This is a genomic window from Acholeplasma oculi (assembly GCF_900166985.1).
In the GTDB taxonomy this organism is placed as follows: Bacteria; Bacillota_I; Bacilli_A; order Acholeplasmatales; family Acholeplasmataceae; genus Acholeplasma; species Acholeplasma oculi.
This window is the reverse complement of record NZ_FUZK01000001.1, coordinates 1-230686: the sequence shown is the minus strand read 5'-3', so window position 1 is coordinate 230686 and position 230686 is coordinate 1. Positions and strand designations below refer to the sequence as shown.

213 protein-coding genes, 1 tRNA gene and 1 other annotated feature (1 of these 215 cut by a window edge) are annotated in these 230686 nt (G+C 31.0%); of the genes, 75 read left to right on the top strand and 139 right to left on the bottom strand.

Annotated features, from left to right (window positions below):
• The 11 genes from B5X49_RS01065 to B5X49_RS01015 all read left to right on the top strand — a co-directional run.
• Positions 1-1123 carry the 3' portion of a YIP1 family protein gene (locus tag B5X49_RS01065; RefSeq protein WP_045749355.1) on the top strand. Its footprint begins 914 nt before the window's first position, so the window shows 1123 of its 2037 coding nt (coding positions 915-2037); its start codon lies beyond the left edge, outside the window; it ends in the stop codon at positions 1121-1123.
• The gene (locus B5X49_RS01060) at positions 1110-3638 is read left to right on the top strand and encodes a DUF5696 domain-containing protein (protein WP_045749354.1); all 2529 of its coding nucleotides are present in this window, start codon (positions 1110-1112) and stop codon (positions 3636-3638) included. The genes B5X49_RS01065 and B5X49_RS01060 overlap by 14 nt, the downstream gene beginning before the upstream one ends.
• Before the next feature lie 9 nt (positions 3639-3647).
• A complete protein-coding gene (locus B5X49_RS01055; RefSeq protein WP_052670021.1) occupies positions 3648-4661 on the top strand; it encodes a carbohydrate ABC transporter permease in 1014 nt (337 codons plus the stop codon).
• A complete protein-coding gene (locus B5X49_RS01050) occupies positions 4651-5778 on the top strand; it encodes a carbohydrate ABC transporter permease (RefSeq protein WP_115734965.1) in 1128 nt (375 codons plus the stop codon). Before B5X49_RS01055 ends, B5X49_RS01050 begins: the two co-directional genes overlap by 11 nt.
• Before the next feature lies 1 nt (position 5779).
• Entirely contained in the window at positions 5780-6706 is a 927-nt protein-coding gene (locus tag B5X49_RS01045; protein WP_045749353.1) for a glycoside hydrolase family 16 protein, read from the top strand.
• The gene (locus B5X49_RS01040) at positions 6703-9807 is read left to right on the top strand and encodes a hypothetical protein (RefSeq protein WP_045749352.1); all 3105 of its coding nucleotides are present in this window, start codon (positions 6703-6705) and stop codon (positions 9805-9807) included. The genes B5X49_RS01045 and B5X49_RS01040 overlap by 4 nt, the downstream gene beginning before the upstream one ends.
• A gap of 21 nt (positions 9808-9828) precedes the next feature.
• Positions 9829-11676 (top strand): glycoside hydrolase family 3 protein, encoded by a 1848-nt coding sequence (locus B5X49_RS01035; protein ID WP_045749351.1) that lies wholly within the window; start codon positions 9829-9831, stop codon positions 11674-11676.
• Positions 11677-11690: 14 nt separating this feature from the next.
• Positions 11691-12695, top strand: coding sequence for a LacI family DNA-binding transcriptional regulator (locus B5X49_RS01030; RefSeq protein ID WP_052670018.1), 1005 nt, complete (start codon positions 11691-11693; stop codon positions 12693-12695).
• Between the two features lie 106 nt (positions 12696-12801).
• Positions 12802-13458 (top strand): HAD family hydrolase, encoded by a 657-nt coding sequence (locus tag B5X49_RS01025; RefSeq protein WP_045749350.1) that lies wholly within the window; start codon positions 12802-12804, stop codon positions 13456-13458.
• Positions 13446-15593: an ABC transporter ATP-binding protein/permease gene (locus B5X49_RS01020; RefSeq protein WP_052670016.1), complete on the top strand. Its 2148-nt coding sequence runs from the start codon at positions 13446-13448 to the stop codon at positions 15591-15593. The genes B5X49_RS01025 and B5X49_RS01020 overlap by 13 nt, the downstream gene beginning before the upstream one ends.
• Positions 15590-17830 carry an ABC transporter ATP-binding protein/permease gene (locus B5X49_RS01015; protein ID WP_052670013.1) on the top strand — a complete coding sequence of 747 codons (2241 nt, stop codon included), beginning with the start codon at positions 15590-15592 and terminating at the stop codon, positions 17828-17830. Before B5X49_RS01020 ends, B5X49_RS01015 begins: the two co-directional genes overlap by 4 nt.
• A gap of 80 nt (positions 17831-17910) precedes the next feature.
• Here the strand turns inward: B5X49_RS01015 and B5X49_RS01010 are convergent, their stop codons facing one another.
• Entirely contained in the window at positions 17911-19254 is a 1344-nt protein-coding gene (locus B5X49_RS01010; RefSeq protein ID WP_045749349.1) for a dicarboxylate/amino acid:cation symporter, read from the bottom strand.
• 117 nt (positions 19255-19371) lie between these two features.
• Positions 19372-19977, bottom strand: coding sequence for a nitroreductase family protein (locus B5X49_RS01005; RefSeq protein ID WP_052670011.1), 606 nt, complete (start codon positions 19975-19977; stop codon positions 19372-19374).
• A 77-nt stretch (positions 19978-20054) separates the two neighbouring features.
• Here B5X49_RS01005 and mutY point away from each other — a divergent pair, with 77 nt between their 5' ends.
• Positions 20055-21062, top strand: a complete 1008-nt coding sequence (gene mutY, locus B5X49_RS01000) for an A/G-specific adenine glycosylase (protein ID WP_045749347.1) — start codon at positions 20055-20057, stop codon at positions 21060-21062.
• Here mutY and B5X49_RS00995 read toward each other — a convergent pair.
• Entirely contained in the window at positions 21052-21543 is a 492-nt protein-coding gene (locus B5X49_RS00995) for a QueT transporter family protein (RefSeq protein ID WP_045749346.1), read from the bottom strand. The two genes, mutY and B5X49_RS00995, sit on opposite strands and share 11 nt — an antisense overlap.
• 109 nt (positions 21544-21652) lie before the next feature.
• On the opposite strand from B5X49_RS00995, the gene tgt reads away from it, so the two are divergent.
• The 19 genes from tgt to B5X49_RS00900 all read left to right on the top strand — a co-directional run bounded on the left by tgt (position 21653) and on the right by B5X49_RS00900 (position 39657).
• Complete coding sequence (tgt, locus tag B5X49_RS00990) at positions 21653-22768, top strand: tRNA guanosine(34) transglycosylase Tgt (RefSeq protein ID WP_045749345.1); 1116 nt, start codon at positions 21653-21655, stop codon at positions 22766-22768.
• A 54-nt stretch (positions 22769-22822) separates the two neighbouring features.
• A complete protein-coding gene (ftsZ, locus tag B5X49_RS00985) occupies positions 22823-23968 on the top strand; it encodes a cell division protein FtsZ (RefSeq protein WP_045749344.1) in 1146 nt (381 codons plus the stop codon).
• Positions 23969-24006: 38 nt separating this feature from the next.
• Positions 24007-25104 carry a redox-regulated ATPase YchF gene (gene ychF, locus B5X49_RS00980; protein WP_045749343.1) on the top strand — a complete coding sequence of 366 codons (1098 nt, stop codon included), beginning with the start codon at positions 24007-24009 and terminating at the stop codon, positions 25102-25104.
• A complete protein-coding gene (locus tag B5X49_RS00975) occupies positions 25101-25694 on the top strand; it encodes a YggS family pyridoxal phosphate-dependent enzyme (RefSeq protein ID WP_045749342.1) in 594 nt (197 codons plus the stop codon). The genes ychF and B5X49_RS00975 overlap by 4 nt, the downstream gene beginning before the upstream one ends.
• Entirely contained in the window at positions 25694-26014 is a 321-nt protein-coding gene (gene sepF, locus B5X49_RS00970; RefSeq protein ID WP_045749341.1) for a cell division protein SepF, read from the top strand. Before B5X49_RS00975 ends, sepF begins: the two co-directional genes overlap by 1 nt.
• Before the next feature lie 215 nt (positions 26015-26229).
• Positions 26230-28920: an isoleucine--tRNA ligase gene (gene ileS / locus B5X49_RS00965; protein ID WP_045749340.1), complete on the top strand. Its 2691-nt coding sequence runs from the start codon at positions 26230-26232 to the stop codon at positions 28918-28920.
• Positions 28917-29654 (top strand): 5'/3'-nucleotidase SurE, encoded by a 738-nt coding sequence (surE, locus tag B5X49_RS00960; RefSeq protein WP_045749339.1) that lies wholly within the window; start codon positions 28917-28919, stop codon positions 29652-29654. The genes ileS and surE overlap by 4 nt, the downstream gene beginning before the upstream one ends.
• A gap of 26 nt (positions 29655-29680) precedes the next feature.
• A complete protein-coding gene (locus tag B5X49_RS00955; RefSeq protein WP_045749338.1) occupies positions 29681-30541 on the top strand; it encodes a hypothetical protein in 861 nt (286 codons plus the stop codon).
• Between the two features lie 11 nt (positions 30542-30552).
• Positions 30553-31221 carry a deoxyribose-phosphate aldolase gene (deoC, locus tag B5X49_RS00950; protein WP_045749337.1) on the top strand — a complete coding sequence of 223 codons (669 nt, stop codon included), beginning with the start codon at positions 30553-30555 and terminating at the stop codon, positions 31219-31221.
• Complete coding sequence (deoD, locus tag B5X49_RS00945) at positions 31202-31912, top strand: purine-nucleoside phosphorylase (RefSeq protein WP_045749336.1); 711 nt, start codon at positions 31202-31204, stop codon at positions 31910-31912. Before deoC ends, deoD begins: the two co-directional genes overlap by 20 nt.
• Positions 31909-33123, top strand: coding sequence for a M16 family metallopeptidase (locus tag B5X49_RS00940; protein ID WP_045749335.1), 1215 nt, complete (start codon positions 31909-31911; stop codon positions 33121-33123). Before deoD ends, B5X49_RS00940 begins: the two co-directional genes overlap by 4 nt.
• Entirely contained in the window at positions 33113-34384 is a 1272-nt protein-coding gene (gene yfmH, locus B5X49_RS00935; protein ID WP_052670009.1) for an EF-P 5-aminopentanol modification-associated protein YfmH, read from the top strand. Before B5X49_RS00940 ends, yfmH begins: the two co-directional genes overlap by 11 nt.
• 151 nt (positions 34385-34535) lie before the next feature.
• Positions 34536-34883, top strand: a complete 348-nt coding sequence (locus B5X49_RS00930; protein ID WP_045749334.1) for a single-stranded DNA-binding protein — start codon at positions 34536-34538, stop codon at positions 34881-34883.
• 130 nt (positions 34884-35013) lie between these two features.
• Entirely contained in the window at positions 35014-35784 is a 771-nt protein-coding gene (locus B5X49_RS00925; RefSeq protein WP_045749333.1) for a hypothetical protein, read from the top strand.
• Positions 35785-35832: 48 nt separating this feature from the next.
• Entirely contained in the window at positions 35833-37209 is a 1377-nt protein-coding gene (pepV, locus tag B5X49_RS00920; protein ID WP_045749332.1) for a dipeptidase PepV, read from the top strand.
• Between the two features lie 20 nt (positions 37210-37229).
• Positions 37230-38096 (top strand): thymidylate synthase, encoded by an 867-nt coding sequence (gene thyA, locus B5X49_RS00915; protein ID WP_045749331.1) that lies wholly within the window; start codon positions 37230-37232, stop codon positions 38094-38096.
• Positions 38093-38557 (top strand): dihydrofolate reductase, encoded by a 465-nt coding sequence (locus B5X49_RS00910; protein WP_045749330.1) that lies wholly within the window; start codon positions 38093-38095, stop codon positions 38555-38557. Before thyA ends, B5X49_RS00910 begins: the two co-directional genes overlap by 4 nt.
• A gap of 6 nt (positions 38558-38563) precedes the next feature.
• A complete protein-coding gene (locus B5X49_RS00905; protein ID WP_045749329.1) occupies positions 38564-39349 on the top strand; it encodes a lysophospholipid acyltransferase family protein in 786 nt (261 codons plus the stop codon).
• Positions 39346-39657: a hypothetical protein gene (locus tag B5X49_RS00900; RefSeq protein ID WP_045749328.1), complete on the top strand. Its 312-nt coding sequence runs from the start codon at positions 39346-39348 to the stop codon at positions 39655-39657. The genes B5X49_RS00905 and B5X49_RS00900 overlap by 4 nt, the downstream gene beginning before the upstream one ends.
• Before the next feature lie 48 nt (positions 39658-39705).
• Here B5X49_RS00900 and B5X49_RS00895 read toward each other — a convergent pair whose 3' ends face one another.
• On the bottom strand, positions 39706-40275 hold the full coding sequence (locus B5X49_RS00895) for a histidine phosphatase family protein (protein ID WP_052670007.1): 570 nt from the start codon (positions 40273-40275) through the stop codon (positions 39706-39708).
• Positions 40276-40367: 92 nt separating this feature from the next.
• On the opposite strand from B5X49_RS00895, the gene B5X49_RS00890 reads away from it, so the two are divergent.
• The 5 genes from B5X49_RS00890 (at position 40368) to B5X49_RS00870 (ending at position 44593) form a co-directional block, all read left to right on the top strand.
• Positions 40368-40658: a hypothetical protein gene (locus tag B5X49_RS00890; RefSeq protein ID WP_045749327.1), complete on the top strand. Its 291-nt coding sequence runs from the start codon at positions 40368-40370 to the stop codon at positions 40656-40658.
• Positions 40659-40688: 30 nt separating this feature from the next.
• Positions 40689-41987 (top strand): thymidine phosphorylase, encoded by a 1299-nt coding sequence (locus tag B5X49_RS00885; RefSeq protein ID WP_045749326.1) that lies wholly within the window; start codon positions 40689-40691, stop codon positions 41985-41987.
• The gene (rsmD, locus tag B5X49_RS00880; RefSeq protein WP_045749325.1) at positions 41987-42535 is read left to right on the top strand and encodes a 16S rRNA (guanine(966)-N(2))-methyltransferase RsmD; all 549 of its coding nucleotides are present in this window, start codon (positions 41987-41989) and stop codon (positions 42533-42535) included. Before B5X49_RS00885 ends, rsmD begins: the two co-directional genes overlap by 1 nt.
• A gap of 62 nt (positions 42536-42597) precedes the next feature.
• Entirely contained in the window at positions 42598-42816 is a 219-nt protein-coding gene (locus tag B5X49_RS00875) for a YneF family protein (RefSeq protein ID WP_045749324.1), read from the top strand.
• Positions 42817-43612: 796 nt separating this feature from the next.
• On the top strand, positions 43613-44593 hold the full coding sequence (locus B5X49_RS00870) for an asparaginase (protein WP_045749323.1): 981 nt from the start codon (positions 43613-43615) through the stop codon (positions 44591-44593).
• Between the two features lie 47 nt (positions 44594-44640).
• Here the strand turns inward: B5X49_RS00870 and deoB are convergent, their stop codons facing one another.
• The 5 genes from deoB to lepA form a co-directional block, all read right to left on the bottom strand.
• Positions 44641-45834 (bottom strand): phosphopentomutase, encoded by a 1194-nt coding sequence (deoB, locus tag B5X49_RS00865; protein WP_045749322.1) that lies wholly within the window; start codon positions 45832-45834, stop codon positions 44641-44643.
• A gap of 1 nt (position 45835) precedes the next feature.
• On the bottom strand, positions 45836-46735 hold the full coding sequence (gene xerD, locus B5X49_RS00860) for a site-specific tyrosine recombinase XerD (RefSeq protein WP_045749321.1): 900 nt from the start codon (positions 46733-46735) through the stop codon (positions 45836-45838).
• On the bottom strand, positions 46732-47823 hold the full coding sequence (gene hemW / locus B5X49_RS00855; RefSeq protein ID WP_045749320.1) for a radical SAM family heme chaperone HemW: 1092 nt from the start codon (positions 47821-47823) through the stop codon (positions 46732-46734). The genes xerD and hemW overlap by 4 nt, the downstream gene beginning before the upstream one ends.
• 108 nt (positions 47824-47931) lie before the next feature.
• Entirely contained in the window at positions 47932-48090 is a 159-nt protein-coding gene (locus tag B5X49_RS07645) for a hypothetical protein (protein WP_159444471.1), read from the bottom strand.
• 247 nt (positions 48091-48337) lie between these two features.
• The gene (gene lepA, locus B5X49_RS00850; protein WP_045749319.1) at positions 48338-50170 is read right to left on the bottom strand and encodes a translation elongation factor 4; all 1833 of its coding nucleotides are present in this window, start codon (positions 50168-50170) and stop codon (positions 48338-48340) included.
• Positions 50171-50333: 163 nt separating this feature from the next.
• Here lepA and B5X49_RS00845 point away from each other — a divergent pair, with 163 nt between their 5' ends.
• Complete coding sequence (locus B5X49_RS00845) at positions 50334-51293, top strand: hypothetical protein (RefSeq protein WP_045749318.1); 960 nt, start codon at positions 50334-50336, stop codon at positions 51291-51293.
• Between the two features lie 44 nt (positions 51294-51337).
• On the opposite strand, the gene B5X49_RS00840 is transcribed toward B5X49_RS00845, so the two are convergent.
• The 5 genes from B5X49_RS00840 to B5X49_RS00820 form a co-directional block, all read right to left on the bottom strand.
• On the bottom strand, positions 51338-52564 hold the full coding sequence (locus B5X49_RS00840) for a glucose-1-phosphate adenylyltransferase (protein ID WP_045749317.1): 1227 nt from the start codon (positions 52562-52564) through the stop codon (positions 51338-51340).
• Between the two features lie 2 nt (positions 52565-52566).
• On the bottom strand, positions 52567-53988 hold the full coding sequence (locus B5X49_RS00835; RefSeq protein ID WP_045749316.1) for a glycogen synthase: 1422 nt from the start codon (positions 53986-53988) through the stop codon (positions 52567-52569).
• 71 nt (positions 53989-54059) lie between these two features.
• Complete coding sequence (locus B5X49_RS00830) at positions 54060-55403, bottom strand: hemolysin family protein (RefSeq protein ID WP_045749315.1); 1344 nt, start codon at positions 55401-55403, stop codon at positions 54060-54062.
• Positions 55404-55579: 176 nt separating this feature from the next.
• Positions 55580-56095, bottom strand: coding sequence for a glutathione peroxidase (locus B5X49_RS00825; RefSeq protein WP_045749314.1), 516 nt, complete (start codon positions 56093-56095; stop codon positions 55580-55582).
• 108 nt (positions 56096-56203) lie between these two features.
• Complete coding sequence (locus B5X49_RS00820; protein WP_045749313.1) at positions 56204-57337, bottom strand: ABC transporter ATP-binding protein; 1134 nt, start codon at positions 57335-57337, stop codon at positions 56204-56206.
• A 145-nt stretch (positions 57338-57482) separates the two neighbouring features.
• Here B5X49_RS00820 and B5X49_RS00815 point away from each other — a divergent pair, with 145 nt between their 5' ends.
• From B5X49_RS00815 to B5X49_RS00805, 3 genes are read left to right on the top strand one after another with little or no spacing between them, the layout of a single operon-like run.
• Positions 57483-57956: an RDD family protein gene (locus B5X49_RS00815; protein ID WP_045749312.1), complete on the top strand. Its 474-nt coding sequence runs from the start codon at positions 57483-57485 to the stop codon at positions 57954-57956.
• Positions 57956-58768, top strand: a complete 813-nt coding sequence (locus B5X49_RS00810) for a DUF1189 family protein (RefSeq protein WP_045749311.1) — start codon at positions 57956-57958, stop codon at positions 58766-58768. Before B5X49_RS00815 ends, B5X49_RS00810 begins: the two co-directional genes overlap by 1 nt.
• A gap of 48 nt (positions 58769-58816) precedes the next feature.
• The gene (locus tag B5X49_RS00805) at positions 58817-60361 is read left to right on the top strand and encodes an alpha-amylase family glycosyl hydrolase (protein WP_045749310.1); all 1545 of its coding nucleotides are present in this window, start codon (positions 58817-58819) and stop codon (positions 60359-60361) included.
• A gap of 42 nt (positions 60362-60403) precedes the next feature.
• Here B5X49_RS00805 and B5X49_RS00800 read toward each other — a convergent pair whose 3' ends face one another.
• Both B5X49_RS00800 and pulA read right to left on the bottom strand, forming a co-directional pair.
• The gene (locus B5X49_RS00800; RefSeq protein ID WP_045749309.1) at positions 60404-60763 is read right to left on the bottom strand and encodes a hypothetical protein; all 360 of its coding nucleotides are present in this window, start codon (positions 60761-60763) and stop codon (positions 60404-60406) included.
• A gap of 1 nt (position 60764) precedes the next feature.
• Entirely contained in the window at positions 60765-63707 is a 2943-nt protein-coding gene (pulA, locus tag B5X49_RS00795) for a type I pullulanase (protein ID WP_045749308.1), read from the bottom strand.
• 187 nt (positions 63708-63894) lie between these two features.
• On the opposite strand from pulA, the gene B5X49_RS00790 reads away from it, so the two are divergent.
• The 5 genes from B5X49_RS00790 (at position 63895) to B5X49_RS00770 (ending at position 72017) form a co-directional block, all read left to right on the top strand.
• Positions 63895-65418 (top strand): pullulanase-associated domain-containing protein, encoded by a 1524-nt coding sequence (locus tag B5X49_RS00790; protein ID WP_045749307.1) that lies wholly within the window; start codon positions 63895-63897, stop codon positions 65416-65418.
• An 11-nt stretch (positions 65419-65429) separates the two neighbouring features.
• Complete coding sequence (locus B5X49_RS00785) at positions 65430-66803, top strand: sugar ABC transporter substrate-binding protein (protein WP_045749306.1); 1374 nt, start codon at positions 65430-65432, stop codon at positions 66801-66803.
• A gap of 89 nt (positions 66804-66892) precedes the next feature.
• Positions 66893-69334, top strand: coding sequence for a carbohydrate ABC transporter permease (locus B5X49_RS00780; protein WP_052670004.1), 2442 nt, complete (start codon positions 66893-66895; stop codon positions 69332-69334).
• A gap of 4 nt (positions 69335-69338) precedes the next feature.
• Complete coding sequence (locus tag B5X49_RS00775; RefSeq protein ID WP_052670002.1) at positions 69339-70730, top strand: sugar ABC transporter permease; 1392 nt, start codon at positions 69339-69341, stop codon at positions 70728-70730.
• 3 nt (positions 70731-70733) lie between these two features.
• Positions 70734-72017: an alpha-amylase family glycosyl hydrolase gene (locus tag B5X49_RS00770; RefSeq protein ID WP_045749305.1), complete on the top strand. Its 1284-nt coding sequence runs from the start codon at positions 70734-70736 to the stop codon at positions 72015-72017.
• Between the two features lie 47 nt (positions 72018-72064).
• On the opposite strand, the gene B5X49_RS00765 is transcribed toward B5X49_RS00770, so the two are convergent.
• Positions 72065-73861 (bottom strand): glycoside hydrolase family 13 protein, encoded by a 1797-nt coding sequence (locus tag B5X49_RS00765; protein WP_045749304.1) that lies wholly within the window; start codon positions 73859-73861, stop codon positions 72065-72067.
• Between the two features lie 122 nt (positions 73862-73983).
• Between B5X49_RS00765 and B5X49_RS00760 the strand changes: the two genes are divergently transcribed.
• Both B5X49_RS00760 and malQ read left to right on the top strand, forming a co-directional pair.
• Positions 73984-75672 (top strand): alpha-glucosidase, encoded by a 1689-nt coding sequence (locus B5X49_RS00760; protein WP_045749303.1) that lies wholly within the window; start codon positions 73984-73986, stop codon positions 75670-75672.
• Positions 75669-77138, top strand: a complete 1470-nt coding sequence (gene malQ / locus B5X49_RS00755) for a 4-alpha-glucanotransferase (RefSeq protein ID WP_045749302.1) — start codon at positions 75669-75671, stop codon at positions 77136-77138. Before B5X49_RS00760 ends, malQ begins: the two co-directional genes overlap by 4 nt.
• Positions 77139-77144: 6 nt before the next feature.
• Here the strand turns inward: malQ and msrB are convergent, their stop codons facing one another.
• The 4 genes from msrB to B5X49_RS00735 form a co-directional block, all read right to left on the bottom strand.
• On the bottom strand, positions 77145-77585 hold the full coding sequence (msrB, locus tag B5X49_RS00750) for a peptide-methionine (R)-S-oxide reductase MsrB (RefSeq protein WP_045749301.1): 441 nt from the start codon (positions 77583-77585) through the stop codon (positions 77145-77147).
• A 5-nt stretch (positions 77586-77590) separates the two neighbouring features.
• Positions 77591-78412, bottom strand: coding sequence for an oxidoreductase (locus B5X49_RS00745; RefSeq protein WP_045749300.1), 822 nt, complete (start codon positions 78410-78412; stop codon positions 77591-77593).
• A gap of 48 nt (positions 78413-78460) precedes the next feature.
• The gene (locus B5X49_RS00740) at positions 78461-79099 is read right to left on the bottom strand and encodes a formate/nitrite transporter family protein (RefSeq protein ID WP_052670000.1); all 639 of its coding nucleotides are present in this window, start codon (positions 79097-79099) and stop codon (positions 78461-78463) included.
• Positions 79100-79191: 92 nt separating this feature from the next.
• Positions 79192-79740 carry an acetate uptake transporter gene (locus B5X49_RS00735; RefSeq protein WP_045749299.1) on the bottom strand — a complete coding sequence of 183 codons (549 nt, stop codon included), beginning with the start codon at positions 79738-79740 and terminating at the stop codon, positions 79192-79194.
• Between the two features lie 151 nt (positions 79741-79891).
• Here B5X49_RS00735 and B5X49_RS00730 point away from each other — a divergent pair, with 151 nt between their 5' ends.
• Positions 79892-80701 (top strand): pseudouridine synthase, encoded by an 810-nt coding sequence (locus tag B5X49_RS00730; RefSeq protein WP_246777875.1) that lies wholly within the window; start codon positions 79892-79894, stop codon positions 80699-80701.
• A 15-nt stretch (positions 80702-80716) separates the two neighbouring features.
• Here the strand turns inward: B5X49_RS00730 and B5X49_RS00725 are convergent, their stop codons facing one another.
• The 6 genes from B5X49_RS00725 to B5X49_RS00700 form a co-directional block, all read right to left on the bottom strand.
• A complete protein-coding gene (locus B5X49_RS00725; RefSeq protein WP_045749298.1) occupies positions 80717-81553 on the bottom strand; it encodes an RluA family pseudouridine synthase in 837 nt (278 codons plus the stop codon).
• Complete coding sequence (locus B5X49_RS00720) at positions 81554-82516, bottom strand: alpha/beta hydrolase (RefSeq protein WP_045749297.1); 963 nt, start codon at positions 82514-82516, stop codon at positions 81554-81556.
• Positions 82517-82594: 78 nt separating this feature from the next.
• A complete protein-coding gene (locus tag B5X49_RS00715) occupies positions 82595-83314 on the bottom strand; it encodes an HAD family hydrolase (protein WP_045749296.1) in 720 nt (239 codons plus the stop codon).
• A gap of 76 nt (positions 83315-83390) precedes the next feature.
• Positions 83391-85316 (bottom strand): HD domain-containing phosphohydrolase, encoded by a 1926-nt coding sequence (locus B5X49_RS00710; RefSeq protein ID WP_052669997.1) that lies wholly within the window; start codon positions 85314-85316, stop codon positions 83391-83393.
• Between the two features lie 21 nt (positions 85317-85337).
• Positions 85338-86594, bottom strand: a complete 1257-nt coding sequence (locus B5X49_RS00705; protein ID WP_045749295.1) for a sensor domain-containing diguanylate cyclase — start codon at positions 86592-86594, stop codon at positions 85338-85340.
• A gap of 91 nt (positions 86595-86685) precedes the next feature.
• Positions 86686-87030 carry an iron chaperone gene (locus tag B5X49_RS00700; RefSeq protein ID WP_045749294.1) on the bottom strand — a complete coding sequence of 115 codons (345 nt, stop codon included), beginning with the start codon at positions 87028-87030 and terminating at the stop codon, positions 86686-86688.
• A 475-nt stretch (positions 87031-87505) separates the two neighbouring features.
• On the opposite strand from B5X49_RS00700, the gene B5X49_RS00695 reads away from it, so the two are divergent.
• Both B5X49_RS00695 and B5X49_RS00690 read left to right on the top strand, forming a co-directional pair.
• A complete protein-coding gene (locus B5X49_RS00695; protein WP_159444469.1) occupies positions 87506-88909 on the top strand; it encodes a S8 family peptidase in 1404 nt (467 codons plus the stop codon).
• Between the two features lie 254 nt (positions 88910-89163).
• Positions 89164-90093 (top strand): hypothetical protein, encoded by a 930-nt coding sequence (locus tag B5X49_RS00690; protein WP_045749292.1) that lies wholly within the window; start codon positions 89164-89166, stop codon positions 90091-90093.
• A 118-nt stretch (positions 90094-90211) separates the two neighbouring features.
• Here the strand turns inward: B5X49_RS00690 and B5X49_RS00685 are convergent, their stop codons facing one another.
• The 12 genes from B5X49_RS00685 to B5X49_RS00630 all read right to left on the bottom strand — a co-directional run bounded on the left by B5X49_RS00685 (position 90212) and on the right by B5X49_RS00630 (position 102343).
• The gene (locus B5X49_RS00685) at positions 90212-91807 is read right to left on the bottom strand and encodes a chloride channel protein (protein WP_045749291.1); all 1596 of its coding nucleotides are present in this window, start codon (positions 91805-91807) and stop codon (positions 90212-90214) included.
• Positions 91808-92828: 1021 nt separating this feature from the next.
• Complete coding sequence (locus B5X49_RS00680; RefSeq protein ID WP_115734963.1) at positions 92829-93734, bottom strand: hypothetical protein; 906 nt, start codon at positions 93732-93734, stop codon at positions 92829-92831.
• An 80-nt stretch (positions 93735-93814) separates the two neighbouring features.
• The gene (locus B5X49_RS00675) at positions 93815-94642 is read right to left on the bottom strand and encodes a helix-turn-helix domain-containing protein (protein ID WP_045749289.1); all 828 of its coding nucleotides are present in this window, start codon (positions 94640-94642) and stop codon (positions 93815-93817) included.
• A gap of 690 nt (positions 94643-95332) precedes the next feature.
• Entirely contained in the window at positions 95333-96016 is a 684-nt protein-coding gene (locus B5X49_RS00670; RefSeq protein WP_045749288.1) for a hypothetical protein, read from the bottom strand.
• 268 nt (positions 96017-96284) lie between these two features.
• Positions 96285-97427, bottom strand: coding sequence for a 23S rRNA (uracil(1939)-C(5))-methyltransferase RlmD (gene rlmD, locus B5X49_RS00665; protein WP_052669995.1), 1143 nt, complete (start codon positions 97425-97427; stop codon positions 96285-96287).
• The gene (locus tag B5X49_RS00660) at positions 97393-98142 is read right to left on the bottom strand and encodes a rhamnogalacturonan acetylesterase (protein ID WP_052669993.1); all 750 of its coding nucleotides are present in this window, start codon (positions 98140-98142) and stop codon (positions 97393-97395) included. The genes rlmD (B5X49_RS00665) and B5X49_RS00660 overlap by 35 nt, the downstream gene beginning before the upstream one ends.
• Complete coding sequence (locus tag B5X49_RS00655; protein WP_045749287.1) at positions 98139-98546, bottom strand: bis(5'-nucleosyl)-tetraphosphatase; 408 nt, start codon at positions 98544-98546, stop codon at positions 98139-98141. The genes B5X49_RS00660 and B5X49_RS00655 overlap by 4 nt, the downstream gene beginning before the upstream one ends.
• 5 nt (positions 98547-98551) lie before the next feature.
• A complete protein-coding gene (locus B5X49_RS00650; RefSeq protein WP_045749286.1) occupies positions 98552-98989 on the bottom strand; it encodes a hypothetical protein in 438 nt (145 codons plus the stop codon).
• A 126-nt stretch (positions 98990-99115) separates the two neighbouring features.
• Positions 99116-99715: an alpha/beta hydrolase gene (locus tag B5X49_RS00645; RefSeq protein ID WP_045749285.1), complete on the bottom strand. Its 600-nt coding sequence runs from the start codon at positions 99713-99715 to the stop codon at positions 99116-99118.
• Complete coding sequence (locus tag B5X49_RS00640) at positions 99712-100155, bottom strand: MarR family winged helix-turn-helix transcriptional regulator (protein ID WP_045749284.1); 444 nt, start codon at positions 100153-100155, stop codon at positions 99712-99714. Before B5X49_RS00640 ends, B5X49_RS00645 begins: the two co-directional genes overlap by 4 nt.
• Before the next feature lie 12 nt (positions 100156-100167).
• Positions 100168-101154: a VOC family protein gene (locus tag B5X49_RS00635; protein ID WP_045749283.1), complete on the bottom strand. Its 987-nt coding sequence runs from the start codon at positions 101152-101154 to the stop codon at positions 100168-100170.
• A complete protein-coding gene (locus B5X49_RS00630; RefSeq protein ID WP_052669992.1) occupies positions 101147-102343 on the bottom strand; it encodes a DUF896 domain-containing protein in 1197 nt (398 codons plus the stop codon). The genes B5X49_RS00635 and B5X49_RS00630 overlap by 8 nt, the downstream gene beginning before the upstream one ends.
• Before the next feature lie 126 nt (positions 102344-102469).
• Between B5X49_RS00630 and B5X49_RS00625 the strand changes: the two genes are divergently transcribed.
• Positions 102470-103213 (top strand): carboxylesterase family protein, encoded by a 744-nt coding sequence (locus B5X49_RS00625; protein ID WP_045749282.1) that lies wholly within the window; start codon positions 102470-102472, stop codon positions 103211-103213.
• 29 nt (positions 103214-103242) lie between these two features.
• On the opposite strand, the gene recD2 is transcribed toward B5X49_RS00625, so the two are convergent.
• The 4 genes from recD2 to B5X49_RS00605 are packed head-to-tail and all read right to left on the bottom strand — an operon-like array spanning position 103243 to position 109020.
• Complete coding sequence (gene recD2 / locus B5X49_RS00620; protein WP_045749281.1) at positions 103243-105471, bottom strand: SF1B family DNA helicase RecD2; 2229 nt, start codon at positions 105469-105471, stop codon at positions 103243-103245.
• A complete protein-coding gene (mnmA, locus tag B5X49_RS00615) occupies positions 105471-106601 on the bottom strand; it encodes a tRNA 2-thiouridine(34) synthase MnmA (protein ID WP_045750020.1) in 1131 nt (376 codons plus the stop codon). The genes recD2 and mnmA overlap by 1 nt, the downstream gene beginning before the upstream one ends.
• Before the next feature lie 8 nt (positions 106602-106609).
• Positions 106610-108460 carry an NAD(+) synthase gene (locus tag B5X49_RS00610; RefSeq protein ID WP_045749280.1) on the bottom strand — a complete coding sequence of 617 codons (1851 nt, stop codon included), beginning with the start codon at positions 108458-108460 and terminating at the stop codon, positions 106610-106612.
• Complete coding sequence (locus tag B5X49_RS00605; RefSeq protein WP_045749279.1) at positions 108457-109020, bottom strand: nicotinate-nicotinamide nucleotide adenylyltransferase; 564 nt, start codon at positions 109018-109020, stop codon at positions 108457-108459. Before B5X49_RS00605 ends, B5X49_RS00610 begins: the two co-directional genes overlap by 4 nt.
• A 155-nt stretch (positions 109021-109175) precedes the next feature.
• Between B5X49_RS00605 and B5X49_RS00600 the strand changes: the two genes are divergently transcribed.
• Together B5X49_RS00600 and B5X49_RS00595 are read left to right on the top strand one after the other, a co-directional pair.
• Positions 109176-109943: a lysophospholipid acyltransferase family protein gene (locus B5X49_RS00600; protein WP_045749278.1), complete on the top strand. Its 768-nt coding sequence runs from the start codon at positions 109176-109178 to the stop codon at positions 109941-109943.
• Positions 109933-110358: a Fur family transcriptional regulator gene (locus tag B5X49_RS00595; protein WP_052669990.1), complete on the top strand. Its 426-nt coding sequence runs from the start codon at positions 109933-109935 to the stop codon at positions 110356-110358. The genes B5X49_RS00600 and B5X49_RS00595 overlap by 11 nt, the downstream gene beginning before the upstream one ends.
• 45 nt (positions 110359-110403) lie before the next feature.
• Here the strand turns inward: B5X49_RS00595 and rsmH are convergent, their stop codons facing one another.
• From rsmH to hrcA, 8 genes are all read right to left on the bottom strand, one after another.
• Complete coding sequence (gene rsmH, locus B5X49_RS00590; RefSeq protein WP_045749277.1) at positions 110404-111300, bottom strand: 16S rRNA (cytosine(1402)-N(4))-methyltransferase RsmH; 897 nt, start codon at positions 111298-111300, stop codon at positions 110404-110406.
• Positions 111301-111363: 63 nt separating this feature from the next.
• Positions 111364-111555 carry a 50S ribosomal protein L32 gene (gene rpmF / locus B5X49_RS00585; RefSeq protein ID WP_045749276.1) on the bottom strand — a complete coding sequence of 64 codons (192 nt, stop codon included), beginning with the start codon at positions 111553-111555 and terminating at the stop codon, positions 111364-111366.
• Between the two features lie 13 nt (positions 111556-111568).
• A complete protein-coding gene (locus B5X49_RS00580) occupies positions 111569-112003 on the bottom strand; it encodes a YceD family protein (RefSeq protein ID WP_045749275.1) in 435 nt (144 codons plus the stop codon).
• Between the two features lie 65 nt (positions 112004-112068).
• A complete protein-coding gene (gene lplA, locus B5X49_RS00575) occupies positions 112069-113061 on the bottom strand; it encodes a lipoate--protein ligase (RefSeq protein ID WP_045749274.1) in 993 nt (330 codons plus the stop codon).
• A gap of 56 nt (positions 113062-113117) precedes the next feature.
• A complete protein-coding gene (gene dnaJ / locus B5X49_RS00570) occupies positions 113118-114227 on the bottom strand; it encodes a molecular chaperone DnaJ (RefSeq protein ID WP_045749273.1) in 1110 nt (369 codons plus the stop codon).
• Between the two features lie 53 nt (positions 114228-114280).
• On the bottom strand, positions 114281-116098 hold the full coding sequence (gene dnaK / locus B5X49_RS00565; protein ID WP_045749272.1) for a molecular chaperone DnaK: 1818 nt from the start codon (positions 116096-116098) through the stop codon (positions 114281-114283).
• Positions 116082-116657, bottom strand: coding sequence for a nucleotide exchange factor GrpE (gene grpE, locus B5X49_RS00560; RefSeq protein ID WP_045749271.1), 576 nt, complete (start codon positions 116655-116657; stop codon positions 116082-116084). Before grpE ends, dnaK begins: the two co-directional genes overlap by 17 nt.
• Positions 116644-117666, bottom strand: coding sequence for a heat-inducible transcriptional repressor HrcA (hrcA, locus tag B5X49_RS00555; RefSeq protein ID WP_045749270.1), 1023 nt, complete (start codon positions 117664-117666; stop codon positions 116644-116646). The genes grpE and hrcA overlap by 14 nt, the downstream gene beginning before the upstream one ends.
• A 183-nt stretch (positions 117667-117849) precedes the next feature.
• Here hrcA and plsY point away from each other — a divergent pair, with 183 nt between their 5' ends.
• The 3 genes from plsY (at position 117850) to B5X49_RS00540 (ending at position 119971) form a co-directional block, all read left to right on the top strand.
• The gene (plsY, locus tag B5X49_RS00550) at positions 117850-118533 is read left to right on the top strand and encodes a glycerol-3-phosphate 1-O-acyltransferase PlsY (RefSeq protein ID WP_045749269.1); all 684 of its coding nucleotides are present in this window, start codon (positions 117850-117852) and stop codon (positions 118531-118533) included.
• A gap of 95 nt (positions 118534-118628) precedes the next feature.
• Positions 118629-118949, top strand: a complete 321-nt coding sequence (locus tag B5X49_RS00545; RefSeq protein ID WP_045749268.1) for a PadR family transcriptional regulator — start codon at positions 118629-118631, stop codon at positions 118947-118949.
• 11 nt (positions 118950-118960) lie between these two features.
• Complete coding sequence (locus tag B5X49_RS00540) at positions 118961-119971, top strand: hypothetical protein (protein WP_045749267.1); 1011 nt, start codon at positions 118961-118963, stop codon at positions 119969-119971.
• A 61-nt stretch (positions 119972-120032) separates the two neighbouring features.
• Here the strand turns inward: B5X49_RS00540 and B5X49_RS00535 are convergent, their stop codons facing one another.
• From B5X49_RS00535 to B5X49_RS00475, 13 genes are all read right to left on the bottom strand, one after another.
• Complete coding sequence (locus tag B5X49_RS00535) at positions 120033-120815, bottom strand: alpha/beta fold hydrolase (RefSeq protein WP_045749266.1); 783 nt, start codon at positions 120813-120815, stop codon at positions 120033-120035.
• 9 nt (positions 120816-120824) lie between these two features.
• Positions 120825-122048 carry a bifunctional folylpolyglutamate synthase/dihydrofolate synthase gene (locus B5X49_RS00530; protein ID WP_159444468.1) on the bottom strand — a complete coding sequence of 408 codons (1224 nt, stop codon included), beginning with the start codon at positions 122046-122048 and terminating at the stop codon, positions 120825-120827.
• A gap of 4 nt (positions 122049-122052) precedes the next feature.
• Positions 122053-124632 (bottom strand): valine--tRNA ligase, encoded by a 2580-nt coding sequence (locus B5X49_RS00525; RefSeq protein WP_045749264.1) that lies wholly within the window; start codon positions 124630-124632, stop codon positions 122053-122055.
• Complete coding sequence (locus B5X49_RS00520; protein ID WP_045749263.1) at positions 124604-125161, bottom strand: GNAT family N-acetyltransferase; 558 nt, start codon at positions 125159-125161, stop codon at positions 124604-124606. Before B5X49_RS00520 ends, B5X49_RS00525 begins: the two co-directional genes overlap by 29 nt.
• Before the next feature lie 40 nt (positions 125162-125201).
• Positions 125202-125416, bottom strand: a binding site (T-box leader).
• A gap of 46 nt (positions 125417-125462) precedes the next feature.
• Positions 125463-126104 carry an NAD(P)-dependent oxidoreductase gene (locus tag B5X49_RS00515; protein WP_045749262.1) on the bottom strand — a complete coding sequence of 214 codons (642 nt, stop codon included), beginning with the start codon at positions 126102-126104 and terminating at the stop codon, positions 125463-125465.
• A 1-nt stretch (position 126105) separates the two neighbouring features.
• Positions 126106-126960 (bottom strand): DegV family protein, encoded by an 855-nt coding sequence (locus B5X49_RS00510; RefSeq protein ID WP_045749261.1) that lies wholly within the window; start codon positions 126958-126960, stop codon positions 126106-126108.
• Positions 126953-127525, bottom strand: coding sequence for a ribosome biogenesis GTP-binding protein YihA/YsxC (gene yihA, locus B5X49_RS00505; protein WP_045749260.1), 573 nt, complete (start codon positions 127523-127525; stop codon positions 126953-126955). The genes B5X49_RS00510 and yihA overlap by 8 nt, the downstream gene beginning before the upstream one ends.
• A gap of 108 nt (positions 127526-127633) precedes the next feature.
• On the bottom strand, positions 127634-129943 hold the full coding sequence (gene lon, locus B5X49_RS00500; RefSeq protein ID WP_115734961.1) for an endopeptidase La: 2310 nt from the start codon (positions 129941-129943) through the stop codon (positions 127634-127636).
• A 170-nt stretch (positions 129944-130113) separates the two neighbouring features.
• Positions 130114-131400, bottom strand: coding sequence for a trigger factor (gene tig / locus B5X49_RS00495; protein WP_045749258.1), 1287 nt, complete (start codon positions 131398-131400; stop codon positions 130114-130116).
• An 83-nt stretch (positions 131401-131483) separates the two neighbouring features.
• Positions 131484-132281, bottom strand: a complete 798-nt coding sequence (locus tag B5X49_RS00490) for an aldo/keto reductase family protein (RefSeq protein ID WP_045749257.1) — start codon at positions 132279-132281, stop codon at positions 131484-131486.
• Positions 132282-132289: 8 nt separating this feature from the next.
• Complete coding sequence (dgs, locus tag B5X49_RS00485) at positions 132290-133288, bottom strand: processive diacylglycerol alpha-glucosyltransferase (RefSeq protein WP_045749256.1); 999 nt, start codon at positions 133286-133288, stop codon at positions 132290-132292.
• Between the two features lie 11 nt (positions 133289-133299).
• Positions 133300-134181, bottom strand: coding sequence for an allose kinase (gene alsK, locus B5X49_RS00480; RefSeq protein ID WP_052669982.1), 882 nt, complete (start codon positions 134179-134181; stop codon positions 133300-133302).
• A complete protein-coding gene (locus tag B5X49_RS00475) occupies positions 134178-136142 on the bottom strand; it encodes an alpha-amylase family glycosyl hydrolase (protein ID WP_052669978.1) in 1965 nt (654 codons plus the stop codon). The genes alsK and B5X49_RS00475 overlap by 4 nt, the downstream gene beginning before the upstream one ends.
• A gap of 68 nt (positions 136143-136210) precedes the next feature.
• Between B5X49_RS00475 and B5X49_RS00470 the strand changes: the two genes are divergently transcribed.
• Entirely contained in the window at positions 136211-137182 is a 972-nt protein-coding gene (locus B5X49_RS00470; RefSeq protein WP_045749255.1) for a LacI family DNA-binding transcriptional regulator, read from the top strand.
• Between the two features lie 10 nt (positions 137183-137192).
• Here B5X49_RS00470 and glgB read toward each other — a convergent pair whose 3' ends face one another.
• The 10 genes from glgB to B5X49_RS00420 form a co-directional block, all read right to left on the bottom strand.
• Complete coding sequence (gene glgB, locus B5X49_RS00465) at positions 137193-139040, bottom strand: 1,4-alpha-glucan branching protein GlgB (RefSeq protein ID WP_045749254.1); 1848 nt, start codon at positions 139038-139040, stop codon at positions 137193-137195.
• Between the two features lie 96 nt (positions 139041-139136).
• Positions 139137-141512 (bottom strand): glycogen/starch/alpha-glucan phosphorylase, encoded by a 2376-nt coding sequence (locus B5X49_RS00460; protein WP_045749253.1) that lies wholly within the window; start codon positions 141510-141512, stop codon positions 139137-139139.
• 147 nt (positions 141513-141659) lie between these two features.
• Entirely contained in the window at positions 141660-142292 is a 633-nt protein-coding gene (locus B5X49_RS00455; protein ID WP_045749252.1) for an NAD(P)-dependent oxidoreductase, read from the bottom strand.
• A gap of 59 nt (positions 142293-142351) precedes the next feature.
• Positions 142352-143392, bottom strand: coding sequence for an LLM class flavin-dependent oxidoreductase (locus B5X49_RS00450; protein WP_045749251.1), 1041 nt, complete (start codon positions 143390-143392; stop codon positions 142352-142354).
• Positions 143389-144159 carry a hypothetical protein gene (locus B5X49_RS00445; RefSeq protein ID WP_045749250.1) on the bottom strand — a complete coding sequence of 257 codons (771 nt, stop codon included), beginning with the start codon at positions 144157-144159 and terminating at the stop codon, positions 143389-143391. Before B5X49_RS00445 ends, B5X49_RS00450 begins: the two co-directional genes overlap by 4 nt.
• Positions 144156-144830, bottom strand: coding sequence for an SOS response-associated peptidase (locus tag B5X49_RS00440; RefSeq protein ID WP_045749249.1), 675 nt, complete (start codon positions 144828-144830; stop codon positions 144156-144158). The genes B5X49_RS00445 and B5X49_RS00440 overlap by 4 nt, the downstream gene beginning before the upstream one ends.
• 96 nt (positions 144831-144926) lie before the next feature.
• Complete coding sequence (locus B5X49_RS00435; RefSeq protein ID WP_052669973.1) at positions 144927-145526, bottom strand: DUF2188 domain-containing protein; 600 nt, start codon at positions 145524-145526, stop codon at positions 144927-144929.
• A 91-nt stretch (positions 145527-145617) separates the two neighbouring features.
• Positions 145618-146349, bottom strand: coding sequence for an alpha/beta hydrolase (locus tag B5X49_RS00430; RefSeq protein ID WP_045749248.1), 732 nt, complete (start codon positions 146347-146349; stop codon positions 145618-145620).
• Positions 146346-146639 carry a DUF1294 domain-containing protein gene (locus tag B5X49_RS00425; RefSeq protein ID WP_045749247.1) on the bottom strand — a complete coding sequence of 98 codons (294 nt, stop codon included), beginning with the start codon at positions 146637-146639 and terminating at the stop codon, positions 146346-146348. Before B5X49_RS00425 ends, B5X49_RS00430 begins: the two co-directional genes overlap by 4 nt.
• A 16-nt stretch (positions 146640-146655) precedes the next feature.
• The gene (locus tag B5X49_RS00420; protein ID WP_045749246.1) at positions 146656-150354 is read right to left on the bottom strand and encodes an AAA domain-containing protein; all 3699 of its coding nucleotides are present in this window, start codon (positions 150352-150354) and stop codon (positions 146656-146658) included.
• Positions 150355-150473: 119 nt separating this feature from the next.
• Between B5X49_RS00420 and B5X49_RS00415 the strand changes: the two genes are divergently transcribed.
• The gene (locus B5X49_RS00415; RefSeq protein ID WP_045749245.1) at positions 150474-150977 is read left to right on the top strand and encodes a hypothetical protein; all 504 of its coding nucleotides are present in this window, start codon (positions 150474-150476) and stop codon (positions 150975-150977) included.
• A 370-nt stretch (positions 150978-151347) separates the two neighbouring features.
• Here the strand turns inward: B5X49_RS00415 and rlmD (B5X49_RS00410) are convergent, their stop codons facing one another.
• The 15 genes from rlmD (B5X49_RS00410) to B5X49_RS00340 all read right to left on the bottom strand — a co-directional run bounded on the left by rlmD (B5X49_RS00410) (position 151348) and on the right by B5X49_RS00340 (position 168312).
• Complete coding sequence (gene rlmD / locus B5X49_RS00410) at positions 151348-152712, bottom strand: 23S rRNA (uracil(1939)-C(5))-methyltransferase RlmD (protein ID WP_045749244.1); 1365 nt, start codon at positions 152710-152712, stop codon at positions 151348-151350.
• Positions 152713-152724: 12 nt separating this feature from the next.
• Entirely contained in the window at positions 152725-154080 is a 1356-nt protein-coding gene (locus tag B5X49_RS00405) for a DEAD/DEAH box helicase (RefSeq protein WP_045749243.1), read from the bottom strand.
• Positions 154081-154440: 360 nt separating this feature from the next.
• Entirely contained in the window at positions 154441-154743 is a 303-nt protein-coding gene (locus B5X49_RS00400; protein WP_045749242.1) for a hypothetical protein, read from the bottom strand.
• A 186-nt stretch (positions 154744-154929) separates the two neighbouring features.
• Entirely contained in the window at positions 154930-156294 is a 1365-nt protein-coding gene (gene rlmD / locus B5X49_RS00395; protein WP_045749241.1) for a 23S rRNA (uracil(1939)-C(5))-methyltransferase RlmD, read from the bottom strand.
• 81 nt (positions 156295-156375) lie between these two features.
• The gene (gene phaZ, locus B5X49_RS00390; protein WP_045749240.1) at positions 156376-157257 is read right to left on the bottom strand and encodes an intracellular short-chain-length polyhydroxyalkanoate depolymerase; all 882 of its coding nucleotides are present in this window, start codon (positions 157255-157257) and stop codon (positions 156376-156378) included.
• A gap of 11 nt (positions 157258-157268) precedes the next feature.
• Entirely contained in the window at positions 157269-158087 is an 819-nt protein-coding gene (locus tag B5X49_RS00385; protein WP_045749239.1) for an alpha/beta fold hydrolase, read from the bottom strand.
• Positions 158087-159400 (bottom strand): acetyl-CoA hydrolase/transferase family protein, encoded by a 1314-nt coding sequence (locus tag B5X49_RS00380; protein WP_045749238.1) that lies wholly within the window; start codon positions 159398-159400, stop codon positions 158087-158089. Before B5X49_RS00380 ends, B5X49_RS00385 begins: the two co-directional genes overlap by 1 nt.
• Before the next feature lie 13 nt (positions 159401-159413).
• Positions 159414-160448, bottom strand: a complete 1035-nt coding sequence (locus B5X49_RS00375) for a 3-oxoacyl-ACP synthase (protein ID WP_045749237.1) — start codon at positions 160446-160448, stop codon at positions 159414-159416.
• 14 nt (positions 160449-160462) lie between these two features.
• A complete protein-coding gene (fabG, locus tag B5X49_RS00370; RefSeq protein ID WP_045749236.1) occupies positions 160463-161185 on the bottom strand; it encodes a 3-oxoacyl-ACP reductase FabG in 723 nt (240 codons plus the stop codon).
• 10 nt (positions 161186-161195) lie between these two features.
• Positions 161196-162404, bottom strand: coding sequence for an acetyl-CoA C-acetyltransferase (locus B5X49_RS00365; protein ID WP_045749235.1), 1209 nt, complete (start codon positions 162402-162404; stop codon positions 161196-161198).
• Positions 162405-162587: 183 nt separating this feature from the next.
• Entirely contained in the window at positions 162588-163961 is a 1374-nt protein-coding gene (locus B5X49_RS00360) for an ABC transporter substrate-binding protein (RefSeq protein ID WP_045749234.1), read from the bottom strand.
• A 111-nt stretch (positions 163962-164072) separates the two neighbouring features.
• Positions 164073-164816, bottom strand: coding sequence for an ABC transporter ATP-binding protein (locus B5X49_RS00355; RefSeq protein WP_045749233.1), 744 nt, complete (start codon positions 164814-164816; stop codon positions 164073-164075).
• A complete protein-coding gene (locus tag B5X49_RS00350) occupies positions 164809-166353 on the bottom strand; it encodes an ABC transporter ATP-binding protein (RefSeq protein ID WP_245943169.1) in 1545 nt (514 codons plus the stop codon). Before B5X49_RS00350 ends, B5X49_RS00355 begins: the two co-directional genes overlap by 8 nt.
• Complete coding sequence (locus B5X49_RS00345) at positions 166337-167374, bottom strand: branched-chain amino acid ABC transporter permease (protein WP_045749232.1); 1038 nt, start codon at positions 167372-167374, stop codon at positions 166337-166339. Before B5X49_RS00345 ends, B5X49_RS00350 begins: the two co-directional genes overlap by 17 nt.
• Positions 167375-167376: 2 nt before the next feature.
• Positions 167377-168312: a branched-chain amino acid ABC transporter permease gene (locus B5X49_RS00340; RefSeq protein WP_045749231.1), complete on the bottom strand. Its 936-nt coding sequence runs from the start codon at positions 168310-168312 to the stop codon at positions 167377-167379.
• A 247-nt stretch (positions 168313-168559) separates the two neighbouring features.
• Here B5X49_RS00340 and B5X49_RS00335 point away from each other — a divergent pair, with 247 nt between their 5' ends.
• Positions 168560-169168: a TetR/AcrR family transcriptional regulator gene (locus B5X49_RS00335; RefSeq protein WP_045749230.1), complete on the top strand. Its 609-nt coding sequence runs from the start codon at positions 168560-168562 to the stop codon at positions 169166-169168.
• A 66-nt stretch (positions 169169-169234) separates the two neighbouring features.
• Here the strand turns inward: B5X49_RS00335 and B5X49_RS00330 are convergent, their stop codons facing one another.
• The 12 genes from B5X49_RS00330 to argS form a co-directional block, all read right to left on the bottom strand.
• The gene (locus tag B5X49_RS00330; protein WP_045749229.1) at positions 169235-170419 is read right to left on the bottom strand and encodes an acetate kinase; all 1185 of its coding nucleotides are present in this window, start codon (positions 170417-170419) and stop codon (positions 169235-169237) included.
• A 91-nt stretch (positions 170420-170510) separates the two neighbouring features.
• Positions 170511-171185 carry a PAQR family membrane homeostasis protein TrhA gene (gene trhA / locus B5X49_RS00325; protein WP_045749228.1) on the bottom strand — a complete coding sequence of 225 codons (675 nt, stop codon included), beginning with the start codon at positions 171183-171185 and terminating at the stop codon, positions 170511-170513.
• Positions 171182-171697 (bottom strand): tRNA (cytidine(34)-2'-O)-methyltransferase, encoded by a 516-nt coding sequence (locus tag B5X49_RS00320; RefSeq protein ID WP_045749227.1) that lies wholly within the window; start codon positions 171695-171697, stop codon positions 171182-171184. Before B5X49_RS00320 ends, trhA begins: the two co-directional genes overlap by 4 nt.
• A complete protein-coding gene (locus B5X49_RS00315) occupies positions 171694-173046 on the bottom strand; it encodes an MATE family efflux transporter (protein ID WP_045749226.1) in 1353 nt (450 codons plus the stop codon). Before B5X49_RS00315 ends, B5X49_RS00320 begins: the two co-directional genes overlap by 4 nt.
• Positions 173047-173127: 81 nt before the next feature.
• Positions 173128-174564 (bottom strand): nicotinate phosphoribosyltransferase, encoded by a 1437-nt coding sequence (locus tag B5X49_RS00310; protein WP_045749225.1) that lies wholly within the window; start codon positions 174562-174564, stop codon positions 173128-173130.
• Between the two features lie 82 nt (positions 174565-174646).
• Positions 174647-175819 (bottom strand): PTS sugar transporter subunit IIC, encoded by a 1173-nt coding sequence (locus tag B5X49_RS00305; RefSeq protein ID WP_045749224.1) that lies wholly within the window; start codon positions 175817-175819, stop codon positions 174647-174649.
• A 123-nt stretch (positions 175820-175942) separates the two neighbouring features.
• On the bottom strand, positions 175943-176338 hold the full coding sequence (locus B5X49_RS00300; protein WP_045749223.1) for an arsenate reductase ArsC: 396 nt from the start codon (positions 176336-176338) through the stop codon (positions 175943-175945).
• A gap of 102 nt (positions 176339-176440) precedes the next feature.
• Positions 176441-176914 (bottom strand): hypothetical protein, encoded by a 474-nt coding sequence (locus B5X49_RS00295; RefSeq protein ID WP_045749222.1) that lies wholly within the window; start codon positions 176912-176914, stop codon positions 176441-176443.
• Positions 176915-177058: 144 nt separating this feature from the next.
• A tRNA-Leu gene (locus B5X49_RS00290) sits at positions 177059-177142 on the bottom strand.
• A 25-nt stretch (positions 177143-177167) separates the two neighbouring features.
• Positions 177168-178373, bottom strand: coding sequence for an alpha-monoglucosyldiacylglycerol synthase (mgs, locus tag B5X49_RS00285; protein WP_045749221.1), 1206 nt, complete (start codon positions 178371-178373; stop codon positions 177168-177170).
• Positions 178370-179413, bottom strand: coding sequence for a lysylphosphatidylglycerol synthase transmembrane domain-containing protein (locus tag B5X49_RS00280; RefSeq protein WP_045749220.1), 1044 nt, complete (start codon positions 179411-179413; stop codon positions 178370-178372). Before B5X49_RS00280 ends, mgs begins: the two co-directional genes overlap by 4 nt.
• 1 nt (position 179414) lies before the next feature.
• Positions 179415-181085 carry an arginine--tRNA ligase gene (gene argS / locus B5X49_RS00275; protein WP_052669972.1) on the bottom strand — a complete coding sequence of 557 codons (1671 nt, stop codon included), beginning with the start codon at positions 181083-181085 and terminating at the stop codon, positions 179415-179417.
• 175 nt (positions 181086-181260) lie between these two features.
• Here argS and B5X49_RS00270 point away from each other — a divergent pair, with 175 nt between their 5' ends.
• Positions 181261-181518 carry a metal-sensing transcriptional repressor gene (locus tag B5X49_RS00270; RefSeq protein ID WP_045749218.1) on the top strand — a complete coding sequence of 86 codons (258 nt, stop codon included), beginning with the start codon at positions 181261-181263 and terminating at the stop codon, positions 181516-181518.
• A 63-nt stretch (positions 181519-181581) separates the two neighbouring features.
• Here B5X49_RS00270 and B5X49_RS00265 read toward each other — a convergent pair whose 3' ends face one another.
• Genes B5X49_RS00265 through dinB form a run of 4 tightly spaced genes read right to left on the bottom strand, consistent with a single transcriptional unit; the run spans position 181582 to position 185534 of the window.
• A complete protein-coding gene (locus tag B5X49_RS00265; protein ID WP_045749217.1) occupies positions 181582-182229 on the bottom strand; it encodes a hypothetical protein in 648 nt (215 codons plus the stop codon).
• A gap of 54 nt (positions 182230-182283) precedes the next feature.
• On the bottom strand, positions 182284-183174 hold the full coding sequence (locus B5X49_RS00260) for a deoxyribonuclease IV (RefSeq protein ID WP_045749216.1): 891 nt from the start codon (positions 183172-183174) through the stop codon (positions 182284-182286).
• Positions 183137-184402: a DEAD/DEAH box helicase gene (locus tag B5X49_RS00255; RefSeq protein WP_052669971.1), complete on the bottom strand. Its 1266-nt coding sequence runs from the start codon at positions 184400-184402 to the stop codon at positions 183137-183139. Before B5X49_RS00255 ends, B5X49_RS00260 begins: the two co-directional genes overlap by 38 nt.
• 28 nt (positions 184403-184430) lie before the next feature.
• Positions 184431-185534 (bottom strand): DNA polymerase IV, encoded by a 1104-nt coding sequence (gene dinB / locus B5X49_RS00250; RefSeq protein ID WP_159444467.1) that lies wholly within the window; start codon positions 185532-185534, stop codon positions 184431-184433.
• A gap of 68 nt (positions 185535-185602) precedes the next feature.
• Between dinB and B5X49_RS00245 the strand changes: the two genes are divergently transcribed.
• Positions 185603-185785 (top strand): hypothetical protein, encoded by a 183-nt coding sequence (locus B5X49_RS00245; protein ID WP_045749215.1) that lies wholly within the window; start codon positions 185603-185605, stop codon positions 185783-185785.
• A gap of 51 nt (positions 185786-185836) precedes the next feature.
• Here the strand turns inward: B5X49_RS00245 and recN are convergent, their stop codons facing one another.
• The 30 genes from recN to B5X49_RS00095 all read right to left on the bottom strand — a co-directional run bounded on the left by recN (position 185837) and on the right by B5X49_RS00095 (position 216267).
• Positions 185837-187483: a DNA repair protein RecN gene (gene recN, locus B5X49_RS00240; RefSeq protein WP_045749214.1), complete on the bottom strand. Its 1647-nt coding sequence runs from the start codon at positions 187481-187483 to the stop codon at positions 185837-185839.
• Complete coding sequence (locus tag B5X49_RS00235; protein ID WP_045749213.1) at positions 187476-188183, bottom strand: TlyA family RNA methyltransferase; 708 nt, start codon at positions 188181-188183, stop codon at positions 187476-187478. Before B5X49_RS00235 ends, recN begins: the two co-directional genes overlap by 8 nt.
• Positions 188180-188365: an exodeoxyribonuclease VII small subunit gene (gene xseB, locus B5X49_RS00230; RefSeq protein WP_045749212.1), complete on the bottom strand. Its 186-nt coding sequence runs from the start codon at positions 188363-188365 to the stop codon at positions 188180-188182. The genes B5X49_RS00235 and xseB overlap by 4 nt, the downstream gene beginning before the upstream one ends.
• A 1-nt stretch (position 188366) precedes the next feature.
• Positions 188367-189701 (bottom strand): exodeoxyribonuclease VII large subunit, encoded by a 1335-nt coding sequence (xseA, locus tag B5X49_RS00225; protein ID WP_045749211.1) that lies wholly within the window; start codon positions 189699-189701, stop codon positions 188367-188369.
• Positions 189702-189706: 5 nt separating this feature from the next.
• Entirely contained in the window at positions 189707-190087 is a 381-nt protein-coding gene (locus B5X49_RS00220; RefSeq protein ID WP_052669968.1) for a transcription antitermination protein NusB, read from the bottom strand.
• A 110-nt stretch (positions 190088-190197) separates the two neighbouring features.
• Positions 190198-191262: an ABC transporter substrate-binding protein gene (locus B5X49_RS00215; protein WP_045749209.1), complete on the bottom strand. Its 1065-nt coding sequence runs from the start codon at positions 191260-191262 to the stop codon at positions 190198-190200.
• Entirely contained in the window at positions 191259-192047 is a 789-nt protein-coding gene (locus tag B5X49_RS00210; protein WP_045749208.1) for an ABC transporter permease, read from the bottom strand. Before B5X49_RS00210 ends, B5X49_RS00215 begins: the two co-directional genes overlap by 4 nt.
• Positions 192037-192900 (bottom strand): ABC transporter permease, encoded by an 864-nt coding sequence (locus tag B5X49_RS00205; protein ID WP_052669965.1) that lies wholly within the window; start codon positions 192898-192900, stop codon positions 192037-192039. The genes B5X49_RS00210 and B5X49_RS00205 overlap by 11 nt, the downstream gene beginning before the upstream one ends.
• A gap of 1 nt (position 192901) precedes the next feature.
• Positions 192902-194083: an ABC transporter ATP-binding protein gene (locus B5X49_RS00200; protein ID WP_045749207.1), complete on the bottom strand. Its 1182-nt coding sequence runs from the start codon at positions 194081-194083 to the stop codon at positions 192902-192904.
• A 242-nt stretch (positions 194084-194325) separates the two neighbouring features.
• The gene (locus B5X49_RS00195) at positions 194326-194514 is read right to left on the bottom strand and encodes a hypothetical protein (protein ID WP_045749206.1); all 189 of its coding nucleotides are present in this window, start codon (positions 194512-194514) and stop codon (positions 194326-194328) included.
• A gap of 7 nt (positions 194515-194521) precedes the next feature.
• On the bottom strand, positions 194522-195820 hold the full coding sequence (gene purB / locus B5X49_RS00190) for an adenylosuccinate lyase (protein WP_045749205.1): 1299 nt from the start codon (positions 195818-195820) through the stop codon (positions 194522-194524).
• Between the two features lie 92 nt (positions 195821-195912).
• Positions 195913-197022 (bottom strand): DUF1700 domain-containing protein, encoded by a 1110-nt coding sequence (locus B5X49_RS00185; protein ID WP_045749204.1) that lies wholly within the window; start codon positions 197020-197022, stop codon positions 195913-195915.
• Positions 197015-197335 (bottom strand): PadR family transcriptional regulator, encoded by a 321-nt coding sequence (locus B5X49_RS00180; RefSeq protein WP_045749203.1) that lies wholly within the window; start codon positions 197333-197335, stop codon positions 197015-197017. The genes B5X49_RS00185 and B5X49_RS00180 overlap by 8 nt, the downstream gene beginning before the upstream one ends.
• A gap of 133 nt (positions 197336-197468) precedes the next feature.
• On the bottom strand, positions 197469-198437 hold the full coding sequence (locus tag B5X49_RS00175; RefSeq protein WP_045749202.1) for an NAD(P)/FAD-dependent oxidoreductase: 969 nt from the start codon (positions 198435-198437) through the stop codon (positions 197469-197471).
• A 126-nt stretch (positions 198438-198563) separates the two neighbouring features.
• Positions 198564-199091, bottom strand: a complete 528-nt coding sequence (locus B5X49_RS00170) for a biotin transporter BioY (RefSeq protein ID WP_052669955.1) — start codon at positions 199089-199091, stop codon at positions 198564-198566.
• A 2-nt stretch (positions 199092-199093) separates the two neighbouring features.
• The gene (locus B5X49_RS00165) at positions 199094-199609 is read right to left on the bottom strand and encodes a biotin--[acetyl-CoA-carboxylase] ligase (RefSeq protein ID WP_052669952.1); all 516 of its coding nucleotides are present in this window, start codon (positions 199607-199609) and stop codon (positions 199094-199096) included.
• A 3-nt stretch (positions 199610-199612) separates the two neighbouring features.
• Positions 199613-200041, bottom strand: coding sequence for a 3-hydroxyacyl-ACP dehydratase FabZ (gene fabZ / locus B5X49_RS00160; protein WP_045749201.1), 429 nt, complete (start codon positions 200039-200041; stop codon positions 199613-199615).
• Positions 200041-201282: a beta-ketoacyl-ACP synthase II gene (gene fabF / locus B5X49_RS00155; RefSeq protein WP_045749200.1), complete on the bottom strand. Its 1242-nt coding sequence runs from the start codon at positions 201280-201282 to the stop codon at positions 200041-200043. The genes fabZ and fabF overlap by 1 nt, the downstream gene beginning before the upstream one ends.
• Positions 201283-201305: 23 nt before the next feature.
• Positions 201306-202052 (bottom strand): 3-oxoacyl-[acyl-carrier-protein] reductase, encoded by a 747-nt coding sequence (fabG, locus tag B5X49_RS00150; RefSeq protein ID WP_045749199.1) that lies wholly within the window; start codon positions 202050-202052, stop codon positions 201306-201308.
• The gene (locus B5X49_RS00145; RefSeq protein ID WP_045749198.1) at positions 202049-202972 is read right to left on the bottom strand and encodes an ACP S-malonyltransferase; all 924 of its coding nucleotides are present in this window, start codon (positions 202970-202972) and stop codon (positions 202049-202051) included. The genes fabG (B5X49_RS00150) and B5X49_RS00145 overlap by 4 nt, the downstream gene beginning before the upstream one ends.
• The gene (locus tag B5X49_RS00140) at positions 202969-203901 is read right to left on the bottom strand and encodes a nitronate monooxygenase (protein ID WP_045749197.1); all 933 of its coding nucleotides are present in this window, start codon (positions 203899-203901) and stop codon (positions 202969-202971) included. Before B5X49_RS00140 ends, B5X49_RS00145 begins: the two co-directional genes overlap by 4 nt.
• 10 nt (positions 203902-203911) lie before the next feature.
• On the bottom strand, positions 203912-204844 hold the full coding sequence (locus tag B5X49_RS00135) for a beta-ketoacyl-ACP synthase III (RefSeq protein WP_045749196.1): 933 nt from the start codon (positions 204842-204844) through the stop codon (positions 203912-203914).
• A complete protein-coding gene (locus tag B5X49_RS00130; RefSeq protein ID WP_045749195.1) occupies positions 204844-205656 on the bottom strand; it encodes an acetyl-CoA carboxylase carboxyltransferase subunit alpha in 813 nt (270 codons plus the stop codon). Before B5X49_RS00130 ends, B5X49_RS00135 begins: the two co-directional genes overlap by 1 nt.
• Positions 205653-206534: an acetyl-CoA carboxylase, carboxyltransferase subunit beta gene (accD, locus tag B5X49_RS00125; protein WP_052669949.1), complete on the bottom strand. Its 882-nt coding sequence runs from the start codon at positions 206532-206534 to the stop codon at positions 205653-205655. The genes B5X49_RS00130 and accD overlap by 4 nt, the downstream gene beginning before the upstream one ends.
• Positions 206515-207894, bottom strand: coding sequence for an acetyl-CoA carboxylase biotin carboxylase subunit (accC, locus tag B5X49_RS00120; protein ID WP_045749194.1), 1380 nt, complete (start codon positions 207892-207894; stop codon positions 206515-206517). Before accC ends, accD begins: the two co-directional genes overlap by 20 nt.
• Positions 207894-208340, bottom strand: a complete 447-nt coding sequence (gene accB / locus B5X49_RS00115; protein WP_045749193.1) for an acetyl-CoA carboxylase biotin carboxyl carrier protein — start codon at positions 208338-208340, stop codon at positions 207894-207896. Before accB ends, accC begins: the two co-directional genes overlap by 1 nt.
• 261 nt (positions 208341-208601) lie before the next feature.
• Positions 208602-209273, bottom strand: coding sequence for a hypothetical protein (locus tag B5X49_RS00110; RefSeq protein WP_045749192.1), 672 nt, complete (start codon positions 209271-209273; stop codon positions 208602-208604).
• A gap of 122 nt (positions 209274-209395) precedes the next feature.
• Positions 209396-210319, bottom strand: coding sequence for a hypothetical protein (locus B5X49_RS00105; RefSeq protein ID WP_045749191.1), 924 nt, complete (start codon positions 210317-210319; stop codon positions 209396-209398).
• Between the two features lie 66 nt (positions 210320-210385).
• On the bottom strand, positions 210386-211570 hold the full coding sequence (locus tag B5X49_RS00100) for an MFS transporter (protein WP_045749190.1): 1185 nt from the start codon (positions 211568-211570) through the stop codon (positions 210386-210388).
• A 155-nt stretch (positions 211571-211725) separates the two neighbouring features.
• The gene (locus B5X49_RS00095; RefSeq protein WP_045749189.1) at positions 211726-216267 is read right to left on the bottom strand and encodes a hypothetical protein; all 4542 of its coding nucleotides are present in this window, start codon (positions 216265-216267) and stop codon (positions 211726-211728) included.
• 210 nt (positions 216268-216477) lie between these two features.
• Between B5X49_RS00095 and B5X49_RS00090 the strand changes: the two genes are divergently transcribed.
• The 14 genes from B5X49_RS00090 to B5X49_RS00025 all read left to right on the top strand — a co-directional run bounded on the left by B5X49_RS00090 (position 216478) and on the right by B5X49_RS00025 (position 226494).
• Positions 216478-216717, top strand: a complete 240-nt coding sequence (locus B5X49_RS00090; RefSeq protein ID WP_045749188.1) for a hypothetical protein — start codon at positions 216478-216480, stop codon at positions 216715-216717.
• A 178-nt stretch (positions 216718-216895) separates the two neighbouring features.
• Positions 216896-217330: a hypothetical protein gene (locus tag B5X49_RS00085; RefSeq protein ID WP_115734959.1), complete on the top strand. Its 435-nt coding sequence runs from the start codon at positions 216896-216898 to the stop codon at positions 217328-217330.
• Between the two features lie 21 nt (positions 217331-217351).
• Positions 217352-217573, top strand: a complete 222-nt coding sequence (locus B5X49_RS00080; RefSeq protein WP_045749186.1) for a hypothetical protein — start codon at positions 217352-217354, stop codon at positions 217571-217573.
• A gap of 36 nt (positions 217574-217609) precedes the next feature.
• Positions 217610-217816, top strand: coding sequence for a hypothetical protein (locus tag B5X49_RS00075; protein ID WP_045749185.1), 207 nt, complete (start codon positions 217610-217612; stop codon positions 217814-217816).
• Positions 217817-217819: 3 nt separating this feature from the next.
• A complete protein-coding gene (locus B5X49_RS00070; RefSeq protein WP_045749184.1) occupies positions 217820-218020 on the top strand; it encodes a hypothetical protein in 201 nt (66 codons plus the stop codon).
• Positions 218017-218508, top strand: a complete 492-nt coding sequence (locus B5X49_RS00065) for a hypothetical protein (RefSeq protein WP_045749183.1) — start codon at positions 218017-218019, stop codon at positions 218506-218508. The genes B5X49_RS00070 and B5X49_RS00065 overlap by 4 nt, the downstream gene beginning before the upstream one ends.
• A gap of 12 nt (positions 218509-218520) precedes the next feature.
• Positions 218521-219189: a hypothetical protein gene (locus B5X49_RS00060; RefSeq protein WP_052669948.1), complete on the top strand. Its 669-nt coding sequence runs from the start codon at positions 218521-218523 to the stop codon at positions 219187-219189.
• A gap of 617 nt (positions 219190-219806) precedes the next feature.
• On the top strand, positions 219807-221453 hold the full coding sequence (locus B5X49_RS00055; protein WP_079560549.1) for a hypothetical protein: 1647 nt from the start codon (positions 219807-219809) through the stop codon (positions 221451-221453).
• A 19-nt stretch (positions 221454-221472) separates the two neighbouring features.
• Entirely contained in the window at positions 221473-223167 is a 1695-nt protein-coding gene (locus tag B5X49_RS00050) for a hypothetical protein (RefSeq protein WP_079560548.1), read from the top strand.
• 115 nt (positions 223168-223282) lie between these two features.
• A complete protein-coding gene (locus B5X49_RS00045) occupies positions 223283-224206 on the top strand; it encodes an ATP-binding protein (RefSeq protein WP_045749181.1) in 924 nt (307 codons plus the stop codon).
• The gene (locus B5X49_RS00040; RefSeq protein ID WP_045749180.1) at positions 224203-224634 is read left to right on the top strand and encodes a hypothetical protein; all 432 of its coding nucleotides are present in this window, start codon (positions 224203-224205) and stop codon (positions 224632-224634) included. Before B5X49_RS00045 ends, B5X49_RS00040 begins: the two co-directional genes overlap by 4 nt.
• A gap of 91 nt (positions 224635-224725) precedes the next feature.
• Positions 224726-224905: a hypothetical protein gene (locus B5X49_RS00035; protein ID WP_045749179.1), complete on the top strand. Its 180-nt coding sequence runs from the start codon at positions 224726-224728 to the stop codon at positions 224903-224905.
• A 2-nt stretch (positions 224906-224907) separates the two neighbouring features.
• On the top strand, positions 224908-225408 hold the full coding sequence (locus B5X49_RS00030) for a hypothetical protein (RefSeq protein WP_045749178.1): 501 nt from the start codon (positions 224908-224910) through the stop codon (positions 225406-225408).
• Positions 225409-225648: 240 nt separating this feature from the next.
• Complete coding sequence (locus tag B5X49_RS00025; RefSeq protein ID WP_211026738.1) at positions 225649-226494, top strand: tyrosine-type recombinase/integrase; 846 nt, start codon at positions 225649-225651, stop codon at positions 226492-226494.
• Between the two features lie 91 nt (positions 226495-226585).
• Here the strand turns inward: B5X49_RS00025 and B5X49_RS00020 are convergent, their stop codons facing one another.
• The 4 genes from B5X49_RS00020 to B5X49_RS00005 form a co-directional block, all read right to left on the bottom strand.
• The gene (locus tag B5X49_RS00020; RefSeq protein WP_045749176.1) at positions 226586-228304 is read right to left on the bottom strand and encodes a DUF262 domain-containing protein; all 1719 of its coding nucleotides are present in this window, start codon (positions 228302-228304) and stop codon (positions 226586-226588) included.
• Between the two features lies 1 nt (position 228305).
• Positions 228306-228965, bottom strand: a complete 660-nt coding sequence (locus B5X49_RS00015) for a hypothetical protein (RefSeq protein ID WP_045749175.1) — start codon at positions 228963-228965, stop codon at positions 228306-228308.
• Positions 228965-230083: a DNA adenine methylase gene (locus B5X49_RS00010; protein WP_045749174.1), complete on the bottom strand. Its 1119-nt coding sequence runs from the start codon at positions 230081-230083 to the stop codon at positions 228965-228967. Before B5X49_RS00010 ends, B5X49_RS00015 begins: the two co-directional genes overlap by 1 nt.
• 138 nt (positions 230084-230221) lie before the next feature.
• Positions 230222-230470, bottom strand: a complete 249-nt coding sequence (locus tag B5X49_RS00005) for a helix-turn-helix domain-containing protein (protein WP_045749173.1) — start codon at positions 230468-230470, stop codon at positions 230222-230224.
• Positions 230471-230686 lie beyond the last annotated feature (216 nt).

Below are 230686 nucleotides of genomic sequence, written 5' to 3'. Positions count from 1 at the left end.
CCCAACACAATCACAAGATGTCTCAGGTGTATTTAGTAGATTATCTGCAATTGCTATAAGAGATGATGGATTTATCTTTGCACTCGATGATTCCAAGTCATTCTTACAATCTTTTGAACCAACTGCATATGCTAAAGAAGTATACCGTGCAATAGGACTATATGACGCAAGACAATATAGTGATGCAATTCAAGCTTGGAAAGATGTACTTAATTTAAACCAAATGTCAGTAATTGCACACAATAATATTGCAAAATCTTATCTACAATTAGAAAATTATGAACTTGCAATGCATCACTTTGAACTTGCTGGTAATCGAGGTGGTTATTCTGATGCATCATGGGAAGTTAGAAATGTAACACTTCAAAGTTATTTAGGTTTCTTTATTATAGGTATGGTTCTACTTTACGCAAGTTCAATTGTTCTTAAAAAAGTTGACCATAAAACAGGCGTGATTAAAAGTTCATTAGCACCTGTTAAGAAATTTATGGGTAAGAAATTTATACAAGATATATTATTTATGTTTAAAGTTATGAGAAGACCAGTGGATAGTTTTGAGGATTTAAAACGTCATCAAAAAGGATCATTAAAAGCTGCAATCTTACTCTATGCACTCATATTTATTTCATTTATATTCTTTAATACATCCAAAGGATTTATTTATCAATTCATTGCTGTTGAGGATTTAGACTTAACTGCACTCGTTTTAGGTTTCTTTGCAGTCACTTTATTGTTTGTAATTTCTAACTATTTAGATACATCCATTAATGATGGTATTGGAACCATTAAACAAATCTTTATGATGTTTATATATGCTTTAAGTCCATTATTCATTGCACTCATATTGGTGACTGTTTTATCTCATGTCCTTACGTATAATGAAGTATTCTTCTTAGATTTTATTATGAATATTGGTATGATTTGGTCATTTGTCTTAGTATTCTTAGGAATCAGTGAGATACATGAATATACAGGAAAAGAAACATTTAGAAGTATCATAATGAGTTTATTATTCGCACTGATTATGGTTGTTGTAATCATCATTATTATAACAATGTGGCAACAACTCTACTTATTCATAGAAGCAATCCTTAAGGAGGCGATTAGAAATGCGTTTAGTTAAGAAAATATTCATATTAATTTTCATATTAGTTATCGTAAATGCAACGGTACATGGTTTCTATGTTGAATCCAACAAAGATACAAAAAGACCTCCTGAAAGTGTAACAGTCGTGCCACTTAATACTGATGGATATACACAAATTCAAGAAAATGAAAACTTCATTTATTATTATAAAAAACATAACGGTATCTTGGCTGTGTATGATAAACGTAATAACTTCACTTGGAAGAGTGGAATCGATCATGATTATGATCAATTTATCGAGCAAACTGTTGAGTTATTTTTGGAACAGAATCCAAATGCTACAGATGAAGAACTATTAGCATTAGCAAAACCATTAGAAGATCAAATGAATACAACCAGAGAGGGTATTGGTAACTCAATGGTATTAATTGAATACTTAAACCGTGAAAATGTGACAAGACCGCTTGTTCAAACAGGTAGTAGTACAAAAACATTTATCACTGCACCAGATTTAAGTAATCCAGGTTTTGAAAGTGTTCAAGAACGTGTATCGAACTCTGTAGATACAGATGTTTTAAGAATGGTCAATAATGATCCAAATCATTATCGTTTAGATTTTAAATTTAAAGCGATTAATGTAGACTTAAAAGTTCATCTATATTTTGATTTAGATGGATATAGCGTAGAAATTAGAGATGATGAAATCGAAGGCGATGATGTAGACTTAATCGGTTCTATCGCAATCAATCCTTTCATGGGTTCCTATGGTGGTAAGATTGTTTTACCTGAAATCGAATCTGAAACAATTGATACAGATGAAGGTCCAGTAACAATTAAGGAAGTAGTTTGGAATCAAGTAGTTCAAAAGCCAAGAAATCCAGGATACATATTTGTTCCAGATGGTAGTGGAGCACTGATTCGTTTTGCAGATTATTCAACTTCACTCCAAGGTTATACTGGTAACGTTTATGGTCAAGATATTGGGCAATTACCAAGTCATCAAAGAACTGAACCTAATTATGTACCATTTAAGGAACCTACAATGCCAGTTTTTGGTATATCTTATGGTGATGGTACACAAGCAGCATTCTTAAGTTATACGACAAAAGGTGCTGAATACATGCAAATTTATGCAAGACCTTCCAATTCAGCTGATAGTTATAACTTAACAGACTATATGATCGCACATAGTCGATACTTATTTAATAAACCATATACTCAAGTCTATAACCAATCAGGTGCAAGTTATCAATCCTTATTTAAGGAAAGAAATCACTTTGATATTCGTCAGCATTATGTATTACTTGCTGGCGATGGGTCAAACCCAGAAAATCCTTATGCTGCAGATTATGTTGGTATGGCATTAAAATATCGTGATTATTTATCAGATGCATCAGTAGGTATTTTAGATCTTGAACGTAGTCAAGATGCAAATATTCCATTAAGAGTTGATTTCTTGATGAGTGATGCTAAAAAATCACTCATTGGAATAGAGGATATTGTCACTACCAATGTATGGCAAGTTAAAGTGATATTAGATGAACTCAGAAATATGGGCATATCCAATATGAACTCAGGTGTATTGGGTTATCAAAAAGGTGGAGTCACCTTAGGACGTAAATCTCATCCTGAATGGGTCAGTCATATAGGAAGTAAAAATGATTTCACTAGAATTGTTAATGAATTAAATGATTTAGGAATTGATTTGTCGATTCAACAAGAATATACAACAATATATGAAGAAAATGTTTTCTTAATTGGTAATGCAATGAAACATATTGGTGGATGGTATGCGAACCAAAATATTAGAAGAGCAACCGGACCAGTATCTAGAAAATATTATGCAACCCCTTGGAAAGTATCTGAATGGATTACTGGAACAATTAATGAAACCAATCAAATGGGATTTGAAAGCTATACGTATACAGGTGTTACAAATCAACTGTATAGTCATTATGAAACAAGTGATTATGTTGTAAGTGTTACAGATTCTATCAATATTTATCAAGAAGCATTTGATCGTATGCCTGATGCATTAAAAATAAATGGTGTTACACCTAATATGTATTTATGGAAATATATGGACAGACACTTACAAACACCAATGTTTAATACGCAACACTTGATCGAAACAGATACAGTTCCATTCTTACAAATGGTATTAAACGGATCTATGGAACTTTATGCAACATATTCTAATTTCTCATTCTATGAACAAAGAGATATCTTGAGAATGGTTGATTATAATACATACCCATCATTCATATTAACGTATGATCCTGCATATAAACTTGTATCAACAAATTCATCTGATTACTATTCAACAGAATATACGTTATATAAAGATTTAATTCATGATATTTATCTACAAGTTAATGGTGCTTTAGCTTCTGTTCAACAAACATTATGGACAGGACGTACTGTACTTGCACCAGGTGTTATATTAAATACATATGAAAATGGTATTAAAGTTGTCATTAACTATACAGATGAACCATTTATATACCAAGGAACAACAATCGATGCACTCAATTATAGAGTGGTAATTTAAGGAGGATATATGGCTAAGTCAAAAGTAAGAAAACCCGTTAATCAAAACGTAGCATATCTATTCCTTTTACCTTGGTTATTTGGATTTTTAGTATTCGTTTTATATCCATTCTTTAATACAATATGGTTAAGTTTTAACCAAGTATCTAAGGATGTTTATGGATGGAATTATACACTTATCGGTATGGAAAACTATGTTACAGCATTCTTTAGAAATACAGAGTTCAATCAGCTAGTTGTATCCTTTATTTCAATGGAACTCGCTTATGTTCCAATGATTTTGGTCATTTCGCTGATTTTAGCAATATTACTTAATACAAAAATTAAGTTTAGAGCAGGATTTAGACTTATATTCTTCTTCCCTGTTGTTGTTATGAGTGGACCTGTAATGACACAACTTAGAAGTTCAAATACGATGCAATTAATGGATATTTCAGATTTATTAATATTTAGAATGATTGACAATATTTCACCATTCTTTTCAGATATGTTGATGACTGTCTTTGATAATTTTACACTGATATTATGGTTTACTGGGATTCCGATTGTTTTATTCTTAAATGGACTACAAAAAATCAATAGTCAACTATATGAGGCAGCACAAATTGATGGTGCAAACTCATGGCAAATGCTATGGAAAATTATGCTTCCAAATTTAAAATCAACAGCTTTAGTTGTTGGTATTTATACTGTTGTTCAAATTGCAATATTTGAGGTTAATCCAATTTATAACTTCATGATTACAACAATCAACTCAAATTATACAAATGGATTAGGATTTGCAGCCGCAATTGTCCTTATTTACTCACTCATTGTATTAATCTTAGTCTTAGTCATGTTCTTGATTTTAAGAGATAATGAAAAATTAAATTATGAAGAATCCTTAAAAGAAAAACAACAACGACAAATCGATAAGGTTGCCAAATTACAATTGAAACGTGTTAGAGAAAATGAAAGTTTCAAAGATTGGGCAATTCGAGTATTTAAAGTGAAAAAGAAGGAGGATACAAAAGATGATGAATAAAATGATTCAATATAAAAATCAAACTGTATCCATCTTTAAAAAGGCTGTAGATTTTGTCAAAAGTGATAAGTTAAAGAAATTAATCTTTGGTCATTCAGCAGCTAAAGGATTTATTGGAAAACTCTTAGTCTATGTCTTATTAATTGGGATTAGTTATGTATTCTTATTCCCTATTATGAGAATGATTATGTTATCTTTTATGTCTCAAAATGACATATTAAACCCAGAAGTATCGTGGATTCCTAAGGAATGGACCATTAACAATATGGTCGTATCAAATTATGTCTTAGGATTATTGCCACCTTCATGGTTTGCAGCTGACTTAAGTTTCTTTGATCGAGTTTTTGGAACTTTTTCAAATCCAGGAAATCTATTTAAGAGTATCTATAATATTTCTATTCTAGCAATCATTCAAACAATCATATCTGCATTAACAGGTTTCGCATTTGCAAGATATAACTTCAGATTCAAAAAAGTTATGTTTGTCATGTTGTTATTATCTTTTATTATTCCTTTACCAATGTTAACAATTCCAAGAATTATGATGATCAGTGGTATACAAGAGAGTTTCTGGCTTCCATTTTATGATGCATTATTTGCTAATAATTTCTTAAGTGGATTCTTTAATAGAACTTTATTCTCAAGTTTAATGCCACAAATCATATTCTCATTTGTTGGACAAGGTATTAACTCAGCAATCTTAATCTTAATATTTTATAACTTCTTTAAGATGATTCCTATTTCCTTAGATGAGGCTGCCAGAATCGATGGCGCCTCATCCCTACAGGTTTTTTGGCACATTTATATTAAGTTAGTAATTCCTATTGTTTTAATCGTATTCTTGTTCTCATTCATTTGGAACTGGAATGATATTTATTCAGCTACCATCTTTTACAGTTCTAACAATCCACTGATTGTTATGAGATTAAGTCTATTTGATTCTATATTTGCTGATCAAGCAGGTAGCGCACCTGGTGATGTTGGTATGGGACTTATTAACGAAGGTTATAAATCTGCTGCAACATTCTTATCCATTTTACCTTTATTAATACTTTATTTAGTTGCTCAAAAACAATTTATTGAAGGTATTGAAAGAACGGGTATGACAGGAGAATAATATGAAAAAATTAATGATGTTTTTAACGCTAATCGTTTTAGTTTCAACACTTATAGCATGTAAACCTGAAGAAGAACCCATTGTTGAAGAGCCACCTAAAACATACAGTAAAATATATGGTTATGAATATGACCCTGAAGCAATCGATGATTATGAACTCGTATGGAGTGATGAATTTGATTATGAAGGTTTACCTGATTCTACCAAATGGAACTATGATGTAGGTGGACACGGTTGGGGTAATAATGAGTTACAATTTTATACAAGCACCCAAAATGCGTCCGTTTCTAATGGCATTTTAACCATAGAAGCGAGAAAAGAAGACTATCCATCCACTGAGAATAAAACACATAGTTGGACCTCTGCGCGTATGGTCACAAGAAATAAAGGTGATTTCAAATGGGGAAGAATAGAAGTAAGTGCTAAACTACCTACGGGTAAAGGTACTTGGCCAGCAATTTGGATGTTGCCAACTAATTGGAGTTATGGTGATTGGCCAAATAGTGGGGAAATTGACATCATGGAACACGTTGGATATGATCAAAACAAGATACATGCAAGTATCCATACAGAAGCTTATAACCATGTAAAAGGTACTCAAAAATCTGGACAAAAAGTTATTCCAACTGCTTCAACAGAGTTTCATGTATATAGTGTGGAGTGGTTTCCTGATCAAATGATTTTCTCTATTGATGGTGAACCATACTTTACTTTTGATCCATTTAGATTTGTGAGTGAACCTAAAAACAGACATTGGCCTTTTGACCGTAAATTTCACCTATTACTTAATATCGCAATCGGCGGAAATTGGGGTGCTGCACAAGGGATGGACCCTGACCTTAATTATGCAAAAATGGAAGTTGATTATGTAAGAATTTATCAGTCACCAACCATTCAGAACTTGAAAAGGAATATACCACAATCATGAAAAACTATCAAATAAAAACCAAAGAGTTTATTTTTGAAAATTATCATAAAAATAAACCTTTCGCATCCTTTTTACCTGGAATTGCAGGTAAAACCGGTGTACCTATGTGGACATATTATGTCAATAGAGGACAATTAATATCCTCTTTTGGTATTGAAAATAAAGATCATGCATTACTTGATTTTACACCAGCAAATTTAAGTTATCAACAAACGCCATTAAAAGGATTTAGAACGTTTGTAAAGATAAATGGTAAAGCATATGAACCTTTTGGACTAGAGGATAGTTCAAGAACGCTTAAAATCGGAATGAACCATGTATCGATTACGGATCAACATAAATTATTAGAAACATCAGTTAAATATTTTAATTTAACAGAAGAAAATTTTCCTGGTCTCGTTAGAAAAGTAACATTTAAAGCTAAAAAAGATATTCAACTTGAAATTCTAGATGGTTTAGCAACTATTTGGCCATATGGAACAAGTTTATTTGTACAAAAAAATATGGCTAATTTAGCTGTTGCTTGGTTTGATGTATTTAATACTGAACATAAGATGCCATTTATGAAAAACAGATCCACAACTGAAGATTCAGAAGAAGTAGGGACTGTTGAACAAGGTAATTTCTATGTTACAGTGGATGAATTCAGTCAAAGACTTAAACCTATTTATGATCCAACACTCGTATTTAGACAACGTACTGACCTTATTTTGCCTGATGGATTTAATGCATCAAGTTATGAGGACTTTATAAAAGAAGAACAAGTTTCAGTAAACCAACTTCTATCAGCATTTAGCACGAATAAGGTAGAACTCAAGAAAAATCAATATTACACATTTTATACATTACTCGGTAGCTATGAGAATTTAGATGGTTTAAATGAAGTATCTCAATCATTTACTTTCGAATACTTTAAACAAAATGAATTAAAAGCACAAGAAGTCATTGAGACTTTAACACAACCACTTGAAGTTAAAACAAGTCATCCAATCTTCGATGCTTATATGAAACAAGCATTCTTAGATAATCTCTTGCGTGGTGGATATCCATATTTATTTAAATCTAAAAACGGATACCATGTGTATCATACATTCTCACGTATTCACGGTGATATGGAACGTGAATATAATAATTTCTATGTAGAACCATCGTTCTTTTCACATGGTAATGGAAGTTATAGAGACGTTAATCAAAATAGAAGAAATGATATTTATTTTGTTAAAGAGGCGGGTTTATTTAACCTAAAACAATTTATTGAACTTATTCAACTTGATGGACATAATCCATTAACCATTCAAGGTAGTCGATTCCATTTAGATGATAAATCTAGAAATTTACTTGTGAATAAGTTAAAAATAAGTGATACATCCTTTATAAAGACACTTGAAAGAGGATTTACTCCGGGTGAAATCTTTAAGCATGCCTTAAAACGTTCAAATAATAAAGAACAAGCATTATCAGAATTAAATCAAATTTTACAACAAAGTGAACAAACCACTGAAAGTAGTTTTGGAACTGGATATTGGTCTGACCACTGGATATATAATTTGGATTTATTAGATTTATATTTAAATATTTATCCAGATAAATTAAAATCCATGTTATTTGAAGAAACTGTTAGATTCTATCAATCTCACATGAGTGTATTTCCAAGAAGATATAAGTATGTCATCAATCATCAAGGTGAGGTGCGTCAATTAGGTGCAATGTATCAAGATGATGAAAAGATTAAGAAACTTGGATTAAAACAATCTACAAATTTCCATAAAGATTCTGATGATTCAGTTGTTAGAGTCAATCTATTTACTAAATTCTTTCATCTGTCTTTAATCAAGTTTAGTAGTCTAGATCCTATGGGTATGGGGATTATGATGGACAGTGAAAAACCAGGTTGGAATGATGCCATGAATGGCTTACCTGCAATCTTTGGTTCAGGATTAACAGAAACGATTAATCTTTACAAACTCCTTAATTATCTTCATACATGGATAAAGAATTTCGGTGAAGAGACAATTGATATTCCAAAAGATATCTACGTATTTATGGAAAACATCATCGATAGTATGCCACATGGATTTCATAAGATACAAGATGCTAGAGAATCATTTGATGAGAAAACACGTTTCGTAATGGATAAAGCGAGCGTTCATGTAGATTTAGATAGTTTAAAAAAACCAATTCAACAAATGATTGAATTTGTTGAAAAAGGGTTAGAAGAAGCTAAGAAATTAGGTCATGGACTCATACCTACATACTTGACATTTGAAGCTTTGGATTACCATAAAAACGGGTTAAAACATCCTCATCTCAAATTAGATGCTGTCGATGTGAAATCCTTTAAAGTTCGACCACTTCCAGCGTATTTAGAAGCACCTGCCCACTTTATGAAGAGCTTAGCAACTAAAGAAGAAGCATTAAAAATGAGCAAACTCATTGATCAAAGTGGAATCTATGATGAAAAACTAGGTTTATATAAAACATCTGCATCACTTGAGACAGAAACACTTTCTATAGGCCGTGCACGTGCTTTCACTCCAGGATGGTTAGAACGTGAAGCATCATTTGTTCATATGAGTTATAAATACTTAATTGGTTTATTCAAGAGTGGATTATATGATCAATATTATGAGGCAATTAAAACAGGTATGATTCCTTTTATGGATCCACTTGTTTATGGAAGAAGTACTTTAGAAAACGTAAGTTTTATTGCAACAAATAATAATCCAAACCCTAAGAATCATGGTAGAGGCTTTGTAGCAAGATTAACTGGAACAACATCTGAAGCAATTACTTTACTTTATCTCATGTTTATTGGAAAACATCCATTTACATATGAAAATAACACATTAAACTTTAAAGTTTCACCGAAACTGAAGGCTTGGTTATTTAAAGATGGTCAAGTATCGATTAAATTCTTAGGAAAAACTGAGATTATTATCTTAAACCCTAAGAATCAAGATACGTTTAATCAAAAAGTATTAAAATATGAACTTATCGGTTCAAAAGCTAAGTTTGTTGTTGAAGATGATAAAGTTTCAAATGAACTTGCAGAAGATATTAGAAATGAGAAGTTTAAAAAGATAATTGTCACATTAGGATAATTGTTAAATAAGGGGAAAATAATGCTTAAAAAAATCATACTAACACTTACAGTGATCATACTTTTCACGTTGGTTGCTTGTGTAGAAAACCATGAAGAACCACCTATTGTTGAGGATGACTATCCAGATGCTTCACTATCCATTGATGAAAAAATCGAGTGGTGGCTTGAACGTTTAACAGTTGAAGAAAAAGCTGGACAAATGGTTCAAGGAGAAAGATCCAATAATAATGGTCAAACAGGTGTCACACCTGCGATGGTTAGAGACTTAAACTTAGGTTCTGTTTTAAATGGCGGTGGAAATGTACCTCCACAAAACAATGTAAGTAGTTGGTACCAAATGTATCAATCAATGTTAAATGCATCCTTACAAAGCTCATCTAAAATTCCAATCATTTATGGTGTTGATGCTGTTCACGGTCATGCGAATTTGCAAGGCGCGACAGTATTTCCTCATAATATCGGTCTAGCAGCAGCTAATAATGCTGAGCTTATGAAAGATATTGGTGAAGTGATCGCATATGAGGTGAGTCAAACAGGTCTTACATATAATTTTGCGCCATCCATCGGTGTAATTAAAGATAAAAGATGGGGAAGAACATATGAAACACTAGGTGAAAATCCTCAGGTAGCTGCAAATTTAGTAGGTCCTTATATTGAAGGAATTCAATCTTATAATGTAGCAGGTTCAGCAAAACACTTTGTTGGAGATAGTTATACAATTTTTGGAACAGGTTTAGATGGTAAATTAGATCGTGGTAACTCAATTATTACACAAGAGGAATTAGAAGAAATTCACTATCCACTTTATCAAGCAGCTATAGATGCTGGTGTTAAAACAATAATGGTTTCTTATAGTAGTTTAAATGGAGTTCGTATGCATGAAAATAAAGAACTTGTTACAGACGTTTTAAAGGATGAATTTGGCTTTAAAGGCTTTGTAATGGGCGATTATAACGGTATTGATGATATAAATGCTACTACATTTAATCAAAAAGTGATAAAATCAATTAATGCGGGTGTGGATATGCTGATGCAACCACATAACTTTGAGTCAGTGATCAATGTGATTATTGGGGCTGTAAATTCTAATCTCATTTCGATGGAAAGAATGGATGATGCAGTTTCAAGAATTCTAAGAGTTAAATATGAAATTGGTCTATTTGAAGAAAAAGAACGTATTGCATCGGATCTTAGAAATGAACATGCTTTATCCATAGCTAGACAAGCTGTTCGTGAATCTATGGTCTTACTTAAAAATGAGAACCAAGTATTACCATTAAATAAATCTCAAAGTGTGTTATTACTAGGACCTGGAAGTGATAACATTGGAATACAATCAGGTGGTTGGACAATCACTTGGCAGGGAAGTGACCAACTTACAATACCTGGTCATACCATTAAAGATGCTTTAGAAGAAGTAATGGATGGAACTGTTTACACATCCATAGATGATTTAGATAAAGCAGATGTTGTGATTGTTGTATTAGCAGAAAAACCACATGCTGAAATGATGGGAGATTCTTTAGCTTTATCACTTATAAGTGATACAGCATATACGAGTAACTTAACGTATTTAAACCAAATAAAGGATATTGAAAAACCAGTTTTAGCAATGTTAATTGCATCAAAACCATTGTTAGTAAATGATTATATAAGTGATTTTGATGCGTTTGTGATGCTGTTCTTACCAGGAACAGAGGGATTAGGTATCACAGATGTATTATTAGGAGAACATGATTTTAAAGGTAAATTACCTTATACATGGCCAAAAACTCTTGAACAAGCACATCATACATATATGGACAATGGATATAATCCAAATGATTATCAATTTCCATATGGATTTGGACTAACCTATAATAATTAAAAAGGAATGATAATATGGTAACAATAGGCGAAATAGCAAAAGCTGCTGGCGTCTCTGTTTCAACGGTATCTAAATCATTAAATGGATATCAAGAAATAAGTGAAAAAACACGACAAAAAGTAAAAGATGTTGCTGATAAATTAGGGTATACACCTAATGCAGCAGCTCAAAGTTTGGTATTAAAAAAAGCCAATACTTTAGGTGTGGTTTATGAAGTAGAACACGGTTTAAAAAACCTGTTTTTCGCCGCTGTTTTAGAAGCATTTAGAAGATATGTTCAGTCTAAAGGTTACGATATTTTATTCTTATCAAACAATACGGAAAGTAAATTTGACTATTTAAAACACTGTCAGTCTAAAAATGTAGATGGAGTTTTAGTTATGTCCACTGATGAATCGTATGACTCTGTTAGAAAATTAGTAGATTCTAAACTTGCAGTTATTACATTGGATCCAAGAGATTCAACAGATAATTCAATTTATTCAGACTCTTATCACTCCATCATTAAGTCCACACGTTATTTATATGAACTTGGACACAGAAAGATTGCATTTATAAATGGTAGTTATTCGAATTTTGTAGGTCAAGAACGTCTCAAGGGTTATTTACATTTTATGCAAGAAAAGGGTTTAGAACCTATTTACTTAAAAGATCATTCAAACGAATCCTATACCTTCCATGAAGGTTATCAAACCATGAAATTATTGTTTGAAAATTATGGTCTACCTGATGCTGTTTGTACAGTTTCAGACTTAATGGCCATGGGGGCAATTTCTTATCTTCATAATCATGGATATCATGTACCTAACGATGTTTCAGTTATTGGATTTGATGATCTAGATATTTGTCAAATATGTACGCCTCAACTCACAACTGTACGTCAAGATTATGAAAAGATTGGAGTCATGGCTGCTGATGCTTTATTCCATATGCTTGATCAGAACGTAAGACAACTTGAACCTATGATTATCGATACATCCATTGTTGTTAGAGATTCATGTAAAAAGAGAACTGTATGACAATTAAGAATCCTTCATCTCATATGAGGGATTTTTTATTATAACTATTCATAAGGATTTATTCATAAATGTTATAATATAAGAAAAGTCTATAAAGGAGCAACCATTGATAAGAACAATTATATTTGATTTAGACGGAACTATTTTAGATACCATCCAAGATTTAACGAATGCTGTCAATTACACATTAAATCAATTCAAACTGCCTAATATAACAAGTGTTGAAGCAAAATCATTTTTAGGTTATGGAGCTAGTTATTTACTTAATCAAGCAAAAAAGACGAGTCCAATACACACTGAAGATCTTTTAAAAATATATATTCCTTATATGGAAAGTCATAACCAAATTGAATCTCAACCTTATGAAGGTATTATGGATTTATTGAATGAACTAAAGGGTAAATATCGATTAGGAATTGTTTCAAATAAACATCAAGAAGCATTAGATATGGTAGTTGATAAATATTTTAAAGGATATTTTGATGTTGTCATAGGCGATCAAGTTAATCAACCTAAAAAACCAGATCCATATCCATTATTAAAAGCGATTCAAGATTTAGATTCATCTATTCATGAAACATTATATATTGGGGATACAGAAGTGGATTTAAAAACAGCAAAAAATGCGCATGTCAAAGTAGTTGCAGTCACATGGGGATTTAGAAGTCTTGATGAATTAAAGAGAGAAAAACCAAATTTTATTATCGATGAACCAAAACAACTGAAGGACTTGATCAAAGGGGAAAATGCATGTCAGTCATAAAATTAGAAAATGTTAGTAAATTTTATAAGTCGGGAGAAGGTGTATCCGTTGGGATGCAAAAAGTCTCTCTTGAATTTAATTTAGGTGAATTTGTAGCCGTAGTAGGTGAATCTGGTAGTGGTAAATCTACGCTTTTAAACGTTATTTCCGGACTTGATTCATATGAAGATGGTGAGTTATATATTCAAGATGAGGAAACCTCTCACTTCTTGATTAAAGATTGGGAAAAATACCGTGCGAAATACATCGGGTTTATTTTCCAAAGTTATAACATTATTGATTCATATACGGTATATCAAAATGTAATGCTCGCACTTGAGATTCAAAACTATCCAAGTCAATTAAGAAAAGCAAGAGCTTTAGAATTAATTGATAAAGTTGGATTAACTAGTCATAAAAATCACCGTGCTGCAAAATTATCTGGAGGTCAAAAACAACGATGTGTTATTGCAAGAGCACTTGCAAAAGACTGTCCAATTATTGTTGCTGATGAACCAACAGGTAATCTAGATTCAGAATCTGGTAAACAAGTCATTAATTTACTGCATGAAATATCCAAGGATAAACTGGTTATACTAGTTACACATGATTACGACCAAGTTCAAGATATTGCAACTAGAAAAATCAAAATGCATGATGGTGAAGTCGTTGAAGATAAAACATTTAAACCTAACACATTAATTGAACAAAAACCAGAAGTAACAGTCAATTCAATGCAATTCCGTACATTGATGCGTTTTGCATTAAGAAATATACTAAGTATGCCAAAAAGATTTTTCTTCTTTATGTTACTTCAAATTATGATTATTACCACCTTTTCATTGATCTACTCAAATTTGATGTCATCTGCAAGAAATGAAACCTTTGAAATGGGTTTTGGTGGTAATTATAATAGTTATTTTAATTTTTCTACAGACCGTATTTCTGATAATAGAATGATGGTTTTAAGAAAAGATGGTTCTATCATGGATGCATCAGACTATAATCATTTAAATCAATTTAGTGATGCACTATATGTATATAAAAATGTTACATTTATGGACAATAGTTATGTCTCAGATATGAACTATTTAAATGTTGAAGGACGATATATTTATAACTATTCATCTAAATTTGATTCAATTAAGACGATTCAAAGCGCACCACAGTTTTTAATTGGTGGTTCTATCAATAATTTAGATGATCACGATATTATCGTATCCAATTCATTTAATGATATTGAAATCAATGATCAAATAAAAATGACAAGCAGACAGCGCATCACTGAGTTTCATATAGCAACATTTGAACCAGCAAGCGAGTCTCTACCTGATCGATATACATGGCCTGGTTTTGATTATAATATGCAATATGAAGCAGAACTGACAATTTATGATAGTGAAGGTAACTATGTAAATTATTATACATATACGAATTATGTTTATGTAGAAGAGTTGGAACAAATATTTACAAATTTCGAAATTGATTATATTACTGTAGATGTCATTAAAACGATTTATGAAGAAATATCATTTAATGTTAAAGGATTTTATAATGATAATCTAAGTGGAACGATTTACTTTTCTGATGCATTATTAGAAACGAATAGTTATGGGTATGCAATGAGCGTAATATCGAGTAATTCTATAGCAGCTGAAAGACTCTTTAATCAAATTGATAAGAGTGTATATCGAGTGATTTACCCTAGGTTAAATAGAGATGCAGTATCACAATTATTCGCACCTCTAAACTTAATCATTTCACTATTTTATTACGTATTAGTTTATTTCTTTGGAATATTCTTCTACTTTATATTATTTTCAGTCATGAAAAATGTCATGTCATCCAGAAAGAAAGACTTTGCAATATTTAGATCCATAGGTGCAAATGAATCGAAATTAGGTATGTTAGTGATACTCGAACAACTCTATCTCATGTTCCTATCCTTTATCATTTCTATGGTGATTATTACAGTCATCAGATACTATGATTTCTCAACAAATTTCATCATGCAACAAATGACTTTTACAGATTATATCATTTTATTAATTACATTCACTTATCTATCAACATGGCTAGCTAGAAGATTCAATAAAAAGACATTTAAACTATCAGTAATTGAAAATATTACTGAAAGTAAGGAGGAAGGTCTATGATTACGGTTAGGCATTTAGATAAACACTTTAATAAAAATAAACGAAATAAAATACATGTACTTAACGATATTTCACTTGATTTCCCTCAAAAAGGTCTAGTTGTATTATTAGGTCCATCGGGTTCTGGTAAAACAACCTTATTAAACGTTATAGGTGGTCTGGATAAAGTTGACAAAGGTTCTATTATTTTCTTTGATAAGGAGATCAATCGTTATCAAGCTAATCTTTGGGACAAAATAAGAACTGAAGACGTTGGTTATGTGTTCCAAAACTATTATCTTATGTCCAGTATAAGTGTATTTGATAATGTAGCATTTGTTTTAAAGATGATGGGTATCCATGATAAAGTTGAAATAGAAAAGAGAGTTAATTATATCCTAAATCAAGTAGGAATGTACCGTTTTAGAAAGAAGAGAGCCTCTCAACTTTCTGGTGGACAACAACAAAGAGTTGCAATCGCAAGAGCATTAGTCAAAAATCCTAAGGTAATTATAGCAGATGAACCAACAGGTAACCTTGATAGTAAAAACACGTTAGAAATCATGAATATTATTAAGTCAATATCTTTGAATAAGCTAGTTATTCTTGTTACACACGAAAAAGATATTGCTAAATTCTATGCAGATAGAATTATAGAATTAAAAGATGGAATGATTATTGATGATTATGTCAATGGATTTGATCAAGAACACAATTTTTCTAATGAAAATGTTATATATCTTAAAGACTTAGAAGAAAAGACATCACTTAAGAATGATGTATTGGATTTTAAAGTTTATACAGATGATGAAAACATTGACCTTTCAGAAGTTAAATTAATTATTAAAAATAAGACGATTTATATTGATATCAAGAGTTCTGTTGATAAGATTAAACTCGTCAATGAAGATTCTCATATACGTATCAAAAATGAAAAATATAAAAAGAAAACTAGAGCTGAAATGCTTGAGACAACTTTTGATGAGAATCTATTAGATCACAGTGAATTACATAAGCAAAAAAGACTCACCATATCTTTTAAGAATAGTTTTTGGATTGCATTAAGAAAAGTGTTTAACTTTGGGCGAAAAGGAAAACTTATGATGGCTATATTTGCTTTCTCTGGTATGCTCATGGCCTTTTCTATTGTTAACTTATATACGATTTTAAGAATGGATTATAGAGAACTGATATCTAAGGATGAAAACTATATTGAAGTAACAAGAGATTATGATAGTGAAAAAACACTATCTGAAATGATTTCAGACTATAATAGTGCGTCTGGAAATACATTATTAGTTAATTTTAATCAGTATTATTTTAGTGAAATTAATATTGTGTTACCTAATGATAACTATAAATTAATAAGTTCCACGAATATCATGTATGATTATTTAGATATTATTGAATCTGATGAAATTATACATGGACGCATGCCTACATCAAATGATGAAATCGTCATTACATCAGGCATATATGCTCAAGGTACAACAAGTGATACGAATTTTACTGAAGTAGGAATTTGGTCATTAAGTGAACTCTTAGGTGAAGTCATAAGCATTAGAAATCCGAAAGACAGTACCTATGTACAATACAAAATCGTTGGTATTGTCGACAGACTTTATAAAGCTATGTATTTTGTCGATCATTTGGATGTCTATCGTTTTAGGGGAGGGGATCCTATAAATGAGGATATTTCTAGAAACGAATTATTTGAATTAATTATAAATTCAGGTTCAAAACACGTTGTTTATGGAGAAAACACATCAGAATTTTATCAAAACCTAGTAAATCTTGGTTATGATGTTAAAATGTCATCCAGTGATGCAATCATTCAAAATGATATACGTATTCAACAAGGATTAGCAGCCAATTTATTATCTAGCTTATTCCTTGTGGGTGGTGCGTTATTAGCATTCTATTTTGTTATGAGATCATCGATGATTTCAAGAATATATGAAATATCTGTATACCGTGCTTTAGGTGTAAGGAAAATCGAAATTTATGGATCTTTTGCTGTTGAAATTGGTTTATTAACCTTAATATCTTCATTCCTAGGATTTGCATTTATGAGTACGATACTTGCATCAATTGCTAGTTCTGATTTACAAGTTCTATTTGATTTTAGAGTTGATGCGTTTATAATTTTACTCGGTTCAATATTTGTATTTGGGTCATATTTAATAATTGGCATGCTTCCAATGACACTATTACTTAGAAAAACACCATCTCAAATCATTAGTTCATACGATATGTAAAAAGGTATACATTGAAAAAGAAGAACGATGACATCTATTTTGACGTCATCGTTCTTTTCATTTTTATGTAATTGATAAAATTATAACTCTTGAACAACCTCGATATTGGATTTATCTTTATTAAAGATTTCTAAATCTAATTCGCCTTCTTGTTTAGCAGTTAATGTAGCTGAAACCATAGTTCCTGTGACATTGATCATCGTTCTTCCCATATCAATTAACGCATCAACACCAGCAATAAGTGCAATCCCTTCAATTGGAAGTCCTACAGTTGCAAGTACAACAGTAGCAGCAATTGTTGCGATACCAGGAACACCTGCTATACCAATTGATGCAATCGTAGTTGTTAAAACAATCATTAAGAAATCAATGAACTGAAGTTGAATACCAAAGGCGTTTGCTGTAAAAACTGCAACCATTGCAGGAAATATTCCACCACAAGCATTCATACCTACATTTGCACCAAGAGGTGCTACAAAGCTAGCAATACGTTCAGAAACACCAACACGGTCTGTTAATGATTTAACTGTAACAGGTAACGTTCCATAACTACTTTGAGAAGTAAATGCAACAACTTGTGCAGGAAATACATTTTTAACAAATTGAATAGGATTGAGTTTTCCAACAAAAGTAATTAAACCTAATTGCACAACAACAAAATGAATTACCATCACACCATACATTAATAATATGTAGACCAATAATGTTTTTAAGGTTTCTACATTATTTCTACCTGCTGCGTTTGCCATTAATGCAAAGACACCATAAGGTGTAAACTTGATGACCATTTTAGTTAAAGAAATCATAATAGTTGATGTGCTTTCTATGAAATCATTAAATGGTTTAACTTCCTCAGGTTTCTTTTTAGCAACAGTATTTATTGCTATCGCAATTAAAATAGCAAATATAATAATTGGTATCATTTGATTGCTTGACATATGTGTAATAATATTATTTGGGAATAAATTAAGTAGAACTTGTTCAATTGGAACAATCTCTCTTGGTGAATAGACGATATCAGAAACATCCATACCAGAACCAATATTAAATATCACTGCAAAGAATAATCCTAAAACAGTTGCTATTGCTGTAGTGGATAATAACCAAAACAATGACTTTAATGATATACTTCTAACTTTACTAGAATTACCCAATTTAGTAAAACTTCTAATAATGGATACAAAAACAAGTGGTATGACGACTGCAGAAATCAATCGGACATATAATTGACCAATTGGTCTGATGGTTGTTGAAACATCCCCTAATAAAAGTCCTGTACCAAGCCCTAATCCCAATGCAATTAATACTCTAAATGAAAATTTAACTTTCATTCGTGAAAGTAAATGAAGAAAAATAAGAACTGCGATCGTTATTAAATATAAAACACCTTTTTGCCATGAGTCTATGGCAAGATTATCAAACATATAAAATTCCTCCATAAGAATTGATTAATTATAGTTTATCATTTCAGTTTCGAAATACTTTTCTTTTTGCTTCAAATAAAAAGCGTAAAAGTAATAAAACCTTCACGCATAAATAAATTATATGAAATCTGCGACAATTGATGCTGGTAAGCGGTATGAATCATAACCCTCATCATCTTTTTTGCCAATGGATATGAGGAGGATAGGAACATATCTTGAATCGATTTTGAATGCCTCATTTGCTAAGTCTTTATTAAAACCACCGATAGCACATGTATCATAACCATAATATCGAGCTAATGTCATAAAGTTCATTGCAAACAATCCGGCATCTAAATGAAGAGATGCGATATGTTTAGCATCAGTTGGGTCGATTTGTTGAGTTCTAAACTTTGTAAGATGTCTTTCAATAAGTTCTAGAGGCATTTTTCCTGCCTCATGAGCAAGTTTGAATAATTCCTCAGCACGCTCATATTTTAATGTATCACCAAATATCAAGACCAATTGTGATGATGTTTCAAGTTGAAGTTGATTCATTGGCATGATTGTTTTAAGTGTACGTTTTGCTTCATCTGAATCAATCACTAGTAGTTTAAGTGGTTGTAAGTTATTGCTTGATGGTGCCTTGAGTGATTCATCAATGATTTTAGTGAGTTCCTCTTTAGATATTTTATAGTTTGTATATTTACGTATTGAACGTCTATTTATAATTAAGTCTTTCATAATTGCCTCCATTTAATTGTACTCATTTTAACATCTTAAATATTTATTTGGTAAAATAGACATTACGAGGTAAGATTATGGAATATTTACAACTTTTTAACTGGTATGATACATACCATAGAGATCTACCATTTAGAAAAACAAAAAACCCTTATCAAATTTGGGTTTCTGAAATCATGTTACAACAAACACAAGTAGATACAATGCTACCTTACTATGAGAAATTCTTAAAAACATTTCCTAATTGTTTTGTTTTAGCATCTAAAGACTTAGATGAGGTGTTAAAAGTTGTTCAAGGCATTGGATACTATAAACGTTTTAGAATGCTCCTAGAAGGTGCTAAATACGTCGTTGATACTTATCAAGGTAATTTACCGTCTGATTATGAAAAGCTGCTTAAAATACCAGGAATTGGTGCTTATACTGCAGGAGCAATTATGTCTATAGCATTTGATAAGCCATATCCTGCAACCGATGGTAATGTGATTCGAGTATTATCAAGGGTTTATCAATATAGTGATGATTTTAGAATTGAGAAAAATAAAAAAAAGTTAAATGAAATTAACAAAAAGCTTATAAAAAATTCAGGTAACCCTTATAAATATACTCAAAGTGTAATGGAGCTTGGTGCAACGGTTTGTAAACCACAAAATCCAAAATGTAATGAATGTCCACTTTCGAATATGTGTTTAAGTTATCAATCAGGTACACAACTAAATTACCCGGTTATGTCAAAACTTAAAGAAAAAAAAGAAGTAGTATATACCGTACTTATCTTAAAATATAAAGACGGTTATCTACTTCGTAAGAGAGATGATGCATTGTTACATGGGTTTTATGAATTTGTACAAATTGAAACCGGTAGTATTCATTATGCACAAAATACATTGGAAAATGAAGGGGTAACAGTCAGTATCACGGATGAACTCAAACCTATCAAACATGTTTTCACGCATATGGTTTGGCATATAAAACCTTACTTAGGTTATGTTGACCAAATGATTGAAGGGTATGAGCTTGTTACAGATTTTTCCTTGATTACAAGATCCTCTGTTCTTGAAAAAATACTTAAGGTTATGCTATAAAAATTTCCTTAACATGAGGTAATCTATCAATTGTTAATTTGAAAGGTATACCGAGTACTGCAAGAACGATAAATTCTCCTAGAAATATCCATAAGAAATTAATCCAATATTCATTAAAAATTTGGTAAATTATGGAAATTTCTAATGAAATAATGAGTCCATTAATAAGTGCTGGGAATATCAATAATGATACGATCCAGTATTTTTTAAAGGAGAAAAGCAATATACAAACTATAAGTGTTGCAGCCGCACCGTAAAATGCATCAACAATACCAAATGCTCCAATATAATTAGCAATAAACGTACCAAAGACTAGACCAATGGTATGTTTTTTGTTAAAAAATACAAGAACGAGTAGTATTTCAGCAATTCTAAACTGTATTGCTTCAAAACTCATAAAATAAAAAGCCAAAACGAGCGTGACGTAAATGACTGAAATAGTAACCTGTGTAACCAGGTCTTTAACCGTAAAATTTTTCATCTTTTTTAACACTCCTTGTTTTTTTATAGCGGGTGGTCTAGGCTACCGCTTTTAACATCTAATATTTTATCATTTTATGGTATAATTTCAAGCACGGAAGGTGATTTAATTGATTCAGTATGAATTATTACATATTTGTAAACAAAGTGGTGCAAGATTAGGACGTTTAACCACTCCACACGGTGTTTTTGAAACACCTATATTTATGCCTGTTGGAACTCTTGCAACAGTCAAAACATTATCTCCTAGTGAAATTAGAGAAGTCTCTGAGGGTTTAATACTTTCTAATACGTATCATTTATGGCAACAACCTGGAAATGATATTGTAAAGAAACATGGTGGAATTAGAGGATTTATGAATTGGGATGGAGCACTTTTAACCGACAGTGGTGGGTTTCAAGTATTTAGTTTATCCAAAATTAGAGATATTAAAGAAGAAGGGGTACATTTTAAACATCACAAATCAGGAGCCCCATTATTTTTAAGTCCTGAAGATGCAATCAAGATACAAGAAGATTTAGGTGCTGATATTATCATGTCATTTGATGAATGTCCGCCACCCTATGAAACTGATGCTTATATGAAAGATTCTGTTGAAAGAACCATTCGATGGGCAAAAAGAGGAAAAGATGCATTAACTACGGATCAAGCACTTTTTGGAATTGTTCAAGGTGGGCTCAATCAGGATTTAAGAAAATACTGTGCTGAGGAATTGATTAAATTGGATTTTCCAGGATACTCCATCGGTGGACTTTCTGTTGGTGAAACAAAAAAAGAGATGTATGAGATGACTCGATTCTTAAATCCAATTATGCCACAAAATAAACCTAGATATCTCATGGGTGTAGGTTCTCCTGAAGATTTACTTGAAAATGTTATAAATGGTATTGATATGTTTGATTGTGTATTACCTACTAGAAACGCAAGACATGGAACAGCACTAACGACTGTTGGAAAAATTACGATTAAAAATAAGAAATTCGAGTCTGATATGTCACCTCTTGATCCAAATTTAAGTACTTCTATTAGTCCATATACAAAAAGTTATATTAGACATTTATTCAAAGCAGAAGAGTCTTTTGGACAACGTATCTTATCTATACAAAATTTGGCTTACCTAAAGCATCTCATGAAAGAAATCAGACAAGCAATTAAAGAAGACAGATTGCTTGATTTTAAAAAAGAGTTTTATGAAAAGACAAATTACGAACAAGTTCGTTACTAAACACTTTATTTTTTAACAAAAATAGACTACAATAAGAATGATAGGAGGGATATCATGGTTTTTGGAGGATTTGATGAATTTAATCAAAAGCCCGTTATTAAGGTCATAGGGGTCGGTGGCGGTGGAAACAGTGCAATTAACCGTATGATTGAAAACGACGTTAAAGGGGTATCCTATGTTGCAATGAATACAGATGCTCAAGTACTTAAGGTATCTAAAGCAGATGAACGTATTCAACTAGGAAAAAGATTAACAAGAGGTCTTGGAGCTGGTGCTAAACCTGAAGTGGGTAAACAAGCTGCACTAGAATCCGAGCCCGAAATTAGAGAAGTTTTATCGAATGCAGACATGGTTTTCATCACATGTGGTATGGGTGGTGGAACAGGTACTGGTGCTGCACCAATTGTCGCAAAAATAGCTAAAGAAATGGGTATTTTGACAATTGGTATTGTAACAAAACCATTCGTTTTTGAAGGGTCTTTAAGAATGCAACATGCTATTACTGGTTTAGAAGCTTTAAAACCGAATGTAGATACGTTAATCGTTATTCCAAATGAAAGATTATTTACAATCGCAGATCATACGATGCAATTACTAGATGCATTTAGAGAGTCTGATAAGATTCTAAGACAAGGTGTACAAGGTATAGCAGAAATTATTGCAGTTCCTGGTATGATCAATGTTGACTTTGCTGATGTGCGTACAGTTATGGAAAATAAGGGTACAGCTTTAATGGGTATTGGTATTGCCTCAGGTGAAAACAGAGCGATTGAAGCAGCGAGAAAAGCTATTCATTCGAAACTTTTAGAAGTTTCCATTGATGGTGCAACAGACGCGATTGTTAATATAACAACTGGACCGTCTGTGTTACTCTTTGAGATTGAAGAAGCATTAACTGAAATTAGAAATGCTACAGAATCTGACTTAAATATTATCTACGGTCATACAGTGAATGTTGACTTAGATGATGAAATGATTGTAACTATTATTGCTACAGGATATGAATTAAGTCTTAAAGGAAATCCTATTGAGGATCTTGCAAGAGAGATTTTTAGAAAAGATTCTGGCGATCAAATGAAATTAACGAAAAAAGGTTTAGAACCATTAGATGGTTCAAATGATGAAAATCATCAAGATTCAAAAGACACAAAAGATACTAAAAAGCGTGCTTTACCAAGCTGGTTAGTTAAAAAATCATAAAAAGGCGTTCACGCCTTTTTTATCGGAGGAGGATACTTATGTTAAGTATTGGAATTGTAGGATTACCCAATGTAGGTAAATCAACACTATTTAATGCCATCACAAAATCACAAGTTTTAGCTGCAAACTATCCGTTTGCTACAATTGATCCAAATGTTGGTGTTGTACAAGTTAAGGATGAACGTTTAGAGGTTCTTTCTAAAATATATAAATCAGGTAAAATTATACCAACTGCAATAGAATTTATTGATATTGCTGGATTAGTTAAGGGTGCTGCGAGTGGAGAAGGACTTGGAAACCAATTTTTAAGTCATATTCGACAAGTTGATGCAATCGCGCATGTTATTCGTTGTTTTGACGATACAAACATTACCCATGTTGAAGGTAAAATTGACCCAATCAGAGATTTAGAAATCATTGAATTAGAATTAAGATTAGCTGATTTAGAATCTATTGATAAGAGATTACCTCGTTTAGAAAAGTTAGTTAAAACAAAAGTTAAAGAGGGTATGATTGAACAATCTGTTTTACTTAAAGTTAAACATATGATAGAAAACGATGGTTTAGTTTCTGATTTAGTATTTGATGATGAAGAACTAAAAATGGTTAAACTCATGAATTTACTTTGTTTAAAACCTAATCTTTATATAGCAAATCTTGCGGAATCTGATTTGGTAGACCCAACTAAAAATGCTTATTTTAATCAACTAAAATCAAAAGCTCATGGTGTAGGGATCGATGTTATACCAATTTCCGCTCAAGTAGAATATGAAATTTCAAATTTAGATGGCGATGATCAACTATTCTTTATGGAAAGTTATGGACTAAAAGAATCTGGATTGGATACTGTTATCAAAAAAGGATATGAATTATTAGGGTTAAAAACCTACTTTACATGTGGTCCTATGGAAACACGTGCTTGGACATTTAAAGAGGGTACTAAAGCACCACAGGCAGCAGGTATTATTCATACGGACTTTGAACGAGGATTCATTAAAGCAGAAACACTTTCTTATAAAGATTTAGTAGAATCTGGCACACCTCAATTAGCAAAAGAACGTGGAAAAGTAAGACTTGAAGGAAAAGAGTATATTGTACAAGACGGAGATATTATGCTCTTTAGATTTAATGTATGAAAATTCTTGATTATAAGGATCAAATCGTTGTTGCTTCCAAGTACTTTAATTCTGATGAAATGATTAAAATCTATCATCTTGGATTAAGAAATTTTGGTGAAAACTACGTAAATGACCTTTTAACAAAAAAACAAAGTCTCTCTCATTTAAATGACATAAAATGGCATTTAATTGGTCATCTACAAACAAATAAGGTAAAAAAAATCATAAATGAAATAGATTATCTACATACCTTAGACTCAGAAAAACTTGCTAAAGAAATTCAAAAGTATCGTCAAATGCCACTTAATTGTCTGATCCAACTCAATCTTGAAGAAAATGATCAAAAAAGTGGTATATTTATCAATCAACTCGATGATTTAATGAAATCTATTGAAAAATATGATAAAATAAACCTAATCGGACTTATGACCATAGGTACTATAAACGATTTAGAGAAGACTGAGACAATATTTAAAGAACTTGCATCACTCAAATCTAAATATAGCTTTAAAGTTATTTCAATGGGAATGAGTCAAGATTATGAAATTGCATTAAAATATCATAGTGACTTTCTTCGTATAGGGTCATTATTTAAAGAGGTTATTTAATGGGATTATTTGGAAGAAAAAAAGAAGAAAAAGTCATTATAAAATCATCTGAACGTATCATTATGGAACAACTTAAAAATGATGATGATGAATATATAACTGCACTTGCTAAGCAAATGATGAATGGAGCGCCTTTGATATTAAATTTTGATGCACTACATGTAGATCGTGCAAATAAAGCAATAGCCTTTATATCAGGTGTTGTATACGCAATTTCAGGACATATTGTTGAGATTAATGAAACCACATACTTATTTGGTTCCAAAGATCTTTATCAAGATGGATCCATTGAAGAATGGCTTAGAACTAATTTAACTTAATCATGCTGTGATTAGAACACGATATATCAAGTTAAGGTATCAAGCGAACAGGGGATGGTGTAAGCCTTGTAACAAACACTTTATATATTATCAACTAGGAGCATATTAAAATCATGAGTGCACAAATTTTTATTTGTGAACTAAGGTGGTACCACGGAAATTATTCGTCCTTAGATATTTTTTAAGGACGTTTTTTATTAAGAAAGGATACATATATGGACTATAAAGATACATTATTAATGCCAAAAACAGATTTTGAGATGAGAGGTAATCTAGGTGTAAGGGAACCCATCATTCAAAAAACATGGGAAACCATGGATTTATACAATAAAGTACTTGAAAAGAATAAGGATAACGAACCCTTTGTTTTACATGATGGTCCGCCTTATGCAAATAATAATATTCATATTGGACATGCTTTTCAAAAGACTTTAAAAGACTTTGTTTTAAGATATCAAACAATGAGTGGAAGATACACACCATACATTCCAGGTTGGGACACTCATGGTTTACCTATTGAGAATGAAGTAACTAAAAAAGGTGTTGATAGAAAAACACTTTCTCGTGCTGAATTTAGAAAAATCTGTCGTGAATATGCGATTTCTCAAGTTGCTGTACAAAAAGAACAATTTAAACGATTAGGAATTTTAGGAGATTGGGATAATCCTTATTTAACACTTGATAAATCATTTATTGCAGATCAGGTAAGAGTATTTGCTAATATGGTTGATAAAGGTATCATTTATAAAGGTTTAAAACCAATTTATTGGTCACCTTCATCTGAATCTGCTTTTGCGGAAGCAGAAATTGAGTATATGGATAAACAATCTAAATCTATTTATGTAGGTTTTGATTGTATTGATGAAAGATTTCCTAACACAAGACTTATTATTTGGACAACAACGCCATGGACATTACCTGCAAATTTAGCGGTCAGTGTGCATCCTAATTTCGATTATGTTTGGTTTAATTCAAATGGTAAGAATTATATTGTTTTGAAAGCTCTGTTTGAAAAACTAACATCGTTATTAAAATTTGAACATCCAAAAGTTTTAAAGACATTTAAAGGTTCCACACTCGAATACATGAAATACCGTCACCCACTTTATGACCGTGTAAGCCCTGTAATATTAGGCGAACACGTCTTAGATACCGATGGTACTGGTTTAGTACATACTGCACCTGGTCATGGTGAAGATGATTACTTTGTTGGTAAAAAATATAATCTTGAGTTATTATCACCTGTTGATGAAAAAGGTCACATGACAGAAGAGGCTGGTAAATATCAAGGATTATTCTATGAAAAAGCGAATCAAATGATTGTTGATGATTTACAAGAAAATGGACATTTAATACACGCTGAAACAATTACACACTCATATCCACATGATTGGAGAACAAAAAAGCCAGTTATCTTTAGATCCACACCACAATGGTTTGCAAGTATTTCAATGATTAAAATGGAATTGCTTGATGCGGTAAAATCAGTTAAATGGAATACATCATGGGGAGAAACTCGTTTAACCAATATGCTTAAAGATAGAGAAGACTGGGTTATTTCAAGACAAAGAGCTTGGGGTGTACCAATCCCTATTGTTTATGCAAAAGATGGATCTCCAATACTTGAAAAGAAGTTAATCGATCATATTGCAAGCTTATTTGAAGTACATGGCAGTGATGTTTGGTACGAGTGGGACTTAGAACAGTTATTACCAAAAGATTATCCTTTTGAAGAAGGTATGTCTAAAGAACTTGATATCATGGATGTCTGGTTTGACTCAGGAACATCATACTCCATTTTAAGTCGTCGTGGTGTATCATTTCCAGCGGATTTATACTTAGAAGGTTCAGACCAATATAGAGGTTGGTTTAACTCAAGTCTAACCACAAGTGTAGCAGTTCATGGATTCTCACCTTATAAAGAAATCGTTTCACACGGATTCGTATTAGATGGTCAAGGCAGAAAAATGAGTAAATCTTTAGGAAATGTAATTGACCCACTATCTGTTATGAAAGAACAAGGTGCTGATGTACTTAGATTATGGGTTGCATCTGTTGATTATGAGGCAGATGTAAGAATTTCTAATGAACTTATGAAACAAGTTTCAGAATCCTATAGAAAAATAAGAAATACATTTAAATTTATGTTAGGTGTTTTAAATGATTTTAATTATGAAGTAGATTACGTTGGTTGGTCCATGAGAGGTCAATTAAACCGAGTAATGACAGATAAATATATTGTTCTTGCAAAACAAGTCAATGATAGTTATAAAAATTACAAATTCCCAGAAGTTATTCGTGCAATTATGCCATTTATCGTTAATGATTTATCTGCATTTTATTTAGATTTCACTAAAGATTCACTTTATTGTGATTCAAAAGATGATTTTGAAAGACGTGCCGTACAGTCAACCATCTATGATATCTTGCATGGACTCTTAAGAATGTTAACACCAATTATGCCACATACTACATCAGAGGCATATCAATTCTTACCGTTTAAACCTGAGGAAGATGTCTACTTAGAAAGAATTCCTCGTGGTGGAACAGTTCGTGAACCAAAACTACATGAAGCATATGAAAAGTTTGATTTATTAAGAAATGAAGTACTAAAACACTTAGAACTTGCAAGAACTGCAAAAATTATTGGTAAATCATTAGAAGCTCATGTTAAAATAAAAGCAACAAAAGAATTAATAGATGCACTTAAATATTTAGATTTAAACGATAAATTAGATAAAGTCTTAATCGTATCGATGGTTGAATTAACAGAAGGATCTTCACTTGAGGTATCTGTTTCTAAAGCAAATGGCCATGTATGTGAAAGATGCTGGAATATCGTTTCAACTGTTTCAAATGAGGGCTTGTGTACACGTTGTATACATGTATTAGGGGGAAATAAATGAATATTTTAGTCGTCAATGACGATTCCATTCATGCTGAAGGTATAGCTTTACTTACAAAAGCAGCAAGTTACTATGGTAACGTATTTGTTGCTGCACCAAAACATGGACAAAGTGCAAAATCTGCAGCTATTAGTATAAAGGGTCAAATTGAAATTACTGAAGTAGAACCTTTGTTTGGAAGTGTTAGAACCATTATGGTGGATGGAACACCCGTGGATTGTGTTCGTGCAGGAATGAAAATATTTGACACTGAATTTGATTTAGTTCTATCAGGAATTAATCATGGTGTTAATTTAGCAACGGATGTTCACTACTCAGGAACAGTTGCAGCAGCATTTGAAGCTAAACTATATGGCGTTCCTGCAATTGCATTTAGTGCTGCAAATATAGAATTACCATATATTTATGATGAAACAGTTAAATTACTAGATGAATTAATAGAAAATAATCTTTACCAAAACACAGGCATTTTGAACGTAAATTATCCAGCTGTACAATTTAAAAAAGTACTAGGAACTAGAATTACAAAATTAGGTCAAAGAATTCAACATAATGAGTTTATCAAATCCGATAAACCTAATTTATATCATATACATGGGTCTTCTATTATGTTTAAAGAAGATGAAGATTCAGATATTACTGCTTATAATGAAGGTTATGTATCTATTACACCTTTACAGTTTGACCGTACGGACTTAGTAAAAATAAAATCTATCATGGATTTAAACACTTAAAAACTAGAATTAAGATTGGAGTTTATATGAGTCATTTCTATTTACATTTTTTCAAAGAAAAATCTAGAGTACTTGATATGGAAGAAGTTATTGAGTTTTTTGATCATTTTCCAGGATTTGATGTGGAGATGGATGAGAAATCTGTTAGATTTTTATATCAACACCCTCACTTAGGGTATCCATGTACATTCTATATTACTCCGAAATCTAAGGTTCCAAATATCCAACGTTTGAGTCCTAAGTACTTGGAAGTTAACTTCCATTTAGAACTGCCGATTTTCACACCAACTTATGTTGTTAAACATATCATTCATATCGTTAAAAAGATTTGTGATGAGTTTAACTTGTTTGTATTATCTGAAATGTTTCAAGATGTTCTAGAGTTTAATGCTGAACGTATTTTAAGAGTGTTTCAGATGGTTAAAAAAGCATATCTTGAAAAATTCCCAGAAAAATATAAAGATTTTCACTTTATAAAAGAGGAAAAATTATCAGGTGTTTTAAGATATATTGATGAACGGGATGCACTTCAAAAGTATTATAAAGATTTAGATATCATCTTACCTAAATATCATTTTATAGAGGATGAAAATCACGAACCCTTTATTGCTATAGAGTGGAAGGAAAATACCCAAGTTGTTTTTCCTCCATATCTAGATTATTTACTTTTCAATCAAACAGATGGTATGATAAAAGTAATCAGCTATCAAGAGTTTCTTAAAAATCACGATAAACATTTACAAGATGTACCAGGATTCTTACAAGGAACAAAGGTTATACCTAAGAAAACTTATAAATTATTAAACAAAAAGGCTAAAAAACATAAATGGGAGCCAGTTTCAAAAAGTTTTACAAAAATTAATTTAAATGCATTTATGGATGCATAGAAAGGTAGCATATGGCATTAAATAGTTTTATTGATCATACTAAACTTGGACCTACAGTCAGTTTAGAACAAATAGATGAACTCATTAATGAAGCAATTCAATATGAGTTTAAAACGGTTTGCGTATCACCGATTTGGGTGAAATATGCAAAAGAACGCTTGAAAGATACAAAAGTATTAGTTTGTACTGTCATTGGATTTCCACATGGTACACACGTATCTAAAGTGAAAGCATATGAAACAAAAGAAGCAGTAAAAGATGGTGCAGACGAAATTGATATGGTCATAAATGTTGCTGCAGTTAAAGCACGTGACCGTAAAGCACTTGTAAAAGATATTAAGTCTGTTGTTAAGGCAGCAGAAGGTAGAGTTGTTAAAGTTATTATTGAAACAGCATACTTAGATACTAAAGAAATTATATATATATCAAAAATCGCTATAAAATCAGGCGCAACTTTCGTTAAAACATCAACAGGTTATGCAAATAGAGGTGCATCTGTTGAAGATGTTATTACAATTAGAAAAGCAATTGGTGAAACGGGATTAATCAAAGCAAGTGGTGGTATCCGTACAGAACAAGATGCTTATCGTATGATGTATAAAGGCGCAAATAGATTAGGCACGTCAGCAGGCGTAGCAATTTTAAAAGGAGATAAAACAAATGGCAACACCTCATATTGAGTTACAAGATAATAATTTAATCGCAAAAACAGTTTTAATGCCAGGAGATCCATTAAGAGCTAAATTTATTGCTGAAACATATTTAAAAGATGTGGTTCAAATCAATGGTGTTAGAAACATGTTTGGTTACACAGGTACCTACAAAGGTAGAAAGATTACTGTTATGGGATCTGGAATGGGTATGCCAAGTATTGGTATATATTCTTATGAATTATTCAAGTTCTATGATGTAGACACAATCATTAGAATTGGTTCAGCAGGTGCTTATACCGATAAACTAAATTTATATGATGTTGTATTAGCTAAAAATGCTTGGAGCGAATCAAGCTATGCTAAAACAATGGGTGTAAGTAATAAGAAAAAACTTGCTGCTACAAAAAAAGTTAATAATAAGATTAAAAAAACAGCACAAAAACTAGGTATTCCTGTTCATGAAGGAACCATTCACTCATCTGATGTCTTTTATAGAATTAATGGTGATGAATATAAAGAAATTTATGAAAAACAAGATGCAATTTGTGTTGAAATGGAAAGTTTCGCATTGTTTGCTAATGCATTAGCAACAGGTAAAAATGCTGCTTGTTTATTAACTATTTCAGACTCATTGGTAACACATGAGGCAACATCAGCAGAAGAAAGACAAAACGCATTTACAAAAATGATGGAGATTGCTCTGAATACAAAAATATGATTGTAATCAAAAACAATGCATTTAAAACGGTACATGTATCACTCTATTTTATCGATAAAATAGAAGATGATGCCTTCGCGTATCGTTTTTTATTGACAAGACTATTAACTTCATACACGGATTCGTTTTCAACGAAAACAAAATTATCTCATGCACTTTATGATTTATATGGAACAACCATTTCAAATCATATTTTTACCTTTGGTCAATACCATGTCATCCGAGTAAATTTTACTTTTCCAAATCCAAAAATGCTTGATGATGCAGAATTTACGCATAAGATTAATGATTTAATTGAAGATATGTTTTTTAACCGTCAAGAATTTAAAGAAGATATGTTTACTGAAACTAAACGAAGTATACTATCATTTATACATACAAAAAAAGATAGACGTTTTGAATATGGTAAAGAACAAATGCTTTATTATACATTTAATGGTCATTCCTTATCTAAACCAATCACCGGTTCATACCAAGAAGTCGCAAATATTTCTGTAACAGAACTCTATGATTATTATAAAAATTATTTCTTAAAAAATACATGTTGGGTGTATGCATCTGGTGATATAACCGATGTTTTTGTACATGATTTTGAATCCATAACGAAACACTCAAGTAAAAATTCACTAAAACCAGTTAAAATACCTGATATAGACAAACGTTTCACAAGTCATGAAACTGTAGTGGATATGCAACAAGCCTATATCTTTTTAGGATATTATCTGAATGTTGAGAGAAAAGATCCTCTTTATGTAGCTACATTACTTACTGCAATTATATTGGGTGGTTATCCAGAGAGTTTATTATTCAAAAAAGTACGTGAAGAAAACTATTTAGCATATGATGTTGAAGCTCAATTTGAATATGATAAAAAGTATTTATTTGTCTATGCTGGAGTCAATAAAGACATGAAAGATATCGCTATGGATCTCATGATTGATACAGTGAATAATTTTATTTTTGACGGTCCAAGTGATAAAGATTTAGAACAGGCTAAAGACTATATGTTAAATCAAATATATAGTTCATTGGATCATCAAGAATCACTGATACCAAGACAATTCTTAACGAGATTACTTCAAATAGATAACCCATTTGACGTATATGTCCAAATGATTGAAAACGTATCAAAAGATGATATATCTAAAGTTTTATCTAAACTTAAGCTTACGACAAGTTATGTTTTAAGAGGTGAAATGAATGAAGATTAATGTTTTTAATCAAGAACCAGTGATATTTGACTTACCGAATGGCCTTCATGTACATCTCATAAAAGGACAAACCAAACAGACATACATTCAAGTAGATATTCCACTGGGTTCTTTTGTAACATCCTATGAAGTCGACGGAAAGAAATTTCATGTTATTCCAGGTTCTGCACACTTTCTTGAACATAAAATTTTTGCAACAGAAGATGGTGATGCATTTCATAAATTTCATGAACTTGGTCTTACTGCAAATGCACATACGACGTATCGATCAACAAGTTACACAATATCTGGTTATAAGCATATCAAAGAAGGTATAAAAGCATTACTTGATATGTTAGACCACACATATTTTACGAATGAAAATGTTGAATCTGAAATACTCATTATTTCAGAAGAAATATCAATGTATGATGATGACCCAATGACATTAATGTATCAAAAAATGTATGACCAAATGCTACATCAACATCCACTTAAAAATGATATTGCAGGTACGATTGACGATGTTCAATTAATCTCTAAAGATTCACTGTTAGAGCTTTTTAATCATTTTTATAAAAGTCCTAAACGACAATTAATCATTTATGGTCCCATTGACATCGATTCTATGAAAGATTATCTGATGAGTCTATATCCAGAAAGGGTAGAATGTCCAAATCCTCTAATGAGTCCAGTTGATGAACCATTTCACGTTGTAAATCCAAGTGATGAAATGTATTTAAACATTAGTTTACCCGTTATAATGATGGGTATTAAGTATCAACAAACCTCTAAATTGGAAATTGATTTATTTAAAACAGAATTATTAATGTTATTTTTAATGCGATTAATATTTGGTCAACAGTCAGATTTTGTTGAAAAAATGCAACAAATGGGCTATATTGTGGATGGGTTTGATTTCCAAATCACGATGGAAGACCAGACACTCGTGTTCATTATGGATGCTGAGTCAGAAAACCCAAGTGAACTTAATGAATTTGTACAAAAAACCCTTTTAAAAGATGCTATGAAATATTTAGATCAAACTGCATTTGATGTTTTGAAAAAAGCATATATTGGAAACTATATTATGGCACTTGATGATATCGAAACAAGAATCTATTTATATGGAAAATATCATTTATATAATCTTTCTTTAGAAGAAGCAATCAACTCAATATATGAGATCACATTGCAAGATGTCATCAACTTATATCACAAAATTCATGAAGATATGATATCTATATTGATTGCACATCCAATTGACGAAAAGACATATTAATATATATAAATTATTCCAATGACAGTAACCACGCAGATAAATGCGTGGTTTTTTACATCAAAAAACAATATAACTTTATTCTTATTTTAAAATTGGTCGTTTTGTTGATTGAACTTAGCTTGTTAAAATAGTATAAAAAAGGAGAAAATATATGACATTTATTAACATTATAGGTAGAGTCTATAGTTTTGAACAAAAAGAAAGCGACAATGGAACAAAATATACCGATTTAAGAGTTTCAGTAATGAGACCTTATAAGAATTACCAAGGGCAATATGACACGGATTATTTTAGAATTCCTTTGTTTGAAAACAATCACAAGAAGGCACAAGAATACTTTAGAAAAGGTATGGGGATTGCAATCAAAGGAAGACTTGAAATGAATCATTGGAAGGATGAAAATGATAAAGGAAGAGCTAATGTAAATATTGTTGCAGAGCAAGTTGTGTTTTTACCAAGAGAAATTGATGAACCTCTTGCAGACATGAATGAAGCTTAATCATTTCTTAAATATTTCATAGTTTGATGGTTATATATTGATGTGTATTAAATGGTATCATGAATGCTCATTATTGGCGAATAAACATGCAAAAAGTGTTATAATGTAAGAAAGTAATAAGGAGGTACATATGATTTTTTGGACACTATTACTATCTTCATTATCGGTTATGATTATTCTTTATTTATTATGGGGACATAAGAAAATTTGGTTTATCGTAGTCAGTTATGGTATTCTTGCATTCTTAGCAGGCTATTTAATTAAAATATTTTTTCCTGGTCTTTACCGATTGGATTTATTAGCATTCTTGATTCCGTATCTCTTACTATTCCCAATACATTTTTCAACATTATACATTGTCAATAATTACGTGCTTCATGATGATAAAGTTGTATCCAAATACTTGATTGCTATTTATAATCGTATTTTATTTATATTATGGGGATTCTTAATTGTATTACTGATTGGGATAGGACTTGCTTTATGGGATGCGTTATTTAATCAATTTAGTGCGGAAAATATTTGGAGCATGTCAGTTACAGGTTTCTGTTCGTTGATCGTCTTATATGGCATTAGTTCATTTGGATATAAGAAGATATTCTCATATATTCTTGTTGTAGGTAAAACTAATAAACAAGTTTACATATTACATACAAATAAATCGAGATTAAGTGTAGATAAAACACTCAATGTAGACTATCTCTATCCAAGAGGAATATATAGTGAAAATCATCAGATACAATATCTTTATTATTTAGACCAAGATATTGATATGTCCAAAACGGATTTTGAACCTTATGAATCTGAACTCTATGAGGTTTTAAAAAATAATATTGAGAGTTATGAAAAACTGGAAGAAGTTTATACAGAATATATTGAAAGAAAAAGCTCTATTTCATAGAGTTTTTTTTATATACATGTTAAAATATCTTTTAAGGAGATGATTGTCATGTCAATAGACTTTAAAAGTATCGTTCTTAAATATAAAGAACAATTTATAAAAGATACACAAGATTTACTTAGAATTAATTCAGAGTTGACCACATTTGACCCGAATAGAATCGGTGCACCATTTGGTGAAGGAAATAAAGCAGCTCTAGATTTCATGCTTGACCTTGCAAAAAGAGATGGTTTTGTGACAGAAAACGTCGATGGATATGCAGGACATATTGAATTTGGTACGAGTAAGGAATACATTGGTTCCATGGGACATTTAGACGTTGTTCCTGCTGGAACAGGATGGACGTATCCTCCATATGCTGCAGAAATCCACAACAACCGTATTTATGCACGTGGTGCAGAAGATGATAAGGGTCCTACAATGGCTGTTTATTATGCAATGAAAATTTTAAAGGACTTAAATGTTGAATTAAAAACAAGAATTAAGTTGATTTTAGGCTTAGATGAAGAATCTGGATGGAAGTGTGTGGATTATTATTTTAAAAAACACCCACAAGCACCTATTGCAGGATTTATTCCGGATGCAGATTTCCCTCTGATCTATGCAGAAAAGGGAATCACCATGACCATTATTCGTGGTACATTTAATCAATCACAATTATTAAGTGTCCAAGGTGGTTTAAGAGCAAATATGGTTCCTGAAAGTGCACAAGCGACTTTAAAACCGAATTTAGTGGTTAAAAATGCTTGGGATCAATACTTACTGGATCATAATTTAAAAGGATCATCATCTATTAATCAAGAAACAATGACTTTTGTAGTAGAAGGTAAATCTGCTCACGGTTCATTACCGGATGATGGTATCAATGCATTACATTTATTATTCAAAGGACTACAAGTATCCGGTGTTAAGTCTGATTTAGTCGATTTTGCAAATAAATATCTTGTTTTAGATACAACTGGAGAAAAATTTAAAGTAAATTATACCGATAATGAAATGGGACACCTTACAGTAAACTGGGGATTGATGAAGACAGAAGCTAATACTTTTGAAATCGTATTGAACTTAAGATATCCAAAAGGTGTAGATTATCAAAAAGATGTTTTTGAAGTGATTAAAAAACAACTGCCTGAAGGTTATTCTTTAGATGTGGATCACCATCAAAAACTTTTATATAAAGATCCAAACTCCAAACTTATTCAAACACTTATGAATATTTACCAAAAACATACTGGAGATTTAACACCTCCTATATCTATTGGTGGTGGTACATTTGCAAGAGCTACAGATAATGTAGTTGCATTTGGTCCGCACTTCTTAGATAAACCAACCTATATTCATCAAAAAGATGAGTTTATCGATATTGATGATTTAATGAAGGCACTTATTATCTACACAGAGAGTTTGTACGAACTCGCAAAATAAATAATTAGAATGGAGTTCTTATGAAACAATATTTAGATTTGGCAAGATACATCATGGAACATGGTACTGAAAAAATGGACCGTACCTTAACAGGAACAAAATCAGTTTTCGGTTACCAAATGCGCTTTGATTTAAATGAAGGATTTCCGCTTGTTACAACTAAAAAAATATTTTTAAAAGGTATCATACATGAATTACTATGGTTCATTAAAGGTGATACCAATATAAAATATCTTGTGGATAATCACGTAGGTATTTGGACAGATTGGCCATATAAAACATATAAAAATTCAGCAGACTACCAAGGTGAGTCTATGGAAGAATTTGCTGAAAAAATTAGACAAGATGCTTCATTTGCTCAAAAATGGGGAGATTTAGGTCCTGTGTATGGTTCACAGTGGAGAAACTTTAATGGTGTTGATCAACTAAAATATGTCATTGATCTCATTAAATACCAACCAGACTCCAGAAGAATTGTATTATCCGCTTGGAATCCTGCTGAAATAGATAAAATGACCTTACCTCCATGTCATACCTTAATCCAGTTTTATGTCGTTAATAATAAGCTTTCTTTACAACTTTATCAACGTAGTGGTGATGTCTTCTTAGGTATACCATTTAACATTGCATCATATGCATTGTTTTTAATGATGATTGCTCAAGTCACAGGTAAAGAAGTTGGTGAATTTGTACATACAATTGGAGATGCACACATTTATTCTAATCATTATGAGCAAATTAATCTTCAACTTGAAAGAACACCACGAAAACTTCCAAAACTCAAAATCAATCCACTTATTAAAAACATAGAAGACTTTAAGTTTGAAGACTTTGAATTAGTGGATTATAATCCATATCCTGGAATTAAAGGAAAAGTTGCTGTATGATACACGCAATATGGGCAATGGATATTAACTGGATGATTGGAAAAGATAATATTTTACCATGGCATTATAAAGAAGATTTACAATACTTTAAGCAAATGACCAAAGATAAAACTGTTTTAATGGGTGAGGCAACTTACCGTTCATTAAAATCATATTACAAGGAAAAACCATTACCTTTTGGTAAAATGTTTGTTGCAAACCTTATAGATACTGTTTATTCAGATGCAGAGTGTGTCACAGATGTTATTTCTTTCATCAAGTCATACACTGATGAATTGTGGGTGATTGGTGGGAAGATTATTTATAATCTGACATTACCTTATGTAGATTATCTGCACATTACACATGTATTAAACTATCATGAAGGTAATGTATATTTCACACCCTTTAAATTATCAACATATCAATTAGTAGAAAAAAAAGTGTTGCCTGGATTAATCTTTGCAACATATAAAAAGTAGGTATTTATGTTTATTACATTATTTTTAATATCTTGGTTAACATTCTCAACACTTATGTCACTTTGGATTGGTGAATACTTTATAATACTTTGGGTGATTTTAGGCTTTTTTGTTGGATGGATCATGATTCTATTAGGACTCGTATTTCACACCTATGTATTTGGTAAATTACCTTTAAACAGCAAATATAAATATTTTGGTTGGCAAAGTGCTGCTAGAGCAATTGGTTTATTAGTGTTTAACTTACGTATAGAAGTTGTAGGTAAAGAAAATGTTCCAATGGATGGCAAATTGGTTGCATATTCCAATCATAAGTCTTATTTAGATCCATTGATTGCGATACAAGCTATTGATAGACCTATGGGATTTACACCAAAGTCTACATTGCTTAAAATTCCCTTTTTTAAGGATGTTATCTTAAGAATGAGTTGTATGCCTATTTATAGAGAAGACAACCGTAAAACGGCAAAAGCACTTGTTCAAACGATTAAAAACATTGAAGATGGGTTTGCAATGATTGTTTTTCCAGAAGGTGGTAGAAAAAACAGGGATACAGACTCTGTCTTAGCTACAAAAGCGGGTTCATTCCAACTTGCTGTAAAACCTAAAGCAACCATCTTACCGATGACAATTATTGGAAACTCTCAAATTCAACACCGTGCACCATTTAGAGTTACCAAGATTAAAGTGGTTATTCATCAACCGATACCTTATGAAGATTATAAAGATTTAACAACTCAACAAATCGGTGATTTGGTATCTGAAAAAATTAACGAAGGACTCATCGAATGATTAGAGTGATTGATGTTCATGATATGGATTTATTCGAATCAACAAAACTGATTAGAAGTTTAATTGAGGAAAAATCCAAGGGAATACTTGTTATTATTCATGGATATGGATCAACATCGAATCAATTCAAAAAACTCACTGAAATTAGAAATATTGGTCGTTCTAGAGTGAAAAAGGGACAACTGGTTATATCCATTTCAGGTCCGGAATTAAATGACCCACTCCATCGTATAAAATTCACTTCAGATGAACTCTCAAAATTGAATTCTTATATCGTTAATAGTGGTGTAACTATTATGAAAAAATAAAATAAAATGGTACTTAAGCATGAGCTTATGTACCATTTTTTCTTCAAATTATAGATCGTATTGTTTGATGACTTCAACAGTATCATCTGTTATTTTAAAGTATACAATACTTGAGTTACCAACAAAATGATTTGTATATGTAAATTTATCCTTATTGGATAAGATGATTAAAGATTTAATCACATGTGCGTGTGCTACAATTAAAACTTTTTGATGGCTATGTAAATTTGATATTCTTTGAACTGCACTTAAAATTCTTGACTGTAATGAAGGATTATCTTCAAAACCATCTTTTCTAAAATCATCAAGTGTGATGATTGGTAAGACCTCATCAATCGATTTACCTTCAAAAGGACCAAAATCACGTTCTAAAAGGTTTTTATCCGTATAGTTAACTTGGAGTCCAATATAAGATCCAACTATTTCTGCAGTCTTTAAAGCACGTTTTAATGGAGATGAAATTAATACATCAAATGTTTCATTGTTATCTCTTAAATAAGTACCTAAAGTTTCTGCTTGATGAATACCTTCACTGTTTAAAGGATTATCCATTCTACCTTGTACTAATTGCTTTTTATTATAGTCTGTTTCACCGTGTCTAATCATTGCTATTATCATAATGTTCACCCTTGATGATTATAACATCACATTTACTTTAAAACAACCTTACTTTTTGATAAAATAGGTATAGAAAGAAATGGTGGTAAAAAATGGAAGAAAAAAATTGGCAAGAAGTATTACTTGAAATATGGCAAACAATTGTATCATGGTTTGAAGTAGCTACAGGATGGCTTGATCCATTATTAAAACCAACAACGGATCAATGGTGGGTTTCAGGGTTCGATTATTTTAACACGTTCCCAGTGTTGCTTCAAATCCTCTTTGTTGGTATTTTAGGATTACTAATCTTAATGGGACTTTTCTCATTGATAAAGAAGTCACTAAAAATAGTGGTTGTCGTTGGAATCATCGTATTGGTATTTATGGTATTAAATGGATAGTTTGTTTTACAATAAAGGAGGAATCAACATATGGATATGATTGATTTAATTAATAAGAAAAAGTATGGTCAAAAACTTACGAATGAAGAAATCAGCTTTATAATTAAAGGATATACTAAAGGGATTATTCCTGATTATCAAATGTCATCATTTTTAATGGCTGTATATTTTAATGGTATGGATGCAACAGAATCTACATCATTAGCTATGGCAATGAGAGATAGTGGAGAAGTATTAGATTTAAAAGATATAAAAGGTACTAAGGTAGATAAACATTCAACAGGTGGTGTGGGTGATAAGGTAAGTTTAGTACTTGCACCTCTCGTAGCATACTTAGGTGCAAAGCTTGCAAAAATGAGTGGAAGAGGTTTAGGTCATACAGGTGGTACAATTGACAAATTGGAATCCATTCCTGGATTTAAAGTTGAACTACCACTCAATCAATTTAAAGATCAAGTTAATCAAATTGGTTGTGCAATCGTCGGACAAAGTGGAGATATCGCACCAGCTGATAAAAAGATTTATGCATTACGTGATGTAACAGCGACAGTAGATTCAATGCCATTAATTGCATCCTCAATTATGAGCAAAAAATTAGCATCTGGTGCAGATGCAATTGTCTTAGATGTTAAGGTAGGATCAGGTGCATTTATGAAGACTAAAGAAGATGCAATGAGCTTATCCAGATTAATGGTTGACATTGGTAAACAAGCAGGTAAACAAGTAACAGCAATTCTTACATCAATGGAAGAACCATTAGGTCATAAGATTGGTAACGCACTTGAAGTATACGAATCCATTGAAACACTTGAAGGACATGGACCAAAGGATTTGACTGAGGTTGTATCTGTTATAACAGGTCACTTATTAAAAGCTGCAGGAATTGTTGAATCATTTGAAGCAGGTTATGAATTATCTAAAACAACATTGGCAGAAGGAAAAGCAGTTGATAAGTTCTACGAGTTCGTTGGAGCGCAAGGTGGAGATGTAGCATTTATTAAGAACAAGAAGAATTTACTTGGCAATACCAAACGACATGAGATTGTTGCAACATCCAGTGGATACTTAGAAAAAGTGGATGCACTTAATTTTGGGATAGCTGCAATGAAGCTTGGTGCAGGAAGAATGACTAAGGAAGATAAGATCGATTTATTTGTTGGTTTAGATTTAAAGAAAAAGATTGGTGATGAAGTTAAAATTGGTGAAGTGATCTGTATATTACATCACCAAGATAAAGGACTTAAAGATGCAATTGAATTGATTGAAAAATCATATGTCATTGGTTCAGAAAAACGTGAGTTAAAACTAATTGAAGAGACTATTGTTTAATGAGAATTATCGCTGGAAAATTTAGAAGTAGAACACTAAAAATGGTACCTTCTGAATCCACTAGAGAAACGTCGGATAAAGTTAGAGGGGCTGTTTTTAATAGCTTATCGGACTCCATTTTAAATGCAAGAGTTTTGGATTTATTTGCTGGTTCTGGTTCATATGGAATTGAATCTATATCAAGAGGTTCTAAGTTCACCGTGTTTAATGATTATAAACCTATAGCTGTTATGACAATTAAGGAGAATCTTATATCACTTGGAGTACTAGATTCCGTTGAGGTCATTCAAATGGATTACCAAAAAGCAGTGACTCATTTGATAGATAAGAATCAATTATTTGATGTCATATTCTTAGATCCTCCATATGATTTTAAAAATTATGAAGAATTAATTGAATCACTTACCTTAATTACAATCAACGGTTCAATGATTTGTTTAGAAGTACACAAGGATACAAAACTCACATTGAATCATTCATCTGCATTTAGCGTATATAAAGAAAAAACTTATGGTATTAAAAAAATAATTTACATTATAAATAATTAACATTGTATTTTATGGATAAATGAAGTAAAATTAATTTGACATTAAAAAGGAGTTGACAAGGCATGGAATGGTATTTTGTATTACTGATAGCAATCGGTACCTTATTATTAGGTGGAGTACTCGGATTCTTTATTTCAAGATCATGGTTTAAAAAATATTTAGAAAAGAACCCACCAATCGATGAGCGTTCAATACGTGAAATGTTTAGACAAATGGGAAGAACTCCATCTGAAAAACAAGTACGTCAAGTATTAGCATCGATGAAGCAAAATCAAAAATAATTTATAAATCAAGTGCGCAAGCACTTTTTTTATTAGTCAATGTCAAAAATGTATGTTTAGTAAATGTATACACTGTAATTAAATACTAAACATACATTTTTTTATTTTTATTGACTCAAAAAATGATTTTAGTTTAAAATTGTTAAACCCGTCAATTAAACTCTCTATGGCAAAGTGATTCCAATAATGATCAAGGTTTATTTTCTGAGAAGCGGTTGAGGAATCTTTCATTTCATTTGGTTCCTATCTAATACTCATTTTTTTTATTTTGAGTAGATTGATTGAAATTATATATATACCTATAGAAAGTAGTAGAAGAAGTAAGACATAATTATAGTGAATTTAGGTCATAATGGACTCTCATGACTTATGCGTGTGTGGGATATGTAATCATGAAGGTATAAGTAGTTCAAACGCTAATAATCCTCTCTTCAAAACGTTAAATATACTCAACGACGGAATAAGATGTATTTTATTATGAAAAAAACCATTAAAATCAGCATTTAAATATATTCATTTTAGGTTTCATGTATCCATTAAATGCCATAAGAACCCTCTTTGTAATTATATTTTTGTTCCTATAATGTATATTATGTTAACTAGTATTTCACAGCCTAGTGGTGCGGTGGATTGCTAATGTGTGGAAAAGTTGGAAATGAAAATAACATGAATTTAAAGGTCTAAGTGCTGCTTTTGATATAAAGCATCTATAATCAAGTAAATGATGATATATATATTGTGAGTTTCTTTAAATAAATGATATCGACTTGTTATATAATATAAATGAGGTGATTATATGAATAAAAAACGAGTTTTAGTAATATTTACTGGCGGTACAATAGCCATGATGAATGATCTAAATACAATGAGAACGGTGATGTCTAGTGGCAATATAAACTTAATTGAACAGATTAAAGACAAGCTTTTAGACATTGAAATTGACTATCATGAGCTAACTTATTTACCAAGTCCTTATATTACACCTGAACATATGTTTAAACTTGCTAAACTTATTGAATCAAAAATTAGTGTTGAAAAATACGATGGAATCGTTATAACGCATGGAACTGATACAATTGAGGAGACAGCTTACTTCTTAGAAATTTACTTTAATATAGAAACTCCTATCGTTCTAACAGGTTCAATGAGGAACATATCTGAGCTTGGATATGATGGTTTTTCCAATATCGTATCATCTATATTAGTGGCTGCGTCTGATGACTCAAAAACCCGTGGAGTATTACTTGTCTTAAATGATGAGATCAATTCTGCGTCTGAGGTTGTCAAAACACATACGGTCGCTCTTGATACATTCAAGTCATTAGAATTTGGTCCTCTTGGAATCGTTGATTCTAAAGATGTTATCTATCATAGATTGAATACATATACTAAACCAAATATTAAAATTACTAAACTTACAAAAAGGGTGGAAATTATCAAAGTTGCTACTGGATCCACATCAAATATCATCAATTTCCTCATTGATGATAAGGTTGATGGTATCGTATTAGAAGCACTGGGACGTGGTAATGTACCTCCAATGATGCTAGAGGGAATTAAGCATGCTATATCAAATGGGGTACCTGTTGTTCTTACTTCAAGATGTCCAAAAGGTAGAGTATTTGATACGTATGCATATGAAGGTGGAGGACATCACTTAAAGAGTTTAGGCGTCTTATTTTCAGGAAATTTACCTAGTCAAAAAGCTAGACTACTTCTTATGATGGCGCTTGAACAACATAATAATTTATCAGATTTACGTAAATATTTCGATTAAAAAAAGTGCATTTAATGCACTTTTGTTTATATATAGTAAACTTATATTCACTTAATTAGGCCTAAGAAACTAGAACCATATGGAGTTTTTTCTACTTTAAAATTGTCTGAAATCGTTCTAGCGATATCTGAGAAAGTTGTTAATATTGGTAGATTTCCACCTTCAGTAAATGACTTACTATATGCAATTAATGGAACAAATTCTCTTGTATGATCTGTACCTACATATGTAGGATCATTACCGTGATCTGCAGTGATTAATAATAGGTCATCATCATTTAAATTATTCATCAATAAAGGGAGTTGTTTATCGAATTGCATGAGGGCATTTCCATATCCAATTGGGTCTCTCCTATGTCCATATAATGCATCGAAATCTACTAAATTTAGGAAGCATAATCCATTAAAATCTTTAGTTGCCCATTCAGTAATTTGATTCATACCATCATCATTTGAAACAGTTTTTGAATACTTATTGATACCATAACCATCAAAAATATCATTAATTTTTCCGAGAGCTATGACATCATAATTTGCCTCATCTAGAAAATTTAGTGTAGTTTTTTCATGAGGTTTTAAAGCATAATCATGACGATTTGGAGTACGTTTAAAGTTGGTTTTGTTAGTTCCTAAGAATGGTCTTGCGATTACTCTACCGACTTTCCATTCAGGTTTCATTGTGATTTCTCTAGCGATTTCACATATTTTATATTGTTCTTTAATCGGAATAATTTCTTCATGCATAGCAATTTGTAATACTGAATCTGCTGATGTATAGACAATAATATTTCCAGTCTTCATGTGTTCTTCACCAAGTTCTACAAGTATTTCAGTACCTGAAGCTGCAACATTACCTATTACTTTTCTACCAGTTTTTTCTTCTAATTCTTTAATTAATTCCTCAGGAAAACCATGGGTTGTAAATGTTTGGAATGGTTTAGTTATATATAATCCCATCATTTCCCAGTGACCAGTCATTGTATCTTTTCCAAGTGATGCTTCTTGTATTTTTGTAACATAAGACTGGTTTAAATTGACTGGTTTTAACCCCTTAATTGGTTCTATATTTGCAATACCTAACGCTTCTAAATTAGGTAACTTTAAATCCATACTAGTTGCAATATGTCCTAAAGTATGTGCATTAATATCGGATACACCATCATTAAAATATGATGTAGCATCTGGTTGAGCTCCGATTCCAACAGAGTCCATAACGATAAGAAAAACTCTTTTAAATCTCATTTTATTCTCCTTTTGCCCGTGGGTGTGTTTTTTGATAAATCTCTTTTAATCTTTGTTGTGATATATGTGTATAAATCTGTGTTGTGGATATATCTTCATGGCCTAATAATAGCTGAAGACTTCTTAAATCCATACCATTTTCGAGTAAGTGTGTTGCAAATGAATGTCTCAATGTATGTGGTGAAATCTGTGTTGGATCTATTGATGCTTCTAATGCTAATTTCTTTAATACTTTAAAGAATCCAACACGAGATAACGGTAATCCATTGTGGTTTAAAAACATGTAATCATTCTTGTCTTTAAGTAATTCTTCTCTACCACGAACTAGATAATTTCTAACAGCAATTACGGCCATATCTGAGATAGGTACCATTCGTTCTTTGTTACCTTTTCCTCTGACAATAACATAACTTTGAGCCATATGAATATCTTTTATTTTAATAGATAATAGTTCACTAACACGAAGACCTGAACCATAGATAAGTTCAATTAATGCTTTATTTCTTAAGGATAATGGTGCATCATTTTGTATCACTTCTAATAGTCTTACAATTTCATCTACGCTTAAAACTGTTGGTAAACTCTTACTGATTTTAGGTGCACTAATTCTAGAACTGACGTCTGTATCAACTTCTTTTTCTAAGAGTAAAAATTTGTGAAAAGCCTTAATGGAAGTTAACTTTCTTGCTTGTGTCTTTGAAGATATTTGTTTTTTATTGAGGGTCTTTAAAAATGCTTCTATGTGTTTAGTTTCAATATCTTTTGGATCATTTACTTTATAATATGTTTCTAGATAGAGACCATAGCTTTTAATATCTATCATATAAGCACTCAATGTATTCTTAGATAACCCCCGTTCATTACTTAAATAAAATTGAAAATCATTAATTAAATATTTCATACAAATAACATAAATACTTGATTACCAAGCATAACTCCTTCCTTGGTTAATCTTAAATTACCATCATGAATATCAACTAATCCGATATTAATTTTGTCTGTTAATTGCGGGTATTTTTCAAATAAATTTATATTATATTTACTTTCTAAATACGCTATATTTATACCTTTAGTGAGTCTTAACCCAAATATTAATTCGTCTTGTAGTTTTAATTCAGTTGTTTGTAAAACTTTCTCTTTAATAAAATGATCCATATATTGAGACATACCACGCTCATTATAAGTTCGATAATTATCAATAAATCCATGTGCTCCTAAGCCACAACCAATATATTCACCTAATGTCCAATAAATGGAATTATGTAATGAATAATGGCCATGTTTTGCATAATTACTGATTTCATATTGCTCATATCCAAGATCCTTTAATGCATTCATGATATATTCATACATCAAAGCTTCCATATCCTCATCCATCGGCTCGAAATTACCCTTTAAATACTGATGATAAAAATAAGTTTTATCTTCTAGTATTAAAGAATAATAAGATATATGTGTAATGTCTAATTTTTTAAATTGCTCAATATCATACTTGATATGTTCCATCGTTTGACCAGGTATTGCAAATATCAAATCTATCGAAATATAAGGAATACCAATAGATTTTAAATCATCAATGATTGCTTTAACTTGTTCCTCTTTATGGCCACGATTTAAATAGACTAATAAGTCGTTATCAAATGTTTGAACACCCATGGAAACTCTATTGATTCCATATTTTTTAAATAATAGACCTTTTTCGTGTGTATAGCTTTCAGGATTGAGTTCGATTGAGTATTCTAAGGGTTTGATATTTGTAAGTGAATCAAATAGAAACGTAAGTTGATCAACCGTTAACATAGAAGGTGTTCCACCACCGATAAAGATAGTTTCAATAGTCCTAAAATGTTCTTGATAGGATAAAATTTCTTCTCTAAGTTTAATTAAATATTGGTCAATCACATCTTGATTTTTAGGAACTCTTTTGACAAAATCACAGTAATGACAAATATATTCACAAAAAGGAATATGTATATAAAGGCCTTTCATCTAGGTTACCTCGCTTTATTCTATTATATCAAAAATAAAGAGGTATCCAACCAACTTTGGATACCTCAAAAAGAGAGAGGAGAAAATTAACCTAATTTAAAAGGTATTTTAATTTTCTTGGTCGTTTTGTTTCGTAATATTCTCTAAAATTTCATCCAATTGACGATCTTGTGTTATTTCAAGATCATTGGTTAACGTTGAATCCATGATTCTAGATGCATCTTTTGCACCTCTAACAATCTTTAAATCATATAATGATGATTTCATATAGGCCTCCTGTTTTTTCAATAAAAAAGGGTACGAATATAGATATTCTTACCCTCTCAATATTTTATTTAAAAATATGTCAATGTTTTGACTATTAACCTTTGAACTATGATTAAGTTTGAACGTAATCTTCACACTCATATAATTCCCTCATCCAGTAATCTTTATTACACATACATTGTAACATGTAAGCGCATTCATGTCAATCAATATGGTAAAAAAAAGATATCACATAGTGATATCATTTTTAATCGTCTGAATTTGAAAGTATTGCCATGAAAGCACTTTGTGGAATATCAACTCTACCAAATGTCTTCATACGTTTTTTACCTTCTTTTTGTTTTTCCAATAACTTCTTCTTACGTGAAATATCTCCACCATAACATTTAGCTAAAACGTCTTTTCTCATGGCTTTAATAGTTTCTCTAGCAATGATTTTTCCACCGAGGGCAGCTTGCACTGGAATTTCAAACATTTGTCGAGGTATGAGTGTTTTTAATTTCTCAACAATTGCCTTGCCTCTTTGATATGCAAACTCTTTATGTACGATAACCGATAAAGCATCGACAACTTCACCATTTAATAATATATCCATTTTTCTTAAATCAGAAGCCATATACCCATCTAATACATAGTCAAATGAAGCATAACCTTTAGTACTTGATTTTAATTTATCAAAGAAATCATAAACAATTTCTGCAAGTGGTAATCTATATGTTAATAATACTCTGGTTTGATCCATATATTTCATATCGATAAATATACCACGTTTTTTCTGACAAATATCCATAACAGAACCCACATAGTCTTTTGGACACATAATGGTTGCTTTAACAACAGGCTCGTTTATATAATCAATTTTTTGAATATCAGGTAAGAATGTTGGATTATCAACTAGAATTTTCTCACCATTTGTCATATATACATGATAAACAACGGATGGAGCTGTTGCAATTAATTCAATATTAAATTCTCTGGATATTCTTTCTTGAATAATATCCATATGTAACAATCCTAGGAACCCTGTTCTAAATCCAAAACCTAATGCTTGAGAAGTTTCTGGTTCATAAATTAATGAGGCATCATTTAATTTTAGTTTTTCTAATGCATCTTTTAAATCTTGGTATTGATCTGGATCAATTGGGTAAAGTCCACAGAATACAACTGGATTTAATGTTCTATAACCTGGTAGTGGTTTTTCAGCTCTTTTAGTTGCATGTGTAATTGTATCACCCACACGGACTTCATTTAATGTTTTAATAGCTGCAGTAAGGTAACCTACATCACCAGGACCCAATACATCAACTACTTTTTGGGTAGGAGTGTAAACACCAACCTCAACAACTTCAAACTTAGCTTTAGTCGCCATAAATTCGATCATATCGCCTTTTTTAATAGAACCGTTAATAACTCTTATTGTCGGTACAACACCTCGATAAGCATCAAAGAATGAGTCAAAAATCAATGCTTGAAGCGGTGCATTTTCATCACCATCTGGTGCCTTTACATCTTTAATAATACGCTCAAGTATTTCATCAACACCTAAACCTGATTTGCCACTTGCTTTTACAGCGTTTGATGCATCTATACCAATGACCTCCTCTATTTCTCTTCGAACTTTTTCAGGTTCAGCGGATGGTAGGTCTATTTTATTTAATACCGGTATAATTTCTAGATTATTATCAAGTGCTAGGTAGACGTTTGCTAATGTTTGAGCTTGTATTCCTTGTGCAGCATCTACGACTAAAACAGCACCTTCACAAGCTGCTAAAGATCGTGACACTTCATAAGTAAAGTCTACGTGACCTGGAGTATCTATTAAATGCAAAATATATTCTTGATTATCTTTGGCTTTATAAGTGAGTTGTACGGCATTTAATTTAATGGTAATGCCACGCTCACGCTCTAAATCCATAGAATCAAGTAATTGTTCTTTCATTTTTCTTTTTTCAACTGAAGACGTCATTTCTAGTATACGATCAGCCAGTGTTGACTTACCATGATCTATATGCGCAATAATTGAGAAGTTTCTTATAAATTTTTGTCTATCGTTTAATGTGTTATATTTCAAGTTATTCATACCTTTCAATGCCCTTACTATTTTATCATATAATGATATTTGAAAACAATGTTTTAATTTTCACATAGTTTACATTTTCTTTTATAACTTTCTTTGACTTAATAATCTGAATGAAATATAATATGTGTGAATAAACGATACCTATACAAATATGGAGGAAATTATGAAAAAAGGATTTTTCGTTATATTATTTTTACTTGCTGCTGTTTTCTTAACAGCATGTGGACCTGCTGAACGTACTTACTACTTCGCAAGTCAAACGCCAACTGACACATCTTCTTGGGTTTACTGGGTTGTTGTTGTTAAAGAAGGTGACAAAATTGTAGATGCTGAATGGAATGCATTCAATATCGAAGGTGATGCAAATGCAACTTACCAAGGTAAGGATAAAGTTACTGCATCAGAAGAGCATATTTATAATATGAACTCAACATTATGGTGGCATGAACAAGCTCAACTCGTTATCGATAAGTTTATCGAAACTGGTGATGTAAATGATAGAGAACCTGCTCCTGCTGGTGTATCCATTACTACAGATGAATTCTATACATTAGCTGAGTTAGCGTTAGCTTCTGAACCTGTTGCTGCTGGAGAATACGAAGAAGGGTATCACTTCGTTTCACTAAAATCAACAGCTTCAAATCACGCACCTGTGTATTATTATGACCCAGTTAAAGAAACAGTTGTTTCAACTGGTGCTTGGGATGCATATTCATTTGGTTCATTTGTTGTAGTTAACGGTAAGATTGTACTTGCTTACTTCAATAATGTTTTCTATGGATATAAAGCAATTGTTGAAAATGGATTTGTTAAAAAACAATCTATGGATCATGATAATGACCCAGAAACAGCTAATATCAACGTTTCACTCATGGCTAGCTATACAACTGCAAATCCTAAATTATTAAAGACTAAGAATCAATTAGGAACTTCTTACGGTATGGCTGGAGCTTCTCCAATCGGTAAAGAGTACTTCCAACAAGCTAAAACTGCTGGAGATTACTTAATTACTAACCAAGAATTCCCTGCTGTCAATGATAATGGTGATTTCGATTCAGTATCTGGTGTAACAATCACTGCTTCTGATTTCGTAGCACTTTGGGAAGAACTTCCTAAAAAGTAATATAATAAATGAAAAGGTATTCAATTTGAATACCTTTTTTCATGTTATTTTATAGTTGAACCAGATGGTACTTCTTTTGATGTATATTTACCAATTCTAAATAATCTACAATTTCTACCGATTCTCATATCGCTTGGTACGATTGTGGATTTCTCAACTACAGTAATACCTGATGATAAAACATCGGGTTTTTCTTGATTTGGTGTAAAATCATTTCCATATCCTATATGTGTTCTTTGACCTACAACAACATGTTTATCAATAATACAGTTATCAATCGTTACATTTTCACTGATAATTGTGTCATTTAAGATAATTGAGTCTTTTACTAAAGAACCTTTACCTATTCTAACACCGGGTGATAAAACTGAATTTATAACTGTACCTTCAATAATACAACCGTTTGAAATTAATGAATCGACTATATTTGCATCACCAAAAACTTTTACAGGTGGTTTCTCTTCTGATTTAGTAAAAATCTTCCAACTTGGATCATATAAGTCTAATGGTGTATAGGGTTTAATCATCTCAAGGTTAGCTTCTAAATAAGAATCATATGTACCTACATCTTTCCAATAATCATTAAATTTATATGCATAAACAGCCTTCTTTGTGTGTTCTATTAAGTGAGGAATGATATGTTTACCAAAATCTAAATCTTCATCCTTTAAAGCATTTAAAGCTTCCGTTAAAAAATCTAAATCGAACAAGTAAATTCCCATACTTGCTAGATTACTTTTAGATGTTTTTGGTTTCTCTTCAAAATTAATAATTTCATTATCTCTATTGGTAGTCATAATACCAAAACGAGAAACTTCTTTGATGTCAACTTCTTGACAAGCAATCGTAAGTCTAGCATTTGTAGCCTTATGATGTGCAATCATTTTCCTGTAGTCCATCTTGTAAATATGGTCTCCAGAAAGTATTAAAACATATTTTGGTTTTTTCTTAATGATAAACTCTAAATTTTTATTAACAGCATCTGCTGTTCCTTTATACCACATGCTATGAGGTTGTAACAAGGTTACTTGGGAATTATTACGGTCTAAATCCCATGGTTTACCACTTCCAACATGGTCATTTAAAGATAATGGCAGATATTGTGTTAGTATTGCAATATCATATATACCTGATTGACTACAATTTGATAAAGCAAAATCAATAATGCGATACTTACCAGCAAATGGCATTGCAGGTTTAGAGCGTCTGTTTGATAAAATATCGAGTCTACTCCCCTTACCGCCAGCAAGTATTAAAGCTAATGTTTCCATAACTAATCCTCCAGTATTTTATTATATAATTCTATATATTTTTTAGACATGTTTTGATTACTAAAATCGGTATTCATCGCTTGCTGTATGAGTTTTTGCCATGTTTTAGGTTGTTGATTGTAAAGTGAGATTGCTTCATAAAGCTTTTCTTTGAATTCTAAACTCGAAAGATTAGCAAAACTGAAACCTGTTCCTTCATGCGTGAATTTATTATATGGTTTTACTGTATCTTTTAAACCACCGGTTTCCCTTACAATCGGTAAACTTCCATAAGTCATTGCGATCATTTGACCTAAACCGCAAGGTTCAAACTCAGATGGCATCATGAATATGTCAGATGCTGCATAAAGTTCATGTGCTAAGGCTTCGTTATAGCCAATATAATTACCAACTCGGTTAGGGTATTTATCTGTTAAAAATTTGAAATAGTTGCTGAATTCTGGATCCCCACTACCTAAAAAGAAAAACATTGCATTTGTATTAGCTATAACGCCTTCAACGGTATCTTTGATCATCCATAATCCCTTTTGGTTAGCATATCTACCAATATAGACCACAAATGGCACATCATAGATCGTTCCTAGATTAAATCGTTCATAGACTTGTTTTTTATTGTCTGTTTTACCTTTTTTATATGTTTCATAATTATAATTAGTAATTAACTTATCTCGATTTGGATGGAATGAATGATAATCAATTCCATTTAATATACCAATGAGGTCATCTTTTCTATATTGAAGTGCTCCATCAAGTGTAAAACCATACTGAGGTGTTAAAATTTCTTCTCTATAATTAGGTGAAACAGTAGTTATTTTATTTGCTAATTCGATCCCTGCTTTTAAGAAGTTAACACGTTCAAAATGTATATAACTATAATCGAAATTTGTGTTAAAGAATCTAGACACATAAGGATCAAAGTTACCTTGATATTCCAGATTGTGTATCGTTAAAATGGTTTTCATTCGTTTAAAATAATCTATGTGATCATAATGTTTTTTCAGTAAATATGGAATCATACCTGTTTGCCAGTCATTGAGATGTAAAATATCAGGCTTTTTATTAAGTATAGTGAATAATTCAAGTGCAGCAAATGAGAAACAGACAAAACGTTCTGCATCATCATTAAAACCGTATAAACGGTCACGTTCAAAATAATGCATATTTTGTATGAAAATAATCTGAATACCGTCTTGATTTAAACTAAAATAATTTACATCGGTTTGAATTCCACCCATATAAATCGTTTTTCTTCCAATGTAAGTCATTTGATGATGATATTTTGCTATATCCCTATAGTATGGAGTAATAACAACGACTTCATGGTTCTGTTCTTTGATTCCTAATGGTAAAAAATGTGCAATATCAGCCAAGCCACCCGTCTTACTATATGGGTAGACTTCAGAGGCTATAAATGCTATCGTCATATCAATACCCTCCCTTAATAATATTCTATCATATGGTAACGGTTTTAGATAGAATAAATAAAACAGATGAGTTAATTCTCATCTGTTTGTTCAGTAATATTTAGTTCTTCCTCTATTTTTGTTACTTTAACACGTTCAATGACCTTATCTTCGTATTCTAGTACTTCAAATCGGTAATTATTATAAACAATAACAATCGCTTCATTTTCATCCGGGAATCTTCCGAGTTGACCTAAGATGAAACCGGATAATGTATCATAATCTTCAACAGGTAATCCAGCGTGTATTATATCTTCTACATCATCGATGTTTGTTAAACCATCGATTTCATAAACATTTTCGTTGATTGTAGAAATCTCATCTTCTTCATCATCATACTCATCAGAAATATTACCAAGAATCTCTTCGATTAAATCTTCGAAAGTAACAATACCTGCTGTGCCACCGTACTCATCAATTACAATTGCTATATGTACTTTTTGAGACTGCATATCTTTGAATAATTCACGTGTTCTCTTAGATTGGGGCACAAAATATGGATCCCTGATTAATGATTTTATATCGAAATCATCGGGATTTGGATGTTCATGTAAATATTTTAGTAAGTCTTTAACATGAAGTGTTCCAATAATCTTATCAATTGTATCTTCATAAACTGGGAATCTTGTGAACTTTTCGTTTGTTACATAAGAAATCAATTCTGTCTTATCCATATTAATCTCTATAGCAGAAACTTCAGTTCTGTGCGTCATAACTTCTTCTATGGTCGTTGTGTCAAATTCAAAAATATTTTGAATCATTTCATTTTCACCGGAATCGATAATACCTTTAGATTCCGATGCATTCAGTTCAAGAATAAGTTCATCTTCAGATAATGTATCATCATTATCATTAGGGCTTACACCCATTAAGCGTACGATTACGTTAGCAGTACTTGTTAAAAGTGCTACAAACGGTCTCATGATTAAAGCAATCACAGATAAGAAACCTACAAATGTATATGCAATTTTCTCAGGTGCTTTCATTGCTAATCTTTTCGGTACTAATTCACCTAATACGACTTGTAAATAGGTTAAAACCAGTGTAATTAATACAGTTACAACAGGTTGAACAATCAATATATCTAAATTAACTGAAGTGGCAATTGAGTTGGATATGATGCTTGCAAATGCGTCTGCTGCAATCGCACCATTAATAAACCCAAACATTGTAATCCCTATTTGGATGGTAGATAAGAACCTTGTCGGATCTTCGATAAGTTTTAAAACTTTTTTAGCTTTTAAACTTATTTTTCCTGTTTTTTCAGCATCTTGTTCTAGTTCTCTTCGACTAGAAGCTACTATTGCAATTTCACTTGCTGCAAAAACTCCATTTAAGAATATAAAGACGAATATTAAGAGTATTTGAATTTCCATTAGAGTGTAACCTCCAACAAGTCTGGATCTTCGCTAATCGTCCTCTGCCCGCTACTTGAATCTTCCATATATAATTTTTTCCTCCGTGTAATATCTTTTGATATAACGATAAATATCATATCAAATTTGATACGTTTTGTCAATGAATTGTATAATAAACCCCATATTCAATAGGTTTATGAAGCCAGTAATGATTCTATATAAGGTGCAATATCTTTTGGATTAAAGGCTGGTGAGAATCGATAAACTACCTCACCTTTTTGATTGACTAAGAATTTTGTGAAATTCCATTTGATGCGTTTTACCTTCTTCATTTTTAACTCAGTATCCTCTGTTGGTTTTATTTCCATTGGTGTATTTGCCTTCAAGTATTTAAATAATGGGTGAGCAAATAAACCATTAACCTTTATTTTTTCAAACAATGGGAAAGTTGTATTAAAATTTAATTCGCAAAACGCCTTAATTTCTTCCATATCGCCAGGTGCTTGACCCATAAACTGGTTAGATGGGAAATCAAGTATTTCAAATCCTTGATTTTTATATGTGTCATAGAGTTTTTGTAGACCGTCATACTGTTTTGTATATCCACATTTTGTTGCTGAGTTTATAATAAGTAACACTTTTCCCTCGAAAGGTCTAAGTGTTTGACTTTGATGATTTGAATTTTTAACAGTAATATCATATATGTTCATTGTGTAAATCCTCCTCTTATATATTTATATTATATAAAATAAAAAGTAACCCTCTTGCTGGATTACTCATTATTTATTGTTTATTGATAGATTATGTGAAATAAATAATTACTTAGCAGCTTTAGCTTTTTTATTTGGATCTAAAACTAATCGTAATTCAGTTTCTGGATCAAAGAAATGTAATTTGTTTAAATCAAATCCTAATTTAATCTTATCACCAATGTGAACGTTTGTTCTTGCATCTACTTTAGCAATAACATTTGAACCATTGATTTCAGTATAGATATTTGTTTCAGCACCTAATAACTCAGCTACGTCAACTACAATATCTAAAATACCGTCTGGATGAGCTTGCATAACAAGTTCATCATCATGGATATCTTCAGCACGAATACCTAAAACGATTGGTTTTTCGATAAATCCGTTTTGAACTACAACTTCAAATTTATCTTGAGGTAATTTGATTTTGTATTGTCCTGCTTCGAATACACCTTTTTCAGTAACTCTACCGTTAATAAAGTTCATTGGAGGTGTTCCAATGAAACCTGCAACGAATATGTTTGCTGGTCTGTCATAAATTTCTTTAGGTTCACCAACTTGCATAATATAACCTTTATTCATAACTACAATACGAGTAGCCATTGTCATAGCTTCGATTTGGTCATGGGTTACATAGATAGTTGTTGTATCTAATTGTTTGTGTAACTTAATTAACTCACCACGCATTTGAACACGTAGTTTAGCATCTAAGTTAGATAATGGTTCGTCCATCAAGAATACTTTTGCATCACGAACGATTGAACGTCCTAATGCCACACGCTGTCTTTGTCCACCAGATAAAGCTTTTGGTTTACGATCCAAATAAGGAACTAAACCTAATATTTCCGCTGCCGCTTGAACTTTTTCTTTGATGATTGCTTTAGGAACTTTACGTAATTTTAATCCAAATGCGATGTTATCATACACAGTCATGTGTGGATAAAGCGCGTAACTTTGGAATACCATTGCGATATCTCTGTCTTTTGGAGCAGTGTCGTTCTTGTACTCGCCATCAATGTATAATTCGCCCGAACTAATGTCCTCAAGGCCCGCGATCATACGGAGGGTTGTGGATTTACCGCATCCACTGGGTCCGACAAATACAATAAACTCTTTATCTTTGATGTCCAAGTTGAAGTCAAAGACTGCTTGTACACCATTAGGATAGACTTTATTGATGTCTTTTAATTGTAATGTTGCCATGTTTTCCCCCTAGGAATTATATTGATTTTCGATAGACGCAAGATTTCTATCAAAATCATTATACATGAAATGTAATACTTTTGCAAACGGTTACACAAAAAAATAATGTTATAATAAGATTACAATAAAACACGAGGATAAAACAATGGTACCTAGATTTGAAAAACGCGTTAGAGCATTTGCAGCAGATATGTCAGGACTTGTTATTGTAGTAATTATTACAGCACTTGGATTATCAACAGTTCCTTATAGAGAAATTATCCAAATTTCAGTACTGATTATTACATTTTTTTTACTAATCATATTGCCACATTTATTAAAGTCTAAGCAGACTTTCGGTAAAAGAATTCAACAAATTAAAGTTGTAAACATGGATGATACTGAATGTTCAAGAACTAAATTGATTTTAAGAGAAATATTTAAGTACTCTGCTTCTACTTTGACATTTGGTCTTTATTTAATTATTGCATTTTTTACATTAACTGAAAATCAAGTTTCTAGAACTCTACATGATTATATTTTTAAAACAAAAGTAATAGATTTAGACAACTCACCTCATAATAAACGTGTTAATGAGGCTATTAGAACGAAAACCATGAAAGATACGGACTTAAACTAATGTTTATTGTTAATTACTTTAAATGGGGATTTGATTTCCCAAAATTACTGAATAGAAGAAACCTTAGTTTGGCTAAAACACTTATATACTTTCTACTTTTAACTTTTATAGCCAATTTTCCTCTGACTTGGTTAGCATTTGAATATGAGGGTTCTAAAATCAATTTTATTGAAGAAAATTTAACATCTTCTATACCAAATTGGTCGGATCTTCCAAATGGAACGATTCATCTAGGAGGATTCACAGATGTAGAGTTAAATGGACGTGTATATCAACACCTAAACTATATTTATATGTTTGGATATAATGACTCCATTATTCATACACCAAATGTACATTTCGTTATATTTGAATCCGACTATATTCGTTACATAGATGATAAAGGAAATGAGCTAATTTCTAATGGCTATAGTGGATTTGAAACAGTTATCCATTTATCTGAGCTGAATTTGGCAACAGGTATTGAACGTATGGAATTATTCACACAATTGGGTAATTCAATTGAAAGGTCATTTAGTCAATATATTATTCTTTACACTGTTGTAAGAAATCAGGCTGTGCAAATAGGTGCAACATTTATATTTATACTACTTCTATCCTTAATCATTCAATTATTCCGATTTGGATTCCAAAATTTTCTATCCTATAAAGATGGACTGAATTATGTGATACTTTCATCTACATTACCAAGTATTCTATCTTTAATTTTCGGTTTAATACTTCCAGGATTTGCTCCTGTAGTATTCAACTTAGTATTAGGTCTCGTTGTAATGCTCGTGCTTCTCGTGTTTTCTAGAAAAAGTTTTTCTTAGTAAAAGTAAGTGATGTTTATAATTAATAAACATAGAAATGAGGAAAAAATGAAAAAATTAACTACACTATTTACGCTCACATTATTAATATTTAGTCTGATTGCATGTCAACCAAGTCAAGAGATAGAAACTTATGACTTTAAAGCGTTGAATCCATTAAATGATATTTATTACCAAGTATTTATACGTTCATTTGCAGATAGTGACGGTGATGGAATTGGTGATATTAATGGTTTAACCGATAATTTAGACTATATAAAAGATCTTGGTGCTACAGCTATATGGATGTTGCCTTTTACCCAAACTGAAATCGATTGGTTAAGTTACCATGGGTATAGAGTTACTGATTATTATGAGGTCCATCCTGAATATGGAACTATGGCTGATCTTGAAAATCTAATAGATAAAGCAGATGAAATGGGTATTAAAATTGTAATGGATCTTGTTATAAACCATACTTCAGATACACATCCATGGTATCAAAGTGCTGTTTCTAGTACATCATCACCTTTTAGAGACTATTATTTATGGACAACACCATCAAGTGCTTTTGAATCGTTTCCAGGTGGTATGAAAGACTTAAATCTAAGTAATCCAGAAGTTGTTAATGAAATCAAAGATATTGTGTCATTTTGGATGGATAAAGGTATTAAGGGATTTAGATTTGATGCAGCTAAACATTTATTTTTAGGTGATCCAGGAACAAACCCCGCGGTTCAGTTGACCAAAAACTATGCATTTTTAAGAGATTTACAACTATTTGCTAAAGCAATTGATCCTGAAGTCTTCTTTTTAGGTGAAGTGTTTGAATATAGTTATGATGTATATAAAAATTATTATATTGGCTTAGATTCTGTATTTGATTTTTATACAGCATCTGAGATTTGGTCTAAAGTAGGAAATCGTTCCAATATGAGTTTATTGGTTCAAAATATTAACCGAGCATTCAATAGCTATAAAACATATAATCCAAATTATGTACCTTCTCTTTTTATAAGTAATCACGACATTGACAGAGTGGCTTCACGTGCTGAATATAGTGATGTCAATGGAATTAATGATTTAAAACAATCAGTTTCCTTCATGATGACACTCCCTGGTTCTCCGCACATTTATTATGGAGATGAATTATTAATGAAAGGTTCCAATTTTGAAGGAACTCAAAACCATGGTAAAGATTTGACTGGACAAGGTGTAATCTATGATCAATATCGACGCGCACCATTTAAATGGGGTGATGCATCTAAAGAAACTACATGGCTTAATCCTTTTGGAGATTCAAATCAAAACGACAGCCTTATAGAAGCGAAAAATGATGTAAATTCAATGTATCATCATTATAAAACTATGTCTAATTTAAGACAAAATACACCTGCATTAATGTATGGAAACACCCTAATACCTTACGAAAATAATTCAACATTCATCCAGGGCTATTACAGAACCTATACTTATGAAGATTTCACTCAAACGGTATTAGTTTTACATAACATGTCTGATGTTGAAAGAACCGTGGATATTGAATATGATAAGATACTTTATGGTAGTAGTTTAAGTATTCCAGCGTTTGGAACCATTATTCTAGAAGTTTAATATAAAAAATGCCTACACAATGTGTAAGCATTTTTTTATGTTTTAAAGAGCTAATGTATCCGAATTAAATACGAGTCCAGGTTCTTCAATTGAGCGATTTAAATCGTAATAAATTATACCTAAACTGATGTCATTTATAATGACTTCAAAATATAGTTTCATACGTATACCTTCAAAATCGGTCTTGTAATTTTCAAATACTTTATAGATTGACTCATGAGCGATTTCTTTAATAATATCTAAATCATCAGTCACATCTTGAATGTGTAATTCTGCTTCAAGAATATTACCTGTAATTACTATATTTTGCACTTCAACTGGAGCTTCTTGAACTGAATCTGTACAACCAATTAATACTAAGATAAGTAATAAGAAAGTAAATACTGTAAATAGTTTTTTCATATTATAAACCTCCTAATACAGTCTGGAAACTTTGACCAGAAACACGTATATTATAGTAATAATAAGTTGTATTACCAAGGTAATCAATTACGGAAACCGTAACTACTTTAAACCCTGGTAAATTAGTTTGAATAGGAGTTGCATATACTTTAGCACCAACAGGTAAATTCATGTTAGAAAGTGGATCAAATTGAGCATCTTTAGCGACTTCAATGAAAGCTTCTTTCACAGATGCTTCAATGGCATCCATCACCTCAACAAATATTGCTGAAGTATTGGAGGTTGCAACCTGGAATGTTCCTGAGCGCGTTACTAAGCCAGATTGTGTATCAAATAATCCTTGTGTTCCAGCTCTTGATGTAACTTGATTATAAGTTTTACCATCATTTAATACTAATCCTGTAATGCCTGATAATTTACCAACATGCATGACTAATACACTTGGTTCATTTTCCGTACCTTCTATATGATAAGCAAGTGCTTTAAATGTTTGACTTTGAGTCGTTTCTATAAAAGTGAAACGATTATTGATTGCCTCTATAGTATCTAATCTAAACGCAGAAATAGATTTTCTTAAATGTATTAATGCTTTATGATATTCAAATGCATTCAGATACGTAATTTTTCTATCCCATCTCAGTTGATTGACTGAATCTGGTGACTCATAAGAGTTGTGTTCATAGGTACCATCTTGTTTTGGTTTACTTCGTAAAAATTCTGTTCCAGCATGTAAGAATGGAATACCCATACTCGTTAAAACAACCGCATTGGATTGAACTTGTGCGTGTTGTACTTCATTAGCGGTAACACCACTGGATCTAAGCTTATCATGAAGTGTGAGATTATCATGTGCTTCACCATAAACAATATTTTGAAGAGGTGAATTTGTGAATTGATCTGTTGCACCTTTTATACCAGCTTTTAAGTCGTTGTATTTAGAAACATTCATATTACCTTGAACAAAACCACCTTCACTACCATCTGGTTGACCTTTTAAAGCATTTCGATATAGATCATTAAATGCTGCCACACCACTGTCAAGTTTACGGATTTGAGTTCTGTCCCACTCATTTGTATTGGTCATACCAGCAGCGTCTTCACCTTTAATCAGTGTATCGCCACCAGCCCAAGGTTCTCCATATAATATAATGGTTGGATCAATTTTATTCATTTCTTCTCTTATCGTATTCATAGTTTCAATATCATGAAGACTCATTAAATCGAATCTAAATCCAGAAAGTTTATATTCTTTTGCTAAAAAGATGGTTGAATCTACAAATAATTTTCTAACCATAGAACGTTCAGAAGCTGTTTCATTACCTGTTCCTGAACCATTTGAAAAACCACCTTGAGCATTTAATCTGTGATAGTAACCAGGTACAATTTTATGGAAATTTGAACCTTCAGATTCACCTGTATGATTATAGACAACATCCATAATGACACGGATATTTTTTGAATGGAAAGCTTGTACAGTCTTTTTAAATTCATAAATTCTTACATTTCCATCAAATGGATTAGTTGCATACGATCCTTCAAGTGTATTATAGTGATATGGCATATAGCCCCAATTAAATACGTTATTTGTTTGATTAGGGTTCTTAAATACTTCAACTTCATCGATATAACCAAAATCAAATATAGGTAATAAATGTACTGCATTAACCCCTAATTCTTCAATATGATCAAGTCCTGTAGTTACAGTTACACCATTTTGTGTATAAGTTGTTCCTGTTTCCGCTATACCTAAGAATTTTCCTCTATATGCTGCAGAACCATTCCAAGAACTGTGTGAAGTTAAATCTCTAACGTGTAATTCCCAAATGATATAGTCTGTAAATGTTTTAATTGTTGCAGGACGTTCTTCGAAATTCCAATTACTTGGATTCGTTTGTTCAAAATCCACAACCATACTTCTAAGACCGTTTGCACCTGTTGAATAACTGTATGGGTCTGTAACTTCTTGAGTTACTCCATTATTGGTAACACTAAATGTGTAATATTTAGAGGCTAAATCACCATCAACAGTTACTTCCCAAACACCATTTTCTATTTGAGTCATTGGATAACTCATAAGTGGAGTGTCTTCTAAGGACTCATTGCCTAATCGATCATAATTAGGATGTCCTTGTTGGTAAGTATTTAATACTACAGATTCTGAAACTGGTGCCCACAGTCTAAAAGTGGATGCATTTTTAGCATAAATAACCCCTAATTCACCTTCATAAGTAAATGCATCTTCAAATACTTCTGTGTCATATAGATTTTGAAGACTCACTATTTTTTTAGAACTTGATGCGCCAAATGATACTTCAACTTCATATTTCTTAGTGATATCTATATTAAGTGATGTAATTTTTTGACTTAAGTTAGCGTTAGAAAATGTTCCTGTTTTAATTTCAACTGAGTTTTCAAAAACTTTATATGATGTTGCAGGATGTGAAAGACTTAAAGTGATTTCTGATTGAGCGTTGAAAGCTGTAAATAATATACTTGGACGATAATCTGGTATATTATTCTCTAAATCAGCTTGAGATTTACCGAAATCAATTTGACCCTGTACAAAATATACATGTGCAACACCATTAGTAACTTCAAGTTGGTCTAAATCAATAAAACGGTCTCCACCCGGTTCACGGTAACCGTCCCAACCACCTTGTTTAATAATAATACCTAGGCGTTGAGAATCAGCATAGTCTGTTTCTATGTCTATTGAATAACTTACTCCATATTGATCAACTGATAATGGATCAAAATTATGTTGGATGCCATCTAATCCTACAGGTAAGTTTTGCCAAACCCACATATTATAGTTATTATAATTACCATCATATCTGAAATAATGAACAACAAGTGTATTAGGTTTATTAAGAGCATAACTAAAACCTAACGAAATGGAAAGTAAATAAATTATACTAAATGCGAAAATAAATATCTTTTTCAATGTATGTAACCTCCTTATAGACAAAATATATCATAATATTCGAAAAAGTTATAATAATAATGATAGCGTTTGCAATAAGAAACCGTTTGCACATTCCTTACTTATGTAAACGCTTTACAAATTCACAGTAACTTATGATATACTTAACTCGTAAGATGATTCAAACAATACTTTTTAGGAGGGTAAAATGAAAAAGATTATCTTATCTTTATTAGTTTTAGCTACTGTTTTAGTCACATTGCCGCAATTTTTTGCTGCACCTGGTGATTTAGGTACCGTTGTTGTCCATTTTAAAAAATGGGATGGCAACTATACAGAATTAGGTAGCTGGGCATGGGGTGGATTCGATCCACAACCTCTGCACGATGGTTTAGATGAATTTGGAGCAACTTTCGTTTACGAAAATTTACCAGAAGTTGCACCTGAAAATACAGAAACTTTCGGTTTCATTGCTGTACATCGCCCAGGTGGTGGTGATCCAGATTGGAACAATGGTAAATATACAGGGGATATTTCAATACCTAAGACTATCGTTAAAGGCGGAGAAACAGTTCACGTATATGTATTCCAAGGTAATGCAAACTCATCAGAAGATGATCCAAGATATTTCGTTGCTGATAACACTAAATTTAATATGTTATTAGTTTATTTCGATCCATCTGGCTCATATGAAGAAAACTTAGGTGTTCACCATTGGAATGGTTGGAACATCCCAAGCGTAGACTGGAATTCACCTGCACAAATCTTTACTACAGGTGGTAATACTGCTACAGGAATGGCTGTTAAGATTGCTATGGTAACTGCTGATAAAGTTGCTGAATCCGATCCAGCTGCTGCTCCAGATGCTGGTATGCTTATCTACTTTGGTGAAGGAGATGGATCTAAAAAAACTGGGGATGTTAAATTACTTAATTCTTTAGGTGATGCACCTCATACATTAGGTCAAGTTGGATTTAGCTATGTATACTCAAACGGTAATGGATATACTGGTGGTTCTAACGTATTCTATGGTAATGAAAATTATGATGATTTCGCATTTAATGCATTCTCATTTAGATTATTACCATATGCTGTAGATGCTACTTCTGGTGCTGCAACAGGTACATATGCTGTTAGAAATACTCAAATTATTGTTAAAACATCTGCTCAAGTTGCTAATCCAGTAGCTCATGAAGATGTTGATACTGAAGAGGAAGAAACTACTGCTATTAATACAGTTAAGGGATGGTTCTCAGTTAAAGAAAAGACTGGTGAAGATACATATGCTGAAACTGGATTAACAGTAGAACGTGTTGACTTCGCTTTAAGAAATGCTACAATCGCTGACTTCGTTGTCGTATTAGATGATGCTACACCTTTAGATATTACTAAAGAATATGCTATTTTCTATAACGATGGTGTAAGTGAAGCAGAAATCGCTGTGAATATGGATACTGAAGCTCCAGTTATCACATTCCCATTATTACCTGCTAATAAGATTATTGAAGTAGCTTGGGGACAACCATTTAACCTTGCTGACTTCCCACTTTACACAGCAACAGATAATCGCGATGGCGATGTAACACTTAAAGTGTTCGTTCCAGCTGGTTCTAATGCTATTTTAGATACTAGAGTTGAAGGGGACTATGTCATTGAATTACAAGTTGAAGACGCTTGGGGTAACATCACTAAAGAAACATTCACCTTTAGAGTTGTTAAATCCGGACAATAAGGAGGCATCACATGAAAAAAATATATACTACTTTAATGTTATTGATGTTCGTATTATTTGTGGTTGCTTGTACTCCACCAGATGATGGAGGAGGTCCAATCGACCCAGTTAACAACGGACAAAGATATGATTTCTCTGAAATCTATAAAGAAAAAGAAACAATTACTGTTTGGATAGATGACCAAAATGGTGAATATATGCAAGCTGTTATCGCTGCATTTAATGATACACCAGAAGGTAAAGATATTATTGTACAACATCAACATATGGGATCAGTTGATGCACGTGAAAGACTAAAAACATTTGGTCTAACTGGTAACGGTGCTGACATCTTCCAATTCCCACATGACCATTTAGCTGCTGCGATCTTAGAAGATTTAGTGTACGCACTTCCTTCTTCAGTTGCAACTCGTGTTGCTGAAAGAGCACATCCACTTGGATTAGATATTGCTACATTATTATATGATGAAACTACAGGTGAATTCGGACCTGGTGCAAATGCTCAAGAAAATCTTTATGCAGTACCAATGTCATTAGAATCTATTGGTTTATACTATAACAAAGCATTAGTTTCAACTCCTGCTACAACTATGGAAGAATTATTAGCTGCTGGTGCTACATGGAATGCTGCACTTGCAAGTGATGGTTCTGGTCAAACGAATGCTCAAAAAGGTTGGTACTATTTAGGTACATCTTCTCACTGGGCTGACTCATATTTCATGCAATCATTCTACTCTGCATTAGGATTCCAACCATTTGGTGAAAATTTAGATGATGCAAGTGCTGTAGGTTTTGCTGATGCTGTTGCTGCACTTACATGGTTCCGTGATTCATTAAAACCAGTTGTTACTGGAAACCAAAACCATAATTCAGTTGGTGCTGGTGCAAACTTCGTAGCTGGTAGAATTCCTTATATCATTGCTGGTCCTTGGAATATTGAAGAATATGACAATGCAACTGGTTTAGATTTTGGTATTGCCCCACTTCCATCTGTTAATGGCGTGAATGGTGCACCTTTTGCTGGTGCTCAAATGGCTGCAATTTATAAATACTCTGAACATAAAGAAGCTGCTACTAAATTCTTAGAATTCCTAATGTCAGATACTGCTATGGAATTACAACTTCAAATGAAGTATAAATTACCTGCATTAAAAGTTGACTTATTATCAGGTATTGACGGTTTCGCATCTGATCCTTACATGCCTGCAATTTCTGCACAATTAAACAGTGCAATTCCAATGCCTACGATTCCTGCGGTTCAATACTACTGGGGTCCAGGTGAATCAATGATTATCTCTGTATGGAATAATGGTGTCGCTCCATCTGAGGCTGTTGTTACTGCTGAAGCTGCTTACCGTGCGCAAGCTGGTTTAGGTCAAGCTTAACAATATTAAATTGATCAATACGATGAAGGCGGTAGGAATTTCCTATCGCCCTCATTCATTATAAAGTTTTAATAGAAAGGTGTAACAACATGAAGGCTTGGAGTATTATTAAAACAATTCTCTCTGGTTTAGTATGGGGATTAGGACAGTTATTTAACAAACAATTTATAAAGTCTTTGTTCTTTTTTATCTTTTTCGCAGGATTTATTTTAATTGAAATATTTACCTCTAACTATTTTTATGTAGAAAAAACAGAAAATGAGATTGCATACAGCAAAATCCCTGGTCAATCGCTTGGAGAATGGTATGAAAAGGCATTTTTCCAAACATATGATAACCAAATTCTACAAAACAACAGAATTCCAGAATTTGATGCCTATCTAGCATCTATTGGAGTAGAGGAAAAAGATCCTTTCGGTTATTATGGAGGTCCTACAGGGTCACAAAACCCGACAGCATCATTATTTACTGAGGATAAATTTGTTGAGTTTTTTGCACAAGACTTGAAACAAGCATCTTATTTACGTTTTACCGAGTTTGGAACAACCAACGAAGTATTATATGATGATTTTGATTTAGGTACTGCCACTCGTTTTATCACATTAGAAAATGGTGATTTATATTGGGATACTGCCAACAATAAATTCTATTTTTCAAGAGACGTTAAATTACCTGATGGAAGCAATAAAAAAGAATACGTAGAAACAAACCCACTTTATCGTATCGATAATCCTTCAGTCATAGATTCTGTGACTGGTTTTAGTGTGTTTAAAAAGACTGGTAAGTTATTTAGAGTCGCTAATAACTACTATTTAGAAACAACAATTGATGGTATAACAAATTACTTATTACTATCTAAAGATAATTTCGTTTTAGAATCAGCATCACAATCATTTGTACCAATTCCACAAACACAAATTGTTGGACCGGTTTATGAGCTTAACAACAAACTTTACGAATACTATGAACCTGGTTTGATTCATAATGGTGTGAGACAACAATATAAACAAACACAATTCTCCAACTTCTTTAGAAGAGCTATGGTTCAAGGACAAACCATTAATCCACAAGAATCAAGCAATTATCAACGTTTAATGGTACGTGTTTATATGGAATTAAACCCTGAATTTAAAGAAGCATTTATTAAAGATTTTAATAACTTCTTCTACGATAAGGCAGGGATGTTTGTTAAAGGATACTGGGAAGTATTAACACTTGGTGAAACTAATGAAATTGACTTAAGAAGTCATTTAGCACTTGTAGATGCAATGCTTGGTCGTGCAAATGAACCTTCAGCAACCAATATGAGAAATAATGTTCAATATGAAGGTGTAGTTAATATTCGAGGACACGTTTCTACATTATTATTACTAGAAGGTTTAATTGCCGTTATACTTTCATTATTCTTCTCTATATTTGGTATATGGTCCATGATCGATACCTATAAAGTTTCTGAACAAAAACGATTAAAAGAAAAAGTTCTTAATACAAAGCAATACATGAAATCTGTTTGGGATAATGGATTTGAATATATTATCTTATCTCCGGCACTATTCGTATTAGCATTTATATCAATAATGCCTATTATCTTTGGATTTGTCATTTCATTTACATCAATCGGTGGCAATGGTTCAATGGATAATTTATTTGATTGGGTTGGATTCCTTAATTTTATTGCAGTATTTGATCCAAACTCAAGTATTGGTCAAGGGTTTGGTATCGCGTTCTGGAGAGTATTAGGTTGGACGATTGTCTGGGCTGTATTATCAACGTTTACATGTTTCTTTGGAGGTTTCTTCCAAGCACTTATTTTAAATGCTGAATCTGTAGTATTTAGAAAACTATGGAGAACGATCTTAATACTTCCTTGGGCAATACCAGCATTACTATCTCAAATGGTATTTTCTGTTATGTTTAATGAGAATGGTTTCGTTAACCAACTCTTCATGCAAATGGGTCTATATGATGTATTTAGAAACTGGGGCATATTAGGTATTGATTTCCAACAAGCAACAGGATGGGCAAGGGTCTTCTGGTTAGGATTTGATAATATTCAATGGTTTAATAACTTCCATAATCCTAATTTTGTTCGAGGTGTATTGGTTATCGTTAATATTTGGTTAGGATTCCCTTACTTTATGGCACTTATGACTGGTATTATGACTGCAATTGATAAATCACTTTATGAAGCTGCAGACATTGATGGTGCATCTGGATTCCAAAAGCTTATGCAGATAACAATGCCACTTGTCTTATATTCCACTGCACCTATTCTTATTATGACATTCTCAGGTAACTTCAATAATTTCGGTGTTATTTTCTTCATTACAGGTGGGGGACCGGGTGACTTAACAAGTCCAATTAATGGTTTTGCCGGTGAAACCGATATTTTAATTTCCTGGATGTATCGATTAACCACAGATCATCAAATATATAATATGGCTTCTGTTTTCTCAGTTCTAATATTCTTGTTTGTAGGTAGTATTACAGCATGGAACCTATCTAGAACGAAAGCATTCCAGGAGGATTAATCACATGGAAATATTAATTATAATTGCTATATTCTTAGTATTACTTGGAATTTTTGCTAATTTCTCAATTGTTTTTGAATTCGCAAAGAAAAAAGGGTATGAGGAAGTAGGTCAAGCTAAATGGATGTCATTTATTCCTTATTTTGGATATAAATATATCAAAGGTCTACCTAATTTGAAGCCTAATGTGACAAAAGCAGAATTTGATTATTTATTCTCATTTGAAGTTATTCTTAAAAAATTATTATTAGTTTCTTTACTTCTCATTGGATTAACGATTCTATTTATTCCAATAGCACTAGTATCATATGTATCATTCATTAATAATTTCACAAGAACCTTAGTTGTTATTTTCGTCACTATACTACTTCTATTGGTACATCAAGGACTTGTTGTTGAATATGCAAAGAAAAAAGGATATGAAGGTATAGAACCAGGACTTGTTGGATTAATTCCTGTCTATGGATTCTATTACTTCAAATCTAAACCAAAGCGTAGAAATACATCATTACTATCGATTAAAGCTACATTCTCGCCAAAAAACATATTATTAAAAATGCTTATTAATGCAGAATTAACGTTACTTGTTATTGTGGTATTAATTCCTGTTATTTATATCTTTGGTATGGCGTTTGCTGAAGGTACTTCAACAATTCCAAATGAAATATGGCCATCAAATCCATCTCTTGGAGGATTTGACTATCTATTCAATTCACCTGACTCCAAATTTGGCTTATGGTACATGAATACACTGATTATTGCCATCATTAACATGTTAATAGGTACAGTAATCATTACAGGGGCATCTTACGTATTTGCTAGATACTCATTTAAAGGTAAAAAAGCAGGACTTCTAACAATTTTAGTACTTCAAGCATTTCCATCTTTCATGGGATTAATCGCTATGTATGTATTATTCTGGAAATTTGGATTACTAGGACAACCACTTTATTTAACAATTTTATATATTGGTGGTGCTATACCAGGTAATCTTTGGTTAATCAAAGGTTTCTTATCACAAATTCCAAAAGATCTTGATGAATCTGCAATGATTGATGGAGCATCAAAATTACAAATATTTACCTATATAATTCTTCCACTTGCAGTTCCAATCTTAACATTTGTCGCTGTATCGATGTTTATGGCTCCTTGGATGGATTATATGTTACCAGGGTACCTTCTAAACGTACCAGCACCTGGTGTACCACTGGATAAGGTTCAGGAACAATGGACACTCGCGGTTGGTATCTTCTCATTTATTAATGGACAGTATGATTTAAATTATCCAGCATTTGCTGCAGCAGCATTAATTGTTGGTATGCCGATTGCAATCATCTATATGATATTCCAACGTTACCTTATCGAAGGTATTATGGCAGGAGCTACGAAAGGATAATATATGGCTAAGCAAACTAATCTAGATTTAAGAAATAAAACGATTTATCAAGTTTTTGTAAGACAACACTCAAAAACTCATGATTTTTTAGGACTTATTAGTGATTTAGATCGTATCAAAAAACTCGGAGTAGACATCATTTATTTGCTACCTTTTCATCCGATTGGGAAGAAAGATAGAAAAGGTAGTGTGGGATCTCCTTATGCAATATATGATTATTTTGAAATTGATCCTTTAAATGGCACTTTGGATGATTTTAAGTTATTATGTCAAGAAACTCACCAACGTGGTATGAAAATCATGATGGATATCGTTTTTAATCACACTTCAAGAGACTCTGTGTTAACACAAGAAAAACCGGATTGGTTCTATAAAAAACCAGATGGTTCATTTGCCAATCGTATTGGTGATTGGAGTGATATTACCGATCTGGATATGTCTAAGAAAGAAATCTGGACATATTTAGTGGATGTCCTAAAATACTGGGCTCAGTATGTGGATGGCTTTAGATGTGATGTTGCACCTCTTCTACCTATTGATTTTTGGATTCAAGCTCGAAAAGAGCTGGACTTATTAAGACCAGACTTGATTTGGTTAACTGAATCTGTTGAATATGGATTTATTAAATATTTACGTGATATTGGATATGATGCATCTACAGATTCAATGATGTATGATGCATTTGATATTGCTTATGACTATGATATTTTTAGTTTCATGGATGGATATTTAAATGGAAAAAATGACTTATCCAGATATCTATATGAGTTATGGCGTCAAGAGGTTGTCTATCCTAAAAACTATGTTAAACTTAGATCCTTTGAAAATCATGATCAAGAACGTATTGCTAAAAAAGTAAATCATCCAGAAAAATTAAAAATGATGACTGCATTTCAATTTTTCCTAAAGGGTACACCGATGATTTATGCAGGTCAAGAACATCAAGTCATGAATCGTCCTGATTTATTCGAAATAGACCCTATACCTTGGAATCCTTCATCTTCCATAGAACCACTGATTCAAAAACTCACACGTATTAAGAAACACCGATTGATGAAAAGTGGCGTCTATAATTATATAGAAACAAATCAGATTGCTATTATAGAATATAAGGATTCAAGTGATCAGTTATTAGGTATATTTAATTTAGAATCCCTAGATGGATGTAAAATTGATTTACCAAATGGTTTATACCAAAATTTATTGAGTAGTAATCAATATGAAGTTAAAGACTCATACATTAAATTGGGTCATGAACCAATTATTCTACACATTGAGTTGAAATAAGTAAAACAAAACCCTAATGATTTTATACTTCATTAGGGTTATTACTTTTAGATTAATATTTTTATATCGTATGGTTTTAATACAAAATCATGGTTTAGTGTGATGTCTTCTCCACTGAGTAGATCTTTATAAACTCCAAAATACTTCTCATCAATTTTGTGTGTCAAAACTTTATGACTATCATTAATTAAGAATAATAAGGGTTTAGAATCTGTATATTTAATGAATGAGATACTTTCAGAATCTATAAAATGATAATCATATGATTTAAACTGAGGATATAGACTTCTTAGATGAATTAGTTTTTTAACAAATTCGTAAAGACTTTTATTCCAATTACTTTCATTCCAGTCAAAACATCTTCGATTATCAGGGTCATGATCTCCTGTTAATCCAACTTCGCTACCATAATAGATGTTCGGTGCACCCGCACTAGCAAACATGAATAGATATGCAATCTTTAAGCGTAAATCATTATCATTTAATCTTCTTAACATGCGAACAGTATCATGTGTATCTAACTGATTAAACATGTTTTCCATAACGTTTTTAGGTGTCATTGCTGTATAGTTAATGATTTCATTTTTAAACTCTGAAATTGATATTTTATTTTCAAAATACTGCCACATAGGAATCGATAAATCATAGTTCATGACAGCATCCATTTGATCTCCTCTTAACCAAGGAATTGATGAATCCCAATTCTCACCAAAAATGAATGTGTCTTTCTTAGCTTCCTTTGCAACTTTTCTGACTTCTCTTAAGAACTCATGAGCGACTTCATTTGAAACATCTAATCTCCAACCATCAATGTCATATACTTCAATCCAATACTTAATACTATCTAGTAAGTGTTTTCTAGCAATCGGATTTGCTGTATTCCATTTAGGCATATGAGGTGTATATGCGAATGTTCTAAAGTTAGGTCTTAAATCATTTTTATATTTGGGTAATCCTGATTCATCTAACTCAAAATTGATAATAGGGTCTTGTTCTAAGAAGAAACAATCAGCATATACTGAATTTCTACCATGCTTAACTACATCTTGAAAGAATGGATGACCCCATCCACAATGATTTAAAACAGCATCAAGGACCACTTTAATTCCCATTTGATGTGCTTTTTTCACAAGTTCACCAAACGCTTCATTTGTACCAAATTGAGGGTCTATTTTAAAATAATTAATGGTGTCATATTTATGTGCGGAACGAGATTCAAATATAGGTGTGAAATAAATGCCTGTAATACCCAAATCCTTTAAGTAAGGTAATTTATCGATTACACCTTGTATGTTTCCACCATAAAACTCATGGTTATTCACTGGAAGTTTTCCCCAAGGTAATTGTGATTGACCACCTGATTTATGGAATCTATCCATAAATATTTGGTACCAAACAGTATCTTTTACCCATGTTGGAGTATTTGGAAGATCTTCTTTGTTTAAGTAAGGATAGTTAAAATAATTAGATAAATCATAAAAACTACCTTCACTAAAGTCATTGGTCGGTACGGATTTAAGTTTTTCTAATCTTTTTGAGCCATAAAAGTAAACTGCATCCTCTGTTTCAATTAAGAATGCATACTTACATCGATAATCCTTAGGTTCAACCTCAATAAAGTAATAATCAAACATTTCGGTTTCATATCGTTTTGTCATCTCGACATAGTTTGAATTCCAATGAGCTTTCTTATTTTCATATTTCCAGTCAAAAGGATCGCCATAGGATAATGAAACTTTTACGGCATCTTGGTGCTTTGTTCTAAATAAAATATGTAATTTTTGTTCGTTATATTGATAGCTATATTGTGATTTAGCTTCGTGAAATAGTGCATGTTTATTCATATAAAATCAACTCCTAATTAATTATATCATTTAGAAGTTTTATGTTTAATATGTAACCGCTATCATCTTTATCATCATCATTAATTTTGATACAATATATTGTGTAAAGGAAGTGTAATAAAATGAAACATTGGTGGATGGAATCCGTAGGATATCAAATCTATATTAAGAGTTTTTTTGACTCTAATAACGATGGTATTGGAGATATCAATGGTATTACAGAAAAACTAGATTATCTCCATTTGTTAGGTGTTAACTTAATATGGATTACTCCTTTTTATGATTCTCCAATGGACGATAATGGTTATGATGTTAGAGATTATTACAAAGTCTCTAATATGTATGGGACTATAGATGATTTTGAACGATTGATAGAAAAAGCTAAATCATTAGGAATTAAAGTAATTCTAGATTTTGTACTGAATCATACATCTGATGAACATCCATGGTTTGTAGAATCCAGAAAATCAAGAAATAATCCGTTTAGAGATTATTACATATGGCAAGATCCAAAATATGTGAATGGGAAAAGATTAGAACCTACAAACTGGGGCTCATTCTTTGGTGGTTCTGCCTGGAAATACGATGAGGCTACAAATCAATACTACATGAAAATATTTTCTGATAAGATGCCTGACTTAAACTGGAAAAACCCAAAAGTTATGGATTCCATGATTAATGTAGGAAAATTTTGGCTTGAATTAGGTGTGGATGGTTTTAGAATGGATGCTGTTTCACATCTAGAACGTGCACCATTTATCGATTCTGCATTTTCAAAAGATATTGTTTTAGATTGGTTTAAGTTTTCAAATCTAGAAGGCAATCATACATATTTAAAAGAACTCAATGAAAAGTTGTTTAAACCATATGGTGCATTTACTATTGGTGAAGTTGGTGGTGAAGCATCGATTGATGAGGCTATTAAATATTCAAGTTTTACAAGTAATGAAATGTCTATGGTATTTAACTTTGATCATAACTGGAAAAATAATGTATTCGACATAACCGATTTAAAAGATCTTAAAGTGGATGTCATTGGATTAAAAAAAGTACTATCAAAATGGCAAGAAACCTTTAAAACGATTGGTTGGTTACCATTAAATTGGTTAAATCATGATCAACCTAGAGTGGTATCTCATTATGGTTCTATGGATTATCATAGTGAATCTGCAAAAATGCTTGCAACAATCATGTACATGTCAAGAGGTACACCATTTATATATCAAGGTGAAGAAATTGGTATGACCAATTATCCATTTAAATCAATGGATGAAATCAATGATGTTTCTACCATTAATAGTTATCACAATCAAATCAAGGACCGTCCAAATGACAAAGAGATGATACTTAAAAAATCACTCATGACTACTAGAGATCATCCAAGAACCATTATGCAATGGTCTAGTCAGAAAAATGCTGGATTCTCTCAAAATAAACCTTGGTTCCATGTGAATCCAAACTTTATCGAGATCAATGTTTCAAAACAATTAAGTGATCCAAATTCTATTTTTGCACATTATCAAAAATTAATATCTTTAAGAAGATTTTCAAATTATAAAGAAACTATTTTATATGGTGATTATCAAATGATTCTTCAAGATCATCCAACCATTTTCTCATATATTAGAAAAGGACCACAAAAATTAGTTATTATAGGATCTTTTTCAAAAGATAATGAGACATTTGATACAAATAATTTAAAGTTCAAAAAATTAGTACTCAGTAATTACAAAGATGTAATCTTAGTAAACAATAAAATAACATTAAGACCTTATGAGGCAATCGTTTATGAGGTCGAGGAGTCTTTATGAGAAAAGCAGGCATATTACTACATATATCATCACTTCCATCCAAATATGGTATTGGAACTTTTGGTAAAGAAGCATATAAATTCGTTGATTTTTTACAATCAACCCATCAATCCTACTGGCAAATATTACCTTTAGGACCAACATCTTATGGTGATTCACCATATCAAACGTTTAGTGCGTTTGCAATGAATCCATACTTCATTGATTTAGATATTTTAGTACAAGAAAAATTACTAAAAAAATCAGAAATCTTGGATTCAACATCATCTGAGACTCATGTTGATTTTGAAAGACTTTATCATGAACGATTTATCGTATTAAGAAGTGCATATAATCGTTTTGATAAAACGGATTCTAATTATATAGAGTTTTTAAGAAATGAATCCTACTGGCTACCTGACTATGCTTTATTTATGGCACTTAAAGCGAGTCATGATGGTAAAAGTTGGATGTATTGGTCAGAAGCATATCGTCTAAGAGAAAAAGAGGCGATTGAAAAAGCTTATGTAACACATCAAAACGAAATTGAGTTTCATTACTTCTTACAGTTTAAAGCATATCAACAATGGTATAGACTAAAAACTTATGCAAATCAAAAAGGTATTGAATTTATTGGTGATATGCCAATATATGTTTCATATGATTCATCAGATGTTTGGACAAAACCTCAGTATTTCCAACTTGATGAAAATAAAATGCCAACATTAGTAGCAGGTGTTCCACCAGATAATTTTAGTCAAGATGGACAATTATGGGGAAATCCATTATATCGTTGGGACGTATTAGAAAAAGATTATTATTCATGGTGGATTGATCGAGTTCGTTCCAATACTTATATGTTTGATTTACTAAGAATTGATCACTTTATTGGATTTGTAAACTATTTTGGTATACCTTTTGGTGATAAAACAGCAAGAAATGGTGTTTGGTATAAGGGTCCTGGTCAAAAATTATTTGATGCTATCAAATGGCAATTAGGTGATAAACGCATCATCGCGGAAGACTTAGGTGCAATCACAGATGAAGTTAGAGCACTGCTTCAATACACTGGTTTCCCAGGAATGAAACTATTACAGTTTGCATTTGATTCTAGAGAGGAATCCGATTATATTCCGCATTTATATACTAAAAATGTCATCGCATATACTGGAACTCATGACAATGAAACCACTGAACAATGGTTTAAAAAACTTCCACCGAGAGACTTAAAGTATTGCTTAGATTATATTAATCATCAAAAAGGATCTAAAACAGACTCTTTAATTAAAGCAACACTCGCAAGTATTGCTAATGATGCAATTATTCCAATGCAAGATTATTTAAATTTAGGTAGTGAAGCAAGATTTAATATTCCATCAACTTTAGGTGGTAATTGGGTTTGGCGTTTAAAACCTACAGAAATTGATCGTATGACTAAAATGAAAATTAAACGTTTTACACATCTTTATGGTAGAGATGCAAAATAAAAAGGCTTAAACGCCTTTTTTTGTTGATGTATCAAATAATTTCAGATATTCCTTGTACCCTTCTTTTTCTAAATCTGCTTTGGGTATAAATCTTAAAGATGCAGAATTAATACAATATCTTAATCCACCTAGTGCTTTAGGTCCATCATTAAATACGTGTCCTAAATGTGAATTGGCTTGTTTAGACTTAACTTCTGTACGAATCATCATAAAACTTAAGTCCATCTTCTCAACAATTTCATCTTCTTTTAATGGTTTCGAAAATGATGGCCATCCACATTCTGCATCAAACTTATCTAAAGAACTAAAAAGTGGTGTTCCATCAACAATATCTACATAAATGCCCTCATCAAAAACATCCCAGTAAGCATTATTAAATGGAGGTTCGGTACCTTTTTCTTGAGTTACTTTTCTTTGTAGCGGTGTTAATTTTGATAAATCTTTCATTTTAATTACCTCTTTAGTAAAATATAGTCCATGACTTTGTCTGGTAGTATCTTTTTAGATATTAAAGCAATTTTACTTAATCTACCCATGCTATACCTTGTTTTAGGATGTTTACTTTGAATTGCTTTATATACTTTTTTAGCTACAACAATAGGGTCAGACCCAACCTTTTTATCAAAGTAATCTCTTTTTGCATCACGCTTAACTTTTTCAAATAATGATTGATAAGGTGAATCGGTTTCTAATTGTTGAGCCAAATCAAAGGTTACACCCATAAATTCTGTTTGAATCAAACCTGGTTCTATTAATATTACTTTTATACCAAATTGTTTAAGCTCAATTCTTAATGAATCTGAAAGTCCTTCTAATGCAAATTTGGATGCATGGTACCAACCGCCTAATAGTGATGCAACTTTTCCACCAATACTTGATGTATTAATGATTCTACCATGTCCTTGATTTCTCATGATAGGTACAACTAAATTCGTCATTTGGACAAGTCCAAATAAATTAACTTCAAATTGGTATCTAGCATCACTTAATTTAACGAGTTCAATAGGTCCATATAGACCAAATCCAGCATTATTAAATAAGACATCAATTCTACCCTCTTTATGATATATTTCATCTATTGCCTGTTTAGAACTCTCTAGTTTCGTAACATCACATGGAATAATTTTTATACCAAAAGGTAGAAGTTCTTCTAGCTTTTCTTTTCTTCTTGCAAGTGCGTATACTGTGTATCCTTTTTCATTTAAGTAAAGTGCCGTTGATTTTCCAATCCCTGAGCTTGCACCTGTAATAATAACTACTTTTTTATCTTTCATATTGATCACCTAATTCTATTGTATCAAAAATAAAAAAAGTCTATTTGATTAGACTTTTTTAAGTTTACCAACTTTTTCTATTAGATTAAGTAATACAGATCCAATTCCATTACCGATTAGCATGAGTACAAACCATAATACAGTATGGAAACTCCAAATATTTGCAAGAAAGAAATAGTAGATATTCGCAATAGAGTGTTCAAAACCTGCCAATATAAATATAACAACAGCAAATATGTTAATAACTACTTTGGAAACATCATTGGGTGCACGTTTAAAACCATCGACACCTAAGTACATCATCATACCACATAGAATGGATTGAGCAAACATGGTCCAAAAATCCTTAGCTAATTTATAATCTACTAAATCAATTGCACCGTTGATAACAACTTCAATTTGACCTAAATGGACAATGGAAGCGATAAGTAGTGATCCTAATACATTACCTAAAATAATCCATAGAATATCTATAATATAACTTTTAGGTTGGTCAATAATATAACCAATTCTACCCGTATATAGTTTATAATCTAATGAAACCACAGTCAATAGCCCAAATCCGAATAAAAATGCCCCTAAAACGGCATTTTCGGATTTAACCGATAAGTAAATCGTTCCTGCTAATGCAATCAAAACTCCCGCCATCATAGCGCTTAAAATAAATCTAATTCTATTCATAATCATATAGAAAAACACCTCATTACTTATTATAATACTTATACCTATATTTTAAAAGTGAAGTTATAAAAATAAAAAAACCAAGATTAAATCTTGGTTTATAATGGGAAAATTTTTCTTCCAAGTTCTTGGTTTACAATTTGTCCAACTGCACTATAGAATGCAAATGAACCTGAAAGTATACCAACAAATCCTGCAATTCGAGTAATCAATATCATTTGAGTAAAATCACCTATTGCAAGTAAGATAAATAATAATGCAAGTGATCCAAATACTAATTTAGAAATTGTATTGTGTGTATATGTTCCAATGAACATAAATACAGTAAATATACCCCAAATAAGTAAGTAGAAACCCATGGATGTTAAATCAGCTGCTAATTCTGGATAATCTGTTTTCATCAACCAAATCATAACAAGTGATAACCAGAAGAATCCGTAAGCTGTAAATGCAGTACCTGCGAATGTATTTCCTTCTCTAAATTCTAAAATACCTGCAATAATTTGTACGAATCCACCTAATGCAATACCCATACCTACAATGACTAAAGATAGTGGAATGAATCCTGCATTGTGTAAGTTTAATAGTATGGTTGTCATACCGAAACCAAGTAACCCTAATGGACCTGGATTTATTTTATTTTTCATATGTATAATCTCCTTTTTTAGACACTTCTTCTATGATATCTAAAATGTGTATTGAAGTAAAGTATTTTGATACATTTTATGACAATTAAATAGGAAATCATCAACTTAAATAAATTGTGTAAATTAACTGTTTTTGATACAATGTATATGTATGAAAGTAGAGGCTATTATGTTAAAAGCAAAACAACTTAAAACAATTTCAAAAACTGAGGAGATTGTAATTAAGCACGATCTGAAAGAACAAATCCGATTGAATAAGTTTTTATCTGATCAAGGCTTAACTTCCAGAAGAAAATCAGATGAAATGATTTCTGTTGGTCGTGTAACAGTCAATGATGAGTTAGCAAAGGTTGGAACTAAGATAAGTTCTTCTGATATCGTCAAAGTTGATGGTAAAGTGATTGCTAACAAACCAGATCCAATATATATTGCTTTAAACAAACCTAAGGGTATCGTAACAACCACAGATAAAGCTATTCGATCCAATATAATTGATTTTATGGATTATCCTGAAATGATCTTTCCTGTTGGTAGACTCGATAAGGACTCAAGTGGTTTAATATTACTAACCAATGATGGTGATATTGTTAATAAAATACTAAGAGTTGAAAATGGACATGATAAAGAATATATTGTTGAAGTTGATAAAGATATTACAGATGAATTCTTAGATGCGATGGAAAAAGGTGTTATTATTTATAATCCAGTAACACACCAAAATCAACGTACTTTACCAACTAAACTTAAAAAAATAGATCATCGAAGTTTTAGTATCATCTTACGTCAAGGTTTAAATCGTCAAATTAGAAGAATGACAGAAAATTTAGGTTTTCATGTTGTTGAACTGAAGCGTATTCGTATTATGCATATATATTTAAATGATCTTCAAGATGGTTACTGGAGATACTTAACAAAGGATGAACTCATCCAATTAAATCAAGCCATAACAAAAAAGACATAAATTTTATGTCTTTTTTTAAAATGGAGCAGCAGATTTAGATTCTATTCTCAAATGATTTCTAAATGAATCAAATGTTAATTCCTTACAGTGAAGATATAGTCTATTCGAAGGTTTTCCATAGATTATATCACCCATAACAGGATGTCCAATGGCTAGCATGTGTGCCCTTATTTGATGTGTTCTTCCTGTTTTAATCATAACCTCTAATCTTGACATTTCCAAGCCGGTTTCCATTAATTTATATTCAGTATAAGCTTCTTTGCCGCGTTTACTATATGACATACGTTGGAGTTCTTTATTAAAATCAAGCGGTATTTCTATGGTATCTTGACGTTTTTTAATTTGACCTTCGACAATACATTCATATACTTTTTTGACTTTATTGAATTCAAATAAACTAGAAACATATGAAAGTGATAGAAAATGTTTAGAAAAAATAACTAAACCCGATGTTTCTTTATCAATTCGGTGTGCTGGTAAAACCTCAATAAAATAGCCTTTTCTTTGGAAATAGCTATTAACTCTATATGAAAGAGAATCTGTATTCACACCATCACTATGTACTAATAAATTTGTTGGTTTATCAACGATTATAAAATCATCATCTTCATAAGCGATTGTTATTGTATCATCACTTAAATAACTCATTTGGTATGTATCGAGCTCAATTTTTAGTAGAGATGGTTTGCTTATTCTATATTCTGAATAGACTAAAATATCATCGATTCTTAACTTCTTTTCAACACTTTTTTCATAAATTACTTTCTTGCCAACACCTAATGAAAGTAAGAATTCTCTTAATGGTTTACCGACGAAAGTTTCATCTATTTCTAGTTGTATATAGGGTTTCATTTATTTGTTTTCCTTAAAATAATGTTGTGTTGCATATTTAAAATTGGTAAGTAAAAACTCTAATGCTTTAATACCAATGGATGTTCGACCGGATAATATATCAAAAGCATGATATCCACCATCAAAAATTTGAAATTCAACATGAACTCCAGCAAGTCTTAATTTCTCAACATAAGAAATTGTTTCATCTCTAAATGCTTCGATACTGCCTACATATGTAAGTGTAGGTGGTAAGTTTTTATAATGTAGAGCTCTTGCAGGTGCTGCATAAATTGGTACATCTTCTGTTTCAAAGAGTTCTCCTAAATAAAGTTTCCATGCTAGATAATTTGAACTAGAATTCCAAACAGGATCATTATTGAATTTAGCAGATTCTGTAACCATACGGTCATCTAACATTGGATATAAAGGCATTTGAAAAGCAATCTCTATGTCGCCTCTATCTCTTGCAAGTAACGATAATGCAGCAGTTAATCCACCACCTGCAGATTCACCGCCTATCATAAGTTGATTTGGGTTAATCATGTAAAGATTGGCATTTGCTTTCATCCATTCGAGTGCTAAATAACAATCATCTATAGCTGCTGGATATGGTTTTTCAATGGATAAGGTATAATCTGGAGCAATAATCACACAGTCTGTCTCGTCAATGAGCATCTTATATAGTTTTTCATTCATTTCAGGTATGCCCAAGCCGTATCCACCACCATGCATCCATAATAAACCTACTTTATTAGGTTTTCTTATTAAGGGTGCATAAATTGCTAAACGAAGTAAACTGCCATCACTTCTCTTGATGTATTTTTCTTCGTAATATATTTTAGAAAAACATTTACCTTTAATGGTCTGACTCATTTGCTTGACAAGTTTTAAAGTTCCAACTTTAAAAGAGGGCATAAAGAATTTGATAAATGATGCAGATAATCTTAATTCAGGATGAATCATATCTTTCGTAATCTTCATGTGACACCTCATCTTTAGGCATATTATACAGCAAAAATCAAAGTTAGATGACAATATAGAATAAAAGATATTTATACACTAGGAAAGATTTAGAGTCTCATTTAAAATATATCCTATGGATTTAGCGATTTTCTTCTTTGAAATCTTTAAAGTTTTATCATGATTCTCCATGAGATAACCATCAAATGTTTCAATCATCTCAAGATCATTTTCCGAGTCACCTGCAACAATGACTTGAACAGGTTTATCGATATAATCAACAAGTTTTTGAATGGCTTTTGCTTTATTCGTTTGACTGGAAACCATCTCTAATAAGTCATAGTTTTGTAAAGGTAAAAGATAAATATTAATATCTCTGTCATGAAAACTTTGAATAGAAGCTTTTAGAATTGAATTCATCTGACTTTTTTTGACGTTATATGTCACTTTAAGTAAGGAGTGTATACCATCAATATTTTTTTGATTATGTAAAAGGGAGATATATCTTTGGTCTAAGATATCAAACTGATTCTTGATATAGTTCATTTCTATTGTCTTAAACACTTGAATATCCATCGTCGTTTGATGGATAACTTTATAATCCTTAGATAAAATTTGAGCACCACTACTTAAAATTAAATAATCAAACTCAATATTATGATTCTCAATTTCATGGATAAAACTTTCATAACTTCTACCTGTTGCAATAACAAATATATGACCTTCTGCCATAACTCTTTTCATCATAAGTATATTTTTTCTTAATTCTTCCTTGGTACGATAAAATGTACCATCATAATCAAAGACATATAAATTCATCAAGCACCTCAAAAAAAATAATAGACATGTTGCCATGCCTATTATATCAAATATACATTAATTTAGTAGATTATAATCATTTATCAAGCGGTATAACTTTTTCAATAAATATATCTACAAGATTAGGATCAAATTGTGATGCTCTATACATTTTAAGTTGTTCTAAAGCATATGCCTTGGTTTGAGCTTTTCTGTAAGGTCTATCGGCAGTCATCGCCTCATACGCATCACATATACATATGATTCTTGAAAAATAAGGTATTTCTTCTCCTTTTAAACCATTTGGATAACCCGAACCATCAAATTTCTCATGGTGAGTCAAAGCATATTTTGCTAAATTAGCAAACCCCTCAGCAGATTTTAAAATATGATAACCTTTTTCAGTATGTGTTTTCATGATGTTATACTCTTCTTCAGTTAACTTACCAGGTTTCATTAATATAGAATCTGGGATGGATATTTTTCCAATATCATGTAATATAGATGCTGCACTGAGTTCGTTCATTTCTTCCTTATTAAGATTTAGAGCTTTTCCCATCAGTGTACATAGTTTTTGTACACGGTCAGAATGTGATTTTTCAATTTCATATTTATCATTTAGAGTTTCAATAATTCCTTTTATTGCATGGTTTCTTAAACTCATTGAATCTAGTGCTTTACTTGACAACATATTAGTTTCAGCAAGTCTCAATATATCTTCAATCTTAGATTCTTTTTCTGTTTTTAATGCAAACCCTATTGCAGCGGATAATTTAATATGTTTATATTCTAAGGATTCAATGACCTCATGCATCTTTTTCATGAGAGATTTTATTTCTTTCTCATTAGATTTTAGTTTTATAAAAGTAAACTCATCTCCACCTGTTTTAAATACTTCACCAAACTGTTCTGTATGCTTCTTTAAAGCATCAGCAACCATCTTAATAATAATGTCCCCATTATCATAACCTAGTGCATCATTGATTAATTTTAGCCCATTTAAATCAAGAATAATTAATCCTATAGATAAGTTATCTTCAATATCGATTTTTGCTAATGTTTCGATGAAATAACTTCGATTTAAAACACCTGTAAGTTTATCATATTTAGAGATATATTCTAATCTCATCTCTTTTAAAACTTGATCAGTGATGAGTTCACTATAAACCATAATACCGCCTACCAATCCATTTTTATCATACCAAGGTTTGGTTTGCCAGTTCGTATAGTTGATTTCTCCGTTTGAACGAATAAAGGTATCTCTAGATTCGGATAAAGTTTCTCCTCTTAAAGTTCTTTGGTGTGCATCTTTAAATTTTTGTGGGATATCCGGAAATGTCTTATAATGATTTTTTCCAATAATATCATCTGTCAAATTGAACTGGGTTTTATACACATTACTTACATATAAATAGTTCATCTCTTTGTCAAATATAGCAACACCGGCTGAATTATTCTCAACAAAGTAATTTAACAAATAGTTGATATGTTCCATATCTCTTTTAGATTCTTTGATATGTGTTTGATTTGATATGATTCCAACAATTTGATTTTCAGAATGCTTTAATCGATCCATTCTCGTTGCATAACAGTGTATCCATACGAGGTTACCTACATTATTTTGAATTCTAAAATCTAGACTAATAAAATCCTTTTTAAAACTAGACAAGTCATTAAATTCTTTTTCAAAATTGTATTGATCTTCCAAATCAACTAACTTTAACCAATCATTGAATTCAAATCGTTCCTGATCATCGTATACAATATTTAATATACTCGAAAAAGTAGGGTTAATCGTTAATTGATTTTTCTCATAGTTCCATTCAAAAAGACCAGACTTGGTTGCATGTAAAATGTTATTAAGTTTATCATTAGAGTAACGTATTTTTTTATTAATATCTTTAATTTTAATCATTTCATAGATTGCATAGGCTGTAATTAAGATAAGTAATATTGATGTAAATATAATGACGTATTCATAGTAAATTGTAAAATCAGGTAATACATGTTCTAAAATATACATATGGTAACCACCTTATTCATTTTAGGATGATTTAATCGTTTTATATTTGTTTTTATTTTGATACATGAGTTTATCAGACATTTTGATATCTTCTCTTATATCTTCAGTATAGGTTTTCTTAACGTAATATCCGTAAGCTATCGATAATGGGAATTCATTTGTTGATACAGTCTCAATATCTTTTTTTATAGATTCACGTATATTATATGCTGTTTCCTCTTCTGTATTGGGAAGAAAAATCAAGAATTCATCTCCTCCTGTACGAATGAGATATTCTTTATTAGGCATATGTCTTCGAATGATTTCAGCTGCTTTTACAATCATCTGGTCACCTTTATGATGCCCTAATGTGTCATTGACATTCTTTAAATCATTTAAATCACAAGAAATGATGCATAATGGATAATTCTCGATTCGATTAATTTCATGTATCTTTTGATCAAAGAAATGACGATTTTTAAAATCTGTTAAATTATCATGATAGATTAGATATTCAATTTTTCGTTCTTTATCTAATAATTCGGATATATCTTTAGCAATTCCTGAGTATCCTATGGTTTGATTGTTTTCGATAATTGGTTGCCCATTTGTCTCAAAATATTTGTAAACCCCATTTTTGTCACGTACTCTATATCCTTTGATTTCTTGATAATTTGAATATTTTTGAATACGTTCGAAAAAGTCATTAACTTTATTCAAATCATCCGGATGAATATAAGGTTCAAAAGATTTATTTAAAACCTCATTGATTGGATGCCCTAAATGTTCTTCCCATGATTTAGATAAAAATGTAAATCGTCCTTCTAAATCAATTCTATAAATAATATCTTTTGTGTTTTCCAAAATTTGGCGTAAATTTAATTCACTTTTTCTTAAATCCTCAGTGATTCGTCTTTTTTCATCTATATCAAAAAATAGACCTATAACAAGAGATGGGTTACCAAAGTAATCGTATGAAACGATTTTACCTCGGTCAGAAACCCATAAATAGTGACCATTTTTATGTCTGAGTCTAATTTCAAAATTGAAAGCTTCTTTTTTAGTATTTTGAATATCAGAGAGTTCTAATAAAGCTTTGGATAAATCATCTGGATGTACACATGATTTCCACTTATCAAATGTCATGGGGTCAAGTTCTTCTAATGTATAGCCTAAAAATTCAGCCCATCGCTGATTTATTTTAACTTCATTTGTTGAAATATTCCAATACCATGTAGCCGCTCCAACAGCTTCAATGAGTAAGGATGCTAGTGTATCATCTATCATTTTTTGATTCATAACATCTCTCCCATGTTGAATCTTTTGACGTATTTATTTTACCATATAAAGAAAGTGAGGTATGTCCTAACACATAGAGCCTCACTTTGAATTACTTGTATTGCTGATAAAGTTGTCTTGCTACCCAAAGAATTAATTCATAAGGAATTTCATTTTTATAATTAAACTTAAGGTTACCTTTATCACCTAAATATGGTTTTAATTTTTCAATATCTTGAAAATTATGAAGTGGAGGATAAATTCCTAAATGATTCTTAAATGAGCCATAATAAAAGAAATTCTTATGATGTTTAAATCCTGGAACCCCATATGAAAATACCTCAGTGATACCAGGAATGTCACTTGATATCATTTTTCTAGTTTTTTCCATAACCTCTTTATGATATTCAGGTAATGAATTTAAATACTCATTAATTTTAAAAGTTATTTCTTTCATTGATCAACCTCTAGTAATAAATATCAATATACTTATTAACTAGATTCCTTTTTGATGTGTTATAATGACTACTATAAAACAAAGTAAGTTGAGATATTTAATCTATAATAGGAGTTTATGTATAATGAAGAAAACTATAATGATACAATTATTTTTACTAATATGTATAATTCTATCATATGATATCGAAAATAATATATACTTTATATACGATAATGAGTATAATCCAATAAGTGGTGATAGTAGCAATAGTATCGAAAAAATAGATCAGATAGGTACCCAATTAACATTCGAAATAGCATATAATTTTGACCCCGTAAAAACTATCCAAGAATTAGAAAAAAAACATGGTAAAATTAGTGATATTACTGTTGATGAACATTTAAATAGGTTTAATAAAATATATTATGATTTTATACAGAGTAAGAAATTCGAATTATTGAGAAAATCAAATCTAAACTTTACAGAGAATTCGATGCGTTCGGAATTACCTCAATTGGTAATAATTAGCGATAAAATTATACAAAATTCTAATCAGTTAGATTATGAACATAAATTGCTAGCAAAACATCCTTTAGTAGACCGATTAATTGTATCGCCACTTTATTCTAGACCCCCAATTCAAATAGAGGATCCAGGAGGGGGTGGAGTTCCTAGTGATCCATACGATATTTATTATATTAAACAAACTGTTAATGATAGCTTACTATATTCCGGAACTGGTATAAAGATTGGAGTTTTAGAGGCTGCTTGGGGCAACGAATATTCGATAGTTGATCCTTCTATCCAAAACTTTAATTTTGGTGATGTTATTCAAGATCCTAATTTAACGGTTTCTAATTATAATTTTCATGCTACAACAGTAGCTGGAATCTCATCAGGCCATAATGGAATTGCAAAAAATTCACTTGTCTACTCAACATCATTTAAACAATCTGGATTAAACCCTTATAATATTACTCAAGCATTAAACTGGCTTAATAAAAATTCTAGTTTTATTAATGATAATATAAACGTCGATATCATAAATATGAGTTTTTCAAGTCCAACTGAGATCGACATACTAAGAAATATTGGATATCTTAATAGAAAAATAATGATAGCAGGTTCAGGAAATAAACACTTAGTGCCGATTGAATACCCTGCTGCTTATGCCAATGTATTTACTGTAGGAGCCACTACACCATCAGGTGATGAATTATGGAATAACAATAACGATGATGGAATAGGTTCAGCATATATTAATAATTCAAATTTGATCAATAAACCTAATATTGTTGCTCCTGGTATGATTAATCTTAGAAACTTTCCAAGTGGTATAGATTTTGTTCAAGGAACTAGTTTTTCTACACCTATTGTTACTGGTGCAATAGCTAAATTAATTGAAAGTAGACCAGTTTTAAAAATGTTTCCGGAGTTAGTCTATGCACTATTGATGACAACTTCAAATCAAAATATCATTTCAAACATTGATCAGCAATACACTATGAATGTTGGTAATAAAACCGGTTCTGGTATGTTAGACATCTCAAAATTAATTAATAATAGGTTAAATACTCACACATTTAATTCGGATAATTTCACGAACGGAAAATATATATTCAATTTATATATTGATAATCCAACAAATCAAAGTCTTCACTTTAACATAGCAGCTTTTTGGCTTGAAAAATACGAAAATAATAACTACAAATTATCGAATTATGACTTAAGAGTGAATATTGATGAGAATGTCATAATCTCTAATTCAACTACAAATAATTTTGAATATGTTAAGACTGTTACAAATCATAATGGTGAAATAACTGTTATAATTGATTCAACTTATTTTTCAGGAGTTAACACAGATTTGATTGGTTTAGCTTGGAGTTTTTATTAGAAGATGAACCAGTATAATTCCAATTGTTTCGAAGATTTGATAATACATTTACACTTATGATTCTACCGGATGAATTAATGTCCTTTTACTAGATTTATTATCTTAAAGATATTTATATAAATAATTACCATATATTTGAAGTATATCACATATTAGTGACTGGTTGATTTGTTTGATACTTAAAAATACTATAAAAATTAGAAAGGATCTTATACTCTAACTATAATTAATGTTTTAGTATAAAAGGCACTATAATGAAAAAAATAACACTCTTTATATTAGTCATTTTAACAACAATACTTTCAGGTTGTGGTCCTCAACAAGATGTATTTTCATATGAAGTGAAATACTTTAATGTGTATACAAATATATATGACGATGTGATACACCATGAGTTTATTAACCTACAAGGTTTGACAATTATTGATACATATGATGCTTATTTAGAAAGCACATATGAAACCAATTTTATTGAACATACACTAACATATGATGAAGCCTTCTTCGAAACGCATACGCTTGTTCTTGTTACTATATATGATGAAAAGGCAGATAAGTTTGATGTTGTTGTAACAAGAAATCATCATGACTATGATGTCATCATTCAACAAACAAATGGCATTAATAGATTTAGTCCAGCAGTATATGATAATATTTGGACAATTGGAATAGAAATAGAATCCAAAGATATCAATGATGTTCAATATAAAATAATTATTGATAACTCTTATTACCAATTTTATTCATACTGGCTTAAAGGTTCTCATAATGAATTAACTGGAGCACATGTTTTTGAAGACTATACTCAATGGGAAGCATATATTAATCAGATATTGTTCATAAATGAATTAAATGTTCAAGAACTTGAGTATTTAAAACGCCATAATCTCATAAGCTTAAGAGATATTGTTGATAGTAATACATTTACAGATAAGATTGTTGTTGTATACTTTGCAGATAGTTATGAATCACCAGAAAGTTATTATTTACCGTTAGATGTCTATCAATTACAGCCAATAGATTCTAGTAATCATAAACTCTATTTTAATATGTTTATGCAATGGGGATCTCCTGGTATGGGATTAGATACTTTAGGTCACTCCATTTCAATTTTTATATTAGATAAGCAAGATAGACCATTTGAACCCGTATTTATCCTAAATAATCAATACTTTGTTAGGTAGCTTCATAAATAATTCTAAATAGCAAATATTAAAAGAGCAATTTATTATATTTTATCATAAGTAGGATTCTTACTATTCGTGTCTACTAAACTATACTAAAAACACAATGATTTAGAATCTACCTAATCAATTCAATTGTAAGTTCTTGAATTCCAATTAAATCTTGAATTTCTTTTAATGTTCTATCAATATCAAACGATTGAATTTGAAATAGAATTTGATCATGATTTGTTAATACACGATCACCACCATGTACAGCAATATTTGTAGTATTTTGTTGATTTTCTTGAATTAATTCTTTAATCAGTGTATTTGCTGGCCATAAAATGTCTCTAACTGTTTTACCAATGACAAAGGCATTTTCTTGGATTGTAGCTTTTACGTTATATAAATTCCAAACTCTATTTTGATCTTGAATTTTCATAAATCTCTTTAAAGCTATTTCATTAAGTGGTTTCATATGAAACGCTTCACCAATCAATATACCAGCTAAAATAGCGACCATCATAAATATAATCGTTTCTGGATGTAGAGAAGCTTCGATGATAAATGCTATGGTTGTTATAGGTGCTTGCATAGATGTACCAAAAAATACACACATACCGATTAATATAATAGCAGCTGTATATTCACTATTAAAACCCATTAAAATGGCAATTTCATTAAATAATCCGGCATATAATGCACCAATAACCAATACAGGAATAAATAAACCTCCTGTTGTACCACTTGATGAAGATACAACAATTGTGATTATTTTTAAAACAAATAATAACGCAATCATACCTAGACTAAACTGTTTATCAAATAATGGTTCAATAATACTGTGGTGACCATTACCAATGGTTTCTATTACAAATAAACCAATAAAACCTACAAGCAAGAAATTAAGAATAAGTTTTACAGAAAGCGGAACTTTTTTAAACTTATATGTACTCAAATCTCCAAAGAATTCAATGAGAAAATTAAACCCTACAGCTAATAAACCGGCACCTATACCTAACAAAGGTGCTAACCAAATAAATTCAAAAGGAATATTTTTAAATTCATTAGTCAATGAAAAAAATGCAGTATGATTGCCTAATATATAATCAAGTATTCTCATAGTCACAGATGCAAAAACAGCTCCACTCATTGCAACCGATAAAAGCATAAATGAAAATTTCTTATGCATTTCTTCTAATGTAAAGATTGTACCTGCAAAAATCGATCCTGTTGCGATTGAAAACCCTGCAGATGCACCAGCTGTAAGTAAATATTTTTTATGTGCTGGATGTGCTTTTCCAAGATCATTAACTCCACCTGAAATTGCAGTTCCCATAATTACGGAAGGACCTTCAATACCAAATGGTAATCCAGCAAAGAATACTAATTGAGCTGAAATGAATGTTGAAATCAAAGTTCTTAACCAATTAAATAAAAGAATACCTCTAACAAAACCTGCTGCTCTTGAGATTGCTCCTCCACCTGCATGAGGTTCCCATTTGATTAATAAAGATACTAAATATGCTAAAATAATTAACCCGATAATAAAAATTGGTAAACTCCATAGATTTAACTGAACAGATGTGTATATTGTATAAGTAAGTTCTAATAATAAACTACTTAAGTAGCGAAATAAATATAGAAATAAACCTGTAATAATACCTGTAAGACCTGAATATAATAATACGATTACCAACATATGGTTGAGTGATGTTTTTTCTTTTCTCATGATTTACTGCCTCTTTCCAAAAAAATATTATACTCTCATTTTCATAAAAGTATAGTATTTTTTTACAGAAAATTTTCATGATTAGTTACAGTAATTAATAGATTAATATTTATCAACTTTTTCTATCAAAAATGAGAAACAATAGTCCAAAAAGATTTTATAGCTAACATGAACTAAAACTTGTTTTAAACTTTTACTTTATATTATAAACAGTATATTTACATCAACTTTTAAAATTTATCCTTTCTTTTTTGTAGTTTTAAGATTTTCTTCATGTATTGCCTTATGACTATACCTACATTTTATAGCTGAGATAAATGCATTATTTCGGCTTTTAATATATAGTTAAATTGTATATAAAACAAAATTAGAAGTATTTAACCTTTATTTATTATTAAAAAAGATGTTAGTAGTTTTTATTGTCTTCTAACATCTTATTATTGCAAATTGAATCAACACTATCTTGAAAATATCATGACATATTTGTAACTAAATGTGTGAACTTTTATGAACTATTAAGAGATTTATTAATTTAATGATAAATGGAAAGTAACTTACTACAATTGGAAACTGCTAAATTCCAGTACGTTATTCACTATATGAGAATTCAAGCTTATCTTTAAGACCTACATTTTATAATCAGATTAATTCAAGATTGGAACAATCCAATCCTCATGTTGAAATGATAATCCTCTTTCCGCACTATATCTTAACATAGTTTCATGGATATCTACTGAAATAGTTCCATTTTTAGGATTTAGATTATATAGATATAGAGAAAGGGAATTTGAATAGTTTTTTAATCCCACTTTTGAACAATATACAAGACTAGATGATTTGCTTAAAAAGTACTATGTATTACTGTAAACTCCAAGTTAACTGTTCCGCGATATCCACTATAAAGCAACTACACCCGTCCAATACAGACATCTGAATGTCTTAATATCTTCAATTGTATATTAAATGAAATCCATTATTAATTTTCATTTCATTTTAGCATAGATTTCTGTTTGGAAAATTATTACATCAACTTTACTGCTTCCCTTTCGCAGTTCTCTGCTTTTTTTAATAATTTTAAGATTGCTTGTCTATTATCAATAGAGGAGATATCGGTAGATTTTTTAATCTCAAAAGCCTTCTGCCAACAGTCATATACCATTTTGTAAAGCTCTGCAAGCTCAGTCAGACCATATTTTTCAAAAAATCTCCAAGCATACCACTTCAACGCAGAGTAGGTACCTAGATAATACTCAATGTTCCATGAACTATCTGGATTGAAAACATTCTCAAAATGCTTAGCTAATGCTGCATATGCCGCAAGTCCTTTTTCATTATCACACCATTCTTCACCGTTTAAGTGATTTTTTGCAAGTTTTAAACTATCTGAAACTATAGTTTCTTTAGGCTTATTAGTTTTACCTGTGATAGTCAACACATTAAGAATTGGTATCTCACGCTTACCAAGTTGTGTATAATCCATTTCTCCTGCTGCACCTGTAATTGAAAGAGTATAAAGCTTTTGCATTTCGTCGTCATAGCCTGTAATAAGTCCCCATTCAGGTACTCCGATGTCCCAGCTAATTGCTGCAATGCCGTTATTAATTGAATGTTTAATCATTTCAAGGGCTGTTACTCGGCGTTCTTCCTCGATATCATCGTGCCCCCACATTCGCTCAATATACTCACAAGAAAAACCTCCATTTTCTACCCAAGGCTTTTGCTGATTAAAAGCCCATATACTCATAGCACTTGGGCAAAGGTCTGCAGCAACCCACATGCGGAATGCAAACCCGCTTGATGCAACAATATCCTCTGATAGTTCGCTGAAAGGGCTGTTTTTCACTGCAGCAGACAGCGATTTAGCAAATGAAAAGAGATAACCTGTAGTGTCAGTAACCCCTTCCCATTTAATGTTCAATTTTTTCATTTTAACACTCCTCATTACAATAAATTTGTTTTATAAAAATATTGTGTAATTGAATTTTTTTAAATCAACCTTTAATAAAATTACTTCAGTTCAATAGGTATATAGATTTTCTCGGAAAATACACGGCTTTCTTCAATATAACTTTCAAGTTCATAATTACCTGTTCGTTTGTAGCAGCTTTGCGGTAACCAGACTGTATTAATATACTCCCATGTACTATTGATGGTATTGATAAAATTAGCATGATTGGTTTTTGGTGTTTGAAACACGGCATAAAGGCCCCCGATTATCTTTATTTCCTGAGTTCCCGAAATATCTCCTATTGCATTCTCGGTTTGTATCCCGATGAAGTAATCAAGCCTTTTTTCTGTATGATTCCAAATATTCACGCCGAAATCTTCGCAAGTCTTTTGACCAGATAAACGATAGGAAAGTTTTTTGGAATTGTATTTGTTCCAAAAATTTGGTGGATAGTTCTCATCACTTTTGTAAACAGTTAGAGAAAAGCTTTGGATAGTGATGATTTCTGGCTTGACACAAAATTGTTTTATCTCAAAAGATAAGGGTTCATACAGTTTTAGACTGTTTTGCGCAAATTTATATTCTGTAGGCAAAATATGATGCTCAGTTTTAAAGGCGCGAGTAAAATTCTCTTTTGAATTAAAACCATATAAAAAGGCAATTTCTGAAATAGGTTCAGCATCACTACTGATCCGCTTAGCTATTTCGCTCAAACGTCTTTTTCTAATATAGTCAGCCGGTGTCAGTCCTGTCACTTCTTTGAATACACGTAAGAAATGATACTCCGAATAACCACAAGTCTTTGCACAAGTAGTTAAATCAATTTCATTTGTTAAGTTTTGCTCAATGTAATCAATAGTTTTGGTTATATGCTCTTTGTAATCCATAAATCCCACCTATATATAATATACACTAATTTTATTTTTGAGGATTGATAAAAATTGCTATTAGATTGTTTCACTTCTCAAGCATTTGGGAAGACTTTTGCTCAAATCTTGAAACATAATATATTTCTTAACAATTGGAACAATATATGATATATTAATATTTCATTGATATATTGTGGTTTTTTAGTACTTATTATCATTTTCTATTTGTTTTGCGGTTATTTAAATTATAACATTTTATATTTATTTCTAAAAGCTTAATCGTGACTATAATCAGAATGAGTAAAAACCACACACCTAATATTAGCTGTATGGTATCTAATTTACTTTATTTAACTTCTAATATCTTTTATCTAAATCTTGAATACTCATCAATTGCTGTGTATTGATAATACTTATAATTTGAGAGTCTCTCACTTCTAGGCTTCATCTAAAGCCAGTATTCCACGCTAATTGTAGTATATGAAATATGTCAATTTTTGTCTACTACATGCCAGCGGCACAATAATCTTAGCAAAGCCATGCTTTTTAACGTATTTTGCCATAGTACTTGAAGCATAGTTGACAACTACTTGAACAACACTTGTTTATATATTGCCTTATAGTTGGCATTACTGTTCACAAGGATTATCAGTAACCTGGAGTAAATCAATATTTAATAACGAATGTGAAATTACAATCTAATATATTCTATACTCTTGATTTCTTTATCAAATTACGCAGTTTCATTAAAAATGTGTTTTTGAAATGCTCACCAGTTCTTTGATCAGCCTCTCCGAAAAATCTGTTAGAAAGATGATTTTTATTATATAGGTGTCGATGTTTGAATTTAAATATATCTTTATCAAGAGTGAAGCTTGAACCCATTCGATTTACATATAAATGAAATCCGATTCGGTGCAGTTTCTCATATATGTAAAAACTTGCTACTTCAATATCAACTTTTTCAATTGCTTTTGAAAGTGAATATGTACCAGCATACAAGACAATTTTATCATCTTTTTCCATAACAAAAAGTTTATGTAGTATTCCATAAAAGTCGATCTTAATCGCTCGATTTTGACTGACTATATATAATAATTCAAATAGATTATCACCAATTAACTGATTGTACCAATTATCTGCATCACCCATACCATCCCAATAAACATTACTTATTGAATACCATATTTCTTCTAGTGACTTCCCATCGAATGCTTGATAATCAATCAGATTAGATACTGAACCCATCCTCACAATAATATTATCTATATCAGCTATAATGTAATCCTTTTTATCTGAATACCCAAAAAAGTATTTACGATCGTTGTATTCAAACTCAAATTCAAAAATACCTAGAGTCGTGGCAATTACTTTAAATGTTTCAAACTCCATGAAATCCCCTCCAAAGAGAAAAGTGTAATATTGTTTACATTATAGCACCAAACTTGATTACTTTATAATCGGTTAATCTCATTGTCAATAATTTTTTACGAAATAGATGTTCTCACACTCAAGAAATTATATGCTTAAAGCATAGTTTGATGTTTCCACATTGATTTCGAGACGTTTCCACATTGGGCAAAAATTAAAAAAGAAGCATTTAACCTTTTATGTAAGAGGTTAGGTGCTCCTTCTTTAATGTATGAAAGTATTTTTAATGTTATTTTAATTCGAGTAATATGACATTTTCTACATGTGATGTATATGTAAACATATCAAATGGTTGAATATTTAAAAGTTTATACATAAAACCGATTTGCTTAATATCTCTGATTTGAGTATCCGGATTACAAGAAATATATACAATTTTCTTTGGTTTAATCTTTTTAACAATCTCTATAAACTTCAAACTCGCTCCATCTCTTGTTGGATCCATGATCAATATATCAATCGGGTCATTTAATTTTTCTAAAGTATCTTCTACATCACCTTGTATAAAATGAACGTTGGATATGTTATTAAGTTTTTTATTAGTTATTGCATTTGCTACAGATGATGAATTGATTTCTAAACCATAAACAGTTTTAGCATATTTGGATGCGAGTATAGATAATGTACCGATACCTGAGTAACAGTCAACAACTAAATCAGTTGGTTTAATCTCAGCAATTTTTAAAGCATAATCATATATGTTAAACATTTGCATCGGATTAACTTGATAAAATGAACGGCTAGAAATTTGAAATTTAAATCCGTCAATCGCATCAGTTATAAACCCTTTACCATATAATATTTTTTCCTCTTCTAGTAAAACTAAATGAGTTTCTTTACAATGAATATTTTGAACAACTGTTTTTACTTCTGGATGGGCTAAAATTAGCTCGTTAATGAACTTTCTATGGTTTGGAAATACATTATTTTGTGTAGCAAAAACAACCATTAATTCTCCTGAATCAAATGATTTTCTAATCATTACATGCTTGATGATACCTTCTTGATATCTTTTTTGATATGCTTTAAATTTATATTTTATTAATAAAGATTCAATAGTTTTAAAGACCTCATCAATTTTAGCATCATGTAAATAATGACCATTTCTAGGCTTAATATCTTTGCTTCCCTCGATAAATAATCCTAATCGAATTTGAAAACTATTACCAACTTTGATATTGGTTGCAGATAAAACCGCTTTATGTCTATATCCTCTAGGTTTTGGATTCATCACCATAGGTGATACTTTTTGATCAAATAATTTTTCAATATGTTTTTCTTTTTCTTTTACTTGATCTTTCACAGAAATAGATTCAAAACGTATGGTCTCTACAGAATCAAATGTGTAATCTTCCTGATCGTTTTTGTACATATACTAACCTCTTAATATCTATCATTCTATAGGATTTTATTGGATCCATAGTTTGATTTAATAACTGCTTTCTTTTAATCTCGTTAAGAACAATTTGAGCAATAATTTTTGCACCAAATTCATTTAAATGTGTGTTATCTGAAACACCATCCATATAATTTTTATGTATTCCAGGTTTTAAATGAAGGAATAGTTCTTTTGATAACTCAAAACCTAAATACTCATAGAGTTTGACAGTTTTCTTGAACATATCTATAAATGGTATGTTTAGTCTATTAGATAATATTTTAATTGATTTTGGATAATCACCCAATGTTTTTTTATTAATTCGTTTGTGATTTTTAAAATCTCTTCTTGAAATGCTTGATAATAATAAAACTTTTGCTCCTTTTTTTGAAGCTTCTTGATAAAAATAAGTTATATTTTCTTGATATGTTTTATACGGATGGGTATAACGATTTTTATCATGTATCTTTTGGTCATTATGACCAAATTGAATAAAAAGGTAATCATCTTGACTCAATTGATTTAAAACAGTATCAAATAAACCTTTATTTATAAATGATTGTGTAGATTCACCATTTTTAGCATAATTAAACACTTGAAATTCTTGATTGGAGAGTGACTCAATATGTTCACCCCATCCAGATTCAGGACGCTTGTGTTCTTCCTTCTTAGCGGATGTGGAGTCACCAATTATGAAGACTCTAATCATTTCTCTAAACTCCCTGCAAGCTTTATGAAAATGATTTTATCATTATCATATGTCAAATATTTAAAGACTTGATCTTTTGTATACCATCCAGCAACTTTGATTTCTGAATCCTGTTTTCTAACAACAGAATTGGAAGCCTCACCTAAGAAATAGTATACATCTTTATAAATGCCATTTTGCATCAAATATGTATTCACTTCTACTTTGCTAGAACGTTCTTCAAACATGATTCCCGTTTCTTCATATACTTCACGATGCGCAGCATCTATAATGGATTCATTTTTTTCGACATGGCCTTTAGGAAATGAAAAATGATCTCCATTTTTTTGTTGTACGAGTAAGTACAAATATTGATCGTTGACTTTTTTATAAACAATTGCTCCTGCAGATACTTCTTTAACCATTTTCTTTAATCCTTTTTCTTTACTTGATTTAATATTTCTTTGATTGAGCGTTCACGATATCCAAATAAATCAATTACATATGTATCATCTTGTAAATTTAGAGTTAATTTTTTACTTAAATCGACATACTCATATGAAATAATTGAATCCAATAATATCTCTACACGATGTGTTAATGAGAATAACTGACTGACTATATTTTTACCTTTATGATTATAAACGATCATTTCTTTTTGTGTCATAACAATTCGATCTGCTTGTATCAGTTTGGTTTGTAGCGTTAAAACAAATAATAATACTACTATGACTATCGTAGTTATATTCAGCAAAACATCTTGTTTAAACGCATAGAAAATAAATGCGAATGTTAGGCATATCAAAAATATAGATAGAAAGATTACATGAATCTTTAATATTTTTCTAAAATTTAAATAGGATTTCATGAATAAATACCTCATTACTATTATAAACGAAATTCTTAATTTCTTTAATAAACTAGTTGTTCTTACATAATTTTATTTATTAATCGAATGAGTTTTTACTAAATAAAAGAGTCAATGTCTTGACTCTTAAATCAAACTTTCTAACCACGATTTTAGGTGTTCTAGAACCTGCATATTCACTTGATGTCCATAATGATGTTTATAGACAGTCAATTGAGCATTTGCATGTTCTAATGCTTCTATAAGTTGTTCCATATCACCAGGTTTTAAATAGGGATCTTTTGGGTCTATAGAAACATAAATATGATGATCACTTAAATCTTTAAACTGCACATTAGGTTGAACAAATACAGGACTTAATAAGATTATGATTTTAGGTGTTTCTGACTTGAGTTGAATCAAGGATTCCAGAATATTCGCTCCATTTGAGAAACCTAAAGCAATCACATCATTGATACTGAATGCATATTTTTGTTCAGAATCTTTAATGAATTGATAAAGATTATCCGTTTCTAATAATAGATTTGGAATATCGAATAACCCCATACCATATCGCTTAAAGAAACGATTCATTCCTTGTTCATTGACATTGCCTCTGGGACTTAAGATGTTAAATTTAGGATTTAAATACTCAGCCAACGGAACTAAATCAAATTCATCTCCACCTGTACCATGCAATGTTAAAAATGTATGTTTATTCTGCTTGTCTTTAAATATATGTATCATTCATTATCACTCAAATCAACTGCATAAAAACCTAATTTTTTAAGTAATTTATTGATTGTTTCTTTCTCATCTTTTGTAAGTACTGCAAATACTTGTTCCATTACATCATAATGCTTTGGAAATACCTCTTTAGATTTACTTAATCCAAGTGGTGTTAACTCTACATAAATCGCACGTTTATCGATCGCATCCTGTTTTCTAACAATTAATTGTTTTTCTTCCAATTTATCTAAAACATAAGTCATTGATGAATTTGGAATTAATACTTTTTGACAAATACCTTGTACTGGCATTTTACCTTTATGATAAATAACTTCAAGCGCGGAAAACTCATTTAAGGTTAAACCATAATTCATAATATCCTTCTTTACGATTTGCTCGATAGCTTGAACACATCTAAATAAAATAGTCATTGTCTTTAAATCATACGTTTTTTCCATAAATCACCTCAACTATAAATACTCTTTTCTATATGTCTTGTTACTTCTAACTGTATCAAATTGTTTTACAACACTTTCAACATATGCTCTATTTTGTTTAAATCTAGGTGGTAAAGCAAGTGTTTCACCTAAATTCTCATACGTTTCCTCATCATTTATAAAACCTGGTCCCTCAGTTGCAAACTCAAATAAAATGCCAGGATATAATCTTGTATATAGACTTTCAAAATAGAATCTATCAACATATCCTGAATGGGTATAACCCATATCAGATAGTAAGTCTTCCCAATAGTGAATAGATGCTTTATTTGGAACTCTAAAAGCGATATGATGAACACCACCAAAACCTTGTCTAGAGTTTGGTAAGATCAAGTTCTCCTCAACAATAATGGATGCACCATTCCCACCTAAACCTGTTTCGAATAAATGAAATGAACCATTCTTTTCTATCCATTTAAATTGTAACACAGACTCCAAAATATTTTTAATATATTCCAATTGATTAACTCTTAAAAAAACCGGTCCTAAACCGTATATCGCAAACTCATTTGGAACAGGACCTTTTAACCAAGGAACACCCGGTTTTACTCCTTCTAAGTTTTCATCTGAAAAAATAGCATATGGTTGTTGATCAAAGTCATAAAAGTTAATATATTTTCTACCAAATAAAGTTTTAATACCTTCATGTTTAACATTAAAGTGATTCAATCTTTTTATCCAGTAAGCTAATGCTTCATCATTAAGAACTCTAAATCCAGATCTTGAGACTTCATTATTTGCATGATATGCAGGTTGAATACCTTTAAAATCAAAAAATGTCATATCTGTTCCAGGACTTCCAAGATCATCTGAAAAGAATAAATGATAGGTGTCAATGTCATCTTGATTTACAGTTTTTTTAACCAATCTAATACCCAAAATATCTGTGAAAAACTGATATATTTTAGGGGCACTTGAAGTGATTGCTGTTATGTGATGAATTCCAATAATATCATGCATGTTTTTTACGCTCCTTTAATTTAAGTGATACTTTTTGACCATCTTCAGTTTCTATTTGTACGTTATTTAAATTATGTCTAACTTGACCTGTTATATTTTCAACATATTTTCTTCTTAATTGTTCTCTTTCTTCTGTCTCTTCAAGCGTTAACTTTCTTTCCTTACTCAATTTTGCAAAATAATTAATTCTACTGAGTAAATCTTGATGAGATTTCCAAATTTGATAGGTTTGATAATCCTCATACGGATAACTTCTTAATTCATGAACAGGTTTTATCCATAATGGCATGAGTTCTTTTTCTAATTTAAATCTTAAGTGTTCTAAAAACGGAGGTAAATATAATGCAGGCTCTACTTCTAAAACTTCATTCTTTGGAAACCCAGGTTCGTCTGTTGCAAGTTCAATTAAGATACCACCCGGTTCTCTAAAATAAACGGAATGAAAGAAATTTCTATTCTTTTCCTCGCTTAAAGGTAGTCCTAACGTTTGAATAACAGAAATGAATTGATTCATATCTTCTTTATCAACACTTAATGCCAAATGATGAACGGTACCAGCACCCATTTTAGAAATACCGATAGAATCATTTATGATGTCAATGTACTGGTTATAAGACTTACCTGAATGAAATCTAATAAAATCAATATCTTCTTTAATTACTTGAAGTTTTAATGTATCTTTAAAAAATGAAACGGATTCGATAAATTTATTAGAATGTAATACCACAGAGTGTACAGATTGAATAGATTCTGTTGGATTGATATCAAAAACCGTTTCATTATCTATCATTAACGTTTCATCTTCAACAAGTTTGTATTTTATACCATGAGGATCATTAAAATATACTGAACTTCCATCATTATCATGTATCAAATCGTAAGGAATGTTAAATTGCTTAAATCGATTAACCCAAAATTGAATACTAGCATAAGGAATTTTTAGAGCTGTTAAAGTAACTTGACCATCACCAATCATACCTTCCTTATAGCTTTTTTTCCACGGGAAAAAAGTAAGTACTGTATCGTGTTCTAACTTTGGATGACCAAAGTATAGATGATGTATTTCTGGAGCATCAAAGTTAACTGCTCTTTTAAGTAATCTATATCCTAATACACCAGAATAAAAATCTAGATTTTCTTGTGCATGCCAAACGATTGATGAAATATGATGTATACCTTTAATTTTCATATGAATCACTCCTATTGGTTACATTATATTTCGAATTCGAATTAATTTCCACATATATGCATTTTATGCGCAAAATATGGTAAAATATATATAAATGAACAATGAATTGATTAAAGGAGTGATACAGTGGATATTAAATTAACAGACTATATGAGCCTTGAGATTTATGAAAATAAAGATATACACCCAACAGGTTTATTGTACCGAGTATTTATTCCTCGAGTTAAGAGAAGAAAATATAAACTATTTATATATATGCATGGCAGTGGAGAACGAGGTATTGATGGTATAAGCCATGTTGAAAGACATGCTAAAATATTAAATTACATCATAGATCATCCAATATATGGTAAAGAAACAATCATTATTGCACCACAAATTCCTGAAAACGAACGTATGGTTCCTCTTTCTGATATAAAAGCTGGAAAGTATGATTTTGAATTAAATGAAACAACACCAATTAAAACATTGATTCACGAGTTTATTCATAAGGAGTTACCTACAAAATATAAAATAGACCCACAACATATGTATATAGGTGGTATTTCAATGGGAGCAACACATGCTTTTGATTTAATCGCTTCATTCCCTGGTAAGTTTGCTTCTGGATTATTAATTTGTGGCATTTTAGATTTAAAACAATTACCGAAAGTTAAACATACACCTTTATTTATGTTTCATTCATCTGATGATCCTGTCGTACCATATCAGTCATATCATAATGGTTATGAGATACTTAAATCATTAGGTGCCGATGTGATGTATCATGAGTTTAATGATACTGGACATGCAGTTTGGAATAAAGCATATGAAGAACCTGGACTTATTGACTGGATTTTCACTAAGAAAAGAATAAAGCCTAGATTTTGACGAATAAACCGTCAAAGCCTAGGCTTTTTTTACATGAAATCATATGGACTTAACGCTTCTTCTTCATTATTCTCAGATGAATCTGAATCCTTATCATTTGATGTTAATCTTTTTTGTAACATCGTATGTCTTTTCTCGACTAACTGATTCGATGCATATTGAAGTAAATTCATATCGCCTAAAATGAGTAAGTACTGCTTCGCTCTAGTGATTGCAGTATAGATAAGTTCTTTTTTCAACATATGTAAATAGTTTCTAATAATTGGTAAAAAGACAATTTTATATTCAGATCCTTGTGATTTATGAATCGATATCACATATGCAAGATTGAGATTTTCTAAATCAGCAGTATCAAATCTAACTTCATTAGAATCAAATAAAACAGTCATTTGAAGTTGATCTTTTTCATTTCTTTGAATGTCTTTTACAACTCCAATATCACCATTCATAATTTCTTTATCGCGATCATTTTGAAGTTGAATAACTTTATCACCTACATAGTAACTTTTGTCACCATAAGTCATATGTAGTCCTTTTTTATAGTTAGGATTAAACTTTTTTTGAATTTCTTGATTCATACGATCAATTCCTAATTCTCCTTTATATTGAGGAATTAGTACTTGAATATCTTCAATTAAGTCATAACCCTTATGAATTGCACCTTCAATTTGGTTGAGAATCACATGTTTAATTTGTTCATGATCACCTTTATAAAAGATTACATCTTCATGACTTGTTAAGAGTTCTTTCGTTAAAACTTGCTGATTAATTGCAGTTGCAAGTTTAATAATATGTGATTCTTTCGCTTGTCTATGAATTTCATTTAAACGAATGACATGGATAACTCCTGATTGAATCATATCACCTAAAACATATCCAGGACCAACAGATGGTAATTGATCAACATCACCAACAATAACTACAGATGCATCATCCCTGACAGATTCTAATAAATATTTCATGAGAAAAATATCAATCATTGATGCTTCATCAATGATAATTAATTTATGAGGTAATGGTGAACGCTTATCATATTTAAAAGATTTACCAAAATCAAATCCTAAGTGAGAATGTATTGTTCTTGCTGGAAAATTCAATAATTCTTCCATTCTTTTAGCCGCTCTACCTGTAGGTGCCATTAATGCAATCTCATCTCTTGTATATGGATCACTTAATTTTAATTTTTGATAGTTTGCATAAAGCGTTAATAAACCATCAATCAGTGTTGTCTTACCCGTTCCTGGTCCACCGGTTATGATGGTAAAAGGATTCTTAATAGCAGTAAGAATTGCTTCAACTTGTTTCTCAGTATAATCAATTGATTTTTGAAGTGATATTTGTGAAAGCATTAACTTCAATAAGTCATCATCAAATGTATGTAGACTTTGATTTTTTAGTTCGATAACTCTTTTTGCAATCGCTTTTTCAGCTTCATAAATTGGTGATAAAAAGTACTGATTGTTTTCAAGAATAATTTTACCTTCTTTGAGTAATATATCAATTGCTTCTTGATAATCCACATCGATATCCAAAATCTTTTTAACACGTTGTCCAAGCTCATTTATATTTAAATATAGATCACCTTCACCAAATGCTGTAGTTTCAAGAGTGTAAACAATTGCTGCCTTTAATGAACGAATATCTTCTTTTGCAACACCCATCTTTTCAGCAATATCTCTGGATTTAATAAATCCAAATCCATCGATTTCATACATTAAGCGATATGGATCTTCTTCTAATTTTTCTAGAGTTTGATGTTGATAGGTTTTATAAAGTTTTGTTGCTACTTTGGATGTTAGACCATAATCCATTAGTTTAATAAATATCATATGTTCTAATTGATGATGAATTAATTCTTTTTTTAAACGAACTCTTTTTATAGGATTTAGAATTGGAGCGAGTGAAAGTTCATCTTCCAATATCTTCGAGATAGCGTCCATACCAAGTAAATCAACGATCTTTTGAGCAGTTTTAGGCCCAATACCTGTAAAATTATCACTTGATAAGTATCTAACCAATCCATTTTCTGACATATCATCAAGACGTTCATAACTGATGACTTTTAATTGCTCTCCATATTTAGGATGTTCAATCATTTCACCTTTGAATTCATATTCCATTTCTTCACTTAATAATGGAAAATAACCAACAATAGTAACTACTTTACCATTGTTGGTTGTGAGTCTGGCTATCGTATAACCATTATCTTCATTTCTATATACATAATTTTTAACGAAACCTTTAATCGTATTTTCCATTAGCTATAAAGTCTTTTTACCCCTTCATAAAATACTTCATTGATAAAGCCAGATCCTATACATTCTTCACCATCATAAATTGCACAAACTTGTCCTGGTGTAACAGCACGTATTGTTTGAGGATAAGACACTTTAAATGTATCTTCTCCCAACCATTCTAATTCAATATCTTGATCTTCTTGGCGATATCTAAACTTGGCAGTGTACTTACGATTTAATTTTTCCTTACCACGCCACTTTACTTCAGTGATAATTGCACTGTCTGAATATAAATATGGGTGCTCAAAACCTGGTTCAACAAGTAATGTGTTGGTTTTTAAATCCTTACCTACAACAAACCATGCATCTGTCGTTTGAAGAGAACCACCAATACCTAAACCTTTACGTTGTCCAATTGTGTAATTCATTAGTCCATAATGTTTCTTTAAAAATGTACCATCTAAACGACGCATATCGCCTTCTTTTGCTGGTAGATAATTAGATAAGAATTCATTGAAATGTCTTTCTCCAATAAAACAGATACCTGTTGAATCTTTCTTTTCAGCAGTAATTAAACCTGCTTCTTTTGCAAGTCTTCTGACTTCGCTTTTTGGTAAATCACCAATTGGAAATAATACTTTTTTAAGTTGTTCGGTTTTTAACTGTGATAAGAAATATGTTTGATCTTTATTTTGATCAAATGCTCTAAGAAGTCTTGGACTATCCCCGCTATGATCAATTCTTGCATAATGACCCATTGCAATATAATCAGGATTAAATTTTTCACTATAGTCTACAAATGCTTTAAATTTAATCTCATTATTACAAAGTACGTCTGGATTTGGTGTTCTATTTTTATTATATTCATCAATAAAATACGAAAATACACGGTCCCAATACTCGTGAATAAAATCTACCCTATGCAATTTTATACCTAATTTATTAGCAACTAATAATGCATCTTGATAGTCTTTTTCTTGTTCACATGTTTCATCATAAAGTGTCGGATTACCTTTAAAATCCATATTTGTAGCACTATCCCAGTTTCTCATGAAAACAGCTTCAACATCATATCCTTGTCGTAACAATAATAAAGCTGCTACAGATGAATCTACACCACCTGATAAGCCTATTAAAACTTTCTTTTTCAAATCATTCACTACTTTCTTTTAATTTCAGATGGTAATCTTAATTCTCCTCTAGGAGATAAAGATACCTTTAATACTTTAGGCCCTTCAGGCATTGGTTGTCTCTTAAACTGTTGATTATAAAAGCGATCAAAAAAACGGTTAGCATAAATAAGTGCAGCTGCTTCTGTTAAATTAAATGCTTCTTGTACAAGCCAACCACATTTAGCTTCATTAGCACCTGAAACTAAATGATGATACAAAATAAAGTCATTAATATCATAACGTCCAACAACATCTTCTGTTTTTTGATCATCTTTTAATTCAGGGGAAATAGGTCTTTCAACAATACGCTCTAAAGTATCTTTTAAAGCTTTATAATCATGATTCAAATGATATTTTATAAGAGTTTGAACCCACGTTTTTGTAACACCTGAGTTCACTCCATACATACTCATTTGATCACCATTAAATGTCATCCATCCTAAAGCTATTTCACTCATATCTCCTGTACCTAGAACAAATCCATGATGTTGATTTGCTAAATCCATTAGAATTAATGTGCGAATTCTAGCTTGAGCGTTTTCATAGGTGATATCTAAATCACCTTGATGATTAATGCTTTGTAAATGTAGCTTTACTTGTTCATAAATAGGAATTTCAAGTGCTGTAACATCAAGTTTATGCATTAAGTTCAGTGCATCTGATAAGGTATCATTCTTGGTAACTTTAGAGGGTAATGTAACTGCAATAATATCTTTTAAATCTCTATTTAAACGTTTCATTGCCTGATGAGCAACTAATAATGCAAGTGCACTATCTAGTCCACCGGAAATACCAATGACTATTTTACTTTTAGGCATATGTTCTAACTTTTTAATAAGTCCTCTTACCTGTATCTCATTAGCAAGTTTTAACGATTGCATATCATGAGATTCTGGTAAGAATGGATATGGATTTAAAGGTTTCTCAAAACGGTACGTGTCAGGGACATCAAAATGAATACTGATTTTAGGTATAGATTGGTGCTGATAGATTTGTTCATCTCTAAATGTTGAATCAATTCTTCTTTGATAACGGATTGCTTCAATATTAATATCTGCTGTTAATATATCTTGATCATGAATTAATGTAGATTCATCAATTAATTCACCAAGCGATGCAACCAATTTATGTGATGAGAAAATTAAATCTGCAGTGGATTCTGTTGACCCACTTGAAGTATAAAGATAAGCACCGACATGTTTTCTTGATTGATCAAGAACTGCATATTTTCTAGTTTCAGGTTTAAATACACTTTCAGTTGATGCAGATAAATTAAATATCATATGTGCACCAGCGAGTGATAATTCATCTCCAGGAGTTTGAATAGCCCACATATCCTGACAAATTTCAACTCCAAATGTGATATCATTTTTTTCATCTTTAAAAATCATTTTTCCGAAAGGAACTTCCTGATTTAGTAGTTTCACTTTATTAAAATGAGCTTGGAAACCAGATTGGAACCATCTCTTCTCATAAAACTCTTTGGAGTTAGGTAAGAAATACTTAGGAATTACACCTTTAATTGTTTTACCCTCAATAACTACAGCACAATTAAATAAAACATCTTGAACCTTTAGTGGCATACCTAATATGAAAACACCTTTATAAGTGGTTCCATCGATGATTTTATTTAATGCTTCTAATGCTTGGTTTAAATATTCTTCTTGGAAAAAGAGATCACCAGAAGTATAACCTGTAATGGATAATTCAGGAAACAAAGTAATTGCTGATTGAGAATGATTAAGTATGTTTAAAATAGTATCCACATTTTTAAGTGGATTACCGATGGATATTCTAGGGCTAACTAGACTTGCTTTAATATAACCATTCTTTGTCATTTGGATACCTCTTGATATAACTTATTTTCTAGTATATATTTGTATACGGATGCATTTAAATCATTTTGATGTAAATGAATATTTGCTCTTATTTTAGAACTACTGATTGAACTATCGAAATCTATGAGTTGAACTTTTGTTTGATATTTCATGAAAATTTCTAAGTTGGGATGAAAATCTTTTCTTTTAATAACGATAAATGAAAACTCTTTTAATAACTTTTCATAGTCTTTCCAAAGATGCATGGTTTCAACATGATCTGTTCCAATGACAAAATATAAATCATTGTATGTATGACTTAAATCCCTTAAGGTTTGATAAGTCCCCTTAAAATCATTCGTATTTTCAATATCCATAATTTTTACATGAGATGAGTAAATAATTCTTTTTAACATCTCTTTACGATAGACATAGGGTATTAATGTATTTTTCCAACTATAATAATCCCCAACAGGAATTAATAATATGTTTTCTGGATGGAATTGATGATCAAGTAATTGAATAATTTCTTCATGGGCTTTAGTTGGTGGATTAAAGCTTCCTCCATATACAATAGTCATCTTTATTTCTCCTTTAAGACTCATAAATATTATATCACGCATGACCCTATTGTCTTTTTATTTCAATCTATACAATAAATATATATTTATTATTGTGTGATTTTTTGTATAAATAGTGGTATAATTTTTATAAATAGAAGATTAAGGATATAAAAATGTCAAAAGATAACAAAAAAGTCGATCATGATTATAAAGTTATTAAAGCTAAACCTGTAAAATTAGATAAAAATTACAGGTTTTTTATCCAAAATCCATTTTTCAAAGCTTTATCATTTATTACGATTCTAGTGATTAAAGTAATATTATATTATATATTCGGAATTATATTTAGAGGTTTAAGGGTAAAGGGTAAGAAAAACCTAAAATATTTAAATAAAGACAGATTTATTCTAGTATCTAACCATATGCATATCTTAGATGCTGTTTGGATTGGAACACTTATATTCCCTAGAAAAATATATGTAACCATGTTACAATCCAATTTAGGATTACCTATTGCTGGAAAAGTGTTACGTGCAGCAGGTGGAATACCTATTCCTGAAACCAAAGAGTTGATGGTTCACTTCCTTAATGAACTTCGTACAGAATTATCTAAAAAAACACCTGTATTGGTCATGCCAGAGGCATCCATCAAACCCTATCACATCGGTATAAGAAAATTTTTAAGTGGTGCATTTAGATTTGCAGTTGATGCAGATGCTAAAATACTTCCTTTCGTATATGTTTATAAAAAACCGAATGCAATTCAAAAGTTATACAGTAAAAAACCTAGAATTCAGCTACATGTTTTAGAACCAGTAACCGTTGTTGAAGGTACAACTAAACACGAATCTTTAGTATTAACTAAGGATAAAGTACACAAAATTATGAGTGATTATTTTAACGAACACTCAGACTATAAGGAGGAAATCCATGAAGACTGATAAATTTATTAAAGATAATAATCGTTTTACAAAAGCTAGAAAAGCTTTATTAGAAGTTCTAAAAAATCGTCATTTAACATTTAAGGAATTACATCAAGAACTTTCAAAAAAAGGTTTTACAAATATATCTACTTTATATAACAATCTTGATTTCTTCTTAAAGAATAACCTCATCATTGAAATTAATTTAGATGGAATAAAGTATTATGATTTAGGAAAAGATAATCCTTATCATGACCATGATTCACACCTTCATATGGCCATTAAAGACCCTGAATCTGGTGAAACAATTATTAAAGAAATCGATTATCCAGAAATATATGATGCAATCAAATCACATCCGGTATTTAAACACTATCATATCGATTATATACGCATATTAGTCTCTGCAGTTAAAGATAAAAAGAATCCATAAATAGAATGACCAGTCTAAGATATTAAACTTAGGCTGGTCATTTTTTTAGTTTTTCTCAGCAACTCTGAGTTGTGCAGAGTGACTTCTTTTATTGTATTCCAGTTCTTCTTTAGATGGGAGAATGGGTTTTCTCGTAATCAATTTTAAAGGCGGTTTTGGAAGTGATCGAATATCCACATGTTTTGGCATATGTATTTCACTGTGTTCTTTATAAAAGTGTTTTACAATTCTGTCTTCAAGTGATTGGAATGTAATGATAACAAGTCTACCACCTGGATTAAGCAGATTTAAGGCTTGTTCTAGGGCTTTTTCAAGAACATCCAACTCTTTATTCACTTCAATACGAAGCGCTTGAAAAACACGCTTTGCTGAGTGTCCTTTGACAAATTTATTGACTTTATCGGTAATTTCTACTAACTCTAAAGTTTTTTCTATAGGTCTTCTTTGTACAATTTCACCTGCAATTGGCCAAGCATTTTGTTCATCTCCATACTTTCTAAAAATGTCTGCTAATTCTTCTCTAGAATATGTATTAACAATCGTTTTTGCATCCAAGGTTTGGTCTTTATTCATACGCATATCTAAATCATAGTTTTTCAAATATGAAAAACCTCTCGTTTCATCATCGATTTGAAATGATGATAAACCTAAGTCAAATAATATACCATCGACTTTCAAGATGCCGTGTTCCATTAATTTTTCTTTTAAATGTTCAAAGTTAGAGTGAATCAATGTTTTGTTTGAAAATGCACTTAGTCGTTCTTGCGCTTTTCCGAGTGCAAAAACATCTTGATCAAATCCATATAGATGACCATTATTCAGTTTTTTTAAGATTTCAAGTGAGTGACCCGCACCACCTAAAGTCGCATCCACATAAATGCCATCGGGTTTAATATTTAATGCTTCAATACACTCATCTAGTAATACACTAATATGTTTCATAATTTACCTCTTATTATATTATATCAAAGAAAAAAGCACTTTCGTGCTCTTCTTTCATAAAGGTTACTTAGTTTCCTTGTTTTTCTTTTCTAAAACGAGTTGTCCTTTGTAGTAACCGCTATTTGGAGTTACTCTATGAGGTAATGTAAATTCACCTGTTTGAGGATCTACAACGATTGTTGGAGTCTTTAACTTGTAATGTGAACGACGACGACCTTTTGAACCTTTACTGTGTCTTCTGAATATTGCACCCATGCATATTCACCTCCTATACCTTATAAATATTTTTTAAATCTTTAAACGCAGAATGACCTTCATCCTCTTCGTCAAATAAATCTCTATCTGCATCTTCATGATATACGAATGGCTCTTTTTCAAGTAATATTTCTGCAAAAATGATTTCATCTAAGTCAATGACTTCTTCGAGGATATAATCCATAATTTCAATGTTTTCAGAAAATATTATTTCTGAATCAAATGATAATGGATATGTAACAGGAAGTAATGAAATTGCACATTTTTGTACGACATCAAGCGATACATTCATATGAAGTCTAACTGTGTCATATTCTTTTTTTAAAGTGCCTTTGATATATACGTGATCTAATGCAATTAAATCAGCAGCTTTTTCAACTAAGTGGCTTAAATCTATTTCTGATTGAATTGAAGAAAATGGTTCTAATGTTCTTACGTCTATTTTCATATCATTCACCTCAATCTTATTAATTATATTAAAAAGTGAATCATAAGTCAATATATTATACTATTTTAAGTGTTTAAAAACACATCTTCAAACATTTTTAAACATTCTTCATTATTTGAACCTAGAATATAGGTTCCAATATCTATTGTATTAAAAATCTTTTGAATTTGTTGATAGGACCATTCTTGTTTGAGAAAGAGATTTTTAATATCGTCTAGTCCTTCTTTGAGTTCAAAAAAGTCACCTTGAATATCCATAGATTCTATCACACCTTCTTGAATATCTAGCTTGAACTCGATACCACCCCATGGGAATCTATTTTTAACAACTTGTGTATAAAGTGGCTGCATACGATATAAAAATGCATCTGTCTGATAAAATTTAGCATCTTCCATGATCTTTTTTATTTCATCAGGTTTTAATTCATATACTTGATCACATAGTTCAGTTTCTAAATATTGAATCATTTCATCATGCGTCATACCGTTTAAATATGGTTTTAAATTATTCACTCTGGAACGTACACTTTGAATACCTTTTGAAATCAGTTTTTCATCTGGCGGATTCAGTGCTCTTACCATTGTTTCAACATCTAAATCATACATTAAAGTACCATGCATTAACATACCATATTTATTTTGTAAGAATGCATTACCAGAAATTTTCTTACCTTCTAATAAGATGTCATTACGACCACTAAATTCCAATTCCACACCTAATTTTTTAAATGCTTCAATGATTTTTCCTAAATAGGTTTTAAATGAAAAACTTTCTTTACTACGTTTTGTTATGATTGAAAACATTGAATTATTTTCATCAGCATAGACAGAACCACCACCTGTTGGTCTTCTAAAAAACTTAATATTGTGTTCTTTTACATATGGAAAGTTTATTTCATTTTGAATAACTTGGTTTTTACCTGAAACAATACCTTTGATTCTCCAAGTAAAGAAATACGTTTCATTATCTTTTAATAGATTTTCTAAGACATATTTTTCTAAAGCAAAGTAAAAATAAGGTAGTAAGTTTCCTTCATGATGGTGTTTAACTAATATCATCTTATAATACCTCCGTTCGTAATTACTATTATAAAACAAAAAAGAGGAATATCCTCTTAATTTGTAAAGAATTCTTTAAATTTATCCCATGTTGATTTTTTCTTAGTAGCATCTAAACTCTTTAATTGTTCAAATAATTTCTTTTCTTCTGATGAAAGACTCTTAGGTGTTTCAACAATAACATTGACAATTTGATCACCTTTTTTGCCTGTTCTTACATCGGATGTACCTTTATCTTTAAGTTTTAATTGAGTGCCTGATTGAATACCGCTAGGAATGGTTAATTCAACTTTACCATGGATGGTTGGAACTTCAACTTTGTCTCCTAAAGCAGCTTGGGTGAATGTAATTGGAACATCTAAAATAATGTCATTAGCTTGTCGTTTATAAATTTTGTGAGGTTTAACTCTAAATGTTATGTATAAATCACCGGATTCCGCGCCTTTACGTCCGCCGTGTCCATATCCTGGTACTCGAAGTGTCATATCATTATCAACGCCTGCAGGAATTTTAACATCCACGGATTTTTTCGTACGAACACGGCCAGCTCCGCTACAAACATGACATTTATTATCAATTGTTTGACCTTTTCCACCACATGTAGGACAAGCTTGTTGTGAACGCATCGTACCAAACATAGTTCTTTGTTCAACATTTACATAACCTGTTCCATGACATTTAGAACACGTATGTATGTCTTTAGAACTTTCAGCACCGCTTCCATGACAATGACCACAATCTTCAGTAATATCAACCTCAATCGGTTTCTTAGTACCTAAAACTGCTTCCATAAAGTCAATCGTCATTCTAAGATTGATGTCTTCACCTTCATTACGCTCACGAGATTGTCTTCTAGATCCACCGAAAAAGGAATTGATGATGTCATCGAACCCACCGAAGCCGCCGCTAAAACCACCGAATCCACCGAATGGATCACCACCGTTTGCACCTGCATGACCAAATTGGTCGTATTGAGCTTTCTTTTGAGGGTCGTTTAAAACATCATATGCTTCTTGAACTTCCTTAAATTTAGCCTCTGCATCTTTTTCCTCTGATACGTCTGGGTGGTATTTCTTTGCAAGCTTTCTATAAGCTTTTTTTATCTCGTCAGCCGTTGCACCCTTTGCGAGTCCAAGGACCTCATAATAGTCTCTTTTTTCTGCCATAATATCTAATCCTTTTTCAAGTTAAATAGGAAAGTTGCCTTTCCTATCTAAAATTATTTTTCTGTAAACTCAGCGTCTACGGTTCCTGAATCATTACCTGAATCGTTATTAGATCCATCTTTATCTTTATTTGCTTTTTCATAAGCTTTAATTGAAATCGATTGTGCAGCTTTCATTAAAGCTTCATTTTTAGCTTTAATTGCTTCTAAATCAGTTCCTTTTAGTGCTTCTTCTAATTCTTTTATTGCATCATTTACAGTATTTTTCTCTTCTTCAGTAGCTTCATCACCTAAATCAGTTAAAGCTTTTTTAGATTGGAACATCATGTTATCTGCTTCGTTTCTTAAATCAGCTTCTTCTTTACGTTTAGCATCTGCTTCAGCATTTTCTTCTGCTTGTTTAACCATCTTTTCAATCTCTTCTTTAGATAGTCCACCATTACCAGAAATCGTAATCTTGTGCTCTTTGTTTGTTCCTAAATCTTTAGCTTTAACAGACACAATTCCGTTGGCATCAATATCAAATGTAACTTCGATTTGAGGTACACCACGTGGTGCTGGTGGAATATCTGTTAATTGGAATCTGCCTAATGTTTTATTGTCAAGGGCCATTGGTCTTTCACCTTGTAGAACATGAATATCTACAGCAGGTTGATTATCAGCAGCTGTACTAAATACTTGAGATTTAGAAGTTGGGATTGTTGTATTTCTTTCAATAAGTTTTGTAAATACGCCACCTAATGTTTCAATACCTAATGAAAGTGGTGTAACGTCTAATAATAATACGTCTTTGACATCACCAGCTAAGACAGCACCTTGAATTGCTGCTCCCATTGCAACAACTTCATCTGGGTTTACAGAACGGTTTGGTTCTTTACCAAATTCTTTTGTAACAAGTTCTTGTACAGCAGGAATACGTGTAGATCCACCTACAAGTAATATTTGTTGGATATCTTTATTTGTTAATTTAGCATCTTGTAAAGCTCTTCTTACAGCAACTAATGTACGGTCTACTAATTCTTTAGTTAATTCGTTAAATTTAGCTCTTGTTAAGTTATATTCTAAGTGTAATGGACCTGATTGACCCATTGTGATAAATGGTAATGAAATCGTAGTTGTTGTTACACCTGAAAGTTCTTTCTTAGCTTTTTCAGCTGCATCTCTTAAACGTTGTAATGCCATTTTATCAAGTAAAAGGTCAACTCCATGTTCTTTTTTGAATTCTTGAGCCAAGAATTTATAAATTCTTTCATCAAAGTCATCTCCACCAAGTCTGTTATCACCTGCTGTTGAAACAACTTCAAAAGTACCATCTGCTAAGTGGAGGATAGAAACGTCGAATGTTCCACCACCTAAGTCAAATACTAAAACGGTTTGTTCTTTATCCGTTTTATCAATACCATAAGCTAGAGCTGATGCAGTTGGTTCATTAATAATACGACGAACATTTAATCCTGCAATTGTACCAGCATCTTTAGTTGCTTGTCTTTGTGCATCATTAAAATATGCAGGAACAGTAATAACTGCATCCGTAACTGTTGCACCTAAATAATCTTCTGCAGTTTTCTTTAAGTTTTGTAAGATAAATGCAGAAATTTGTTGTGGAGTATACTCTTTACCAGCAGCTTTCACTTTGTAAGATGCATCTCCCATATGACGTTTAATTGAGTAGATTGTATCTGGATTTGTAATAAGTTGTCTTTTTGCAACTTCACCAACTAAAATCTCATCACCTTTAAACGCTACGATACTTGGTGTTGTTCTTCCACCTTCAGCATTTGCAATAACTTTAACCTCAGTTCCTTCCATAACGGAAACCACTGAGTTTGTTGTACCTAAGTCAATACCTATAATTTTATTCGTTTTTGCCATCTTCTTCACTCCATTCATTTATTTTTACCATGGCTGGTCTTAATATTCTATCTTTAAAATAATATCCTTTTTGTAATACTTCTAAAACAATACCGTTAGCTTTATCCTTTTGATTGTCTTTTTCAATCGCATGATGAACTTTCGCATCAAACATTTCTCCTAAAGCTTTAATCTCTTTAACTCCTTCACTTTCAAGTGCTTGTTCAAATTGATCTTTAATCATTTTGAAACCTATTAAGAAGTTTTTAAGTAAATCATTGTCTGTTGGAAATTCTACTATTTTTGCAAATTGCTCATAAGGTGTTAATAATGCTTGTGCAAAACCACTTGATGCATATTTTTTATCTGTTAAACGTTCTGCTTGAATTCTTTTTTTATAATTTTCAGTATCAGCTAACATTCTTAGATATTTATTATTTAATTCCTTGTTTTCAGCTTCAAGTTCCTCAATTCTTACCTGTAGCTTATGTTTCTTTTCTTTCTTCGACTCATCTTGTGGTTGCTTATCCACAACTTCATCTTTTTTCACATCTTCCATAACTGCATTACTCCTTTTCATCTTTATATAATTTTGCCAGATTTGCAGCAATATACTCAAGTAGTGGTATTACTTTTTGATATGCCATACGTGTTGGTCCTAATAATGCGATAGTTCCAGATTCGTTTTCATTAATGCGATAAGGTATTGAAACTACAGTCATTTGATTTAATGGTTTAATTTGCATATCACTACCAAAACGAACCGTTAAACCCTCTTCAGTACCAATGAGTTTTATAATCTCACGTCGATCCATCATATCTATAAACCTCTTAATATGATCCAGATTATTAAACTCTGGTTGTTCAAATACATTTGTCATACCAGATAAATAGAATGAATCCGATGCAAATTTAGAGAATGCTTGAATAAATGAATCAATGATTTGAGCCTGGTAGTCCATAAATTGATTGAGTTCACTTGCCGCATATTCTTCTTTTAATATCTTAATTGCATCACTTAATAATCTATTTTGCAATAAATCATCTAAAGTCTTAATTACTTCTTTTAAGTCATTAATACTCATTCCATCTTTGATATGTATTTGTTGATGCTGAACATGGCCTCTGTCGGTTACTATAAGTACAACTGCATCAGTTAAACCCAGTGGAATGAAATCTACTTTTTTAATTTTAGATTGTAATACATCTGGTCCAACCGCCACAGCAGTATAATTTGTAAGCTCAGTTAAGAGTTTTAATGCTTCTTTTATTGTAGTTTCCCTAGTAAATGAATTTCTATTGAATATTTCATCTATCATTGGAAATACGCGAACCACATCAGAATCTCTAGTAACTAAATGATCGACATAATATCTATAACCTTTTTCAGATGGTACTCTACCCGATGATGTATGGGTTTTTTCTAAGAATCCCATTTCTTCAAGTGTAGCCATATCATATCGAAGCGTAGCTGATGAGTAATTCAAATATGGCAAATCCATTAAAACTTTAGAGCCCACTGGTTCTGCAGTTTCTGAAAATATATCAACTATAGCTTTTAAGATCAGTTTTTGTCTTGACGAAATCATGACTTCCCACCCTTTAGCACTCGTATCAATTCAGTGCCAACATTATTGTATAACAAAAAAATGGCACTGTCAACACTTATGTGCTATCATCACATATTTTTCAATTTCTTTTGTGAATTGAGATGGTGTTTAGCGCTTCAATATTTTAATAAAATATGCTATAATCGTTAACGAGGTGGAAATATGCAATTCTTATATATAACTTTAGCTTTACTTGCTTCATACTTAATTGGTGCGATTCCATTTGGTTATATCATACCTAAAGTATTTAAAAACATTGATATTAGAGAACATGGAAGTAAAAATGTCGGTTCAACAAATGTTATTCGTGTACTTGGACTTAAATATGGTATTCCAACATTTTTACTTGATTGTTTCAAAGGTGCGTTACCAATTATTATCATTCGATATGTTCTAGGGTATCAAGAACTCAATTTAGTCGATATTTATGATATATCTATACTTTATGGAGCTTTTGCAGCAATAGGTCATATCAAATCGATTTATATTGGTTTTAAAGGTGGGAAGGCAGTTGCTACCGGAGTTGGTGCAGTAATTGCAATTAACCCTATCGTTGGTTTATCCGGTATCGCAATATTCTTCATTGTAGCATTCTCTACAAAATATGTGTCTATCGGATCGGTTGTAGCATCCTTCTTAGTTGGTGTGTTTATGTGGATTGCAGTACTCATCCCAGAATTATGGATACCTTCACAGCATTTAATACTCAATTATCAATCTCAAAGTATTAACCTTACGGTGCTATCCATTATTGTTCTTCTTATCATCTATATGCATAAGAAAAATTTCGTTAGACTGTTAAATGGTACTGAAAACAAGATTGGTCAAAAGAAAAAAAATAAGTAAAAATGATAAACATCGAAAGGTGTTTATTTTTTTAATGTTTTTTATTTGACAATATTGTATGTCATACAGTATAATAAAAATGTAGGAGGAAAGAAATGGAGAATATAGTTAATAATTTAATTATTGAATTAAGACGTGGCACACAACTTTTGTTTGTTTTGGATGCACTTAAAAAACCACAGTATGGTTATTCGCTACTGTCAGAACTGACATCTAAAGGTCTTCAAATCGAAGCAGGAACACTTTATCCTTTATTAAGAAGGCTGGAGGAACAAAAGCTATTAGTTTCAAATTGGGATACAACAGAAAGTAGACCCAGAAAGTTTTACGAATTAAGCGAGAATGGTTTAGATGTATTAAAATCATTAAAAAGTGAGTGGTTAAAACTCAATGATGAAATGAAAGTATTGTTCTAGGAGGAACAAATATGCAAAAAACAATTGATAAATATGTATACGCAGTCATTAGACGTTGCCCTAAAGATCAACGTCAAGAAATTAAAAAAGAATTGGAATCCAGTATATTGGATATGTTATCAGACTATGAAAATCCAACTGAATTAGATTTAGAAGTTGTACTTCATAAAATCGGTAACCCCATACACGTTGCTTTTCAATATCAGGAAAGTCCAAAACATGTTGTTGAACCTGTATTCTATCAAGATTATATAACGATATTAAAATTCGTACTTATCACCTTTTCGATGCTTGCAGTTTTAGTATCTGTCATTCAAGCTTTAACAACATTTAATATGAACGAACCAACATCAATTATTGGTACATTATTTGCAAACTTCTTCGAAAATATATACAGCTTCTTAATGTTTGCATTTGCAATCACTACACTAGTTTTTTGGGCCTATCAACTACCAGAAGTTAGAAAGTCCATTGATGAAAAACTTAAAAACTGGAAAACTAGTGATTTAAATGAAGTACCTAAAGATATCGAAAACAAAAAAGAAGATTCTAGAGTCGTTATGATGATTGGATTTTTATTCCAACTATTCTTCTCATTGTTATTTAGTGGATTATTCCTAGCTTTCTTTAATCAAATAGGAATCTATCAAAATGGAGAATTTATTACTGCTTTCTTCAATCCAGATTATTATATTTATTTCGTTATAAATATTGCAATGTTTAACGTATTTATAGTTATTAATTTCCTATTTAAATTCTACAAAGGTAAAGAAACATTCCATTCATTATTAACTGAAACAATCTTGGAGTTTATAGCAACCATCATGAGTATTGTTATATTATTATTACCAAATCTAATTCATCCAAACTTTATTCCTGAATTTGCATTACTATTTAATTTAGATGTAACTTCTGTTGAAACTTATACATATGGTATACTTTATCTCGTCATCGGTTTAATCGTTTTCTTCGAAATGATTGAATATATGAGTCGATGGATTAAATACTTTAAAAACCGCTAATCCTATCATTAAAAATGAAATAAGGGTAGAACACTTTAAATGTTCTACCCTTTATTTTATGTTATTTTTCTAATTGATTGAGCCACTGGCCAATGACTTTCCCTACATCATCAGTCACTGTATCATGATTTAAATTATGATACCCACCTTGTATAGAAACAAACTTGTGATGTTCATTTTTCAAACTTTTATCAAATGATATGGATTCATCAATGGATACTAATTGATCGTCTGAACCATGTATAGTAAGTACAGGTTTTTGAATTCTAGAAATATTTTTTCTTATATACTTTAACCCTTTTTTTAAAACATTGATAATCAATCTTATGGTAAAACTCTTTAAAGCATATGGTTCAACATTTTCATCTGGTGGCAAGTTAGAAAGTCTTGAATCCTGGAAGTTTGTCTTAATACGGATATTTCCTACTAAAAACATTGGTAACCATTGTAAAACACCTAGTTTTTTCACAGAGTTCGGTGAGGACATAACAATAAGTCCATCATAATTATCATAAGTTGCTGCATAATACTTACTAATGACACCACCCATCGAATGACCTAATAGGTAAACTGGTTTTGATGTATCTTTCTTTATTTGAATAATAATTTGATTTAAATCTTCAATAAAGGTCTTAATATCATCAATATCGCCTCTTTTACCTTGAGATTTACCATGACCTCTAACATCATATAATAAAACTTGATATCCACTTTGATTGATAAGTTTTGCTAGACGTCGATAATATAGTGAGTGTAATGCAATACCATGGGTTATAACCACAGTTCCTAAAGCATGATCGACTGGATGTGTTTCTGTATATAACATAACTTGATTAATTAACATATCAAACTCCTAACTTAATTTTGGTAATATATCATTTTTGATATATCCAATAAAATGTAGACTTCCTGTAATCAGTATAATATCACCATTATTTTTTGTTTGAATGAGTGTTTTTAATGCTTGATAAGCATCCGCTTCAAAAGCGTATCCTAAATCATGTAAAGATTGATATCGAGGATCATCAAATCCAGTAACATAGATGGATTCTACATGTGGTGCAAGTAAATCTAACATATTTTTGGGTTCTTTATCTGCAAGTGCACTAAATAGTACATGTATTTTTTTACGATTAAATGTTTGTTGTAAAGTTTTTATAAGTGCTTCTATAGCATGTGAGTTATGTGCACCATCAATAAAAATTTCTGGTAATACTTCTTCTAAGCGTCCAGGATAAACCGTATATTTTAATCCTTTTAAAATATCATCATCTTGAATACTTGGGTCAATGAATTTTGAAACTTCAATAGCTAATGCAGCATTTAATGCTTGATAATTTCCTAATATTCCAAGTTCATAGGTTATACCTTTATATTTAATGATATTAGGATAGTGATTAACAATTTTAACTTCAGTTTCATCTATAAATTTTACGGTTGCTTCCTTTTTATCTACATAATTTTTAAAATAATCATGCAATTTTGAATCAACAGTCGTAAATAGATGATTATGTTTTTTAACAATACCTAGTTTATTAAATGATATTTCTTCTAAAGTGTTTCCCAACTGTTTCATGTGGTCAAATCCGATGTTTGTAATGACAGATGCATCATAGTTTAAAATGTTTGTTGCATCGAGTAATCCACCAATACCAACTTCCATAATCATTAAATCTACTTTTTCATCCGAAAACATTTGAATAGACATTAATGTCATTAATTCAAAAAATGAAAGTGATTGACCTGTTTTTTCATGATACACTTCATTGAAAGTAAATATTTTATTGATTAATTGAAGTAGTGAATCATCATCAATGTCTTGACCATTGATTTTAATACGCTCATTAAAACGCATGAGATAAGGTGAGATAAATGTTCCCACCTTATACCCGTTAAATTTAAAAATATGTGTTAAATACATTGAGACAGAACCTTTACCATTGGTTCCGGTAACATGTATTTTTTTAATCAAGTCTAGATTAACATTCATCATTTTTAATGCATTATCAATGTAATCTAAACTTGTCTTAGGTCTAAATTTTGTTCGTGTTTCAATCCAATGGATTGCATCTTTCAAAAGATTAAACATATTTTTTTAACATTTCTAATACATCCATATATTGTTTCTTATAGAGTGTATATTTTTCCTCTTCTGCAGCTAATTTTTCTTTTGGTGCTTTTTTCGTAAAGTTCTCGTTATTTAGTAACGCCTCTGATCGTTCAATTTCTTTTTCTAGCTTTTCTTTTTGTCGATTGAGGTTCATGATTTCTTGTTCAATATCAATTAAACCAGTTTTTTCAACAAATATGTTTATGTTTGCTCCTGCAATTAGAACATAATGTTCATCATCAAAGGACGGTAACAATCTAAAATCACTACTATTTAAGAACTTAGTTAAGTAATTAGAATAGGTCTCAAATACAGTTTTTAATACTTGATTTTCTGTTTGAAGTACGATATTAAGTGGTTTGGAAGGTGCTACATTATATGAGTTTCTTAAATTTCTAACCCTTGTAATAACTTCTTCAATTTCTTTAAATGTATCTTTAACATCAAAACGATATTGAGCAGTTGGCCAAGATGAAATCATAATAGATTCTTCATTAAATATGTCAATATACAGTTTTTCAGTTACGAAAGGTAAAAAAGGATGTAATAATTTTAATATATCTTTTAAGCAATATAATAGCACTGCTTGGGTATTTTTATTGTATTTTTCATCTTGTAAAGATAGTTTTGAAAGTTCTAAGTACCATGATGCAAACTCATCCCAAATGAAATTAGTTAATACTTTATTTGCTTCATTGAATTCAAATCTTTCATAATACGTATCTGCTAGTTCAATAGTTTCTGATAAACGAGTTAAAATCCATTGATCAAATAGATTTAAATTAGATTCATCAATGACTAAACTTGTATCATCAATATTTAAGGTAATAAAACGTGTTACATTCCATAACTTATTAATAAAATTCCAACTAGCTTCAATTTTTTTAACATCATATCGAGTGTCAGCACCAGGTGCTGAATTCGATACAATAAAGAATCTTAATGCATCTAAACCATACGTATCAATCACATCCATAGGGTCAACACCATTACCTAACGATTTACTCATTTTTCTTCCTTGTTCATCTCTTATAAGTCCATGGAGTAAAACCTTCTTAAATGGATCAACACCAGTAAATTCTAATCCTTGGAACATCATTCTAGCAACCCAAAAGAAAATAATATCATATCCAGTAACCATCACATCTGTTGGATAATACCTTTTATAAAGTGGGGATTCCTTATCAGGGAATCCTAATGTAGAAAATGGCCATAAAGCACTTGAAAACCAAGTATCTAAAACATCTTCATCTTGTTTCCAATCATCTCCTGGAGATTCGATTTGAACTTTAACTTCATCACCTCTAAACCAAGCAGGAATACGATGTCCCCACCAAAGTTGTCTAGAAATTGTCCAGTCTTGTATATTATGCATCCAGTTTTCAAATGTATTTTTAAATCTTTCCGGAACAAAGTCTACTTTGTTGTTCTTAAGTGTTTGTTCTGTTAAACCCTTCATATCAACAAACCATTGTAATGATAATCTTGGTTCTACCATAACACCTGTACGTTCAGAGTATCCAACTTGATGTATATGTGTTTCAATCTTTTCAACAAGACCTAATTCAGTTAAATCCTTCGTTAATAATTTTCGACATTCAAAACGATCTAATCCTTGGTATTTTAAAGCTAGTTCATTCATCGTACCATCATCATTCATACAAAGTGGCATCATCAATTGATGTCTTTTACCAACTTCATAGTCATTAGGGTCATGTGCAGGTGTTACTTTTACAGCACCAGTTCCAAATGTCATATCAACATAATCATCTTGAATAATTGGAATAGACGTTTTAGTTCCAGGTATATAAACAGATTTTCCAACAAACTCTTTATATCTTTCATCTTCAGGATGTACCATTAAAGCCTGGTCTGCAAACATTGTTTCAGGTCTTGTTGTTGCAATTTTAATATAACCTGACCCATCAGTAAAAGGATATCTAAAGTGATATAATTTACCTTCAGTTTCTGCATATTCAACTTCAATATTTGAAAGTGCAGTTTTAGCTTCACAGTCCCAATTAATAATGCGATATCCACGGTAAATCCAACCCTTTTCATAGAGTTTAATAAAAACGTGATTAACTGCATCATTTAACTGCTGATCTAATGTAAAGCGCTCTTTGGTATAGTCAAGAGATAATCCTAATGCTTTCCATTGGTCTTTAATAAAACCAGCATACTCCTCTTTCCACTCCCATGCTTTTTCTAAATACTTTTCACGACCTAAATCATAACGTGAAATACCTTGGTTTTTTAGTCTTTCATCAATTTTAGCTTGAGTTGCAATACCTGCATGGTCCATACCTGGTAAGTATAAGGCATCAAATCCTTGCATACGTTTGCGTCTGATAATAATATCTTGAATTGCAGTATCCCAAGCATGTCCTAGATGTAATTTACCCGTTACATTAGGTGGTGGAATAACGATTGTAAACGGTGTTTTACTTTGATCTTTTCCAGATTCAAAAAAACCTTTCTTTAACCAAAAGTCATAACGATTCTCTTCTACTTTTTTAAATTCATATTTTGGATTCAATTCTATTTTCATAACTGTTAAACTCCTTTTTTGATAATTCATATACTTTTACTTTTTTAATTTGAGGTAATCCCTTGTACTTTTTAATAACTTCATCTTTATATTTAAATCCTAATTTAGCAATCAACTTTTCGCTACGTTCATTAAAATCTGCATGAGATACCTTAATGACATTAAACTCTAAATTGTTAAATATATAAGGTATGATATGCGTTAATGCCTCATGCATGATCCCTTTATTCCAATACTCACTGTTTAAAACAAACCCTATTTCGATCATATGACCATCCACAATATTATAGGTAGGATTATAAAGTGAAATTGTACCTATCATCATGTTAATTTCTTTTAAAACAATGGCATATACGTTTCTTTCTTTAACCATAAGTGAAAGAATTAATTTAGATTCTTTTAAATTCTTATGTGGTAACCATCCTGCATTCGGTCCAACCTCAGGTTTTGATGCATAATAATTAAAAGCCAACAAATCATCCATCGTAGGATTTCTAAGAATTAGACGATTGGTTATAATTGTCTTCATATTTCACCTCAAGAAAATAAAAAGCCCCTAGACATATTTGTCTAAGGGCGAATAAAATCCGCGGTACCACCTTAGTTCACAGTGAATTACTGTGCACTCATCATACTTGTAACGTAAGTTAAACGGTATAAAGTTACTTCATGTTCACTTTAACAGCTCCTTGAGGACTTTCATCTAAGTAATATCAAGTTTCTCACCAACCAACTTGTCTCTTTAATCATTAACTTAAACTACTCTTCAATTCATAGCTTTCTTACATTATATATCAAAATCCTGTTGATTGCAAGAAGAGATTCTTGGATTAATCTTGATAAGCTACTGTGAAACGTTGATTTAAATATTTATTTTCTTCAGCTTCTTGAATAATTGCATGTGCTAAATCTTGAACGGATATTCTGGATCTTTCATCTCTATCATAAAGTAGATGATCTTTACCATATTTATATTTTTTAGTCAGTGTTCCATCAAACACTTCAGCTGGTGGACTAACAAATGTAAGCAAATTATCTGTTTGATTTTTAAATTGTTGATAGACAAGGTCAACACCTTCAAGTGCTTTAATCCATGGTTTTGGATAAACTAATCCATCTTTAACAAGTTCACCATCATATTGAATTAATGAAGTAGCTCCAATAACTATAATCAATTTCTTTTTAAGTTCTTTAGCAAGTTTAATTATTAAACTATAACCTTCTAAGTATCTCTCTTTTTGAGCTACATGATAATATCCCGGGTTATAGCAACCTATTAAAACATCAGAATCTTTAATAGCATCTTTAAAAATATCTTCATCAAAAATAGTTAACTTTTTAAGTTCTAAATTAGGTTCAAGTGGTATTGCATTTCTTCTAAAGATTCCTACTACTTGATGTCCTTTTCTAAGTGCTTCTTTTGTTACTTGGTATCCAATAAATCCAGATGCACCAATCACTGCTATTTTCAATTTAATCACCTATTTCTATATAGAGAATACCGATTGTACCTTTACCGCAATGTGAAGATATAACACAACCTGCATGTCCTTCTATAATTTGTTTTACTTCTATTTTATCTGTTAACTGTTCTTTAATATAATTAAATGAATCATCTGCGATAGAATGTGTGATAAAAACATAATTTTTATCAATTTTTTCTTTCACTTTGACTAAATCATCAATCATTAAGTCAAGAGCTCTTTTCATTTTACCAACAGACTTTTTATAAACTTCTAATTTTCCATCTATCACTTTAATGATAGGTTTAATTTGAAGCACTGAGCCAACAAATGCAGTAAGACCACTTGCTCTACCACCTTTATGTAGGTAATCTAATGTCTTAATTGCGAACTGACTACTTATCTTAGGAACTAACTTGTTAATAGAATTATAGATTTCTGATGCACTTTGCCCTTGTTCTTTTAAATCACTTGCTTTTAAAACCAATAAACCAATTCCTGAAGATAAGTTTTTAGAATCAACAATATAAATATTTTCAGATTCCAGAAGATCTTTAGCAATCACAGCACTTTGGTATGTTGCACTTATTTTTGAACCAATTGAAATATGAACAATATCATAACCTAAGTTCAGGTATTTTTTGAAAAATACTTCAAAATCCCCTGGTGAAGCTGCTTGAGTTTTAGGAAGATAGCCTAATTCACTAACCTTTTCATATAATAGTTCAGTTTGAATTTCTACACCATCTTTATAAGTTTCATCACCAAATCTAACATAAAGTGGTATTGTTTGAATACCTCTATTGTTTAATATATCTTGGCTTAAATCAGCAGTAGAATCGGTAGTGATTATAACTTTATTCATTTTCAAATACCTCTGCTATAAATTTTTCTATTCCGTACTTAGTCTCACTTGATGTGAAATATATCTTTTGATCTGTAATAAATTTTTCTGTAAGTACTTTTTGTTGCTTGAGTCTAAGGGATGATTTTAATTTGTCGTATTTAGTTGCAACGATAATTAATGGAATATCAAAATGAATAAGTTCACTATATAAACTTAAATCATCTATGGTTGGTCCTATATTAAAATCTATTAATAGGATAACCTTTTTAAGTTTTTGATTTTGATTAATATAATTTCTTATCATTGTCACAAATGACTTTGCCTGTGTTTTAGATCTTTTTGCATAGCCATAACCAGGAGCATCCACTAAGTAAAAACTTTGGTTTAATAAATATAAATTTAGGGTAATTGTCTTACCTGGAGTTTGTGAGACTCTAGCTAAACTCTTACGGTTTGTAACTGCATTTATCAAAGATGATTTACCGACATTTGAACGTCCTAATAATAAGTAATGACTTAAATCATCACTAGGTAAATCACTTATAGATACTGCAGATTTAATAAATTCTGCTGTTTTAATCATTTTATATACCTCTGTATCTATTTTATCATATAACAAATGATTTCTTAGGATTTTAAGGTGATGTTAAAGAAAAGTGACTATCTATTGGATAGCCACTTTATAACTAAGTTATTTTAATGCATTTATGAAAACATCTGATACTGTTTCAACTGGAATGATTGTTAATTGATCACGTACTTCTTGTGGAATATCTTCGATGTCTCTAATATTTTCTTTTGGAATTAAAATGGTTTTTAATCCACTACGATGTGCAGCAATTGCTTTTTCTTTTAATCCACCAATTGGCAAGACATAACCACGTAATGTAATTTCACCAGTCATACCTACATCTTTTTTAACAAATTTGTTACTTGCAGCAGATAGTATAGCCGTAGCCATTGTAATACCCGCAGATGGACCATCTTTAGGTACAGCACCTTCCGGTACGTGTACGTGGAAGTCATTTTGTTCGAAAATAGATGGGTCAATGTTAAATTCTACAGCATGAGATTTAATAAAAGATAGTGCAGTGATTGCAGATTCTTTCATAACATCACCAAGTTTACCGGTTAACACAAGTTGACCTTTTCCTTTGTAATAAGTAACTTCAACTGGCAATGTATCTCCACCGAATGCAGTATATGCTAAACCAGTTACAACACCAACCTGTTCTTTTTCATCGACTAAATTGTGTGCAAATTTCTTTTTACCGATATATTTTTCAATATTATCTTTATTGATAATAACCTTCTCTGTTTTATCCATTAAAATCTCTTTGATGGCTTTACGAACAAGTGAACCTATATAACGGTTGAGTTCTCTAACACCAGCTTCTCTAGTGTAATGTCTAACGATAAAGTAAAGTGTTTCTTCATCAATTTCAAACTTATCTTGATCTAGACCATGTGCGCTTAGTTGTTTTTCAAGTAAATGTTTTCTAGCAATTTGAATTTTTTCATATTCTGTATAACTTGATAATTCAACGATTTCCATACGGTCTCTGAGTGGTGCTGGAACATTTTCTAAGTAGTTTGCTGTTGTAATAAACAATACTTGAGATAAATCATAGGATTCTTCTAAGTAATGATCACTAAACTTAGAGTTTTGCTCTGGGTCTAATACCTCAAGCATAGCACTTGCTGGATCTCCCCTATAATCAGATGCCATTTTATCAATTTCATCTAATAAGAATACTGGATTTTGAGTTCCTGCATCCTTCATGCCCTTTAATATACGACCAGGCATTGCCCCTACATAAGTTCTTCTGTGCCCTCTAATTTCTGATTCATCTTTGACACCACCTAATGATTGCTTAACAAATTTTCTTCCTAATGCTTCTGCAATAGAAATTGCTAAACTTGTCTTACCAACACCAGGAGGCCCTGCAAAACAAAGAATTGTCTGCGGATTTCTGCCTGTCATAATCTTAACAGCGAGATACTCAATAATTCTTTCTTTGACCTTCTCTAAACCATAGTGATTTTTATCTAAGTTATCTTGTACTTTTTGTAAATCATCTAAATCTTTAGAAGTTACATTCCAAGGTAGAGATACTAAAAAATCTAAATACGTTTTAATAATTTGTGATTCAGCCATTGCAGAAGGTGTTGATTGATATCTTGAGAGTTCTTGTAACGCCTTTTCTTCAATATGTTTTGGCATATTTGCTTGCTTAATAGCTTCTCTAAGTGCATCAATTTCATCTTCTTTTTTCGCCTTGTCGCCAAGTTCGTTTTGAATCGCTCTCATTTTTTCTCTAAGATAATATTCTTTTTGATTTTCATCAATCGCTTTTTTAACATCATCGTTAATACGTTGTTCTAAATCAGCGATCATCTTTAACTTATTCATATCTTCAAGAATTAATTTTAAGCGATTATTCAGTTGAAGTTCTTGTAAGTATTTGTACTTTTCTGTATCATTTATCTTTAAATTATATGCTAAGATGTCAGAAATTCTATCTGCAGATAAGCCTGATTGAATTTGCTCAGAAATTTGTTGAGCATTATTAAGTAATTGATTTGGATTACTTGTTGTTTCAGATACAATCATCTTAATTAATGTGTTTTCTTCTTCTAAATCACCAGGTTTTGTTTGAACTTCCTCATAATCAGCAACAAAATAAGGATCTGTTAAGAAATACTCATTGACTTTGATTCTTGATAGAATATTAAATTTAATTTTATAATTATCATTTGGTAACTTAATCTTCATAGCAACCTTAGCTAAAACACCATAGGTTTCTAAATCAGATGTTGTTGGATTTTCAATCAATGGGTTTTTTTGAACTAGAATTAACACATATGATGAAAAAATTTTCTCAGCTTCTTCAACTGCCTTCAGTGAAACCTTGCGACCAACCTCAATACGAAAATCATTTTGAGGAATCGGAACGATACCACGGACAACGACTGCTGGTAAACTTGATTGTAATTCCATATTTTTATCCCCTTTCATGGGTTTAATTTCTATTATATATTATAATACAAAATTGTCAATTAGCAATCATAATGCATGAGTGCCAAAAAAATCACAATTTTTATCATAATTCTACGTAAAGTAAAGCCTTCGATAGATTCGAAGGCATAAATACTTTTAAATTTATATAATTATTCAGCTACTGAATGTTCAACTAAGAAATCAACTGCTTTTTCAAAAGCGATATCATTGGTTACTAATTCATCATTAATGTACTTTTTAATTTCAGTTACTGGCATTTTGTAATGTTGAGCTAACTCTTCATAACGTGCGCTTAATTCTTCAGCTGTAGCAGTAAATCCTTCTTTTTTAGCGACTGCCTCAATTACAAGGGATTGTAATACACGACGTGTTGCTTGAGATTTTGCTTGTTCTTCGAAAGATTCTTCTGTTAAACCTGATAATTGAATAAATGTTGCTAAGTCTAATTGATATTGTTTTGCTTGTTGTTCAACATTCTTCTTAAAGTTTTCGATTTCTGTATCAAACATTGCTTGAGGAACTTCAACTTTAGCATTTTCAATAACAGCTTTTAATACAGCATCTGTTATTACATTTTTCGCATTTGCTTCTTTTTCAGCTTTTAAGTTCTCTTTGATAGATGATTTTAAAGCATCAACAGTTTTAACACCATCACGGTTAAGAGATTCTACCCAAGCATCATTAAGTTCAGAACCAACCTTTGTTTTAATTTCATGTAATAAAACTTTGAAAACTGCAGGTTTCCCAGCTAAATTCTCAGCTTGGTATTGTTCTGGGAAAGTCACATGAACATCTCTTGATTCACCAGCTTTTAGACCAACCATACCTTCTTCAAATCCAGGGATAAATTGACCACTTCCGATTTCTAAAGCAAAGTTTTCAGCTTTTCCACCTTCAAATGCAACACCATCTTGGAATCCTTCAAAATCAAAGATAGCTGTATCTCCGTTTTCAAGTGCACCTTCAACTTTAGGTTCTAAAGTTGCATTTTGTTTAAGTAATTTAGAAATCTCTTCATTTACTAATTCATCTGTAACTTCAGTGTCAATTTTTTCTACTTTAATACCTTTGTATTGACCTAACTCAACTTCAGGTTTGATAGCAACTTCAAATGATACTTCGAATGATTCAGTTCTAGAAATCTTTTCAAAATCTAGATCAATGTTTAATGGGTCAGAAACAATTGTAAATTCTTTTATGGTTAAAGCATCATTAAATTTATGACCAATTGCATGATTTAATGCATCAGCATATAATGATTTTTCTCCAAATTTTTGTTCATAAACCTTTTGGGTTACATGACCTTTTCTAAAACCTTTAACTTCTACATCTTGTTTGATATGCTCATATGCATGTTCAAGTGCATGTTCAAATTCAGCTGGTGTAACTGTAAATGTGAATTTAACATGATTCTTATTAATACGTTCAAATTTCATAATTTCCTCCTAAGTGTCGTCGAACTCTTGTTATTATAACATGTTCTAATATTTTTTTTCTGAAAATAGATTATCCTCACAAATTATCCCTCAATTTTACGGATATCCTCATCCGTTAAATTGAAATCAAAGATGTCTATATTCTCTTTTTGTCGTATTGCATTGTGACTTTTTGGAATAACAGCCACACCGCGTTGAATTTGATATCTGAGTAAAACTTGAGCCCAAGTTTTATGGTACTTACTTCCTATATTTGTTAATACATCTTTATTAGGCACAGGATCAAGTGGTCCCCATGCAACAGGTAAACAATGATGCATCAAAGAGTATTTGATTAATTCATGATTAAATCGATTGGGATTAGATTCAATTTGATTCATCATAGGTTTAATTCTTGCATGATCCATTAAATATTTTAGTTGTTCTTCATCGAAATTAGATACACCAATGACTTTAAATAATCCTTTATCATAATAGGACTCTAAAACCCTCCACAAATTAAGGTTCGTTTCCATATCAGCTGAAGGATGGTGAATCAGATAAATATCAACATATTCTCCAATATGTTCAATCGACTGGTCTAAATAGTTTCTAATCGTTTCCTCACTATCAATAAATGGCGATCTTGCTGATATTTTAGATGTAACAATAATAGATTCTCGACCTATTTTTGATTCTTTAATGGATTTACCAATGACAGCCTCATTTCTATACATAATCGCTGTATCAATCAGTCTATATCCATTTTGATAACTTGATAATAATTCTTTAGTATCTCCAGTAATTTCACCATGAAAATCATTGTCTTTCTTGCCAAAGGTATTGGTTCCCATACCTATTTTAGGTACTAAAAATCCATTAGATAGCTTGAAATATTCCATATTTTCTCCTATCGTTTAATTTTAATGACTTCCTCATACGCTTTTTTAAGCCCTAATCCAATTTTATCCAATGATCGGTCTTTAACTATTTTATATCCATTTTCAATCATTTCTTGATGGTCATTGCTCATAATTAATTCAATTAAATTTTTAAACTCATAGTTATTATGACCCTTTAAAACATGTTTCTTATCAAATAACCAATCATAATAAACCGGTATATCTCTAAGAACAACAGGTGTTTTACTTGCAAGTGCCTCTAATACGACAATGCCTTCTGTTTCTTCATAACTCGGGAAGAAAACACAGTTTGCAGCACTAAATGCACCTTTCATAACATCACCTTCAACATAACCTGCCATAATCATATTCTTAGGTTTACGTTTAATTGCTTTTTTAATAAAATGTGTTGTCATATAACTTGGTAATGTTCCAAACCAAATAAATGTTGTATCTGGCATCGTTCTTGCTACTTCAATAAAATCATGTATGCCTTTTCTTTCAAAAAGAAGTCCAACACCTATTACAATTTTATCTTCCTTTTTGAGATTAAAACGCTGGTAAAATTGATCAACCTTAACTTGATCATATTGATATGCATCTAAATCTATACCATTAGATAATGCCACAACCGGTGATTTAACTACATACATGGATTCAATCAGAAACTTAGAGTATCTTGTTGGTGTGATAATTAAATCTGCAATACCATAAGTATTTTGAAGATGTTTATAAAAGAATGGTGCGATGAATCTCCAAAAAGCAAAACTTCTTCTAAAGTCTTGAACTGTGGAATGTCCATGTACGATCACAGGATATTTTTTCTTGAATTTTTTAATAACTCCTGAACTAGCCATATTGATATGTACTAAATCAAATGTGTCATTCGGATCAAGTGTATACTCAACCCCAACAGATTCAAGTGCTTTTTTTTGATGATAAAATGCTCGTCCGATACCTGATTTTTTTAGCATGCCTTGTTTCTGTGAATAAAGTAATACTTTCATAAATAACCTTCCTATATGCTTAAGTGTGATTTTGCGTAAAGTACAGCTCCAAGTATACCTGAATTCACTGTAGGGTGTGCATAGTATGTTTTAAAATTCTCTTGAGTTAATTTTGCAAATAAGTTCTTTTTAATTAAACGTTCTAAGTAAGCCTTAGGAAATTGTTCACTCATGATAACTCCACCACCTAGAATAATGGTAGAAATATCTAAAATAGTCATTTCCGTTGCAATATAGAATGCTAAAATATGTAAATAAGTTTGAATAGGTTCTGAATCAAAATGCTTTTTAAATATTTCTTCAAATGGCGTATCTTTAAAATGCTTTTCATGAATCTTAATCAGATTAAATCCAGATACAATAGATTCTAAATCATCTTGAGTTTCATCCTTCTTATATCCATTCAAATATACTGGTACATGTCCTATTTCTCCAGCTGCACCAAATTCACCTTGGTATAACTGATTTTTAATACGAATAGCATTACCAAAACCTGTTCCTAAGTAAAATCCTAAAACAGATTTATTCGGATCAATTCCAAAAAATGAAGCATCATAAAGCATTAATAAGTTGACATCATTCCCTACAATTATCGGAATACCTAGCTCTTCTTCAATCTTAAGTAGATAATCACCTTCAAAATCTCTTTGATTTGGAATATGTAAAACAGATCGAGTTGCTTGATCTACTAGTCCAGGGAAACCAATTGAAATAGCAAGTATTTCATGGTTCTCTTTATGTTTTAAAGCAAATTCTTTAATAAATGGTCCTAAATTTTTACCAATCTTTTTAGATTGATGTTTTTCTTCATGGATGATATTGAGAGATTCATCAACTAATCCGATTCTAACATTTGTTCCACCCACATCAATTCCTATAAAATATTTACTCATGAAATATTTCCTACCTTTTTATAATATATATATACACCTGGTTCATTAAAAACTATTTTATCATGTTCTACTTGAGTTTTCTTAGAATTAAATAATAATTTTCCAATTGGATTAATCACAAGAGGTTTATAATCATTTTTAATATAATGAACAAGTTCATACGTTTTTGACTTTAGTGTATATAAGATATAACCATTTTCATGACGGATTTCAACAGCTTTATCATCATAATGATTTAAACGATATAATGGATATTTTTTTCTAATCTTAAGTATTTTTTTGAAATTTGAAACAGATTTATCAATTTTCCATATAATTTTATTGATCGCATCAGGGCTGTTATATGAATTCTCTACTCCCATTTTAGTACGATAAAGTTCTTGACCCGCGTGATAGAAAGGTACACCTTGTGAGATCGCAATTAAATGGTTTGCAAAATCTTGATATGTTTTTTTAACCTTTTCATCTTGATAGTTAAAATCTAAAGTATCAAAGAGTGCTAAATTATCATGACATTCCACATAATTAAGAGATTTTGCTGGTTCTGTAAACATGTGTGGTGAGCCTATAATTCCTAGCATTGCTTCCTCAATGTGTTTATGACTACCTGTTGCATAACCTAACTCTTTAGTATGAAGTGCACCTTTAAATGTATTACGATAAAAATCGTTAAAATGACCAACACCAGGCATTAATGCTTGATTATGCATATTGCTTCTAAGTGCTTTTGGTAAAGCATTATCCATATTCCATCCTTCACCATAAATCATGATGTTTGGATTGAATTCTAATAACTTTTCTCTAAGGATATTCATGGTATCTAAATCCATGAGTCCCATAAGGTCAAATCTAAAACCATCAATCTTATAGTGTTCTACAAAATGAACCAGTGAATCGATGATTAATTTACGCACCATAAATCGGGTGGTTTCTATATCATTTTCTAAGAAAGCTGAATGTGTAGGTTGGTGATTTTTATCATGTCTAAAGAAATATCCAGGTACAAATTTATCATAAGGAAATAATGCACGTTCATAAACATGATTATAGACCACATCCATATTGATACCTAATTTCAATTGATGCGCTGCATCAATAACCATTTTAAACTCATTAATACGTCTTATTGGATCATTTGGATTATCTGAAAGCCATCCTTCTAATGCAAAATATTGCATTGGGTTATAACCCCAGTTATAAGATGCATCTTTTTGGACATCATCAACTCCGTAAAAATCAAATACAGGTAACAGTTGTAGATGTGTTACTCCTAATTTCTTGATATACGTTAAAACATTGCTTTTTAAGTGGTTACTGTGTTCTACTACACCTAAAAAAGTTCCTTTACTTTCTACATCAAGTTGGATGGTTAAATCTCTAATGTGACCTTCATAAATAACAGCATCCGTATACTTTTTAAGTGATACAAAGTTTTCTACTTGTTGATAGGTTTGATTCAAGTCAACAACCACATTGGATTCTAGATTTGATGCAATTCCATATGGGTCACTTGCTTTTTCAAACGTATCGACTAAACGTACTAAATAGTGATACGGTTTTAAGTGGTGTTTTCCAGGTACAGTGACTTCATATATACCTTGATTGTAATTCATATCAAATATATCACCATCTAAAACTAACTTAACTTCTTTAGCAACCGGACTAAACACTTTAAATGTTGATTCTTTTTCTTGATAAATGACTCCGAGTTTTCCAGTATATTGGTACTTCTTGTCAAATCCTTTAGTGAGTGTAACAAGACCAATATAGAGTGGATACTTAACTTCATTAATCCATATGTGATCCACCACATGTAACTCAAGTGGTTTATCTACTTTAAAATATTGATTATATCCTTCATTTTTATACCAATAAACTTGATATCCTTCTATACCAATATCATGGATATAATGGTTTGATTCTACACGTATCATGTTAAAATCATCTATAAATACTTTCATTTTTTTTACCACGCTTTCTTAGAAAAAATAATATATGTGTTACAATAATCTATATGAGGTGAATATGTATGAAACCAACAATCAAAGATGTTGCTAAAAAGGCTAATGTCTCCATTTCAACTGTATCTAGAGTCATCAATCAAAAAGGTTATGTTCATGAGGATACAAGAGTCATCATTGACAAAGCGATTAAAGATTTAGGCTTTGTGCCAAATCAATTGGCCAGAAGTTTAACAAACCGTTCATCTAAAATTATTGCTGTAATTGTTCCGCACATTGGGCCATACTTCTACGGTGAGTTACTGGAATCAATTGAGTCTCAGGCTCAAGCAAATGGTTATAAAATCATGTTCTTTAACGTTCAAGATGATCCAGAGCGTGAACTTGAATATATAAAATTCTTTGAACAGTACAATATTGAAGGTATCATTATCGCTTCTAATTTCCAAAATGCTTCTAAATTAGATGAAATGAAAGTACCTATCATTACAGTAGACCACATCTTGGATGAAAACATTCCTTCTATTACAGCAGACTCCGTTAAAGCTGGTGAACTTGCTGCTAGAAGATTGATTCAAGGTGGATCCAAAAATTTAGCGATTTTTAGAGGTCCTAGTTTCTTAATGACAACCAAGGAAAGAACATTAGGTTTTAAGAAAGAAATTAAGTCACACAATATTCATGCTGAAATTTTTGATTTTGATTTAGTCAATCCAGATGCTAAACTGATTGAACAAGTCTTAAGAGCAAACCCACAAATTGACGGTATATTTGCTTATTCAGATACTCTCGCTCTTGTCATATCCTCAATTCTTAAGAAATTAGGTAGACGAATTCCTGAAGATGTTCAAATTATTGGTTATGATAATACACCATTTTGCTCATGGATCAATCCACCACTCACAACCATCGCACAACCTATAAGTCTCTTAGGTAAACAAGCATTCCTAAACTTAACTCGATTGATTCGAGGTGTTGAATTACCTACTTTACATGAGGTTATGGATGTTGAATTAATTGAAAGAAATTCTACAAAGTAAGTGATAACTATCACTTACTTTTTTTATATTTAAATATCATACTTGTAAGTCCTGCTACTTTAAGTGTTATAAAGTTATCAAAACCATGTACTTGACCTTTAGTTGATTTTAGACTGAGACCATTATACTGGTTATGACCACTATAAATGTCTTTATCTGAATTTAAGATTTCTTCGTAAAAACCTTCAAATGGTACACCTAACTGATATGTTTGGTAAAAATTAGGTGTCATATTATGGATGATTAAAAGTGTCTCATCATCTGAAAATCTTAAATAAGCATAGATTGATTGGTTCATATTATCAACCATAACCCATTTAAATCCACTTGGGTCATGATCTTTTTGATATAGTGCTGTATGATGTCTATAGACTTGAGCTAAATCTCTAAAGTATCGATTAAAACTATCATGAATCGGAAAAGTTAATAAATTCCAATCAAGTTCTTTTTTAAAATCCCATTCAGATATTTGAGCAAACTCTTGTCCCATAAATAATAACTTTTTACCAGGATGTGTCATATAAAATGTCATAAGAACTCTTAGATTTGCAAACTTTTGTTCGTATGAACCTGACATCTTATTCCATAAAGATCCTTTCATATGAACGACCTCATCATGACTATAAGGAAGAATAAATTGTTCATTATATGTATAAACCATACCAAAGGTAAGTTTATGATGATGATACTTCCTATAAATAGGATCATTTTTAAAATATTCTAATGTATCATTCATGAAACCCATATTCCATTTATAATTAAAACCTAAACCACCTTCTTTTACCTTATGTGTAACTTTAGGAAAATCCGTGGAGTCTTCTGCACTAAATAATAGGTAAGGATTTTTTTCATATAAAGAACTCGATAGTTCCTTAAGATAATTGGTTGCTTCCAAATTAACACCATTATCTTTATTTCCTAGATAATAAATTAGATTTGAAACAGCATCAATTCTAAATCCATCCACATGGAAATATTCCATCCAAAAGTGAAGTGCTGAGGACATAAAACTTTTTGTAATACCTTTAGAAAAATCTAAATTGACAGTTCCCCAAGTGACATTTTCTCTTTTGAAACTATCTTCATATTCATATAAAAAACTTCCATCAAATCGAGATAGACCAAAACTGTCTTTGTTAATATGTCCCAAAACCCAGTCGATGATGACACCGATATTATTCTGGTGACATTGATCAATCAAATACATTAAATCTTTTGGAGATCCATATCTGGATGTTGCAGAGAAAAACCCTGTTCCTTGATAACCCCAGGAATCATCCAATGGATGTTCATATATAGGCATTAGTTCAATGTGTGTAAAACCTTGATTTTTAACATACTCAATGAGTTCATGACAAACCTCATTATAGGGTTTAAAGCCACCAAATTTACGTCTCCATGAACCTGAATGAACCTCATATATTAAGACTGGCTCTTTATCAAGTGGTTTTCTTTGTTCAATAAACAATTGATCATGCCACTCATATCCATCTATATCATAAACTTTGGATGCATTTCCAGGTCTTAACTCATGATAAAATCCAAATGGATCTGATTTATGTAAAATCTCACCACTTGTAGTAATAATTTCATATTTATAAAGTTCATATTCCATATTTCTATGGATAGTTATTTGAAAAAAACCTTGTGGATGTACTTTATTAAAGACATGCTCACTACCATTATAAAAATTAAATTCAGAAATTAAACGTACTTCCTTAGCATGAGGAGCATAAACAGTAAATGTGGTAGATATGATTTCATTTTGCTCATTTTTATTTAATTTAGAACCGAGTAATTGATATGCGAGATAATCATGACCTAGTAAAAATAGATTAGCATGTTCAGTATTAAACATGTGATAAACCCCCTTTATGTACCTATATATATTTTACCTTATTTTAAGAAAGAAAAATGCCTTATAACAAACGATAAGGCATTTTTAGTTTCTATTTTATAATTTAATATAATCTAGATGCCAAATATCATCATTATACTGTTGGATTGTACGGTCAGATGAGAAGAATCCTGCATTTGCAATATTCATTAATGACATCTTCCACCATGATTTTTGGTCTTGATATAGTTTGTTTGCATTCTCTTGTGCTTCAACATAACTTGCGAAATCAGCCATCACGAAGAAATAATCTGATGTTAGCAGATTTTGAAGAATAAAATCAAAGTGTGTTTTATTCGGTGTTAAATTTCTAATAAATTCAAAGATTTCTTGTAATCTAACATCTTCATCATAAATTTTTCTAGGTTTATAACCATTTTCTTTATAACGTCTCGTTACTTCTTCTGCACTCATTCCAAAAATGACAGCATTTTCTATGCCTGCTTCAGCAACAATTTCAACATTAGCTCCATCCATCGTACCAATTGTTATTGCACCATTTAACATAAACTTCATATTACCAGTACCACTTGCTTCCTTGGATGCTGTAGAAATTTGTTCAGATAAATCTGCTGCTGGAAATAAATATTCTGCATAGGTTACATTGTAGTTTTCTACAAATACAACTTTTAATAAATGATTCGTTTCAACATCATTATTAATGACTTTTGACATTTTATTAATAAGTTCAATAATACCTTTTGCCATAATATATGATGGAGCTGCTTTAGCACCAAAAATAAAGTTTTGAGGATGGAAATTTTTCTTAAATACTGGATCTTTCTTCAATCTAAGATAAGTATGAATGATATTTAATGCATTTAATAATTGTCTTTTGTATTCGTGTAGACGTTTAATTTGAATATCAAAAATTGCATTCTCATCTAATCGAACATTTGTATCTTCATATATTTTTTGGATTAGTTGTCTTTTCTTAGAAAGTTTCATTGCTTTAACTTGATCTAATACTTTTTGATCATCCTTAAAAGCAACAAGTTTCTTAATTAATGATAAATCTTTTTGCCATTCTGTACCAATTAGATTATTGATTAATGATGTTAATTCAGGATTAATGTGAATTAACCAACGACGATGTGTAATTCCATTGGTTTTATTATTAAACTTATCAGGATATAGATTATAGAAATCATTTAACTCGATATTCTTTAATATTTCAGTATGAAGTGCTGCAACACCATTTACTGAGAATGATGCGTAGATACATATATTCGCCATACGTACATTGTTAGCACCGATGAGTTGCATTTGATATACTTTCTCGACAGGAACTTGGTTTTCTTCTAATACAATCTTAAAACGTCGATTCATTTCTTGGATAATTTCATATATTCTTGGTAATAAACTTCTAAATATTTTGATATTCCATTTTTCTAACGCTTCAGCTAATATTGTATGGTTTGTATATGCAACGCTTTGTGTTACGATATTCCAAGCTTCATCATATCCTAAGTTTTCTTCATCCATTAAAATTCTCATCAATTCAGGAATAATTAATGTAGGGTGTGTATCATTAACTTGGAATGTATAAAACTTATGTAAATCTCTAACATCTCTACCAAGCTTTTTATGTTCTAAAATAGCTGATTTAATACCCGCTGCTGAGAAAAGATACTGTTGTTGTAATCTAAGCACTTTCCCTTGCTCAGTTGAATCATCTGGATATAAAGATTCTGATATCTTATCTACCATCTCTAAATATTCATTATCTTGGTATGTTTGCCATTCTGATTTTTCAGTAGACCATAATCTTAAATGTGTAACGACATTATTATCTGCACCAACGACTTTTACATCATAAGGTACAGCCTTTACCCATACTGGATCAATTAGTTTAATATCTTTAACGTATCCGAAATAAGGAATTTGAATTGCTTCATCTTCTTTTCTTTCTTCCCAATAGAATGGTTTATTTAACCAAGCATCTGGGTATTCTTTTTGTTGATCATTTTCAAATCTTTGGACAAAAAAACCTTTTTTATATCGAATGGAGTTTCCATATAATGGAAGTGATAATGACGCTGCAGAATCCAAGAAGCATGCTGCAAGACGACCTAATCCACCATTTCCTAAACCTGCATCGGATTCTGCATGTTCAATTTCATTTAAATCAAATCCAAAATCATCAAATGCCTCTTTGACAACTTGAGCATATCCTGCATTCATGAGATTTGAAGTGATTAATCTTCCCATTAAAAATTCCATTGAAAAATAAATGGTTTTCTTCATATTATGCTTAACCACATATTCATTTGTTAATTCATAATTAGTTCTTAATTGCTTATTGACTAAAGCAGCCAATGTTGCATATTTTTCATATAAGGTTGCATTCTCTATTTTTTTATTAAATAAATGTGATAATGATAAAATATATGCACCTTTAAAGGTATCTTTGTTGATAAAAACGTTATCCATTTCTTAATTTCCTTTCAAAAGTTATTTATAAGACCAAAGTTATTTTATCATATTAACTTGATTCGAAATCTATGCAACCGTTTACATCTTAGAATCATGTATAAATTAACAAAAAGGGATGTCGTTATCTGGCATCCCTATTACGTATTATATATTACTTAATGTTAAGTGTTTATACTGATTAAATGGATCAATTCCTTGAGTTAACACAAAATGTGCTAGATCAATAATATTAATCTGTGATTTCCCTCTAGAATTATAGAGTAAATAATCCTCTCCAACTTTGAACTTTTCTCTAGTTTCTAGTGGAAGTATTTCTTGGGCAGGAGAAATGAAAGTCCATTTAAATGAACGATCTTTTTTAATTTCTTCGAATAAATCAAAAGCACCCTTCACCATGACTTTTAGATCACCACTTAATTTATAATAAAGTGGTTCACCATTTTGTAATAAAAGACTCGATGCGCCTCCAATAATAACAAGTGGTTTTTGAAGCTCTTTAGAAACTTTGATAATATTTTTGCTTCCCTTCATAAAATCCTCATATAACTTAGGATTTGACCATCCAGGATTATAAGCAGATATAATGATGTCAACATGTTTTAATGTTTGCTTTAAATCCTCAGTATTAAATACATCACAGTGCACACTGGTTAAACCGTTTGTTTTTTCAAATATTCCAGATCTTGAGATTGCAATAATCTCATGTTTTAATAAAAGACCTTCTTTTACAATTGATCGACCAATAAATCCTGATGCTCCAATAATTCCTAACTTCATATATATCACCCCTTTGCCTTTATTTTATCATGAAGTTAAAAAGTAAATAAAAAGAAAGATTATGATAATCTCTCTTTAAGTTTGGGTATAACTTCTAATCCATATAATTCCAGTGATTTCATCACATCTTCATGTGGCATATAAGCACCTGGAGCATGTAGTAAGAATTTATTAATACCAAGTGATTTCATAACTCTTTCAATCTTGTCAGTTACTCTTTTTGCATTACCAATAAACAAAGGACCGTGTTCAATATTATGATAATACATTGATTTCGTTGTTTCACTCCATCCTCTTTCAGATCCAATCTTCTTAAAGTAAGCATGATGTGATTTAAAATATCTTTCGAAAAACTCAGATTCATCTTGATCTGTGATTAAACCATGTGCATGAACACCAATTTCCATTTTTGATTCATCATGTCCAGATGCAATATAAAAATATTTATATAAATCCACAAATGGTTTAAAACGAATAGGATCACCACCAATAATAGCAAGTATCATCGGTAATCCAAGTTTTGCAGCTCTAACCACGCTTTGTTGGCTTCCACCTACTGCAATACTCATTGAAAGTTCTTTACGATAACTTCTAGGATAAATTGTTATATCGTTTAAAGCCACAGTATGTTTTGTTTTCTTCCAGTGACTAACCTCATGTTGATTGATATGAATCAACTGATTTAACTTTTCTGTAAACAAGTCATCATAATCTTCTAAATCATAACCAAACAAAGGAAATGATTCTATAAATGACCCTCTTCCTGCCATAATATGTGCACGACCTTTTGATAGATTATCAAGCGTTGAAAATGCTTCATATACTCTAATAGGATCTTCACTTGATAATACAGTCACAGCACTTCCAAGCATAATATTTTTGGTGAGTTTGGCTGCTGATGCTAAAATCATTTCAGGGTTTGTTGCTGCATAGTCACTTCGGTGATGTTCTCCAATACCATAAAAATCAATGCCCACTTCATCTGCTTTAACGATTTCTTCTATCGCATGATTGATGCGTTCAAAATGGCTGATTTGACCGGAATCTGCATCGACACCCGATTCTAAAAAGGTTGTAATTCCAAATGTTATTTTATTCATGCTTTTGATTTCATCCTTTTCAATATTTTAGGGTGATTTAAAATTCTATTAGACATCATTTGACCAAATATGAGTGTTGGTTCAAATGAATAATTCTTTAAATTATTTAAAAATAGAATTTCAGGTTCATTAAAATCCGTTAGTTTTTCTAGTAAAACACCATGATTTGATATTTTCTTTGGTTCATAAATTGCATCAACCCCTAAATAAAAAGTGATCATCTTTTTGATTAGAGGTATTTGTTGATCTAAAATTTTATTCGCATTAATAATTTCATCTAGTACTTTGTAATCCGTTTCATTTTTAATCAACTCAACAAAATATATCGCATAATTTTCTAAAGTTGATAATGCATTGATATGTAAATCATAGAAAGTTGCATCTTTTCTAGCAAAATATTCTGGATTTAATAAATGCGTTCGATTCATATAGTCTATTTCTAGAATATACTTATCTTTTGTGGTTAAATCAATAACGATAAATTGATCTAGCACACCCGTTAATTTCGTTTCTTTTAAATCTAATGAAAAGTTATATTTTTGTAAAACCAATGGTATTTTCTTTATAACTTCATTTCTAATTACATTTACTTTATCAACCTTTTCATTTGAATCCAGGTCGAACTTTAGGTAATTTGTTAGAAATCCTATTTCAGGGATTAAAAATTGAAAAGCAGATGTGCCTCTCAATTTTAAATGACTAAATATTTCATCTGTATCTAGTGCATAGATAATATCACCAATGCGTTTTATTTTTTTATCACTCATAATTTTATAACCTCTACAACCTCTACAGATTTATTCTTACTATTGTTTACTTTATTGGAAACTTGATGTTTAAACATCAGATCACTTGGATATTTTTTAAATACTTTTTGAATGGAATGGATATCCATTATTTTCGGGTTTAACCATATTCTTTCTGATTCATCATCTAAAATCACAGGCATTCTATCATGAATCTCATGCATCATATCATTACTATCAATTGTCATGATAGCTAAGGTGAATATTTTTTTGCCTGTCTTATCGATGGATACATTCCATATAGCAGCCATTCTAAATACTTTATCATTTGTATGGATTAAATAAGGTTTACGGCTTCCACTTTTCTTATCCCATTCATAAAAACCATCAGCAACAACGACACAACGTCTTAGTAAAATACTTTCTTTAAAAGTTGATTTTTCAAATACAGACTCAGATCTTGCATTGATCATTTGAAAGTTTTCATCTTGGATAATTTTGGGTTGAAAACCCCATTTAATTTCACCTATTCTAAAACCTTTACCATCATTTAGTATCGCAATAACATCCTCACCTGGTGCTACATTATAGCGTGGTAAATTAAAAGATCTCATCTCAATATTTTGATAATGAGATTGAACATACTTTTCTAATTCATCATAAGTTAAGTTAATTGTAAATCTTCCACACATAATATATAACCCTCAATAAATATTTTAACATGATAGAATAAAAGCTCCCTAATTTATGACCTAATGGGAGCTTAATGATTCATTTATGTGATAATTCTAGGATTCTTTTTTCGTATAATCTTGTTTACGAATTGAACCGTCTTTCTTATGAATAACGATAGATGAATCTTGATTCTCAGCTAATTTTTCTGCAAAAGTTATTGCTTCTTTTTGAGTTTTAAAATACTTAATCGTTTTACTTGACCCTTCTTTTCGAACACGCCACATTTTTGAAAATTCGCTATCTTCATCTTTGTTTTGTGAAATATGGTATTTAGAAGGTTTATTAGTTTTTTTAACTGTTTCTTTAGGTGTATCTTCTGTAGGCGTCAATGTTTCTTCTTTAGGTGTTGAAACAGACTTTTTAGGCTCTTTGACCTCATCCATTTGAGGTGCTTTTTCTATCGGTGTAACCTTTACTTCTTTAGGTTTTTCAGTTTCTGTATCATTTAAAGGCGATTGATCAATATCAGACGGTTTGGTCTTTAATGCTTCATTTGAGTTTGCTAGTGGAACGTTATTTTTTACAGGCTTTACTTTTTTCTTAGGCATAAAAATTAAGAAAAGTATAAACAGTAAAAGTAATAAAATAGCACCGGCAATCACATAATGCCATACACCCCATGTATTAAAATCTAATAATTCATTTAAATTCATACTAATTTCCCCCTTAAATCTTTTATATACTTTTATTTTACTATGAAATATCATTTTTACAAGTTTTTATGCAAAATTAGATATATTTTCACTATTTTTTAATTGATTTTAAAAAATCTACAGACTCTTTAAACCAAATTGCTACATCTTTATATGTATCTTCAAACACTTGTGGATCGATATTAGGTTGACTCACTTCTTTTGTAGCAAGTGATAGTCCATGTGGACCATGTTCAAAAACTCTGAATTGATAGACTGTTTTTGTTAGTTCAAGCGCTTGTACTAGCTTGTAACTATTTGAAATAGGTACAGATAAATCTGTTTTTGTATGCCATATATAACTCGGTGGTAATTTTCTTGTAATTATTTTTTCAAGTGAAACTTCATTTCTATAATAATCACGATCACCCAGTAGATTGTTAAAAGAACCTTGATGTATAGAATCCTCATCGGTTGAAATGACTGGATAAGCCAATATAAGTCCTTGAATCAAATTCTTATACTGAATGGTTGTATGTAGTGCCAAATGGCCTCCGGCTGAAAATCCTAATAAAAAGATTTGTTTAAAACCATTATCTTTTAATAGTTTTAAAACCTCATAGGATTCTAATGTCGTTTCAGGATATAAGAGTTTTTCTTCGCGGTAATGATAAATCGCAGTATTAAATCCTTCTGCTCTGTATTTTGATGCTACAACTTCCCCTTCTCTTTCTGAAGTGTATTGATATCCCCCACCAGGAAATATTAAAACGACAGAATCATTTTCATGTTCTATGGTTAATTCAACATAGTTTTTACTTTTTAATTGAAGATTTTTTGTCATACGATTGCACCTACATTGGTAAATATATAATAAAGTACATAGCAATGTGTTATAAAGGATAACCAATTAATTAAAACAAAATACCAATGTTTTGTTTTATGTCTAACGATGTATAAACCCATTAATCCACCAATCGAACCAAGTGCGATTGTACAGAGCAGTAAATCTCTTTCTTTAATCCTAAACTGTCCCTTTTTAGATTTTTCTTTATCAATTTTGTAAAGTACAAACGTAAGAATTGATATGAAAAACCATATGATGACGTAAATGTATACAAATACAGGATTCATAAGTTAACCTCTTTCATTAATTTTTAAGTAACTCTTTAATATTTTTTAATTCTTTTTGTGGATCTGTAAACCAATTCGATTCAAATAATCGATATATTTTCCAGTTTCTTGAATGTAAGTATTTTTCTTGGTGTAAGAAATCTTTTCTAGCACTCGCACCAGCTTTATCCAAACTAGAAATAATACCGAGTTGATAGGATTGATTATCTTTTTTAACTGCTAAATCAATTCGGTATTTACCAATACCTATATGATGTTCAACTTGATATCCAAGTTTTTCCAATTTTTTGCTTAAGTCATCAATCATCACACTTATCAGTGCTTCTTTTGTGGATGCATCCGTTAAATAAAGATTTTTCAACACTTCTTTTGTCATTGCATTATTTTTATGCGATACAAAATAACAATATCTCATAAAGTCTTTTAATAACTTAGGCCCTGTTGAACTTAAGTCATCTACTTTAAATTCTTCAGGATATAAACTTGAAACAAAGTAGATTTTCTTTTTAGCTCTTGTAATAGCAACATTCAAACGGTTTTTACCACCTTCTTGATTTAACCATCCAAATTGTCTTTGTAAAATACCTAACTCGTTTTTAGCATAACCCATTGAAAATATAATAATGTCTCTTTCATCACCTTGAACGTTTTCAATATTTTTGACAAATAAAGAAGTATCTTGGTCATTGTCTTTTCTAAATAACTCCTGTTCAAATGCTTTTTGATATGTTCCTCTTTTAAAAAGCATTTGATCAATTTCATTCATGATCATATCGCGTTGCGGACTGTTGAAGGTTATGACACCAATGGATTCATTATTTTTTCGTTCTCTAAAAATCTTTTGTATAATCTTTACCACTTCTTTTGCTTCATTCACATTACTACGTTGAATAAAACGACCATCTTTTACATAATGATAAGTAATCGGTGGTTCATCCGGATTCGATTGATTGGGTGCAATCATTAGTTTTGCATCATAAAAAGCATGATTAGAGAATGCAATTAATTCTTCATATTCTGATCGGTAATGATAATTTAGTAAGGCTTCTTTGAATCTAAATCGGGCTAAGTCTAATAGACTTTTGGCTTCATAAGTAATATCTTGTTCAGCATCCTCTTCATAAAGATTATCGGAATCCTCTAACCTACCAATACCTAAACTTGATGGTCTAAGTTGTTTTGGATCTCCTGCAATGACTACTTTCTTCGCACGGTATATTCCAGGAATACCTTTTTCAACAAACATTTGACTTGCTTCATCAAAAATCACCAAATCAAACATTCCATGTATTAATGGAAGTGTTGCAGAAATTACTTCAGGTGTCATCATGAAGAGTCTTATATGGTTTTGAATTTCTAAATTGAACTTCTCAATAAATGATTGAACGCTTGGTTTGTTTGTACCATCTAAAATTCTTTTAATATCCATAATTCTTTTGGTGTTGCTTAAATCAAGCGCATGTTTATAAAGTTCCATTTCAAAAGATTCTAATGTAATTCGCATTTTCGTATCTTGATTTTTAGATAATTCATCAATTTTTGATTGGTACTTATCCAGTATATAGAGACTACTTTGGTTTTTTGCTTTAAAATCTTCTAAGAATCCTGTAAAGTATGCATCCATAATATATGTTCTGTATTTATAAATATCAGGAACATTTTCAAATAGCTTAGCATCGGATAACATCATTAAATAAGAGGTTTCATTCTTATTTAAATCATGGTACTGCTGATATTTCTTATTTAATGAAGATAGATTCGTCCAAATAAAATTCTCTAAATAAGGATACATAAACATATCATGAATCAGTCGTTTTATCATATTTACTTTAGGAGATATAAAATTAAGTTGTCCACTATACAAATTAACAATGGACTTTACGATTTTTCTCTTCTTAAAAAATCCCGCTTTTGTATATAATCCCAGTGCTTCTAGGTATTTATCATGGAATTCTTTAAATATCAGTTTATGTGAACGTGTATAAGCTGTATCTATTTTTCTTAAATAGGGAAATTTTTTAAATAAACGATATAAATCTATCATTTCACTTAAAAATTTATCTGTCTTAAATTTCTTTTCAATATCTAACACAAATTGAAATTTAGGTTTTTTAAATGTTTGATTAAACAAATTAAAAATATGAAGTGGTTTTAATTCATTGACCACATCTTTATCTTTAATATATCGATAGTATAATTCATGAACAGACAATCCATCTAGTTGATTTTTATAGAGTAATTTAAGGGATTCTTCAAGTGTATTTAAGGTTTCTTCAATTTCAATATCATGTGAGTATATATCATTATTTTCAGTTCTAACAGGTGGTTCAGGGTCTAGTATCTTTTTAAATTGATCATAAAATACTTGTTTATTCTCAGCATCATCTAGAAAAATAGCGTATTTAGCTGCGCGTTTTAATCTTGAGTAAATAACCTCTAAAGCCACTTTTTTCTCTGATACGACTAAAACATTTTCACCATTTAAAATACTTGATGCGATAAGTGAAGTAATGGTTTGACTTTTTCCAGTTCCAGGCGGCCCCCATATAACTAACTTTTTCTCTTTATTTAAAAGTTCTATAACCTTCTCTTGCGAGAAGTTTAAATCGTTAATATATTTAATTTGACTTTCACGCACAGGTTTAATATCTATTGGTGGTATGCCTTGTTCCCTTGAATCAATATCCTTTTCATCAATCAAACCTTCTAATAGGTCATTATACTTGTTTGTAGCAAGTATTTTGTCCATATCTGTTTGTACACTTGATGAATATAATTCAAATCTAGAAAGTGTTATATATGGTTTGATCATAAAAGACGATTTTGTATTTTTCATGAAATCATCTTTTAACATGTTCTTAAAGTTAATATATTGTAGGTCCTCTTGGTATCTATTTATGTTTAATCCAAAGGATTCATAGAGTGGTAAAACAATTTGATTCATTGTTTGTTCACTCATATCTATAATTTGGGGTAAATCTTTAATTGGTTTAGTCTTATTTAGTTTAGAAAGTGTAAGTAATAAATCTCGATTGAATACTATATCTCTTTCATTGTCTTTCTTTAATGTAAATGTTTTTAAGGTTCTTTCTAATCTAACTGGATAATATAATAAAGGGGCTTTGATTGGAAATTTCTCTTTCTTAAAAACACCTTCTATAAAGGGATATGCAATATATAAACTATACGAACCTTTTTCTTTGAATGTTTTATTAACTTCACGGTATAGCTTAGTGATAGAGTCAAATGATTTATCTTCTTTAAATGATAATTTTAACTGTTTTGTTCTTTGATTTCGAACAAAGTCATTTAAATCATTTGTTGAATCCAAATGGGTTAAGTCAAAACTGTGAGTTGCATCAATTTTTCCTAAATAAAGATTATGGTTATTTTTTGAAATATTAGCTAATCGGTCTTTATAGTGTTTGATAACTTGTTGAGCTGATTTAGATAACCTAATCGTCTTAACTTGACTTTCAACATATGTGTCTATAACAACTAAAAAATGTCTAGAATATTTCTCTAAAAAATGGTTATCTACTTCACTTATTGCAAGTAAATCTCTTTGTTTAGTAGGTTTTTTAGATGCCATTTCTTGAATAACATGATCACTACATACTAAGATTTCTTCACCAGTTTCTTCAAAATGTTTTTTCCTAATAGTTGTACGAATATGAAGTAATTGTTCTTGAAGTTCGTTTTTAAATAATGCCATTTCTTCACCACCTTAACATCTATTTTATCATCAACTGAGTAATTTAAATAATTTAAAGTGGGCACTTTAACATATAATATCTTTTTTATGTTTTATAATAGGTTTAGGAGGTATCAATCATGATAAAGAAAATTCAAAATATTTTACCAGTTATCATCTTGTTGTTGTCACTATTCATCGCATCAACTATCTTCTTACCCGTTCTAGAATACGATGGTGAAGCAATGTTCAGTGGTTTTATAGCAGTTTTTGGAGGTGAGGGTCGCGTATTTGGTAGCTTTGGACCTACATATATTATTCCATTTAGTTATTACAATTTTATTGCATTTTTCTTACCATCCATATTATCAATACTCGTATTTATAATGGTAATTAATGAGAAAAAAACATCAGTTTATAAAATGGTTTTAGGGGTCTTATTATCTATAACATTCACATTATCTATAATTCTCATATTCCAGGTTCCAGTAAATACTTCATACAGTACAGTCATACTTGGTCAAACCGTTACTGGTAATTATGCAAACTACCAACTCGCTATTGGTGGGATCATTTCATATGTTTTAGCAATTATAGGCTCTGTGTTATCATTACTATATACCATATTACAATTTGAAGTATAAATGAGCTTATTTATCAATTGAAATAACTAATTGATGATATTATAATAAAAATATTTTATAAAAAGAACTTGTCTCTTATGTATTGGAGACAAGTTCTTTTTATTTATAATTATTAATAGCATTTCGTAAAAACATAAAATTTAATTCATCATTAATCTTTCATCTAACCTAAAATCAATAATCTTATCTTGTCCATAATCAATTGAAACAACCGGATAAAACACAGATAAATCACTTTTAACTTGTAATGAAAGTTCTATTTTGTCAGTTCTATTTTGTACATTTTTCTAGAGTCATTTATGTACAAAATTTAAATGTTATTGACACTCTGAATGTTCAATTTTTATGCATTTTTGATGGCTTTGTAAGGCTATTTTAATACGAGCAACGAGATAGACTCCACCAATGGTGTATAAGGAAACATATCCATTGGAATGATTTCTTTTACCTCATAGATTTGCATTAAATCATTTAAATCTTTAGCTAACGTAGATGGATTACATGATCCATATATGATTTTTTTAGGTTTAAATTTTAATACTTGTTTGATCGTATCATAACCCAAACCTGTTCTTGGAGGGTCAAAGAACATCGCATCAATCGTATCAACTTCTAGATTTTTTAATGCTTTAGTAAAATCTGATTGTAATACAGTTACATTTTGAATTTGATTTCTCTTTAATGATAATATCGCACTTTGAACACTTCTTTGATCAATTTCAATTGCATATACTTTTTTAACATCTTTAGCAATGTAATGACTAATTGGTGCACTACCTGCATAAGCATCGATAACGACATCATTTTCTGAAAGGTTTGCGAGTTCACGCATCTTATTATAAAATATGTCCGCCATGACTGTATTTAATTGGAAGAATGATTCTGGATATAATGAAAATATTTGTCCATTGATTCTTTCATTGATTGTAGCTTTCCCATAGATTTTTTCATAATCTGTTGTAAAGAATATTTGTTCTTTATATTGTTTCGTGTAAAATGCGAAAACAGATACAATTTCAGGGAACATTTCAACTAACTTTTCAGCAACTAAAGAAATATCTTTGAATTTTTCAATTAATAAAAATGAAACTTGTGTCTCTCCTGTACTATGAGAACGACGAATAACAACAGACTTTAAATATCCTGATTTATCTTTTTGAATATAAGCGTGAAATTTAAATGTATCTAATAAAACTTCAAGCGCTTGTATGATTTCATTAATTCTAGGATGTTGCACAGGTGTATCATTTACAGGAATAAATTCATTACCACCCTTAGCATATAGACCAAACTTATTCTTACCATCAATTTTTCTAACTGGTAATGAGACTTTATTTCTATAACCTAAAGGTTCTTCCATTCCAATCATTGGCTTGATTTTTGCATAAGGTATTCTATTTTTAACATAGTGATGAATTGAGTTAATAAGTATATCACGTTTTAACTCTAATGATTTTGGATAGGTTATATGTTGCATATTATATGCACCACATGCATCATAATCCGGGTATAGAACTTCTAGTCTATCAGGATTCTTCTCTTTAATGGTAATAATTTTACCAATAATTCTTGTAGGGAAAATCTCTGTGATTTCAATTTCTACTAGCTCATCTGGTAAAGCATGATCAACAAAACATGCAAGTTTACAATAATAACCTATGCCTTCACCGTTGATACCGATTTTCTTAATTAAGACATCAATGACGTCTCCAATATTAAGTTTCTCATTTATCATATCTCATCACCCTTACTTATTGTTTTTTGTTTGGTAAAAAGGATTTTTCTTCTTTTGATACTCAACAAACGTTTTATTTTCTTTCTTTTTATTATCTTTTTGATTCTTATCTTTTGATTTTTTATAGTCTTTAAATTTTAAATGATCCGGCAATTTGGAATGTTTCGTAACCGATTTTTTCTTAGGTGTCTTATCTACAGTATTTTTTATTTCAAGTTTTGTAGCACTTGATTCTTGAACTAAGACAAAATCATGACTAACTTCTTTAATTTTTGCTTTGATGTGCTTTTCTATGTCATATAAAATTGGCTTTTCAGCAGGATCACAAAAACTTATCGCACGTCCACTTAAACCTGCACGTCCGGTTCTTCCAATTCTATGAATATAGGTCTCACCTAATTGAGGTAAGTCATAGTTTATAACAGAGTCTAAACTATCAATGTCTATACCTCTTGCAGCAATATCGGTTGCTACTAAAATCTTAGTTTTTCCAGATTTGAAGTTTAGAAGTGCTTTTTCTCTTGCTGATTGTGATTTACTTCCGTGAATAGGTTCAGCTACACAATTTGCTGTTATAAGTTCTTTAACTAATTTATTGGCATTGTGTTTTGTTCGAGTAAATACTAAAACTGATTTCATTTCTTTTTCACGAATTAAATGTAATAACAAATTCGTTTTTTGTTTCTTTGCGACATGATAGACACTTTGCTCAATAACATCCAGGGTTTGTGTAACAGGTGTAACAGCAATTCTAGTTGGCTCAACTAAAATTTCTTTAGCTAAAGCCTCAATTGATTTTGGCATTGTAGCTGAAAACAACATAGTTTGTCTATTTTTTGGTACTTTAGAAACAATTTTTAACACATCTTTAATGAATCCCATATCAAGCATTTGATCTGCCTCATCTAAGACTAGATATTCTACATGCTTTAATTCTATAATATCTTGATTCATTAAATCTTGCAATCTGCCTGGTGTAGCTACTAATATATCTACACCTCTTTTTATAGCTTCTTCTTGTCTTTTTTGAGAAACACCACCATAAATAGTAGTATTTTTAATATTTAAGTATTTCGCATATATGGTAAAATTCTCTGAAATTTGTGTAGCCAGTTCTCTAGTTGGAGTTAGCACTAATGCTTTAATTAGTCTATCTTCCTTATGATTTTTATCTGCATATATATTTTGTAAAATAGGAATAGCAAAAGCAGCTGTCTTTCCTGTCCCTGTTTGTGCACTTCCTAGTATGTCTTTCTTTTCCAGCAGTAAAGGAATAGCCTCAACTTGTATGGGTGTTGGTTCACTATAACCAGCGAGTATAAGTGATTTTTGAATACGGTCAATAATATTTAGTTCATTAAATGTCATTCGATATTTCCATTCTTTTTTAGTATAAAAGGTATTTGATTGAAATCAAACACTAATTTTATAGCAATGTTTAAATCAATAACCTTAAAGAGTATACCATAAATTGACTCAAATGTATCTAAATGGGTGATTATGAACAAAAGAACAATTTCGTTCACGTTATTTTTGAAAAATCTGTGTTAAATGCAAAAATTGAAGATACTTATAATCACTTTAAAACTATATTTTAAAATCACTATTGACATATTTTTACCTAATCCATAGAGAATAAGGTTTCAGAATACATCATATGTATAATTTTCTTATTAAGAATTCAAAAGAATTTGCTTTATTTCCAAAAAAATTTTAAACTTATACATACTAAAAATGATTTAAGGCAAGTCCTAAAACATAAGGAACTAAAATCAAACTAGTAACATTTAAAAAGGAAATAATCATCAAAATTAAAGTTTTTTTGTTCTTTTCATAAAGATAATATATCGTATGAATAATTAATGTCATAACAACCATGATACTTGTACCATTAAAACCAATCCAAAGTAATTCTAACGATGTTAAAAAATTATTATTGCTTGCAGCCACAGCAATATATATCAAAACTCCCATACAAAGATAGCTTAATAAAAAAGTTGTAATTGTTATTATATTTTTTGTATTTTTCATTTACTTCTCCTATTCGTATAATTTTACCATAATTATTTACATCTTCCTTTCATTTTATGTATGGCTATGTTTTAAAAAATCAAATTCTAACAGATACATGAATTCCAAAAAATAAACAGGCTAGATCATATCAATATCCAGCCCGTTTATTACATTTATTTATTCTAATTGTCTATTTTGATATTCTTACAATTCCGTTTTTAATTCAAGTAATGTAATACTCTCAACTAAACTAGTGAATGGAAACATATCCATTGGTACAACTTCTTTAATATCATATAGGTCAATAAGTTCATTTAAATCCTTAGCCAAAGTTGATGGATTACATGAACCATATACGAGTCTTTTCGGTTTGAATTGTTTTATAACCTCGATGGTTTTTTCACCCAAACCAGATCTTGGTGGATCAAAAAGCATGATATCTATTCTCTTTTCATCTAACTCTTCTAGTGCTTTTAAAAAATCCTTACCAATGACCTCAACATTTTTTATATCATTGTTTTGTAATGAGATGTGTGCAGATTGTACTGCATCTTGATTGAATTCAATCGCATAAATCTTTTTAGCTTTATCGCCAATATAATGGGATATAGGGGCAATACCAGCATATGCATCTATGACTACATCATCTTTAGTAATTTGTGCAAGTTCAAGCATTTTATGATAAAATTTGTCAGCTTGTACAGCATTCAGTTGAAAGAAAGCATCTGGTTTTAAACTGAATTTAAAATCATTCATTTCAATTGATACGGTTTCTTTACCATAAATGAGTATGGATTGACTTGTAAAGAACGATTGTTTCATATCTGGATTAATAACTTCATAGATTGATTTCACTTCAGGATGTAAAGAAATTAAAGGATGGATAAGTTTATTAATGTCTTCATGATGTTTTGGAAGAATAAAAGACACTTGTGCCTCATCTAAGCCTTCAGTGACTCTTACAACTAAATGAGATATCATTCCTTGATTAGTTTTAGGGTCATACGAATCGATATGAAGTTGATCCATGAGTTGAGTAATGGTCATAAATATATCATTAATTTTAGGCTGTTGAATACCGCAATCTGTAATTGCTATAAATTGATTTGAGTTTCTAGCATACATTCCAAAGCGATTTTTTCCATCTATTTTTCTAAGTGGTAATGATGCTTTATTTCTATAATGCATCGGATTTTCCATACCGATGGTCTCTTTTATGACATGACGATCATATCTTTTTAAATATCGGTCAAACGATTTTACAATGATATCTCTTTTTTGACTTAACATGGATACATAATCAAAATGTTGTACTTGACAACCACCACATGCATCATAGACTGGACAAAAAGGATCTATTCGATGTTTAGATGGCTTAATTAGTTCAATGAGTTCTGCTGTTGCTCTATTTGGAAAAACCTCAGTTACTTTTGCTTTAACAGTTTCACCTGGTAGTGCTTGTTCAATAAATACTGCTAATTTCTCGTAGTATCCAATACCTTCACCATTAATGCCCATTCTTTTTACATCAATATCAATAATATCGTTTTTCTTTATCTTTTGCTCCACAAATTCACCTTCTTAAAATAATTATAACATGTTTAAAAATTAATACCATAGTGAATAAGAAAAGCTGGTCATAGACCAGCTCTATTTAATAAAGTTTAATATTTCTATGGCTAATTTTTCACAATCATCAATCAATATGGAGTGACCACAATTCGTAAAAACCAAAGCTTCACTGTCTTTTAAATGTTTTTGATTTTCATCAAACATATATTTAGGAACTGTTAAATCCTTATCGCCCCAAATATTCAAGATTCTTGCAGAAATTGATGATATTTTATGATTACCCTGTTGATAAAATGAAGGTTCATTTGACAAGTTTTGATTTGCAAGTGCCCAATCGACATCCACTAGGTTTCTTTGTTTAATAGCTTCTTTCATCCATTTTCGATTCATCTCTTTATCAGGTTTTTTAACATTATAAATAGCTAAATCATAGATATATTCCATGAACTCAACTGATCCTGTGTGGTAGGCATTTATAAGTGGTAAAACTTGAACTGGATCTTTTGACAGTTCTTCTTTAGATGCATATATGCTTCCAAGCACAGGATGTCCTAGTTCATTCTTCTTAAAGACAGGATATCCTTTTAATGAACCACTCGATAGTAAAATCAAGTGACTAACCATATCTGGATATTTACTTGCAAACTCCATTGCAATATTTCCACCCAAACTCCAACCTAATAATTGAATATTTCTAATATGCAATTGATCTAAAAACATCTTTAAATCATCTGCAAAATCAGTTAAGGTTTCAATAGGATGATTATAACTTGAATTACCAAAACCTCTTAAATCTGGTGCAATTACTCTTATGCTTTTAGGAAGCATTTGTAATAATGGCTCAAAAAATATAGAAGATGATGTATTTCCATGTAAAAGTACAAGTGTATCTTTACAATCACCTTGTTCAAAGTATGCATATGTTTCTTGATTCGAAAGTAAAATGGTTTTTTGTTGCATCTTTAATCTCCTCAAATAGTATATGTTAATTTAGAGTTTGTATAACCTAATACAATCATCGAAAATAATTCTGGTACCTCGTACATGGATGCATGACCTACCCCAGGTAAGATGACTAATCTTGAGTTCTTTATATTTTTATGTAATAGCCTTTGATGTACAAGTGGTGTTAAACTATCTTCTTCTGAACCTACAATCAATGTTGGAACAAGTATCTCATTTAGATTTGGTCTGATATCATAAGATTCAGACGAGTTCGTAAGAGAAATCATTCTTTTCAAAAAGTTTTCATCACTAAATGGCCCTTGAATTAATGCTTCTTTACGTTTTGTCATCCATTCTTGCTTTATTTCGTGATATGCTTTTGAATAAATAACGGGAATCGTTGCCTCATAATAACTTAAGGCATCTTTTTCTGATGCAAACTTATTCCATGAATGTCCTGTTTGAGCAAGTGTTTTAGTCGTATACGATACAGAATTAAAAATTATTAAACGATCGATGTAATTTTGATATTTTAGTGAGAATTTTAACGCAACCTCACCACCATAACTAATACCGACTAATACAATTTTTTCTAGTTTTAAATGTTTAATGAGTTCATAAATAATATCTGCTTGATATGTCAAATCATAGGCTATATCTGATGAATCACTTTGTCCTTGATCGATAAAATCCAGGCGAATCAATTGATGATTCTTTGAGAATTCTTCTCTAAAAGGTTCCCAGCTCTTGACTGACATCATGATACCGTTGAGCATGATGATGGGTTTACCCAACCCATCTACTTGATAATGAATATTTTTCCCATTGTATGTAATATAAGGCATTATGATATACCTATATATCCAAGTTTTTTGGCTTCATTCGTTAATTGTTCTCTAAATTTAGGATGTGCAATAGAAATGAGTAGTTTCGCTCTTTCATGAATTGTAGTTCCTCTAAGAGAGACCATACCATACTCTGTAACCACATAATCTACATCATTTCTAGATAGTGAAACTGCTGCACCTGGTTTTAAAAATGGTACTATTTTTGATATTTCTTCTTTTTCATTAGTTTCTTTGTTGGTAACCCAAGCTGTTGAATAAAGCGTAATAAATGATTTACCATTTTTAGAGTTTTGAGCACCTACAGCTGTATCCGATTGGCCACCGGTTCCACTAAACTGAATATGTCCAATAGATTCTGATGCACATTGTCCTGTTAAATCAATTTCAATAGTTGTATTTATAGATACTTGATTATCGTTTTTACCGATAATAGAAGGGTCATTACCCTCCTGACCTCTCATAAAATATATGGATGGATTATTATCTAAAAACTCATAAAGTTCTTTTGAACCATAAGCAAATGCTGTAACATGTCTACCTTTATAATAATTCTTAGACATACCATTTACAACTCCTGCTTTAATTAAGTCCATCATACCATTGGTAAACATTTCTGTATGGATTCCTAAATTCTTCTTATCCATTAAGGATGCAGCAACTGCATTTGGAATCCCACCGATACCTAATTGTAAACATGCACCATCGGGAATTTCTTTAGCAATAAGTTTACCTATAATTAAATCTTTTTCATTAGGTTCACCATTTTGAATTGATGGCACAGGATAATTGGATTCGATAATATAATCAACTTGTGAAATATGAACCTGATTATCACCAAATGTTCTAGGGAAATTTGGATTGACTTCAATAATTACAATATCAGCAAGTTCAATTGCTTCCATTTCGTATACATTTTGTACACTTAATGATATAAACCCATGTTTATCAGGCATGGATGCTGACATAGCAAAAATATTTGGTTTCATATGTTGAAATCTTTTTTTACCTGCTAAATGTAAATGGTTAGGTATAAACGAAATATTCCCTTGATGATGTATTTTTCTTAATGTGTTCGTATAAAACCAACCCCCAACATTAAACGTTTCTTTATATTTTGGGTTCATAAAAAACTCTGCTTCTAATATAGGTAGACAGCTAGATACTGTAACTTTTTCAACATTATCAGCAATTTTATGTAATGCATGCATAAATTGTTGTGGTTCAGAAGCAGTCATACCGACAACAACATGATCATTTGATTTGACAAGTTTTACAGCCTCATCAGCTGTAATCAGTTTATCTTTGTACATATATCCACCTCTTTTATAAATTCATTGGTCCCCATTTAATGATATTTGCTGCCCAAACATATCCAATACCAGCAGCGAGCATACAAATGACTGATCCATCTTTAATTTTACCTTGTTTTGATGCTAAATGTAATGTTAATATTTGATCTATCTGACCAATATGACCATAATCTTCTAAATAAATGGTTTGATCTTCTGTTAAACCAAGAGTAGATACCATTTCATTATGACCACTTCTCTTAATATGAAGTATATCTAAAAAATCAATATCTTCACGTTTCAAGTTTGATTTTCTTAAAGATTCATCAATACATTTATACCAATTAGGCATCGATACTTCATTGAGTCTATTCTTCATTTTTACAGGGTCTAATAATCTCAATGAATGTTTTGATTCTTCTAAGTTATCCTTTGTAATTGGTCTACAAATACCACCAATTTCAACACCTGCAGTTCTAGATAATGATCCATCTCCAATAATGTGAGAGCCTAACAAAATATTTTTACCTAAGTTTTTCTTAAGTATAATTGCTCCACCACCTGCACCAAGGTTAAACATCATAGACATATTTTTATCACTATAGTCTATGAAGTCTCCATTTCTGTATCCACCTACAACCATAACCACTTGTATTTCATCATCAGCAATTAACATGTCTTTAGCCATTTTCAATGCGGATACAGTCGTACAACATCTATTTTGCACATCAATTCCCCATGCATTTAATGCTCCAATTCTATCTTGAATATATAAAGCACTTGTCGTTAATGGATATTCTTTCCATTCTTCACTGACACTCAATATTACATCAATTTCAAGTGGATCTATATTTGTATTTTTAATAGCATCTAAAGCTGCTAGTGCGCCCATTTCTTGAGTACCATCAGATAAATCCTGACTTGGAACCACTTTTTCTTTAATACCTAACTTTTCAATAATTGCAGCCTCAGACCATACACCTTCAGTTTTTTCTGCAATTTCTTTAGCAGTCATGCGTCCTTTAGGTAAATAAATCCCTGTTCCTAATATACCTACATGGTTTTTCATGTAAAGCCTCCTAATTATAATCTCATGCCGCCATTTACATTAATAGTTTGTCCTGTAATATATGAAGCATCATCACTTGCTAAAAATAAAGCTGTTTTTGCAATTTCCTCTGGTTGACCTAAACGGTTTAACATCGTAAGCGCTGCAAATTTATCCAGTAAATCTTGAGGTACTGTTTTTAAGATATCCGTCATGATATAACCTGGAGCAATTGCATTGACACGTACATTAGCACCTTTAAGAGCAAATTCTTTCGCCCAAGTCATTGTAAGACCAATAACTCCTGCTTTAGTTGCAGCATAGTTTGCTTGTCCAATATTTCCAAATACACCAACAACTGACGAAATGTTTATAATTGAACCACTACCATTTGCTTGCATATGTGGCCCGATCAATCTTGTTAAATTGAATACACCTTTTAGATTCACATCAATAACAAGATTCCATTGTTCATCTGTCATTTTTCTAGTCATTGAATCTTTTGTAATACCAGCATTGTTTACTAGAATATCAATTTTACCAAACTCATCTACAATAGACTGATAAAATTTTTCTACACCTAATACATCTGTTACGTTTAAATATTTTCCATGAACATTTGGATGTGAATATGTTAATTCACCTAAATCACCAGCAATAACCGTAGCACCTTCATTTGCAAACTCTAATGCGATTGCTTGACCTAATCCTTTTGCACCACCTGTAATAACTGCTATTTTACCATTTAATTTTCCCATTGTTTTTCCCTTATACCTTTCTTAAGATGACTGAAGTTCCCATTCCGCCACCAATACATAGACTTGCAAGTCCAATTTTTTGATCTTTATTTCTTAACATTTCATGCATCAGTGTTACCATAATTCTATTACCTGATGCTCCTACTGGGTGACCTAATGCTATTGCACCACCATTAGGATTTGTTTTATCAAGTATTGAGTCTTCAGTTACTTGATATTTTTCACTGACTTCTCTGACTACCCCTAAAGCTTGAGCAGCAAAGGCTTCATTCAGTTCAAAAATATCAATATCCTGAATGCGTATTCCAGCAAAAACTAATGATTTTTCAATCGCAGGAACAGGTCCTAATCCCATGACGCTTGGATCAACACCTGCCTGTCCAACTCCAATCACTTCAAACAAAGGAGTCAGATGATGTTTCTTAATTGCATCTTCACTTGCAATGACAATAAATGATGCTCCATCATTAATACCTGATGAAGATGCTGCAGTTACTGTTCCATCTTTTTTAAATGCAGGTTTTAATGCTGCTATCTTTTCTAATGTTGTAGTGTGGTTAATGTATTCATCTTCAGAAAATACGATTTCGCCTTTACGATCTTTGATGACGATAGGAATAATTTCTTCTTTAAATTTACCTTGTTTTAATGCTTCTCTTGCTTTAAGTTGAGAGTTATATGCAAATTCATCTTGCATTTGTCTTGTAAACTGATGTTTTTCAACAATGTTTTCAGCAGTGATTCCCATATGATAGTTTCCGAATGCGTCAGTAAGGCCATCTGTTAACATGTAATCAACCAAATTCATGTTGCCCATCTTAACCCCTTGTCTAATTGAACCATCCACTAAAAAAGGTGCTTGGCTCATTGATTCGACACCACCTGCAACTACAACATCCGCTATACCTGCTTGAATATTTGAAAAAGCATTTATTACGCTCTTCATACCGGATCCACATATCATATTTACACTATAAGCAGGAACTGATTCATGAATACCTGATAAAATAGAGACTTGTCTTGCTAGACCTTGTTTTTGGCCAGCTGGTAATACATTACCAATGATAACTTCATCGATTATTGAAGGATCAATTTGATGCTTAGCCAACATTTTACTTAATACTTGTGCCCCAAACTCAGCAGGACTAATTTTTGATAAGGTTCCTAAAAAAGAACCAATTGGACTTCTATTTGCAGCTACAACATATACTTTTTTCATATTGTAATCTCCTTGTTTAATTTATTATTTTTAAAATATGAATAATTATTCATATTTATTTTATCATGTAATTTTATATAAGTCAACAATAAATGAAAACGCTTTATACATTCTATTAATTATACAATTTATTAAAAAGACGCTGATGTTTACATCAACGTCTTTATGTCAAATAACTATGAATTATTTATTATTTACAGTAGAAATTGATTCAACATTTCTAATTTTACTGAATGTAACTTGAGGTGTATAAACAAATTTAGTTAATGCTAATGAATCTAAACCTAAACGTTTCCCATCAGACCAGTCAATTGTACCTGCTAATGGTAATTTGATTGGAGCAGATTCTGCTAACTCAATAAATTTATCCCATGTTAATGAATCAAAATCTTCAACTCTATCAAGTAATGCAGTGAATGTCTTAGCAGCTACATAACCAGCCATTGCATAAGCATTTGCCCATAAACTTTTAGCTGTAGTATCTCCATCAACACGGTCAGAGTCATTCATTAATTTAACAAATTGCCAGTATTCAGCAGTAAATCCAGGTAAATATGCAAGAGGGAATGCAAATCCTGCTAATGTACCATCTCCACCAACTTGTGCTTCAGTAGGTGCTGGAGCTGATGGATCAGTGATATCTACCCATGCATTTGCATAAATATCATATGGAAGTGGTTGAGCAACTTCTTCAACTACTGCTCTTGCAGGTGTAAATACTGTTGCACTATTAACATACGAACTAAGAACAGGAACTGTTGAACCTTGTTCTCTTAAAGCTGTAGCAGCTGCAGTTGCAGGTGCTTGGTTTGCTGATAATAATACAACTTTAGGGTTTTGAGCTAATGCTGTTGTAACAACAGAAGACGCATTTGCTGCTGTAAATGGTAATGAGATAATACGGCTTGATACAACACCTTGTGATGCTAATTCTTCATCAATACCAACTTTAATACTTAAACCTGCATCATCTTCAGAATAAAGCACTAAAATTTTATCGTTTGAACCTAATTTAGCATCTTTATTTTCTCCAAATAGTGATTCATGAAGTGCACGAGCTACCATCATTTTACCTTCTGTACGATAAATTGGTTGAACAGATAAAATATTTTTACCTAATCCATTTTCACCATCGAAGTATAAACTGTTAACACCTGTTACACCATAAACCATAGGAACACCAGATTCTAGTAAATAATCCATTGTTGAGTTTACTGTATTGGTTCCAAAGTGTCCAACTAATGCGAAGACTCCATCTTCTTCAACAAGTTTTCTAGTTTGTGCTAAACCTGTACCCGGCACTAGATCAAAACCATCATCATAGTGAATAAATTGAATATCTCTTCCTTCACCATTGTTTGCATTATATTCATCAAATACAACTTGCATTGCTAAGTTAAAAGGAATACCAACTGTAGCAAATCCACCTGATGTCGCTGCAGTGTTACCTACAATAATGTGTGTATCTGTAATACCTTGTGCTTTTTGAGTTGTATTACAACCCACTAGCATTAATCCTGAAATTGCAACTAATGCAACTAATAACAACTTCTTCATAATTTTTTTCTCCTTTTGTGCCTTTTTTCATGCACATTTTTATTTGGTAACTCTATTATATCATGAAAACGCTTACTGTGAACAATTATTCATATTTTTTTTAACTTTTTTTTAAGACCCTAAATATGCCTCAATTAAGTCCTTATTTTCAAGCATTTCTTGAGCTTTTCCGTGAGCTTTAATCTTTCCAACTTCCAAAACGTAAGCATAATCTGCAATTTTTAAAGTCTGCTTAGCATTTTGTTCTACAATTAATATTGTCTTACCCGCTTCTTTAATCTTTTTAACAATGTTAAATATATCTTTTATTATAAGTGGAGCAAGTCCTAAGGAAGGTTCATCTAATAATAGACAATCCGGATTTGACATTAATGCTCTACCAATTGCAAGCATTTGTTGTTCTCCACCTGATAAAGTATTTGCCTGTTGAGTTCTTCTTTCCTTAAGTATTGGAAAATATGTATACACTTCATTAAGGTTTCCCAAAATTTGACGACGACGGGTTACATTTCTTCCATCAATAATCTTTGTCTTTACTGTGTAAGCTCCTACCAATAGGTTTTCTTCTACAGTTAATCCATTTAAAATCATACGTCCCTCCGGAGATTGCATGATTCCCTTTTTTACAATTTCAAAGGTTGGTTTATTTTGAATTTCTTCACCTTTATAAATGATTTTTCCACTTTTAACCTTTGTTAATCCAGAAATAGATCGAATTGTTGATGTTTTTCCAGCACCATTTGCACCAAGGATTGCTACGATACTACCTTTTGGAATTGACATGTTAATTCCTTTAACAGCCTTAACGATTCCATAATCTATTTCAAGATCAATAATTTCAATTAGATTACTCATCGATATCCTCCCCTAAGTATGCTTTTTTAACATCTGGATGATTTTGAATATAACTTGGTATACCTAGTGCTAACTTCTTACCGAAGGATATTGCACAAATTCTGTCGCAAATTGACATTACTAACCCCATATCATGTTCAACTAAGAAAATGGTAATACCCAGTGACTGGTTAATCTCTTTAATTGTTTTCGCAAGATCTTTTGTTTCTTGATCGTTCAATCCTGCAGCAGGTTCATCTAAAATAATTAATGTAGGGTCTGTCATAAGTGTTCTTGCTAATTCTATCTTTTTTAATACTCCGTATGGTAATCCATATGGAGATCTAAATGCGTAATCCTCAATACCTAATTTTTTAAGTAGTTCATATCCTTTGGTTCTTAATACAGATTCCTCTTGTAACATTCGTTTTGAATGTAGCATATGCTCTAAATAATCACTTAACAATAATGAATGACCAGCAACCAATAAATTATCAAGGACTGTTAGCTCCCAAATCAATTCAACATTTTGAAATGATCGAGCGATACCTTCTTGTATCATTTCATGTACTTTCCTATCCGCTAGGTTTGTAATTTGGTTTTCTTTATTTCTAAAGTACATATAACCACCTGTTGAACGATAAAACTGAGTAATACAGTTAAATACTGTAGTCTTACCTGCACCATTTGGTCCGATTAATCCGAATATTTCACCTTTTTTAACTTCAAATGATAAATCATTTACAGCTTTTACACCACCAAAATACATTTTCAAATCCTTAACTACGAGATGCGTTTCAGGATTTTTGATAATTTCAAGTTTAGATGTTATAGCATCAAGTTCTTGTTGTAAACTGGACTTATTTTTAAATTGATGAGACTCAACTTGATTTAATAGTTTTTTCAAATGACTTTCTCTATACTTTAACCAAGCAAAATGTTTCTCATGAATAGATTCCATTTTCTTATAATACATTTGATTCAAATCATTCATCTTGTTGATTTTTTGCTGAATATTATCTTTTGTGATTTGATTTCTTTTTACTTTCATATCATTTTTTTCTACAAATTTACGTTTCTTCTCTGCATAATTACTTTCAATATGACTGAGTTTTTGCTTCATTTGAAGAATTTTATCTTCAGAATAGCTTGAATTATTATATTTATTATTAAGTTGTGATAGATATTCAGTTTTCTGATTAAGTTGATTCTTCTCAAATTCGCTTAATAAAACTTCCAAATTGTCTTTGTCTTGATTTAAAACCTTAAATCTTCTTTTTTTCCAATAAGATTTTTCATCATAAGTTTTCATCAAACGTTCAATTTTGTCTAAATTATGATGTTTACCATTCAAACGACCTTTAATAATTTCAGTATCTTCATCTTGGTATCGATTTAGACGTTCTAGTTTTTGATTTTTCTTTAGCTCTTGGTCGATATCAATTTGTTGTATCAATCTTTTATAGTATTCAAGTTTAAGTAGATTCTTTCTAATCTTCTTACTTATTAAGTTCTTTTTTAAGTTTTCTATCATTGAAATGTTATTCATCTTTTCCATATCGATATTGCTCAACTTTCAATTTTAATTTCTTAATACCTTTTTTAATGTCACCAAACAATTGAATGAGACCACCAGGATAGAACATAACAACCAATATAATCAAAATACCATTTAATATGATCGAGTAGCTACCTAAATTTAAGCGTTGGAATACTGCTAAATCCAGTCCAAATATCATAAAGGTTCCAAGAATAATTCCCCAGATGGATTTAGTTCCACCGATAACTACCGCAGCTAAAACATTAAGTGCGAAGTTTAGTCCAATACCATTGATATTACCGTTTCTTAAGTAAAGCATACTTAATACACCTGCAATTGTTCCGTAGATACCAGATATAACAAATGAGAATAAACGATATTTGATTAAAGAAATTCCCATAGTTTGTGCAGCTGTTTCACTATTCTTAATAGAAAGTAAGGCACGACCTGTAGGTGATTGAATCAAATTATAGATGATAATCATTGCAAATACCATGAATATGGCGGTGAAGATAATTGCATCATTGGATTGAAGTCGATAACCAAATATTTCAAGTGGTCTAACTGGACCATTTGTTAAAAATCCTCCAGTAGTTCCAGATGCATATTCTGGAATATTTCTAATAACCTCAACAATAATTTGAGATAATCCCATCGTTACAATCGCGAGATACATACCTGAAATTCTTAATGAAACGAAACCAAATATAATTGAAACAATTATGGATACAGCAACAACAATAAGGATTGCTATTAATATAGGCTGAGTCATATATCTATATACATAATGTAACCCAAATGATCCAATCGCAACAAACGCACCAGTACCTAATGATGCTAATCCTCCATATCCTAACAAAAGCGCAAAACCTAAACCTGCAATAGAGTAATAAGAGGTAGTTATAAGTGCTGTATGAATATCAGGTGGAAATAGGTCTGAGAATAAATTGAGTAAGACTAATACAAACCCAACCATAACAAATCCAAAAATTGGCTTTTTAATAGTTTTTAAAATGTACTCATTATATAATCTTTTCATGGTTATACCTTCTTCACTATACGTTTACCAAATATACCATTTGGTTTAATTAATACAACTAACATAATGATTAAGTAAAGTATCGTATTTCCCCATTGAGCAAGACCATAATTTACAAGTAACATCGGAATAGCAGATTGACCTATATTTAATATAAAAGCACCAATTAAAGGACCATAGAAAGTTTGAAATCCTCCTAAGATAGATGCATAGAATGCATTAATTTGAATATCAGTCATCGCACTAATGCTTAAGGATGAGATTGCAGCTGTATATGTGATTGCAGAGAGTGCACCAAGTGCACCTGCAATACCCCAGCTTAATGCATTAATCTTATTGGTGTTAACACCCATCAATCCAGCTATACGTTCATTACTTGCAACACTTCGTACACCAAGACCCCATTTTGTATATTTTAATACAATAAATATTGTTAGAATAATTATTCCTGAAATAATCAAAGTAATAATTCGGTGAAGTGGGATACCTAAACCTAATAGTTGGATTGTTTCATCAGTAAATTTAAAACTAGCACGTGTAATTGTCTCTCCGAAAATAACAGGTATTAAACCAGATAATCCAATAACCAATCCCATGGTAATAATTTGTTTTGTTGCTGCATTTGTAAATTTAGATTTTCTAAAAATGACTGCATCAATTAAATAACCAAATATGAATGATACAAGCATACCTCCTAAAATTGGTAAGATTAATGACAATGGATTATTTATATTTACAGATGGTAAACCTGTAAAGTCACTGACTCCCTTTTGATCGATAATATAACTTGTAGTATATGCACCTAAAATACCTAGCATACCTTGAGCAAAATTTGTTGTTGAACTTGTTTTAAAAATCAGAACAATACCAAATGTTGCAAGAGATAAAAATGAAAATGATATTAAAGCATTTAAGATGATATTAAATATTGCCTGCATAATTGCTTTCCTTTCTTGATAGCGTTTTCAGTTGATGACTTTTTTTATGAGTTCCAGGAACTCATCAGTTTTTTAATCATTCATTATTGAAATATGAATATTTATTCACTTATATATTATCATGCGGATGTGTATATTGTCAATCCTTCTTTGATGAATATATATTCATAAACCACATACCACCTGAAAATATTAACTTGTAATTTTGTGTCTTTTACTATAAAATATAAAAAGGAGATGAACATATATGACAACTACATCGATTCGATTACCTAAAACTGCGACAGGATATAAGTCTTTTGCACGTATTATTGAAGTTTCTAAGAAATTATTTGCTGAGAAAGGCTTTTTAGCTACATCCACCAATCAAATTATCGAGGAAGCTCACGTTGCTATAGGTACATTTTATATTTATTTTGATGATAAACGTGCAGTTTATGATTATTTACTTCAAGATTATTCTAAGCAAATAAGAAAATTGATTCAATCCTCTATTAAAGATTTACCTACTCGTTATGAAAAAGAACGAGTAGGGTTAAAGACATTTATCAAATTCTCTTTAAATGATCGATTAAGTTACCGTATTATCTGGGAGTCTATGTTTGTTGAAAGAAAACTATTTGTCGATTATTATTCAAGTTTTGCTGTTGGATATCAAAAACAATTAACCCAAGCTCTAAGTAATGATGAATTAAATCCTAATGTAAACTTAGAAACATTAAGTTTTGTACTCATGGGTATTGCAAACTTCGTTGGTTTACAAATTATATTTAAAGAAAACGTTACGGAAGAAGAAATTGATCAAGTTGTTGACCAAGTCATGTACATCTTAAGCCACGGTATATTTAAATCCTAGAAAAATAAAAGGTTAAACTCTTTAAAGATAGGCATTATCATTAGAGTTTAACCTTTTTTATTTAGATTAATTATGTTTTTGTAAACGAATAACGTCTCTTGCAATCATCACTTCTTCATTTGTTGGGATAACCCATACTTTAACAAGTGAGTCTTTTCTTGAAATTTCTTTATCTCCACGTGAGTTATTTAATTCAGCATCAATCTTAATGCCTAATACTTCAACACGTTTGCATACTGCTTCACGAACTTCTTTAGCATTTTCACCAATTCCTGCTGTAAATACTAAAGCATCAAGTCCGCCTAATAATACGTAATAACTTGCAATATAGTCTGCAATTCTTTTTGCTTGGATATCAATAGCAAGTTGAGCACGTTCATTACCTGCTTCTGCTGCTTGAACGATATCTCTTGAATCATGAGAAATACCTGAAATACCTAAATATCCACTGGATTTGTTTAATTCATTTAAGGTTTTTTCGAGTGAATAACCTTCTTTTTGTTGCATAAGTTGGAATATCGCTGGATCAACATTTCCACTTCTTGTTCCCATTGGGAAACCTTCAAGTGGTGTAAGACCCATGGATGTGTCAATACTCTTACCATTTAACACTGCAGTTAAGGATGCACCATTTCCAATGTGTGCAACAATAATTTTAGTGTTTTCTTTATTTAATCTTTGATGTGCAAGTTGTGATACATATTGATGTGAAGTTCCATGGAAACCATATTTTCTGACGCCATGTTTTTCATACCATTCATATGGAACACCATATAAGAAATTTTCTTTTGGCATCGTTTGATGGAATGTTGTATCAAATACTGCAACTTGAATTACATTAGGTAATGCTTTTCTAAATGCATTAATACCAATAATGTTTGCTGGATTATGTAGTGGTGCTAAATCATTTAATGATGCAATTTTGATGACAACATCATCATCGATTACAACAGAATCCTTAAATAATTCGCCTCCTTGAACTACACGATGTCCAACACCGTCAATTTCATCTAACGATTGAATAACTTTGTTTTGCAATAAACCCTTAATAACTAAATCTACTGCAACAGAATGATCTAGAACAACTAAATCCTTAAGAACTTGTTTGTTTCCATTAAATTTTAAGGTAAATTCAGCATTCTTATTACCAATTCTTTCTACTAATCCTGATGAAATTTCAATTTCCTCTGGCATTTGTAGCAATTGGAATTTAAGGCTTGAACTACCTGCATTAACTGATAAAATTTTCATATAAACTACCTTCCTATTCTTTTTGATTGTAACCTAATGTGAGTAAATATTCAAGATAATTATGAACAATGTGATAATTTAGTCGAATATTTTACAATAAATGATTATATATTGCTATAAATTGAAGAATTGTGCCTAATGCAACAAAGATGTGCCAAATAAAGTGAAAATAAAGTTTATTTGATTGAACATAGAAAATAACTCCTATAGAGTAACTAAGTCCACCAAGTAATATGAGCCACATTGCAAAAGCATTATACAAATATAAATCCACTATAAAATAAATTGCACTCCACCCAATAAGTAAGAAGATTGCAACATGCATCATTTGGAAACGGTATACCCAAATGGATTTAAATACCATACCTGTAATGATTAATATCCATTGCATAATGAATAAAAATAATCCAATTGAAATCATTCCTTCTATTCCAAGAAGTGGAGCTCCTAAACTTGGTAAAAGTAAGAGTGCTGGTGCAAACGTACCACCAATGAGCATATAGATGGATAGATGATCAAATCTTTTAAATACACCTTTACTTTTTGTAAATGCTAACGCATGATACATCATAGAACTAAAATAAAGTAAAATCATTGATACTCCAAATATGATGGATGCTAACAATTCCACTCCATTTGAAGATTTTAAAATCATTAAAATTAAACCAATTATCCCAAAAATCGCCATCAAACCATGTGAGACGCTGTTAGCAACCTCTTCTCCAACCGTTTGAATACGCTTCACTTTTCTTTCTTTTATCTTCATAAGTTTTTTAGATAATCCTTTCCCTTTAAAGTTTCAGGTTCAAATTCAATTAAACCTTCATAATCACGTTGACGTAAGACTTCAAAAACTGTAATTGCTACAGCATTTGAAAGATTTAAACTTCTTATCTTGTCATTCGTAGGTATTCTAAATGTTCTTTCAATATTGTTTTTTAAAACTAAACGATCAATACCGTGTGATTCAGACCCAAATACCAAGAAAATATCTTCTTTGATATCTTTATAATTAGGTTCAGAATGTTTATGTGTTCCATATCTTGTTAAAAAGAAGTATACCCCTTTATGCGTTTCCATGAATACATCTAAACTCTTATGAATATTAAAATTTAGATGGTCATAATAGTCTACAGCACTTCTTCTTAGTTTCTGATCATCAATTTTAAAACCAAGTGGTTCAATTAAATGAAGCATCGCACCACAACCCACTGCTGTTCTCATAATATTTCCCGTGTTTTGTGGAATTTCTGGTTGACATAATACGATATGTATCATGGAAAGACTTCTCCTTCTTCGCCTAAATTAACCTTTACACTCAGTTGAATATTTTTTCTTAAGTGATGTGCGTGGAAGAGTGAGATGATATTAGAAATGTTCATTGCTGTCCAAACAACACTATATCCCATTTGAGGGAATATGAAGAATAAAATGAAGAGTGTAGGAATTCTTAATGCCCAGAGACGAACGGATTGAGCTTTAAGTCCTAAATTGGATTGACCACTACCATTAAATATTGCCATATAATTTTGGAATATAGCCATAAATGGTTGAGTGAGCAATAACCATAATGTATATTCTATTGATATTTCTATAAGTTGAGGATTACCTTCCCCAACTAAGAGTTTAACAAACGGTTCTCTAAATAGTATTGCAATACTAATTGCAACAACTGTTAATAAAAATGTGAGTGTTCCAGACTCTTTATAAACTCTTAATGCGCGTTCAGGTTGCCTATTTCCAATGTTGGTACCAATAAATACCGCTCCAATTGTAGTAATCGCATAGATTGGATTCATCAATAGTTGACTTAGTTTATTACCTGTGGAAAAACTCGCTGATACTACATCACCATATTGGTAGAGTACAAATGAGTTGATGATTAAGAATCCAAAGAATGTAACCGAGTGTGATACTGTTGCTGGATATGCAAACGGAAATATTTCTTTAACACTTGATTTTTTAAGGACTAAATCTTTAAAACTTAATGAAATATACTTTTTATTAGTAAATAAGTCAATAATCATAATTGGTACGACAATTAAGTTACCAATGACAGTTGCCCATGCAGAACCTGCAACTCCCATTTTTAGAATATCTACAAAATACCAAGTGAGCAATATATTTAATAAAATACCCGAAATATTAAATACAGTAGGTAAGATAGTTGATCCTTGCGATTGTCTAATTGCTTGATAGACTAAGAAAAATATCACACCTACTAATTCTAAACTTCTTATATTAAAATATTCATATGCAAATGTATAGGTTTCACCTTGTGCTCCAAGTAAAGAAACTATGAACCACGAAAATCCAAGAATAAGTCCTGTAAGTAATAATCCAATAATAACTGAAATAACCATAAATTGACCTGCAAAATGCTTTGCTTTATCGGGTCTATTTGCCCCTAAAAACTGAGAGATAATTGCCATTGCTGCAATGGATAATCCAACTCCTAATGCAAGTATTAAATTATTAAAGGACTCATGGATATTTAAAGCTGCCATTGCGGAATCAATAGTTTCTGTTGAAACTCCTTCAATTCTTGCAACAAAATAAATATCAACCATTCCATTAAATGATTTAATTAAGTTATTGATGAGTATTGGTAATGATAAAAGGAGCATATATAACCATATATGCTTCCCCTTTAAAATTCGCTTAGTATTTTTAGACATTTCCTTTTGCATGATACATGTTGTCACTTTCTAGTTTTTATGTTTTGTAATGAGTTCTTGTCGAATATCCCATAAATCTTGAGATAAATCCACATAATATTCATGAGGATTTTTTAGACGAATAACTTCCTTCCAAAGGGATTCAAATAATTGTTCTTTTCGTTTTCTAATCTCTGATAATTTAGGTATATTATAAACTAATTTACCCTTTTCAAAAATAGGAACTAACTTTTTTTCAACTCTAAAATTTTCAACGACTTTTTGTTTCCATGGATGCATAGGATCAAAGAGAGTATAAGGTTTTGTAGAATCGATTACTTCATCATGTAAAGTAATCAAGTCTGCAATAGCCATATTATTTTCATCATAAAAACGGTAAAGTTGTTTAAATCCAGGAATTGTTGTTTTAGCAACATTATCTGATATTTTTATTTTAGGGATAAGTTTACCATCTTCTTCAAGTGCACTTAATTTAAATACACCTCCAAAAACAGCTTCACTTCTTGCGGTAATTAATCGTTCACCAACACCGAATGAATCAATCATTGCATCTTGATGAACCACTAAATCTCTAATAATAAATTCATCTAATGCATTAGATACTGTAATCTTTGTATCAGTTAAACCAGCTTCATCTAATAATGTTCGAACTTTTTTAGAAAGATATGCTAAGTCACCTGAATCAATTCGAATGCCTTTAAGTGATTTACCCATAGGTTTGAGTATCTCATTATGAACTCTTATGGCATTTGGTATGCCTTGATGGAGTGTATCATACGTATCCACCAATAATAAAGTATTATCTGGATAATTGAGTGCATAACTCTTAAATGCTTCAAACTCTGATTCAAAACTTTGTACATAAGAGTGTGCCATTGTACCCAATGCAGGGATATTAAAGAGACGTCCAGCAAGTGTATTGGATGTTCCAGTAACACCTCCAATATAAGCACTTCTAGCACCTAAATTAGCAGCATCAAATGAGTGTGCTCTTCTAGCACCAAACTCAAACACTGGTCTGCCCTTAGCTTCTCTTACGATTCTTGATGTTTTAGTAGCAATTAATGATTGATGATTGATAGATAATAAAACCATCGTCTCGATTAATTGACATTCAATAATCGGTCCTTTGATGATAAATAACGGCTCATTAGGGAAAATCGGAGTTCCCTCTTCTATAGCATAAACATCTGATGTAAATTTAAAATTTTCTAAATACTTTAGAAAACCTTCATCAAAAATGTTTCTTGATTTTAAATAATTGATATCCTCATCATCAAATCGAAGATTTTCAATATAGTCGATAATGGATTCTAGTCCAGCAAATATTGCATATCCGCCATCATCTGGTATACTTCTAAAGAAAACATCAAATACAGCAATATCTTGATGTCTACCGTCTTTAAAGTATCCATTAGCCATTGTCAATTCATAAAAATCCATTAATAAACTTAAATTTCTTTTCATTTTATTCACCTAATTTTATTGTATCACTTATTTTTTTATAAAAATTGAAATTAAAAAATTAACCCCAATTAAGGGATTAATCTTACAATGATGTATCCAAAATTAAATCATTTTCAGTATACCAATTCATCTTAATGAATAACATATCTAACCAATATACTAAAACTGCAGGAAAGAGCACTTGTGATCCTACAAATAACCAAGCGTTTAAGGAATAATTTCCAATTGTTAAGGTTTGAAGTTGACCAACAATGCCACTTGTTCCCATACCTGCCCAAACTGCACTGAACTGATGTCCTACAGGAATAGATGATATAAACCATTCATAACCACTAAAAATAAAATAAGAAAGTGGTGCAAGTACAAAACTTGCTACAAGTGTTGGTACCCATGTTATTGGTTTTTTAACAATATTTTTAAATTGAAACATAGAACTTGCAAGTCCAACTGTAAAGATTGTTCCAATATCATTTTTTCTAATTGTTTGAATTGAAAATCCGACCATTTGTGCACTACATCCAATAACAGCAGCACACATTGCTGCGATTGCAATCGGATCAGGTATCGCTAAAGCATTACCGACACCAAATGGTACAGAGAATACTGCAATTGCTACACCCGCACTACTAATAAATGGTAATGTTAATAAAATACCAAAAATTAATGCGATAAATGCTGATGTTGTATATGGTTCTAAATTCATAAAGAAACGTATAGTTGAATAAATTGCTTCCATCAATCTATCAATTGGCCAGGATATTAAAAATGCAGCTAAAATCGCTCCTAGAACTGTTAATAACGGAATAAAGAATAAATCATAAGCTGTCTTTTTCCTAAAGACAGTTTGTAGTAAAAAGTATACTGCAATAACAACAATATATGCAGTTATTGGATTATTTGAAGATTTTGCTGGATCAAACCAACCATTTAAATTAAAATCAATCTTCAGCAGGGTTGCTATACCACCTGCTACACTTAACATAACAAGTTTTAATCCATCTACTTTAAGTGCTAAACCGATACTTAATCCAATCCCCATTCCAAGTAATGAAGTTAAGATAGATGCGACTCGCATAGATAATACATCAATGCCTAGAACAACACCAATCGATTGGACGATTGCACCTACAACAATGGTACCAAAGATACCGAATGTCATCGCATTTAAAGTCTTGTTTAAAAATGCTTTTGTCTTTTGCCAGAATGTTGGTGTTGATGATGCCGAGTCAACACCCGAGTTACTTATGTTTTTCATGTCTATTTCTTCTTTCTTTCTGATTTTGTTATGACTATTTTAATATAACATTTTTACAACAAATTTACATAAAAAACACAAGAAAAATTTGATTTTCTTGTGTTTTTTTAAACTTTTAAGTTGTTAAAGTCTATTATCTTTAATTCTATCAATTAATTCTAATACTTTTTGACGAATGAGTTCCCTGGTTTTTCTAAATGCTTCTATCCCTAACCCACTTGGATCTTCTAATCCCCAGTCTTCTTGATGTTCATTAGGAAGCCATGGACATTTCGCTTCACATCCCATCGTAATTAAAATATCTGGTATTGGAATTTCATCGAGAAGTTTTGGTTTTTGATTTTCAAGAGAAATATTAACCTCATTCATTACCTCAACTGCCAAAGGCTTAACTTCATGATAATTCTCTGTACCTGCTGAATAAACATCCATAATACCTTGACCATAATACTTTGCAAATCCTTCAGCCATTTGACTTCTACAGGAATTATGTACACATACAAATGCAACCTTTTTCATATCAATCACCTCAAATATATTATATAAGATATTTGATGGATATTGAGTGTACTTACATACTTGATATGAATTATTTACATTACATTTACAATATGAGAAAGTTTAGATTTGTTCAATTCGCTTTTTTAAATTTTCTTGACTAAAATCGTAATATTTAAGCAGATATGAATCTTTATAAGTTTCATCAATTGTAATTTGTTGATGACTTAAATTATTCTTATAAAGATTGATTTTATCTTTGATTGCTTGAACATACGTCTTAGCATCTGGTTGGTTGAGTTTATTGTATTTATTCATAATATTTAATGATTGCATCATTTTTTTCAATATTTCTAAACAAACGATTTTTGAATATCCGTCCAAATTGCTCATTTCTAAATGATCATATAAAAACTGAATCATGGCATCAGACTCATAAATATTTGAAAGTTTGCTTAAACTATTTGTTCTTTCAATACCTGTTTGATACTTGATTTCTAATAAAATCTTAGATATGATTTCCTCTTTCCAAATTTTCTCGGTTTCAGGACTTATTTTATAGCCCCTATATTGAGGAAACTCACGGTCTAAATGCATCATGCTACCTTGACATTCAAAAAACATGTCCTTTGCTTGATTAATGTTTATATTCTTATTTTATTTTACTTCTTTCATCAGGTGCCTCCAACAGTTTTATGAATCTATGAAAAAGACTCCCAAAGGAGTCATTTCATTTAAAAATGGTCCCCGTGACCGGACTCGAACCAGCACAGCTCTCACTACTTGATTTTGAGTCAAGCGCGTCTACCATTTCGCCACACGGGGAGATAACAAGTAAGATTGTATCATCTTACCTTGTTTTTTTCAATGACAATTTAGTTTTATTTTCTTCGATTAACTCAAGATATAACTTTTGAGCACTTTTTGCATAAGATTCTTTGGAATATTTTTTTACAGATTCTTTTGCATTTAACTGAAGTGTTTTTAGTATTTCAGGCTTTTCTTGGATTTCCTTTAATTTATCAACAAGCTCTTCTGTTTTTCTAAAAAAGATTCCATTTTTCCCATCTTCAACAAATGAATCAAAAACTTCATCATAACGAACGATGATAGGTAAAGATGCAGCTAGCGCCTCCACATAGGTTAATCCTTGTGTTTCAGTTGTAGATGCATTCAAGAACACATCAGCAACTTGATAGTATAAACCAACGACTTCATGAGGAATAAAGCCTAACATTTTAATATATTCACCAGCCTTCTTCTTTTCGATAAGGTGTTCAAGTGCAGGTTTTTCAGGTCCATCTCCAATAATAAAGAACTTGGAATTTGGATAATCTTTATGGAATTCAGAGAATGCAACAATCAAGTCATTAATTGATTTTTCTTTAGCAACACGGGCAACAATCATTGCAATAAATTCACCATCTTTAATATTCAGTTGATCCTTTAATTGTTGAACTTTTTCAGCATGATAGGATTCTTTATAAAATGGTTTTAAATCAATTCCTGAAGGTAATATTGTAAAACGTCCATCATGTTTTAGACGGATCATTTTATCATATATCTTTTTTGTAGGAACAATTGTCATATCACAATGCTTAGTGTAATGATTATTGATGAAAAATGCTAATTTTTTAGATGTATTTGGTATCATATATGTCATCAATTTAGATACATAATGTGTGTAATCTTGATAACTTGTATGGAGTGTATAAACAATAGGTATTCTATATTTTTTTCCAACAGCTAACCCTAACAAACCCATTGAAAATTCTGTATGAATATGAACCAAATCGAGTTGAAGATGTTTTATACGATTCAAGTGTCTTTTGACCCAAGGAACGAGTCTAAATCCTTTAAGCGATTTTCTAGGTATTACAATACCTCGTAATCGAATCACATAGGGATCTAATTCTTCCTTTTGTTTAGGTGCTCTAGGTGTAATAACATAAACCTCATGTCCAAGAGCTTCTAGACCCTCTTTTAGGGTAACAACCGAAGTAACTACACCTGAAATTAAAGGTTTATATGCTTCCGTAAATATCCCTATTCTCATATGGATACCTTCCTTTTTCTTAATATCATAAATCCAACAAATCCGTATATCATTCCAAAGTAGTATGTTGTAAGTCTCCATAGTAACATTAAAGTAACGAGTTCAATACTTGTATACATACCACCTAATAATAGTGTAAATGCAATTTCAGTTCCACCACTCGCTCCTGGAAGTGGTACAAACATCATCGTAGTTACAGCTAATACGCCTACGATGATTAAATAGAATGCTATGTTTAGAGAATTTATTGTAATACCTAATGCATATGAAATATAAATTGTAGATGCATATAATAACAATAAACTAATGAGTTTGAGTAATGATCCTGTAATAAATACACGTTTTTTGGTAAATAAGAATCGAACACCTGTTTGAAACTCCTTAACAAATGATGCGGTTCTCAGTTTCAATTTACTTGCTAATTTTCTTGTTAGTTTGAATTTCTCCAAAAACTCAAACAATTTCTCAAAAATAATATATACACCTTTAATGTATGAAAGTAAAAATAAACCTACTAAAATAATCGTATTGATACTATACCCTATGATGATGTAGTATGAATTATTTCCAAGTAACTGTATAATTTGATCAAAATAAATAATTAATCCAATCGTAGAAAGTAACACTGATACCATTTGATAGAGTATAAAATTAACAATTAATACAGATGTGGACTCATCCACATCCACACCATGTTTATGGTAGTAATAAATTTGGAAGGGTTGTGCACCACTAGAAAATGGTGTAATCCCATTGAAGAATGGTTCAACTGTTTGTATTAAGAAGCCCGTTCCTAAACTTAATTTTTTATTTAGTGCACGTAAGACGATATGACTTGATAAAGACATCGATAAAAAACTCAAAAGACTTAAACTGAGTGCAATCATCAAATATCCTGAATTTACATTTTTTAGTGTGTCAAAAATTTGATTAAAGTCAGAAACACTACCTACAACTGTAATAAGCGTAAATAGTATGATGATAACCATGACGATGTTTAACCAAATCTTTTGTTGTTTATTATCTTTATTTGTCTCCATATTACATTGCTTCTAGATGTTTTATCCCTAACAATCTGAGCCCTTCTACAAGAGTATTTAAAATAGAATCTACTAATAATAAGTTTGTATGTCTAACATGTAGGTTTTCATCATTAATTTTAACCTTAGCATAGAATCCATTAAACTCTTGAGAAAGATTTAATAGATATCTTGCAATGGTGGAAGGTGTTAAATCTTCTGATGCCTTTGTAATAACATGTGGGAATTGATCAATAAGTTTGATTAAATTAAAATATATATCTTCTTGATATATGCTTGGTTGAACAAAACTTATATCTAATTGATTTTGTCTTAGAATTGAAAAAATTCTTACAATTGCATATTGTAAATAAGGACCTGTTTGACCTTCAAATTTCAACATATTATCCATATTAAAATCAATGTCTAAATGTCTTTCATTTTTTAAATCATTAAAAATGATAGCTCCAACACCAATGGATTTTGCAACACTTTCTTTATCTTCTAGTAAAGGGTTCTTTTCCTCAATTGCTTTTTTTGCATTACGAATTGCTTCATTAATTACATAGATAAGTTTTTGAGTCTTACCTTCACGGGTAGACATCTTCTTACCACCAACAAGAACGAGTCCAAAGTTAACATGTGCTAAATCGAAATTGTAACCCATCATTTGGCTTACCTTTTTAAGGTTTTCAAAATGAAGTTTTTGTTCATTTCCAACAACATAGAGAATTTTACTAAAGTTGTAGGTTTTATATCTGTAAAGTAAAGCTGCTAAATCTCTTGTCGCGTAGAGTGTTGCACCATCTGAACGTTTAATGAGAACTGGTGGTTGATTTTCATCCACTTTAACAACCATAGCACCTTGGTCTTCTACCAAGAGATTCTTTTCTGCTAATTCTTCTACGACACTATCCATTTTATCATTATAGAATGCTTCACCATTATAACTATCAAATTGAACATTTAATAGCTCATACATTTCCATAAATTCTTTTAAGGATTCATCTCTAAAATGTTGCCATAGACTTAAATAAACAGGATCTTTCTGTTCAAGTTTTAAAAATGCATCTCTAGCTTCTTGTTGAAGTGATTCATCTTTTTCTGCTTCATTATGGAATCTTACATAAAGCGATTGTAAATAATCAATTGGATTTTTATCTAAATCTTCTTTGTTGCCCCATTTGTTATAAGCAACAATCATTCGACCAAACTGGGTACCCCAATCTCCTAAATGGTTAATACCTACAACTTGATAACCTTGTTTTTCAAAGATAAGCTTCAGTGAGTTACCAATAACAGTTGATCTTAAATGACCAACAGAAAAACTCTTCGCAATATTCGGTGATGAATAGTCAATAACAACAACTTCATTGTTCTTTTCTTTATCACCATAATTGGATTTTAATGTATGAATATTTTTTAATATTTCAAATGATAACTTTTCTCTTTCTAAATAGATGTTTAAAAATCCACCTGCAAATTCCACTTTGGATACAGTATTTAATTGAATAATTTCATTTTTAAAAAGTTCAAAAACTTCCATAAGCGGTTTTGATAATGATTTTTGATAACTAAATAAAGGAATCGCTAAATCTGAATCTCCTCTTTTAGGTATTTCTATAATTAAATCATTAACGTTTAATTTATCTTTAATTATTGTTTTAATATCTTGTTTAATTTTATTTATCATGATTTCAACTCCGTCTTAAATATTATATCAAAAAAGTTAAAAAAACATAGTCATAACTTTATGAACCCATCTTATAAAGCATTACTATGCTATCATTGATTGATTCTTAAAGGTTTATATGCTAAAATTAAGTTGCACCCCTATATATGGGGTTACTTATAAGGAGATGATTCATATGACAAAAGACCCTCAAACCATAAAAATATTAAAAACAGCTTTAGGCCAAGTTGAATCGGTGATTCGTATGACTGAAGACCAAAGATATTGTTTAGATATTTCTACTCAAATAAGTGCATCGATCGCCCTTTTAAAAAAAGCTCAACAGCAAATTATTTCAAACCATTTAAATCATTGTGTTTTAGAAGCGCTTGAAAAAGGTGACTCCAAAGAAAAAATAAATGAAATTAACCAATTACTTAAAAAGCTTCTTTAATCTTAACTGCATAAATATATAAAAAAAACACCTTAAATCAAATTTTAAGGTGTTTTTTAGTAATTAATTTAATAATGCTTGAACTTCTTCTAAAGCTAGAACTGAATCATAGAAGTTAACTAGTTGTAAAGGAATATTTGCATCACTTAAAACTGCATAAGTAAGAACTTCATTATTTAATAATACTAAGACAAGTGGTAATGCAGTTGCATTAATTTCTGCATCATAGTATTCGTTTAAACTCTTAACTGTACCTTCGAATTGTGCAGCTTTTTGTTCAAAGTAATAAAGTGTTACTTGATCTTCAAGTTCAGTATAAAGATCAGATGCTGCAATTGTTGGGTCAACTAGTGATGAACCGTATAATCTTGCATAAACGTTTGCAATATGATTTGCAGATTGTGCATTCGATGGTTCACCAAAGAAAACGATTGTTAAATTTGAATCATTTTTACCAATAGTGTAAAGACCTTTGCTTAATCCTAAGAATCCATCTTCTAATGAATCAACAAATTGGAATTTATTATCTCTTGGTAATTTTTTCTCAAAATTGGTTTCAGTTGTTGTAGCTAAATATGAATCATAAAAAACTGTTTCTCTTGATGGTTGTAACACAACAATAAGCGTAACGAGTAATACAAAGATTGATGCCATTGCTGTCCATGTAATCCAATGAATTTTTGTCTCTATTGCTTGATATTTTTTTGCCATTTTAAAAAAACTCCTTTTGTTTTCGCGAATTTAATTATATCATGATAATCTATTTTATTCAATGTTATTTTTTAAGTTATCTTGTAATAATGGGTCAAATTGCTTATTTTTAATCATATTAATTTCAAGTTTATAGGGTGCCTTCTCTTCTACATACGGAGTTTCAAGAATTTTTGGAATATCTTGAAAATCTTTATGGTAGATAACTCTTAATAAACTATCAAATCCAATATGACCAAAACCTATGTTTTCATGTCTATCTTTTCTTGCTCCAGATTCATTTTTTGAATCATTGACATGGATGACTGAAATCTTATGTTTTCCAACGATTGAATCAAATAATTCAATAAGTTGATCAAAATCATGGACATTATAACCTGCATCATGAACGTGACATGTATCTAAACAAACAGATACTCTTTCTTGAACATCCACACGGTCGATAATTGCTTTTAATTCCTCAAAGGTTTTACCAACTTCATTACCCTTACCAGCCATCGTTTCAAGTGCTATTCTTACATTTGCATGAGGTGTGTTCTTAATAATTTGATTAATACCTTCTGCAATCCAAACAATCGCTTCCTCTCGATTGCCACCTACTGCAGAACCTGGATGTAATACCATTTGTGTCACACCCATTTGGTGCGTTCTTTCAACTTCTTTTGTTAAAAACTCAATTGCAAAATTTCTCTTTTCGATATCAGGGTTACATAAATTAATGATGTATGGTGCATGTACCACAACATGATTCATATCTAAACCACTTGATTTCATCAGTTCAAATGCTTCTTTTATTTTCATCGAACTCATTGGTTTTCTAATTGTATTTTGTGGTGCACCAGTATAAACCATCATTGCAGTTGCTCCATAAGATAGTGCTTCTTCTACACTACCTAAATACATATCATCACCCTTCAGACTGACGTGACTTCCTAAAACTAGCATCTCTATATCTCGCTTTCTTAATTTTTTTAACAGCTTCTTTAACTTTGATTGCGCGCTTTTTCTTATACCCTGGTGTTACTTTTTTTGCCTTAGGTATCTTTTTGATTTCATTTGCTATTTTTTTATCATATGTTTTAGATTTTCTTCTAAGTGTTTTTAAACCATCATCCGTTAGCGTATAAGGTTCAAAAGGTATACCTTTGTTTTTTAGTTTATCAATTTTAGGTTGGTCATTTGAATCATATAATGTAATAACCTCACCTGTATCTCCCATACGCCCGGTTCTACCGCTTCGATGTAAGAAAAACTCTAATTTATAAGGTAAATCATAATGAATGATATGACTGGCTTTAAAATCAATACCTCTTGCTAGTAAATCACTTGATACAATAAACTGATATTTTAAATCATGAATATCTTCAAGTAATTTTCTGCGTTGTTTAACGCCTATGAGTGAAGAAAAGCTTGCAACATTTAATCCTTTATCTAAAATCATTTCATAAACTCTTTGAATATCTTCGTTTTTACTAACAAAAATAATACATAAGTAAGGATTTAAATGATCCAACAATTCAGATAATTGTTTGATTCTTTGCTCATTGACTTTAAGTAGTTTATATTTGATTTTTAATTCAACATGTTTGGTTGTATCAATTAATAAATGTTGTCCAAAATATTTTTTAATGAATGGTTCCATGCTTCGAGTGATACTTGCTGAAAAAAGTAAGAATTTTTCAACATTTTGGTTGACTAAAACAGGATCTATCATACTCATAAAATCTTCATCAAACATCATATCCGCTTCATCTAAAACAAAGTACTTTATATGTTTAATATTTAATGCATTTTTATGAATTACTAAATCAATTAATTTAGACGGTGTTGTAACAATCAAATTGGGATGTTGATTCTTAAGTCTTGTTGCTTCTCTTTCCATATCCAACGAACCAAAATAAGATTTAAAGGATACTTCAGGATCTGTTTTTTCAATCATTTGTGCTACTTGATTAACAAGTTCATTCGTTGGTAATAAAATAATAGCTTCTACTTCATTCGGAACTCTCTTTAATCTTGATAATAATGGAAAAAGATAGGCATGTGTTTTACCCGTTCCAGTAGGAGCTAAACCTACGATATGATTAGCTTTATCAAAAGATTCAATTACTTTTTGTTGAATTAAAGAAAGTTCTTTAAATTCAAGCGTTTCTAACATTTTTTCTATAGTCATAAAATTCACCTATTTGATTATAACATAATTACGCGTTAAACTTCTCATATGTGAAGAGGTTAAACGGTAATTTCACATCGGATTTTAAGATAAGGTTACTTAAATGAACACCGACAAGGCGGTAATTATCTACTTCATAATAAGTTTCAAAAAGATTTTCAACTTGATCTTTAATAATTGTTACATCATCGGTATACTGATCTAGCGTAATTGATCGTGTAATCGTATCAAATGCTTTGTTTCTAAGTTTAATACCAATCGTTTTAGTCAACATTTGATAGTTTTTTAATCGACGATAAGATTGGTTTAATTGGTCAATTAATGCCTCTAATATAAATTTTTCTTCCATGATGTCTACATTAAATGTTGTTTCTGCGGAAATAGATTTAGGAATTTTATATTGTTCCATATCGATGGTATTCGAACTATTTCCTAAAACATGATTTCTATAATTTAAGTAACTAGATTCAGACATGACTCTTAAAATTGTTGATTGATGATCTAAATTCATAAAATCACCTATGGTATGAATACCTAATTGTATCAATTTGGGATATGTTTGTTTTCCAATTCCATAGATTTTAGATACATCAAGTGGATATAGTTTTTGTTCAACATCTCTTTTACGTAAAATGGTTATTCCAAGTGGCTTTTTCATGTCGCTAGCCATCTTTGCTAAAAATAGCGTCGGTGCAATTCCAATACTACAAGGAAGTTTATATAATGTCATTAATCTTTCTTGTATTTCTTTAGCTATTTTTATGGGGTGCATTTCTTCTGATTTTTTCGTTACATCTAGATATGCCTCATCAATTGATCCTTCAATCATAATATCTGTATATTCACGTAATAACGACATGAAATGATTTGACATTTCTCTATAATGATTAAAATCTACAGGTACTACTAAAAGTCTTGGATAAAGTCTTAAAGCATCAACGATACTCATACCTGAATTAATTCCATATTTTCTTGCTTTATAACTTGCAGTTGATATAACACCTCTTGCATATGAGGATTGTCCTCCAACAACAAAAACCTTGTTTTTAAGGTAAGGTTCTTTAAGTATCGCGCATGTTGCAAAGAACGCATTTAAGTCGATATGAAAAATAATTTTAGCTGTTTTTTTCATCATTATCTTCCTTTAATTACTATTATATAGTATAATATAAAAAGTATAAGATTATTTGGAGTGATAAGATGGCAAAAAATAAGACAGCAACAAAAGAAAAGGCAGTAAAGCCTGCTAAAAAAGAATCTTTAGTATTTAAAGATCCAAGTGAATCTCTACTTGGTAAAATCATTATTGGTTTAATCATCTTCGGTACAATCGCATTTATCTTCATTGGTGCAATTATTGCCGTTGTTAACTTCTTTAGCTAAAATCAATTAAAAAGAACGAACAGCTTACTTAAAGCTATGTTCGTTCTTTTTTTATTTATGTAGTAAAGCTTTAGCCTGTTCGATTGCGTAGTGTGAAACCTCATCATCACTTAACATCGATGCGATAGATAATATACGTTCCTCATCAGTTAATACCTTAATCATAGTTTGCATACGATCATGAATTTTCTCTTTATAAATTTGATAATGATAATTCGCTTTTGCAGCAACTTGAGGTAAGTGTGTAATAACAAGTGTTTGAATATTTTTAGATAATTCAACCATTTGGTTTGCCATTTTAGTAGCAGTTTTTCCGGATATACCAATATCAATTTCATCAAAAACTACCAGACTTAAATCACTTTTTGTAGCGAAAATCGTCTTTAATGCAAACATGAATCTAGCCTTTTCACCACCACTGGCAACTTTTGCAAGTGGTTTTAAAGGTTCCCCTTCATTAAGGGATATCATAAATTCTACTTGGTCAAGTCCATTTTCATATAGATCTTGTCCATTTTTAACAGGTTCAAATTGAATTTCAAACTTTGATTTATCTAAATCTAAATGCTTCAGTTTATCTAAAATTTCTTTTTCAAAAGTCGTTTTTAATTTGAATCGTTTCTCATGGATTTTAAAACCGATTTCAAACGCTTCATCATAGGCTTTTTTTAGCGCCTCTTGACTCGACTTCATATAACCCTCATAATCACTGGATAATGCTAATTCCTCGTTTAATTCATTTAAGTACCTGATCAGTTCATTGGTTGTCTTTCCGTACTTAATTTCTATTTTTGAAAGTTCAAATAAACGTTCTTGATATTGATTAAAAGTCTGACTATCAAAGTCTAGATCATCTAATGCTCTACTTAACGTTTTTGAAGCATCTTCTAAATTATAGTAACTTTCCTCTAAGATACGGTAAACATCTTCATAAGTCTTATCATATGATTTGATTTTTTCTAGTGCTTTAACGACTTGATAGAGTTCATCTACTTGAAATATTTCACTTTTAAATATTTGGTTTGATAGTTCAAGTGATTGCTTAATATGATCAAAATTTTTAAGTTTATCAACAGCTTCTTCTAACGTTTCTTTCTCATTTTCTTTTAATTGATAGGAACTCAGTTCTTGAACTTGAATCTTCAAAAACTCCATTCTTTCTTCTGTTTCTTTTCTTTTATGCTTAATGGATTCTAGATGTTTTAGTTTTTCAATATAAATACTTCGTTTAAGTAAATAAGACTCCATTAATTTATCCATATGATCTTTATCAATTTGGTCAATAAACTCTATATATGTATCTTTATCCATCAATAAAAAAGTATCATTTTGAGCATGAATCAGACCTATTTTGGATGTAATATTTCTTAATTTAGATAGCGTAATCGAATCTTGATTGAGTTTAATTAAATGTCTACCAGACTCATCAATTTCTCTGGTTAAATCAAAAACATTCGGAATATCTAAGGCCTTAGATAAACTTAAAGGAATTTCAAAAGTTCCTTTTACAATCGCTTTTTTTGATCCAAAACGGATAAATTCTGCATCACTTCTCTTACCAAATAATAAAGATAAAGACTCAAGTAAAATGGATTTACCACTACCTGTTTCTCCTGTTAATGCTGTAAGACCTTCCTTAAAATTGATTTCTAAATCATCGATTAATGCGAAATTTTTAACATCTAACTGTTTAAGCATTGCTTCCCCTTGTCATATAGAAAATATACTCTTGATTGCCCTCTTTACCTTTTACAGGACTCATTGTAAATCCTTTGACTTCATAGCCTAAAGTTCTGATGGTTTGATATATCTTATCAATCAGTCTTGATACGACTTTAGGTTCTTTTAATATACCATTTTTTAATAAAGATGGGTCAACCTCATATTGAGGTTTTAAAAGAAAAATGATTTCTTTTGAAAATTGACTTAAGTGATTTAATATCGGTATGACAGATGTAAAAGATACATCCACCATCGCTAAATCATGATTAGGTAGTAAGACATCTAAGATATTTGTTTCCTCATAACTTGTAACTCTTGGATCTTGTTTAAGTTCTAAAACCATTTGATCCGTTCCAAGTTCATAAGCAAAAACATGTGCTGCACCACGAAGAATTGCACTTTGAGTAAATCCACCGGTGGAAGCACCCACATCAACAACGTAAAGATCTCTTAAATCCATATCAAACAAATCAAATGCGTAATTGATTTTTTCTCCAGCTCTAGATACAAAGATATCATCTTTAACAAGCAATATTTCATCAAGATCATGGACGATATAACCTGGTTTAGTTATAACTTTATCATTGACAGTAACAAATCCTCTTTTAATAAAATCTGATAGTTTTGATCTTGAATACTCCGGATACTTTTGATTTAAGAAAATATCTAATCTCATTCTTTAATATCAACAATTAAGGCTTCAGCTTCCTTAATCATATCGTAAAGTTGTTTAGATAAATCGATACCTTCTTTATATTTTTTAATCGAAAGTTCTAAAGAAATATCTTTACTTTCTAATTCCTTTACTAAATTTTCTAAACGTTTAATTGTTTCTTCAAAACTTAATTTTTCACTCATATTATTTAACCTCTTTTTCTTTAACTTCGGTTTTAATCACACCATCTTTAAGTTCTACTTCTAAAATATCACCAATACATACATCCTCTATACTTGTTACAACAGATTTATTCTTTGTTGTTAATGCAAACCCTCTATCCATTACCTTTAGAGGGTTTAAAGACTCAATTTTGTCACTTATATTTTGATATGTATATATTTTTTGTGTTATTTGATTTTTAAATAGATAGTTCATCTTTTCCGATAAATCATTAAATCGTTGGTGATACTTCTCTATTTTCTCTTCAGGAGATATCAACTTTTGTTTCAATAGATTGGTTTTATAGAGCCTATCTTTTAATTGATTACTATAAATCAAGTTAAGTCTTAAAAGTGTTTGATCTAAACTTCTTTTTTCCTGAATCAGTTTTGTTTTTGGGCTCATCCCTTGAAGTCTTTCATCTAAGAATAAGAGTTGTTGACGCATACGATTCATACGTTCAAACATATAATAGTCTAAAAGTCTTCTTTTTTCTTTTATATCGTTTAATAAATCAACAGTATTAGGTGTTGCAAGTTCTGCAGCAGCCGTTGGTGTTGCTGCTCTAAGGTCAGATACATAATCCGAAAGGGTTGTATCTGTTTCATGACCAATCGCTGTTATAATTGGAATTTTGGATTCATAGATTGCCATAACAACTTCAGCTTCATTAAAACTCCATAAATCCTCAATAGAACCACCACCACGACCTAGGATAATGACATCGACTAAATTATCCTTGTTAGCTTGTTTAATTTTTTTTACCAAGTCGTCTTTAGAACCTTCTCCTTGAACTAATACTGGGTATAGAATAACTTTAGTTAGTAAATATCTTCTTGATACTGTTGTTTTGATATCTTGAATAACGGCTCCAGTTGGTGATGTTATGACCCCAATAGCTTTAGGAAATTTTGGAATTGGTTTTTTAATATCCGGACTAAAATATCCCATTGCCTCAAACTCTTTTTTAAGCTTTTCATATTTTAGATATAAATCACCAATACCGTCAAGTGTCATTTGATAAAGTGAAAGACTATATGTACCTCTAGCCTCATAGACTGAGATATAACCTTCAACTAAAACCTTATCTCCTTCTTTAGGTTCAAACTGAATCGTTTTAGCATAAGTCTGAAACATCATCACTGAAATACTTGCTTTATCATCTTTAAGTGAAAAGTAAAAATGACCAGATGAATGTCTCTTAAAGTTAGATATTTCGCCTTTTAGTAACACCTTTTTTAAATGTTGGTCATTTTCAAGTTTAACTTTTATATATTGAGTTAGCGCACTTACCGTTAAATATTGTGGATTTTGCATAAGCCCTACTTCATACTTTTATATATGTTATCGATTAATTTGTTTGTGAATTTATGTTGTTTTTCATCATCTAAATCACTAAACTCTTTAGTTAGTTCAATAGCTTCATTGATGATGATTTCTGGTTGAATTTCTTTTTTGAGTAATTCATAGACTGCAATACGAATAATGGATAAATCTACTAAATTTAATCTATCAATCGTATAATTTGATAAATGGTTGACAATTATCGCATCTATTTGTTCAATTCTTTCTAATAAGCTCTCTATATAAGCTCTATCTTCTGAATCTAGTGCATCAAAATCTTTAAACGCTAAATGATTGTAAAATAGATTTTGATATAGTAATTTCATATATTTTTTATAGTTTTCTTTAAATTTATCCATCATAAATACCTCGTTATCTATTTTAACATAAAAGTCTGTAAAAAAAATAAGAGATGAGCATGAAAGCTCATCTCTAGAATCGTTTGAACGATTAAATATTACAATTTAAATTAATTACTTAGAATAACTAATTCCCATGCATCATCGATCATACTCTTTAAAGTTGCATTATAACGATAGAATTCAAAATTTACAACAGGTACAGTAAATGCATATGAAATTCTGTCATCCCATGCAAATTCTTCATCAGCAAGTAATTCTTCTAATACATCTTGACGAACAGGTGTATAACCCATTGCATATGTATTTTCTAATGATGCTTCATAACTTGACATGAAGTTAATAAACTCATATGCCCAGTCTTCATGTTTTGTATTGTTTGGAATAACAAAACCATCAATCCATACGTTAGACCATTCTGGAACATAAAAAGAATAGTTATCAGTTTCTTGTAAGATATAAACTGCATCACCTGAATATACCATAGCAACATCATATGGAGTTTGTCCACCAATTGCCTCAGTTAAGATTTCATCGGATTTAATTGATGCATTAGATTTACTGTTAGCATCAATTAAGAAATCTTTTGCAGTATTAATATTTGTTTGTGTAGGATTTGCCATACGTAAATCATTAGCGTATAACCCTGCCATAAATGCATCTCTTGATGAATCATAGATCATTTTTGAATACTTAGATTCATTTAAGATTGCCCATTCTAATGTTTCAACATCGGATTCTAAACCTTCTATTGTATTATTATAAATTAATCCAACAGTACCCCAGAAATACGGCATAGAGTATTCAAGGAAATCAAAACCATCGGATTCTAATTGGTTTAATGTTGTAACTAAACTTTCATTCATTTCTGATGATTCAAAATCAATTTTTTCCCAATCTAATTTCTTTAGGAAACCTTCAGTTGCTAATTCTTCAATAGCGTAATCTGATGGGATAATTAGATCGTATGAATTTACTTTAGCGTTGGTTAGTAAAACTTCATTTGAATCAAAATATCTTAAGGATACTTTAATACCCTTTTCTGCTTCAAACGCCATAACGACATCTTCTGAGATATATTCTTTTGGCATATAAATAACAAGTTCATTCGAACCACATGCATTTAGAATAAATACTGCAGCAAGTATAAATAATGCTGTATAAACTTTTTTCATTCTTCTTCCTCTTCTTTCTTCTTCTTTAAATTGACATAATCAAGGATAACCTTGACTCCAATTACAACAATAATAATGGTTGATAATGCATTCACACTTGGTCTGATTCCGTGTGCTTGTGAATACATATATGTTGAGATATTATTCACAAGCTCACCACTGGCAAACTTTGAAATAATATAGTCATCAAATGACATGGTAAATGCAATCGCTGCACCTGCGATAATGGATCCTCTTAACTGTGGAAAGACTACCTTCCAAAGTGCTTTAAATGGTGTTGCACCTAAATCATAAGCAGCCTCTACTAAATTAGGGTCTAAGCTACGAACCTTTGGATATACAGCTAATAGTGCATATGGGGTACAAAATGATATATGTGCAAGAATCATTGTAAAGAGTCCTCTTTCAATGGAAAATGCGATTAAAAATACAAAGAATGCAACAGCTGTTAATATATCCGGGCTTAATATAGGAATATTATTAAATGAGAGTGATATTTCTCTAAATAATCTATTTTGTTTAGATAAAGCAATCGCTCCAAATGTGCCAATAATAACTGCAAATAAAGTAGATATACCAGCAACAACTAATGTATTAATGATAGGTTCTCTAAGTGAACTTGATGTCAGTAAATCACCATACCAATTAAATGTGAATCCTGTAAATACGATTAATGAAGTTGATTCATTAAATGAGAATATAATCATTGAAAGTAAAGGTATTAACACCAATAACATTACAACAACTAAGTAGATATCTGCAAATATTTTTGTTTTATTCTTCATTTGCTAATACCCCCTCATACTTATCCACTTTTTTAATGATACTGACCATTAAAATAAGGATTGCAGCTAATACTAATGCAATGGCTGCACCGTATCCAAACTTACCATTTTTTATCGCTAGATCAATTAAATCACCAATCATTTTCCTTTGTCCATTACCTAAATATTTTGTAATAACAAGCGTTGTGGATGCGGGTAGAAATACCATCATAAATCCAGTTAAAACGCTAGATAGCGACATCGGTATAATGACTCGAATGAGTGTTTGTGTCTTGTTTGCACCTAAATCAGATGCTGATTCAAATAAATTTTTATCTATTTTAGTCATATGTGTATAAATAGGTAATAACATGAATGGTAAATATAGATAAACCATACCTGTTATAATTGCAAAATCTGTTCCAAGAAAATAAGTTTTATCTCCAAAAAAACTATTACCAACAATTTCAAATATCGAACGTACTGCGTATGCAAGTAATAACGAATTAATAAACATCGTTGAAGTAATTAAAGCCATAATCACTTTTTGTGTAATCTTTTTTCTTCTACTTAAAATATATGCAAGTGGATAAGAAATCAGTAAAGATACCAAGGATGAAATAAATGATAAATAAATACTTTCTATCATACTAGAGACAAATGTCGGTTGTATGAAGAATTCACCAAAGTTATCTAAAGTAAATTGTATAGAAATTAACCCGGTTGATGTTTTTGTAAATGCATAGAGTAACATCATACCAATCGGTATTAAGACCAAGATAATGATCATAACATAAAATGGTATACCTAAGAAAAATTCAAAATTTAATTTACTTTTTTGTTTGGGTTTTTGTTTGGTTGGAAAATTAATCATATCACCAAACCTCCATGACATGGATATCCTCAGGATACCAATCAAGGTCAACCTTCATTCCTTCCGGTTTGAAATCTGTTGTATGTACTGTATAAATTCTATCTTTAGTTTTTACATCTATTTCAAAGTGTACACCTTTAAAGATTACACTATCAACAACACCACTTATCTTTCCTTCTCCAGGTAAGACAATATCTAAATCCTCAGGACGAAGCACTACATCAATTTCTTGATTCTCATCAAAACCTTTATCCACACATTCGAAATCAAATCCATCAAAATGAACTAAATAATCTTTTTTCATAATACCTGATACAATATTGGATTCACCAATGAAGTTTGCAACAAATCGATTTGCTGGTTCATTATAGATATCAATAGGTGTACCAACTTGTTGAATTTCACCCTTATTCATTACCACAATCTTATCACTCATAGTTAATGCTTCTTCTTGATCATGGGTTACAAATATAAATGTAATGCCGGCATTTCTTTGAATTTCTTTAAGTTCGTATTGCATTTCTTGTCTTAACTTAAGGTCAAGTGCTGCAAGAGGTTCATCCAGTAATAATACTTTAGGTTCATTAATCAAAGCTCTAGCAATAGCAACTCTTTGCATTTGTCCACCCGAAAGCTTGGATATAGAACGATCCTCATAACCATCTAAACCAACCATTTTCAAGTATTTAGAAACCTTCATTTCAATTTCTTTTTCAAATGTTTTTCTGTTGAGCATATTGGATTTTAATGTTTCTATTTGAATTTCTAATTGATGGTTTGGATTCATCTTATTTTGTTTTTTAAGTTCTTTTATTTCGTTAAGAATCGTTTGATTATGTTTTTTAATTCTTTTTCTTTCTTGAAAACTTTGATGTTTAACACGTAAACCAAAAGCAACATTTTCAAAAACGTTTAAATGAGGAAATAATGCATATCGTTGAAAGACTGTATTGGTTGGTCTTTTATAAGCAGGTAGTTTTAAAATATCTTCCCCATCAAACAAGACTTCTCCTCCAGTAGGTTCGATAAAACCACCAATGATTCTTAAAGTGGTTGTTTTTCCACAACCAGATGGTCCTAAAAATGTAACAAATTCATTACTTTTGATTTCTAGGTCTATACCTCTTAATACAACTTGTCCATTAAACTCTTTTGTAACATCTTTTAATTGAATGAATGCCATCTTGATTTCCTCCCTAAAATGAAGTGTTTACTCACAGTGTAAAATTAAAGCTTCAATACGTTCATATGTTTAGTTAATATAAACACCGTGTTCAATAACAATAAACAGAACCGCATATATTATATATATTTTTTTGGATATGTCAATCTATTAACATTATATTTTTTTTAAGTATGTAAAAATAAGAATTCAAACACTATATTCTAAAGAATATAAAAAAGAAGGGTTATAAAACCACTTCTTTAACAGCCATCGGGCATATAGTCTGAATGAATACGTACTGTACCATCAGGTAGTGTATCCACATTACGAATTTCAACATCGGCTAAATCAATGTACTTGAGTAATTCATCTGAAATTTTAACGCGCATACGGTCTGCAATTAAATAATTTTCTGGTTTATTTTTATCTAAAAATTCTTGAACTGTCATTCTTTTATCATCCTTTCATTAAACCTACTTTTTGATAGATATAATCTACTTTTTTAAAATAAAAGTTCATATTGAAAAGTTCATCAAATATTTCTGGATCAAAATATTGCCTGATGATTTCTTGTTGAATCATTTGGTCTTTTAAATGCATATTTGAAGTTCTTAATTTAAAGGTTTGTTCCTGTATGAAATCATAAGCACTTTCACGACTCATACCTTTATCAATTAATTCATGTAGTATACGTTGTGCAAAACATAAACCTTGATTGAGTTCAATATTTTTAAGCATTTGTTCTTTAAATACATTTAAGTTTCTAAGTACATTTGTATATCTTTCAAGCATATAATCTAGTAAACTTGTAGCATCTTCTAGAATGATTCGTTCTGCACTTGAATGTGATATATCTCTTTCATGCCATAAATTCATGTTTTCGTGGCTTGTAAGCATATAACCTCTTAAAACTCTAGATAAACCTGCCATATTTTCACTTGCAATAGGATTCTTCTTATAAGGCATTGCAGATGAACCTTTTTGATGTTTTGAAAATCCTTCTTCGACTTCTCTGATTTCAGTTCTAGATAAATGTCTTATTTCTGTTGAAATCTTTTCTATGAATGATCCAAACATGGAAATGGATGTGATATATCTTGCATGACGATCTCTTTGTAGAACTTGTGTAGAAATATTAGCTGAATGTATACGTAAATATTTACAAACAAGTTCTTGAACTCTAGGATCAACATTTGCATAATTACCAACGGCACCACTTACTTTTCCAACTTCTATTCCTGATGCAGCATCGATAAAACTTTTTTTATGTCTTTTGAGTTCATCATAGTATAATGCAAATTTTAATCCAAATGTTGTGATATCTGCATGCATACCATGTGTTCTTCCCATAATCGGTGTAAATTGATGTTCTAATGCAATTTCTTTTAGAACTTCTTCAAATTCATTCATCTTTCTAAGTAATATTTTATTCACTCGTTTTAAGATTAAAGCCAAAGCCGTATCAACCACATCAGTTGATGTTAGACCATAATGGAAAAATCTTTTCTCTGGTCCCAAATTAAGTGAAACTGCACGTGTAAAAGCAACCACATCATGTTTGGTTTGTTTTTCCAGTTCTAACACATCACTTAACTTGAAATGCGCTTTTTGAAGCTTATGATAATCAAATTCATTTATGAGTGCTAGTTGATGATATGCCCTAATAGCAGCTAATTCAACTTTCAAAAAGGATTGATAACGAGATTTTAAGCTAAATATTTTCTTAAACTCATCGGATTGATATCGTTCATTCATAGGTTTATCCTCCACTTCTTATTATATCAAAAAAAATGGTTTCAAAAAAAATTGACCTATATAAACTTCATATAGGTCATTGAATTTATTTATTATTCAGTTTCTTTCTCGTTTGTAAGTATCGCTACAATTGGAATAAGTAGGTAAACCAACCAAGCAAATTGCCAAAATCCTCCAAATACACCTAACAACATGAATAAGATTGTTGAAATAAATGGCATATATGCAACAGGCTGTTTAAACCCTTGATGTAAGTAGATTGCAGTCATTGGGATGAAAAGTAGTACAATCCAACTCCAAGTCCAAGCATTTGGTACAAATATACTAATAACTGTGTATAAAGCAATGATTCCTAATAAAGTTAGAATTAGATAAGGACGTTGATATAGTTTTTTATCTCCACCAAAATCAATTCGAATATCTCCTGTAAATAATGCAATTGTAACTGGTAATAAATATATTAACCATAAACCATTCCAGTTACCTGTAGAATGTCCTAAGTATTGGTGTAAAGCTACTGAGAATATAATGGATACAAGTAGTAAGAATCTTACTAGTGTAACAGGTTTTAAGAATATTGCAACAATAGCAACTAAAGAGAATAATGGCCATCCATATACATAAAATAAAGAATCTACATACGTACCTACTAAAATATATATCACTAAAACAATAAATGGCATTAAAGCAACTAATTTTTCTAGCCCCTTAACCTTTAGTGTCACTGCTGTTACTGGAATCATGAGAAACACTAACCAAGTAGGATGCCAAACACCTGTTAAGAACCCAGTTAACATAAATGTAGCTACCGCTATAAATGGTGTCAATGCAATCAGTTTGTCAGTGCCTCTTACATTTAAGATGATTGCAGAAACAGGGATTAATAAGAATACCAACCATGCATATTCATATGTACCTGTTAATGTTCCAATAAGGAAAAATGAAATAACTGCTATAAATGGTGAAATTGCAACTAGTTTATTACTTGGTTTTGATCTAAACTTTAAATCATCCTTGATCAGCTCAAAGACTTCTTCTTTGCTACCTAATTTTTGTTTAACTTCTTTTTCAGTTAAACCACTATCTAATGCTTCTTGATATAACACTTCATAATCACTAATGATAGAATCTATATCTTTTTGTACAACTTCTTTTTCTATTAAATACGTTAATAGTTCGCTTAAATATTGTTTTTTACTCATCACTTTTCTCCTTTAATATTTTGTTGACATTATCTATAAATTGATACCATTCTCTCAAATAGGTATTCATTTGTTCAATTCCTTTTTGTGTAATCCTATAATACTTCCTATCGGCACCTAACGGATTTACTTTCGTATATGTTTCAAATAACTCTTGTTCCGTTAACCGTCTGAGTATGGGGTAAATTGTATTTTCATTCACATCAAGAAGTGTGGATAGTTTCTCGATAATTTCAAATCCATACATTTCATGCTCATTTATGACATATAGAATACATAAATCTAAGATACCTTTTTTAAATTGTGTATTCATTATCTTCCTTTCTTTGTACCTGCAATTTAGGTACTGTGTATTGCACATAACTAGTATATCATAGGTACTGTGTTAAACACAATACCTTTGCTCAAAAAAAATTAGATGAATTTTTCACCTAACTTTTTTTACTTTAGTCTTTAATTAATGTTGTAGAATGTTCGAAGTTTTTACTCTTATCTGGGAATAATAAATTTGTGATCGACTGAACAGCTGTTGCAATTTCACCTTGACCAGTAGAAATTAATTTAATTTTACCAGGGTAATCTATACCATTACCAGCAGCATAAATACCATCGACACTTGTTTTCATTGTAGAATCCACATGGATTAATCCTTTTTCCCCTGTTAAACCCCACTCTTCAAGTTTAGATTTTGATAACACGAATCCATAATTAACAACAATATAGTCACAGTCAATTTGAATTTCCTCATGTGTTTTCGCATGTTTTAAAACAATCTTATGCGCGGTATTACCGTCTCCTAAGACATCTGAGACGATGTAAGGTGTTAGAATATGACCCTTTTGTTTAAATGCTTCTACAGTTGCTTCTAAAGCTCTAAACTCATCTCTTCGATGTACTAATGTTACATCAGGTGTATGATCGAGTAAATCTAATGCCCAATCCAGTGCAGAGTCACCACCACCTAATACAACCATCTTCTTACCTTTATAAGTGTTTAAGTCTTGCATAAAGTAAATGATATTATCAAATGTTTTATCGAGTTTTAATTTTTGAGGAACAAATCCACCACCACCATGTGCGATAATAACGAATTTTGTTTCAAATACTGTTTGATTGGTTGTTACAACAAAATAATCATCTTTTTTAACAATCAACAATGCTTCTTGATGATAATAAATAGGAACTTCTTTTTTAAAACGTTCATACTGTTTCATTTGTCCATCGATATAATCTTTTGCAGTAATCTTTGGAAATCCTGGAATATCATAAATATGTTTATCTTTATATACAGCGGTTAATTGACCACCGGATTCTCCACTGGATTCAATAACTGCTGCATTCAGTTTTCTAAGTCCTGCTAAAAATGCGCCGTATAAGCCTGTTGGACCTGCACCAATAATTAATAAATCTAACATGAAAACACCTCTTTATCTTTAAAGATTATAACAAACTTCTGATAAGTTCTTATAACTTATGCTTTTTAGATGAAATTATGTTAATGAAACCAAAAATAAAAAAACATCTAAATTTGATTTAGATGTTTAGTTCATTCTGATTCTTTGAATTAATTCTTTGGGTATGGATAGGTAAACCACATATGCAATAGCTATTTTAATGAGATCAAATCCATAATATGGAATGAATAAAATAAGTGCTTGCATCATAGTTTGATTGGTTGCTAGTATGAATCCTATAATACCAAAAAGATATACCATACCTAAACCAAAGATGAATATAACAAGCAAATCTCTTGGTATAAACTTTGTTTTCGACTTAAAAAACGATATTCCTAATGCCACCCATGGGAATCCTAATAAGAATCCTCCAGTTGGTAAAAAGACTGCTCCCATACCACCACCTGATGTAAATACAGGAACACCTATGAATCCTATCAATAAATAAACTGTTACAGATAAGAATGCATCCACTGGTCTTAATAACAAACCGATTAAGATAATCATCATCGTTTGAAGTGTAAAACTCACCGGAGGTACAGGTATTTGAATGAATGTCGATATCACAATCAGTGCTGCAAATGTCGATATCACGATTAAACGCTTAAGTGTCATTGTTAAAAATAACTTTCTAAAAGATTTGCTGTGAGTTTGGATAATACTTGTCTAACATTTAATACCTTTTTTGTTTCTCTAAAAATTGATGTAGCTTTAAAGTTTTGGAATAATATTTGATTGAGATTAAGTCCGATACCAATAATGACATAATCAAATTTCTGACCTGAACTTTGTGTCTCTATTAATATACCGCATAACTTTTTATCATCTACATATACATCATTAGGTTCTTTAAAATAAACATCTAGTCCATATGAACCCAAGAGACTAAATATTGAACTTTTAACCCATTCTTTGATGAGTGTAATTTGGTTGAGTGGAACATCTTTTAATAGTAACGAACATAATAAATTCTTACCTCTAGCACTATTCCATGTGCGCTCAAATTGCCCTCTACCTTTTGTCTGATAATCTGCTCGAACAATTGTAAATGAATTTAAACTTTGATAGTTCGCTTTCAAATAATCACTTGTTGAGTTAACTTGTTTAAATTCAAGCAACTTAACTTTAGCCATAAATCAACCTATAGCAAAACTAATATCTGCTTCACAAGCGAGTTCATCATTAACCCAAGCTTTAGCACTACCAAATCCAAAGGAACCTCGGATTTTAGTTAAAACAGTTTCTACTTTTAAGGTATCTCCTGGTAGAACTTGTTTTCTCCATTTAACATTGTTTGCACCAGTGAAGAAACCAATTTTACCTTTGAATTCTGGAATACTTAAAAGGGCGATTGCACCTACTTGAGCCATGGTTTCAAGAATTAATACACCAGGCATCACGGGATAATTCGGGAAATGTCCTTTAAAATAGTATTCATCTATATTCACATATTTAATACCCACACATTTTTCTTTAACAACGAGTTCAACAACTTCATCTACAAGTAAAAAAGGATCTCTATGTGGTAGTATTTCTTTAATTTGTTCTTTATTCATTAATGCCATTAGGATACCTCATATTTCTTGAATATTAATACAGCATTTTGTCCACCAAAGCCAACATTAATATTCATTGCATAAGTTAAATCTCTTTGAACAGGTTTATTAACTGTATAATTTAAATCACACTCTGGGTCAAATGTTTCATAATTTATAGTTGGTGGAATGATACCTTCATTCAATGCCTTGATACAAAAGATACTTTCAACAGCTCCGGTTGCACCTAGCATATGGCCTGTTGCTCCTTTTGTAGAAGAGATATTGATGTTTTTAGCATGTTCACCAAATGCCTTTTTAATGCCTAATGTTTCAATTTTATCATTTAATAAAGTTGATGTTCCATGTGCATTGATATAACCTACTTGTTTTGGGTCAACCATACCATCATTTAAAGCCACTTGAATTGCACGTGTTAAACCTTCTGCATCTGAATCAGGAGCTGTCATATGAAATGCATCTGATGTTGCTCCATATCCTGTGATTTCAGCATAAATTTTAGCTCCACGTTTTAGTGCACTTTCAAGTGTTTCTAAAACCAATACACCACTACCTTCACCCATTACAAATCCGTTTCGATTAAGATCAAAAGGACGTGATGCTTTTTTAGGATCTGGTTCTGTAGATAATGCTTTTAATGCAGCAAAACCACCAATACCAGTTTCATTAATGGATGCCTCAGCGCCACCTGCAAATGCAAAATCTAAATAACCATCTCGAATACTTCTAAATGCTTCACCTATAGAGTTTGTTGCAGCACTACATGCTGTAACAACCGGTATATTCGGTCCTTTTACTTGGAATTTAATAGAAATCATACCACCAACCATATTCACAATAGAATTTGGTATAAAGAAAGGAGAAATTCTATCTACTCCTCTTAAGGCTTTAACAGAAATATCAGCTTCCATCGTTTGAAGTCCACCAATTCCTGATGTAACATAGATACCAAAACGATATGGGTCGTAATCATTACTTGTTAAACCACTATCTTTGTAGGCTTGGATTGCAGCGATTGTACCTAAAACCATAACACGGTCACTTCGTTTAATTTCTTTTTTATCTAAGTAATCTTCAAAATTTATATTTTTGAGTTCACCGGCAATTTTGATTTTAGAATTGGATGTATCAAATAATGTAATATGATCAATTCCACATGTACCGTCTAATACGGCTTTAAACGATTCTTCTACAGAATTACCTACTGGATTGATCGTACCTAAACCAGTTACAACGACTCTTCTTTTCATAAGTTCGTCCTTTCTTTTAAAAACTAAATAGTTAATCCACCATCTACATCAACTACTACACCTGTAATATAACCTGCATCAGGTGAGGATAAGAATCCTACAAGATTTGCAATATCTTCAGGTTGACCATAAGTACCTAAAGCAATATGTTTTAACATTTCTTCACGAACTTGTGGAGGTAAATTTCTAGTCATTTGAGTTTCAATAAACCCTGGTGCAATCGCATTAACTGTAACACCACGGGATGCAAATTCTTTGGCTAAAGTTTTTGTCATACCAATGACACCCGCTTTAGCAGCTGCATAATTGACTTGACCAACATTACCATACTCACCAATGACAGAAGCAATGTTAATTAATCTACCATAGCCTGATTTGAGTAATACTCTAGCAGCGTGTTTAGATACATTAAATACACCCTTAAGGTTCGTTTGAATGACTCTGTCAAACTGATGTTCGCTCATTCTTAAAATAAGTCCATCATCTGTGATACCAGCATTATTAACAACAATATTTAGAGTTCCGAATGCTTTAACAGTTTCTTCAATTAAAGCTGATGCGGATTCAAAATTAGATACATCCGCATAAATTGCTTTTGCACGCACTTGATAAGTTTCTGATAATTCTTTTGCAACTTTCTCTGCTTCTTCAGGTCCTATAAAATAGTTGACAACAATATCTGCACCCATGGATGCAAGTTTTGTTGCAATTGCTTTACCTATACCTGTAGAACCACCTGTAACTAATGCAACTTTATTTTTTAAACTCATATAAGTATCTCCTTTATTTTATCTAAATCTTCATAACGTGATACATTATAAACATTTAAATTAGGGTTAATTTTTTTTACTAAATTAAATAAAACATTACCAGGACCTATTTCTAAGAATGTATCAAATCCATCATTAACCATTTGTTCAATGGATTGTTTGAAGTAAACAGGCATTTGAACTTGATTCTTGATTTCTTGAAATACATCTTGTTGTTTCAAAACAGATGCATCTGTATTTTTATAAACTGGAACAACTGGTTCGTTTACTTTGAATGCTTTAGCAAAAATTTCAAGTAATTCACCAGCTTCTTTCATATAAGGTGAATGAAATGCACCAGATACATTAAGAATCATTGCACGTTTAGCACCTAAATTCTTGGCTTCAATTGTTGCAAGTTCTATAAGTGTTTTATCACCTGAAATGACTAGCTGTCCGGGTGCATTATAATTTGCTGGTACTAAGAATTTTTCATTTGATGAGATTCTTTTACATAAGTCTTCAATAATCGAATCATCAAGTTGTAAAATTGCAGCCATGGATCCTGGATATTTTGATGAAGCTTTTTGCATCAATTCTGCACGTTTATTAATAATTTTCAAGATATCTTCATCACTAAAAATTTTGGATGCATATAATGCAGTGTATTCTCCTAATGAAAATCCTGTATATCCCTTAGGTTTTAATCCAATGCTTACTAAGTAGTCATGGATTAACATTTCAACAACGACCATTAATGGTTGTGTATATCTTGTATCATTGATAAGTTCTTGATTACTTAATAGATTGAATAGGTCAAGTTCAAGCATTTGACAGTAGGAATCGAGTTTGTTTTTTAATACAGGTATTTTTTCAATAAAATCTAGACCCATACCAGCAAACTGTGCACCTTGACCCGAAAATAAAACAGCTAGTTTCATAAGATTTCTAATGATTCCTTATACGTGTTAACATCATCAAATAATTCACTCAGTATTTGTTTAACAGGACGAATATTTTTAACCATACCTGCGATTTGTCCTGCCATGAATGAACCGTTGTCTTTATCCCCATTAAATACGGCTTTACGAAGTGAACCTAAAGTAAGTTTTTCTAGTTCTTCTAAAGGAACTCCTTCTTTTGTTAATCTTAAGTACTCTGTAGCCATTTTATTCTTTAATACACGAACAGGGGCACCTGTACCTCTACCTGTAACAATCGTATCTGTGTCTCTAGCATCAACAACTTTTAATTTATAGTTTTCATGGATAGGTGTTTCTTCTGCAGCTAATAAAACAGTACCAATTTGAACACCTTTTGCACCTAAAGCAAAAGCTGCTAAAACACCTCTTTTATCAGCAATACCACCCGCAGCAATCACAGGAATTGTAACTGCATCAACAGTTTGAGGAACGATTGCCATTGTAGTCAATTCACCAATATGACCACCCGCTTCAGTACCTTCTACAACAACAGCATCAGCACCAGCTCTTTGCATTCTAATAGCAAGCGCTACAGATGGAACAACAGGAATAACGATAATTCCAGCAGCTTTCCATTTTTCCATATAAGGTCCAGGGTTTCCTGCTCCTGTTGTAACAATTTTAACGCCTTCTTCAATAACAACATCTGAAATATCTTTAGAATGAGGACTCATTAACATGACATTTACACCAAAAGGTTTATCTGTTAATGCTTTAGTTTTTCTAATTTCTTCTCTCACCCATTCTGCATCATTTCCACCAGCTCCAACCAATCCTAAGCCACCTGCGTTAGAGACTGCTGCTGCAAGTTGATGTGTTGCAATATTAGCCATACCACCTTGTATGACTGGGTACTTTGTACCAAATAATTCTGCTACATTTTTCATATTAAATTCCTCAAATGTTTAGGATTGAAGCGCCCCATGTGAAGCCTCCACCAAATCCTATTAACAATGCTTTCTTTTTTTCTTTGTTTTTGTCTTTATATTCATCTAATAATATTGGAATACTTGCGGATGAAGTATTTCCATACTCATCTAGATTAATTAAAAACCTGTCGAGTGGTAATCCCATATCTTTAGCAACACTTTGGATAATTCTAAGATTTGCTTGGTGCGGGATAATCACATCTATGTCATCTAAACTAAGTTTAGCACGTTTTAATACAGAATCAATGGCTTTTGGCATAATATCCACAGCAAATTTATAGACTTCACGGCCTTCCATCTGCACTTTTGGATTAATCCATAAAATTCCTGTGTCATCTCCTCTTGATCCATTAAAGAAAAATATAGAATCGTTAACATCTGTACTTGGTTCAATAATTGCAGCACCTGCACCATCTCCAAAAAGAATTGCTGTTGAACGGTCTGTCCAATCTAGAATACTTGACATATGCTCTGAACCAATGACAAGTGCTGATTTATATATACCACTTGATAACATACTGGATGCAACTTCAAGTGCATATACGAATCCACTACATGCTGCGTTTAAATCAAATGCAACGATGTTTTTATGATTCAAGCCCAGTTTGGCTTGAACTAAGTTTGCAATTGAAGGTGTTTTAACAGGGGAAGTAATACTTGCAACAATGATGAGTTCAATATCTTCTTTATTAAAATTCACTTTTTCAATTGCTTTTAATGCTGCCTCATAAGCCATGTCAATTGCGGTTTCAGTTTCAGCAATATGTCTTCTTTTAATACCTGTTCTTGTTGTTATCCATTCATCGTTTGTATCTAAGATTTTAGAAAAGTCTTCATTTGTCATAACTTTTGTAGGAGCATAACGCCCTGTTGATATTAATTTTATTGGAATTTGTTTCATTATGATGTCACACTTTCTTCGTAAACGCCCATTTTTCTAAACTTTTTGTATCGGTCATCAAGTAATTTAGTATGTGGTAATTTAGATAGTTTTTTTAATTGTTTTTCTAATGCTTTTTCTAGGTTCTTATAACCAATCATGGGGTTCGTATTAAGACCTTCCCCTTCTAAAATTATTTCATCAATAATACCTAGTTCTTTTAAATCAGGTGCTGTCAATTTCATTAACTCAGCAGCTTCTTTGGCTCTTTGACTATCTTTAAATAAAATAGATGCAAATCCTTCAGGTGATAATATTGAATAGATGGAGTTTTCAAACATTAAGACGGTATCACCAACACCAATAGCAAGCGCTCCACCAGAACCACCTTCACCTAAAATAATCACAATGATAGGTGTTTTTAATTTCATAGACTCTTTTAAATTAAGTGCAATCGCTTGAGCTTGTCCACGTTCTTCAGCACCTATGCCAGGATATGCTCCTGGAGTATCTATAATTGTAATAATTGGTCGATTAAATTTTTCTGCTTGTTTCATTAAACGTAATGCTTTTCTGTAACCTTCAGGATGTGGCATACCAAAGTTTCTTTTAATTTTATCTTCTGTATTTTTTCCTTTTTCTTCAGCAATAACAGTGACTGGACTTCCATGAAATGTTGCAACACCACCAATGATTGCTAAATCATCACCAAATAGTCGATCACCGTGAAGTTCTAGAAAATCAGGAAATAAATTTGAAATAAGATCGGTCGCAGTGGGTCTATCTGTACTTCTAGCAAGTTTAACTCTATCCCAGACATTTAAATTACTCATATCTTTTTTCCTTCCTGATGATGTATTTTTAACAAGAAAGAAAGTGTTTCAATCATATTTTTTCTTAATATGACTAAATCCACTTGTCCTTTATTTAATTGAAAAACATCCGTTTGAAAACCCAGTGGTAAATCTTGTCCTATTGTTTGCTTGATAACTCTAGCACCAGCAAAACCAATCAAACTGGATCTTTCCGCAATATTAATGTCACCTAAACTGGCATAACTTGCTGCAACTCCACCTGTTGTTGGATTCGTTAATACAGATATAAAGACAAGTCCTTTTTCATCAAGTCTGTTTAAAGCTGCAGAAGTTTTAGCCATTTGCATTAAAGAAAGAATACCTTCTTGCATACGTGCACCACCGGATGCACTAAATATAATTAAAGGTAACATGTTATCAGCTGCATGTTCGATAAGTCTCGTAATTTTCTCACCAACGGCAGATCCCATAGAACCCATCATAAAGAATGAATCAAGGACTCCAAAAGCAACTTTCATACCTTTAATTGTTCCAACACCCGAGATAAATGCTTCATTAAGCTTGGACATTTTTACACCTTTAATGAGTTTATCTTCATAATCAGGCATGGATAAAGGGTTTAGTGAGGTCACTAAACTATCTATCTCTTGAAAACTTTGATCATCTAAAGTGTATAAAATTCGTTTTCTAGCAGGTATTCTAAAGTGATAACCACAGTAAGGACATACCTCTAAGTTTTTTTCTAAGTCTTTATTATAAATAGCAGAATTACACTGTTCGCATTGTGTAAATACACCATCAGGTATATCTACAGGTTTCGTTTCAATAGGTTTCTTTTTGATCAGTTCTTGAAACTTAAGTAAACGAGCTTTACGTTCATCCAATAAGTTCTTCATTATACTCACCTTGTATTAAACCATTAAATTTTGCGATAAAACCTGTATCATATGTACCTTTAATAAAGTCAGGTGCATGCATGATTGCATATTGATATTCAATATTTGTTGTAATTCCATCAATAACAAGTTGTTCTAATGAAACTCGCATTTTACGTATAGCTTCTTTTCTGTTTGGAGCAAATACAATTAACTTACCAACCATTGAATCGTAAAAAGGAGGAACGTCATAGTCTGGATAAATATGGGAATCAAAGCGAACATTAAAACCTCCAGGGAATAACACTTTCTTGATTCTTCCTGGTGTAGGCATAAAATTGTTCAATGGATTTTCAGCATTAATACGACATTCAATTGCGTGTCCTAAGATTTTTAAATCCTTTTGTTTAAATGATAGTTCTTTACCATATGCAACTTTAATCTGTTCTTTAACTAAATCAATACCTGTAATCATTTCAGTTACAGGATGTTCTACTTGAATACGTGTATTCATTTCGATAAAGTAAAAGTTTTTTCTTTTATCCACTAAGAATTCAATCGTTCCAGCACCTTCATAACCAACAGATTTTGCAAGTTTGACTGCAGCAAGTCCCATTTTCTTTCTTAAATCGTCATTTAAAATTGCACTTGGTGCTTCTTCAATAAGTTTTTGATTACGTCTTTGCATTGAGCAATCACGTTCAAATAAATGAACAACATTACCTTTTGAATCTCCCATGATTTGAACTTCGATATGTCTTGGATTTTCAACAAATTTTTCAACATAAACAGATTTATCTCCAAACGATGTTTCAGCTTCCATTGAAGTCATTTCAAATGCTTTTGAAAATTCTTGATCATTATAACATACTGAAATACCACGACCACCACCACCAGCACTCGCTTTAATCATTACTGGATATCCAATTTGTTTAGCAATTTTAATTCCGTCCTCTTTAGTTTCAATGATACCTTCTGAACCTTCAACAACAGGAACACCTGCTGCTTTAGCAATCATTTTCGCTGTAGCTTTATCACCTAATTTACTAACAACGTTAGATGAAGGACCAATAAATTTAATTCCGGTTGCTTCAACCATCTCGATGAATTTAGGATTTTCAGATAAAAATCCGTACCCTGGGTGAATAGCGTTACAACCTGTTGCAATCGCAGCACTTAATACTGCTTGCATGTTTAAATAACTGTCCTTAGACCTTGCAGGTCCAATACAGACAGCTTCATCTGCTAATTTTGTATGTAAACTTGACTCATCCGCTTTAGAATATATTGCAACAACAGGAATACCTAATTCTTTACATGCTCTAATTACCCTAACAGCAATTTCCCCACGATTTGCAACGAGTATCTTATTTTGCGCCATTATTGCACCACAGTGAATAAGATATCATCAAATCCTACAACATCACCGTTTTTGAATAAAATCTTTTCAATTTTACCGTCTACAGCTGATGTGATCTCATTCATGATTTTCATCGCTTCTACGATACAAACCACTTGTCCTTTTTTAACTGTGTCTCCTACTTTAACAAATGGTTTACCGGAAGGAGTTGATGACTCATAAAAAGTTCCAACAAGTGGAGATTTAATACTTTGGGCGTTGGGATTTAGTGTAGTGGTCGTTATCACTGGTACATTATTTGTTTGTTGCACTGGATTCTGAACTTCTACTTCTGTTGATTTGTTTTCTAATAGTTGTTCTTTATTCTTGGATAGTTTTAATTTTACATTTTCAGTTTCTAATTCTAATACAGTCAAAGTTGATGACTCAAAATCTTTTATGATGCTTTTAATTTCATTTAGTTTCATAATATTCTCTCTATATTTTTTTTAGTTAAAGTCATAATTACATATTGTATCATGTATTCGTTTAAGAATACTTCACAAGACATTTTAATTTACTTCGTAAGGTCGGGTATTTGAACTTCAAACATCTTGAAATTCAAACTTATTTACATTCTATCACTTTTCGTTTATTTGTCAATTATTTTGATGTTCAAATTATTGAAAGTGTTTACATTTATAGCATAAAAAAAACTCAATCGATAGATTGAGTTTTAAGTCTTTGCTTTAACTTACAAAAGGTCTGTCATCATCTTTTTCTGCAACAGGTTGATCACTTTTTGGAAGATCTTTTTCAATTTTAGAATCCTTGGTTACTTCCTTTTGTTGATTGATTGATAAACTGTATTTTCTGTAATTTCCATAACCTTTAGAACCATCATAAATTAAATATGCACCACCAAATAGTGAAATAATTAATAATAACCAAGCAATCCACTCCTCGTTAAAATTCTCAATACCAATGATTGCTGCACCAAGTGCAAATATACCGATATGAGACCAGAATTTGATTTGCTCAGTTTTCTCATCCAAGAACACTACAGAATAAAGATAAATAATTGCTCTAGATAAAAGAATGAATACTAATATGTATTTATACGCCATACTCCAAATGGAGTCAGGTTGTATACCAGATTGAAGCGCTTCAACTCCCACATAGGTTAATATACCACCTAGAATAAAATCTAGTACAATTTCAACAATATTAATTGTTCTAAGTATCTCTTTTTTAAGTGATTTAACAAGTGGTACAACTCTAAATAGTGAAAATACTATAATAACAATACCTGTAATTAAAAATACCAATTCTTTTGAGAAAAACATAGTGAATCCTACACCAATTAAAATCGCTGCTAAAATCCACTTTAAAAGCCAACCATAAGAAGCTTTCATAATCATACACCTAACCTTTCAATAGTATTATACCTCATTTTCTAAAAGCCCATAAAAAAAACTCTTAAATCATCTTGATTGCACCTAATGGTTTGACCAACAATGTCTTTAAGAGTTTATTATATTAATTATGCACCAGTTTCTATATCTTTGATTTGACTTTCAACTGTTTGATTGTAGATATATTTAAAACTAACAAATACACCAACGATATTTCCAACAACACAGAACATGATATCTTGAAGGAATCCGGAACTCAGTTCATCTATAGCTAGTATTTCTCTAAGTGTATAACCCTCAGCTCCTGCATACATTGTCCATATGAATAATAACGATCCAACCCCAACTAAAATAGAAATCACACCAATGATTATAGGTACAAATCCTTTCTTTGGTCCTTTACCTTTTTTATACATATAAAATGACATAAATGGAATGATTAAATAGAGGAACCAAGACATAAATCCTGCAAAATATATAATGATTGAAGGAAGCGCACCAAGTATTGCTCCGATAAGTGCTAAGAATAAACTCGGTAAGAATTTATCACTTGATAATTCTGCTTCCTTTTTTAATGCTTCTATCTTATGGTTAGCATCTAATTTATACTTCTCAAGATTCGCTGGAATCATCAACCCTAGAATCTGATACTGCGTATTCATATAAGGCAATTTAAATGAAAGTTCACCTGTTGCTTCAAGTTCTGGATTAAAAATATCTTTATCTTCGTTTTGAAACCCAAGTGTTTTTAAAATATCAACAACTTTGGTTAATTTTTCAATTAAACCTTTTTTTCTATAGTTAATTGTAATGACTCTGCCTTCACCATGTACTGCACCAACTAAAACATTATAACCAAATCCTAAAGAATTTTTAATTGCTTTCACATCAGTAGGTCTAATGTTTTTATTCAGGTATGTAGAAACCATATACTGTTTGATTCCCAACATTTGAATATAAGTGATTTGAAACTCGATTCCATCAACAAAAAAGCGATAATTCCCGCCCTTTTCGGTTGCACCTAAAGCAGATGCCAATTGTTCTATTTTCATATATTTCCCCTTGTTTTATGATTTTAAAGTTATTGTAACATAAATACTTTTTAAAGTCATGACAAGTTATAATGTTTTTACAATTTTTATTCTTGCAATCAACATTGTTGCAATCACGAGTAAAGATAAAATCATGACAGGGATAAAGATAACGTTTAAAGCAATGTTAGCATCTATCATAGCACTAGTATAAAGATTACCTAAAACAGCTGCAAAACCATAGCTTAAATACATATTTCCATACGTGCGATTAAAACTATTTTTACCAAATACATCTTTAGTAATTATTGGCATTAACGATAACCATCCACCTACTGTTGCCCAACTTAATGAAATAGTAACAACAAACATAAGTGTGGTATTTAAATTGAATAAAACATATAAAGCTGAAATCAGTATAGTGATCATTGATAAGAATATGATCGAGAACTTTAGACCCAATTTATCATATATGAATCCAAAAAGAGGTCTTGATAATCCATTGCATAAAGCAAACAATATCATAAATAGACTAATTTCTGAAATACTTAATCCAAAATACTCTATTCCAATATATCCAGTTAATCCAATCATGGATAATCCAAACATAATACCAATCATAAATATCACAAAAAATAATGAAAACATTTTTTTATTTGCATGATAAACAACTTCTTTTTGTCTTTTATAAAGAAGTTTAACATGGATATTATTCAATAAAAAGTACATCAATAATGATAAAATGATTAAACTTGAAATTCCAAAAATAATTAATGTGTTAGAAAAACCCTGAGTTGAAAAAAGCATTTGGAGTAAAGGTGCTGTAATAACAGTAGACAATCCAAAGCCACCCACAGTTAATCCAACAGCTAAACCTTGATTTTTATCATATACCGTTTGAATGATTTGAATAGGTATACTATATAAGATACCTACTCCACTACCAATCATTAATCCATAACTTAATGTAAATATCAGATAGTGTGTTGCAAATGCTGAAATGATATAACCTAATCCAATTAACAATATACCGGTGATTAAGAATAACAAGAAATTTCTTTTTGTCATATATCTTCCAGTAACCATGACCATCAGTGCGAAAACTGCAAGAGATGTAAGATAAGGAATTGAACTCTCAGTATGTGTTAATTGTAATTCATTTTCTAAAAAAACTCTAATGACACTATAGGCATATACTGTTCCGATAATTAGTTCTACAAATATTCCAGAAATAAGGATCATAAGTCTTTGTTTTGGTTGTAATGTTTGCATATATTCACCTTTTTATACGAATCATCATCACCTAGTAAAAAGCGATAGTGATAGCATACCAAAAAGCATATATAAAAATCAACTAATAAGTCTTATCATATTGTACCATCCATGTCTACAAAAATAAAACAAGGGCCTTATTAGGCCCTTGAGTGTTACGGATAAACTAATTCATTTAATTCTTGACGATTTGTAACTGAATAGTTATTTGGGAAATTCATCGGATCTGGAATTTGATTATCTAATTTACTAATCAAGAAGTCCTTAACAATTGTTAACCCTACATCTTCAGTCAATGGGTCGTATGGTTCTACATAATCAATATAACCATTAAATTCTGTTTCATTCATTGCTTGTGCATTCAAGTATAAAGTAGGGATATCTACAGATTGTGCATTATCAATGTCTGTGATTCCAAATGCAACAAATGCATCTACAAGATTTATTAATTCATCTACTTGAACATCCATACTTGAGTCTTCAGTTCCAGTTCTTGATTCAACTGTATCTAGATTTGCATCAATAACTGCTTTAGAAATCATACGTGTTGCAATTAAGGAATTAGCAAGTAATACATTTTTAACATCAGATAAGCTTGTTGTACCTGGGTCAATTAAATCAACCTCAAGTGTTGCAAATCCAAATGCATCCAGTGCATCAGCTAATGCGGTCATTTCTGCTTGAGTCAAATCATCACCTGTATATGCATGTACTTCAAATGCACTATCTGGTATTGAAACATTGGTTGAAACGATTGCATTGGTAATCTTTCTATACACAATGATGGATGATTCTAATGCTAAGTTTCTAAGGACCTCCGGTGTTAATGCTGTTGGGTTTAGACTACCTGCAATTTGTGAGATTGGTTCATCGTTGGCAAGATTTGCATCATTTCCATTTACAGATAATGCTAAGATGTAAAGTGAATCTAAGAGACTTGTAATTTCAGAATTCTTAATCATTTCAAAGGATACATCTAAGAATGCATCTTCTCTAATATCGTTTAATGTGATTGCTGTTACAATACCTTCACTCATAAACTTTTGCATAATTAATGATTGTTCTTGCTGCATCAGTTTCATGTCACCAATTGATAAGTCTCCGACAGTTGCTGATAATGTTTGAACTAAATCCAGTACAGGTTGATCATTATTTGGATTACCATCATTAAATGTAGGATCGAGTACGCCAATGGATGCGAAGAATCTGTTTAATTCAATCTTAGTTAAATCACCAGGACTTAACATATCATATGCATCATCCATAATTCTTGCTGGTGTAACGAAATCTATAATGGTATCACTCATTAATGTTCTTATAATGCTTGAATCTTCATTCAACATATCAATCATTGCTTGAATAGATAAAGTATCTGTATCCATTGCACTGACACTATCTAATACAGGAGCATCTAAATCACTACTTAAGTGTCCTATAGAATCTACCAAACGACCAAGTTCTTGATAACTAATGAGGTCATATTGTGGTACAGATTCATGTATATGATAAGCTTGATCTTGAATATTTAAATCACTAATCAGACTAATATTTAATAGATTTTCTGTAAATAATGCGCGAATGACTATGGAATCGCCTGATTGAATGATGAGATTAATTTGATTAAAGCTTAAGTTCGATGGATTTAATGTATCCATTAACTCTTGAACGGTAAGTGATGGAACTTCATCTAGTGCATTTAATATATTGAATATCTCCTCAATTTCTTGAGAACTCAATACATCTGTATATGTGCTATCTAATGCAAGCGCATGAGGTGTTCCAATTCCTGTTTGTATACCAAAAGTAATAAATCCTCTCATGATATATGAGTTTTGATAGGATATTCCTGTAAGTTTTTCAACAGTGATTTGATTTAGAATGGATGATGAATCACCATTAATTAAATCACCAAAGTTTAAGCCTAAATCTTCAAGAAGTTGACCCAGTGCTTCTAATTCATCTTGAGTTAAATCTTCCTGTAATGCGTTAACGAAAGCTGGATCTGGGATACTAAATAAATTAGCATCAATCAAGAAACCAGATATCAATCGATTCACAATGACAGACTCAACTTGAATGACATTATTAATGTCTTCACCTGTAATGTTATCTAAATTAAACGTTTCACCTTCAGTTGGTAAATCTAAATCCAGGATGATAATAGATTCTAATAACTTACTAAGTTCATCTCTTAATATCCATCCATTATATGATGACATATTATCATTGACCATTGCATGAGCAGGGATGTCTAACATATCGATTGCTGCGATTTGATCGGATAAAGTCTTATAAATAATATCTGAATTTAATAAGTTAGCTCGATTCACTGGATCTGAAGCATATGATTTAATGACTGGGAAGATTGCATTTAAAGCATCTGACCCTTCAAATAAAGTCATAAAATCAATACCTTGATTATCCATCTCCTCAACTAAATCACCAAGAATTGTAAATAGTGCATCGAGTTCAGTTTTCTTGATCCAACCTTCATATTCACCTGATGTTTCTAAGACCACACTTGGTATCTCAAATACTTCTAGTGAAGATAAATTAGAATCTATAAATGAATAAAGTATGTTAGATGAAAGTAATAGATCTCTTTGTTCTTCATTTTTTACATAGTTAATAATAACAGGTAAGATTGTTTCAAACATATCTGCATCAGGAGCCATGACTTCTGATAAAACTAATCCTTCATCATATAAACCAAAGAGTACATCAATGACTAAATCAATCTCATCCATCATGCTAAAACCGTCAATATCGAGTGCTCTATATAAAGGTTCAGTTAACTCTATCGGTTCAGTTAAATATTTTCTAATAAAGACATTACTCATTTGGTTTGTTAAGCTTGTGATAGACTGTCCATCTAAGAATGTATCCATAGCATCTCTAAATAAGACTCTACCGGATTCATTGATTAATAACGTATCTAATATATACATAGGATCATCACCATCACTAATACGTGATGCGATATTTAATGCAGAGATTTTCTCATAAACATCTGCTATCCATAACATTTCTCTTTTTAAGTCATCTTGCGTACTAATGTTGTTTTCAATGATTCCTTTTAATAATGTAAATTCTTCCTCTGTCCATTCAAGTTCAGTAGATGTTAACTGTGAAACGCTAAACTCAATCACAGGATCTAGTAAAACATCGATGACAGATAAAGATGCTATTTGATCTAAAACATCTTTAAACCATACATGATACGTATCATCAGTATTTAGTAATATGGTTATATCTTGTAAGTTTGCTATAAATGATGATAAGTCCACATCTTTGGTTCCATCATTATCTAGATCAATGCCAGGGAAACTAAAGAGTGTTGTATCTAATATTCCTACAAGTTCTCCTAAGGTTTCAGATAAAAACGTTCCTTGATAGGTTCTTATTTTAACTAAAACAGATTCAATTAATGCTTCTTTTTCAGCGTCTGTTTCTAAGAATTGTAGTTGATCTAAAATGTTTTGATCATAGAGTAAAACCTCAAGAAGAGGATCACCCAAGTTCAACATGGATAGTGTTGATAAACGTGATAATGCTGAAATGAATAATGCTTGTTGATCCTCATCAAATGAACCGATGATAGATAAATCCTCCATTGAGGATTGCCAAGCAGCAAAATCCTGAATTTCTAATAAATCTTTAACAGCTAAGTATAAAGAATTGATGTCTTCTGTAATGGATACATCCGTTCCATCAATAGAAGCGATAATATCTTCGACTTGTTCTTCTGTTAAGTATTCAAATCCTTCCATATCACTTGCTAATATAATACCTAATTTAAGAATTGGTTTAAGTCCGGAGTCAATGAGTTGTGATTCAGCAAACTTAGAGAAAAATCCTTGATACTTAAGAATTTCATCATATGTGATTGTGGATGTATCAAATTCTTCACCAGACATGATATAAGGAAGTGCAGCTTTAGCACCTTCTGATGCCCAAGCTAGTTCTTTTCTCCAAATAATAACTTCCCCTTCATTCACTTTAGAACGAAAAGCTAAATCAAACATATAATCTGCAAATCCTTGTTCTTCTACTTTGACATAATCATTAATATAACGAACAAAGTTATATTGATTCGCCTCACTTATAGCAACTGATAATTCTTGATATTCAGCGGATTCAATCTCAACACCTTCATCAATGATTGTATTGAGTAGAATCAATACAGGAAAAATTAGTATAAATCCAGAGAAAGCACCTCTAGCAATACCAACCAATCCACCAAGTAATCTTTGTTTTTTCATATCTTTAACAATAGGTTTAATAAAGAGTGCCCAAGGAATACCAAAGATAACCCATTGGAAAATATATTTTAATATTGTATAGAATAAAACAAACATACCAATCTTCAAACTTAAATCGATAATAGCAAGTAATAGGGGCATTGCTCCTGCAGCTATTACTTGATCTAAGTATTGATTTACATCCATCATTCCAAAGGATGCATATTGCATGTAGAGTCTAAGCATTTCTTCATTCACTAAATCCCTTGTTTGAATCATACCCAAAGCCATGAAAAGTACAAAAACCAAGGCTACTTGACCTATGAAAAACCAAAGGGTTTTCGTAAATCCTCTTTTCATACCCATGAAAAAATGTATTAATGCGAAAAAGCCTAAAACTGCTCCTTGAAAAATTAAAAAGAATAACGGTATTTGACTCATATCAAAACCATTCATATAAATCCCTCCCCATATGACATATATATTATATAACGAATAAGTTTACTTATTTGAAATAAAACATTTTTAAGGATTTAAATAAAAAAAACTCCGTTATCAACAGAGTTATAAATATCTAAATGGTGCACAGTACAAGGATTGAACTTGTGACCCCCTGCACGTCAATTAAAAGACCTAATTTATCCCTCAAAATAAAGGGGGATTTTAATGTCTGTTGATTTAGTTCTTAAAAAACTACATAGTGAGAACAAATTTAACTACATGGGTGATCATCGTAAGTTTAAATTCTTATTGATGCATCTTAACTCAACAGATTTAGTCATTAATTTCTTTATTGAAATACTGAAGTACAAACGTTATCAAGCGAACAAAATAGCTTATAACGTTAAATACGAAAAAATTAGATATCAAAATCAATTAAATAATAAACCTGGTCAAGTTAATTAATGATAGAAAGACTCTATTTAGCGTTTGACCAGGCGTTAAATAGACTCTTTGTGTTATTTATGAGATATCAAATTGTTCCTCTCCTTCTGTTTGATATCTACCATGAATTTACTGTACTCCCCTTGGTACAGTGGATTCAGGAAGCATTAGGTCGATTCTTCCATGTAATCAAACTCTAATGCTTCCTGAATCTAAAAAAGATTACATGGAGGATTTACCAATGAAGTATGAATTTAAAATCAATGGGGTTGATGTAAGCTTACAAGAGTTTTACATGGCAATACATGAGGAAATTGATGGTGATATGGGTTGGCATGAGTTACTAGATACTACTAGTATAGAAATCAATGGTAACACGTATTCTATCGAAGCATCAAGTGATAACAAAAGTGATATTATCATGAACTTTATTAGAAAAATTTGTCATGATAAGATGTGTAGTGAGTATGGTTATAGTCTTAACAGCATCAAAGAATCATTATCTAAGATTGGTTTTAAAACAATTGATTTGAAATGGATTAAGGATGATTATCCTCAGAAGTTTTTGGTTACAACTACTATAGAAAATGAGGGATTCATTATAGAAATTAATGCAGAGGATCTACACGTTTGAACATAATGAGGTATTTATAAAATGTTTAATACGAAATATATTGACTATGATATTAATCAATTAATGAAACTTGTCGTTAGTGAAGTTAAGAGAACATTTACGAATGACTTTGTTATTAAGAAATTGAAGTACTGCAGACAAACAGTATCAGCAATACAAAATAATAAGTATTCAATTAAACAAGCAAAATATTACATCGATGTCTTTCTTCCGATTTTAATCAAACTCGGTTTACTTGTCTAAAGAGGACAACGTTGTCGCCTTAAGGAGGTATTTAAAATGAACATGTATGAATTATTTGTTTCAATTACACAACTTGTTAGGGATAATAATCCAAATTTAGTTATTCATAAAAATAAGAAAATTATGAGTATCGATGTTACTGCCAATGATGAAATGATATTCAATCTAGTAGATAATTCTACTATCAAAATGAAAGTAAAACGATTGGCTCAAATCATTAAAGAACAAGAAAAAGGCAACTAATTTATGAGATGCCTGGTAAAGAATGATTTAGCACTTCACAAAATTTTTGGAGTCGTTAAAGTAATTGAAAATCAATCGATTGATAAATACTTTGTAGCATGTGAATTTATGCTAGGAAATCGAGCAATTACAGGTTGTCAATTAGCGATATCAGCATTAAAAAGGCTAGATAAATTCTCAGAAGAAAGAGGAATGCATCCATGAAAACAACAAGACCTGAAGCACTGGAAAAACTATCATGGAAAGAAATATTAAGACTTCTGGTATCTAAAGAAGAATATGCGCTCATGGAGAATGATGTAAGAAAGTTTATGTCTTACAATCATAAGGTGTCTCCTGGTATATTGAATGCAGTGATGATGAAAGCAATTATCACAGCTAAAAGAGTCCATGGAGAACACACAACAATCAATATCGAGTATTTGAGAATTACATTTGAATCATTTGTTTTTAATAAGCATAAATCAACTCATACACATAAGAAAAGCCAATCATTAGATACCGATAATGAAAGAAAGTACATGGTAAGAAATGTACATCAAGCAGTTGCAAAACTCGATAAAGAAATGAATGATTTAAGGCAAAAAGGAATTGTTACATCAGTTAAAGAAAATCCGGATTTTGTAAATACATATCTCGAGGAATTAAAAGCACTCGAGGAAAAACATTACCTACAATCAAATACCAATTAAAGGGGTTTAAAATTGAGCAATAAATATCTACTTAAGAAAATTGAATATGTTCATAAGCAAGAAGAGCGTAATAACTCAATTTTTATTGCTATCAAATTAGCTCTATTATTCTTCCAAAAAGTAATTGCGGGTCAATCAATCCAGGATTCCAATGAAAGACTGTGTGAAGTCTTACAATGTAGTTTATCTGGATTACATTATGCCTTTAGAATCCTGGAGGCCAATGGTATACTTACAAGAACATATGCTGATGATAACAAGTTTACTCGTACACAATTTATATTTAACCTGGAGAAGTTTGTTTCATGGCTAAAACTCACTAAATATGATGATGAGTATATTAATGCACCTAAGCGTAGTTTTAAACGTGCTGTAGTCAATCAAACATCAATAATCATCAAAGATGTTAGATCCAAAGTAGAACGTGCGATAGCTGAAATTAAAAGAATTGAAAAGATTACAGATAGAAAAGTCTTAGAAGATAAAATCAAAGTGATTACAGCAAAAGTTGAACGTGATTATACACGTTATTTAAAGCATCTAAAAACTCGTGCAACTAAACTTGCAAAGACTGAAGCAAGACGTCAAGAAAAAGCATATAAAGATTCGTTAATAAAGACTATAATTGAAATGTCGATGTCATATGGCCATAAACCACCTGATAGCTTAAAAACTGCATAAAATGGAAATGAGGACATAACTGTTCTCGTTTATCATTATTATAAAATCAGAAAAAATGAAAAAATACATCTAAAGAACCGTTGAGGTTCTTTTTTTTACCTAAAAAAGTAACTTAAGTTGCACCCATTATTTTTACATTTGTTAATTTGTATGCCCCTATTTTACTTCCTTCGCACCATAGTATTGGTCTAGTATTAATCTAAATATGTAATTCTATTTAATATTGAGCAATCTATCGGTGGTGGCTCTCAGTGAAAAAATGTTTTCTATGCATCTGTAGAGAACGATAAAGACAGGGTCTAAAACATTTTTGGCCGCTTTATAAAAAAAGTCATTGCAAGTAACTACAAAAATGAAGATTGGTTTGACTTTTTTTTCGCCACCTGGCCTTTAAAAACACGTTTAAAATACATGCTTACGCATGTTGACCATTGGTTTGGAATTAAACGATAAGTGGAAGATCTAAACAATGATTTGTTAGATTTTTAAAGAAAATAAGTTTTTTTACAGACAAAAGTTTACTGGCTAATTTGATTTATGTTGATTTTAACGATAAATTGTGATTGATAAGCATTGCTTATTAAATTATTTGGCTATATGCCAGGAAGGTTGTTTTTATGAAAAAGATTTTTAGTTTTCTTTTAATGGTGTTTACTGCATCAGTTGGATTGCTTGCAGTTTCTACACAGAATGTTTATGCAACTTCTAGTTTGATGACTGTCTATGATACTGAGAATGAAGTTACATTAGGCACGGCATCTAATCAGATTGAAGTTCATGCATTCTATTTTGCAAGTGAAGGTCAACTTAGTTTAGACAGTGGCGCACCGATTGATGTCAAAGGTTCACTTATTGAAATTTCAATCAATGCACAAACATATGTTTATTTACCTGAAGATGAAATCACATTAGGTGTTGCAACAAATAGCATTGTGATCAATATTGGATATTATGCAAGTGAGGCTCAAATCAGTTTAGACGGTGGCGCACCGATTGATATCAAAGGTTATTATGTAAAGCTATTATTTGCACCAAGTGATACAACAAGACCGACAATATCCGGAGAAGAGAATTTTGCAACCTCTGTGAACGATTTAAGACCACTTTCATTCTTCCAAGGGTTTTTATATGCATATGATGAAACCGACGGCGATATCACGGATTCTATCTATATAGTTACAGATAATTACACATCTAATATGTCTATTTTAGGAAGATACGAAGTTAAGTTTGCTGTTGAGGATTCTGCAGGTAATTTAACAGAGCTTGTTGCATATATTAATGTCGTCGATATCACTGCACCTGTAATATCTGGTAACACGAATGTTGCTGAAGTAAGTTATACACAAACTTATAACATATCAACATTTAGATCGACTTTGACAATTACCGATAATTATCATAATCTTACAAACTCTAATATTGTTGTTGAAACGGATAACTACACATCAAATAAAACAGTACCAGGAACTTATAGTATTGTATTTGCTGCAACTGATCCTTCAGGTAATAAAACAACATTTACAAAACAAGTGAAAGTTATTGATGATATTGCACCGGTCTTCTCAGGTACAACATTAATAACAAAACCAAGCAATTCTATTTTGACCGTTGCAAACATTCAATCACAGCTTTCTGCAGTCGATGCAATCGAAGGAAATAAGACCGCTCAAATCACTGTTCAATCGGACGGATTTACCGGAAACGGTAACCGTGTAGGTTCTTATGACATTGTGTTCCAGGTACAAGATACTAAAGGGAATAAATCAACGCATACAGTTACTGTCAATGTTGTTGATAATATTGCTCCAATTATCTATATCAAAGACAATGTATCAATCGTGTTAAAGGCTAATGAAGTTTTAACTAGAGACCAAATCATTCAAATCTTACAAGTTACAGAACAAATTCAAAACGTAAATCAAACAACTGTTTTCTCTTTTGAAATTGATGAGTACTCAGGTAATGAATCCACTGTTGGCCTATACATGATGAGCGTACGTGTCTCTAATGTATCAGGTAACGAAAGTGTACATAACATGATGATTAATGTTGTAGAGGGCGATAGCGAAGATGACATCACTGTTGAAGAACCACATTTTGAATGGTATGAGCACGTTTGGAATTTCATTGTAGCTGTATTCAATTTTGTCATCGATGTCTTTGTAAATATTTGGAATTTCATTGTTGGTATTTGGAATTGGGTTGTTGGTTTGTTTCAAGCTGAAGAGGTAGCATTTGCTTACTTTATCAGAAGATATTAGAAAATAGGAGGATTCTCCAATGCTTAAAAAAATATTTATTATCATGAGTTTAATAGTCAGTGCGTTTGCACTGACTATCAACTCTTCTTATGCTTTAGATACTTGGGAGTTAAATGATGACGGTTATCACTATTACACTCAAAATCTACAGTTTGGAAACTCCATAACTATCGCGGTGGATCCAAGTGAGGTATTAGAAATTTTTGACTATAATCTTAACATTTATGTTGTTCCTAAATCAACATCAGGTATTGCACAAAATCAAGTTAAAATCACATTTGATTATGATGATGTACCAGGTTATTTTGGTTTATATTATGAGTATGCAGATAAGTCCTATCTTGCAATATCTTTTGTATCTAATCAAGCTGTAGAGATTAAAGTTAGGAAACTATCAGATATTACAAATATACCTGATGATGATTTGCTCGATGTCTCTGAATTACCTCAAACCAAGAATGAGGGAAATTTTCTCATGGATGTTGGCCATGTAAATTTTTCTGTGCAAGATAGAAAAGTTTTAATAACAATCACTTATTTTGGTACACACAAAATTGTTTATGATATGGGTATTCAAACTGATATGAGTTTATTTAATTCTACTGAAGCATATTACGTGAATTTATCCGGAGATGATCCACAAATATTCATCAACAATTCAGACAATTATTATCTTAAAGACATGTTGTCAAGTGATTCTAAAACTTTTGTAAAGCATACGATTTGGAACTTAAAAACAAATGAACTTACACATGTCAACGAATATAAAGCATACACTTACATTAAGCAAAATGATGAAGGTGTTTTAATTGCATATTTTTATACAGATACTTTTGTCATGGATAGGATTTTAACTGCAGAACTTGAATATACCTCCAGGATAAGAACGGACAAGTTTGGATTTATAACCGAGTATACTGATTGGAATCGACGCCAATTTAACTATACATCAGATGATGCACTTTCGTATTTAAACCTAAGTGTTGATTGGAACTTGCTTGTACCTGGTTGGGGGTTACATTCACTTGGTATTAATCCTTTAACTGCAGTAACAATACCTAGGATTGATGTAGTTAACTTCTCAAATATGACAAACTATAACATTACTCAAAATGAAGTTAAAACATACTTTGAGAGTCTTTACGATTCATTTGAAAACAATATCCAGGAGGATTCCTATAAGTTATTTGCTTTTGCACTCTCAGACGGTGCATTAATTGATACCGGAATTGTTAAGATGCAAACAGAAATTTATAACAATAAAAATAATCCGGAAGATCCTCACAACTTTCAAATATTTCATATTGTTTATGAGACAAACGGACATATTTATCAAACTGTAGGAGAAGACATCGATGTCGTTGTTGATACTGACCCAGACATATCAACACCAGATAATATCTTTAGTGCATTAGAACAATTATTGAAGATGTTTACGGACTTCCAACAATTTATGTCTTCCTTAAATTGGAACGATACACTTACAATCGTTATAGCTGTTGTTGTAGGTCTTATTATCTTAATCATAATAAAGTCTCTTGAGACGGTTATTTCCGTAATTAAAATGATATTTGGAGCAATTAAACTTGTATTCATGGGCATTCTTAATCTAGTCAAGTTTATCTTTAGCATACCAGGAAAATTATTCAAGTTTTTAAAGTTTTTATTCATACCTAAAAAGAAAAATAAATATAAAAGGAGTTACAGAAAATGATTACTGCACTTGTTATTTATCTATTCACATTACCAGTTAGAATCCTCAAAGGATTACACAAAGCATTTCATGCACTATTCATACCTAAGGCCAAACCTAAAAAACGAGGTCGATAATGACTGTTACTAAAAAGTTGGCCTTGACTGTTGATGAGATATCAGAGTTTAACTATAAGCTTGATAGATCTATTACGAAAGGTATATCAAAGTTCATTTTAAAATATAACGATTTTGTCATGGATGAAAGAGTTTATGAACCTATTAGATACTTAACCAAGCCTTTACATAAAATATGGATTGGTGCTTGGTTAAGGAATCTAAGAAAGTCATATGAGGATTATCCATTCAATAAGCCTGGTGTATATGTTTGTGTTGGAGAACCTGGATCAGGTAAATCCTCACTCGCCATGGAGATTATGACAAGACTACTTGTAAAGACCGGTAAAGGATCATATATCAACACTGCAATCGAAGTCCCTAGAGTTGATGAAAAAACATTTAGAAAATATCTACATCATCCTAGGTTTGAAATTACAGACTTTTTCGATAAAGGGGAGATTGTTGCATATCCAAATCATTTTCAATTTGCATCGATGCATATTGATGAAGCTCATATGCTTTGGAACTATCGACAAAACCAATCCGATGAGTACATGAAAACTTTTAAACCCTTCATGAAATATGCAGTAGGGGTTAGACATTATATCAAATATATCTTTTTATATACTCAAATGGAAAAAGTCGATACGCAGTTGATGAGCTTAGGCCAAAAGAACTTCTTTGAGGTTCAAGTTAGAAAAGGATTTAATTACGCCTTATGGTTAATAAATGGACGATTTGAAACAACAATACTCGGTTGGGATTTAACATTCTTTAATATGCAATCAAATGGTTCAGGTGGTTGGGTTAAGCATCCATACAAGCAATACTTCTTACCTAGAACGTTTGACCTGGCGTTCTTTGATACATTCAACTTAAGAAGTAATTTAGGGTCAGTAAAATTTGATAATAGATTTAAAACGGAGGTAGTGAAACGATGAACCAAGATATATGGTTTCAAATATTTGAATATACACTCATGGGTGCTTTTATTGTAATTGCTTCTACACTGATATTTCTTCTAGGTATGTTTATTTTTGCAACAGCTATGTACATATTTCCAGCCAAGCAAGTTAAGATTGATTTAAAGAAAATTGCTGAGACAGAAATTGAATCCAGGATATATCTGGATGAGTATCAATTCACGATAGCAAACCAACACTTTAATGAAAAAATTGAAGAGAAAGAAAAACAACTTAAGAATATTGAAAATCAAATCAGGAGTAAAGCTGCAGCATTAAAAAGTATAGATGCAAAGCTTCAAACTGAAACAAGTTCTAAAGGTAAAAAAGGATCTAAAAAGAAAATAGAACCTATTCTAAAAGATGTCGATATATCTGATGATACAAATGAGGATGAAGTGATTTAGTTTATATATACTTTAGTATATATATAAATACTATTATCCGGAAGTTGAAATATCACACACAACAAAATTTTAAACCCTAGGAGGAATACACATGGGATTATTAAAAAAGAAAGTAACAGCATCTAAACGTAAGACGAAAACATCAAAAAAACCTACAGTTAAAAAACAATCTTCTTATGATGAATATAACGCACGTATCAGAGTTAATAATAATACTGGTAAATCTGAATTGATATCAATTCGTAAAGCACAAAAGAAGTCGAGTAAATAAACATGAAATTACTTAAGTCTAATATTAAACAACTAACAAGTAATCGATTAAATCCTCATAAATTTTCAAAGAAAAAGAAGGTTCAAACTCTATACAAAAAGAGAAATCCAACTCACTCAGGAGAAATATATTTCATGCATCCTTCTCATCTAGTTCCTAAAGGAGAAATGAAAAAGTATATGAAGAAAAAGGGTAATGCTAATCCTAGACCTGTAGCTATCATTAAAGCAAATCACGATAAGACTGCTAAAGTCGCTCAAATATATGGCACTCCAGGTAATCCTAAAAATATTACACAGAAAAAGAGAATTAAACTTCATCAAACAAATCTGAAAAAAAGTAGTTGGATTGATACTAATGATAAGGATATATCAGAGAAAACCAAGAAAAAATTCAAAGTTGGCGTGTCACCTCTGAACAAGAAAAAAGGTATTGTACATCCTAATGATATGAAACGTAGAGATAAAATATCTGGTATAAACAAACAAAAAAAGCTGACTTAGTTGACAGCTTTTTTCCATCAGTTAAACTGACGACCCAGATATTTGGGGGTAGGGACTGGATACCCATGTATCAGTATCTTATAACAATGTTATATTTTTGTCAAGCCAAGTTATCCACATATTTTGTGGAAAACTTCATGTTGCTTTTGTAAGGCTGTCAAGTATAATATACTTTGTATACGGTTGGCCAACCTTTCAAAAATTGAAAGGGATAACACAATGAATATAAACAAATCAATAATGAACTATTATGAACTAACCAAATCTAGCTATGAAAATAGCACCAATCAATATCACTTAAGGATAGTAAATCATATAATAAATGCATGTGATGCACTTAAGATAAAAAAATTGGAAAAAGTTGATATAAATGTTGGATATAAAATAATAACCTATTTAAAAAATAACACTTCAAATGGTAATAACTCTATAAAGAAAATCATTAACTATTTGCGTAAAGTGATGCAGCATTATAGGATAACCACTTCCATCGTTGATCTACCCCATTTACCTAGTGACACTAAGCCTTTTGAGAGGTTCTATCATGATGATTTAAAACTAATCATAGATTATGTTAAAAATCTTAATTCAAGTAAAAATAGTCTTGTCTATAAAACTCTTTTGTTTCTTTTACTGGATTCTGGATTAAGAATCTCAGAAGCTTTATCCATAAAAATCAAAGAAATAGATTTTAGAAATAGAATGATATCAGTATACTCAGGTAAAACTAGAAAACATAGGTATGCTCCTTTCTCTGATTTTTCATATAACTTTTTAATTCAATTAGTTCAAATACAATCTGATAGAATTTATCTTTTCCATAATTTTATTAAAGACAGATTGATTAATAAAAATGATATAAAATTATTCTACAGAAGACTTAAATCTAAACTAAAAATTGAGAGAATTCATACACATCGTTTTAGAAAAACATTTGCATCCATATTAATAGAGAATGGTTTAAACATAGACGATCTGCAAAAGTTATTTGATCACTCCAGGATAGAAACTACAATTAAATACGTCCAACATGATGAAAAGCGAGCACTCAAAGAATACAGATTATATAATGATTGGGGAGTATAATAAAAAATGAAGGTTTTTAGCCTTCATTTTCTATTGTTAAGATATTTCACTGTTTTCAATATTAAATGTAATATTTATTAGATTATGTTTCCTATTTTATAAACTTCTTAAACACTGTTTCTGTAAAAACCGTTGCTATTTTTTTACCTCTTTCAACAATATATTCAGGTGTAATAGTTTCCTGTCTGCTTAGATTATCATTAAAAATATTACTAAAGATACTTACATAAGGATTACTAATGATTTCTGTTTTTTTACCGATAACTCCATCTTTTGTCTCCCAAATTTTGTTAGAAATACTCTGGTTTACTTTCTTTGATAGTAACAAGAAATTTCCAAATCCATATATTATTCCTTCTCCATTATCTTTAATTTCATCTTTCCAAAAAGGATATTCTTTAGTCCATCTTGTATATTCTTGAGGTACAATATGCTCTAAATCTGTACCTTTATTACCAATTACGAATGCACTATCACTCTTGATTTTATATAAAGCAGTAAGTACAAATAATGCTTTCCCGGTCTTATTATCAAATGATATGCTTGGATCAATTATTTTATCATATGTGTTTGTATCTTTTTCTAAACCTTCAAAAATATCTTCTTTGTTCTCTAATATGTTTTGTAAAATGACTGCTAAGCCATGTTTAGTAGTTCCAGGTGATTGTCTAACTATATTATTTTGTAAGATAATGTATGTCAAAATTTCTATAGTTTTTTCTGATACTTTTTTGTCAGTGATACCATTCATTTCACTTAAAGCAATAAAAAGAGGATAAATTTGCTTAATAGCTGTTATTGAAACGATTGTGTTTATTGCTCTGAAGTTCTCATTATCATCATATATTAATCCATATAGTACTTCTAACCTTGATATAATTTTTTCTATATATGACTTTGATTCAGGGTCTCTAAGTTTTTTATTAATAAATGTAAATACCTTAGCTGTAGTAATTACAAATTGTTCAACTTGCACAGCATAAAGTAAATATGAATCAATAATCTCAGACTTTTTAACTTTATCATCAAATTTATTGTAGATATGATCCCACTTATAAATAATGCTTTTTTTATCCTTGAATATTTGATGGACTCTTGCATGTAATAATTGTGAAATACTTAGGGGCTTTCCAGTAGAATTAGTACTATAAAATAAGCCTTCAGCATCTGAGTCATTTTTGGCATCTAGAATAAGCATCTCAATTTTTTTCGTAAGAATATCATATAGTTTATCTAATACCTCTTCATTATCAATTTTATTAATCCAACTTGAAATGAGTTTAAAGGCTTGTTCTAATAAACTATTATTTTTCTTCTTAGTACTTGAAAAACCCAAAATATATTCAAGTGCATCTCTATCTCTTGGTTGAACTGTAATTCTAACCTCATCAATATACTCATCACTACTATTTCTACTTGTGAAAGTATATGCTTGTTTTAAAACTTCAATCTTTTTCTTATACTTTATGTCATGTGTAGCATTATATTTTTCCAGAAATTTGCTTGATGCAGCTTTGCAAAATAGAATGTAAGTTAATATTCTTTGTTGACCATCATATACATAAGTAAGATTATCATTTTGATAAAATATACCTTGTCCAATTGCAATATTTATTTCATTATTATCAATTTCATCTAATCCTGAAAACTCTAACATTTGAGATATATCAGCATAAAAATCTTCAATATGCTCTGCTTCCCATGCATAAGGTCTTTGTACTGTAGGAATTTCCAGTTTACCTTCTTTTAGATGTTGAAATAGACTTCGATAGGTAGGGTGTTGCATTTTTTTGGTGTTGATAATTGGCATATTAATATCCTCTTTCTTCAAATTTGTAAACTGTTGATTCAACCAAATTAACTATACATTTATCACATATAAAAAGGATGTTTACTATACTACTTCTCGTTTTATCTTTAATGTTTTTAAAGACAGGAAAAATTGCTTTTCTATGAATATGATTTGAATTATGCTGACAATAATCAGTTTTTATATTCAAAAACTTAAGTAATAGTGGTATGTATTTATATTTTTCAAGAAAAACGCCCATCTTAAACATATCTACAATTTCATCATCATTTTTAAATAGTTCATCAATATCTTTCATTATTTCACTTGAAGCAGAGAAAAAATATTTGGATTCAACTTTTTCAACCTTGATTTCTTTCCGGTTCATTAAACTATTTGAATTGCTTAAATTTGATGAAAGTATATTATTGAGTAATACTTTCAATTTAGACTTTCCTTTGGCAGACTTGCTTTCTTCCATTAACTCTATGGGTATTTCTACATTTGATATAAGATCTTCATATACATCTTGAATTTCTTTAGAGCTTATTTGATCCCCTTCTAAACATACAATTTCCATAATAATTAGTTCCTTCAATAAAAAAGTTATATTTTTCATTTCTGGCTCTAATAATAATTTTGGATATCGTACAATTACTTCTAACAATACTTCCCCTATCATTATATCCCCTTCTTTAAAACAAAAATGTATTCTTTATTTTTCTTAACTATTTGTTTATCGCTTCTACCGCTTTTTAGTTTTGAATAATCAATATCTATCGCTTCTTTTGGTTCAAGACTACCATATTTTTTAAGCATTTCAGTCATTTGACTATAGCTAATAATCCCCTCTGAATTATAAGATATAAGTATCCATGATGCATTTAAATTTCTCACTAAATCTTCCATACTACTTAAAGCTTCACTCTTTTTACAATAGTTACTCGATTTCCAGTTAGATGGGATTCCTGATACTCTGCTTACTTCAACATCAGGCATTTTATTCGATAGTATTAAATTGAGCATGAAATAATTTGAACCATATGAATGTTGATTATATGGTGAATCAATATAAGCTATATCAATCTTAGGTAAGTCTCTGATTAATTCATTAGTGTCTCTTTTATAAATATAAACTTCAGAATCAAAATCACTTAATATCGGTTTTTCTATTGTTATTTTCCCTAGAATTCTTTTTAGAGAATCAGAATTTGTACCGCCAAATTTACCAATTTTTGTTTCTTTATCCTTATAGAATCCTTTAAACATTCCACCTGTATTAACATGAACTGATGCTTTATACAATAGCGGTGCTAAAAAGAACTTCTTCATTTCATTTGGAACTATTTTATCAATAGCCCGTCTATATGTATCTATTCTGATTGCATTGTCATTAGTATAGAAACATCGATCATCTTTAACAATGTTCCGGTCATCTTTTGGTGAATAATTGGAACGAATAATACCATTCTTAACTTTTTTATAATTCAGTACTTTTTCTAATAAATCATCAAATTTCCCTTCATTAAAATCATTTTTATTTGTAAGATAGCATTGATTAATAATCTCTGAATACTCCTCAAAGTCATTAACGTGTAATTTACCAGCATAAGTCTTCATCATACGTGCTACTACACCAGATCCAGAGAACAAATCAGCCATAACTATTTCTTCTCGATTAACGCCTTGGTACTCACTATTTAAAATGTCGATTATAACTTGATTAATACTTGACAACAAATTCCTTTTATTTCCCAAGTATGTTATTAACTGATTCGTATAAAATGTATTATTGCCCACTTATTCAATCCCCATTCTAATGATTTTATACATTCATTTCTAATATTTGAATAAATTGTATAAAACACTTCCTTCAAATATAGTTTTCAATTATTAAAAATCTTTTTTTATAAAAAATGCCGCATTAAAAAATGTGGCTTATTGCTCAACATCATCTTTTAAAAGACTTTGTAAGTATTCTGTATATTTATTATATGCTTCTTCAAAACCAAGGAGCTCGTCTGGTGTAACCTCTAAAGCTAAGCATAATTTAATGATTTGATTCTGATCTAACTTTCGTTCTTCAGATTCTATTCTAGATGCTGCTGCTTGAGTTATACCTAATATTTCTGCAATATCTTGTTGCTTCAAACCTTTACTCAATCTAATATCTCTGAGTTTTAGCATTTTAATCACTCACTTTCATTGACATATATGTCTATTTGGTATATCATATACCCATAGATATGTCGAATTGGCATGTTGTGACACTTCCAGGTGTTGCTAAAAGGGATAATTTAGGTTTTAAAAATGGTGCACAGTACAAGGATTGAACTTGTGACCCCCTGCACGTCAATTAAAAGACCTAATTTATCCCTCAAAATAAAGGGGGATTTTAATGTC

Bases quoted from the DNA above. Each gene is read 5' to 3' on its own strand.
- B5X49_RS00310 (WP_045749225.1), bottom strand. From the start codon at position 174,564: ATGAAAAGAAATTTAAGTTTATTAATGGATTTTTATGAATTGACAATG.
- B5X49_RS00215 (WP_045749209.1), bottom strand. From the start codon at position 191,262: ATGAAAAAAGTTTATACAGCATTATTTATACTTGCTGCAGTATTTATT.
- B5X49_RS00440 (WP_045749249.1), bottom strand. From the start codon at position 144,830: ATGTGTGGAAGATTTACAATTAACTTAACTTATGATGAATTAGAAAAG.
- fabG (WP_045749199.1), bottom strand. From the start codon at position 202,052: ATGAGTTTAAAAAATAAAGTTGCATTAGTTACAGGTGGTTCTACAGGT.
- B5X49_RS00730 (WP_246777875.1), top strand. From the start codon at position 79,892: ATGAAAGTAGAGGCTATTATGTTAAAAGCAAAACAACTTAAAACAATT.
- B5X49_RS00845 (WP_045749318.1), top strand. From the start codon at position 50,334: ATGAAAAAAGGATTTTTCGTTATATTATTTTTACTTGCTGCTGTTTTC.
- B5X49_RS00140 (WP_045749197.1), bottom strand. From the start codon at position 203,901: ATGAAAAATGTAGCAGAATTATTTGGTACAAAGTACCCAGTCATACAA.
- B5X49_RS00955 (WP_045749338.1), top strand. From the start codon at position 29,681: ATGAGTCATTTCTATTTACATTTTTTCAAAGAAAAATCTAGAGTACTT.
- B5X49_RS00685 (WP_045749291.1), bottom strand. From the start codon at position 91,807: ATGAGAAAAGAAAAAACATCACTCAACCATATGTTGGTAATCGTATTA.
- B5X49_RS00375 (WP_045749237.1), bottom strand. From the start codon at position 160,448: ATGAAAAACCATGTAGGTATATTAGGAACAGGGATTTATTTACCTAAA.
- B5X49_RS00350 (WP_245943169.1), bottom strand. From the start codon at position 166,353: ATGGAAAAGATGAATAACATTTCAATGATAGAAAACTTAAAAAAGAAC.
- B5X49_RS00820 (WP_045749313.1), bottom strand. From the start codon at position 57,337: ATGGCAACATTACAATTAAAAGACATCAATAAAGTCTATCCTAATGGT.
- fabG (WP_045749236.1), bottom strand. From the start codon at position 161,185: ATGGGAAAATTAAATGGTAAAATAGCAGTTATTACAGGTGGTGCAAAA.
- B5X49_RS00055 (WP_079560549.1), top strand. From the start codon at position 219,807: ATGAAAAAGATTTTTAGTTTTCTTTTAATGGTGTTTACTGCATCAGTT.
- B5X49_RS00235 (WP_045749213.1), bottom strand. From the start codon at position 188,183: ATGAGATTAGATATTTTCTTAAATCAAAAGTATCCGGAGTATTCAAGA.
- B5X49_RS00675 (WP_045749289.1), bottom strand. From the start codon at position 94,642: ATGGATTACAAAGAGCATATAACCAAAACTATTGATTACATTGAGCAA.
- B5X49_RS00655 (WP_045749287.1), bottom strand. From the start codon at position 98,546: ATGGTTAAAGAAGTATCTGCAGGAGCAATTGTTTATAAAAAAGTCAAC.
- B5X49_RS00995 (WP_045749346.1), bottom strand. From the start codon at position 21,543: ATGAAAAATTTTACGGTTAAAGACCTGGTTACACAGGTTACTATTTCA.
- pepV (WP_045749332.1), top strand. From the start codon at position 35,833: ATGTCAATAGACTTTAAAAGTATCGTTCTTAAATATAAAGAACAATTT.
- B5X49_RS00295 (WP_045749222.1), bottom strand. From the start codon at position 176,914: ATGCATTTAGACCGTGAGTTTCCTCAATATAGGGGCTATAAAATAAGT.
- B5X49_RS00345 (WP_045749232.1), bottom strand. From the start codon at position 167,374: ATGAAAAGATTATATAATGAGTACATTTTAAAAACTATTAAAAAGCCA.
- tig (WP_045749258.1), bottom strand. From the start codon at position 131,400: ATGAAATTTGAACGTATTAATAAGAATCATGTTAAATTCACATTTACA.
- B5X49_RS00610 (WP_045749280.1), bottom strand. From the start codon at position 108,460: ATGACAAAGAATGGTTATATTAAAGCAAGTCTAGTTAGCCCTAGAATA.
- B5X49_RS00720 (WP_045749297.1), bottom strand. From the start codon at position 82,516: ATGAAGATTACGAAAGATATGATTCATCCTGAATTAAGATTATCTGCA.
- B5X49_RS00780 (WP_052670004.1), top strand. From the start codon at position 66,893: ATGAAGGCTTGGAGTATTATTAAAACAATTCTCTCTGGTTTAGTATGG.
- B5X49_RS00260 (WP_045749216.1), bottom strand. From the start codon at position 183,174: ATGCTAGTTTTAGGAAGTCACGTCAGTCTGAAGGGTGATGATATGTAT.
- B5X49_RS00835 (WP_045749316.1), bottom strand. From the start codon at position 53,988: ATGACGATAGCATTTATAGCCTCTGAAGTCTACCCATATAGTAAGACG.
- B5X49_RS00510 (WP_045749261.1), bottom strand. From the start codon at position 126,960: ATGAATAAAGTTATAATCACTACCGATTCTACTGCTGATTTAAGCCAA.
- malQ (WP_045749302.1), top strand. From the start codon at position 75,669: ATGAGAAAAGCAGGCATATTACTACATATATCATCACTTCCATCCAAA.
- deoB (WP_045749322.1), bottom strand. From the start codon at position 45,834: ATGAGATTTAAAAGAGTTTTTCTTATCGTTATGGACTCTGTTGGAATC.
- plsY (WP_045749269.1), top strand. From the start codon at position 117,850: ATGCAATTCTTATATATAACTTTAGCTTTACTTGCTTCATACTTAATT.
- B5X49_RS01060 (WP_045749354.1), top strand. From the start codon at position 1,110: ATGCGTTTAGTTAAGAAAATATTCATATTAATTTTCATATTAGTTATC.
- yihA (WP_045749260.1), bottom strand. From the start codon at position 127,525: ATGATTAAAACAGCAGAATTTATTAAATCTGCAGTATCTATAAGTGAT.
- B5X49_RS00380 (WP_045749238.1), bottom strand. From the start codon at position 159,400: ATGTACAAAGATAAACTGATTACAGCTGATGAGGCTGTAAAACTTGTC.
- glgB (WP_045749254.1), bottom strand. From the start codon at position 139,040: ATGTTTAATACTGAACATGCTAATCTATTTTTACTAGGTCATGATTAT.
- fabF (WP_045749200.1), bottom strand. From the start codon at position 201,282: ATGAAAAGAAGAGTCGTTGTAACTGGTTTAGGTACGATCAATCCAGTA.
- B5X49_RS00090 (WP_045749188.1), top strand. From the start codon at position 216,478: ATGTCTGTTGATTTAGTTCTTAAAAAACTACATAGTGAGAACAAATTT.
- B5X49_RS00185 (WP_045749204.1), bottom strand. From the start codon at position 197,022: ATGAGTAAAAAACAATATTTAAGCGAACTATTAACGTATTTAATAGAA.
- B5X49_RS00330 (WP_045749229.1), bottom strand. From the start codon at position 170,419: ATGAAAATTTTATCAGTTAATGCAGGTAGTTCAAGCCTTAAATTCCAA.
- B5X49_RS00080 (WP_045749186.1), top strand. From the start codon at position 217,352: ATGTTTAATACGAAATATATTGACTATGATATTAATCAATTAATGAAA.
- B5X49_RS00035 (WP_045749179.1), top strand. From the start codon at position 224,726: ATGGGATTATTAAAAAAGAAAGTAACAGCATCTAAACGTAAGACGAAA.
- recD2 (WP_045749281.1), bottom strand. From the start codon at position 105,471: ATGGAAAATACGATTAAAGGTTTCGTTAAAAATTATGTATATAGAAAT.
- B5X49_RS00335 (WP_045749230.1), top strand. From the start codon at position 168,560: ATGACAACTACATCGATTCGATTACCTAAAACTGCGACAGGATATAAG.
- B5X49_RS00360 (WP_045749234.1), bottom strand. From the start codon at position 163,961: ATGAAGAAGTTGTTATTAGTTGCATTAGTTGCAATTTCAGGATTAATG.
- B5X49_RS00600 (WP_045749278.1), top strand. From the start codon at position 109,176: ATGTCAAAAGATAACAAAAAAGTCGATCATGATTATAAAGTTATTAAA.
- B5X49_RS00065 (WP_045749183.1), top strand. From the start codon at position 218,017: ATGAAAACAACAAGACCTGAAGCACTGGAAAAACTATCATGGAAAGAA.
- surE (WP_045749339.1), top strand. From the start codon at position 28,917: ATGAATATTTTAGTCGTCAATGACGATTCCATTCATGCTGAAGGTATA.
- B5X49_RS00210 (WP_045749208.1), bottom strand. From the start codon at position 192,047: ATGAAGAATAAAACAAAAATATTTGCAGATATCTACTTAGTTGTTGTA.
- B5X49_RS00760 (WP_045749303.1), top strand. From the start codon at position 73,984: ATGAAACATTGGTGGATGGAATCCGTAGGATATCAAATCTATATTAAG.
- B5X49_RS00630 (WP_052669992.1), bottom strand. From the start codon at position 102,343: ATGAAAATTAAAGGTATACATCATATTTCATCAATCGTTTGGCATGCA.
- B5X49_RS00110 (WP_045749192.1), bottom strand. From the start codon at position 209,273: ATGATTATGAAAGCTTCTTATGGTTGGCTTTTAAAGTGGATTTTAGCA.
- B5X49_RS00475 (WP_052669978.1), bottom strand. From the start codon at position 136,142: ATGAAAGTATTTATAGATGATTTTAACATGATACGTGTAGAATCAAAC.
- B5X49_RS00900 (WP_045749328.1), top strand. From the start codon at position 39,346: ATGATTAGAGTGATTGATGTTCATGATATGGATTTATTCGAATCAACA.
- B5X49_RS00145 (WP_045749198.1), bottom strand. From the start codon at position 202,972: ATGAAACTAGCTGTTTTATTTTCGGGTCAAGGTGCACAGTTTGCTGGT.
- B5X49_RS00315 (WP_045749226.1), bottom strand. From the start codon at position 173,046: ATGCTCCTTTTATCATTACCAATACTCATCAATAACTTAATTAAATCA.
- B5X49_RS00740 (WP_052670000.1), bottom strand. From the start codon at position 79,099: ATGATTATGAATAGAATTAGATTTATTTTAAGCGCTATGATGGCGGGA.
- B5X49_RS00040 (WP_045749180.1), top strand. From the start codon at position 224,203: ATGAACCAAGATATATGGTTTCAAATATTTGAATATACACTCATGGGT.
- B5X49_RS07645 (WP_159444471.1), bottom strand. From the start codon at position 48,090: ATGAAATCATCATTATATGATTTAAAGATTGTTAGAGGTGCAAAAGAT.
- B5X49_RS00580 (WP_045749275.1), bottom strand. From the start codon at position 112,003: ATGAAAATAGACGTAAGAACATTAGAACCATTTTCTTCAATTCAATCA.
- B5X49_RS00430 (WP_045749248.1), bottom strand. From the start codon at position 146,349: ATGACAAAAAATCTTCAATTAAAAAGTAAAAACTATGTTGAATTAACC.
- B5X49_RS00405 (WP_045749243.1), bottom strand. From the start codon at position 154,080: ATGACATTTAATGAACTAAATATTATTGACCGTATTCAAAAATCACTT.
- B5X49_RS00075 (WP_045749185.1), top strand. From the start codon at position 217,610: ATGAACATGTATGAATTATTTGTTTCAATTACACAACTTGTTAGGGAT.
- B5X49_RS00890 (WP_045749327.1), top strand. From the start codon at position 40,368: ATGGAAGAAAAAAATTGGCAAGAAGTATTACTTGAAATATGGCAAACA.
- B5X49_RS00355 (WP_045749233.1), bottom strand. From the start codon at position 164,816: ATGAGTAATCTAATTGAAATTATTGATCTTGAAATAGATTATGGAATC.
- B5X49_RS00365 (WP_045749235.1), bottom strand. From the start codon at position 162,404: ATGAAAAAAGTATATGTTGTAGCTGCAAATAGAAGTCCAATTGGTTCT.
- B5X49_RS00870 (WP_045749323.1), top strand. From the start codon at position 43,613: ATGAATAAAAAACGAGTTTTAGTAATATTTACTGGCGGTACAATAGCC.
- B5X49_RS01050 (WP_115734965.1), top strand. From the start codon at position 4,651: ATGATGAATAAAATGATTCAATATAAAAATCAAACTGTATCCATCTTT.
- ftsZ (WP_045749344.1), top strand. From the start codon at position 22,823: ATGGTTTTTGGAGGATTTGATGAATTTAATCAAAAGCCCGTTATTAAG.
- mgs (WP_045749221.1), bottom strand. From the start codon at position 178,373: ATGAGAATAGGGATATTTACGGAAGCATATAAACCTTTAATTTCAGGT.
- mutY (WP_045749347.1), top strand. From the start codon at position 20,055: ATGGAATATTTACAACTTTTTAACTGGTATGATACATACCATAGAGAT.
- B5X49_RS00520 (WP_045749263.1), bottom strand. From the start codon at position 125,161: ATGAAGACAATTATAACCAATCGTCTAATTCTTAGAAATCCTACGATG.
- rlmD (WP_052669995.1), bottom strand. From the start codon at position 97,427: ATGTACAAAAACGATCAGGAAGATTACACATTTGATTCTGTAGAGACC.
- B5X49_RS00100 (WP_045749190.1), bottom strand. From the start codon at position 211,570: ATGCAAACATTACAACCAAAACAAAGACTTATGATCCTTATTTCTGGA.
- B5X49_RS00385 (WP_045749239.1), bottom strand. From the start codon at position 158,087: ATGCCTTATATTACATACAATGGGAAAAATATTCATTATCAAGTAGAT.
- B5X49_RS00905 (WP_045749329.1), top strand. From the start codon at position 38,564: ATGTTTATTACATTATTTTTAATATCTTGGTTAACATTCTCAACACTT.
- accD (WP_052669949.1), bottom strand. From the start codon at position 206,534: ATGAAGAACTTATTGGATGAACGTAAAGCTCGTTTACTTAAGTTTCAA.
- B5X49_RS01015 (WP_052670013.1), top strand. From the start codon at position 15,590: ATGATTACGGTTAGGCATTTAGATAAACACTTTAATAAAAATAAACGA.
- lepA (WP_045749319.1), bottom strand. From the start codon at position 50,170: ATGAATAACTTGAAATATAACACATTAAACGATAGACAAAAATTTATA.
- B5X49_RS00470 (WP_045749255.1), top strand. From the start codon at position 136,211: ATGAAACCAACAATCAAAGATGTTGCTAAAAAGGCTAATGTCTCCATT.
- B5X49_RS01045 (WP_045749353.1), top strand. From the start codon at position 5,780: ATGAAAAAATTAATGATGTTTTTAACGCTAATCGTTTTAGTTTCAACA.
- B5X49_RS00195 (WP_045749206.1), bottom strand. From the start codon at position 194,514: ATGACAGTTCAAGAATTTTTAGATAAAAATAAACCAGAAAATTATTTA.
- B5X49_RS00605 (WP_045749279.1), bottom strand. From the start codon at position 109,020: ATGACTATTGTATATGGAGGAAGCTTTAATCCACCAACTAAAGCCCAT.
- B5X49_RS00735 (WP_045749299.1), bottom strand. From the start codon at position 79,740: ATGAAAAATAAAATAAATCCAGGTCCATTAGGGTTACTTGGTTTCGGT.
- B5X49_RS01040 (WP_045749352.1), top strand. From the start codon at position 6,703: ATGAAAAACTATCAAATAAAAACCAAAGAGTTTATTTTTGAAAATTAT.
- B5X49_RS00895 (WP_052670007.1), bottom strand. From the start codon at position 40,275: ATGATAATAGCAATGATTAGACACGGTGAAACAGACTATAATAAAAAG.
- B5X49_RS00815 (WP_045749312.1), top strand. From the start codon at position 57,483: ATGGTACCTAGATTTGAAAAACGCGTTAGAGCATTTGCAGCAGATATG.
- lon (WP_115734961.1), bottom strand. From the start codon at position 129,943: ATGGAATTACAATCAAGTTTACCAGCAGTCGTTGTCCGTGGTATCGTT.
- B5X49_RS00670 (WP_045749288.1), bottom strand. From the start codon at position 96,016: ATGGAGTTTGAAACATTTAAAGTAATTGCCACGACTCTAGGTATTTTT.
- B5X49_RS00445 (WP_045749250.1), bottom strand. From the start codon at position 144,159: ATGAGTGATAAAAAAATAAAACGCATTGGTGATATTATCTATGCACTA.
- B5X49_RS00015 (WP_045749175.1), bottom strand. From the start codon at position 228,965: ATGATAGGGGAAGTATTGTTAGAAGTAATTGTACGATATCCAAAATTA.
- B5X49_RS00280 (WP_045749220.1), bottom strand. From the start codon at position 179,413: ATGGAGACAAATAAAGATAATAAACAACAAAAGATTTGGTTAAACATC.
- B5X49_RS00205 (WP_052669965.1), bottom strand. From the start codon at position 192,900: ATGATTAATTTTCCAACCAAACAAAAACCCAAACAAAAAAGTAAATTA.
- yfmH (WP_052670009.1), top strand. From the start codon at position 33,113: ATGAAGATTAATGTTTTTAATCAAGAACCAGTGATATTTGACTTACCG.
- B5X49_RS00705 (WP_045749295.1), bottom strand. From the start codon at position 86,594: ATGAATCAAAAAATGATAGATGATACACTAGCATCCTTACTCATTGAA.
- xseB (WP_045749212.1), bottom strand. From the start codon at position 188,365: ATGAGTGAAAAATTAAGTTTTGAAGAAACAATTAAACGTTTAGAAAAT.
- B5X49_RS00085 (WP_115734959.1), top strand. From the start codon at position 216,896: ATGCTTCCTGAATCTAAAAAAGATTACATGGAGGATTTACCAATGAAG.
- thyA (WP_045749331.1), top strand. From the start codon at position 37,230: ATGAAACAATATTTAGATTTGGCAAGATACATCATGGAACATGGTACT.
- B5X49_RS00695 (WP_159444469.1), top strand. From the start codon at position 87,506: ATGCGTTCGGAATTACCTCAATTGGTAATAATTAGCGATAAAATTATA.
- B5X49_RS00165 (WP_052669952.1), bottom strand. From the start codon at position 199,609: ATGGCTAAAGTTAAGTTGCTTGAATTTAAACAAGTTAACTCAACAAGT.
- B5X49_RS01035 (WP_045749351.1), top strand. From the start codon at position 9,829: ATGCTTAAAAAAATCATACTAACACTTACAGTGATCATACTTTTCACG.
- B5X49_RS01010 (WP_045749349.1), bottom strand. From the start codon at position 19,254: ATGTTTGATAATCTTGCCATAGACTCATGGCAAAAAGGTGTTTTATAT.
- B5X49_RS00045 (WP_045749181.1), top strand. From the start codon at position 223,283: ATGACTGTTACTAAAAAGTTGGCCTTGACTGTTGATGAGATATCAGAG.
- accC (WP_045749194.1), bottom strand. From the start codon at position 207,894: ATGGCGCAAAATAAGATACTCGTTGCAAATCGTGGGGAAATTGCTGTT.
- B5X49_RS00700 (WP_045749294.1), bottom strand. From the start codon at position 87,030: ATGAAAGAAATAACTTTTAAAATTAATGAGTATTTAAATTCATTACCT.
- deoC (WP_045749337.1), top strand. From the start codon at position 30,553: ATGGCATTAAATAGTTTTATTGATCATACTAAACTTGGACCTACAGTC.
- xseA (WP_045749211.1), bottom strand. From the start codon at position 189,701: ATGCAAAATCCACAATATTTAACGGTAAGTGCGCTAACTCAATATATA.
- B5X49_RS00340 (WP_045749231.1), bottom strand. From the start codon at position 168,312: ATGCAGGCAATATTTAATATCATCTTAAATGCTTTAATATCATTTTCA.
- B5X49_RS00525 (WP_045749264.1), bottom strand. From the start codon at position 124,632: ATGAAAATAGAATTGAATCCAAAATATGAATTTAAAAAAGTAGAAGAG.
- B5X49_RS01005 (WP_052670011.1), bottom strand. From the start codon at position 19,977: ATGAAAGACTTAATTATAAATAGACGTTCAATACGTAAATATACAAAC.
- B5X49_RS00725 (WP_045749298.1), bottom strand. From the start codon at position 81,553: ATGAAACCCTATATACAACTAGAAATAGATGAAACTTTCGTCGGTAAA.
- B5X49_RS00595 (WP_052669990.1), top strand. From the start codon at position 109,933: ATGAAGACTGATAAATTTATTAAAGATAATAATCGTTTTACAAAAGCT.
- rpmF (WP_045749276.1), bottom strand. From the start codon at position 111,555: ATGGGTGCAATATTCAGAAGACACAGTAAAGGTTCAAAAGGTCGTCGT.
- B5X49_RS00790 (WP_045749307.1), top strand. From the start codon at position 63,895: ATGAAAAAGATTATCTTATCTTTATTAGTTTTAGCTACTGTTTTAGTC.
- B5X49_RS00270 (WP_045749218.1), top strand. From the start codon at position 181,261: ATGACAAAAGACCCTCAAACCATAAAAATATTAAAAACAGCTTTAGGC.
- B5X49_RS00775 (WP_052670002.1), top strand. From the start codon at position 69,339: ATGGAAATATTAATTATAATTGCTATATTCTTAGTATTACTTGGAATT.
- B5X49_RS00745 (WP_045749300.1), bottom strand. From the start codon at position 78,412: ATGAAAGATAAAAAAGTAGTTATTATTACAGGTGCAAGCTCAGGGATT.
- B5X49_RS00765 (WP_045749304.1), bottom strand. From the start codon at position 73,861: ATGAATAAACATGCACTATTTCACGAAGCTAAATCACAATATAGCTAT.
- B5X49_RS00885 (WP_045749326.1), top strand. From the start codon at position 40,689: ATGGATATGATTGATTTAATTAATAAGAAAAAGTATGGTCAAAAACTT.
- B5X49_RS00810 (WP_045749311.1), top strand. From the start codon at position 57,956: ATGTTTATTGTTAATTACTTTAAATGGGGATTTGATTTCCCAAAATTA.
- fabZ (WP_045749201.1), bottom strand. From the start codon at position 200,041: ATGGCATTAATGAATAAAGAACAAATTAAAGAAATACTACCACATAGA.
- B5X49_RS00450 (WP_045749251.1), bottom strand. From the start codon at position 143,392: ATGAATAAAATAACATTTGGAATTACAACCTTTTTAGAATCGGGTGTC.
- alsK (WP_052669982.1), bottom strand. From the start codon at position 134,181: ATGAGTAAATATTTTATAGGAATTGATGTGGGTGGAACAAATGTTAGA.
- B5X49_RS00680 (WP_115734963.1), bottom strand. From the start codon at position 93,734: ATGAAAAAATTGAACATTAAATGGGAAGGGGTTACTGACACTACAGGT.
- B5X49_RS00025 (WP_211026738.1), top strand. From the start codon at position 225,649: ATGAACTATTATGAACTAACCAAATCTAGCTATGAAAATAGCACCAAT.
- ychF (WP_045749343.1), top strand. From the start codon at position 24,007: ATGTTAAGTATTGGAATTGTAGGATTACCCAATGTAGGTAAATCAACA.
- deoD (WP_045749336.1), top strand. From the start codon at position 31,202: ATGGCAACACCTCATATTGAGTTACAAGATAATAATTTAATCGCAAAA.
- B5X49_RS01055 (WP_052670021.1), top strand. From the start codon at position 3,648: ATGGCTAAGTCAAAAGTAAGAAAACCCGTTAATCAAAACGTAGCATAT.
- B5X49_RS00490 (WP_045749257.1), bottom strand. From the start codon at position 132,281: ATGGAATATTTCAAGCTATCTAATGGATTTTTAGTACCTAAAATAGGT.
- dgs (WP_045749256.1), bottom strand. From the start codon at position 133,288: ATGAAAGTATTACTTTATTCACAGAAACAAGGCATGCTAAAAAAATCA.
- B5X49_RS00180 (WP_045749203.1), bottom strand. From the start codon at position 197,335: ATGAATACACAATTTAAAAAAGGTATCTTAGATTTATGTATTCTATAT.
- argS (WP_052669972.1), bottom strand. From the start codon at position 181,085: ATGATAAATAAAATTAAACAAGATATTAAAACAATAATTAAAGATAAA.
- msrB (WP_045749301.1), bottom strand. From the start codon at position 77,585: ATGAAAGATTTATCAAAATTAACACCGCTACAAAGAAAAGTAACTCAA.
- B5X49_RS00200 (WP_045749207.1), bottom strand. From the start codon at position 194,083: ATGGCATTCATTCAATTAAAAGATGTTACAAAAGAGTTTAATGGACAA.
- B5X49_RS00420 (WP_045749246.1), bottom strand. From the start codon at position 150,354: ATGGCATTATTTAAAAACGAACTTCAAGAACAATTACTTCATATTCGT.
- B5X49_RS00070 (WP_045749184.1), top strand. From the start codon at position 217,820: ATGAGATGCCTGGTAAAGAATGATTTAGCACTTCACAAAATTTTTGGA.
- B5X49_RS00715 (WP_045749296.1), bottom strand. From the start codon at position 83,314: ATGAATTTATATGTCTTTGATTATGATGGTACATTTTATCGTACCAAG.
- B5X49_RS00910 (WP_045749330.1), top strand. From the start codon at position 38,093: ATGATACACGCAATATGGGCAATGGATATTAACTGGATGATTGGAAAA.
- lplA (WP_045749274.1), bottom strand. From the start codon at position 113,061: ATGATATTAGTTAAACACCATCATGAAGGAAACTTACTACCTTATTTT.
- B5X49_RS00175 (WP_045749202.1), bottom strand. From the start codon at position 198,437: ATGTTAGATTTATTAATTATTGGTGCAGGTCCAACAGGCTTATACGGC.
- hrcA (WP_045749270.1), bottom strand. From the start codon at position 117,666: ATGATTTCGTCAAGACAAAAACTGATCTTAAAAGCTATAGTTGATATA.
- B5X49_RS00255 (WP_052669971.1), bottom strand. From the start codon at position 184,402: ATGACTATAGAAAAAATGTTAGAAACGCTTGAATTTAAAGAACTTTCT.
- dnaJ (WP_045749273.1), bottom strand. From the start codon at position 114,227: ATGGCAGAAAAAAGAGACTATTATGAGGTCCTTGGACTCGCAAAGGGT.
- B5X49_RS00640 (WP_045749284.1), bottom strand. From the start codon at position 100,155: ATGGAAAAAACGTATGATTTAAAGACAATGACTATTTTATTTAGATGT.
- xerD (WP_045749321.1), bottom strand. From the start codon at position 46,735: ATGAAATATTTAATTAATGATTTTCAATTTTATTTAAGTAATGAACGG.
- B5X49_RS00770 (WP_045749305.1), top strand. From the start codon at position 70,734: ATGGCTAAGCAAACTAATCTAGATTTAAGAAATAAAACGATTTATCAA.
- B5X49_RS00435 (WP_052669973.1), bottom strand. From the start codon at position 145,526: ATGAATTTAAATGAATTATTAGATTTTAATACATGGGGTGTATGGCAT.
- B5X49_RS01020 (WP_052670016.1), top strand. From the start codon at position 13,446: ATGTCAGTCATAAAATTAGAAAATGTTAGTAAATTTTATAAGTCGGGA.
- B5X49_RS00030 (WP_045749178.1), top strand. From the start codon at position 224,908: ATGAAATTACTTAAGTCTAATATTAAACAACTAACAAGTAATCGATTA.
- rsmH (WP_045749277.1), bottom strand. From the start codon at position 111,300: ATGAAACATATTAGTGTATTACTAGATGAGTGTATTGAAGCATTAAAT.
- B5X49_RS00840 (WP_045749317.1), bottom strand. From the start codon at position 52,564: ATGGAAACATTAGCTTTAATACTTGCTGGCGGTAAGGGGAGTAGACTC.
- B5X49_RS00455 (WP_045749252.1), bottom strand. From the start codon at position 142,292: ATGAAGTTAGGAATTATTGGAGCATCAGGATTTATTGGTCGATCAATT.
- B5X49_RS00095 (WP_045749189.1), bottom strand. From the start codon at position 216,267: ATGAATGGTTTTGATATGAGTCAAATACCGTTATTCTTTTTAATTTTT.
- B5X49_RS00170 (WP_052669955.1), bottom strand. From the start codon at position 199,091: ATGACACTTAAGCGTTTAATCGTGATATCGACATTTGCAGCACTGATT.
- B5X49_RS01030 (WP_052670018.1), top strand. From the start codon at position 11,691: ATGGTAACAATAGGCGAAATAGCAAAAGCTGCTGGCGTCTCTGTTTCA.
- phaZ (WP_045749240.1), bottom strand. From the start codon at position 157,257: ATGCAACAAAAAACCATTTTACTTTCGAATCAAGAAACATATGCATAC.
- B5X49_RS00930 (WP_045749334.1), top strand. From the start codon at position 34,536: ATGACATTTATTAACATTATAGGTAGAGTCTATAGTTTTGAACAAAAA.
- rsmD (WP_045749325.1), top strand. From the start codon at position 41,987: ATGAGAATTATCGCTGGAAAATTTAGAAGTAGAACACTAAAAATGGTA.
- hemW (WP_045749320.1), bottom strand. From the start codon at position 47,823: ATGAAAGGCCTTTATATACATATTCCTTTTTGTGAATATATTTGTCAT.
- recN (WP_045749214.1), bottom strand. From the start codon at position 187,483: ATGCTTAAACAGTTAGATGTTAAAAATTTCGCATTAATCGATGATTTA.
- sepF (WP_045749341.1), top strand. From the start codon at position 25,694: ATGGGATTATTTGGAAGAAAAAAAGAAGAAAAAGTCATTATAAAATCA.
- B5X49_RS00300 (WP_045749223.1), bottom strand. From the start codon at position 176,338: ATGAAAAAGGTTGCATTTGTATGTGTACATAATTCCTGTAGAAGTCAA.
- B5X49_RS00425 (WP_045749247.1), bottom strand. From the start codon at position 146,639: ATGAATCCTGTATTTGTATACATTTACGTCATCATATGGTTTTTCATA.
- B5X49_RS00830 (WP_045749315.1), bottom strand. From the start codon at position 55,403: ATGGAAATTCAAATACTCTTAATATTCGTCTTTATATTCTTAAATGGA.
- B5X49_RS00975 (WP_045749342.1), top strand. From the start codon at position 25,101: ATGAAAATTCTTGATTATAAGGATCAAATCGTTGTTGCTTCCAAGTAC.
- B5X49_RS00645 (WP_045749285.1), bottom strand. From the start codon at position 99,715: ATGATACATATATTTAAAGACAAGCAGAATAAACATACATTTTTAACA.
- B5X49_RS00540 (WP_045749267.1), top strand. From the start codon at position 118,961: ATGCAAAAAACAATTGATAAATATGTATACGCAGTCATTAGACGTTGC.
- B5X49_RS00535 (WP_045749266.1), bottom strand. From the start codon at position 120,815: ATGTTAATTAATCAAGTTATGTTATATACAGAAACACATCCAGTCGAT.
- B5X49_RS00805 (WP_045749310.1), top strand. From the start codon at position 58,817: ATGAAAAAATTAACTACACTATTTACGCTCACATTATTAATATTTAGT.
- accB (WP_045749193.1), bottom strand. From the start codon at position 208,340: ATGAAACTAAATGAAATTAAAAGCATCATAAAAGATTTTGAGTCATCA.
- ileS (WP_045749340.1), top strand. From the start codon at position 26,230: ATGGACTATAAAGATACATTATTAATGCCAAAAACAGATTTTGAGATG.
- B5X49_RS00005 (WP_045749173.1), bottom strand. From the start codon at position 230,470: ATGCTAAAACTCAGAGATATTAGATTGAGTAAAGGTTTGAAGCAACAA.
- B5X49_RS00785 (WP_045749306.1), top strand. From the start codon at position 65,430: ATGAAAAAAATATATACTACTTTAATGTTATTGATGTTCGTATTATTT.
- rlmD (WP_045749244.1), bottom strand. From the start codon at position 152,712: ATGATAAATGAGAAACTTAATATTGGAGACGTCATTGATGTCTTAATT.
- B5X49_RS00825 (WP_045749314.1), bottom strand. From the start codon at position 56,095: ATGAACATATATGATATTACTGTTAAAAATTCAAATCATCAAAGTCAA.
- B5X49_RS00050 (WP_079560548.1), top strand. From the start codon at position 221,473: ATGCTTAAAAAAATATTTATTATCATGAGTTTAATAGTCAGTGCGTTT.
- B5X49_RS00105 (WP_045749191.1), bottom strand. From the start codon at position 210,319: ATGAAAATAGAACAATTGGCATCTGCTTTAGGTGCAACCGAAAAGGGC.
- B5X49_RS00265 (WP_045749217.1), bottom strand. From the start codon at position 182,229: ATGGCAAAAAAATATCAAGCAATAGAGACAAAAATTCATTGGATTACA.
- B5X49_RS00940 (WP_045749335.1), top strand. From the start codon at position 31,909: ATGATTGTAATCAAAAACAATGCATTTAAAACGGTACATGTATCACTC.
- B5X49_RS00545 (WP_045749268.1), top strand. From the start codon at position 118,629: ATGGAGAATATAGTTAATAATTTAATTATTGAATTAAGACGTGGCACA.
- B5X49_RS00650 (WP_045749286.1), bottom strand. From the start codon at position 98,989: ATGAAATCCTATTTAAATTTTAGAAAAATATTAAAGATTCATGTAATC.
- B5X49_RS00245 (WP_045749215.1), top strand. From the start codon at position 185,603: ATGGCAAAAAATAAGACAGCAACAAAAGAAAAGGCAGTAAAGCCTGCT.
- dnaK (WP_045749272.1), bottom strand. From the start codon at position 116,098: ATGGCAAAAACGAATAAAATTATAGGTATTGACTTAGGTACAACAAAC.
- B5X49_RS00220 (WP_052669968.1), bottom strand. From the start codon at position 190,087: ATGGATAAATTTAAAGAAAACTATAAAAAATATATGAAATTACTATAT.
- B5X49_RS00635 (WP_045749283.1), bottom strand. From the start codon at position 101,154: ATGCATGATATTATTGGAATTCATCACATAACAGCAATCACTTCAAGT.
- B5X49_RS00415 (WP_045749245.1), top strand. From the start codon at position 150,474: ATGATAAAGAAAATTCAAAATATTTTACCAGTTATCATCTTGTTGTTG.
- B5X49_RS00020 (WP_045749176.1), bottom strand. From the start codon at position 228,304: ATGCCAATTATCAACACCAAAAAAATGCAACACCCTACCTATCGAAGT.
- B5X49_RS00305 (WP_045749224.1), bottom strand. From the start codon at position 175,819: ATGAAAAACATAAGTAACTCGGGTGTTGACTCGGCATCATCAACACCA.
- dinB (WP_159444467.1), bottom strand. From the start codon at position 185,534: ATGAAAAAAACAGCTAAAATTATTTTTCATATCGACTTAAATGCGTTC.
- B5X49_RS00925 (WP_045749333.1), top strand. From the start codon at position 35,014: ATGATTTTTTGGACACTATTACTATCTTCATTATCGGTTATGATTATT.
- B5X49_RS00320 (WP_045749227.1), bottom strand. From the start codon at position 171,697: ATGATACATATCGTATTATGTCAACCAGAAATTCCACAAAACACGGGA.
- B5X49_RS00400 (WP_045749242.1), bottom strand. From the start codon at position 154,743: ATGAAAAATACAAAAAATATAATAACAATTACAACTTTTTTATTAAGC.
- B5X49_RS00130 (WP_045749195.1), bottom strand. From the start codon at position 205,656: ATGAGTAATTTAAATGTCTGGGATAGAGTTAAACTTGCTAGAAGTACA.
- trhA (WP_045749228.1), bottom strand. From the start codon at position 171,185: ATGAAGATAAAAGAAAGAAAAGTGAAGCGTATTCAAACGGTTGGAGAA.
- B5X49_RS00690 (WP_045749292.1), top strand. From the start codon at position 89,164: ATGAAAAAAATAACACTCTTTATATTAGTCATTTTAACAACAATACTT.
- B5X49_RS00660 (WP_052669993.1), bottom strand. From the start codon at position 98,142: ATGATTAGAGTCTTCATAATTGGTGACTCCACATCCGCTAAGAAGGAA.
- B5X49_RS00460 (WP_045749253.1), bottom strand. From the start codon at position 141,512: ATGGATAACGTTTTTATCAACAAAGATACCTTTAAAGGTGCATATATT.
- grpE (WP_045749271.1), bottom strand. From the start codon at position 116,657: ATGAAAAGGAGTAATGCAGTTATGGAAGATGTGAAAAAAGATGAAGTT.
- B5X49_RS00135 (WP_045749196.1), bottom strand. From the start codon at position 204,844: ATGAAACAAATTCCAATAAAATTAATATCAACAGGGCGTTATGCTCCT.
- B5X49_RS00710 (WP_052669997.1), bottom strand. From the start codon at position 85,316: ATGTATATTTTAGAACATGTATTACCTGATTTTACAATTTACTATGAA.
- B5X49_RS00875 (WP_045749324.1), top strand. From the start codon at position 42,598: ATGGAATGGTATTTTGTATTACTGATAGCAATCGGTACCTTATTATTA.
- B5X49_RS00800 (WP_045749309.1), bottom strand. From the start codon at position 60,763: ATGAAAAAACTATTTACAGTATTTACTTTCTTATTACTTATCTTAGTA.
- purB (WP_045749205.1), bottom strand. From the start codon at position 195,820: ATGAATGAACGATATCAATCCGATGAGTTTAAGAAAATATTTAGCTTA.